This is a genomic window from Cryobacterium sp. BB736 (genome assembly GCF_014980265.1).
GTDB lineage: Bacteria > Actinomycetota > Actinomycetes > Actinomycetales > Microbacteriaceae > Terrimesophilobacter.
In genome coordinates, this window is record NZ_JABXWQ010000001.1 from 1 (window position 1) to 230,686 (window position 230,686).

Genomic DNA, 230,686 nt, shown 5'->3' on the forward strand with positions numbered 1-230,686 from the left:
ACGCCGCCGGGATCGTGGAGCGGGAGCGGCAGCGCCGTGCCTTGCGCTCCTTCCGCAGGTGGAAGCGGGACGACGGGATGACCCGGTACACCTGGGACCTCGACCCCGAGGGCGCCGCCCTGATCGATGACGTCTACGACAAGCTCACCTCACCACGCCGCGGCGGACCCCGCTTCACCACCGGTCCGGAGCAGGCCCGGGCGGAGCAGATTATGGCCGACACCCGCACCACCGAGCAGCTGGCCTCGGACGGCATGCTGGAGCTGATCCAACTGGCCCTCGACACCGACCCGCAATCCGTGGTCGGGGTGAACCGGCCCGCGGTGCGGGTGCTGGTGGCCGCGAAAGACTTGAGTGACCGGACCGGTCGGGGCTGGATCGAGGGGCAGGACTACCCGGTGTCGATCGCCACGGTGGAGCGCAACGCCTGCCTGAACGGCATCGAGCTGATCGTCTTCGACGACCGCCCCCTCCCCGTCAACCTCGGCCGCGAGCAGCGCTTCTTCAACCGGGCCCAACGACGGCTGCTGGCCGCCCGCGACGGCGGCTGCGCCTGGCCCGACTGCGACCGACCCCCCGAGTGGACCGAAGCTCACCACATCCGCTGGTGGGAACGCGACGGCGGAACAACCGACATCGACAACGGCATCCTCCTCTGCCGCCACCACCACCTGCTGCTGCACGACGAGGGCTGGGAAATCGAAACCCGCGACCACGACCCGCTAACCCGGCTCTGGCTCATCCCACCCCGCGACATCGACCCCACCCAGACACCCAGGCCGATGCCATCCAAATCACCGGCACTCAACGACGCCCTCCGAACCGCCGAGCGACATCGGGCCACCTGAGGCACCGCGGGGAGAACTCTGCCCAGCAACGGGGTCCTATGACGGAAAGTCGGAGGCAAACCCAAGGTGAGCGCCGCATGCTGACACGCATGACTGACGAGCTACTAGACGAGCGAACCACCACTGGAGCCTTCGGCAAGAGCAAGCGGAGCGCGGTACTGAATTCCGAGCTAGCGCGCTACTCCCGAGAGGGCTGGCGAGTCGAACACGTCGCGAACGGACAAGCCATCCTCTCCAAGAACAAGCGCATCGGCTGGTTCTGGAACATCGTCCTCACGATCATCACCTTCGGCCTCTGGCTCATCGTGGTCATCTACAAGGTGCTCAACCGCAAGAAGAGCACCATGGTGATCACCGTAGATTCCAACGGAGTCGTTCACCGCGAGTGAGCGGCGCGAACCGACTACTGCTGCGCACGCTCCAGAATCAGTTCGCGAACTCGAGCAGCATCCGCACTGCCCCGCATCGCCTTCATCACCGCGCCGATGACCGCACCGGCAGCTTGAACCTTGCCGTCGCGAATCTTCGCCAGCACATCCGGCTGAGCCGCTAGTGCCTCATCGATCGCCGCAATCAGCGCACCATCGTCGGACACCACAGCCAAGCCACGCGCCTCGACGATCTCGTCCGGCGAACCCTCACCGGCGATCACGCCCTCCAGCACCTGACGAGCCAGCCGGTCGGTGAGCGTGCCCGCATCAACCAGGGCAACCAACTCCGCAACCTGCTGCGGGGTCGCCAACGTCGACGCATCCACTCCACGCTCGTTGGCGGTACGGCTCAACTCACCCATCCACCACTTGCGTGCGGCCTGCGGAGCAGCCCCCGCCGCCACCGTCTCGCTGACCTCAACCAGCAGGCCGGCATTCACGATCGCCTGGAAGTCCACATCGCTGAAGCCCCAGTCCGTCTTGAGCCGGCGACGCATGAGCGCCGGCGACTCCGGCAGCGCAGCGCGCAGCTCCTCGATCAGGTCGAGGGACGGCTCCACAGGAAGCAGGTCCGGCTCCGGGAAGTAGCGGTAGTCATCCGCGTCACTCTTCGGCCGGCCCGGCGAGGTCCGGCCGGTGTCCTCGTGCCAGTGCCTCGTCTCCTGGATGATCGTCCCGCCCGCAGCCAGGATCGCCGCCTGCCGCTGGATCTCGTACCGCACCGCACGCTCGACGCTGCGAAGCGAGTTGACATTCTTGGTCTCGGTGCGAGTACCGAGCTTCTCCTGCCCCCGCGGCCGCAGGGACACGTTCGCATCGCACCGCAGGTTTCCGCGCTCCATCCGGGCATCCGAGATGCCCAGTGCGCGCACGATGTCCCGGATCGTTGAGACGTACGCCTTCGCGAGCTGCGGCGCATCCGCCTCGGCCCCGAAGATCGGCTTGGTCACGATCTCAACCAGCGGCACACCGGCACGGTTGTAGTCGACCAGCGAGTACTCAGCACCCTGGATGCGACCGGTCGCGCCGCCGACGTGCGTGAGCTTGCCGGCATCCTCCTCCATGTGCGCACGCTCGATCGGCACCTGCACCAGGCGACCATCCTCGAGCTCCACCTCGACCGAACCCTCGAACGCGATCGGCTCGTCGTACTGGCTGATCTGGTAGTTCTTCGCCAGGTCGGGGTAGAAGTAGTTCTTCCGCGCGAACCGACTCGACGGCGCAATCGAGCACCCGAGAGCCAGGCCGAGGCTGATCGAGTACCGGACCGCCTGCCCGTTCACGACCGGCAGTGATCCCGGCAAGCCGAGGTCCACCGGCGTGATGAGGGTGTTCGGCTCCGCACCGTGACCATCATCGTTCGCCGGGTTCGGCGCATCGGAGAACATCTTCGTCTTGGTCGACAGCTCCACGTGCACCTCGAAGCCGAGAACCGGCTCGAACAGCTCGATCGCCTTGTCGAAGTCCATAAGCTCTGGCTTGGCCATCAATTGTCTCCTCCGACGAGCGCGGGCACTTTGCTGAGGATGCTGTGTCCCCACGACTGCTCAAGCAACGCCTCGACCGTCGCACCCACCTCGTAGAGGCGGGCATCCGCACGCGCGGGCGCCATCAGCTGAAGGCCGGTCGGCAGGCCGTCCTCCGGGGCGAGCCCCATCGGGATGCTCATCCCGGGAACGCCGGCGAGGTTGGCGGGGATCGTCGTCACGTCGTTCAGGTACATCGCGAGCGGATCCTCGAGCTTCTCCCCCAGCTTGAACGCTGTCGTCGGCGCCGCGGGCGACACCAGCACGTCGGCCTGCTCGAACGCCGAGGCGAAGTCGCGCTGGATGAGCGTGCGCACCTTCTGCGCGCTGCCGTAGTAGGCGTCGTAGTATCCGGCGCTCAGCGCGTAGGTGCCAAGGATCACGCGGCGCTTGACCTCCGGGCCGAAGCCGAGTTCGCGGGTTGCTGCCATGACGTCCTCGACGGTGCCACCACCGGGCGGGGTGACCCGCATGCCGAACCGAACGCTGTCGAACTTCGCGAGGTTGCTCGATGCCTCCGCCGGCAGGATCAGGTAGTAGGCGGCGATCGCGTAGGTGAAGTGCGGGGCGGAGACCTCGACGATCTGCGCGCCGGCCTTCTCCATCACCTCGAGCGCCTGAGCGAACCGCTCACTGACGCCCTGCTGGAAGCCGTCGCCACCGAGTTCCTTCACGACACCGACACGAACACCGTCAAGCGAACCGGATGCCGCGCCGCGACGAGCTGCGTCGGCGAACGACGGCCAGGCATCCGGGATCGATGTCGAGTCGCGAGGATCGTGTCCGCCGATGACGTCGTGCAGCAGCGCGGCATCGAGCACCGTGCGCGTGACCGGGCCGACCTGGTCCAGCGACGAGGCAAGCGCGATCGCCCCGTAGCGCGATACACCGCCGTAGGTGGGCTTCATGCCGACCGTGCCGGTGACAGCACCGGGCTGACGGATGGAGCCACCGGTGTCGCTGCCGAGTGCGAGCGGCGCCTGGAAGGCTGCGATCGCCGCGGCCGAGCCACCGCCCGAACCACCGGGGATCCGGTCGAGATCCCACGGGTTGCGAGTCGGCCCGTAGGCCGAGTGCTCGGTGGAGGAGCCCATGGCGAACTCGTCCATGTTGGTCTTGCCGAGCGGCACCAGACGCGCCCGGCGGAGCCGTGCAACGACGGTTGCGTCGTACGGTGGCACCCAGCCCTCAAGGATGCGAGAGCCGGCGGTCGTCGGCATGTCCTGCGTGCACAGCACGTCCTTGATGGCGATCGGCACTCCCGCGAGCGGACCGAGCTTCTCGCCCGCGGCGCGGTCGCTGTCGACCTTCGCCGCGGTGTCGAGCGCGTCCTTGGAGATGTGCAGGTAGGAGTTCACGCGAGGCTCGACCGCCTCGATGCGGTCGAGGTACGCCTGGGTCGCCTCGACCGAGCTGAGTTCGCCCGCGGTCAGCTTCTCCGCCAGCTGGGCGGCGCTGAGCCGAATAACGTCGCCCGCGCTCACTGTTCCTCCCCCAGGATCGCCGAAACCCGGAACCGGCTGCCGTCGTGCTCCGGCGCGCCCGCGATCGCCTGCTCGGTGGTGAGCGTCGCGCCGACGACATCCTCCCGGAAGACATTCGACATCGGGATCGGATGCGACGTCGCCGGCACATCGGGCGTTGCCACCTCCGAAACGGTCGCGATCGAGTCGATGATGACGCCGAGTTCGCCTGTCAGCTTCTCGATCTCTTCAGTGGTGAGGGCGATCCGAGCCAGGTTCGCGAGGTGCGCCACCTGCTCGGTAGTGATTTCAGACACCACACGATTCTATTCGCGTGGCACACGACGCGAAGGACCGGGTCAGGTCAGCGGCTCGCGAGGAGCAGCTTGCCTGCCTTCTCCCCCGGATCGCCGCCGACCGAGACGAGGTCAGCACGATCGATGCCGATGAGCGCGAGATTGCGCACCGACTCACTGCCGGGCGTGAAGTACTCGTTGTGCCCGTGCGAGCCGGTCAGCATCGCCCGGGTGATGGCATCGACGCCCCCTGCGACGCTCATCGACTTGGCGCCGTAGCCCGGGGCGCCAGGGTCACTGCCATAGAACGCCGTGTTCACGACCGGGTCGCCGGATGCTTCACCGACGAAGATCTTGCCGCCGCGAACCGCGAGGTCGGCGGCGGACTGCGCGGCACTGCCGGGCGAACCGACCATGGCGAGCGCATCCACCTGGAAGCCGCTGTCCTGCAGCGCGATCATCGCCGCCGTGGAGCCATAGGAGTGCGCGAGCACCGCCACATGCGGTTGGTCGCCCTCGCGGATGCTCTGAAGCCCCTCGAGTGCGTTGGCGAGGAAGATCGCGCCCTCCTCGGCCAGGCTGAGGGAGCCGATGTTGAGCAGGTGCGGCGTTTGATAGCCGATCCACGCAACAGTCGCGACGGTGCTGCGGCCTTGGTCCGTCTTGCCCTCGAGCCGGTCCAGCCAGCGGTTCTGCTCCTCATAGACCACAGTCGCTGTGTCGGCCCAGTCGCCGACCTGCCCATCGATGGTGAAGAACATGCCGGGGATCAAAAAGCTCACGTAGTCGGCGGTCGTCACGTCCCCGACCGCGATGGCCGCGCGGCCTGGCCACTGGGTGTCCAGAGTCACGAGCGTGCGGGGCGGCTCGCCGGCATCCGTTCGCAGCGCCTTTGCGATCTCCTCCAGCATGTGCAGCGTGCCGTCCACCGCGACTGCGACGCCGCGGCCGACCCCGGAGTCGAGCTGCGCCTCGAGCGCGGCGATCTGCTGGCTGAGGAACCGGCGATTGGCCATATCGCGGACCGACAGGTCGATGCCGTCCAGATTGCCGACCAGCTGCGGTGCCGCCGCCATCAGGTCGAATCGCGCCGACGTGTCAAGGCCCGCCCACCAGGACGAGACGTCGCGTGCCGTGGGCGGACGCAGCAGCAGGTGGGCGACCAGTTGCGGATTCTGGGCGACGAAACTCTCCAGGCGTTCGCGCGGCAGGGCCGCCAGACGGCCGAGCATCGCGGTCGGCGCGGCGCCCGCGCTCTCGCGCGCACTATCAGCGAACGGAACCGGGATGAGCGGGGCGGGCGCGAAATCCACCTGACGAGCTCGCGTGTCCGGACCGCCAGCAACGGCATCCGCCGACACGACCACGCTGATTTGCGGCATGGCTGTTGACTCGCCCACTCCGCCAAGCGAAACGGTAGTGGCGAGCATTGCCAGCTCCCACAGCAAGTCGGGCCCCATCCAATCGTTCGCCTGAGCGAAACGCGTTTCGAGTGGCGGCAAGCGTCGAACCACTCGATAACCCCCATAGTAGGGGGAGAACTTGTGTAAAACTAACAAGTTTTGGTGAATGAATCGGGAACCGAGTTGTGGGAGCCGGTCGCCTCCCTAGGTCAGAGCGGCCAGTCGAGTCATTCCAGTGGCGGCGAATCAGTCGACTGACAATCGCAAAATGTGCCGGTCAGACGAGCCAAACGGTGGTGTCAGGCGGCAGCGTGCCGCCGTCGACACCGGCTGATTGCAGCACGATGCGTGTGCCCGGCCCGTCTCCCGCGGGAAGCTGTACCGATTCAGTTCCGGTGTTGGCGATCACCGTCACCCCCGAGTTCCGGAACGCGATCGTCTCGGAGCCGTAGCCCTGGAGCCACTCGAGCGCTCCGTTGCCGAGGTCGTGCTCTGCGCGCAGCGCAAGCGAGCGCTTGTACAGCTCGAGCGTCGAGTCGGGAACGCCGTCCTGGCTGTCCCGCGCGAACTGACTCCAGATCTCCGGCTGGGGCAGCCAGCTGAGCCCGGTGTCGTTGAAGCCGAACGCCGGGGCCTCGGCCTCCCAGGGGATCGGCACGCGGCATCCGTCGCGCCCGTACTTCTCACCGTCGGTGCGGAACCAGGTCGGATCTTGACGCGACTCGTCCGGCAAATGGATGGCCTCAGGGAGGCCGAGCTCCTCGCCCTGGTAGACGTACGCGCTTCCCGGCAACGCGAGCATCAGCGCACTTGCCGCGCGGGCCCGCCTAAGCCCGAGTTCGGGGTCCGGATGCTCCGGCGAGTTCGGGCCGATACCGGCGCCCTGCGGGTTGAGTTCGGGGTTCAGCACGAGGCGGGTGGCGTGGCGGATGACGTCGTGGTTCGACAACACCCAGGTGCTCGGCGCACCGACGCTTGAGAACGCGTCAAGCGACGCGTCGACCACGCGGCGGATGGCATCCGCGTTCCACGGCGTCTCGAGGTAGGCGAAGTTGAACGCCTGGTGCATCTCGTCGGGTCGCACCCACTGCGCGAGCTTGCGCGGCGGGTCGACCCACGCCTCGGCGACGAGCACTCGGTCGCCGTCGTACTCGTCGAGCACTTCGCGCCACTCGCGGTTGATCTCGTGCACACCGTCCTGCGCCCAGTACGGCGGGGTGGGAAGCTCCGGTCGGTCGGAGGCGGCCTCGTTCATGCCGGATGCGTCGAGCGCGCCGGATGCAAGCGCATCGTCCAGCCCGGCCGAGCCGCCCATGCTCCCGGCGTTGGCCGGTGGCATGTAGTCCGGCATTCCGGCTGCCTTCACCATGCCGTGCGCGACATCGACACGGAATCCGTCGACTCCGCGATCGAGCCAGAAACGCAGGATGTCCTTGAACTGCTCACGCACCCACGGGTTCTCCCAGTTGAGGTCGGGCTGGGACGAGTCGAACAGGTGGAGGTACCACTGGCCGGGCTTGCCGTTCTCATCGGTGATGCGCGACCAGGCCGGCCCGCCGAACACCGACTCCCAGTTATTGGGCGCCTCGTCGCCGCCCGGGCCCTTGCCGTCGCGGAAGATGTAGCGCGCGCGTTCCTCACTGCCCTCTGGCGCGCGAATCGCGGCCTGGAACCAGCGGTGCTGGTCTGAAGAATGGTTCGGCACCAGGTCGACAATGACCTTCAGTCCGAGCTCGTGCGCACGCGCCATGAGGGTGTCGAAATCGGCGAGCGTGCCGAACCTCGGGTCGACGTCGCAATAGTCGGCAACGTCATACCCGGCGTCGTTCTGCGGCGACGTGTAGAACGGCGAGAGCCAGACCGCATCCACGCCGAGAACGCTGAGCGCATCGAGCCTTCGGGTGATTCCGGCGAGGTCGCCCAGCCCGTCGCCGTCGGCATCCGCGAAGGAGCGGGGGTAGACCTGATAGATGACGGCGCTGCGCCACCATTCGGTTGTGAGCATGCCGATCACTGTAGTCAGTGATTTCTGAAAGCGCTTGCACGAGACGCCGGATAACGAATGCAGTTCAAATACGGGGTGCCTAGTTGTAAACCGTCCCGCGAAACGGTATATGTGGAACCGCTTGCAGGATATGCAGGCGCTTCTGCGGAGGATGGTCTCCAGTGCGAGCCGCTGGCTTCTTTCCCACTGCGGACTTCCCAAGCGCACTGAGAGAGGCGAAACACCATGAAGGTGAAATCACGAGGGATTCTTGCGGCTGCGGCGACAGCCTCGGCCGCAGCGCTCGTCCTGGCCGGCTGCTCCGGCAACCCCGGAACTGACGCGGAGGGGCCCGTCGGCACTTTGACCGTGTGGGTCGATGCAGACCGCGCCGGTGTCCTCAAGGACGTCGCCAAACAGTTCCAGGCGGACAAGAACATCGAGGTCAAGCTCGTCACCAAGGACTTCGGTGACGTCCGCGACGACTTCATCACCCAGGTGCCCACCGGCCGCGGACCCGACATCATCGTCGGCGCGCACGACTGGCTCGGCAAGCTCGTCCAGAACGGCGTCGTTGCTCCCCTCGAGCTCGGGGACACCGCAAGCGACTTCCAGGACGTCGCGATTCAAGCCATGAGCTACGAGGGCACGACCTACGGTCTCCCCTACTCGGTGGAGAACATTGCCCTGTTGCGCAACGTCGACCTTGCTCCCGATGCGCCCGCCACCTTCGATGAGGCGATCGCGACCGGCAACCAGCTCAAGGCGGATGGAAAGGCCGAGTACGCGTTCCTCGTCGGACTCGACCCGAACGCATCCGACCCGTACCACCTGTACCCGCTGCAGGCGTCGCTCGGCGCTCCGGTGTTCGGACTCGACGCCAATGGCACCTACGACGCCAGCAACCTCACGCTCGGTGGGGCGGGTGGCGAGGCATTCGCCACCAAGCTCGCTGAGTGGGGCGCTGCCGGCATTCTGAACACGAACATCAGCGGCGACATTGCCAAGGAAGAGTTCAACGCAGGAAAGTCGCCGTACTTCCTCACCGGACCGTGGAATGTCCCCGCTGCGGCCGACGCCGGCATCAACTACGCGATCGACCCGATCCCGACCACCGGTCCCAATGCGGCAACACCGTTCGTGGGCGTCCAGGGCTTCTTCGTCAGCGCGAAGAGCGAGAATGCGCTCGCAGCCAACGAGTTCCTCGTGAACTACATCGGCACCGAAGCGGTGCAGACCGCCCTCTACGAGGTAGGTGGTCGTGCTCCGGCGCTGACCTCTGCGTTTGAGGCCGCGAAGTCCAACCCGGATGTCGCCGCTTTCGGTGAGGTCGGCGCAGCTGGCGTCCCGATGCCGAACGTGCCTGCCATGGATGTTGTCTGGTCCGACTGGGGCAGCACTGAGGCCGCGATCATCAACGCCCAGGGCGACCCCGTCGCACTCTGGCAAGCGATGGTGCAAAGCATCCAGTCCAAGATCGACAAGGGCTAAAAATCGACTAGTGGCCGGGTCCGCGACGGGCCCGGCCACTCTTCGCCGTCAACCCCTTTCGATCGAACGCTCGGAGCGGCATGAGCACCATCAGCGAACAACGCAAGGCACGTCAGGGACTGCCCAGTCTTCGCGGCATCGTCACCAAGATCGTGTTGCTCAGCATCGTCGACGCGATTGCCGTCTTCGCACTCTTCACCCTGTTCGTGCAGGAATCGTGGGTGGTCTTCGGGATCGCCGCTGCCGTCACCCTCGCCATCAACTACATCTATCTGCGACCTGGGCTGCTCCCCGCGAAATATCTCTTGCCCGGTGTGCTCTTCTTGGCCGTCTTCCAGATCTTCGTCGTCATCTACAGCGGCTACATCGCATTCACGAACTACGGCGACGGCCACAACAGCACCAAAGAAGACGCGATCGAAGCGATCATCCTGACCTCCCAGCAACGCGTTCCGGATTCGGCAACCTACGGCATCGCCGTAGTCGAGCAGTTGGGTCAGTTGAGCTTCCTCGTCACCGACCCCGACGGCGACATCTGGCTCGGTGGTGATGGTGCTCCGCTCGAGCGAGTGACGAACGCCGAGACGGATTCAACTGGCAAGGCAACGTCCGTCCCTGGCTACAACACCCTGACGCTGCAGGACGTGCTCGGCAATCAGCGCGTGATCGCCGACCTCGCCGTTCCTCTCACGGACGACCCCAATGACGGCGCACTGCGCACGCCGGACGGCAGTCGCGCGTTCCTCTACCTGTCGTCGCTTGTCTACGACGAAGACGCCGACACATTCACAAACACGGCGAACGGCACGGTCTACACCGACCGCGGCAACGGCGCGTTCCAAGCGGACAATGGGGCGTCACTCACCCCTGGCTGGAAGATCGACGTCGGGTTCGAGAACTTCGCCCGGGCGTTCGGAGAGGAGGACATCCGGGGCCCGTTGCTGAACGTGCTGCTGTGGACCTTCGCCTTCGCGTTCATCTCGGTCGCGTCGACGTTCGTGCTCGGACTGCTGCTGGCAATGGTCATGAACGACTGGCGGATGAAGGGACGCCGCTTCTACCGGGTCCTCATCATCCTCCCGTACGCCTTCCCAGGCTTCCTCAGCGCGCTCGTGTGGCTTGGCCTGTTCAACCAGGACTTCGGATTCATCAACGAAGTGCTGTTCGGTGGCGCTTCGATCCCATGGCTCACCCAGGAGTGGCTAGCGAAGTTCAGCATCCTGTTCGTCAACCTATGGCTCGGCTACCCCTACATGTTCCTCATCTGCACCGGTGCGCTGCAGTCCATCCCCGACGACATCATGGAGGCCGCGGCAATCGACGGCGCCAAGCCGTGGGCGGCATTCCGGCTCATCAAGTTCCCCCTCCTGCTCGTCTCGGTTGCCCCGCTGCTCATCTCGTCGTTCGCGTTCAACTTCAACAACTTCAACCTGATCTACATGCTCACCGCCGGCGGTCCGCGCGACCCGTCGGCCGGCGTTGATGCCGGGGCCACAGACATCCTGATCACGCTCGTCTACAAGGTGGCGTTCGGAAGTGGAACCGGACGTGACTACGGACTGGCAAGCGCGTTCGCGATCCTGATCTTCATCGTCGTCGGCGCGATCGCGGCGTACGGCTTCAAACGCACGAAGGTGCTCGAGGAGTTGAACTGATGACGACACTCACCAAACCGGCACCCCCCGCAGCGGATGCTGCCCGAAATCGCCCCACGCCGATCCCCCAGCGGCGGAAACCCCTGGCGCGCAGATTCGCCGAGACAGGTTGGCGACACATCATCGGCGTGGTTGCAGTCATTTTCGCCGTCTTCCCGCTGGTGTACGTGCTTTCGGCGTCGCTCAACCCGAACGGGACCCTCGTCGGATCGAACGCCCTCTTCCGCACGGTCGACCTCGGCAACTACTTCCGACTGTTCGACAGTCCCCAGCAGCCGTACGGGGCCTGGTTCATGAACACGCTGCTGGTCGCGTCCATCACGGCCGTGAGCACGGTGTTCCTCGGTGCACTGGCGGCGTACGCATTCTCACGCATGCGTTTCATCGGTCGGCGATTCGGGCTGCTGAGCCTGCTGCTCGTGCAGATGTTCCCCCAGCTGCTCGGTGTCGTTGCCATCTTCCTGCTGGTATCCGCCATCGGCGACATCTTCCCCGCGGTCGGGCTCGGCACGCACGCCGGCTTGATCCTCGTCTACCTCGGCGGGGCGCTGGGCGTGAACACCTACCTCCTCTACGGGTTCTTCAATACGATCCCGATCTCTATCGATGAGGCGGCACGCATCGACGGTGCCAGCCACGCGCAGATCTTCTTCACGATCATCCTCCCGCTGGTGACGCCCATGCTCGCGGTTGTCGGACTCCTCTCCTTCATTGGCACGACGAGCGAGTTCGTGATCGCGAGCGTTGTACTCACGGAGCCATCGACGCAAACGCTCGCCGTTGGCCTGTACCAGTTCGTCACTCAGGAGACCTCCAAGAACTGGACCCTGTTCTCCGCGGGAGCGGTCCTGGCCGCAATCCCGGTGACACTGCTGTTCCTCTTCCTCCAGAAGTACATCGTCGGTGGTCTCACCGCGGGATCGGTGAAGTAATAAATGCCTCTGCTGCCTCATCACGATGGGTCCGCCCTCTATGTGTCCAACGACTCCCCCGAGCTCGATGAGCTGATCCGGGTGCGGGTGCGCATCCCTGTGGGATTCGGCCCGGTGACCCGAGTGCACGCACGCTCCAACCCCAATCACGAACCGCGCTTCAACGAGGCTGAGCGCATTGCGCGGGTCGACGGTTGGGAGTGGTGGGAGGCCGAGGTTCTGGTCGAGAACCCGGAACACGGCTACCGGTTCATGATCACGACGGATCAGGGCATCCGCTGGCTCAACGCGACTGGACTGCACACGGCTGAGCCGCTGGATGCCGAGGACTTCCTCGTCGTCACCCACGCCCCTGCACCGAGCTGGGCACCGTCTCAGGTGATGTACGAGATCTTTCCCGACCGGTTCGCTCGTTCGGCGGCTGCCGACGACCACCCCACCCCAAAGTGGGCAGTTCCCGCCGCCTGGACCGATCCGGTGGTTGACCGCGGCCCGCACACGCCGCTCCAGTTCTACGGCGGAGATCTCGATGGCATAGTCGAACGGCTGGACCACCTCGAGCGGCTCGGCATCACCCTCCTGTACCTCACGCCGTTCTTCCCTGGCGCTTCGAACCATCGCTACAACGCCACTTCCTTCTGGGAGGTGGATCCGCTGCTGGGTGGTGACGATGCACTCATCAGGCTGGTCGAGGCTGCCCACGCCAGGGGAATCCGGGTGATCGGCGACCTTACATCGAACCATTCCGGCAGCGAGCACGAGTGGTTCCAAACCGCGCTGTCGGACGAGAACTCGGTCGAGCGGGACTTCTACTACTGGCTTGGCGAGGATGACGAGGGCGATCCGGACTACGTCGCCTGGCTCGGCGAAAAGAGCCTGCCCAAGTTCAACTGGAACTCGACAGAACTGAGGCGCCGCTTCATCCAGGGTCCCGACTCGGTGGTCGCCAAGTGGCTCTTGCCGCCGTTCAACCTGGATGGCTGGCGCATCGATGTTGCGAACATGACCGGCAGGTATCTCGAACAGGACCTGAACGCTGTTGTGCGGCGGACGATCCGACAGACGATGATCGAGGTCAACCCGGACACCATCCTGATTGCGGAGTCGACGAACGACGCCTCAGGCGACTTCCGCGGTGACGCCTGGCACGGGGCAATGACCTATGCCAGTTTCACGCGCCCTGTCTGGGGCTGGCTGTCGCAACCTGTCGCTACGCCCTGGTACTTCGGGCTCCCGACCGAAACCATGCCGACGTACTCCGGTGTCGAGGTGCACGACGCCTACGTGCGTTTCACCGCGGGAATGCCCTGGCGAGTGCGAGCGGCCACGATGAACGCTCTCGACACCCACGACACCGCGCGATTCGCGACGCTCGCTCGCGAGGGTGCCGTTCCGGTAGCGGCCGGCTTGTCCATGACCCTTCCCGGCATCCCGGTGGTGTTCGCCGGCGACGAGTTGGGCCTCACGGGCATGGACGGCGAGGACTCGCGCACACCCATGCCGTGGGCGACCATCGACGAGCATGACGAGACCATGACGCTGTACCGCGAGCTCATCGCGTTGCGGAACGCCCATCCGGCGCTGAGCTCGGGTGGCCTCCGTTGGCTTGTCATCGACGACGAGGCTCTGGTGTTCATTCGCGAGGCAGCCGGGGAGTCGGTCCTCGTGGTGGCAACACGCTCAAGCCTGCAGATGGAGCTGGAGCCCAACGCCGTCGCCGGTATCGGTTCAGCCAAGCGGTTGTTCGGCGACACGGTGATTGAGCCGAGCGGGAAGATCCAGGCGACCGGACCGTCGTTCAGCGCCTACCTTCTGCCCGGCGTGCGGATCGCAGCCTGACGCGAGTTTCGAGCGCCTCCGACCGGGCCTCTCAGCTTGCGGCGAGCAGCACCGTCTGGAACTGCGACACGTACCGCTGTTCCTCCGCCGACTGCAGGTAGCGGAACGTCTTCGCATCCTCCAGCGTGATCGGTGTCGGGAACACCATCCGGTTCTGCGCCACCGCAGGGTCGAGGGCAGACGACTCGAGTTCCCGGATGTCGACGGGCGATACGTAATTGGTGCCCGCGGCGACCTGGACGGCGACCGACGGGTCGAAGTAGAAGTTCACGAAGTTCTCGACGTGCGTCTTGCGCTGCGACCCGATCGGGATGACCAGGTCCTGCGTCCACAGCACGCCACCCGGGGTCGGCAGAGCGAAGCCCCATTGATCGCCAGCTTCCTGGTTAAGTCGCAGGATGTCAGCCGAGCGCGCGAAGGTGGCGAGGGTCTTGCCCGACTTGAGGTCGTCCGTGTAGTTCGCGCCCTGCACCGCGCCGACCTGGCCGCTGGCGACGTGACCGCGAAGCACCTCAACGGCGGCGGCGAATTCGGTGTCGCCCCAGCCGCCCGAGATGTCGACCCCGCCGTCGAGCATGATGAGGCCCATGGTCTCGCTCATGCTCGAGAGGACACCCACCTTGCCCTTGAGCGACGGGTCCCACAGCTGGGAGACGGCGGTCAGGCCGTCGCCGAGCTCTGCCTTGTTCCAGGCGATGCCGGTGAAGCCGTTGCGCCACGGCATCGACTTCGTGCGTTGCGGGTCGTAGGCGGCCTGGCTGAAGCGCGGGCGGATGTGCGCGGTGTTCGGCATGCGCTCGAGACCGAACTCCTGCACGTAGCCGAGACGGATCCAGCGCGCAGCCATCCACTGGTTCAGCACGACCGCATCGGAGCCGATGTCCTGACCCTTGCTGAGCTGCTCCTTGACCTTGTTGTAGTAGAGGTTGTCGTCCTTGACCGCACTCGAGTACGTGACGTCGACGCCGAACGTGCCCGCGAACTGCGCCAGCACTGGGAAGTCTTCACCGACGGTGTTGCGGTACGTTTCCCAGCTGTCAACACGCAGCGATCTCTGCTGGTCGGAGAGGTCCGCCGCGGGCGACGGCCTGGCTGGCTCGTTGCTCGAGCACGCTGCGACGGTGAGGGCGGCGGCGCCGACCCCGGCGCCCTGCAGGATGTTGCGACGGGTCAGACTGAGCGGGCGTGCTGAAGTCATGGCGAGCGGTTCCTATCGAATCGGGCAAACCACGATGGTCCCCCGCTCGATAGTGGCAGAAGCGGTCCTCACAATATGAGCACCAAAACTGGGGGTACTCCCGCGCAACCCCGCGTTAGCGTTTTGTTCGCTTGTCTGGCGGCATCCGGCGTCGCTAGGCTACGAACTCGCCGCCAGCAGCACCGACTGGTATTGCGCGACGTAACGCTGCTCCTCCGCTGCGGCGAGGTGCCGGAACGTCTTCGTGCCCTGCAGGGAGACGGGTGTGGGGAATACCAGCCGATTGGCGGCCACAGCCGGGTCGAGAGCCGACGCTTCCTGGTCGCGGATGTCGACCGGCGACACGTAGTTGGTGGCCGCAGCGACCTGCACCGCAACCGTCGGCTCGTAATAGTGGTTGACGAAGGCCTCGACGTTGCCCTTGCGCGCCGATCCGATCGGGACGACCAGGTCCTGCGTCCAGAGCACGCCACCGGCGGCCGGGATGGCGAAGCCCCACGGCTCGTCGAACGCTTCGCCCGACCCCGCCCGGGCCGCAGCGGCCTGGTTCAGTCGCAGGATGTCCGCCGACCGCGCGAAGCCCGCGACGATGTCGCCCGACGTCAGCGCATCCAGGTACTTCGAGTCCTGGATCGCCGCGACCTGGCCGCTCACGACGTGCTGGCGGAGCGTGTCGGTCGCCGCCGTGAACTCGGCATCTCCCCAGGCGCCCGAGATGTCGACACCGGCGTCGAGCATGATCAGGCCGATGGTCTCCTGCATGCTCGACAGCACGCCAACCCGGCCCTTCAGCGCCGGATCCCACAACTGCGAGACGCTCCTGATGCCGTCCGGGAACTCCGCCCGGTTCCAGGCGATGCCGGTGATAGCGCTCCGCCAGGGCATCGAGTGCATCCGCTTCGGGTCGAACGCCGCTTCCCGGAACCGAGGCCGAACGTTCACCGTGTTCGGCATGGCGTCAAGCGCGAACTGCTGCGTGTAACCGAGCCGGATCCAGCGTGCGACCATCCATTCGCTCAGCACGACGGCATCCGCGCCGATGTCACTGCCGGACGCGAGGCGGGTCTTGACGTCGTTGTAGTACAGGTTGTCGTCGGTGACGGCCTTCCAGTAGGAGACATCGACGTCGTACTGTTTGGCGAACTCCTCGATGCCCGGAAAGTCCTCGCCGAGCGTGTTGCCGTAGGTTTCCCAGCTGTCGATGCGCAGCGTGCGCCACTCGTCGGAGCGGTCGGCCGCGGGCGAGGGCTTCGGAGGCTGGTTGCTCGAGCACGCGGCGAGACCGATCACCGCACCGCCGATACCGGCTGCGGCGAGAAGGTTGCGGCGGGAAGGAAGCGGGCTCGAGCGGTGTGCGGGCAGCATGGGCGGGACTTTCGTGCTCTGGCGGGTTCTTAGGAAGCCTCGGATGCTTCCGGTGCGAGCGTGGCGCATCCGACCTAACGCTGAACGACGCTCAGGTGAACAGCGGGTGAACCGACCCGTTACAGAGCGGCGAGCCTCTTCCGCCTGGCCGCCGACGAGACCTGCACGACGATCACGATGACGATCGCCGCAATGAACACTGCGCTGGCGACGACATTGGCCTCAGGCGGGATTCCGCGCGCAGCAGCCGTGTAGATGTACCTCGGCAGCGTGACGGCGGGACCGGCGTTGAAGTTGGTGATGATGAAGTCGTCGAAGCTCAGCGCAAAGGACAGCAGCGCTGCGGCCATGATCCCGGGTATCAGCAGCGGGAAGGTGATATGCCAGAACACCTGTGCGGGCGAACCGTACAGGTCGCGGCCGGCCTCCTCGAGCGCCGGATCGAGTGACTCGATGCGGGCGCGCACCGTCACCACCACGAAACTGATGCAGAACATGGTGTGGGCCAGGATGATCGTGCCGACGCCCTTCTGGACACCGGCGGTGAGGAACTCGGCGGCCAGTCCGGCACCGAGGACGACCTCGGGGGTTGCCATCGGCAGGAAAAGCAGCAGCGTCGTCGCCTTGCGGAACCGGAACCGGTAACGGACCAGTGCGATGGCGATCATCGTCCCGAGTACGGTAGCGAGGACTGTCGCGACGACACCGACCAGGATGCTGGTGCCGAACGCCTCGCACACGCCCTGCGACTGGCACACGTTGAGCCAGTTGTCGAGCGTGAATCCACGCCAGATGATGTTGGTGCGCCGGGCGTCGTTGAACGAGAACACGATCGTGTAGACGATCGGGATGAGGATGAAAGTGAACGCGATGACGCTGTACACGATGAGCGCGTAGCGACCGAACCCTCGAGTCATACCAGGTCCTCCGTTCCGCTGCGCCTCACGTAGAAGCTGATCAGGACCAGGATGACGCTCATCAGGATGAACGACAGTGCGGCCGCGGCCGGGTAGTTCTGCAGCACCAGGAAGTTCGCCTCGATGACGTTTCCGATCATCGCCGTGTCGGTGGAGCCGAGGAAGTCGCGGCTGGCGTTGATGTAGTCGCCAGCGGCGGGGATGAACGTGAGCAGCACGCCGGAGATGATGCCCGGCGCCGACAGCGGAAGCGTCACCTTGCGGAAGGTTGTCGCCGGTGACGCGTAGAGGTCGGCTCCCGCCTCCACGTAGCGCAGGTCCAGGCGCTCGAGCGAGGTGTAGATGGGCAGCACCATGAACGGGATGAAGTTGTAGGTGAGGCCGAAGATCACCGAGAACGCGGTGCCGGTGATCTGGGCATCCGCGGGCATTAGTTGGAGCGCCTGCAGGAACGAGACGACCGGTCCCTCGTCGGCGAGGATCTGCTTCCAGGCCAGCGTCCGCAGCAGGAAGCTGATGAAGAACGGCGCGATCACGAGGACGAGGGCGAGGCCCTGCAGCAGCCGGTAGGGCCGCAGGGTCACGCCGATGAAATACGCGAGCGGGTAGCTGAACAGCAACGCAAACACCGTGGCCGTGACGGCGTAGCCGAACGAGCGCAGGATGTGCGGCCCGTACCGTTCGATCACGACCACGTAGTTCTGCCAGTTGAACGCGTAATCGTAGCTTCCGATATCCCCGGTCAGGCTCGGCTGCTGCAGGCTCGTGAGCGCGAGCGACACCAGCGGGACGGCGAAGAACAGCAGCAGGTACAGGATGCCGGGCAACAGCAGGAAGAGGACGACCCTGCTCTTCCGCCGGGGCGCCTGCTCGACAGCCGGCGCCTCGGTCGAGGCGAATGCACCGAAGGCCATTTCAGCCCGCCTCGAGCTCCGACTCGAGCCGCTTCCTGCGTTGCACCGCGAGGGTCTGGGTGTCGGTGTCCGACGCGAACTTGGACTCCTCGCCCGGCTCGTCCAGCAGGCCGAAGCCGTGCTCGATGTGCCAGGTCAGCCAGACCTCTGCCCCCTCTGCGGCGACTGGACCGAACGTCGAGTTCTGGGCGAACACGACGATCGAGCCGACGCCGGGTATGTCCACCAGGTACTGGGTGCTCACGCCCGAGAACGAGACGTCCGCGATGCGGCCGGGGCCGAGCAGGTTGTCCTCCGGAACCGGCGTCGGCGCTTCGGTGTGCAGGCGCAGCTTCTCCGGCCGGATGCCCACGGTGACCTCGCCCGTGTGCCGCTTGGCGCGCGACTTGGGCACGACGATCTTGTGACCCGCGAGTTCGACCGAGATCGAGTCGGCTGTCGTGCCCGCTACCGGGCCGGTGAACAGGTTCGACTGGCCGAGGAAGTTCGCCACGAACGCGGTGTGCGGCAACTCGTACAACTCCTCGGGCGCGCCGAGCTGCTCGATCCTGCCCTTGTTCATCACCGCGACGGTGTCGGCCATTGTCATGGCCTCCTCCTGGTCGTGGGTCACGTGCAGGAAGGTGAGCCCGACCTCACCCTGGATCGATTTCAACTCGAGCTGCATCTGGCGCCGCAGCTTGAGGTCGAGCGCACCGAGCGGCTCGTCCAGGAGCAGCAGCGCCGGTCGGTTCACGATCGCGCGCGCGAGCGCGACACGCTGCTGCTGCCCACCGGAGAGCTGCTGCGGCTTGCGCCCGGCGAGGTGGTCGAGCTCGACCAGGCGCAGCGCTTCGTGTGCCTTCTGCCCCGCGTCGGAGATTCCTCGTCGCTTCAGGCCGAACTCCACGTTCTCCAGCACGGTCATGTGCGGGAACAGCGCGTAGCTCTGGAACACGGTGTTGACTGGCCGCTGGTGCGGCTTGGTCGAGGTCACGTCCTTTCCGCCGATCAGGATGCGCCCTTCTGTTGCGTCCTCGAGTCCGGCGACGAGGCGCAGGGTCGTGGTCTTGCCGCATCCGGATGGCCCCAGCAGCGCGAAGAACGAGCCTGCGGGGATGGTGAGTGTCAGGTCGTCAACCGCCGTGAACCCCGGGAATCTCTTTGTCACTCCCTGGAGTTCAAGGTCGGCTCCGGCCTCGTCGAATTGCCCTCTTGCCATTGTCAGCCCAGCAGCACGCTCTGGAACTCGCTGCCGTATTGCTGCTCCTCCGCGTTGGAGAGCTTGCGGAATACGTGAACCTGGGAGAGCGTGTCGTCGTCGGGGAAGATCAACTGGTTTTCGGCGAGCTCGGGATCGATGGCGATTGCGGCCTCCTTCGCCCCCACGACCGGTGTCACGTAGTTCACCCACGCGGCGACCTCTGCTGCCACCTCTGGCTCGTAGTAGTAGTTGATGAGCGCCTCGGCGTTCTTCTTGTGCGGCGACCCCATCGGCACGACGAAGTTGTCGTTCCACAGCGTGCCGCCTGCTTCCGGAATCGCGAACTTCCACTTCTCTTCGCCTGCTTCGGCGTTGATCAGCGTGATGTCACCCGACCAGCAGATGGCCGCGAGGGTGTCACCGTTGACGAGGTCCTCCAAGTAGGAGTTACCGCGGACGGCGCCGATCTGACCGGATTCCACCTGCTCGCGGAAGACATCCATCGCTTTCGCCCACTCGTCGTCACCCCAGTCTCCCGAGATGTCGACGCCCTCGTCTTGCAGGATCACGCCCATCGTGTCGCGCATCTCGGACAGCACGCCGACGCGGCCCTTGAGGGACGGGTCCCACAGGTCGCTCACGGACTTGAGGCCGTTCGGGACTTTCTCGATGTTCCAGCAGATCCCGGCGAAACCACCCTGCCACGGGATGCTCTTCTGACGGCCAGGGTCGAAGTCGGTGTCAGCGAACTCCGGCGTCAGGTTGGAGATGTTCGGGATGTTTGCGTGGTCGAGATCCTGGACGAAGCCGAGGTTGATCCAGCGGGTGATCATCCAGTCGGTGAGGCAGACCGTGTCCGCCCCGATGTCCTGACCGAGCGCCAGCTGGTCGCGCACCTTCGCGTAGTAGGTGTTGTTGTCGTCGACGTCGATCAGGTACTCGACGCTGATCCCGGTCTTCTCCTGGAAGCCTTCGATCGTCGGGTAGTTTCCGTCGTCATCCTCGTCGATGTAGGCGGGCCAGTTCGCCCAGCGCACTGTCTTATCGGTGTCGGAGACGTCCTCGGCGGGCGTGAGCACGGTGCGTCCTGATGGGGTGCAGGCGGCGAGTCCCAGCGCGACCGCGCCTGCACCCGTGCCAGCCAACATGGTGCGACGGGACAGCTGGTGCGCTCGAGCCTGCTGGACAAGACGGCGGATGATCGGGTCTTCGGGCAGTTGGCGGTTCATTAGCTTTGCCTCTTCTCTCAAGCAACGCTGCAAGGGGTCGGAGTCACGCATCACACGTGCCGTGGAAAGATACTTGCACACTCCCGCGCAATATCGCACCACTCACGGCTGTTTACGGCAGGTTCTTTTCACGATTGTGACGAAATCAGCACAAATGTGCGGGGGTTACGTTCGGAATCCATCGTGGCATCCGAGCTATGGTTGTAGCTGAGCGGTGATCCAATGACGGGCCCGCGTTTCGTCATGTCTACGGCAGGAGAGCAATGAAGGTCGGCATCCCCAAGGAGATCAAGAACAACGAGTTCAGGGTCGCGATCACGCCGGCGGGGGTTCATGACCTCGTCTCCAACGGCCACGACGTCATTGTCGAGACCGGCGCTGGGCTGGGGTCATCGATTACCGACAGCGAGTACGCGGCCGCGGGGGCGACTATCGCGCCGGATGCAGCGAGCACCTGGGGCGAAGCCGACCTGTTGCTGAAGGTCAAGGAGCCGGTGCCCAGCGAGTACGGGTTCTTCCGTGAGGACCTCACTCTCTTCGCCTACCTGCACCTTGCCGCCGAGCCCGAGCTGACCAGGGCCCTTGTTCAGAGCCGTATGACGGCGATCGCCTACGAGACGGTGCAGCTGCCGTCGCGGGCCCTGCCGCTGCTCGCCCCGATGAGCGAGGTCGCCGGACGACTCGCCCCCATCGTCGGCGCCTACTCGATGCTGAAGCCTGCCGGCGGCCCCGGTCTCCTTGTCCCCGGCGTACCCGGCACCGCTCCCGCCAAGGTGGTCGTGCTCGGTGGTGGCGTCGCTGGCACGAACGCGATCTCGGTCGCGGTCGGCCTTGGCGCCGAGGTCACCGTGCTCGACACCAACCTGCAGCGGCTGAAGGAACTCGACGCGCTCTACAGCGGGCGCATCCGCACCATCGCGTCCAACGCGTTCGAGATCGAGCGTGCTGTCCTGCCTGCCGACCTTGTCATCGGGTCCGTGCTGATCCCGGGTGCCAAGGCGCCGAAGCTGGTCAGCAATGACCTGGTGTCCCGGATGCGTCCGGGCAGCGTGCTCGTCGACATCGCCGTCGACCAGGGCGGTTGTTTCGAGGACTCCCGCCCGACCACGCACTCGGACCCGACCTTCAGGGTGCACAATTCGCTGTTCTACTGTGTCGCCAACATGCCCGGAGCGGTTCCGAACACGTCGACGTATGCGCTGACCAACGCCACCATGCCGTACGTGCGCGCGATCGCGAACAACGGCTGGCAAGTCGCGCTGCAGGCTGACCCGAGTCTCGCGCTCGGCCTGAACACGCACGGCGGTCGGGTTGTCAACCGGCCGGTCGCCGAGGCGCTCGGCTACGACCACGTGCAGCTGGAAGAGGCGATCGCCTAACGCCGCCGGCGGGCCGTGGCGGGTCGGCCGCCTGCTATGCAGGAGCTTCCTCGTTCTGCAGGACATGTGGCCCGGTTGCCATGGATTGTCGGGGATCCGGGCGCGTTTGACGGCGGATGTCCTGCACAACAGGGGTCCCGGCGATCAATCGACTGCGCAACTGAGCGCGCGCACGGTGATAGCGGCTGCGAATCGTGCCCTCCTTGATGCGAAGGATGCGACTCACCTCGACAAGCGAGAACCCGTCCCAGTGAACGAGGCCGATGATGTCGCGATCGACTGGGTCGAGCTCTCGAAGCATCGCGTGCAATTCGGCGTACTCGGACGAGTCAACGAATCCTGAGTCGTGGTTCGTCAGGAGTTCGCTCCTGAGCCGGTCAGCAACTGCACGGCGGCGATACCCGCTGCGTCGATGGTGCAGGAGAACGTTCCGGGCGATTCCGAACATCCATGGCCGGACTTCGTCATTCGATCGGGGCAGCGATGCCGCACGCTTCCAAAGGATCATGAAGGTCTCCGCGAGTAGGTCCGCCGCGTCGTGCGACGGCTCCACACGTCGGGACAAGTACGCGAGCAAAGCCGGAGAATGGTCCGCTACCGCTCGCTCGATGCGTGCACGACGCGACTCCGAGTGTTCTCTCACAGGTCTGCCGGGACGCAGGTCATCCCGTGGGCATCCACCCCGACCGTGTCGCCTGGCTCGCTGAACCAGAGCACTCCAGGTACGACCTCGCGGGCGAACTTCTGGAGAAACGGCGAAAGTTGATCGGCTACGCGCCGTTCGCCATCGGGATCGAACGGCTCCGGCTTCCCGGCGTCATAGAGGTGCTGCCCGAAGCCCGCCCAATCACGAGCTTCGATCGCTTCGTCCAGCGCTGCGCGATCTCCCGGACCCGGGTTGCGCAATTCGATCCAAGCGCGACAGGTCTCGGAATGCCCATCGTCGGTGGTCCAGTTCACCGGGATTGGAGTCGTGTTTCTTGCGTTCTCCAGTGGCATGCTCACGCCCGCCCAGTGTGACATCTCCACCACAGCGACACCCGCACCCGCCGTGAGAGCCAATGAGCCGCCAACGAGCATGGGCACGAACCATCGTGACCTCACCGGACGACCTTCCCGAAGCTGTGCAGGCATCGATGCGTCAACCAGCATCGCGGTCTCGCGCAACGCGGCCGGCGTCATCGGCTTGATGGCGGCTGAGAGCAGCTCGTCGAGTCGGTCGTCGTTCACGGATCCTCCAGTGGTGTTTGCCTCTTCATTCCCGGATCGCTGCACATCGTTGCACATCGACGAACTTGACAGGTTTTAGCCCTGTTTAGGCATCGGCAGGGCGACCCGCTCCACCGGCCCGTCGCCGGGCACGAGCCACGCCGTCTGGCGCGGGTTCTCCAGCGGCGGCGGCAGTTCAGCGAGTCTCGTCACTGCACGGAACTCGGAAGTGGAGCAGCCGTGCACGAGGACAGGAAGCCTTGACCGCAAGCGTGGCAGCAAACCCCAGCGCGCCTGCCACACATCCGGATCACCGATGATGACCGTGCGGCGTCCACCACTTGCCGTTTCCAGGCCATCCGCTGCCGAATCCAGTTCGACGACCTTGAGGTCCGACCCCAGCGTGCGCAGAAGGTCGCCGAGCTGGCCAGGTGCCGCAGCGACAACAGCAAACGATCCGTCCAGCCGCTCCGCGACGGGTGGTGTCACCGGCCGGGGCGCGGGAGACAGCGGATCGGCGAGCACGAACTGGATGCGCTTCGCTTGCCACTGGCCGCCGCCGGGCGGCAGCGTCGGATCGTGCAGCCCCGGCTCACCACCCGCCAGCAGGTAGTCCGCTCGATCGGGAATCCGCAGGAGGATCCGGCTGTCGCACAACGCCGAAATCGCGTTCCATCCGAGCCGTCGAGCCGCCGCGACGACACGCACGCCGGCCGATGGCCCCTCCTGCAGCACCGCGGCCAGCAACTCCACGAAAGCCTGCTGGTAGTCGATGGTGAACCTCGAGCACAGGGTGTCCAGGTCGTCGACCAGCAGCAGCGGAACCGTTCGCTGTCCGGCCCTCACCGCGGCGAGCGTGCCGAACACGACATCCCACGCTCCCTCGATGTCGGCCGGGATGAGCTGCGCGTTGCCTGCTGAGCCGATGGCGGCCAGCGCCCCGCTCTTGCCTGAACCCGCCCCGCCGAGCACAAGCAGGTTCCCGTGCTGACGCGGACGGTAGACCGCGACCGGCTGCTCTTGCCGCTCGGGCAGGTCGAACAGGCCAATCGGCACGGCGATCTCGTCTGCGTCGGCGTCCCCTCCGAGCAGCGCAGGCAAGGCCGAGAACGGGAGTCTCGGCGGCAGCGGGTCCAGCCACGGGCGGTGCAGCTCCCATTCGCGGTCCCGCCAAACCGCGGCGACCTCCCGGGCGTCCGCGGGTCCGGCCAGAGCTAGTTGCACGATAGTCGGTCGCTCCCCCGCGACCGCCGCGAGCGCCCGACCGGGCGTACGCGGCAGTCGCGACGCATCCGGCACGCCCACCACCGCCGCGCTGTCAGCTGGATTGTTCACCCGCAGGCAGATGCGCAGGGAGCAGTTCGCCAGTACGGCATCCCGGATGACGCCGGATGGCCGCTGCGTGCACAGCACCAGGTGGAGGCCGAGCGACCGGCCGCGCGCGGCGATATCGGCGAACAGCTCATGCAGGCCGGGGAGCTCGCTGACCATGGCAGCGAACTCGTCGACCACGATCACCAGTCTCGGCAAGACCCCAGGCGCGAGCTCCGCCACGTCCTTCACCGCGGCGCGCGCGAGCGCCGCCTCACGCCTTCTCAGCTCCGCGCGCAGGCTCTCCAGTGCGCGGCCGGCCTCCCGCTCGTCCAGATCGGTCACGACACCCGCGCAGTGCGGCAATACCGCCAGCGGGGCGAACGCCGAACCGCCCTTGAAGTCAACCAACAGGAAGTTCACCTCCAGCGGAGAGCGTGTCGAAGCCAGTGCGAGCGCCAGCGTGACGAGCAGTTCGCTCTTGCCGCTTCCGGTCGTGCCTCCGACGAGCAGATGGGGGCCGTCCCGCACGAGGTCAAGGATGACCGGTCCAGCCGCACCGACCCCGATCGCGCAGCCGAACACGCCACCGCCGACGCGGCCGATCGATGAGAACGTGACGGACTCCGGGAGGCCCGCGGATGCGCCCAGGCCATCCTGCTCCGCCGCCAGCGCCAGTCGCCGGCTGAACGCGACGGCCTGTTCCAGCGACGCGAACTCGGGAACGAGGTCGCGAACGTCGGGCGCTTCCGGATGGCTGAGGATCCCAGCGGGAGCAGTCAGCGAAACGACTACTCGGCACGAGCTGGGAAGCGTGTCGGCGGTCGCGGCCACCGCGACGACGATCGTGTCGTCGCCCGAGACGAACTCGACGCCAGGCACCTCCGACGACAGCTCGACCCGGTGCGGTAGGTCACGCAGCCAGAGCCAGTCGGTTGCCGCCCGGATGGTGACGTCACCCGGCCCAAGCGCGAAGGCGAGCCTCAACGTCACGGCTCGCGCGGCGGCGTGAGCGAGAAGGAGCGGCCCGCAGAAGCCGATGCCGAGCCGAGCATCGACGCTCACCGGGGCGTCCGGAAGGCGGGTGGCGTGCTCCAGCAACTCGAGCAGCGACGGATCGTCGGACAGCGTCGGCGCGAGGTCGAGTCCGCTGACCAGCGTGCCGCTGCCGACGCGCACCGGCAGCGCATCGCCGCCTCGCGCTCGCCACCGCTCCGGATCCCGGTGACCGTTTCCGAGGAGCCTCGAAAACGACGGCGCCGCGGATTCGGCCGCGTCCCGCTCGCGGTCGTGCTCGGTGTCGATGCTCTCCCGCGTGCGACGCACAGTTGCCTCGAATGCGGCATGCGCCTCACGGGAGCGACGGGTATTGCCGCGCCTCGAGTCGACCAGGCTCGCGATCGCCACCAGCGGTCCTAGCAGCGCGAACAGCAGCGTGAACGGCGATGAGGTCAGCAGGAACAGCGCGAGGGACACCACCACGGGCGCGATCGTCGCGATCAGCGGGAATGGTGCGCGTGCCGGCGCCTGCGGTGGGGTCGGCAACGCGATCGATGGCACTGGACAACCCCACCAGACGCCCGCGCTCCTCGGATGCCCGCGCCTCGGCATCCGGGGACATCGCCGGCTCGATCCTGTGCCGCGCGGAGCGGACCTCGGGCGCCGCTCTATCAGCTGACGATGAAGAACTGCTCGCCGATGTCGATGCGGGAGCCGCGGATCACGCGGTAGCGTCGATCGGCTTGCAATCGGCGTGGCAGGGCCTCGGGCTCCCTCAGCACCGTCCCGTTGCCGGAGAACCGGTCACGAACCCAGAACACGCCGGACTCCTGCCCGTACTCGAGGTGCGTCTTGGACACCGAGCGCGTCGGGTCGACCACCGCGAGCAGCTGGTCGAAGTACTCGCCGGGCTCTGGGCGCGGATTCCGGCCGACCAGACCGGAGCCGAAGACCGTGTAGCTCTCGCCCGTGCTGAACTGGAGCACGAACCGCTCGCCGGTGACTCCCGGGGCAACGATGCGGGTCGCCTCGACGTCCTCGAAGGCCGTGGACGGTTCGACGGGCGCTGGGACCGGCTCGTGCTCGAGCACTGGCTCGGGTTCGGGAGCCGGCTCCGGTTCCAGTTCGAGCTCGGGTTCTGCTTCCGCGTCCGGTTCCGGCTCCAGCTCCGGCTCCAGTTCCGGCTCTGGCTCCCACTCCGGCTCCAGTTCCGGCATCTCTTCGACTTCCGTGACGGTGGGCACGCCCACCGGGATGGGCGTCACGACCGCGGTGTCGCGCGGATCGCCACCCGACGCGAATGCCTTGCTCACCGCCTGCGACACGAAGCCGCACTCGGGGCAGAAGATGTCCTCGCGAAGCATGGCCGAGCCACACTGGTCGCACCGGGTCTCGTCGACCGCAGCCCCCAGCGACGGCGGCGGTGCGGGTGTCGTCAGAGGACGAGCGACGATCGGGCGTGGGGGTGGCGCGACGGTGGTCTTCACCGCCCTGCCGCATTCGCCGCAGAACAGTGCCCCGGTCGGCAGCTCGGTGGAGCAGTAGCTGCACTTCATTGCGGCTTCCCCTCCCGCCGGAACAGCTTGCTGACACTATATCCACCGAGCGATCGCAGTGAGACGAGGGCCTTCAGCCGCTCCCATCGGGTGAGCCCGGCACCGAGCGCGTAGCGCAGCTCCTCAACCGCGCTCCACACCTGGTCCGCATCCTCGTCGCTCGGATTGCCGGGGGCGAAGACCGCACGGTCGGCCACCGACGCGAGAACCAGGGGCTGCGTGCCGCCCACCGCCTGCGCCACCTCGAGCCGGGTCGGGGCGGCGCCAGGGCTGACGCCATGATCGATTGCCGTGTCCTCGAACTCCCGCCATCCGCCGGCGATGCGCAGTGCGGCTGTCGGCGCCTTCCGCCTGAGCCGGCGTCTGCGCCACTTCGCCGCGACGATCGTGATGAACGGAGACAGGACGATCGCGGCGACGACCAGTGAGAGCCCGAGCACGGCGAGCACACGGAGGACGATGCCGACGATCACGTTCTCCTCCGGCGGCTGCTCCTGGGTGCTCTCCGGCGGAAGCTGGGTGTCCGGCTGCTCGGGCTCGAGCACCGGCGGCTGGACCGGCGACTGCGGGCGCGCGACGACGGCAGGGTCCTCGGGGACCTCGGCGGGGATGGGTCGCTCCGGCGGCGTCGGGTCGATCGCGACCCAGCCGTAGCGGGCGGTGTTCACCTCGATCCACGCAGTGATGTCATTCCCCCGGATGATGGTGCTGCCGCCCGCGGTCGGATCGGTGGAGAAACCGACGACGACGCGCGCCGGGAACCCGAGTTCTCGCGCCATCAGCGCTGCGGTGACCGCGTACTGTTCCTGGTCGCCGATCATCCGCTGCGAGCCGAGAAGCTCGGTGATGCGGTCGGCGCCGTGCCCCGATCGGCTCACCGGCTCATCCGGATCGATGCCGTGGCTGACGAATCCCTCGGCGCGCAGTCCGTTCAGCATCGCTGCGAGACGCTCCCCCGGACCGTTCGCGTTTCGCACCCACCTGTCCAGTGTTGCCGCGAGCTCGTCGGGGACGACCTGCACAGGCGGCTGCGGAAGCGGGTTCGGTTCCAGGCTGGTGAGCTGCTCGTCGGTCGGCTGGGTGGGGATCACCGCGGTGACCGTGTAGCTATCGCCGCCGTCCAGCGAACCGAGCACCGCCGCCGAGCCCGTGCTGTCGTTGTAGTAGAAGCTGTCGCGAAGCTGCCGTCCCCGGTCGCCCGCGAAGTCGATGCTCACGAGCTTGCCGACCGTGGGCACCCAGACATCCGAGTAGCCCTGGATCGTGAACACCGCGGTCACCTCGTCGCCGTCAACCGACGACTGGTCGACACGGAACGGCAGGCGTGTGAACGAACCGGATGCGCTCTCGACGTCCGGGGTCCCAACCGAGTACACGATGCCGTCGTAGGTGTCGAGTGTCGCGACCCGGATGAAGGTACCTGGGGGCAAGCCGTCGACGGTGAACAGTGTGCGAGTCGCCTCCGGCTGAGTGAGCATCGCCCGGAAGCCGACGAGCGGACTCGCATAGTCACGCGGGTCGAACGGCTGCTCGATGCTCGAGCGGAGCACGATCCGCTCATGACCGGGAGGCAGCAGCGTCGCCGCCCCCACCCCGGTGCTGGCGGCGATGGCGAAGATCGCGCCCGCGCTGAGCAGGGTGCGCACGCCGACGAACGGGCCGTCTGGTCGCGTCTCGAGCGGCCCGGCTGGGTCGGTCGCCTGACGTGCGAGCAACCGCACCGCCTCCCGCCTGCGGTACCAGCGCCGCCAGATGAGCCACAGCAGCACGCTCGCGACCAGCCCGAGGGTGAGCTGGAGTGGCCATTGCGCCTCGATCGGGCCGAAGAGGCCGGCGACGAGGTAGACGGCCAGTGGCCCGATGGCGGCCAGTTCGCCGTAACGCGCGCGCAGCGCCACCGACAGGGTGATCACGACGGTGACGAGGATCAGGGCGAACGCGGGGACGAGCAGGGCCTGGAAGCTGCCAACAGGGAGGCTGATGGTGAGCAGCTGCTTCCAGCCGAGCGCCACGCCAGCGATCAGGTCGATAAGACCGTCGACGGAGGGCAGCAGGCCGGCGATCGCCTTGCCCGGCACTGCCAGCGGGACGCCGAGCAGCAGGAACGCGCCCGCTGTGGCCAGCAGCAGCACCAGGCTTGACGCGCGCACGCGGGCCCCGATGATCGCGATCGCGGATCCGGCGAGGACCGTGACGACGGCCATGATCACGAACGGTGGGCTCCCGTAGGTCGCCCAGAAGGCGGTGATCGCCAGCGCCATGGTGAGCCACACCATCGCGGTGCTGACGATGATGAAGCCGACCCCGGGTTGCTGGTTCATGCCGCCGCCGATCGGGCGAGGGCTCGAGCGAAGTCGTTCAGCGACCCGATCGTGAGCACGCTCAGGCCGGGCACGCGACGCAGGCCGGGGATCGTCTCCGGGTCGCAGACCACCGCGACGACCTCGACGTCGACCGGGAAGCTCGCGGATGCCGCCCGCAGCGTGCCCGGTGTCGGCAGCGAGCCGCAGATCAGGAAGGCGACGGAGACGCCCGCGATGCCGTCGGCGACCACGCGCGCCACGTCCCGCACCTGCAGGGCGGTGGGAGCGAGCTCGACCGTCGCGAGATCGTCCAGCAGGCGGGGCCGTGTCAGCGTGTCCAGCTTGGCGACCGAGAACAGCTTGCGCTTGGCGAACTCTGGGGTGCGCTCTCCCACCACCACCGAGACCTGGCGCGCGTCCCGGATGGCTCGCACGCCGAGCGATCCGGTGACGCTGACCGCGAGCTCGAATTCCTCGGCGTTGGCGTAGTCCGCCTCGGCGAGGCTCAGAGCGACCACGAGGTGGCTGCGCCGTGTCTCCTCGAACTGGCGCACCATGTAGGTCCCGGTCTTCGCCGTGCTCTTCCAGTGGATGTAGCGTCGTTCGTCACCGGTGGTGTACTCGCGCAGGGCGTGGAAGGCGACATCGCTGTTGGAGAGCTGCCGGGTCGGATTCCCCTCGAGGTCGCGGATGAATCCGGTGGTCGTGCTCGGGATTCCGATTGTGCGCGGGTGCACGAACAGCTGGCTCTGCTCTGTCCACAGCAGTTCGCGCCGCACCAGGCCGATCGGATCGGCGCGGACCGTGCGCACAGGGCCGATGGAGAGCACACCGCGCTTGGCGGTGGGGATGACGAAGTCGTGCTCGAAAGTGGTCCCGCGGCTCAGTCCAGGCATGGCGAACTCTGCGAGTCCCCGCCCGACCGGAACCTCCACCGTTGTCCCGAGCAGACGCCGGCGGGTGGGGTTGCGGGCGACCACGGTCCCGACGGCCTCTTCTCCGACCACGACTCGCGGATGCTCAAGGGTTAGGTCGAACTGGAATGGGCTGCGGCCGACGAGGTAGAGCACCGCGAACAGCAGCAGGATCACGCAGAGGTAGCCGACGACGAGCAGTTCGCTCCAGCCGAATCGGTAGCCGGCGATGAGGCTCAGCGGCAGGACCGCGAGCAGGGTCCAGCCGAGCGGTGTGATGACCCCCGCGATCCTGCTCAGCGATTCGCGCAGCAGCGCGCCGACCGACTTGCTGAAGCGCACGATCGCGACGATGGTGTCGGCGAGCACGCCGGTGCGGTCGCCGACGATCCGGGCGCGGGTGTTGTGCAGGTCGAGCGTTGAAGCCGTGTCGAAGCGGCCGGAGACGCCTCGCGGCGACTGAGTGCGGACGATGCCGTTCTTCACACGGCTTGCCTCTCGGACGGTGGTGGCGTCTCGAGCAGGAGCTGGGCGACGATGCTGGAGGTCGTGACACCGTCGAACTCCGCCTCCGGATCGAGCACCAGCCGGTGCGCGAGCACCGGCTCCGCCAGCACCTTGACGTCATCCGGGATGACGTAGTGTCGACCGCTCGCGGCTGCGAGCGTCTTCGCCGTCCGCACGAGCGCGAGAGCGGCGCGCACGCTGGCACCCAGCCGCACCTCGTCCGAGTTGCGGCTCGCGTCGACGAGCCGGGAGACGTAGTCGTTGATCGACGGGTCGACATGAACCGTGCGGGCCCGAGCGGCCAGCTCGATGATCTGGGCCGCGGTGACCACGGCCGGGATCGTCGAATCGTGGGCCCGCGTCCCCGCCCCCTGGAGGATGCGCAGCGTGGACGCGTGGTCCGGATAGCCGATCGAGGCCTTCATGATGAAGCGGTCGAGTTGCGCCTCCGGCAGTCGGTACGTGCCAGCCTGCTCGATCGGGTTCTGCGTTGCGATGACCATGAACGGCATGCCGACATGGTGGGTGACGCCGTCGACGGTGACGTGGTCCTCTTCCATCACCTCGAGCAGGGCAGCCTGCGTCTTCGGGCTCGCACGGTTGATCTCGTCGGCGAGGACGATGTTGGCGAACACCGGGCCGCGGTGGAACTCGAACTCGCCGGAGCGCTGGTCGTACACGCTCACCCCGGTGATGTCCCCCGGGAGCAGGTCGGGTGTGAACTGGATCCGGTTGGTCGAGCCGTCGATGCTCTGCGCCATCGCGCGAGCGAGGCTGGTCTTCCCTGTGCCCGGGTAGTCCTCGAGCAGCAGGTGGCCTTCGCTGAGCATCGCGGTGAACGCGAGCTTGACGATGAACGTCTTTCCGAGCAGCACCTGGTCGACGCCGGCGACGAGCCGGTTGAAGACGTCGGCGAACTGCGTGGCCTGCTCTGGGGTCATCGTCATGCTGGTGCCTCTTCCGCGGTGCGTGTCGGTGTCGTGGTCGTGCGGGTCATTGCGAAGTCAATCATGGCGAGCACACCGCCTCGGCGAAGCCCGGGTCGGTGTACTGCGTGCCCGTTCCGAAGTCGACGACGGCCTTGACCCGCACCAAGACCTGGCTGCCGAGCAGTCCGGGCGATGGCACCGTCGGATCGTCTGAGAAGGCAGTCCACCCCCCGAGCACTGCGCCGTCGTTGAACGACCACAGGTAGCTGACGGTGGGAGTGCCGGCGTTGATGGGCGGGTTCGCCGACGCGAGCTCGCCGACGACACAACTGAGCACGCTCGCCCGCGCGTTCACCGGGGTGACGGTCTGCGGGTCGGATGCCGGTCCGCAGAAGCTGTCGGAGAGGTCACGGCAGCCGCGGAAGCTGACCGTGAGCGGATGCCCGTAGACGCTGGAATCTGCGGTCGAGGTGAGCCAGCGGTCGGCCGGAACGTCGCGCCACGCGCCGCCGTTCACCTGGTACTGGAACTTCTCGGCAGACAGGCTCGCGACCGCCAGGTCGGCGCCCGCGCGCGCGTCGTACTGGCCGCCATGGGGTTCAAGCACCAGGCTCCCGCTCGCCTGGCCGGGAGGCCTCAGGCTCAGCACAGAACCGGAGGCGGTCGGGGTGCAGTAGTAGCCGTTGTCCGCGTAGACGACGTAGCGGTAGGTGCCGCCGTCGTCGGTCGAGGTGTCGACCCAGCCGCTGGCCACCGGACCACCGGATCCGGGGTTCGGTGCGCGACACACCGTCGGCATCGCGTCGCTCGCATTGAACCGTCCGACCGAGTAGCTCACCGACGGCGCTCCGTTTGCGGCGCTCGGTCCCCAGGTGACCCGGATGTGACCTTGCGCGTTGACGACCGCCGCGGCGACGCCGCCGGCGGTCTGGCTCGGCGGCCCGACCGTCGTCACCGCCACAGGGGCGTTGCGCTGCCAGGCGGCGCTGCTCAGCACTTGCGCGCTGTTGCGCGCGTACACGCTGATCGAATACTGGGTGGCCGGCGCGAGCTCCCCGCCGCTGTTGCTGAACGCGAACGTCGTCGTGCCCGGTCCGACCGTCGGCGACAGATCGACGCCGGGGCCGATGATGCGGATGGTGTAGCCGACGAGCGCCGACCCCGGCGACGGGTCCGGCACCGGGTTCCAGGAGACCGAGATGGACCCGCCGGCCGGTGCGGTGTTCGTCGGGACCGCGGAGATTCCGCTTGGCGCGGCCGGCAGCACGTCCGACCAGGCGCTGCTCGGCGCGGTCGCCGGAGTCGAGCGGCCGATCGAGTTGATCGCGACCACGGAGACGGTCAACGCGTTCTCGGGTCCGTTGCCTGGCGTCGGGATGTCGCAGCCGCTCGTGATGGCGCACGCGGTCGTGCTGACCACGTCACCGGCGCGAGTGGCGATGACCTCGTAGCCGGTGATCGGCGAGTTGTTCGCTGCCCCTGGGGTCCAGGCGACGGTGAGTCGCCGGTCACCGAACGAGGTGACGGTGACGCCGGTGACCGGGTCGGGGACATCCTGAATCTGGACGCGCACGCTGCCCCACACCGCGCGGTCAATGTCCCGAGTCGCATCGAGCACCCGGTACTGGATGTTGATGTCCTGCGGAGCCGCGTCCTCAGTGACCGTCACGGACAGCCGGCGGCTGTCCGGGCTCGGCACGACCTGCACGCCGGCTGGCAGCGCGGAACCGTCGATGCCGCGCACCTCGATCACCGACATCGGGCTGCCGGGGAACGGGTTGCCCGGTTCGTCGTTGGCGAGCACGTCGACGACGGTCGTCTGCCCGCGCGCGGCGATGGCGATGTCATCCGCCGGTCGCGCGAGAGGTCTGCTGGACGCCACTACCGAGAGCTGGATGCTGCCTGCCTTGCCGACGGTCAGCTCGTCCCTGACACCGAGCACGAGGGCGGTGGATGATCCCTTGACCGCGTTCTCCGCGGCGCGGATCACCAGCTCCTGCCCGGTGAGTGAGTAGCTGAACCCGACCGGCAACGGCGCGAGCGCCGTGTAGGTGAGCTCGTCCAAATCATCCGGATACGGGTAGGTGGTGAGCTCGAGCAGGTCGAGCACCTTCTCCTCGGCCGGTTCGAACTCGATGACGCCGCCATTGAACACGGGCGGCTGGTTCTCGCGCGGGGTGACGTTGATCGGCAGCACGAGGGTGGCGCGGCGACCGTTCGGGTCGTTCGCGCTCGCCCCGTCGGTGACCTCGAACGAGATCGACGCCGGCCCGAAGTACTTGTCCGCGGAGGTGAACACGAGCGTGTGGTCGTCGATGACAAGTGAATCGCCGTTGGCGTGAGTCGCCTGCACGGTCGTGCGGTCCGCGAGCCGCACCGTGCCGCCGCCGATCGCTACGACGTATTCTGCCAGGGGGATGCGCAGCGTCGACTCGCTGGGAATGGTGAGCGGCCGAGCCCGCCGGTTCACCTGCGGGAGGGCGTCGTCATAGCCGGGCACCCAGATGAAGGCGTACGACACGATCGTGGGATCGCCGGGGTGCGCAACCCCGAACGGGATGATCTGGCTCTTGTCGTGCACGCGCACCCGGATGCGCTGCCCGTCGGTCAAGTCCGCCGCACTGTCGAACCCGGGCAGCAGGGAGACCCGCAGCGACGACACCGGCCCGTCGGCGAAGAAGACGCCAGCGAGCACGTTCACGTCGACCTCGTCCCGGTCGAGGACATCCGTCAGGGTGAGCACGGTGTCGGTAGCGACCGGGTAGGAGAGCGGCGCCTCCGGGTCGACGGTCACGGTCAGGAACGCCGAACTGGTGCCGCCCAGCTCATTCTGTATCCGGTAGATGATGCCGTAGGAGCCCGGCGCTGCCGGAGCGGTGACGGTGACGACCTCACCGTTGGTCTCGGCGACGATATCCGGCGTATTCGGCTCCACCTCGACCACCCTCAGCGGGCTTCCATCGGGATCGGAGTCGTTGCCGAGCACTTGCACCGTCACCGTGCTGCCGGGTCTGGTGAGCACTTCGTCGGCGGTAGCCACCGGGTTGCGCGGCCCGTCGAGCCGGGCGGTGATGCCGACGCGGACGGTGCCGGTTGCCCGTGCGCCCAGCGCGTCGACGACCGTGTAGGTGAAGGTGTCCGTGCCAGCCGAGTAGGTGCCGGCCTCATAGGTGAGCGTGTCGGAGGTGACACCGACCACCGCGCCCTTCTGCGGATTGGTCGCCTGCCCCAGCAGCTGCACGGTGTCCCCGTCGGGGTCGATCCCGGACAGCGGGATGCTGATGGTCACCGACTCGCCCGCGAGCACGCGTGCGATGACGGGCTGCGGCGCCGGCGGCTGGTTGGTCTCCGGCACGGCCTCCCGCACCGCGATCTGCACCTGCGCTTGTGCCGCCTGACCGTCAGGGCCGGTCACCTCATAGGTCGCGGTGAAGTTGCCCGGCTCCTGGGGTGCGAGATAGCGGAGCATGGTGCCCGCCGCGAACAGCAGACCGGCACCGTCCCCGAGGGTCGTCGCCAGTTTCGGGCTGAGGGTGAGTTCTTCGCCATCCGGATGCGAGTCGTTCGCGAGCACCGGAATGTCGATCGCCGCACCGACCCGCACCGCGGTCGCATCGGAGACGGCGACCGGCGGCTGCAGCAGCGTCGGCCTGGGGATCTCGACGACCGTGACGACGCCCTCGGCCTCGGCGAGGCCGTTGCTGACCCGGTAGTTGAAGGTGACCGGGCCGGAGTCGAATGGCGCGGTCAGCGTCACGCGCACGGCACGCTGCTCGAGGACCTCGGCCTGGATGCCCGAGCCGGACGGGATGTTGTACACCCCGGTGAGCAGCAGTACGCCACCGGCAGGGTCGATGTCGGTGCCGGCGATGTCGACCGTCTCGGTGCCGAGCGTCTGCACGAACACGGTCTTCGGCACGGTGATGGGCTTGGTGTTGGCATCCGGCGGCGCGGCGACGTCGATGCGCACGATCCCGGTCGCGGACTGTGTCCCGTCGTTGACCACGTACTCGAGGTTGAAGGTGCGGGGTTGTTCGCTCAGGAAGCGGAAGGTGCCCCGCTCGAGGTTGGTCGTGATGGTCGCTCCCGCGACGGAGGGGACGCTGCCGAGACGCACCTCGCCGGTGCCGCCGCGCACGTGCTCGAGCGGCGACACTCGGATCTCCTGCCCGGCGTAGGCGAGCACCACGAAAGGTTCGGCGATGATCGGCACCTCGCCGGCCGGCGAGACCTCGACCGTCAGCGTGCCGAAGCCTTCGGCCGAGCCGTCGGTGACGCCGAGGGTGACGGTGCGGCTGGGGCCGCTGCCGCCGCCCTCCGTGAACACGACGACCCCCTCCGGCTTGTAGCTGACCTGGTCGGGACCGGCGACCGCGGCAGAGGACAGGTAGATGGAGTCACCGTCGGGGTCGACCCAGTCGCCGAGCACGGGGGTGCTGACCCGGCCGCCTTCGGCGACGAGCGTGGAGGAGTTGCGCACCTGCTGCGGCGGCGAGTTCTCCCCCGAGGAACGGACCGTGACGGTGACCCTGGCTGTCGCCTCGCCGCCGCGGCCGTCGCTGATGGTGTAGTCGAAGGTGAGGACTCCGGATGCCGCCGGCGTCAGGCTCAGCTGCAGTTGCTGCCGATTGTTGATGAGGTCGATCCGGCCGATCGCCTCGTCCAGCGGGGTGACCAGCGAGATGACCAGCACGTCGCCGTTCGGGTCGTAGTCGTTGAGCAGCACCGGCAGCACCGAGCTGCGGCCCGGCCGCGCACCGAACTCGTCCGGCACCGCCACCGGCGGCTGCTGGACCTTCTCGAACTCGGTCTCGGCATCCGGATCGTCGACGACGATCTCGTCGTCGTCCTGGGCGACGGTGATCAACTGGTCCCAGTTGTCGATCAGCTCACCCGAGCGCTGCACCGCCCAGGTGGCGCCGCTCGCCGGATCGTTCAGCACGACGCGGGCGTCGTTGACGTTGAAGGTCAGCTGCGCGGCGCCGGCCGGCATGGCGTCGAGCGTGAGCAGTTCGCCGTCGCCATCGCCGCACTTTCGCCAGGCACCGCCGTCCGACCAGGCCGCGTAGGAGCAGCCGTCGACCTCGACCGGCGCGGCGGCGAACCCGCCGCGACCGTCGACCAGCGTGCGAGGTTCGCCGGAGGCCAGTGGCACCGACAGCAACCCTCCGCTGAAGGCGATGAGAGCTGCCGACCCAGACGCGGTCGACGACTGCAGCCTCGGCCGGTCCGCGGCGCTGAACGCGTCGGACAGGTCGAGCTCGCGGCCGTCGACGACCAGCTGGCGTGAGATCGCGTCGAACAGCAGCCAGCTGTCGCCGATCCTGGCGACCGACAGTTGGGCGTTGACCTCATCGAACGCCTGCGGGACGGTTTGCACTGTCGACATCGAGCCGGCTGCGTCGACCAGGTAGAACTGTGCTGCTGCCTGCGAGTACGCGGCGAGCAGCCCTTGCTCATCGACGCTGTAGACGGCGCCGCCGCCCAGGTTCAGTGTGGGCTCCGATTCGAGGTCGAAGGTGCCGAGGTCCGCGACCGGCATGATCCACACGCGCCCGTCCCCGTCGGTCAGCACCGCGTTCTCTCCAGCGAGGAAGACCCTCGGCGCGAGCGTCGGCGTCGGCACGCCGTCGATCACCGTCGAAGTCGCGGGGTCGATGATGTCGATCCGCGCGTTGCCGCGGTCGAGCATGAGCACGTCCGCGCCGTGCTGCACCACCTCGAGCTCCGCGCCATCCGCCTCGACGATCGAGTTGAATTCGAGCACCTGGGTGTTGGCTCGCCCGATGACCTGACGCTCACCGTTGGCGACCCACACCGAAGCGTCGTTGAGGTTCACCTTCTGCGCCTCGTACCCGCCGGAGACCACGGCGACCGTCGCGACCAGGGCCGCGATGACGCCGCAGCTGGTCACCGTCGCGGCGAGCGATCGGTGGTCCTTCAGCCAGCGCTTCAGCATCGGTGGTCCGTCACTGGCCTATCTGCACGCATTTCTCGCCGCTGGCCGGCCCGGTGCGGCCTTCGCGGTTGACGGTGACTGTGATGCAGACACGGTCTCCGCGCTCGGCTGCGACCGAGAACGACTCGGACTGCTGGATGCTTGTGGAGCGTCCGCCGTCCGTCGAGATCTGATAGCTGTCGCCGCCAACCAGGCCGGGGTCGGACCAGCTGAAGGTCACGGCATCCGTGTGCAGCTGGGCCTCGATGTCGGTGACCTGCGGAATGTCCGCCAGGGTGCTTCTGAGCAGCACGATCGCGGCAACGGTGCCGAGAGTGATCACAAGCAGGGCGCTGATCACGGTGATCCACGCGAACGCCGCGATCGGTCGTCCGCCCGGTTCACGGCTGTTGGTCGACCGCGCCGTGCCCAGCTCCTGCGACTGCATGCCCCCGGCGGTCTGCGCCGTCCGCAGCCGTTTGCGCCGCCGCGGTGGGACCGCGGTCAGCTGCCCGTCCGCGACACGGATGCGCGTCCTTTCCCCGAGATCGCCGACGCTCCTGGCGGCCCAGTCGTCCACCGCGACCTCGACCGGCGTCTGGCGCACACCCAGCTGGGATTCGATGGATTGGAACTCCCGCACCAGCTCGAGGGCGCTCGCGGGCCGGTCCTCGGGTTTCCTGGACATCGCGCGCAGCAAAGCCTCCTCGAGAGCGGCCGGGACATCCGACCTGCCGAGGGGCAGCGGTTTCCCGCGGGTGATGCGGGCCATCAGGTCGGCCGGCTCGTTCGCCCCGCCGGGGATCTCGAACGGAGAACGCCCGGCCAGCAGCGAGTACACCGTCGCGGCGAGCGAGAACACCTCGCTGGCCACCGTCCCTGCCGTCTGGTCCAGCAGCACCTCTGGTGCCGACCAGGGGATCGACATGCCGACAGCCTCGAACTGGTCGGATTCGCTCAGCGTCGAGGCGATCCCGAAGTCGGAGAGCACCGGATGCCCGTACGCGGTCAGCAGGATGTTGGACGGCTTGATGTCGCGATGCAGCACCCCCTCGCGGTGTGCGGATTCGATTCCGCTGCCGACCTTGATGGCGATCGACAGCACCTCGACGACCGGGATCCGCTCGCGCCGGTAGCGCTCGCTCAGAGACGGCGAGCACAGCTCCATGACGAGGTAGGGCCGGCCGTCGGCTGACACGCCCGCCTGGTACACCGTGAGGATCGATGGGTGCGTGCTCAGCTGCGCCATGAGGTTGGCTTCGGCCTGGAACATCTGCCGCACGTGGTCGTTGACCATCTCGCTCAGCATGACCTTGACGGCCACTTGCCTGCGCGGCATGTTCTGCTCGTACAGGAAGACGTCGGCGAAACCGCCGGAGCCGAGCACGTGCACGTGGGAGAACCCGGGCAGCACCGGAGGCTGTGAAGGCAGACGCCGCGCCATGGTGCCCCCTCACTTCTGCCGTGTCCCCTTGGCGCCTCGGGCGGGCGCCACATCGGTTCCTACATTGTAGGCAAAGGGAGGGCGAACACTACTCGCCGCGGCGGCACCGGATCCGGTGGCCCGTCACCCCACTCCGAGGGGGCTGTCCGCGGCCGCTCAGCCGTCGACGCTGACGACGTCGACAACCAGGGCGGTGATGTTGTCGCGACCGCCCGCTGCGAGCGCGGCGTCGACGAGGGCCTTCGCGGTCTCCTCGGCCTCCATTCCCGCGGCCAGGTGCAGCCGCAGGCGCTCGTGGTCGACCTCGCGCGACAACCCGTCGGAGCAGATCAGAAAGCGCATTGACCGCTTCACCGGCAGGAGCCAGACATCAAGCATCGGTTCGGCGTTGAAGCCGACCGCGCGCGTGATGACGTTGCTCTCGGGGTGCTGTTCCGCATCCGCCGGATCGAGCAGTCCGGCGCTCACCAGTTCCTGCACGACCGAGTGGTCGACGGTGACCTGGGTGAGCAGATTGCCTTCGAGCAGGTAGACGCGCGAGTCGCCGATATTGAATACCGCCCACTGCGGCTGCTCCTCGGAGCGGGTGAGGACGGCCCCGGTGACGGTTGTTCCCACTCCGACGCCCTCGACATCCGTCGCCGACACCAGATCGACGGTCGCCTGCCGGAGCGCCTGGATGACCGCTTCCGGTGTTGTGAAGTCGTCACCGGCGAGTTCCGCGAGCCGTTTGACCACTGCGTCGCTTGCGACATCGCCGGCCGCGTGTCCGCCCATGCCGTCGGCGACCGCGAACACCGGCGGCAAGGCGACCAGGCTGTCCTCGTTGTGGGTGCGCTTGCGGCCGATGTCGGTCGCTGCGCCCCAGGCCAACTCGATCGCGCCGCCGTCCGGAATTCGGATGACCTGCTCTCCGGTGTTGGAACCGAGTTCCGTCATGTCCGCTCCCCCTGCTCGATCTCGATCCGGATGCCGTCGCCGATGTCGACGATGCTGCCGGAGAAGGCGACCATCGACTCCCCGCGTCTCAGCGTGAGTGGTTCCGCCCCTGGCAGCAGCACCGTGGTGCCGTTGGTCGGGCTGAGGCTCGTGACGACGACGGTGCGGCCCTCCTGTCGCACCGAGACGTGGGTGCCGGAGATCTCGCGCCGTCGGGACGGCACACGCACCAGCCGGAACGGCTTGCCGCCGGTGATGCGCGGCGTGCTCGGCGCACGGCCGATGAACGCTGGCACCTCGAGGCTGAATTCGTGGCTGCCGATCCGGATGCGGCTGCTGACAGGCGGTGTCGGCTGCGGTTCGTCGGCGACCGGCTCTGCCAGGCCGGCCGGCGACAGCTGCGCGGCCGGGGTCGGCACCGGACGGGTGGCCGGATGGCCGGCATCCGGCAGCAGGATGATCGTGTCGTCGTCGGCGACGTCGGCATCGTCGGCCGGTGCGTGCTGGATCGGCCCGATGATGACGGTGTCGTCGACGTCTGAGCGCACGGGACGATACTTCCACATCCACCCCACGAACAGGTGGGGAAGCGCTACTTCCCGATGTAGGACATCACGTGCTTGATACGCGTGTAGTCCTCGAATCCGTAGCTCGAGAGGTCCTTGCCGTAGCCGGAGTGCTTGAACCCGCCGTGCGGCATCTCGGCGACGATCGGGATGTGCGTGTTGATCCAGACGCATCCGAAATCGAGGTGCTTGGCGAAGCGCATCGCCCGGCCGTGATCCCTGGTCCACACCGATGAAGCGAGGCCGTACTGCACGCCGTTCGCCCACTCGAGGGCCTGCTCTTCGCCGGTGAACGACTGCACGGTGATGACAGGACCGAAGATCTCGTTCTGGATGGCGTCGTCGCTCTGCCTGAGGCCACTGACGATGGTGGGCTCATAGAAGTAGCCGGACTCCCCCTGCCTGCGCCCGCCGACTTCGACGTTGGCGTTCGACGGGAGCGACTCGATGACGCCCTTGACGCGCTCGAACTGGTGCAGGTTGTTGAGCGGACCGAACAGCACGTCCTCGGTCGGGGCGCCGGTGCGCACGTTCGCGCGCACGTACTGGACGGCGGCCGCGACGAATTCGTCGTGAATCGACTCGTGAACGAGGACGCGTGTGGCCGCGGTGCAGTCCTGGCCGGCGTTGAAGTAGCCGGCGGTGGCGATGCCCTCCACCGCCTTGTCGATGTCGGCGTCGTCGAAGACGATGACCGGCGCCTTGCCACCGAGCTCGAGGTGGACGCGCTTGAGGTCGCTCGCGGCCTCGCGCGCCACCTCCATACCGGCACGGACCGAACCGGTGATCGAGACCATCTGCGGGATCCGGTGCCTGATCATGGCTGCGCCGGTGGTGCGGTCTCCGGTGATGACGTTGAGCACGCCGGGCGGCAGGAACTCGGCGGCCACCTCGGCAAGCAGCAGCGTCGAAGTGGGCGTGGTGTCGCTGGGCTTCAGCACTGTCGTGTTGCCCGCGGCGAGCGCCGGTGCGAACTTCCACACCGCCATGTTGAGCGGGTAGTTCCACGGGGTGACCTGGCCGATGACGCCGATCGGCTCGCGACGGATGCTCGAGGTGTGGTCGGGCATGTACTCGGCGGTCGCCATGCCCGAGAGGTGGCGGGCTTCGCCCGCGAAGAAGCGGATCTGGTCGACGGAGAGCAGGATCTCGTCCTCGACGAGGGTCCCGAGCGGCTTGCCGGTGTCCTTCGACTCTGCCGCGGCGAACTCGTCGGCCCGTGCTTCCATCGCGTCGGCGATGCGGAACAGCGCGAGCTGCCGCTCGGCGGGAGTTGTCTCTCCCCAGGTCTCGAATGCCTTGGCGGCGGCGGCGAAAGCCGCGTCGACATCGGCGTCGCTCGACACCGGCGAGGTCGCGTAGGTCTCCTCGGTCACCGGATCGACGACGGCGAAGGATGAGTCGGCGTTCGCCTGCGTGAAGTCACCGTCAATGAAGTTGCGCAGTTCTGTGGTCATGTCTCCCAACCTAGCCACTGGTTCAGGGAAACTCCATGCCTCAAGGCAACCGATTTCGTCGTGAGAGTGGCGCGAATGTACTGATTCGCTTGTACAAGTGTCAGTTCACTGACAGAATCGCTATATGTCAACGCACGGGAAGAACGGCGGCCTCGATGACGTCTCCAAGGCGATCATCGAACAGTTGCAGAGCGACGGTCGCCGCTCGTACGCCGAGATCGGCAAGGCTGTCGGGCTCAGCGAGGCCGCTGTGCGGCAGCGCGTGCAGAAGCTGACCGACTCGGGCGTGATGCAGATCGTGGCCGTGACCGACCCGATGCAGCTGGGGTTCTACCGGCAGGCGATGATCGGGGTTCGCGTCGAGGGCGATTCGACAATCGTCGCCGATCGGCTGGCCGCCATCCGCGAAGTCGACTATGTCGTGCTGACGGCGGGCAGTTTCGACCTCCTGGCAGAGGTCGTCTGCGAGAGCGACGACGACCTGATCGCATTGCTCAACAAGGAGATCAGGAACATTCCGGGCGTGCAGTCCACGGAAACCTTCGTGTACCTGCGACTGAAGAAGCAGTTCTACAACTGGGGAACGAGATAGGGAAATGACAACGACAACCTCCGCTGGGATCAACCTCACTGAGGCCGACCTGCAGCAAAAGGCCAAAGACCACCTCTGGATGCACTTCGCGCGCCAGTCGACGATGGAGACCGACGGCGTGCCCATCATCGTGCGCGGCGATGGACACCACATCTGGGACAGCCGCGGAAAGCGCTACTTCGACGCGCTCAGCGGGCTGTTCGTCGTCAACGCGGGGCACGGGCGCAAGCGCCTCGCCGAGGCAGCGGCGCGGCAGGCCGAGACGCTCGCCTTCTTCCCGATCTGGTCCTACGCGCATCCGGCGGCCATCGAACTGGCCGACCGGCTCGCCGACTACGCTCCCGGCGACCTGAACCACGTGTTCTTCTCGACCGGCGGTGGCGAGGCGGTCGAGACGGCGTTCAAGCTCGCGAAGGCGTACTGGAAGCTGCAGGGCCGACCGACCAAGCACAAGGTCATCTCACGCTACGTCGCCTACCACGGCACGCCGCAGGGCGCGCTCGCCATCACAGGCATCCCGGCGATGAAGGAGATGTTCGAACCGGTCACCCCCGGCGGGTTCCGGGTGCCGAACACCAACTTCTACCGCGCCAAGGAGATGGGTTATGAGGGCGAGACCATCGAGGGCTTCGGTCAGTGGGCAGCGAACCGCATCGAGGAGATGATCCTTATGGAGGGGCCGGAGACCGTCGCGGCCGTCTTCCTCGAGCCGGTGCAGAACTCGGGCGGATGCTTCCCGCCGCCTCCCGGGTACTTCCAGCGCGTTCGCGAGATCTGCGACAAGTACGACGTGCTCATGGTCGCGGACGAGGTCATTACCGGGTTTGGCCGCATCGGCAACTGGTTCGCCTCGACCACCTACGGCTTCGTACCGGACATGATCACCTGCGCCAAGGGCCTCACCAGCGGCTACTCCCCCGCCGGCGCCACCATCGTGAGCGACCGCATCTACGAGCCGTTCCGCACCGGGGAGACAGCGTTCTACCACGGCTACACCTTCGGCGGGCACCCGGTATCGGCAGCTGTCGCACTGGAGAACCTCAACATCTTCGAGGAGGAGAAGCTCAACGAGAACGTTCGGGAGAACTCGCCGATCTTCCGGGCGACGCTGGAGAAGCTGCTCGACCTGCCGATCGTCGGCGATGTGCGCGGCGACGGCTACTTCTTCGGAATCGAGCTGGTCAAGGACAAGGACACGCGCGAGACCTTCAACGACGAGGAGTCGGAGCGCTTGCTGCGCGGCTTCCTGTCGAAGGCGCTGTTCGACGCCGGCCTGTACTGCCGCGCGGACGACCGGGGAGACCCGGTGGTGCAGCTCGCGCCGCCGCTGACCATCGGTCCGGCCGAGTTCGACGAGATCGAAAGCATCCTGCGCTCCGTGCTGAGCGAGGCGTGGACCCGACTCTGACCGACAACGCGTCGCACCCGAGCCTCTGGATGGACACGCTCGGGCGCGACGCGGTCGGACTGCGCGAGCCGCTGGCCGGCGACACCGAGGCGGACGTCGCCATCATCGGCGGCGGACTCACCGGCCTGTGGAGCGCCTACTACCTGCTGCAGCACCGGCCCGACCTGCGCGTCGTGGTGCTGGAGAAGCGGTTCGCCGGGTTCGGCGCCTCCGGACGCAACGGCGGCTGGTGCTCTGCGCTCTTTCCCAAGTCGGCGAGCGCGCTGGAGCGCCGTCACGGTTTCGCCGCCGCGGTCGCGATGCGGCGTGCGATGGTGGACACGGTAGACGAAGTCGGCCGGGTCGTCACGGCCGAGGGCATCGACTGCGACTTCCTGAAGGGCGGCACGCTGCTCTTCGCACGCACGCCCGCCCAGCTTTCAAGCGCGCGCGCCGACGTGGTGGAGTCGACCAGGTTCGGTGTCGACGAGTTGCGGATGCTCGCGGACCCCGACCGCGTGCTGGATCCGTCGTGCGCACGCGTGCATCCGGCGAAGCTCGTACGCGGCGTCGCCGAAGTGGTGGAGCGCCTCGGCGCGGTGATCCACGAGGCCACCACGGTCACGTCCTGGCAGCCCGGAGTCGTCACCACCGACCGCGGCGCGGTGCGGGCTGGCTCGATCATCGTCGCGACGGAGGGCTACGGCGCTGCCATCGCGCAGACCCACCGCTCGGTGCTTCCGCTGTACTCGCTCATGATCGCCACCGAACCGCTCCCGGATGCGCTCTGGGAGGAACTGGGGATCGAACACGGGCAGACCTTCTCCGACTACCGGCACCTACTGATCTACGGGCAGCGCACGGCCGACAACCGGATCGCGTTCGGTGGACGCGGCGCCAGATATCACTGGGGCAGCAGCATCCGGTCCGATTACGACCGCAGCACGCGCGTGTTCCACCATCTGCGCGAGGCGCTCGTCGACCTGTTCCCGCAGCTGGCGGACGTCGCCGTCACGCACAGCTGGGGCGGGCCGCTCGGTGTGCCGCGCGACTGGCACGCCGCCGTGCGGTACGACGAGCACACCGGCATCGGCTGGGCGGGCGGCTACGTCGGCGACGGGCTGTCGACCACGAACTTGGCCGGGCGCACGCTCGCGGAGTTGATCACCGGCGAACGCACCGAACTGAGCGAGCTGCCGTGGGTAGGGCATCGCTCCCGTGACTGGGAGAGGGAACCGCTGCGGTTCCTCGGTGCGAACGCCGGCCTGCTCGCGATGTCGGCCGCGGACATCGAGGAGCGCGTCACGAAGCGCCCCTCCCTCGTGGCGCGTGCGATGGGCCCGCTCGTCGGGCAGTGACCGGCCGCCGAGGCTGCCGATCGTCATTGAGTCGGGAGGAATGGCCCCTATCCGCTAGCTCATAACGGCCAAACCTCCCGACTCAACTGCACAACAAACTCGTTACGAAGCCGAAACGCGCGGTTCCGCGATTCGCCCGCTGGTAGCCTAGACGGGCCAGTTCACCCGAAGGAACCGATGATCGACGACCCCGAACTACCCCTCAGGCGGATTCGGCGTCGTCGGCGGCGCTGGCCTGCGATCGTCGGCGGGGTGGTCGTGGCGATTCTCGTCGCCGGAGCGGGCGGCGCCGGAATCTGGGCCGCGAACAACCCGCAGCACGTCCTGGACCGCGTCACGGTCTGGCAGTTCGAACCCACCGGGGACGTCGCCGGTCATGTCGAGCGCCTGAAGCTCACCGAGCACGGCGAATACCTGTACTACGCGAGCCAGCCGGAAGTGAACTCCGGAGAGGCGTTCGAGGCGAGTTGCCCGAGCCGCGATGAGGACTTCGGCATCCTCGGCTGTTACCGGCCCGCCGAAAAGCTCATCTTCATCTTCGACATCACCGACGAACGCCTCGACGGCGCCGAGGAGGTCACCGCCGCGCACGAGCTGCTGCATGCGGCGTGGGACCGGATGGACACCGACGAGCGCGATCGCCTTGCGGTGTTGCTCGAGGCCGCGTTCGACGCCCTCGCCGACGACGAGCGCTTCCAGGCGCGCATGGAGTTCTACGCCAAGACCGAGCCAGGGCAGCACGCCAATGAACTGCACTCGATCATCGGCACCGAGGTGCGCGAGCTGGCACCCGAGCTCGAGGAGTACTACGAGCGCTACTTCACCGACCGCAGCATCGTCGTCGGCCTGCACGAGCGCTCCAATACCGTCCTCACCCAACTGCGCGCCGAGGCCAGTGCGCTGGTGGAGCAGCTGGACGCCTTGGCTCTGGAGATCGAGGCCGACTACGAGGCGTACACGGCCGGCTACGAGCGGCTGAACGTCGACGTGGATGTGTTCAACGCTCGCGCCGACCGCGGCGACTTCGACAGCTCGTTCGCCTTCAACCGGGAACGGGATGCGCTGCTCTCCCGCCAGAAGGCGCTCGACGCCTTGTTCACCTCCATCCAGGACCGCAAGGGCCAGTACGACGAGATGGTGATCCAGCTCGGCGAGGTCGACGCGACCCTCGGCGAGCTGCAGCGGGGCCTCAACATCGGCTCCCAGGAAGCCGCCGACCTGTAGCCGACTACACCTCGTCAGAGACGGGGGCGGCGAACTGCGCGTCGTAGAGTCGGCGGTACGCCCCGTCCGCATCCAGCAGTTCCGCGTGGGTGCCCTGCTCGACGATGCGTCCCTTCTCCATCACCAGGATCAGGTCCGCGTCGCGGATGGTGGAGAGCCGGTGCGCGATCACGAAACTGGTCCGGTCGCTGCGCAGCGCGGCCATCGCATGCTGCACGAGCACCTCGGTGCGAGTGTCGACTGAACTGGTTGCCTCATCCAGGATGAGCACGCTCGGCTTGGCCAGGAACGCGCGCGCGATGGTGAGCAGCTGCTTCTCCCCCGCACTGACGTTGGACGCCTCGTCGTCGAGGACCGTGTCGTAGCCGTCGGGCAGGGTGCGCACGAACCGGTCCACGTAGCTGGCCTCGGCTGCCGCCTCGATCTCGGCCTCTGTGGCATCCGGGCGGCCGTAGGCGATGTTGTCGCGGATGGTGCCGCCGAACAGCCAGGTGTCCTGCAGAACCATTCCGGTGCGGGAGCGGAGGTCGTCGCGGGTCATGTCCCGGATGTCGACGCCGTCCAGTGTGATGCGCCCGGCGTCCAGCTCGTAGAACCGCATGATGAGGTTCACGAGCGTGGTCTTGCCCGCGCCGGTGGGCCCGACGATCGCGATCGTGCTGCCGGGTTCCGCGACGAGGTTGATGTTCTCCAGCAGCGGCCGGTCCGGTGAATAGGAGAATGACACATCCTGGAACTCAAGGCGCCCGCTGCGAGCGCCGGGGGTTGCCGGATGCTCAGGGTCGGGGGTCTGCTCGCGCGCGTCCAGCAGCTGGAAGACCCGCTCGGCGGAGGCGACGCCGGACTGGATCAGGTTCGCCATGCTGCCCAGCTGCGCGACCGGCTGGGTGAATTGGCGCGAGTACTGGATGAAGGCCTGCACGTCACCGAGCCGCATCGAGCCGCCGGCGACCTGCAGCCCACCGACCACGGCAATGGCCACGTAGAGCAGGTTTCCGACGAACATCATCGACGGCATGATGATGCCGGACACGAACTGGGCGCCGAAGCTGGCCTCGAACAACTCCTGGTTCTTCTCCTCGAAACGCTTGCCCACCTCACGTTGCCGGCCGAAGACCTTGACCAGCGAGTGGCCGGTGATGGCCTCCTCGACCTGCGCGTTCAGCTCACCGGTGTTCTTCCACTGCGCCACGAACATCGGCTGCGACCGGCGCGCGATCAGCGCGGTGATCACTACCGAGAGCGGGATGGTGACCAGCGCGATGAGGGTCAGCAGCGGCGAGGTGATGAACATCATGATCGCGATGCCGATGACCGTCAGGAGCGAGGTCAAGATCTGGCTCAGTGTCTGCTGGATGCTCTGCGACACGTTGTCGATGTCGTTGGTGACCCGGCTCAGCAGCTCGCCGCGGGGCATCCGGTCGAAGTAGCCGAGCGGGAGACGGTTGATCTTGTCCTCGACGTCCGCGCGCAGCGTGTAGATGGTGCGCTGCACGACGGCGTTGAGCACCAGACCCTGCAGCCAGCCGAACACCGACGCGAGCACGTAGAGCGTGAGCACCCACAGCAGCACCGTGCTGAGCGCAGCGAAGTCGATGCCGGCACCGGGGACCAGGTGCATGCCGCTCAGCAGGTCAGCCTGCTGGGTCTCGCCGGCCGCACGCAACTGGGCGATCACCTGGTCCTGGGTGACCCCGGCCGGCAGCTGCTTCGAGATCGCACCCTCGAAGATGAGGTTGGTGCCCTCGCCGAGAAGCTTCGGCCCGAGGACCGAAAAGACGACGCTGATGATCGCAAGCACTGTGACGGCGATAAGGCTCAGCCATTCCCCACTGAGCAGCCCGGCGAGCCGCCGCAGCGACCGGGCGAAGTTCAGCGGCTTCTCGACCGGCGCACCCATGTTCCAGCCGCCGCGCTCGCCCTTCGGCAGTCGCTCGGGCGAACGCTCCTCCTCGGGCTCGACCGCACCCGCCGAGTCGCCGGATGCGCGTTCCGCCTCGTCCCTGAAGCTCACGCCGCCTCCTCCGGGGTCAATTGCGACGAGACGATCTCTCGGTAGGTCTCGTTCGAGAAAAGCAGCTCATCGTGCGTGCCACGCCCGACGATCTCGCCCTTCTCCAGCACCAGGATCTGGTCGGCGTCGATGATGGTCGAAACGCGCTGCGCGACGATCAGCTGGGTCGCGCCGTGCACGTTGCTGCTGAGCGCCGCGCGGAGTCGCGCATCCGTTCCCGTGTCGAGCGCGGAGAACGAGTCGTCGAACACATAGAACTCCGGCTTCTTCACCAGCGCGCGGGCGATGGCGAGCCGTTGCCGCTGCCCGCCGGACACGTTCGTGCCGCCCTGCGCGATCGTCGCCTCGAGCTGGCCGTCGAGCTCCTCGACGAAGTCCCGGCCCTGCGCGATCTCCAGTGCAGCCCACAGCTCGTCGTCGGTCGCATCCGGCTTGCCGAACCGCAGGTTGGAGGCGACGGTGCCCGAGAACAGGTACGGCTTCTGCGGCACGAGCCCGATGAGACTCCAGAGCAGGTCGGGGTCGAGGTCGCGAACGTCGACACCATCGACCAGCACCGCGCCGGCGGTGGCGTCGACCAGCCGCGGGATCAGGCTCACCAGAGTGGTCTTGCCCGCGCCCGTGCTGCCGATGATGGCCGTGCGCGTGCCGGGCTGAATGGTGAAGCTCAGCGACCGGAGAACCGGCAGTTCCGCGCCGGGGTAGGAGAAGGTCACATCGCGGAACTCGAGCGAGCCGGGAACGCCAAGTTCGGTCACCGGCGATACGGGGGGCGTCACCGAGGTCTCGGTCTTCAGCACCTCCCCGATGCGGTCGGCGCTGACCGCGGCGCGCGGCAGCAAGACGCCAAGGAAGGTGGCCATCATGACGCCCATCAGAATCTGCACCAGGTACTGCAGGAAGGCCACGAGCGTGCCGACCTCGATCTCGCCGGCGTCGACCCGGAGCCCACCGAACCAGATGACCGCGACGCTTGAGACGTTCATCACGAGCAGCACGGTCGGGAACATGAGCGCGAACAGCCGGCCGGCGCGCAGCGCGGTGTCGGTCAGGTCCCGGTTGGCGGTCGCGAATCGCTCCCGCTCTGCCTTCTCGCGCACGAACGCGCGGATGACCCGGATGCCGGTGAGCTGCTCACGCAGCACCTGGTTCACCCGGTCGATGCGCTTCTGCATGAGCCGGAACAGCGGCACCATCCGCACGATGATCGCCCCGAGCGCGATCAGCAGCACCGGGATGCTCACCGCCATCAGCCAGGACAGCCCGACATCCTGCTGCAGCGCAAGGATCACGCCGCCGATGGCGAGGATCGGCGCGGAGATGAACAGCGTGCAGGTCATCAGCACGACCATCTGCACCTGCTGCACGTCATTCGTGGCGCGAGTTATGAGCGATGGTGCGCCGAAGGAGGCGACCTCACGCTCGGAGAATTCGCTCACCCGGTGGAAGATGCCGTCGCGCAGGTCGCGCCCGAGCAGCATCGCCGTCTTGGCGCCGAAGTAGACCGCGGCGATGGCCGCCGTGATCTGCACGAGGGTGACCCCGAGCATCACGCTGCCCACCATCAGGATGTACCCGATGTCGCCCGTGGCGATTCCGTCATCGATGATGTCGGCGTTGAGGGTCGGGAGGTACAGCGACGCGATCGACTGGGCAAGCTGGAAGGCTGCGACCGCGACAAGGAGGGGCCAGTGGGGCTTCAGGAAGCGCCCCAGCAGAGGAAGAAGCATAGGGAAGAGAGTGTACTCCGGCGGTGGGATCGCGGCTTCTACACTTGGGAAAAGTCAAGGAGGTCGGCGTGCGCGCGGTCAGCTATTCGGAGTACGGGGGTCCCGAGGTGTTGCAGGTGGTCGACCTGCCGGATCCGGAGGTCGGCGATGGCACGGTGCGCGTGCGGGTGCGCGCGGCCGGTCTGAACCCGTTCGACTTCAAGGTTCGTCGCGGCGGCTACCTGCCGTCGCATACCCTGCCGAGCCTGCAGGGTGCCGAGTTCGCCGGTGTCGTCGACGCGGTCGGTGATGGTGTCACCGGATGGGCTGCAGGCGACGAGGTGCTCGGCTGGGTCGGCCGCGGCGCGCAGGCCGAGTTGGTCGTTGTCCCCGCGAAGAACCTCGCGCGCAAGCCGGCTTCGCTGGACTGGGCGGCGGCCGCCGGGATCGGACTCGTCGGCAACACCGCGAAGCGGTCGACCCAATCGCTTGGCCTGGGCGACGCCGACACGGTGTTTGTGAGCGGCGCATCCGGAAGCGTCGGCCTGCTGAGCGCCCAGTTCGCGCTGCGCACCGGGGCGAAGGTCGTCGGCACCGCCGGCCCGGCGCACCACGACTTCCTGTCTGGCCTCGGCATCGTCCCGGTCGCCTACGGTGATGGCATGCTCGACCGGTTGCGCGAAGCCGCGCCACAGGGGTTCACGGCGATGCTGGACACGATCGGGGGCGAGTCGATCGAAGCCGGGCTCGCGCTCGGCATCCCGCCGGAACGCATCAACACCATCGCGGACAGCGCCTCGGCGCAGACGTATGGGCTGAACACGGTCGGCGGCGGCGGCAAGACCGCAGCGGAGCTCGAGGAGCTCGCGGCAGACCTCGCCGATGGACGCCTGGTGCTGCCGGTGCGCGCTGCCTTCCCTCTCGACCAGGTCGCTGACGCGTTCCGGGAGCTGGAATCACGCCACGGCTCGGGCAAGGTCGTGCTGCTCCTCTGACCAGCCCACCCGACGACGTTTGCATCCGAGGCCTAACGTTCGGCGCCGGGTGGCACAAAGGTCGTCGGAAGCTAGGCGAAGATCGCCGTAATCTGGGCGACCTCGTCGGCGGTGGGCTTCCACAGCGTGCCCAGACCGGCGTTCTGTTCGATCTGCTCAACGCTCGTGGCGCCAGCGATGACACTCGTGACGTTCGGCTGGGCGAGCAGCCAGGCGAAGGTCGCCGCGATCATGCTCACGCCGCGCTCGTCGCAGAACGCGCGGTAGCGCTCGACGGCGTCCCAGTTCACAGTCGCCATCAGCTCGGGCTTGATGACGGTGATGCGCGCGCCCTTCGGGCCGCCGTCCTTCGAGTACTTGCCGGTGAGGATGCCGTTGTACAGCGGGAAGAACGGCAGGAACCCCAGCCCATACTGGCGCACGGCCGGCAGCACCTCCTCCTCGACAGCGCGGGAGAGCAGGCTGTACTCGTTCTGCGCCGAGATGAAGCGCTGGTGCCCGTTCAGGCGCGCCGTGAACTCAGCCTCGGCGATCTGCCAGCCGGTCAGGTTCGAGTGGCCGAAGTAGCGGATCTTGCCCTCGTCGACGAGTTCATCGAGCGCCGCGATGGTCTCCTCGATCGGGGTGTGCGCATCCGGGGCGTGCAGTTGGTACAGGTCGATCCAGTCGGTCTGCAGGCGGCGAAGCGACGCCTCGATCGCGAGACGGATGTACCGGCGCGAGCCGCGGGCGCCCCAGTCGGGACCGTTAGCGCCGACCATGTCCATGCCGAACTTGCTCGCGAGCACGATCTGATCGCGGCGCCCCTTGAGCGCGTTGCCCATGAGCGTCTCGCTGAGCCCCCGCTCGTGGCCGTAGATGTCTGCGGTGTCGAAGAGTGTGATGCCGGCATCGATCGCTGCGCCGATGACCCGGTCGGTGCCCTCCTGTGTCTCCGTTGCCGTGTGGGCGCGGCCGAAGTTGTTGCACCCGAGGCCGACGGTGGAGACACGGAGCCCGGATGGGCCGAGATTGCGGTAGTCGATCGTTGCCATTCCCCTACGCTATCCGCTCCTCACCACGGCTCTTGACCGCCGCGGAGTGCGCCGATCACCGGCCGTTCGTGCCGGACGCGACAACGCCCGAGTACCGTCGCCGCATGACCGCATCAGCCCCGTCCCCGTCCTTTCTCGTCCGCACCGACAGCCCGATCGGGCGGCTCGAACTCTCCAGCGACGGGGCGAATGTCACGCGTCTGGTAATCGCGTCGAACGGCACCCTGCCGCGGGACGGTGAACCGGAGCGGGGCAATCGTGTGCTCGAACGTGCTGTTCAGCAGCTCGAGCAGTACTTCTCGGGTCGTCGTCGGAAGTTTCGCCTGCCGCTGCAGCTGACCGGCACGGCGTTTCAGCAGGCGATCTGGAATCGATTGCTCGAGCTCGAGCATGGTGAGGTCATCAGTTACGGGACTCTCGGCGCGGCGGCCGGTCGAGCCGGGTCCGGACGGGCGGTGGGCACGGCCGTGCGCAGCAATCCGGTGCAGATCATCGTGCCGTGCCACCGGGTGCTGTCCACCGCCGGCACCGTGATCGGGTACTCGGGCGGACAAGGCATCCCGACCAAGCTGTGGCTCCTCGCCCACGAAGGGGTGCTGCTCCCCCAGCCAGCCTGACGGGTCTCAGGCGACAAGCAGCTCCAGCTCGCCGACGTCGGCGACAGTCAGGTCGAATCCGGCGCCAGCCGCCCAGGCGGTGAGGGACGCGGCATCCGAATGCTCGATGCCGGCTTCGAGCAGAGCCCGGGTGAAGAGGCCCTTCGACTTCTTGTTGAAGTGGTTCAGCGCACGCCGTCGGCCGTCGCCGTCGGCGGACACCACACGCACGTAGGCTGCCTGCGACGGCGCAGGGCCCAGGTCGACGTAGGACTCGGAGCGAAGATCCAGCACGAACGTCTCCCGGGCCAGTTCGGCCGCGATGGCATCCCGCCAGGTGCGCTGCAGCGACACGCCCGGCAGGCGCGAGTCGTGCGACAGCCGATACGCCGGAATCGGGTCCAGCGCCCCGACGAGTCCGAACAGCGCCGAATGGACGACCAGGTGGCGACCGGCGAACTCCCGCGCACCGACCGACAGGCTCTGCGCGTCGAGCGCGTCGAACAGCACTCCCGTGTAACGGTCCATGGCGGGCAGCTGGGGCGACCGGTTGATCGCGCGGTTGCGTTCCAATTCGTGCGACTGGGTGGGGCCGAGCTTCAACGCCCGCGCGGCGACCTGGGGATCCTCGTCGAGCAAGCCCAGCGCATCGAGGACCGCCGTGCGTGGTTCGGTCAGCGCCGGGAAGCGCAGCGCCGCGAGGTCCAGCGCCGTGTCCGGCGCGCCACCGTCGCGTTTGGTCTCGGACGGCGGGAGGAGGATCAGCATCGTGGCGGCTCGCAGGTAGACGGCGAATGGGCAGGTGGTGAGACACGAAATCGGCGGGAGCCCCAGGGTTCCCGCCGATTTCGAAGAGTGCGCGCCTCTAGGAGATCAGTTCGGCGTTGCGCGCCACGATCGTCACCGTGTCGTGCTCGACCGAGAGGAAACCGTCCTCGGCGTTTGCCCTGACGGTGGCGCCGTCCTCGGTCGTGACGCGAACCTCGCCGACGCCGAGGATCGCGAGCATAGGCTCGTGACCGGGCAGGATGCCGATCTCTCCCTCGACCGTGCGGGCGACGATCTGCTTCGCACGACCCGACCACACCTCCTGGGCGGCCGAGACGACGCTCACGTTGAGGTCGGCCATATCAGCCGTTCTCCTTCTGGATCTGGGCCCAGCGCTCTTCGACGTCCGAGATCGAACCGACGTTGAAGAACGCCTGCTCTGCGACGTGATCGAAGTCGCCGCGAGCGATCGCGTCGAAGCTCTCGATGGTGTCCTTCAGCGGAACGGTCGAGCCCTCGACACCGGTGAACTTCTTCGCCATGTAGGTGTTCTGCGAGAGGAACTGCTGGATGCGGCGCGCACGCGACACCGTGATCTTGTCCTCTTCGGACAGTTCGTCCACACCGAGGATCGCGATGATCTCCTGCAGTTCCTTGTTCTTCTGCAGGATCTGCTTCACGGTCGTCGCGACGCGGTAGTGGTCCTCGCCCAGGTAGCGCGGGTCCATGATGCGGCTCGTCGAGGTGAGCGGGTCGACCGCGGGGTACAGACCGCGAGATGCGATCTCACGGCTGAGCTCGGTCGTCGCGTCAAGGTGCGCGAAGGTCGTCGCCGGGGCCGGGTCGGTGTAGTCGTCCGCGGGAACGTAGATCGCCTGCAACGACGTGATCGAGTGACCACGCGTCGAGGTGATGCGCTCCTGCAAGATGCCCATCTCGTCGGCAAGGTTCGGCTGGTAGCCCACCGCGGACGGCATGCGGCCCAGCAGCGTCGATACCTCGGAGCCGGCCTGGGTGAAGCGGAAGATGTTGTCGATGAACAGCAGCACGTCCTGCTTCTGCACGTCGCGGAAGTACTCGGCCATGGTCAGGGCCGACAGCGCGACACGCAGACGCGTGCCGGGCGGCTCGTCCATCTGGCCGAACACGAGCGCGGTCTTGTCGAAGACTCCCGCCTCTTCCATCTCGTGGATGAGGTCGTTGCCCTCACGCGTGCGCTCACCGACACCGGCGAACACGGACACACCACCGTGGTCCTGCGCGACGCGCTGGATCATCTCCTGGATGAGGACGGTCTTGCCGACGCCCGCACCACCGAACAGGCCGATCTTTCCACCGAGCACGTACGGCGTGAGCAGGTCGATGACCTTGATGCCGGTCTCGAACAGCTGGGTCTTCGACTCGAGCTGGTCGAACGCCGGGGGCCGGCGGTGGATGGGCCAGCGTTCGGTGATCTCGATGGTCTCGCCTGGCTCGGCATTCAGCACATCGCCGATGACGTTGAAGACGCGACCCTTGGTGACATCACCGACGGGAACCGAGATCGGGGCGCCGGTGTCACGCACTTCCTGGCCGCGGACCAGGCCGTCGGTCGGGTTCAGAGCGATGGCGCGTACAACGTCGTCGCCGAGGTGCTGCGCGACCTCGAGGGTGATCTCGTGCGCGTCGTCGCCGATGGTGACGGTGGTCTTCAGCGCCTGGTAGATGTCGGGGATCGCATCGTGCGGGAACTCGATGTCGACGACCGGGCCGGTGACGCGCGAGACGCGGCCAATGCCGGAATTGTCGAGCGGCAGCTGGTCGGCCTTCTTCGCCCGGGATGCCGCGGGCTTGCGCGCCGCGGGCTTCTTGTTCTCAGCGGGGGCTGTCGTTGTCATGGCTTCCCTATTCTCCTAAAGAAAGTTACTTGGCCGAGGCGAGGGCGTCTGCGCCGCCGACGATCTCGGAAATCTGCTGGGTGATCTCGGACTGGCGCGCGTTGTTGGCTAGGCGCGTGTAGTCCCGGATGAGCTTGTCTGCGTTGTCGCTCGCCGACTTCATCGCCTTCTGCGTCGCCGCCTGCTTGCTCGCATCCGACTGCAGGAGCGCATTGAAGATGCGGCTCTCGATGTAGACCGGCAGCAGCGCGTCCAACACTGCGTCGACCTCGGGCTCGAACTCGTAGAGCGGAAGGATCTCGCGCTCCCCGGGCTCCTCGACACCCTCGACGACCTCCAGCGGCAGCAGACGAACGACCTCGGGGGTCTGCGTCAGCATGCTCACGAAGCGGTTGTAGACGATGTGGATCTCATCCACTCCGCCTTCGCTCGTCGGTTGGATGAACCGCGACACCAGGGCATCGCCGATCTCGCGAGCGAGCTCCACCTTGGGGGTGTCGGTGCCGCCGATCCAGGCTTCCTCGGTGGCACGCTTGCGGAACGCGAAGTACCCGACAGCCTTGCGGCCGATGAGGTAGTAGACGACGTCCTTGCCCTGGCTCTTCAGCAGGCTCGCGAGTTCCTCAGCCTCGCGGAGCACGTTCGCGTTGAACGCGCCCGCGAGACCGCGGTCCGAGGAGAAGATGACGATCGCAGCGCGCTCGACCTTCTCCGGCTCGGTGGTGAGGATGTGGTCGACGTTGGAGTACGTCGCGACGGCCGACACCGCACGCGTGACCGCACGCGAGTACGGTCCTGAGGCCGCGACCCGCTGTTGCGCCTTCTGGATGCGCGAAGCGGCGATCAGCTCCATGGCCCGAGTGATCTTCTTGGTCGTCTGGGCAGAACGAATTTTCTGCCGGTAGACCCGAAGTTGCGCTCCCATGTCCCTACTCTTCTCGTGTTACTCGTGCGGTCTCAGGTGGCCGGTTCAGCGGCGTGCCTTGACGATTTGCTCCTGGTTGACGTCTTCCTCGTCGAGTTCTTCGAACTCTTCGTGGCCCGCCTGGATGAGCGACTTGCCCTCGCTGGTCTGGAACTCCAGCTTGAACTTGTCGACCTCCTTGTCCAGGGTCGCGATGGTGTCGTCGTCCAGCTTGCTGGTCTCGCGCAGCGTGTCGAGCACCTTGGTGTTGCGTGCGAGGTGGTCGAGCAGTTCGCGCTCGAAGCGCAGGATGTCCTCGACCGGGACCTCGTCAAGCTTCCCGTTGGTGCCGGCCCAGATCGAGACGACCTGGTCCTCCACCGGGTACGGCGAGTACTGCGGCTGCTTGAGCAGCTCGGTGAGGCGGGCGCCTCGCGCGAGCTGGCGGCGGCTGGCGGCGTCGAGGTCGGATGCGAACATCGCGAACGCCTCGAGCGCGCGGTACTGGGCGAGCTCGATCTTGAGAGTGCCGGAGACCGACTTGATCGACTTGAGCTGCGCGTCACCGCCGACTCGCGAGACGGAGATTCCGACGTCGACGGCCGGGCGCTGGTTCGAGTTGAACAGGTCGGACTGCAGGAAGATCTGGCCGTCGGTGATCGAGATCACGTTGGTCGGGATGTACGCCGAGACGTCGTTCGCCTTGGTCTCGATGATCGGCAGGCCGGTCATCGATCCGGCGCCGAGCTCGTCCGACAGCTTCGCGCAACGCTCGAGCAGGCGCGAGTGCAGGTAGAACACGTCACCGGGGTATGCCTCACGGCCCGGCGGGCGGCGCAGCAGCAGCGACACGGCGCGGTAGGCCTCAGCCTGCTTCGACAGGTCATCGAAGATGATCAGGACGTGCTTGCCCTGGTACATCCAGTGCTGGCCGATCGCGCTGCCGGTGTACGGCGCAAGGTACTTGAAGCCCGCAGCGTCGGATGCCGGGGCGGCGACGATGGTGGTGTACTCCATCGCGCCGGCGTCCTCGAGCGCGCCCTTGACGGATGCGATGGTCGAGCCCTTCTGGCCGATCGCGACGTAGATGCAGCGGACCTGCTTGTCGGTGTCGCCCGACTCCCAGTTCGCCTTCTGGTTGATGATCGTGTCGATCGCAAGAGCGGTCTTGCCGGTCTGGCGGTCACCGATGATCAGCTGGCGCTGGCCGCGGCCGATCGGGATCATCGCGTCGATCGCCTTGATGCCGGTCTGCAGCGGCTCGTGCACGCTCTTGCGCTGCATGACGCCGGGCGCCTGCAGTTCGAGCGCGCGGCGACCATCCGTTGCGACCTCGCCGAGACCGTCGATCGGGTTGCCGAGCGGGTCGACCACGCGGCCGAGGTAGCCGTCGCCGACGGGGACCGAGAGAACCTCGCCCGTGCGGGTGACCTCCATGCCCTCTTCGATGCCGGTGAACTCACCGAGCACGACGACGCCGATCTCGTCCTCGTCGAGGTTGAGCGCGAGGCCCAGCGTGCCGTCGGCGAACCGCAGAAGCTCGTTCGCCATGGCGCCCGGGAGCCCCTCGACGTGAGCGATGCCGTCCGCGGCGTCGATGACCGTGCCGACCTCGGCCGTTGCGGCCTTGTTCGGCTCGTAGGACTTCACGAAGTCCTGCAGCGCGCCGCGGATCTCCTCCGGGCTGATCGTCAGTTCTGCCATTGTCGTACCCTTTCGTGCGGGGCTAGGCCCCTGAAGTGTCGACTCGCTAGCCAGCGAGTTGAAGTCTGAGTTCCCCGAGCTTGGACGCGACCGTGTCGTCGATCACGTCGTTGCCGACCTGCACGCGCAGGCCGCCGATGATCGTCGGGTCGACCACCAGGTTGATGGTGAGCTGCCCGTAGCGTGCCGCGAGACCGGCACGCAGCCGCTGGAGCTGTTCGGATGCGAGCGGCTGAGCTGCGGTGACGGTGGCGATGCGGCTGCCGGCCTCGCTCGCGACAATCTCGGCCGCGTCGCGAAGCAGCGCGCCGATGCGGCGGCCGCGAGGCTGCTGCACCAGGTGGCGGACGATGACGAGCGTCTGCTCGGAGGCCTTGCCCGCCAGCAGAGCGTCGACGAGCGCGAGCTTCGCGTCCGCATCCCCGAGTTTGCTGACGACTGCCAGCTCCAGCTCGGCGTCGGACGTGACCGCTGCACCGAACGCGAACAGCTCACCGACGATGTCGGTTCCCGCGTCGGCCGACCGGGCGACAGCGCGGATGCCGATCTCCTCGATGCCGGCCAGAAGGTCGACCCCGCTTGACCAGCGGTTGGCCACCAGCACGTCGAGCAGACCGCGCGGCTGCTCCTCGAGCGCGCCGAAGATGCGGTCAGCGAGGACGCGCTTCTGCTCGGCCGAGGCGGACGGGTCGGCAATGGCCGACGCGAGCTGCTTCGACCCTCCGATGAGCCGACCTGCCGACAGCAGTTCTGCACCGGTCGACATCGGCACCGGACCCTGAGCTGCTGACAGCGCTGAACGCGCCGCCTCGAGCGCCTGAGTGGTGGCTGAACCCATTTACTTTCTCGCCTTCGCCCTGCCGGAGGTCGCTCCGGCGGTGGCGGTCGTCTGCTTCTCGCCGGCTTCGAGGTCAGCGAGGAAGCGGTCGACGAGCGCCGCTGATTTCCTGTCGTCGCTGAGGCTCTCGCCGATCACACCGGATGCCAGGTCGATCGCAAGCGACCCGACCTCGGCACGCAGCGAGACGAGCGCCGCCTGACGCTCCGCCTCGATGGTCGCCTGGGCGTTCGCGGTGATGCGGGCGGCCTCTGCGGCAGCCTGCTCCTTGAGCTCGCTCAGGATCTTCGTGCCGTCGATGCGTGCCTGCTCGCGGATCTTCGCGGCTTCGCCACGCGCGTCAGCGAGCTGCTTGCGGTACTCCTCGAGTGCGGCATCCGCTTCGGCCTTGGCCTCATTCGCCTTCTCGATGTTGCCCTCGATGGCGGCGGAGCGCTCGTCGAGCATCGCCTGCAGCTTCGGGAGCGCGTACTTCCAGAAGAAGAAGATGATGATGACGAAGATGACCAACGACCAGATGATGTCGTAGTCCGCCGGCAGCAGCGGGTTCACAGTCGTCTCGCCCTCAGCCGCGGCGAGGAATGCGCTGCTCTTTCCAGCAAGCATCCTTGCCTCCTTACTTGCTTACGTGGCTTACGGGAACGGGATGAACGCGACGGCGATGCCGATGAAGGCGAGCGCCTCGGTGAACGCGATGCCGAGGAACATGAGGCCGGTGAGGCGACCCTGAAGCTCTGGCTGGCGAGCAACGGCCTCGACGGTCTTGCCGACGACGAGACCAACGCCGATCGCGGGGCCGATGGTTGCGATGCCGAAGGCGACCGGGGCGATGTGGCCGGTGAGCTCAGCGAGGTCCATAGTGATTCCTTCCGTTGGGTGAATCGGGCGGTTGCCAGATCCGTCTCTAGTGCTCTTCAACCAGCGCGAGCTGGATGTAGATCGTTGTGAGTAGTGCGAAAACGTAGGCCTGCAGCGCGGCCACCATGATCTCGAACAGGGTGAACGCGAAGCCGAAGGCGAAGGTGCCGATGCTGAACAGTCCGAACCATCCACCGGCGGAGAACAGGAAGAAGTGGGTGGCCGAGAAGCACAGCACGAGGAGCATGTGCCCGCCGACCATGTTCATCAGAAGACGAAGGGCCAGTGTGACCGGGCGGACCAGGAAGGTCGAGATGAACTCCATCGGCGTGACCACGAGCAGCACCGGCCACGGGACACCAGAGGGCACCAGCGAGTTGCGCACGAACCCTGCCGGGCTCTTCTTGATGCCTGCGTACACGAACGCGATGTACGCGACCACCGCGAGCACCAGCGGGAACCCGATCACCGACGAGCCGGCGATGTTCAGGAACGGGATGATGCCGGTGATGTTCAGCGCGATGATCGAGAAGAAGATCGTCACGATCAGCGGCAGGAAGCGCTTGCCGTCCTTCTCGCCGAGGTTGTTGTAGACGATGCTGTCGCGGACGAAACCGATGGACAGTTCGACGAGGTTCTGGCCGCGGCCCGGGACGAGTCGCATCCGCCGGGTGCCGAGCCAGAACAGCAGCAGCAGCGCGGCGACAGCGAGAAAACGCACCAGCATGAGCCGGTTGATCTCGAACGGCGTGCCCTCGAAAAGGATGGCCGGCGGGAAGAAGTCGTCGAACGAGGGACCGTGGAATTCCCCTTCACCGGCAGCGGCCAGGACAACCGTGTTGAGAGCGTTAACTAGCAGCGCTGTCTCCAAGATTTAGGCGTGCGGACACGCGGCGGAAAGAGGGGGAGGTACCTGCGAAAGCTTAGCAATACCTCACACAGGGAACTAATCGCTGGATTCGTCAGCTTTCACCGGACGACTTCGGCGGTGTCGAATCCCCGGTTTCATGCGGGAGTTTGACGTCCGAGACATAGCCCATGCGGCTGGTCATGAAGGCGTAGACGTCGATCGCGAGGCTGCCGACGACGGATGCGACGACGGTGAAGAACAGCACGAGCGGGTCGATCGCGGGGCTCCTGCCGAACACGATCGCGACCACCAGGAAGATGGCCAGCTTCACCATCCAGCCGCCGAGGACGATCCCGAAGAACAGGGGGCTGAGCAGGTCGCCCTTGGTGGTCCGGGCAGCGAGGATGACGGTCAAGGCGGTCAGTCCCATGAAGACGAAGGTCAGCGCGGCCCCGATCACGGCGCCGAGGACCCCGGGGGTCCCCGCAACCCACAACCCGATCCCGCCGCCGACCACGGCGATTGCGACCGCGAGAAGGGCGTCGAGCACCAGGGTGCGCTTGAGCATCGGCACTACGGTCATGGAATTTCCTCTACTTGGTCGGGATGGGCTCCGCGGGCGCGTGCCGCAAACGACTTGCGCCACAGCGGCGTGATGGTGAAGAACGCGCACACGGCGAAGCCGATGCCGAGGAACGCGAGCACCCAGGCGATGGGAACGAACAGGAACAGCAGGCATCCGACTGCGATGACGGCGCTCCACGCGTAGAAGATCAGCACCGCCTGCAGGTGGGTGTGACCCATGTCGAGCAGCCGGTGGTGCAGGTGCTTGCGGTCAGCCGAGAACGGCGACTTGCCCGCGCGCAAGCGCCGCAGGACGGCCAGCGAGAAGTCGAGCAACGGGACGATGAGCACGGCGATCGGCAGCAACAGCGGGATGAATGCCGGTGCGAGGATGCGGCCGGAGTCGAGCGAGTTCGGGTCCACCTGCCCGGTCACCGAAATAGCCGAGGTGGCCATCAGGAGGCCGACGAGCATCGACCCGGCATCGCCCATGAACAGCTTCGCCGGATGCCAGTTGAGCGGCAGGAACCCGACACACGCGCCGACCAGCACCGCGGAGAGCAGCGAGGCGAGGTTGAAGTACTCGGCTTCACCGACCACCCGGGCGAGGATGTAGCTGTAGAGGAAGAAGACGCCGTTGGCGATGATCGCAACGCCTGCGACGAGGCCGTCCAGGCCGTCGATGAAGTTGACCGCGTTCATCACCGCGACCACCGCGATGACGGTGAGCACGAGACCGAGAATCGGCGGGACGACCGTGACGCCACCCACCGGCAGGGTCACCAGCTGCACGCCCTGCCACACCAGCAGGCCGGCGGCGATCATCTGGCCGGCGAGCTTGGTGAGCCAGTCGAGGTCCCAGATGTCGTCGGCGACGCCGATCACGACGATGATGAATGCCGCGCTGAGGATGGCGGTGATCTGGCCGGGGTCGGCGAAGACGAGGTGGAACCAGCTGACCTGCGACGCGACCGCCATCGCGACCAGGATGCCGAGGAACATGGCAATCCCGCCCAGCCGAGGCGTCGGGGTGGTGTGCACGTCACGCTCGCGGATCTTCGGGTAGAGCCGGAACCGCGAGCTGAGCTTCCAGATGACGAAGGACAGTGCGAACGTGACCACCGCGGCGATGAGCCCCGCGAGGACGTAGAAGATCACGTCACGGCCTCCCAGATGGCGTCGTCCGGGATCACCCCGTGGCGCACGATCTTCAGTTCGCCGCCGATGAGCAGGCCGGTGACATCGACGATGGTGGAGCCGTTGCTCCGGCCGTCTTCGACCGCGCTCTCACCGACCGTGCCGCCGTCGAGGTACACGCTGACGCTGTCGCCGAGCGCGTCGACCGCCTCCTGGGCGGTGGTCGCGGCCGGCTCCCCGGTCTTGTTCGCCGAGGTCACCGCGAGCGGGCCGGTCTCCGACAGCAACTCGAGCGCGACCTTGTTGGCTGGCATCCGCAGCGCAACGGTGCCGTGGGTCTCCCCCAGGTCCCACTGCAGCGACTCGCGTGCCGGCAGGATCAAGGTGAGTGCGCCGGGCCAGAACGCCTTGACCAGCTTGCGCGCAGCATCCGGGACGTCCTCGGCGAGCGCGTCGAGCGTCGGGATGCCCGGCAGGAGCACGGGCGGCGGTGCGTTGCGGCCGCGGCCCTTGGCGTCGAGGAGGCGCTGGACGGCGTCCGGGTTGAAGGCGTCGCAGCCGACCCCGTAGACCGTGTCGGTAGGGATGACGATGAGCTCGCCCCGGCCGATCGCGCCTCGCGCGAGGCGCATTCCGGTGAGGAGCTCCGAGCTGTCGGAGCAGTCGTAGATGGTCGCCATGTCGGCACAATCCTACTTGGCGACCATCTGACGACTGTTGTCACTCAGCGGCGCCCGGCCTTGCGCTGGAACATGACAGCTCCGAACACGATCGACACGGCAAGGATGGCGACGCACCAGCCCAGCGCCCAGAGCGGCTCATTGCCCAGCTCAGTACCCATCAGCAGTCCGCGGATGGTCTCGATGATGGGGGTCAGCGGCTGGTTCGATGCGATCCAGTGCATCCAGTCGGGCATCGTCTGGATCGGCACGAACGCGCTGGAGACGTACGGGAGGAACAGCAGGATGAACCCGTAGCTGGCCGCCGCCTCCGCACTGCCCGCGGCGAGGCCGATCGCCGCGAACAGGTAGGTGATCGCGAGGATGTAGAGCGCGACGAGCGCCAGCGCACCCAGCCAGCCGAGCAGCGAGCCCTGCGGCCGGAATCCGACCGCGATGCCGACACCGATCACCAGCGCCGTGGCGAGCAGGTTGCGCACGAGGCTCGCGACGACGTGCCCAGTCAGCACCGCCGATGCCCGGATCGGCATGGTGCGGAAGCGGTCGACGATGCCGTTCTGCATGTCCTGCGCGACCGAGACGGCCGTCGAGGACGCCCCGAAGCCCGCGCAGAGCAGGACGATACCGGGTACGACGTAGTTCACGTAGTCGCCGGAGGAATCGATCGCGCCTCCGAACACGAACGTGAACATCAGCATGGTGATCACCGGCAGCATGATGGCCATCACCATGGATTCTCCGTCGCGCAGCGAGTGCAGCAAGCTGCGCCGGATGAAGGTCGCCTCCTCTGCGCCGAAGGGCAGCGGCTGGGTGGTCAGGGTGGTCATCGTGCGGTCCTTCCAATCAGTTCTGGCGCTGCGTGTCCCGCGCCTGCGTCGGTGAGGGCCAGGAAGACGTCGTCGAGACTGGGTTCGCGCACCGTGACGTCCCCATCCACTCCGGATGCGTCGACCTCGGCGATCGCGGCGCGAAGACCGTGGATGCTTCCGTCGGTCGGCAGTTGCAGCAGCAGGTTCCGGGCGCGGTCCCGCACCTCCACGACATCGCCGCCCACTGTCGCCTTGAGCGCAGCGGGCGTTCCCGATGCAACGACGTGCCCTTCGTTCAGCACAGCTACGGTGTCCGCGAGCTGGTCGGCTTCCTCGAGGTACTGGGTGGTGAGGAACACCGTGCGGCCGTCCTCCTTCAGTGACCGGATGACGTTCCACAGCTCCTGCCTGCTGCGCGGGTCGAGACCCGTGGTCGGCTCATCGAGGAACAACACGGAAGGGGCGACGATCAGGCTGATCGCGAGGTCCAGCCTGCGGCGCATCCCGCCCGAGTAGGTCTTCGCGCGCTTGCGTGCGGCCTGGACGAGGTCGAACCGCTCGAGCAGCTCGTCGGCGCGAGCGGCGCTCGCTGACCGGCTGAGGCCGAACAGGCGTCCCATCATCCGGAGGTTCTCACTGCCGGTGAGCACCTCGTCGACGGCTGCCGACTGTCCGGTGAGACCGATGCTGCGACGAACGGCCAGCGGATCGCGCCCAACGTCGAATCCGTTCACCGTCGCGGTGCCGGCATCCGGAGCGACCAGCGTGGAGAGGATGTTGATGAGCGTGGTCTTGCCTGCGCCGTTCGGTCCGAGCAGGGCGAAGATCTCGCCTGGCGCGACCTCGAAGGTCACGTCGTTCAGCACCGGGTGGGTGCCGAACGTCTTGCGCAGTCCGGAGACCGCGATTGCCGGGGTTTGCATAGCCGACTAGCCTTTCTGTTTACGAGGCATAGCCTGTTTATGAGCTACGCAGTTTATGATGTACACAGTGTGTATGACGCACACAGTGCTGTCAAGCTGAGCGCGTCCCACCGTGAAAGGCCACCCGATGACAGAGCCAGTCGAGCCGAAACTCCCCCACGCCATCGCCCTCGCCTGGGGTCTCGCCGAGCCGCCGCAACGCGGCCCCAAGCGCGAGCTGAGCCTCGACGCGATCATCGATGCGGCGATCGCGATCGCCGACGCTGAGGGAATCGGTGCGCTGTCGATGAGCCGGGTCGCATCGTCGCTCGGCTTCACGACGATGTCGCTGTACCGCTACGTGACTAGCAAGGACGACCTGCTGCAGCTCATGCAGAACTCCGCAGCCAGGGTCGTCGTGCCGCCCCTCGACGAGACCCAGGGTTGGCGAGAGGCCCTCCGCGAGTGGTTTGACGCGCTCGTCGGCGCCTACCGGAAGCACCCGTGGACCCTCGACATCCCGGTGAGCGGTGTGCCGATGATGCCCACCGCCCTCGTCATCGTCGATTGGGCCATGCGCGCCATGCGCGACCTGCCACTCGATCCCGGCGAGAAGATCGAAGTGCTCCTGCTGCTGACCAGCTACGCGCGCGCCACCGCACAACTCGAGCGCGACCTCACTCGCGCAGGGGAGAACGCGACAATGGGAGCAGAGAGCACCGCGGCCCTGACCGAGGTGGTGAGCGAAGAAGCGTTCCCCTACCTGTTCCCGCTCATCCGGGACGGCGTCTACGCCGGCGGTGACCCGGCAGACTTCGAGTACGAGACCGACATGCTCTTCGGCCTCGAACGCATCCTCGACGGCATCGAGAGCTACACCAGCCGGTAGCCGGTCAGCGGATCGCGGTCGTCATCCGGTCGCGCCCGAGGAGATCCGGATGCGTGGCTGCCGCCTGCCAGCCGTCACCGGTCAACAGCGCTCGGATAGCAGCGCCCTGCAGCTCGCCGTGCTCGATCACGAGCGTGCCACCCGGGTGCAGCAGCCGCAGCGCGGCCGCCGACAGGTCGCGGATGACATCCAGGCCGTCCGATCCGCCGTATAGCGCGAGCTCCGGATCATGCAGCCGCACCTCGGGGTCGCGCGGCACGGCATCCGTCGGCACATAGGGCGGATTGGAGGCGACGACGGACACTGTGCCGTCCAGCTCACCGAGCGCGCTCGCCAGGTCAGCCAGCACGAGGGTCACCGCCGCACCCGTGTGCTCGATGTTCCTTCTCGCCCAGGCGTGAGCATCCGGGGATAACTCGACCGCATACACGCGCGCGTGCGGCACCTCAGTCGCCATGGCGATCGCGATGGCACCGCTGCCCGTGCCGAGATCGACGGCGACCGGTTCGGCCGCTGCGACCGCACGCAACGCGTCGACGGCCACGCCCGCGACGAGCTCGGTCTCCGGTCGGGGCACGAACACGCCCGGTCCGACGAGCAGCTCAACATTGCGGAACGGCGCGCGCCCGGTGATGTGCTGCAGCGGCTCGCGCGCGGCGCGGCGGGCGACCAGGCCGTGCAGGGCGGTGACATCGTCCTCGCTCAGCGCGGCATCCAGCGCCACCTTTGCCTGCACCTCGCCGCGCCCCACGCCGAGCACGTGCCCGATCAGCAGCTCCGCGTCGACCTCAGGGTCAGGCACGCCGGCAGCGGCAAGCTCGCGGGCCGCCTCGGAGCGCAGGTGTCGTACACCGGACGTCATAGTTCCTCTTCCGTTCGACCGCCACGTCTATTCTGTCGTGGTCGGGAATACCAGCGCGCAGCCGGTGTTATCCCGCACGAGCCCTCGCGCGTGGGCGCCCGCCCGTCGCGCCAGTCACGAAAGCGAGAGAAATGACTCAGATCTACTCCGACATCACCCAGGCAGTGGGACGCACACCGCTCGTGAGGCTCAACCGGGTGACGGATGGTTCGCAGGCGACGGTGCTCGCGAAGCTCGAGTTCTACAACCCGGCGTCGAGCGTCAAGGACCGCATCGGCGTCGCGATCGTCGACGCGGCCGAGGCCTCGGGTGAGTTGAAGCCCGGTGGCACCATCATCGAGGCGACCAGCGGCAACACCGGCATCGCGCTCGCGTTCGTGGGTGCCGCCCGCGGCTACAAGGTCATCCTCACCATGCCGGAGACCATGAGCAAGGAGCGCCGCAAGATGCTGCGCGCGTACGGGGCCGAGATCGTGCTGACCGCCGGTGCCGACGGCATGCGCGGCGCCGTGCAGAAGGCCGAGGAGCTCGCGGCGAACACCCCGGGCGCGATCTTGGCCAAGCAATTCGACAACGACGCCAACCCGCGCATCCACCGTGAGACGACCGGTGAGGAGATCTGGGCGGACACCGACGGCGCCGTCGACATCCTGGTCTCTGGCATCGGAACCGGTGGCACCATCACCGGCGCTGGCGGCCTGCTCAAGGAGCGCAAGCCCGAGGTGAAGGTCGTCGCGGTGGAGCCGAAGGATTCCCCGCTGCTGAGCGAGGGCACGGCAGGGCCGCACAAGATCCAGGGCCTCGGCGCCAACTTCGTGCCGAGCGTGCTCAACCGTGACGTCTACGACGAGGTGTTCGACGTCGAGCTGCCGGATGCCATCCGCACCGCCCGCCGCCTCGGCACCGAGGAGGGCGTCCTCGCGGGCATCTCCGGTGGAGCAGCCGTCTACGCCGCGACCGAGGTCGCCAAGCGTCCGGAGAACGCGGGCAAGACGATCGTCGTGGTGGTGCCGGACTTCGGCGAGCGCTACTTCTCGACTGTCCTCTTCGAGGATCTGGAGGACTGAGCCGACGTGCCCTTCAGACGCGCGCGTGAGGACATCCGCAATGCCCTCATGCGGGACCCAGCTGCCCGCAGCCGGCTTGAGGTGTTCCTCAGCTACTCCGGGCTGCACGCGGTATGGAACCACCGGTTCAACAACTGGCTGTGGCGCCACAACCTGAAGACCCTCGCGCGCGTGCTGTCGCAGCTCAGCCGCTTCTTCACCGGCATCGAGATCCACCCGGGCGCCACCATTGGCCGGCGGCTGTTCATCGATCACGGCATGGGCGTCGTGATCGGCGAGACGGCGGAGATCGGCGACGACGTGACCCTGTATCACGGCGTCACGCTCGGCGGTAAGCACCTCGGCAAGGTCAAGCGCCACCCGACGCTGGAAGACGGCGTTGTGGTGGGCGCGGGCGCCCAGGTGCTGGGCGCAGTGACGGTGGGCGCGGGCAGTGTCGTGGGCGCGAACGCCGTGGTCGTGCACGACGTGCCGCCCGGCTCGCTTGCGGTGGGGGTTCCGGCCGTGATCAAGCCGCGCACGAAACGCGATCAGCCTGAGCAGTGGATCGACCCGGCGATGTACATCTGACTAGTCCGGCTGGTCGGGTGTGGGAGGGATATCTGCTCCTCGCTCAAACATTGAAGGGTTCGGGAGGCCCTGGCGGGCCGCCCGAACCCTTCAAAACTCGCAACCCCGCAGACATCCCTCCCACACCTCAACCTCCTGAGGACCTAGGTAGTCGTTGTCGGGGTTCGGTCCGTCGCCAGTGACGGCGGGCTCGTCAGCTGGCGCATCACCCACTCGAGCGGGCCGGGACCCACGAAGCGGCGCCAGAGGAGCGCGAACAGCGCTGAGCCGATGATGAGCCAGACGACGAGCGCCCAGCTGTCGTAGACGACGAACGGGCGGCCGGCTGCGATGAAGAACGACGCGATCACCAGGATCTGCCCGGTGTAGATGGTCAGGGGCATCGAGCCCATCGCCGCGACCGGGGCGAGAGCGAATCGGAGGCCGCCGCCTACTGCGCCCAGTGCGGGGCCGGTGAGCAACAGGAGGGCGCCGATCACGGTGAACGCGAAGCCTCCTGATCCGAGGATTTCCGCGTGCGTGGCCGAGTGCGCAGAGGCGTCAACGCCAGGGACCACCGCTGCGGCGCCGTAGCCGACGAGCATGCCGCCGATGCCGCCCAGCAGCACGAGCAGCTGGGTTCCGACGCGGCGCAGGTCGCTCCGCGCGGCGATCAGGCCGAGGATGAGCACGGGTAGCCAGACCAGGGCCGGGTAATAGCCGGTGAGCAGCCACTCGACCGGCACGACGACCAGGGCCGGTGTCGTGGCACCGTCCACGATCGGCTGCGCGGCATCCGCCAGCAGCGGCGCGATCACGAACAGCGTGACGGCGACGATCGCGAGCACGCGGCGCGGCAGGAACAGCAGCGGAACGAGCAGCAGGAACATCACGCCGTAGTAGTCGAGGATGATCGCAATGTCGGTCGGCACGATCCACAGCACCAGCCCGAGCAGGATGAGAAGCAGCGCACGCAGCACCACGGTCTGCCGCATACGGCCACGTTCCGCTGTCGGCTCCGCTGAACCGCTCATCAAGCCGAGCGACACCCCCGCGAGGGTGGCGAACAGCAGCGACGAGCGACCGTCGACGATCCATTCGGCATCCGGATCCGGGTAAGGCGCCGCATGCGCGATGAACATCCCGATCAGCGCAAGGCCACGGGCGATGTCGATGCCAGCCAGCCGGGGTGGTGTCACCCCATCATTGTCGGCTACTTGTCGCCGATATCGGCGAGTCTCGCTTCCTCGTCCGCCTGGATGCACGATTCGATGACCGCGTCGAGCGCGCCGTTCATGACCGCGTCCAGGTTGTACGCCTTGTACCCGGTGCGGTGGTCGGCGATGCGGTTCTCCGGGAAGTTGTAGGTTCGGATGCGTTCCGAGCGGTCCATGGTGCGAATCTGGCTCTTGCGGACATCGGACGCCGCGGCCGCAAGCTCCTCCTGCTGCCGCGCGAGCAGGCGAGCGCGGAGCACGCGCATGCCCGCCTCGCGGTTCTGCAGCTGGCTCTTCTCGTTCTGCATCGACACGACGATGCCGGTCGGCACGTGGGTGATGCGCACCGCAGAGTCGGTCGTGTTGACCGACTGGCCACCGGGACCGCTCGAGCGGTAGACGTCGATCTTGAGGTCGTTCTGGTTGATCTCGACCTCTTCCGGCTCGTCCACCTCCGGGAAGACCAGCACACCGGTCGTCGAGGTGTGGATGCGCCCCTGTGACTCTGTCACCGGGACGCGCTGCACGCGGTGCACGCCGCCCTCGTACTTGAGGTGCGCCCAGGCGCCCTGCGAGGGGTCGCTCGCGTTGGACTTGATCGCGAGCTGTACGTCCTTGTAGCCGCCGAGGTCGCTTTCGTTGCGATCGAGCAGCTCGGTCTTCCAGCCCTTGGACTCTGCGTAGTGCAGGTACATGCGCAGCAGGTCGGCCGCGAACAGCGCGCTCTCGGCACCGCCCTCGCCGCCCTTGATCTCCATGATCACGTCACGGCCGTCATCCGGGTCCCTGGGGATCAGCAATCGGCGCAGCTTCTCCTGCGCGACCCGCTGGGCCTCCTCGAGGGATGGGACCTCTTCAGCGAACGCTGCGTCCTCTTTGGCGAGTTCGCGCGCCGCGGCGAGGTCCTCCCCCGCCTGAATCCAGTGCTCGTGGGCAGCCTTGATCTGGCTGAGCTCGGCGTAGCGCCGGTTGATCTTTTTCGCCCTGGCCGCATCCGCGTGAACGGCGGGATCCGAGAGTTGCCTCTGCAGGTCCTCATGCTCGGCCAGCAGCGATGCCACTGACTCGAACATGCCGGTTAGTCGTCCTTCGATCCGGGTGACGGCATCGACTTCTGCACCTGCATCAGGAACTCGACGTTGCTCGAGGTGTCCTTCAACCGGCCGAGCACGAGCTCGAGCGCGGCCTGGGTGTCGAGTCCGGCGAGGGCGCGGCGCAGCTTCCAGACGATCTTGGTCTCGTCAACACCCATGAGCATTTCCTCACGACGGGTGCCGGATGCGTTGACGTCGACCGCGGGGAAGATGCGCTTGTCGGCGAGCTGACGCGAGAGGCGCAGCTCCATGTTGCCGGTGCCCTTGAACTCCTCGAAGATGACCTCGTCCATTTTGGAGCCGGTCTCCACAAGCGCCGTCGCGAGGATTGTCAGCGAGCCGCCGTCCTCGATGTTGCGCGCGGCGCCGAAGAAGCGCTTCGGCGGGTACAGCGCCGACGAGTCCACTCCACCGGAGAGGATGCGTCCGGATGCCGGTGCTGCCAGGTTGTAGGCGCGGCCGAGACGAGTGATCGAGTCGAGCAGCACGACGACGTCGTGGCCGAGCTCGACCAGGCGCTTGGCACGCTCGATGGCGAGCTCCGCGACGGTCGTGTGGTCCTCAGCGGGGCGGTCGAAGGTGGAGGCGATGACCTCACCCTTGACGGTGCGCTGCATGTCGGTGACCTCTTCCGGTCGCTCGTCGACGAGCACGACCATGAGGTGCACCTCTGGGTTGTTCTTGGTGATCGCGTTGGCGATCGCCTGCAGCACGAGGGTCTTGCCTGCCTTCGGCGGCGAGACGATCAGTCCGCGCTGGCCCTTGCCGATCGGGGAGACCAGGTCGATGATGCGCGTCGTGAGCTTGTTCGGCTCCGTCTCGAGGCGCAGGCGCTCGGCCGGGTACAGCGGGGTGAGCTTGCCGAATTCGACGCGCTCCGCGAGCGAGTCGAGCGGCATGCCGTTGACCGAGTCGATCTTGACGATCGCATTGTACTTCTGGCGGCTGGTGTTCTCGCCCTCACGCGGCTGGCGGATGGCGCCGACCACAGCGTCACCCTTGCGCAGGTTGTACTTCTTGACCTGGCCGAGCGAGACGTACACGTCGTTGTTGCCGGGCAGGTAGCCGCTGGTGCGCACGAATGCGTAGTTGTCGAGCACGTCGAGGATGCCCGCGACGGGGATGAGGACGTCGTCCTCGCTCAGCTCCGGTTCGAGGTCGTCGCCGCCACCCTGGCCGCGACGCTTGCGGTCGCGGTAACGGCTGCGGCCGCTGCGCTCGGTCTCACCGTCGCCGTGGCCACGGTCCTGACGCTCGCCCTGCTGCTGACGGTCGGTCTGCTGCTGCTGCTGCTGGCGATCCTGGCGGTCGCCCTGCTGGCGCTCACCCTGCTGGCGCTCGCCCTGCTGGCGCTCACCCTGCTGGCGATCGCCGCCGCCGCGGCGGTTGCGGTTGCGGCCGCGGCGCGGCTGCTCCTCGCCACCCTCGCCGGCCTCGGCACCCTCGGCTTCGCCATCGGTCGGGATGCTGACGCCGGTCTCGCCGTGATTGACGTGGTCTGCGGCCGACTTGCGTCCGCGCTGCTGGGCCGGCTCGGCCGCAGCGGTGTCGGCGGCCTCTGCCTGCTCGGCGACGACGGTGTCGGTGCCGGCCGCTTCTGCTGGAGCGGGCGGCGTGGTCTGCTCTGCGGCGGGCGCCTCGGTCGTCGTGATGACTCCCGCAGCTGCCGTGGCGCGACGCGGGGCACGCTTGCGCGGCGCTGCAGCCGGGGCCTCCTCGGCAGTGGGCTGCTCGGCAACGGGCTGCTCGGCCGACGGCTCTGCGGCGGGCGCAGGCTCGGTCACGGGCTCGCTCACGGCGGGCTCAGTCGCGGTGGCGACGGCGCCGCCTGCGGACGATTCGGATTCGGGCGCTGAAGCACCGTCCTGGGCCTCGGAGATTTTCTCCACGAGTTCTCCTTTACGAAGTTTGGAGGCACCACTGATGCCGAGCTCGGCCGCGAGAGCCTGAAGCTCGGGCAGGCGCAGTGCTGAAAGCGTGGTGGTACCTGAGTTCGGCGCTGCGGCTCGAACGTTGGATTCGGTCACTGAGAGGATTCCTTCCCCTGCGGACGGCACCTGAAAGTGCTTACGCGCCACGCAGCGGAGCTTGTCGCCTGCCACCACTTACCGGGTACTGTGCGGGATGCTCAGCGGGTGAGGCGGGAGCGAAGCGAATGCGGGGTGATTACGCGATCCGGGAGTTTCCGAACTGGTCGTTAGGCTCTACCGGACGCGTACTCACTGTAGCACCTTTGAAGTCCACGGCCAGCATGAGGGTCTGCCACAGCGATCCGCGCCGCGCTGCGATGAGCTCGGCGGCCTCGAGACGCTGCGCCGGGTCGCTTGAGAGCACCAGGATCGACGGCCCGGATCCGGAGACCACCGCGGCGTGACCTGCCGCGCGCAGTTCGGCCAGCAGCGCCTCGGTGTCAGGCATCGCCGCCGCCCGGTAGCTCTGGTGCAATCGGTCCTCGGTCGCAGCGAACAGCAGTTCAGGACTCTGGACGAGCGCGGCCACCAACAGTGCCGAGCGCGACACGTTGAAGATCGCGTCCTCGTGGGGCACGGATGCCGGACGCAGGCCGCGCGCGACCTCGGTCGACATCGTGTGCTCTGGCACGGCGATGAGCGGCGAGACGCCACGGTGCACGATGAGCTTCTTGTACGCCGGCCCGTCCTCTGTGGTCCATGCGATGGTCAGCCCGCCGAACAGTGCGGGGGCGACGTTGTCCGGATGCCCCTCCAGTTCGGTCGCGATCTTCAGCAGCGTCTGCGGGTCGAACTCGACGTCACCCTCGAGCAGTCCCTTGGCGGCCATGATCCCGGCCACGATCGCCGCACCAGACGAGCCAAGGCCGCGCCCGTGCGGGATCGCATTCTTGGCGACCAGGTGCAGTCCCGGCATCGGGCGGGACACCCGCTCGAAGATCCCTGCGATCGTCCGCACGACAAGGTTCGTCTCGTCGGTGGGCACCTCGCCCTCGCCGACACCATGCACCTCGACGGATGCGCCGGGCGCCTCGCGGGTGGTCACGGTGAGTTCGTCGTACAGCGACAGCGCAAGACCGAGCGTGTCGAATCCCGGCCCCAGGTTCGCAGTGGTCGCGGGAACCTTGACGGTGAGGCTCGTCGGTTGGGGGCCCATCAGGCCTTCTGCAACTCGAGGACCTGCGCCACGGCATCCGTGTCGACCGGCACGACCGTGGGCGTCGCCTCGGTGCCGTCAGCGCCCCGCACTGCCCACTGCGGGTCCTTCAGCCCGTGCCCGGTGACCGTCAGCACTACGGTGGCGCCCGGCGTGATCATCCCGGCCTCCGCGCGTTCGAGCAGGCCCGCGACGCTGATCGCGGAGGCGGGCTCCACGAAGATGCCGACCTCAGCGGAGAGGATGCGGTGCGCCTCGAGGATCTTCTCGTCGGTGATCGCACCGAAGTAGCCGTCGGTGGCTTCGCGCGCCGCGGTCGCGAACTCCCACGATGCGGGGTTGCCGATGCGGATGGCGCTCGCGATGGTGTCCGGGTCCTTGACGACCCGGCCGAGCACGATGGGTGCGCTGCCCGCGGCCTGGAAGCCGAGCATCCGGGGCAGCTTCGTGGTGACGCCGCGCTCCAGTTCCTCGCTGTAGCCGCGGAAGTAGGCGGTGTAGTTGCCCGCGTTGCCGACCGGGACGATGTGGAAGTCCGGGGCGTCGCCGAGCACGTCGACGACCTCGAACGCCGCGGTCTTCTGCCCCTCGATGCGGTCGGGGTTCACCGAGTTCACGAGGTGCACCGGGTAGTTCGCGGACAGGTCACGGGCGATGTCGAGGCAGTCGTCGAAGTTGCCCTGCACCTGGATCAGTTGGGCGTTGTGCGCGATGGCCTGGCTCAGCTTGCCGAGGGCGATCTTGCCCTCCGGCACCAGGACGGCCGCGGTGATGCCCGCGTGAGTCGCGTAGGCGGCGGCGGATGCCGAGGTGTTGCCTGTTGAGGCGCAGATGACCGCCTTGGCGCCGTGCTCGACGGCCTTGGAGATGGCCATCGTCATGCCGCGGTCCTTGAACGACCCGGTCGGGTTCATTCCCTCGAACTTCACCCACACCTTCGCGCCGGTGCGCCGGGAGAGCGCGTCGGCTGGGATGAGCGGGGTGCCTCCCTCACCCAGTGTGACGATGGGTGTTTCGGCGGTGATGTTCAGCCGGTCCGCGTACTCGCGCAGGACGCCGCGCCACTGGTGTGCCACTTCAGGAACCTTCCACTCTCAGAACTGATGTCACGGACCGCACGACGTCGCTGTCAGCCAACGCCGAGACGGTCGCCGCCAGGGCGGCTTCTGTGGCGCGGTGGGTGCCGATCACCAGCGTAGCCGTGGCGGCATCCGTCTCCTCGACCGCCTGCTCGACGGTCTCGAGCGACACGCCGTGTTCGCTGAAGATCGTCGCGACCGCGGCGAGCACGCCCGGCTTGTCGAGCACGTCCAGCCGCACGTTGTACCGCGTGATGATGTCGTCGATCGGAAGGATGGTGAGGTCGGCGCTGTGCGACTCCCCCACGCCGGGACCGCCGATGACATGCCTGCGCGCGGCCGACACCAGGTCGCCGAGCACCGCCGATGCCGTCTCGGTGCCACCGGCGCCAGCGCCGTAGAACATCAGGTCACCGGCGGCCTCGGCCTCGATGAACACGGCGTTCTTTCCACCGTGCACCGCGGCAAGCGGATGCGTGGACGGGATGAGTGCCGGGTACACGCGCGCGGAGACCCCATCGGGCGCGCCGTCTGCGGAGATGCGCTCGCAGATCGCCAGCAGCTTGACGGCGAAGCCCGCCCGGCGGGCCGCCTCCACCTGCTCGAGGGTCACCCCGGTGATGCCCTCGCGGTAGACGCTCTCGATCGGGACGATGGTGTGGAACGCGAGGCCGGCCAGGATCGAGGCCTTCTGCGCCGCATCGTAGCCCTCAATATCAGCGGTGGGGTCGGCTTCGGCATAGCCCAGGTCGGTGGCGACCGCGAGTGCCTGCTCCTGCGACTCGCCGAGGGTCGTCATCCGGTCCAGGATGAAGTTGGTCGTGCCGTTCACGATGCCCATGACGCGGTTGATGTTGTCGCCCGCGAGGCTCTCCCGCAGCGGCCGGATGATCGGGATCGCGCCGGCGACCGCGGCTTCGTAATAGAGCTGCGCGCCCACCTGCTCAGCGGCCTCGAACAGCTCGGCCCCGTGGGTGGCCAGCAGCGCCTTGTTGCCGGTGATGACGTCAGCGCCCGAGTTCAGCGCCTCCAGGATGAGCGTGCGCGCCGGCTCGAGCCCACCGATCAGCTCGATGACGATGTCGGCGCCGACGACCAGCGACTGCGCATCCGTCGTGAACAGTTCTCGGGGCAGGTCGACCGCGCGCTCGGCATCCGGGTTCCGCACCGCGATGCCGACGAGTTCGAGGCCCGCGCCGGCGCGGTCCGCGAGCTCGCGTCCGTTCTCGAGCAGCAGGCGCGCCACCTGAGATCCGACGTTGCCAGCTCCAAGCAGGGCGATGCGCAGGTTGCGGTACTCGATCATTGGGTTCCTTTTCCTTGGTTTCTTTGCGCCGCGCGCGGGTCAGATGCCGGCATCGCGGGCGAGCAGGTCGGCCTCGGTCTCCCCGCGCACGATCACTCGCGCCTCGCCGTCACGCACCGCGACGACCGGTGGCCGTCCGACGTAGTTGTAGTTGCTCGCGAGGGACCAGCAGTACGCCCCGGTGGCGGGCACGGCGAGCAGGTCGCCCGGCGAGACATCCCCGGGGAGGTAGTCCGCGTGCACAACGATATCGCCACTCTCGCAGTGCTTTCCGGCGACACGGACGAGGGCGGCATCGGCATACGAGACCCGACCGGCGATTCGCACCGTGTAGTCAGCGCCGTACAGCGACGACCGCACGTTGTCGCTCATGCCGCCGTCGACGCTCACGTACTTGCGAATGGCGGTGCCGCCGCCCTGCGCGACCTCGACGTCCTTGATGGTGCCGACCTCGTACAGGGTCACCCCGGACGGTCCGATGATGGCGCGGCCAGGTTCGACCGCGATCGCCGGGAGCGGGATGCCCAGGCGCTCGCACTCGTCGGCGACGATGTCGGCGAGGCTGGCTGCGATGTCGCTGAGCGGCACCGGCGCATCGACGCTCGTGTAGGCGATGCCAAAGCCGCCGCCGAGGTTCAGTTCGGGCACCGGGCCGTCGGCCAGGAGTTCGCGGTGCACCTCGAGCAGCCTGCGCGCGGCCTCGGCGAACCCGTCGGTCTCGAAGATCTGCGACCCGATGTGGGAGTGCAGCCCGAGGAAGTCCAGTGCGCTGTGCGCGCGGATGCTCGCAACGACCCCCGGGACATCGGCGAGCGGGATCCCGAACTTCTGGTCCTCGCGCGCGGTCGCCAGGTAGTCGTGTGTCTGAGCGTGCACGCCGCTGTTGACCCGCAGCCTGACACGCTGGGTGCGGCCGTGCCGAAACGCTGCCTCGGCGACCCGTTCGATCTCCTGCACGCTGTCGATGACGATGACCCCGAGCCCCACCGACACTGCGCGGTCGATCTCGGCGAGCGACTTGTTGTTGCCGTGGAAGCCCAGGCGGGAGGGCGAGATCCCCGCGGCGAGCGCGACCGCGAGCTCTCCCCCGGTGCACACGTCGAGGTGCAGGCCCGCCGCATCCACCCAGCGGGCGATCTCCGCGGACAGGAACGCCTTGCCCGCGTAGTACACGGTCGCGCTGCCGCCGCGCCGCTCGAACTCGCGCGTGAAGGCGTCGCGCGCCTCCTGTGCGCGGGCACGGGCATCCGCCTCGTCGACCACGTAGAGAGGGGTGCCGAAGCGGGCCGCCAGTTCGTGTGCGCGGACGCCCGCGAGCTCCAGTTCGCCGTCGGTGGTGCGCGCGGCGCCGCGTGGCCAGACCGCTTCGGCGAGGGCGTTGGCGTCGGCGGGCACATCGAGCCAGCTCGGGGCAAGCGGGTTGACGGTCACGTGCACCTTTCGGCGGGGAGGGTGGGCTGCTGTCAGGCGACGGGTGCCGGCACGGCTGAGACGGTGCGGTCGATGGTGCACTGGCCGAGCACGCGGGTGCCGATGTACACGACCGCGGTCTGGCCTGGCGCGACACCGCCGAGCGGCTCCCGCGGGGTGATGACCAGTTCGCCGTCGCGCAGCTGCGCGGTCGCGGGGACCGGGTCGGCGTGGGCACGGATCTGCACGTCGCAGTCGAACGGTTCCTCGGCGCCGAGGGGACCAAGGCCGGCCCAGCTGTACTTGCTGCCAGCCAGCTCGGAGACGTCGAGCGCTTCCTTCGGTCCGACGACGACCTCGTTGGTCTTGGGCCGCACCTCGACCACGAAGCGGGGCTTGCCGTCGTCGGCCGGGTAGCCGATGTTGAGACCCTTCCGCTGGCCAACGGTGAACGCGTGGGCACCCGGATGCGTGCCGAGCTTATTGCCGCTGCGGTCCAGGATGTCCCCCTCGGCGGCGCCCACCTTGTCGGCGAGCCAGCCGCGAGTGTCGCCATCCGGGATGAAGCAGATGTCGTGGCTGTCGGGCTTGTTCGCCACCGCCAGCCCGCGCCGCGTGGCCTCCGCGCGCACGTCGGCCTTGCTCGGGGTGTCGCCGAGCGGGAACATCGCGTGCTCGAGCTGCTCGGCCGTCAGCACGCCGAGCACGTAGGACTGGTCCTTGGCCCAGGCGGCCGCGCGGTGCAGTTCGCGGTTGCCGTCGGCATCGGTCAGGATGCTCGCGTAGTGGCCGGTGCACACCGCGTCGAAGCCGAGGCTCAGCGCCTTCTCGAGCAGGGCGGCGAACTTGATGCGCTCGTTGCAGCGCATGCATGGGTTGGGCGTGCGGCCCGCGCTGTACTCGGCGATGAAGTCGTCGACGACATCCAGCTTGAAGCGTTCGGAGAAGTCCCACACGTAGTACGGGATGCCGATGATGTTGGCGGCGCGCTGGGCATCCATCGAGTCCTCGATGGTGCAGCAGCCGCGGCTTCCCGTGCGCAGCGTCCCTGGCATCCGGGACAGCGCCAGGTGCACGCCGACAACCTCGTGGCCCGCTTCGACGGCGCGCGCAGCAGCCACCGCGGAGTCGACGCCGCCGCTCATCGCTGCGAGAACCTTCATGCCTTCAAGTGTAGGCGGGTGCTCCTGAGGCGTCTCACGGGATATCGGTGAGGGTCTTCTCCACCGAGCCGAGGCGCGCGTCGATCGCGTCGAGCCGTTCGGCCAGGCGCTCGTTGGCCCGCGTGTTCTCTTCGAGCGCTTGAGTCGCGCGACTCCTGCCGCGCGCCAACTCGCTCGTGATCGTGATGACGCCGCCGACGATGATCGCGACGATGATGATCCAGGCGAACCAGGGGATGTATTCCATCAGGTGCTGTCCTTCTGTTGTGTGGTTGATTTCGCGCCCGTTCCGGACATTGGCGCCCGTTGCGCGGGGCGCGGATGTCCGGAAGGGGTGCGGTCGGGGTGGTCGACGGCCGCGACTATCGCGTCAGCGTCGAGGGTCACGGAGAACGGGACGACCTCGAAGAACTTGAGCGCCTTGCCGTCGGCCCCCAACTCCAGTTCTCCGCTGACGAATCCGGCCTCCTCGAGCTTGCTCAGGTGCATGTAGAGGAGCGCGCGCGACATCTCGACGCGACGCGCGAGTTCGCTCACGTGGAGGCGCTGCCCCGCGAGGGTCGCGATGATGCGCATGCGCTGCGGGCTCGCGATGGCCGCAAGTCGCGTGCTGAGCGTTTCCGCGTCCATGATCCCCTTACACCTGTCAGTAAGAACTTACAGGTGAGGCGACCTGCGATCCAAATCCACCCGCCGAAGACTGCGTCTTCCGGTCGCACCGCATCCCCCGCCTCGCGCGGTGTCTCTTTCGTGCGCTGGTGTTGCAACACCCGCGCGTGGATGGAACACCCGCGCGACCGGTCGGGGCGAGCGGGTGCGGCCGCCTCAGCCTCAGCCGAGCGCGGAGACGATCGCGTCTCCGAGTTCCTTCGGCTTGGTGAACTGCGGCCAGTGGCCGGTCGGGAGGTCGATGTAGCTCACGTCACGGATTTTCGACAGCTCTCGCGTGTACGGGTGGTCCTTGGTGATGAGGTCCTTCAGCATCGCGCTGGGGAACTCGCATGCAATGACCGTGACCGGCACGTCGTAACGGCGCTCGTCGGTCAGGCGCTGCTGATCGCTCGCGACCCGCGCGGGCGATGGGATCGACCGCTCGCGGAACATCGCCCGGAGCTCGTCGTTCAGGTCGACCAGGTCTTCGTCGTCGAAGACCTCCCAGGCCGGCAGCGGCAGGTCCACTCCCTCTGTTGGCAGCTCGTCGTTGATCACTCCGCCGTCACCGAGCGGTCCAGCGTCCACATAGACGACCCGCTCGATCCGGTCCGGGCGAGCGTCGGCCACCGCGTGCGCGATCGCCCCGCCGCCGGAGTGACCGACCAGCACAACCTTGCCCTCGGACGCATCGAGAGAGTCGACGAATCGCACAACCGCGTCGACGTGGTCGCGCAGGCCGATGCCGGAGCGGTCGGCATCCTTCGATTCCATCCCGGGCAGCGTGAGCGGGTAGGTGCGATGTCCGGCGGCCTGCAGTGCTGGAAGGACCTCGTCCCACGTCGACGCGTCAAGCCAGAGACCGGGGATCAGAATGAGGTTCATGTGCCGAACCTAGACCTTGCCACCGACAGCGGAAAGGGGCGGATTCTCAGCCGCCGAGCGACGGTGTCCGCGCGGCGAGGCCGGCGCGGGAGGCTCGGGAATGGGCATCCGGGAGCGCATTCAGGAGCGCGTCGACATCGGCCGCGGTCGAGGAGTGGCCAAGCGTGAACCGCAGCGCGCCGCGCGCGTCGTCTTCGGCGAGCCCCATGCCGAGCAGCACGTGCGAGGCCTCTGGGATGCCGGCCTGGCATGCCGAGCCCGTGCTCACCGCAACGCCGGCGGCGTCCAGCAGGAACAGCAGCGAGTCGCCCTCGCAGCCCGGGAAGGTGAAGTGCGCGTTGTTGTCCAGCCGGTTCACCGGATCGCCGCGCAGCTCCGCGGACGGCACTGCCGCGCGCACGCCGTCGATGAGTCGGTCCCGCAACGGTGACAGCTCGGCCACCGGATGCCGGGCGGCGACTCCAAACGCGACAGCCGCTGGCGCATCCTGCGTGCCGCTGCGCACGTGCCGCTGCTGCCCGCCGCCGTGGATGAGCGCCTCGATGCTGGCGGTGCGGGACAGCACGAGGGCGCCGATGCCCATCGGGCCGCCGATCTTGTGCGCGGATACCGACAGTGCCGCCAGGCCGCTGGATGCGAAGTCAATCGTCAGGTGCCGGTAGGCGGCGACCGCGTCGGCATGCACAGGGACACCGCGCCCTTCGGCGAGCGCGGTCGCTTCGGCGATCGGCTGGATGGTGCCGACCTCGTTGTTCGCCCAGAGCAGGGTGAGCAGGGCGATGTCGTCGTGGCGCTCGAGAGCTTCCGCGAGGGCGGTCAGCTCGAGCCGACCGTGACCGTCGATCGGGAGCCATTCGATGATCGCCCGGTCGTGCTTCGCAAGCCATTCGACGGTGTCCACGGTCGCGTGGTGCTCTCCGCGCGGGACCAGGATGCGCGGGCGTGTCCCGTCCGCGTTGCGTGCCCAGTACAGGCCTTTGATGGCGAGGTTCACCGATTCGGTGCCGCCCGAGGTGAACACCACTTCGATGGGCGTCGCCCCGAGCGATGCCGCGACCGCCTCGCGCCCGTCCTCCAGCATCCGTTTCGCGTTCTGCCCCGCGCTGTGGATCGACGACGGGTTGCCGACCACCGCGAGCGCGTCGGTGTAGGCCGCGATCGCCTCCGGCAGCAGCGGGGTCGTCGCGGCGTGGTCGAGATAGACCACCATCGCGCACCTCCTCACCGCGGGCTCCGAGCGGATTCGCCCAAGATTCGACTCATTTACTCTAGAACGATGCCCCTCACCGAAAGCCTCGAATCCGACACTCTGCGAGACCTCGGGGTGCGGGTGGATGCCGACGGCGGTGAGGTGCGGGTCTTCTCGGCCAACGCGGACGCGATCGAGTTGTGCCTGTTCGACGAGAAGGACCCGACCTGGGTCGCCGAGCGCGTCCCGCTTGTCAGGGGCGAGGACGCGGTGTGGTCGGCCCGGTCACCGCTGCTGACCGCGGGCAGGCGCTACTCGCTGCGGGCAAACGGCCCGGAGTCCCCGGGCAACCGCTTCGACCCAGAGCTCCACCTCATCGACCCGTACGCGCGCGGGCTCACCCGCACGGGCTCCGGCGACTGGCGCGCCACCGTGGTCGATGACCACTTCGACTGGGGCGGCATCCAGAAGCCGGAAACACCGCTGGATAAGACCGTCATCTATGAGACCCACGCGAGAGGTCTGACCAAGCTCAACCCGGCGGTGCCGCAGGAACTGCGCGGCACCTACGCGGGGCTCGCACACGAGAGCACCATCGCATACTTGAAGGATCTCGGTGTCACGGCCCTCGAACTGCTCCCCGTGCACCAGTTCGTGACCGAGCAGCGCCTGGTGAAGCTCGGGCTCAGCAACTACTGGGGCTACAACACACTGAACTTCTTCACCCCGCACGCGGCGTGGGCGTCCGCACGCGCGCAGGCGGAGGGTCCGGCCGCGGTGCTGCGCGAGTTCAAGGGGATGGTGCGGATTTTGCACGAGGCGGGGCTCGAAGTGATCCTCGACGTCGTCTACAACCACACCGCAGAGGAGGGCATCGGCGGCCCGACCACGAGCCTGCGCGGCCTCGATAACGCCACCTATTACCGGCAGAACGCCGACGGCGAGTACGTCGACTACACCGGATGCGGGAACACCCTGAACACGTCGACCACGGCCGCTCAGCGACTCGTGCTGGATTCGCTGCGCTACTGGGCGAACGAGGTGCAGGTCGATGGCTTCCGCTTCGACCTCGCCGTGGCTCTCGCGCGCAACGCCCACGGCGAATTCGACCCCGCGCACCCGCTGCTGACCGCCATCCGGGACGACCCGGCGCTGGCCGGTGTCAAGCTGATCGCGGAGCCGTGGGATGTCGGCCATGACGGCTGGAAGACGGGCGGCTTCCCGGATGGCTGGCTCGAGTGGAACGACAGGTTCCGGGACCAGTCGCGGGACTTCTGGCTCGGCGACATCGCTCACGCGCGAGCTCACGGCGAGGCGCCGCTCGGCATCGGTCGCGCGACGACGCGGTTCAGCGGCTCCGATGACATGTTCGCGACCAAGCGCGGGCCGCTCGCATCCGTCAACTTCATCACCGCGCACGACGGCTTCACGCTCTTCGACCTGACCGCCTACAACGAGAAGCACAACCAGGGCAACGGCGAGGACAACCGGGACGGCACCGACAACAACCGCTCGTTCAATCACGGAGTGGAAGGGCCCACCGATGACCCGGATGTGACGACGGCGCGGCGCAAGGCGGTGCGGAACCTGCTGGCGACGCTGCTGCTGGCAGCGGGAACGCCCATGCTGACGGCGGGCGACGAGCTGGGTCGGACGCAGCGCGGCAACAACAACGCGTACTGCCACGACGATGAGCTCAGCTGGCTGCCGTGGAACCTTCAGGACTGGCAGCGGGACCTGCAGGCGATCACCCGGTCGCTGCTGCGCCTGCGCAGTGAGAACCCGGCGCTGCGCCCGGTGCGGTTCGGCAGCTGGGGAGAAACCGTGCCAAATGCCACCCAGATGGACTGGTACAACGCGAGCGGTGAGGCGATGACGATCGAGGACTGGGACTCCCCCGCGCAGCGCACCCTGCAGTACCTTGCCGCGTCGACATCCGAGGTCGAGGAGTTCAACCGGGTGCTCGTCGTGGTCCAAGGGCTCGAGCGCGAGCAGGAGGTCAGGCTTCCAGCGCACGAGGGTGTCGAGAGCTACACGCTGCTGTTCGACAGTGCTCTGGACATCATCGAGACCGCGACCTACGCACCGGGTGACACCGCGACGATCGCGCCGACGTCGCTGCAGCTGTTCCGCGCCGGCTGATCACCCTCGACCACCGACGGGGCTAGCGCAACGACTTCTGCAGGAAGAGTGTGCCCATCCAACGTTCGAACTTGAAGCCGACCCGGGTCAGGTGACCGTTCCGGACGAAGCCGAAGGACTCGTGCAGCTTCAGCGACCCATCCGCCCCGTGGTCGGCGATCACCGCGATCAGCTCGCGCAAGCCGACCGCCTCGGCCTGCCGGATCAGCTCGGCCAGCAGTACGCGCCCGAGCCCTCTGCCGGTTGCGTCGGGCCGCAGGTAGATGGTGCTCTCCGCGGTGAACCGGTACGCGGCTCGGTCGCGCCACGGGTAGACATACGCGAAACCCAGGATCTCATCATCCGGGCCCTGCGCGACGAGGTAGGGGAAGCCGAGCGCGCCGATCCGCGCGAACTTGTCACGCAGTGTATCCAGCGTCATCGGCTCTTCGTCGAACGTGACGGTCGAGTGTGCGACGTAATGGTTGTAGATGGCGAGCACCTGCGGCAGGTCCTCGTCGCGCGCGTCCCGAAGCCGGTGCTGGAACGGATGCTCCGGCACCGGCTTCTGGTCCGCTTGACGCGGGTCTTCCTCGTGGGGCACGAAATCAGGTTACGTCGCGCCGCCAGGTCGTGAAGTACCCGACCACGGTTGTCAGCAGTGCGATGCCGAGCAGCACCAGCCCGCCTTGCCACCATTCGAGGGGTGTCGCCGTGCCCATGCCGATCGCGCCGTAGAAGCTGGCGCCGACGAGGGCGTCGCTCGCCGCACCCGGCAGGAACCGGCCGACCTCGCCCGCCCACTCCCAGACGCTCGCTGCCGTGCGCAGGATCGGCTCGACGAACTGGGTGAAGGCGACGACGACCACGATCGCTGCGACCTGGCTGGGAATCAACGCGCCGAGACCCACGCCGATGATTGCCCACAGCGCCATCGCGATGACGGCTCGTCCGGCGAGCGCCCAGTTGTCGCTGTCCGCAAGCCCGAGGTCGAAGCCCCCGATGGCGAGCATCGCCGCGCCGAGGCCGATCGAGGCAATGAGCGCGATGACGCCGAAGAGGGCGCCGAATCCGCCGAGCGCGACGATCTTGCCTGCGAGCACGGCGCCGCGCTTCGGCGTGGCGAGGAACGTCGGAGTCAGCGTCTGGTGGCGGACTTCGGATGTCGTGGCGAGCGCTCCAAGGATCACCGGGAACACGTAGCCGATCGAGGTCGCGATGCTGTACACGATCGGCGGCAGCATCTCGTCGGGGATCGCGGGGGTCTGGCCGGTCTCGCCGAGCGCCTCGCCGAGGCCGCCGAAGAGCAGCCCGATGAGTCCCGAGGTGAATCCGACGTAGATGAACATGACCAGCGCCAGGACCCACCACAGGCGGGTGCTCGTCAGCTTGAGCGCTTCAGCGCCGATTGCCCTCAGGGTGTTCATGCGCGCTCCGCCTCTCCGCCAAGCCCTGTGTCGCCGACGATCTCAAGGAACGCCGCCTCGAGCCGGTTGTTCTCCGCTGCCAGTTGGCTGAGCGGCACGTCGGCGCGGTGTGCGATCGCGCCGACTTCTGCCGAGCTGAGCCCGGCGACGGTGAGGGCACCGCCGGCGACGTGCACATCGGCGCCCGCCTGCACGAGCGCCGCCTCGAGGGCGTCACGGTCGGGGGCGTCGACGACGACCCGCGAACCGGTGTCGAGACCGGCGAGGGTGCCTTCGTACATGAGCCGCCCGCGCGAGATGATCACCAGGCGGTCGACGCTCTGCTGCACCTCGCTCAGCAGGTGCGACGAGACGAGGACGGTGCGTCCCTGGCTCGCCATCTCTCGCATGAAGGTGCGGATCCAGCGGATGCCCTCGGGGTCGAGACCGTTGACGGGCTCGTCGAGCACAAGCACGCGGGGGTCACCGAGCAGCGCGAACGCGAGGCCGAGCCGCTGGCGCATGCCGAGTGAGTAACCGCCGACGCGCCGGTCGGCGAAGGTCTCCAGCCCAACCAGGCGAAGTGCTTCGTCGATGCGGGACTTCCGGATGCCCGCTGCCGCGGCGTAGACGGCCAAATGGCCGCGCGCGCTGCGCCCGGGGTGGAAACTCGACGCCTCCAGAGCGGTGCCGACGGTTTCGAACGGGGAGGCGAGGTCGCGATAGGCGACGCCGCCGAAGGTTGCAGTTCCTGAGGTTGGTCGCACGAGCCCGAGCAGCATCCGGAGTGTCGTCGTCTTCCCAGCGCCGTTCGGCCCCAGGAAACCGGTCACTTGACCGGGCTCGACGGTGAAACTGAGGTCACTCACGGCGTGCACCGACCCGAAGCTCTTGGTGAGCCCCCGGAATTCGATAGTTGTGCTAGTTGCCATAGAACAAGTATGTCGGATTATCGAGCAATGCGCCAATCGACGGGGCTGGCTCCCTGAGCGAGCAACAACTCATTGGCGCGACTGAACGGACGCGACCCGAAGAAGCCGCCACTCGCCGACAACGGGCTGGGGTGCACCGATTCGATGAGCGGCGTCGTTCCGAGTAACGGTGCGAGCATACGGGCATCCCGGCCCCACAGGATGGCGACGAGCGCAGTGTTTCTCGCGACTAGTGCACGAATCGCGAGCGCGGTGACCTCCTCCCAGCCCTGACCCCGGTGGGCTCCCGAAATTCCGGGCCGGACGGTGAGTACCCGGTTGAGCAGCATGACCCCGTTCTCCGCCCAAGCGCTGAGGTCGCCGTGCTCGGGCGTTTCGATTCCGAGGTCGTCCCGCAGTTCCCGATAGATGTTCTGCAGGCTGCGCGGCAGCGGCCGCACTTCGCGATCGACCGCGAAGGCGAGACCGATCGGATGCCCGGGCGTCGGGTAGGGGTCCTGGCCGACGATGAGCACCCGGACGTTCGCGAGCGGATAGCTGAATGCGCGGAGCACGTTCTCTTCCGCGGGCAGGTAATCCCGACCGGCCGCGACTTCAGCGCGCAGGAACTCCCGCAGGTCCCGGATGCGATCGGCTGCCGGTTCCAGGGCGGCAGCCCAGCCGGGGTCAACGAGCTCGTGCAGCGGTACCCGCGATCCCATGCTCGAAAGCCTATTAGCCGCGCCGAAACCGCCCACGGCACTAGCATCCGTACATGACGAGTGCACTCCGCGGCAGCGCTGCCGCCGTCACCGCTGGCCTCATCGGCTTCCTGTTCCTGGTCGAGTTCGTCAGCGGCATCCTGCAGGGCTTCTATGTGCCCCTCATCCCCGACCTGGTGCGCTACCTCGACATCACCGATGCAGACTTCAACATCTTCGAGGGCGCACAGCTGCTGCTGTCCGCGCTCGTCGTCCCGGTGCTCGCCAAGCTCGGCGACATGTACGGGCACAAGCGCATCCTGCTGGTCTCCACCGCCCTGACCGCGGGCGCGACCTGGTGGCTCGCGTTCGCCGGCGACTTCACGAGCTTCCTCATCGCGTTCACCCTGCAGGGTTTCTACGTCGTCTGGCTGCCGCTCGAGATCGCGCTCATCTTCGACAAGGGCCGCCGCTCGGGGCACGCCGCGTCCGCGACGCGCAAGGCGGCGGCGCTGCTGATCGTCGGCCTCGAGGCCGGGGCGATCGCCGGCGCGCTCGGCGGTGCGGCGGTGTTCGACGCGTTCGGCGGCGCTGAACTGCTCGCGCAGGCGATGGTGCCGACGCTCACCGTGCCGGCCGTCGCGGTGACCATCGCGTTCTTCGTCATCCTGTTCGGGGTTCCGGAATCGGAGCCGCTGCCGGGCCGCACCCTCGACTGGGTCGGCTTCTCGATGCTCTCGATCGGCCTGCTGCTCATCACCTCCGGCCTCACGTTCCTGAAGTTCAACGGCCCCGAGGCGCTCTGGGCGTGGGGCATCATTCTGCTCGGGCTCCTCAGCTTCATCCCGTTCGTGCGCTTCGAGCTGCGACAGTCCGACCCGGCCATCGACATCCGGGTGCTCAGGCAGCCGAACATGTGGCCGGTGCAGCTCACCGCGTTCCTCATCGGCATCAGCCTGCTCGGCGCGCAAGCGCCACTGTCGACGTTCGCCGGCACCGATCCGGAGGTCCACGGTTACGGGCTGGGGCTTGCGGCGGGCTCGATCTCGATTCTGATCGGCGTCTATCTCATCTCGATGATCATCGGTGCGCTGGCGTTCCCCATCGTGTCCCGGATGCTGTCCCCTCGCACCGCGCTCATCATCGCCGCCTTCCTGGTCGGGACCGGCTACCTGCTCTTCATCCCGTTCCACGATGAGACCTGGCAGGTGTTCATGAACATGTTCGTCGCGGGAATCGGCTCCGGCGTGCTGATGGGCGCGATGCCGGCCGCCGCCGCTGCGGCTGCACCGCGCGGACAGACCGGCATCGCCTCCGCCCTCACCAATACGACCAAGACCATCGGCGGCTCGTTCGCGTCCAGCGTCTTCGCGATCGTGCTGGCGATCGGCGCGGTGCAGGTCGCCGGGCACACCGCCGGCAGCCTGTTCGGCTACCACCTGGTGTGGATCATCTGCGGTGCGGGCGCGGTCCTCGCGGCGATCCTCCTCTTCGTGGTGCCGCGGCAGGCATTCGCCGACACGGCGGACGACGACGCCCAGGCCGCGATCGAACCGGCAACGGAAGGCGCATGAGCATGCAGTATCGAGAGTTGGCGACCGAGGCCGCAGGCTACCTGCCGGAGCTGCAGTCGGTGCGCCGTGACATCCACCGCCGGCCCGAGCTCGGGCTGCAGACACCCCAGACCCTCGAGCGCGTGTTCGCGTCGATCGAGGGACTGCCCATCGAGATCACGCGATCGACGACGATGTCTGCGGCGGTGGTCCGCATCCGTGGAGCTCACCCCGGACCCACGGTGGTGCTGCGCGCCGACCTCGACGCGCTGCCGCTGACCGAGAACACCGGTCTCGACTACGCATCCGAGATCCCCGGCCTGATGCACGCGTGCGGCCACGACCTGCACGCCGCGATCGCGGTCGGTGCGATCCACCTTCTCACCACCCACCGGGACCAGCTCGCCGGCGAAGTGCTGTTCCTGCTGCAGCCGGGCGAGGAGGGCTATCGCGGCGCGAACCGGATGCTCGATGAAGGCGCGCTCGAGCTGGCGAGCGGTGACCTGGTCGGCGCGTATGCCCTGCACGTCACCACCGCGTACCCGCTCGGATGCTTCACCACTCGCCCCGGAACCGGGATGGCTGGCGCGGCAACCCTGAAGGTCACGGTGCACGGACGCGGCGGCCACGGTTCTGCACCGCACCGGGCGCTCGACCCCAACCAGGTGGTCGCCGAGATCGTCGTCGGCCTGCAAACCCTGGTCACCCGCCGCTTCGACATCTTCGACCCGGTGGTGGTCACCGTCGGCTGGCTGTCCGGCGGCGAGCCGGGCGCATCCAACGTGATCCCAGAGTCGGCGGAGTTCGGCGCGACCGTGCGCACCTTCTCGGCCGAGACGGCCGGTGTCATCGAGCAGCGCTTGACGGAGCTCGTCACCGGCATCGCGGCCGCGCACGGTCTGGTGGCCGACGTCGAGTTCGCGAGCGTGACCGACCCGCTGATCAACAGCGAACAGCACACCGACCTTGCCGCGCGGGTCGCGCAGGAGATGTTCGCCGAGAACCGCTTCGTGACGATGCCGACACCGATCGCCGGCGCGGAGGACTTCGCCGCGGTCCTGCAGGCCGTCCCCGGGGCGTTCGTGTTCGTCGGCGCCTGCCCGCCGGAACTCGACCCGGCGACTGCGCCCTACAACCACTCCGATCTTGCGCTCTTCGACGACACCGTGCTGCCGGATGCGTCGGCCTATCTCGCCGCGCTTGCTTTCGCCCGGCTCGACGAGGTCGCGTCCGGCACCGTCGTCAGATCATCGGATTAGGCGACCCTGCCCCGGCTCGCGACTTCGCCTCGGCGCGTTCCTTGATGCCCAGCAGCAGCTTGCGCTCCATCAGGTACTGGCCCGGTTCGACGAACCCGCGGACTGCGGCGCCGATCATCGGCGAGGAGTACGCGACGCGCGTGCGGGTGATCAGCCGGGTGGAGGTCTCCCCGACCGGCTTCAGCACGAACGTCCACGACACGTCGACAGGGTCTTCCGGCCGCGCGGCGGTCGCCCCGACGAACTTGCCAGTGGACGCGTCCATGGTGCCGCCGAGGGACAACACGGAGCCCGCTTCGAGCATCCGCACCGGAATTCCCTCGTTCTTCTCGCCCCACGGGATCACGTCACCGACGCTCAACTGCTGGAACTCCGGCAGGATCCGGCGTGACCGCTCCGGGTCGGCGTCATGGGCGGCCTTCTCGCTCTGATCGAACGAGTAGAACCCGGCCCTGCCGTATCCCATCTGCACGAGCCAGGGCCACACCTCATCCGGTGTCGCATGGATCGTGACCGCGCGGGTCGAGTGCATCTTCGGATGCTGGACGAAATCGTCCCCGGGAAGGTCAGCGAACACCTCCGAGTCGTCACTGCCCCAGCGCAACTGCTTTGGGCGGAAGAATCGCGCGTACCATGCCGCTGCGATGACGGGGACGGCTACGACTGCGATCGCCTTCGCGACCGTCGACGAACCACTCATGAGAAACCTCATTTCGCCGTTAGGCGCACCACCATACGCTCCGCCCCTGCGGTGCGACTAGCGATCGTCAGATTTTGGGGCTGAGCGGACGGCGGGTCACGTTATGCGCGGCGGCCTGCGCAACCGGCCGCACCATGATCAGGTCGAGGTTCACATGGCCGGGCAGCTCGAGCGCGTGCACGATCAGCTCGGCAATATCCTCGGCGACGAGCGGGTTCTCGACCCCCGCGTAGACGGCATCCGCTTTCGCCTGGTCTCCCCCGACGCGCTTGAGCGTGAACTCGTCGGTCTTGACCATGCCCGGCGCGATCTCGATCACGCGGATCGGCTCCCCAGCCAGCTCCAGACGCAGCACAGCGGACAGCGCGTGCTCCGCGTGCTTCGCGCCGTTGTACCCGCCGCCGCCCGGGTAAGGTTCGTGGCCGGCAACCGAGGTCACCGTCAGGATGTCCGCGTGGCCGTATTCGGCCGCTGCGCTTCGGAGCAGCGGGAGCAGCGCGCTCACCACGCGTTGCACCGCGATCACGTTGACATCGAACATCCGGGCCCAGTCGCCCGGATCTGCACTCTCGATCGCATCGACGCCGAATGCGCCGCCCGCGTTGTTGACAAGCGAGTGCACTGGGCCGCTGGAGGCCAGATAGTCGCGCAGTGCCTCGACCTGCGACTGGTCGGTGAGGTCGGCGACGAAGGTGTCTGCACCGGTCTGGGCGGCGAGCGCCTCAAGCCGATCCGCGCGTCGAGCAACGCCGACGACATCCCAGCCGCGGGACCGGAACAGCTTGACCGTGGCGGCGCCGATGCCAGAACTCGCTCCCGTGACAACCACTCGCCGTGCCATCCTGCCGCCCTTCGAAGCACTGATGTGGGGCACCAGTCTGCCAGTTATCGCGAAACCAGGCGTGTTAGGCATAGGGGTGTGACCGACACTGGGACAGCGCCTGTCCGCAAGCGCCGCGTGCCGTTCTGGGACAACGCCCGCTTCATCTGTGTGACGCTCGTCGTGATAGGCCACGCCATCCAGCGCCTGACGGCCGATTCGGATCCGGCGCACGTCGCCTACCTGTTCATCTACTCGTTCCACATGCCCGCGTTCGCGATCATCAGCGGGTACTTCTCCAAGGCGGACCCGCCCAACAAGCGCGCGATGCTGCGCATCATCACCGACATCCTGATCCCGTACCTGATCATGGAGTCGGTCTGGTCGCTCGTGCAGTTCCTGGTCGAGGGCAGGAGCGACTTCAACCCGTCGACGCCGTCCTGGACGCTGTGGTTCCTGCTCGCGCTCGGCATCTTCCGCGTGATCCTGCCCTACCTTGCGCTGCTGCGCTGGCCGCTCATCATCTCGGTCATCGCATCCGTCGGCGTCGGCTACTTCGCCAATGTCGACAGCACGTTCTCGCTGTCCCGCGCGATCGGCATCCTGCCATTCTTCGTGCTCGGCTGGCGGGCGCGCGAGTGGGGAATCGCCGACCGCTGGCTGCGGCTGGAGCGGATGCTCTGGATGCGAGTCGTCGCGGTCGCGGTGCTCGCTGCCTGGGTGACGGTGCTCACGGTCTACATCGACGTGTGGCGGCAGTTCGAACTCCGCTTCTGGTTCTTCTTCAACGACGGGTACCAGGAGCTGGGCGAGGAAGAGTGGTGGGCCGGACTCATCCGGCTCGCGGTCATCCTGCTCGCCGTGGTGCTGTGCGCCGCCTTCCTCACCCTGATCCCCCGACGAGCCAGTTGGCTGACCCCGCTCGGTCAGGGCACCATGTACGTCTACCTGCTGCACAGCTTCCTGCTCTACCCGTTGCGCGAATCCGGGCTGCTGACCATCGGCTACCCCTCGGGCAGCCTGCTGGTGCTCATGGTGCTTGCCGGCATCGCGATCTCCATCGTGCTCGCGAGCCCGCCGGTGCGAAGGCTGTTCCGTCCGGTCATCGAGCCCAAGCCGAAGTGGCTCTTCAGGGCCTTCGACGATGCGCCGACCGGGCATTCGCGAATCGACCCGACCGGGTCACGACGAGATCGGCCCGCACCGCGCCGCTGACTCGTACGGCGCCGCCAATAGTTACGGCATGTTGCGGGTTCCCTTGTCGGCTTCAGGTGTGGTTCTTAGGCTCAACCAACCGCACGAATCGCCCCCCGTAAACCACCAAGGAGTTCCCTCATGACTGACACCGCGAACTGGAAGTTCGAGACCAAGCAGATCCACTCCGGCGCCGCACCGGACCCGGTCACCAACGCGCGGGCGACCCCGATCTACCAGACGACCGCGTACGTCTTCAACAGCTCCGAGCACGCGCAGAACCTGTTCGCGCTTGCCGAGTTCGGCAACATCTACACGCGGATCCAGAACCCGACCCAGGATGTCGCCGAGCAGCGCCTCGCGGCCCTCGAGGGCGGCACCGCTGCGCTGCTGTTGTCGTCAGGCCAGTCCGCGACGACCTACGCCATTCTGAACATCGCCCAGGCGGGCGACCACATCGTCTCGTCGTCGACGATCTATGGCGGCACCTACAACCTGTTCAAGTACACGCTCGCGAAGCTGGGAATCGAGACGACCTTCGTCGAGGACCAGGATGACCCGGAGCAGTGGCGCCGCGCCATCCGTCCGAACACCAAGCTGCTCTTCGGCGAGACGATCGGCAACCCGAAGATCAACGTGCTCGACATCTCCGCGGTGGCCGGAATCGCGCACGAGGCCGGCGTCCCGCTGATCGTCGACAACACGATCGCGACGCCGTTCCTCATCCGCCCGTTCGAGCACGGCGCCGACATCGTCGTGCACTCGGCCACCAAGTTCCTCGGCGGCCACGGCACCGTCATCGCCGGCGCGATAGTCGACGGCGGCACGTTCGAGTGGTCGAAGCACGTCGACAAGTTCCCCGGCCTCACCGAGCCGGACGAGTCGTACCACGGTGTCAGCTACACCGGCGTGCTGGGCGATGCGATCGCCTACATCATCAAGGCCCGCGTGCAGTTGCTGCGCGACCTCGGATCGGCCATCTCGCCGCAGAGCGCCTGGCAGCTCATCCAGGGCATCGAGACGCTGAGCCTGAGGGTCGAGCGGCACGTCGCCAACGCGCAGAAGGTGGCCGAGTGGCTCGACGCGCGCGACGACGTCGACATCGTCTACTACGCCGGACTGCCGTCTAGCCCCTGGTACGAGGCGGGACGCAAGTACGCGCCGAATGGAAGCGGCGCGGTGCTGTCGTTCGAGCTCAAGGGTGGCGTCGACGCCGGCCGCACGTTCGTCGACAACCTCGACCTGTTCAGCCACGTCGCGAACATCGGTGACGTGCGCAGCCTCGTCATCCACCCCGCATCGACGACCCACTCGCAGCTCACCCCCGAGCAGCAGTTGAGCGCCGGCGTCACGCCGGGCCTGGTGCGGCTCTCGGTGGGCCTCGAGAACATCGACGACATCCTCGCCGACCTCGACAAGGGTCTGGCCGCGGCTCGCGGCACGGCGGTGAGCGCCGCCTGACCCGCACGGGCCGTGCCGTAAGCAAGGGAACTCTCGCTCGCTTACGGCACAGCCCTGCGTGGCCGGGCGCGTAACACTCGCGTTGCGTTCAGTCGTTCGGGGGCAGAATGGCTTCACATGGACTGGCAGACGGCAGAGGATTCGGCACCTTCGGCGTTCATCACCGAAGCCAACCTTCGCTCTGTGCTGGGCAAGCCGCCCGCGACCGGCGCGTGGCGGGAGGGCGACCCCGTCGGTGACCGGCGCTTCGTCTCGCTCGGTGCGCTGCCGCTGGAGTTCGGCGGGTCGCTTCCGACCGTGCGCATCGCCTACGAGACGTGGGGCACGCTGAACGACGACCGCAGCAATGCGGTGCTCGTCCTGCACGCACTCACCGGCGACAGCCACGTCCTCGGGGAAGCCGGGCCCGGGCATCCGACCGACGGGTGGTGGAGCGGCATCGTCGGTCCCGGCGGCTACATCGACACCGACCGCTGGTTCGTCGTCGCACCCAACATGCTGGGTGGCTGCCAAGGTTCGACCGGCCCGGCGTCGACCGCACCGGATGGCGCCGAGTGGGGCGCGAGATTCCCCTACCTGAGCATCCGCGACCAGGTCGCGGCGCAAGCGGTCTTCTCGGATCGGCTCGGCATCGGACGCTGGGCAGCGGTGGTCGGCGGGTCGATGGGCGGAATGCACGCCCTCGAGTGGGCAGTCAGCCACCCCGACCGGCTCGACTCGGTCGCAGTGCTCGCCGCCCCCGCGACCAGCACGGCCGACCAGATCGCGCTGAACTCGGTGCAGCTGGAGGCGATTCGGATCGACCCCGGCTGGGCGGACGGCGACTACTACGACGCCAACGACGGCGAGGGCCCACACCGCGGACTCGCCCTCGCCAGGCGGATGGCGCTCCTCAACTACCGCTCCCCCGACGAGCTCAACGACCGGTTCCGCCGCAGCTGGCAGAGCGGCATCAGCCCGATGGGGTCAACCGGTCGCTTCGCGGTCGAGAGCTACCTCGACTTCCACGGCAACAAGTTCTCCCGCCGCTTCGACGCCAACAGCTACATCACCCTGGTCACCGCGATGAGCTCGCACGACGTGGGACGCGACCGCGGCGGGGCCGAGCTTGCGCTCTCCCGCTCCACCGCGCGCAGCCTGGTCCTCGGCATCGACAGCGATCGCCTGTTCCCGCTCGAGGAGCAGCAGTTCCTCGCACGACACCTGCCGAACGGGGTCACCGCCCGCGAGCCGATCGTCATCAGCTCTGAGTATGGTCACGACGCATTCCTGATCGAGAACGAACTTGTCGGCGCCGCACTGGAGCGGCTGCTGAGCGACGTGCGAGTGGGCGGCAGTTGACTATGCTGTTCAGTTAAGCCCGGGGAAAGAGTCCCGATCCGACCGACGGGCTTGTGGGGGCAGAATTGGCAGGCACGCCGCAACGAAGCGCTCGGCCCGAAGTTCGAGTTGCGATCGTGGACGACTTCCGGATGGTCGTCGACGGCCTCGTCGCGAATCTCCGCGACCGCAGACTGCGGCTCCGCGTGGTCCTCCAGGTGACAACCTGGGCGGACCTGCTCGCCCACCCCGAGTACCCGGCCGACGTGACGGTACTCGACCTGAACCTCGGCGACGGCATTCGGATCGACACCAAGGTGCACGCACTGCTGGCCGCAGGCAGCCAGGTCGTGCTGATCAGCCGGCATGCGGACTCGACGTCGATCGCGCGCGCGCTGCATGCGGGAGCGCTGAGCTTCGTGCCGAAGTCCGCGCCGGCTTCCGAGCTGGCGAAGGCGGTGCGCGCCGCGGCGAACGGCGAGCGCTACCTGCCGGAGGAGTTCGCGCCGACGACGCTGGAGGCCCTTCAGCATCCGAAACTCGGACCGCGCGAATTCCGGGCGCTCGAGCTGTACGCGTCGGGGCACTCGATCCGCGAAGTGGCCGAGGACATGGGATCGACGGTCGAGACGGTGAAGTCGTACATCAAGCGCGCTCGGGCGAAGTACCGCGCTGCGGGGGTCGAGCTTGGCTCCAAGCTGCTGCTGCGGCAGCACGCGCTGCGTGAGGGCTGGCTCGACCGCGAATAGCGCCCTCTTGCCTGAGCGCCGTGATTAGCATGACTGCATGCGACCCGCCGCCGTCAGTTGCGCGATTGTCGCGATCGGCCTGCTGGGCGCGTGCTCGCCGATCGCGCACACGGCGCTGCCCGACGGTGTGAGCGTCGACGTCTACCAGACCCGGATGGACTACGGCGCCCGTGAGCTCGAGGTATCCGTCACCAACGAAACCGACGCGGAGCTCGAGGTCCTCGAGCTCGTCTTCGACTCACCCGCATTCGTCTCCGAGACCGCGTACCAACGTGCCCCGTCGACGATCGGCCCCGGGCGGACGACGGACTTCCGGGTGAGCCTGCCAGCGGCCGACTGCTCCGCCACCGACCCGAAGCCGGTCGTGCGAATCGAGTTCGAGCATGACGGGATGCCGGGCAGCGCATCCGTGGAACCGGTCGACCGTCTGGGCCAATTGCCAGGCATCACCGCGGAAGACTGCCTGGCTGAGGCACTGGCCGAGCACGTCACGGTGGAATGGTCGGATGAGCTTCGTGTCGTCGACCGCGGCGGACGGAGGGTCGCGCTGCTCGACCTGGTGCTCGAGCCGACCGGCGCGCCGGGCGAGGTCACCCTCGAGACGCTCCACGGCACACCGCTCTTCCTGCTGACCGACGAGAACGGTGCGGCGACCGACGAATTGGCGCTCGCCACGCCCGTACAGGCACAGAGCGAACGATCGACCGTCACCGTCGGCGTCGTCCCGACCCGATGCGACCTGCACGCCCTGGCCGACGACAAACGCGGCACCTGGTTCCCGCTGCGCGTCAGCACCGATCGGCTGGAGGGCACGGTCTACGTGCCGACGAGCGAGCGGATGCGCACCGAACTGTTCGCCTACATCGGAGCATCCTGCGGCACCTGATCCGGGTGGGCTGAGCAGACGATGCGGTTAACGGCCAAGCGGGCCGCTTTTTACGCGACCCGCTTGCACTCCCCAATGAAGCCGGTGTGCTTTCCGGCAAGTGTTCCGGATCTCCGCTAGGACGGGTTTCCGGGGCGAGCGTGTGGCTTGGTGCCCCTCTGTGCTCGCTATCGAGCTTAATGTGCCGATGTGGGGAGTAGAACGGTGTCGTACCCCCATTTGAGGTCACAGACGTGCCACGATTGCCGGTGTGGAACCCATCGCTAAAGAGCGCGACCGTCTCCTGTACCGGACGACGCGCGCGCTGGGTATGGCGACGGCCACCACGAGCCTGATCGCCCTCAGCGTTCCCGGCATGATGCCGACGAATGCGTGGCTCGCGATGCTCGGGCCGTTTGTTGTCTTGTTCCTCAGCCTGTATGCCCTCGGGCGCGATCCCCGGTTGCCATGGGCCGTTCTGGGCATATTCGCAGGAATCGTGATCCTGGTCATCGCCAACCTGCCGTTCGCCGCGGACCACGCCGCGAGCCTGCCTTTTGCGCTCGCGCCGCTCGCAGGCGGAACGCTGGCCTCCTTCTCGTTGGTGCTCACCACGAGCGTCCCGCGCCTGGTCATCCTCGGCCTGTCGTTCGGCACCGCGACCGTGCTCACCGAGCTCGTCAGCCCGAGCAGCGGCATCCTGTCGGAGAAGACCATCATCGTCATCGTCGGCTGGCTGCTCATCATCCTGCTCGGCTTCTGGCTCAGCTCGAGCGTTCCCCGAACCGCCCGGCGGATCTACAGCATCGGCCGAGCGCACCGCGCCGAGCGTCAGGCGAGCGAGATCGAGGCACAGCGACGCCAATCGGCTCGGCTGCTGCACGACACGGTGCTTGCGACGCTGACGCTGTTCGCCCACTCGGGCGTCGGGGTGTCACCGGATGCCTTGAAACAGCAGGCTCGGGAGGACGCGCAGCTGCTGCGTCAGCTGCGCCTCGGCGCGACTCCGGTCCCCGGAGCACACCAGGCCACGGAGACCTCGCCCGTCGCCGTGGTCGAGATCGACCCGTCCGCGGGCACAACTCTGGAGTCGGTGAAGAGCAGGTTCCACCGCATCGGCCTGGAGGTCAGCTGGCACGGAACGAGCCAGGTGCTGCTTCCGCATCACGTGCTCGACGCGTTCCTGCTCGCGCTCGCGGAGTGCCTCGAGAACGTGCGCAGGCACGCCGGCGTCAAGGTCGCCCACGTCACAATCACCGACGATGAGACGACAGTGCGTGCAATGGTGACCGACTCGGGCGTAGGGTTCGATGTCAAGGACATCGACTCGGCGAGGATGGGACTCAAAGAATCCGTGGTCGGCAGGTTGGGGGAAGTGGGCGGCAACGCCCGCCTGTTCTCCGCGCCCGGAGCCGGGACGACGGTCGTGCTGGAGGTCCCTAAGTGAGCCACCCCGTCGAGGTCAACACCCTCGGAACGGTCGTCGGCAAACGCGGCCGGCCGCGCAACATATCGAACTCCCCGGCCGCCCGGGCGCTGCGCAAGGCGGCGACCGGCGGCGCAAGTCTCGGCACGGGGTACCTGGGCATCGGCGCCGGCATCATCGCCGGACTTCAGGCGGTCTTCGCGTTGGGCTTCTTCCTGACACGCATCGACACCTACCCGAACCTCATTCCCATCTCGCTCGCCTGGGTGCTGTTCTTCGTCACCACGATCGCGGTCGGCATGGTCATTGCGCTGGCGGGCGAGCGGATGCCGGGTTGGCTGTTCGCGGTGCTGCTGGCCGCGATGGGCGGCGTGATCGTCCTCGATTTCGCCGCCATTGGGCCGTTGCTGAACATCGGAGCGACAGCCACAGCATCCGTCTCCGCGAGTTTCGGGCTGCTGCTGGCCGTCACACTGCGCCCCGCGTTGGAGCTGGTTCTTGCCGGCAGCGCGATCGCGGTCGCTTTCGTCGTGGCGATCCTGTCAACCACTCAGCTCACCGTCGAGACCATCCCCGCGCAACTCGGTGTGCTGCTCCTCGTGCTGCTGCCGCCGTTCTTCGGCAGCTGGCTGGTCGCGCAGTTCCGCCGGATGGTTCAGATCGAACTCGACCGCGTGCTCGTGCAGTCGACGGTGTCGGCACCACGGCTGGCGGTGGGCATGCTCGCCTCGGAGGAGCTGGCCCGGCTGGACCTCGCCGCGGAGGAGCTCTTCGACTCGGTGGCAAGCGGCCGCACCAAGCTGCCCCTCGACCCGGCGACCGCGTCACGCGCGGCATCCCTCGCCACCGAGTTGCGTCTGCACCTCATCGAGGGGCGCCGTGAGACCTGGCTGTACCACGCGATCACCGAGTCGGAGCAGCTCGGCCGTTCGGTGACGCTGACCGACCCCAACAGCCTCGCCGGGCTCCTCGACGCGGGCGAGCGCGACGGGCTGCTCGCGGCTGTGTGGCTGCTCGTCTCCGACAAGGGCAAGAAGAAGCCCACCGTGCACCTGCAGTTGGGTCCGCTGGCCGCGCCGGATCCGGATGCCCAGACCCGCACCATCACGATTCCGATAGTCATCTCGACCACCGGCGTTTCGCGCAACCGGGTCGAGCCCGCGACGTGGAGCGCGATCGAACGCGTCGGACGTTTCACCACCACCATCGAGAACTCGAGCCTGCGGGTCGAGATCAATTGCTCGGTGGTTGCCCCTTCAGACCAATACCATGCTGAACAAGCAGTCCAGAGATAAGGAACCACCGTGGCAACAGCAGAAGCACCCATTCGACTCGCCCTTGTCGACGACCACCGGATGCTGCTCTCGGCGCTCACCGAGTGGATTCGCAACGCTGCGGATGACATCTCGATGGTCGCGGCAGTGACGACCTGGCCCGAATTGCTCACGCATCCGCAGTTCCCCGTCGATGTCGTCCTACTCGACCTCGACCTGAAGGACGACCTGCCGGTGTCCCTCAAGATCTCCACCCTGAAGACCACTGGTGTGAAGACCGTGCTCATGAGCACCTACTCCGAACCCAACGTGGTGCGCGAGGCGCTGGGTGCCGGTGCGCTCGGCTACCTGGTGAAGAGCGAGGACGCGTCGATGATCGTCGAGGCGATCCGCGCGGCGCACGCCGGAGAGTCGTACATCTCGGCGGAACTCGATCTCGCTCTCAACGCCAACGATGTCGGTGGGGCGCCGAAGCTGAGCGCGCAGGAGCGTCGGGTGATGGCCCTGTACGGCGGCGGCGAGCCGGTCAAGGCTGTGGCGTTCCAGCTGGGCATCTCGGAGGAGACCGCGAAGTCGTACCTCAAGCGCATTCGCGAGAAGTACCGCGTCGCGGGCATCGACGTGGGCACCAAGGTGGCGCTGCGGAAGCGCGCCATCCAGGACGGCATCCTGCTGCAGACTCCGGAGCCGACCGGCGGGTTCTAGCCCCGGGTCGCGTCGAGGCTTCCGCGCTCGCTGCGGTCATCCGCTGCAGTTGCACCGGGCGCGGATGACCGGAACGGGCGCGGCGGACCGGCCGCGAGCCGCACGAGCACCGCGACCGACCAGCCGAGCAGCACGATCAGCATCGCGTTGCGCACGGTGATGGCGGCAAGCATCGCTGGGTCCAGTGCGAGCAACCAACCGTACAGGTACGGGTAGATCACCTGGGTCAGCGCCGCGATCGCCAGGCTCAGGATCGCGGGGATGCCGAACGAGCGGCCAGCACCGCGCGCACCCAGCGCCAGACCGAGGATCACGGGCGGCGCGAGCCAGCTCATGATCTGCGGCGAGCCCACCTTGTTGAACACGATGAGCGCGGTCACGAGAGCGAGCGACAGAGGCGCGATCAGGTCGGTCGGCTGCGCACCGCGGCTGACCGCGAGCACGGCGGTGAGAGTGAGGGCGAGCACCGCGAGTACTAGCAGCGGCGTCATGAGCGCGCTCAGCACCTCGACCCCGGCGCCGCTCACCTGGTAGGTCAGGATGTCGTGGCTGTAGTAGACCTCGGTGTCCGGTTGGCCCGCGAACGCCTGCCACAGCCAGGGTGTGGTGACGACCGCTTCGACCTGCAGTCCTCGGCCGGTGTGCTGCCAGAGGAAGCTGAGCACGTTCGCGCCGCTGCCGTAGAGGAGCGCGACTCCGATGATGGCCGCGCTGATTCCGATGGCGGTGCCGAGGATGCGCCAGCGGTCCCTGAGGGTCACGACGAGCGCGCAGACGAGTGCCGCTGGCCAGACTTTCATCCACGCGCCGACGGTGAAGAGCAGGGTCGCGGCCAACGGATGCTTCACTGCGATCAGCACGCCGATGATCGCGAGCGGGATCGTGATGGCGTCGATGCGCCCCATCGCAATGGGTCCGAGCAGCACCAGGAATCCCAGCCACCACCAGGCGGCGAGCGGCCTGCGCGCCGGGGCACGCCATCCGATGATCGCGGCGAAGGCTGCGGCGTTCAAGGTCAGGACGAGCGTCAGCCATGCGCCCTCGTTGTTCTCGGGCCCGAAGATCGTGACCGCCAGCATCGGGAAGATCGCGAGGATCGGGTATACCCATTCGGCGTCGATGCCCACCCAGAAGTCGGCGGCACGGACCTGGTCGGTCCAGTACCGGTAGACGAGCGTGACGTCGCCGAGCGGCATTCCGTCGGCGGTGAGGTTCAAAACGCCGAGCCAGAGGTGCACGAGGATGAACGCCACCCACAGCACGATCGGGCTGCGAGCGCGGTGCGCGATGCCGCTGGTGAATTTCATCGGCTCAAGCGTAGCCGTGGGGCATCCTCGCACTCGAAAGACGCGAAAGACCGCCGCCGGAGCGAACCTCCGGCGGCGGTCGTGATACCGCGCATCAGCGAACGGGCATGGTGAGCCGCAGCATCCGTTCCGAATCGCGCTCGCGCTCGAGGTGAGCGAGGCGCAGTTCGACCCGGTTGGCGCGGCGCTCGCGCGACTCCTGGTGGAGTGTGCGGCGACCGTACGTGATGAGAGCGAGACCGACGTGCAGGGCAAGTCGGTCGAGGGTGCTCACCCGGCGAACCGGGCGAAGGTCGTGCACCCGCGCCTGTTCGGGCGGGTTTTCATGGCGAGACCGGATGGTCGTCATGGTCGAGTTCATTTGTTTAGCCTCACTGGTTGCGGACCGCGGGCGCGCTTGTGGGCGCGCGGGAGCTGTCCGACGATGCCGCTCGTGGCGGCGAAATGGGAGCGACGACATCCGACAAGACGCGTCGTGGAGAGGGGTGCTCAGCCGAGCAAGAGGCTGCCCGGCCGACTGGGCTTCGAGAGCGTCACCACCGTCTGAGCCGGCAGCGGAATCTGTCAGCCGTTATGCGGTGAGGACGCCGACGAAGCCGGCGGCAGCTGTACGGGGCATTCCCGTTGTGTTTGTAATCACGCTCGGCTCCTTTCTTGTAATTGGCGCGGGGAACACCGTATCGGGGAACGGTAGCTGAGGGCAACCCTTATTTCACGCGTGTCACGAAATCTTTCTGCTCGCGCGGGTGCACCTTCCACGCGCGGGTCGAATTCGTGGGGCGGGTGGAAGTTCGACCCGCGTTCGGCGGTCGAGCTAGGCGATCAGCTCGGCGATGACGTCGGCCACCGCCCGATTCAGGTCCAGCACCGTGAACGGCCCAGCGAAGCGCTCGGCCGCCATGGAGTGCACCACGGCGGCAGTGGCCCCCAATCGCGCGAGGGCCGACGGGTTCGAGGCCACCTCGTCGGCGTGCGTGGCGACAAGCGCCCCGACGATGCCTGCGAGCGCATCCCCGGTCCCCGCGGTCGCGAGCCAGGTCGAGCCCGACTTCACCGCGAGATGAACGCCATTCGGGGCGGCGACGTGGGTGGTGTTGCCTTTCAACAGCACAGTAACTCCGAAGCGGCGGGAGGCGACGGATGCGGCACGCGCGCCATCCCCCTCGACCACAGCCCGCTCGGCGCCGAGCTGACGCGCAAGCTCCCCCGCGTGCGGGGTGATGATCGCGGGCGACGACACCCTCCGCACCAGGTCAATGGCGCCGGCGTCGATCACAAGCGGCACGCCGGACTCGAGTGCGTCGACCAGGTCCTCACTCGCGGTCTCGACGGCCTCCGCGTCCATCCCGGAGCCGATCAGCCACGCCTGAACCCGGCCCTCGGTGATTACCACCTCTGGCCGCCGCGCGAGCACCAGGTCCGTGGCGCGCTCCCGCCCCAGATAGCGGACCATGCCGACGCCCGTGTGCAGCGCGGCATCCACCCCGATGACCGCTGCCCCGGGAAAGCGATGCGACCCGGTGAGCACGCCGAGCACGCCACGCGAATACTTGTCGTCACGCGGCAACGGCACGGCGACCCAGTCGCGGGCCTCAGCGGCGCTCCACCCGGCGAACTCGGTCATGGACTCACGATAGTTTGGAACAAAGAAAGGTGACCAGAAATTGTCAGGAACCGAAGCGACGGATACCGCACCATCGAACGTGGAGATAGCCGACGGCGGTGACCCCACATCCGCCGGGCGGGCGCTCTTCAGCACCTACACAATCCGGGACGTCACCTTCCGCAACCGCATCTGGGTCTCCCCGATGTGCCAGTACTCAACCCCGGACGGTGTGCCCGGCCAGTGGCACCTTGTGCACCTCGGCTCGCTCGCTGTCGGCGGTTCCGGGCTCGTCATGACCGAGGCCACGGCCGTCACCGCAGACGGACGCATCTCCCCTCACGACACGGGCATCTGGACCGACGAGCAAGCGGATGCCTGGGCACCGATTGCCGCGTTCGCCAAGGCTCAGGGCGCTGTCGTCGGCCTCCAACTCGCCCATGCCGGGCGGAAGGCCTCCACCTACCGGCCGTGGGAAACCGAGCACGGTACGGTGCCCGCAGGGGACGGCGGCTGGCAGACCGTCGCACCGTCAGCCATCGCCTTCGACGGGTACACGACCCCGACCGAACTCGACCGCGACGGAATCCGGAACATCGTGGCCGCGTTCCGGGCGGGCGCCCGTCGGGCAATGCGTGCGGGCTTCGACCTTGTCGAGGTGCACGCCGCCCACGGCTACCTGCTGCACCAGTTCTTGTCCCCGCTCTCGAACCAGCGCACCGACGAGTACGGCGGCACTCTCGAGAACCGGGCGCGCCTGCTGCTCGAGATCACGCGTGCCGTGCGCGACGAGATCGGCGACGCACCCCTGTTCGTGCGCTTCTCGGCGAGCGACTGGGTCCCGGGCGGCTGGGATGCCGAGCAGACGGCGACCGTCGCCAGGTGGGCGGCCGACGCCGGTGCCGACTTCTTCGACATCTCCAGCGGCGGCCTGCACCCCGATCAGCAGATCACGGTCGGTCCCGGCTATCAGGTGCCGTTCGCGGCCTCGGTTCGCGAGACCGCCGGCGTGCCGGTCAGTGCCGTCGGGATCATCACCGAGCCCGCACAGGCGGCCGAGATCGTCGCATCCGGACAGGCCGATGCCGTGATGCTGGCGCGCGAGCTGCTGCGCGACCCGCATTTCCCGCTCCGCGCCGCGCACGAGCTCGGTGTCGAGATCGACTACTGGCCGAACCAGTACCTGCGAGCGAAGTGGCGCGCCTGACTCACTGGAAGGTGACGGGTGTATCGGGCGTGTCAATCGCCGTGACGCCGTGAGGACTGGTCCATTCCAGCACGCCGGGGCTTATCTGGTTCACGCTCCAGCCGGGTAGGTGCTTGATGGTGTGGTGGTTCGGGCACAGGTCGGCCAGGTTGCCGGCCTCCGTCTTGCCGCCGTGTTGCCAGGCGGTGGTGTGGTCGAGGTCGCAGTCGCCGGGCGGCCGTGCGCAGGACGGACATCGACATCGTCCGTCGCGGCGGTGCAGGTAGCGGCGCAGCTTCTTGGACGGCCGGTAGCTGTCCACCGCCAGCACCTGCTGGCTGACCGGATGGGTGAGCACCCGGATCAGGCTGGGCGCGTTCCCGGCCAGCCGGGTGGCATCGTCCAGCCCGATCGGACCGCGTCCGGCAATGCTCGCCGGCTCGTCGCTTTCGCCGAGCAGGGTGAGGACCGGAATGAGGATCGACACCTCCGGGCGGATGCCGATCCCGGCGGCGTGTGGGGCATCCGGGTCGCCCGAGGGCTGCCCGGTGAGCACCAGCTCGCAGGCCAGGTCGGCACGCACCTGATCCAGAGTGCGGGCGTCTGCCGGGTTGGCGGCCTTGACCGCCTTGGCCTGCGCGGTGAGCCGGTCGAACATCGCCACCGCGAACACGGTCGGCACGGTGTGCACCAGCTCCGACATCCCGTCGACGCCCTCGAACATGCGCACCGAGCGGCCCTCCCGAGCCTTCCGGTGCCGCTCCTCGAAGGTCACCGCGGCCAGCTTCTCGGCCGCCTGCCGCGCCAGCCGCCGTAACCGGCCGGGGGTGATGTTCACCGCCCGCTCGACGACGGCAACTTCGTACTGGCTGCGAAGTTCCGGATCGTTGATCGCATCACCACACTCGACGATCACCCGGGCGTGGCCGATGCCGATGCTCCCGGTCTCCAACGCCTGCAGCGTTGCCGGGTACTCGTCGACCAGCTCCTCGGCGCGCAGGATCCGCGACTCCATGGTGCGATCGGACACCCGGCAGGCCAGCGCCAGCTCGGCCGCGAGCGACCGGTAAACCAGGTCTATCCGCGCGCCCGGGCCCTCTTCAGCCACGTATAGGCGAGCCAGCGCCGCCAGCTCCCGGGCCTCCTCGGCCTCCAACTGCGCCTTCCTCGCCTGCAGCAAGGCCACCCGCTGGATGCCGGCGTCGATCGGATGCTCCTCCACCAGCCCGGCTACGAGAGCCCGGAATCTCGTCTCGACCTCCTCGGCCGGCAACGTGTTCCACCCCAGCTCGGCCAGCGAGCGGCGCCGAATCGAGGCCTCGACCTCGTCGCTGCTGCCGGTGAAGTTCTCCATGTATTCAGTGGACACCCGGCCACCGACATTCCGACTGCGGAGGTCGGAAGTTATCCACAAGAAGCCGTCAGGCGAGCTTCCGCCTGGTCGCGTCCTGCACCTCGCCGACGAGTTCCTCGATGATGTCCTCGAGGAACAGCACCCCGTGCGTCATGCCCTGCTCGTCGAAGACGCGCGAGATGTGCACGCCGGAGCGTCGCATCGCGGCAAGCGCGTTCTCCAGGTCGGCATCCTGGAACACCGAGATCAGGCGACGGATGCGCTTGGCTGGCACCGGTTCGTCGATCTCGTCGTCGTCCTCGAGGTCGATGACGTCCTTGAGGTGCAGGTAACCGGTCGGCTCGCCCTCACCATCGACGAGCACGTACCGCGAGAAGCCGTGCTGGGTGACGGCACGCTCGACCTCGCTCGGCGTCGCAGCCTCGGGGAGCGTCACCAGCTGCTCCATGCCGATGGCGATGTCGCGCGCCTTCTTCTCAGTGAACTCGAACGCGGCATTCAACGCGCCCGAGTCGTCCTTGAGCACGCCCTCGCGAGTCGACTGCGCGACGATGTTCGCCACCTCGTCGATCGTGAACGAGCTCGTCGCCTCGCTCTTCGGGGTCACCCCGAAAAGCCTGAGCACACCGTTCGCGGTCGCGTTCAGCGCGACGATCACGGGCGCGAAGATCTTCGAAACGACGACCAGCGGCGGCGCGAGCACGAGCGCCATCCGGTCGGGCATGGAGAACGACAGGTTCTTCGGCACCATCTCGCCGAGTACGACGTGGAGGTACGACACGACGAGGAGGGCGATGACGAACGCGATCGTGCCGATCACCTCCTCCGGCCAGCCGGTGAGCTGGAGCGGGATCTCGAGGAGGTGGTGGATGGCCGGCTCGGACACGTTCAGGATGAGCAGCGAACACACCGTGATGCCCAGTTGGCTGGTCGCCAGCATGAGGGTCGCGTGCTCCATCGCGAACAGTGTCGTCTTGGCCGCGCGGTTGCCTGCCTCCGCCCTGGGCTCGATCTGGGAGCGCCGCGCGGAGATGACCGCGAACTCGGCGCCGACGAAGAACGCGTTTATCAGCAACAGGATGCCCAGCCAGGCGATTCCCCACCAGTCGGTCATTCTTCTTCACCGCCTTCGGGCGGGTTCGGTGTGAAGCGCAGTCGATCGATGCGGCGTCCGTCCATCCGCTCGACCCGGAACTCGCCCGCGTCGGTCGCAACGGTGTCGCCAACCAGGGCCAGCCGGCCGAGTTCGCTCATCACGAAGCCCGCGACGGTCTCGTACGGTCCGTCATCCGGAACTCGCACGCCGGCGCGCTCCAGCAGCTCGTCCGGTCGCAGGATGCCGGGGAAGGTCACCCCGTCGCGTGAGCGCACAACGCCCGCGTGGGTGCGGTCGTGCTCGTCGGCGACCTCGCCCACCAGCTCCTCGACGAGGTCCTCGAGGGTGACGACGCCGGCGGTGCCGCCGTACTCGTCGACGACGACCGCCATCTGGTAGCCGCGACCGCGCAGCTCACCGAGCAGCGTGTCGAGCTTCATGGTTTCCGGCACGCGAAGCGCGTCCGATTTGAGGGCGGATGCCGGCACATCCGGTCTCCGCTCGCGCGGCACCGCGACCGCCTGCTTGACGTGCACCAGACCGACGACGTCGTCGACGCTGTCGTCGATCACCGGAAAGCGCGAGAGCCCGGTCTTGCGGGCGAGCTCGATGACGCTGTCGGCGGAGTCGGAGCGGTCGACGCTCGAGACCCGCGGCCTCGGGGTCATGACGTCGCCGGCGTTGCGGCGACTGAAGACCAGAGTGCGCGAGAGCAGCGTCGCGGTGTCGGCGTCGAGGCTGCCCTGGGTCGCGCTTCGCCGCACGAGTGACCGCAGTTCTTCCGCGGTGCGCGCCGAGGACAGCTCCTCCTTCGGCTCGATGCCGAAGGCCCGCAGGATGACGTTCGCAGTGTTGTTGAGCAGCACCACCGCCGGCCGGAACAGCCAGGTGAAACCGGCCTGGAACGGCATGACGAGTTTCGCCGTGCGCAGGGGCAGCGCGAGCGCGAAGTTCTTCGGCACCAGCTCGCCGACGATCATCGACAGGAGTGTTGCGATCAGAACGGCGATGACGCTGCCGACAGCGCGGACGGCTCCCTCGCTCAGCCCGAGCGATTCCAGCGGCCCGCTGAGGAGCGAGCTGATCGCCGGCTCCATGGTGTAGCCGGTAAGCAGCGTGGTCAGCGTGATGCCGAGTTGTGCGCTGGAAAGGTGCGTCGAGGTGATCTTGAGCGCACCGATGGTGATGTTCAGGCCCTTTTCACCCCGAGCGGCGCGAGCTTCAAGCTCGGAGCGGTCGAGGTTGACGAGGGAGAACTCGGAGGCGACGAAGAATCCGGTACCGATGGTCAGCAGGAGCCCGATCCCAAGCATGATCAGCTCATACATGGGTGCCACCGGCCCGGCAACTATAAGGGGGGTCGTCCATTATTCGATCGAGTATAGCTAGGGACTTACTACCACCCGACCGGCAGGGCCTTCCCCTCCTCGTAGCCCGCGGCGGACTGCAGGCCCACAACCGCGCGGTCGCGGAACTGCGGGATGCTGCGCGCGCCCGCGTAGCTCATCGATGAGCGCACGCCGGATGTGATCATGTCGATCAGGTCCTCGACGGAGGGGCGCTGCGGATCCAGGTAGATGCGGGAAGACGAGATGCCCTCGGCGAAGAGCGTCTTCCGCGCGAGTTCGTAGGCGTCGAGCCGGTCGAACCGCTCGTGCACAGCCTTGGTCGAGGCCATGCCCCAGCTCTCCTTGTACAGCTTGCCGTCGTCGTCGCGCTGCAGGACGCCCGGCGCCTCGATGGTGCCGGCGAACCAGGAGCCGATCATGACGGATGCCGCCCCTGCGGCGAGAGCGAGCGCTACGTCGCGGGGGTAGCGCACTCCCCCGTCCGCCCACACCGAGGCACCGACCTCTCGCGCGGCGGCCGCGGTCTCCAGCACGGCAGAGAACTGCGGACGGCCGACGGCCGTCATCATGCGGGTCGTGCACATGGCGCCGGGTCCGACGCCGACCTTGATGATGGTCGCACCGGCGTCGGCGAGGTCCCGCACCGCATCCGGGGTGACCACGTTGCCTGCCACGATCGGCACACCGAGACCAAGCGCCGTCACGGTCTGGACTGCCTTGACCATGCCGTCTTGAGCCCCGTGCGCGGTGTCGATAACCAGCACGTCGACACCGGCGCCGGCGAGCGCACGCGCCTTGGCCGCGACATCGCCGTTCATGCCGAGCGCTGCGGCAACCTTGAGCTTGCCGTCGGCGTCGACGTTCGGCTGGTACAGCGTCGAACGCAGGGCGCTCGTGCGGCTCAGTGTGCCCACGACCGCGCCGTGCCGCATGACCGGGGCGAACGCGAGGTCCGCCGCGATCATCAGGTCGAATGCCTCGCGCGGGTCCCCGACGTCTTCGACGTCGATCGCCGGAAGGTTGTCTCGCACGAGGTCGCCGAGCCGCGCATCCGGCATCGCCTTCAACAATTCGGATGCGTCGATGCAGCCCGCGTACTTGCCACCACCGTCGAGGAGCACGATGCCGTGTCCTGCTGCGGCAGGCACGAGCCCCAGCGCCTTCGCCACGGTGTCACCCGTGTGCAGTTCGATCGGGGTGTCGTAGGCGACCGGCTGGTCCTTGACCCACCGGATCGCGGTGTCCAGTTCCTGCAGGTGCATGTCCTGCGGAAGCACGCCCAGACCACCACGGCGGGCGAGCGTCGCTGCGAGCCGAGCACCGGTGACCGAGTTCATGTTCGCCGAGACGAGGGGGATGGTCGCACCCGTGCCGTCATCGGTCGCGAGGGAGACATCGAGGCGGCTGGTCACGTCCGACCGGCTCGGCACGAGAAACACGTCCGAGTAGGTCAGATCGTGGGTCGGAGCCGCTTCGTAAAACCTCATGTTCTTAAGGCTAGCCTCTCGCCCTGCCCGTCGGCAGAGAGCAGTCAAACCGATTACGCTTGACCACTATGTGGCCGCTCGGAGGCCACGCGCGAGAGCACTCAGCAGTGACAATGAAAGTGGGCGGTCGGCTGTGTCAAGCCAGGAAACAGGGTTGGCCCCGGAGGATGCATCCTCGGGCGAGTTCGGAGCCAATGAGTGGCTCGTCGACGAGATGTACGAACGGTACCTCGCGGACAAGAACTCGGTCGACCGGTCGTGGTGGCCCATCCTCGAGAACTACAAGCCGGTCGACCAGCAGGACGCTGGGCAGACGGCAGCCTCCCCGCAGGATGCCGCACCGGTGACCTCGGCGTCGAGCACCGCCGCACCGGCTCCCGCCACGCAGGAAGCGCCCGCACCGGCCCCTGCGCCGGAGCAGGCCACCGAGCCCGGGCATCCGGAGCAGCAGGTGACCGGCGAGCCCGCGATCCCCGAAGCGGTCATGGAGGCCGCACCGGCTGACGTCCAGGCGGCCGTTGCGCCGGCCCCGGCCGGCAGCCAGCCCATCGCGAGGACCACCTCGATTGAGCCGAAGCCCCAGCCGATTCCGGCCGAGGTGCCGCCCACAGGGCCGATCGACAAGACCCCTGAGGAGCCCGCAGAAGAGCCCCAGGACAAGGTCAGCCCGCTGCGTGGCATGGCCAAGTCGCTCGCGACCAACATGGATCAGAGCCTCACGGTGCCGACCGCAACCAGCGTGCGCACGGTCCCGGCGAAGCTGATGATCGACAACCGCATCGTCATCAACAACCACTTGAAGCGCGCCCGCGGCGGCAAGGTGTCGTTCACCCACCTCATCGGGTGGGCGATCGTGCAGGCCGCAAAGGAGTTCCCGAGCCAGAACGTCTACTACGAGGAGGTCGACGGCAAGCCGTCACTCGTGCAGGCGGCTCATGTGAACCTGGGCCTCGCGATCGACATCCCGAAGCCCGACGGCAGCCGCGCGCTGCTCGTCCCGAACATCAAGCGTGCGGACACCATGGGCTTCGGCGAATTCCTCGCCGAGTATGAGGCGCTGGTCGGCAAGGCTCGCGCCAACAAGCTCACCGCCGACGACTTCGCCGGAACGACGATCTCGCTCACAAACCCAGGCGGCATCGGCACCGAACACTCGGTCCCCCGCCTGATGCGCGGTCAGGGCAGCATCATCGGCGCCGGTGCCCTCGACTACCCGGCCGAGTTCCAGGGCATGTCGCCGACCACGCTCGCCGATCTGGCGATCGGCAAGACCGTGACGCTGACCTCGACCTACGACCACCGCGTCATCCAGGGCGCCGGCTCCGGCGAGTTCCTCAAGAAGGTGCACGAGCTGCTCACCGGCGAGCGCGGCTTCTACCAGGGCATCTTCTCCGCGTTGCGGATCCCGTACGACCCGATCCACTGGGCGCCGGACATCCACATCGACCCGGCCAACATGGTCGACAAGACCGCGCGTGTGCAGGAGCTCATCAACTCGTTCCGCGTGCGCGGCCACCTGATGGCCGACGTCGACCCGCTCGAGTACCGTCAGCGCACGCATCCGGATCTCGACATCGCGAGCCACGGACTGTCGTTCTGGGATCTCGACCGCGAGTTCGTGGTCGGCGGCTTCGGCGGCAAGCGCGCTGCCCTGCTGCGCGATGTGCTCGGGATGCTTCGTGACGCGTACTGCCGCACGGTCGGCATCGAGTACATGCACATCCAGGACCCGACCGAGCGCAAGTGGATCCAGGATCACGTCGAGACGCCGTACAAGAAGCCCAACCACGACGAGCAGATGCGCATCCTCGCGAAGCTCAACGAGGCGGAGGCGTTCGAGACGTTCCTGCAGACCAAGTACGTCGGGCAGAAGCGGTTCAGCCTCGAGGGAGCGGAGTCGCTCATCGCGCTCCTCGACTCGACGCTGCACGAGGCAGCCAAGGCGAACCTCGAGGAGGTCGCCATCGGCATGGCCCACCGCGGCCGCCTCAACGTGCTCACCAACATCGCAGGCAAGACCTACGGTCAGATCTTCCGCGAGTTCGAGGGCACCCAGGACCCGCGCACGGTTCAGGGCTCCGGCGACGTGAAGTACCACCTCGGCACCGAGGGCACCTTCACCTCAGGGACCGGCGAGAAGATCCCGGTCTACCTCGCGGCCAACCCGTCGCACCTCGAGGCGGTGGACCCCGTCGTATCCGGCATCGTCCGGGCGAAGCAGGACCGCAAGCCGATCGGCAGCTTCCGCGTGCTCCCGCTCGTCATCCACGGCGACGCGGCGATGGCCGGCCAGGGAATCGTGGTCGAACTGCTGCAGATGTCGCAGCTGCGCGGCTACCGCGTCGGTGGCACCGTGCACATCGTCGTCAACAACCAGGTCGGCTTCACCACGCCTCCGAACGAGGGACGCACCTCGGTGTACTCGACGGATGTCGCCAAGACCGTCCAGGCACCGATCTTCCACGTGAACGGGGACGACCCGGAGGCGGTCGTGCGTGTCGCGCAGTTGGCGTTCGCGTTCCGCCAGGAGTTCCACAAGGACGTCGTCATCGACCTTGTCTGCTACCGCCGCCGCGGCCACAACGAGGGCGACGACCCGTCGATGACCCAGCCGCTGATGTACAACCTGATCGAGGCCAAGCGCTCCGTGCGTACCCTGTACGCCGAGGCCCTGGTCGGTCGTGGTGACATCACCCAGGAGGAGTACGAGGCGGCGCAGGCCGACTTCCAGGACCGCCTCGAGCGCGCGTTCGCCGAGACGCACGCGGCGCAGACCGGCTCCATCCCGGTCATCTCGCAGGACGAGAACGCCATATCCGACCTGGAGCGTCCGGACTCGCAGCAGGACGACGCCGCCGGGGAACCGGAGACCACCGGTGTCGACCCGAGCGTGATCACGACGATCGGCGACGCACACGCCAACCCGCCTGCCGGGTTCACCGTGCATCCGAAGATCCAGAACCTGCTCACCAAGCGAGTCGAGATGAGCCGCAACGGCGGCATCGACTGGGCGTTCGGCGAGCTCCTCGCGCTCGGATCGCTGGTCGTCGAGGGCACCCCGGTGCGCTTCGCCGGTCAGGACTCGCGTCGCGGTACCTTCGTGCAGCGTCACGCGGTCATCCACGACCGTCAGAACGGCCAGGAGTGGCTGCCGCTCGCGAACCTCAGCGAGAACCAGGCGCGCTTCTGGATCTACGACTCGCTGCTCAGCGAGTACGCGGCGATGGGCTACGAGTACGGCTACTCGGTCGAGCGTGCCGACGCGCTCGTGCTCTGGGAGGCACAGTTCGGCGACTTCGCCAACGGTGCGCAGATCATTGTGGACGAGTTCATCTCGAGTGCGGAGCAGAAGTGGGGCCAGCGCTCAAGCGTTGTGCTGCTTCTCCCCCACGGCTACGAGGGCCAGGGTCCTGACCACTCGTCCGCACGCATCGAGCGCTACCTGCAGCTGTGCGCCGAGAACAACATGACCGTTGCACGCCCGTCGACGCCTGCCTCGTACTTCCACCTGCTGCGCAGGCAGGCGTACGCGCGTCCCCGTCGCCCGCTGGTCGTGTTCACGCCGAAGTCGATGCTCCGCCTGCGCGGCGCCACGAGCGAGGTCGCGGACTTCACTTCGGGTCGCTTCGAGCCGGTGATCGACGACCAGACGATCGCCGACAAGGCGGCAGTCAAGAAGGTGCTGCTGCACTCGGGCAAGGTGCACTACGACCTGCTCGCGGAGCGCGAGAAGCGCGGCGTGCAGAACGACATCGCGCTTGTCCGCGTTGAGCAGTACTACCCGCTGCCGCTGCGCGAACTGGTCTCGGTGCTCGGCCAGTACCCGAATGCTGAGCTGGTCTGGGTTCAGGAAGAGCCGGAGAACCAGGGCGCCTGGCCGTTCATCTGCATCGAGTTGCTGCGCGTCGGCAAGCGCGACCTGAGCGTCGTCTGCCGTCCGGCATCGGCGTCACCCGCAACCGGCTCGTCGAAGCGGAGTGCGCAGGAGCAGACGGACATCCTGGACCGCGCGCTCGCCCTGTAGCTAGTCGGTGAGGGGCCGGAGAGCCTTCTCCGGTTCCTCGTCGGGCGCAACGCCGGCGAGGATCGCAGCGGAGAGCTCGTAGAGCTGCTCCACCTGCGCGTCGGTGAGTCGATCGAAGACGTGGTCGACGACGGTGGTGACGTGGCCGGGAGCCGCATCGACCAGCACGCGCATTCCCTCGTCGGTGAGGCACGCGTAAGTGACGCGCTTGTCCGCGGGGTCGGCGTCCTTGCGGATCCAGCCCAGTTCCTCGAGCTTGCGGACGGCGTGCGAAAGCCTGCTGACGGATGACCGAAGGACGTCGGCAAGGTCACTGATGGTCAGAGCGCGATCCGGCGCCTCGGAGAGCATCGCGAGGATCATGTAGTAGGCATGCGGCATGCCGGATTTGCGCTGCAGGTCTCGATCGAGCAGCTGCTGCAACTGGCCGGACGCCACCAGGTACGCACGCCACGCGCGCTGCTCGCGGTCGTTCAGCCAGCGGAAGGGCTTCTGCTCGTCGGTCACGTATCCATTCTAGCTTTTTACTTGAATGTTCAAACAAACGGGTGACGGTCGGGTATCTCGGCGACGGTCGATCAACGAAGTGGGAGCATCGCATGACCACGATCAGCATCGTCGGAGCGGGTAACGTCGCCCGCGGTATCGCCACTCGTGCCGTCGCCGCCGGTGACGACGTCCAACTCCTTGTGCGCAATCAGGAACAGGGCAACGCGCTGGCTGGAGAGCTCGGCGGCAATGTCACCACCGCGATGATCGGCGGACCGGTGCACGGTGAACTGGTGTTCCTCGCGGTCCCATTCTCCGCCGCGCCCGAGCTGGTCAGGGCCTTCGATGGCTTCACCGGCAAGGTGGTCGTCGATTCGTCGAACCCGATCAATGATGACTTCACGGGCCTTGCTACTGCGCCGGGAACATCCGGTGCCGAAGAGATTCAGAAGCTCGCCCCAAACGCGAGGGTCGTGAAGGCGTTCAATACGGTCTTCGCTCCGAATGTGATCGCGGGCACCAAAAACGGTCACCAGCTTGACCTGTTCATCGCAGCCGATGATGCCGATGCCAAGGCTGAGGTCGCTGAATTCGGCGACAAGACCGGGTTCCGGGTGATCGACATCGGTGCGCTTGCTCAGGCCTCGGTCATGGAAGCAATCGCCTGGCTGCACATGCAGCTGCAGTTCACGCGTGGCACCAACTTCCAGTCGGCGATCGTCATCCTTGACTGATCGGTCCCGCTGCGGGCGAACGCGCCCGCTCCGGACATCCGCGCCCGGCGCACCTGCCGCGACCGTCCGGAACGGGCGCGTCGCTCAGTGGGAGGACTGAACCTCTCGGATGCGCTCCAGCACGTGCGAGCGCAGATCCGCGGGTGCCTTCTCCTGGCAGGCGCGCTGGATCGCCTGCATGAGCACGCGACCCACTTCCGCCTCTGCGGAGCAGTCATCGCATGACTTCATGTGCTCGGTGATGTCGGCGACATCCTCACGGCACAGTTCGTTGTGAAGGTATTCCTCGAGTTCGGCTTTGGCCTTCTCGCATCCGCAGTCGGTCATTTCTTCTCTCCCGAAACCTGTGCAGCGGTCGCGAGCCCACGACCCCGCGCGTAGCCGGCAAGCAGCTCGCGAAGCATCCGCCTGCCACGATGCAGGCGACTCATCACGGTGCCAACCGGAGTCTTCATGATGTCGGCGATCTCCTGGTAGGAGAAGCCCTCAACGTCGGCCAAATAGACCGCGAGCCGGAAGTCCTCGGAGATGGACTGCAGCGCTTCCTTCACGGCCGAGTCCGGCATGCGGTCGATCGCTTCGGCCTCCGCCGAGCGTGACGACATCGAGGTGGCGGACTCCGCCCCGCCCAGCTGCCAGTCCTCAAGCTCGTCAATGGTGCCCTGGTACGGGTTGCGCTGGTTCTTGCGGTAGCTGTTGATGTACGTGTTGGTGAGGATGCGGTACAGCCAGGCCTTCAGGTTCGTGCCCTGCTTGAACTGGCGGAAGGCGGCGAACGCCTTCACGAACGTCTCTTGCACCAGGTCGGCCGCGTCGGCCGGGTTGCGCGTCATGCGCATGGCGGCGCCGTACAGCTGATCCATGAACGGGATTGCCTGCTCCTCGAAGAGCGCCCGCAGGCGGTTATCGTCGACGGGGGTGGGCTCCGCGTTATCCGTGCTTGTCATCGCCGCCAAGCTTAGTTCCAGAGCATGAACATCCACCGTGGATGGTGGCGCATCGGGTGCGAGGATCGCGGTCACACTGGGCCTTTCTTAGCGGCGGGATACTACCCTGATAACCGATGCTGACTTCTAGATATTCCAAGCCTGAGTTCAATCCGTACGGAAACGACGACCCAGACGACGCGACCGAGAACGGACCGTGGCATGCGCCGCGTTCCGCCGGGCCGCTGAGCGCGCACGTCTCGCTCCCCGGCTCGAAGTCGCTCACCAACCGTGAGCTCGTGCTCTCTGCGGTCGCATCCGGGCCGTCGCGGCTCCGCGCCCCGCTCCACTCCCGCGACACCGCGCTCATGGTGCAAGCGCTCAAGGCCCTCGGCGTCGGCATCGAAGAGACACCGGGCACCGGCGAGTACGGGCCCGATCTCGTGATCACCCCCGGCGAGCTCAGCGGCGGCGCATCCATCGACTGCGGTCTCGCGGGCACGGTGATGCGGTTCGTCCCGCCGTTGGCGGCGCTCGCTCTCGGGCCGGTGGCGTTCGACGGCGACCCGCACGCACGCAAGCGGCCGATGCGCACGACCATCGATTCGCTGCGCCGCCTCGGCGTCTCGGTCTCGGATGACGGTCGCGGCACCCTCCCATTCAGCCTGTACGGCACCGGACGCGTCGCCGGCGGCACCATCGAGGTCGACGCGTCGGCATCCAGCCAGTTCGTCTCCGCGCTGCTGCTCGTCGGCGCCCGGTTCGACAACGGACTGGAGCTGCGTCACACGGGCGACAAGCTGCCCAGCCTGCCGCACATCGACATGACGATCGCAACCCTCGCCGGTCGCGGCGTCAGGGTCGAGAACCCGAGCCCCGGCGTGTGGATCGTGCCGCCCAGCCCGGTCGCCGGTCTCGGCGTGACCCTCGAACCGGACCTCTCCAACGCGGCACCATTCCTGGCGGCCGCGCTGGTCGCGAGCGGTTCCGTCACTGTTCAGAACTGGCCGGATGGGACGAGCCAGGTCGGCGCGGAACTGGAGCGGCTGCTGCCGCTCTTCGGTGGCGTCGTCACGCGATCCGACGGCAACCTCACCGTCGAGGGTTCCGGAACCATCCACGGTGTCGAGCTGGACTTGAGCTTCGGCGGCGAACTGGTGCCCGCCCTGGTCGCGCTCGCGGCACTCGCCGACGGCCCGAGCCGGTTCACCGGCATCGGCCACCTCCGCGGCCACGAGACCGACCGCCTCGACGCGCTCGCGACCGAGGTCAACGCGCTCGGCGGCAAGGTCACCGTGCTTGAGGACGGACTCGCAATCGACCCGCAGCCGCTGCACGGCGGCCTCTGGCGCAGCTACGAGGATCACCGGATGGCGACAACCGGCGCGATCATCGGGCTCGCGGTCGACGGAGTCGCGATCGACGACATCGGCACCACCGCGAAGACCCTCCCGGAGTTCCCGGAACTGTGGCAGCAGATGATCCGTCCGAGCGCGAAGCCGGTCGACCCGCTGAACCTGGGGCTGATGTGAGCCGCCGATGAGTTGGCTGACCGACGTCGACGACGATGACGACGACAAGTACGCCGACTACGAGGCTCGGGTGCGCCCGAATCCGAAGGGAAGCAGGGCTCGCACCAAGATCCGGCCCGAGCACAGCGATGCGCTGACCGCGCGCGTGCTCGCGGTCGACCGCGGACGCTACCGGGTGCTCATCGCGGAGGGCACCGACGACGAACGCGACCTCACCGCCACTCGCGCGCGCGAGCTGCGCAAGGAGGCGATCGTCACCGGTGACCGCGTCGATGTTGTCGGCGACACCACCGGCGACGAGGGCACCCTCGGCCGCATCGTGCGCATCCAGCCCCGAGACACCGTGCTGCGCAGAAGCGCCGACGACACCGACGAGGTGGAGCGGGTGATAGTCGCCAACGCCGACCTGATGCTCATCGTCGTCGCGGCGGCGGATCCGGAACCGCGCCCCCGGCTGGTCGACCGCTACCTCGTGGCGGCCTTCGACGCCGGCATCCGGCCGATCCTCATCATCACCAAGACCGACATCGCCGACCCGGAGCCGTTCCTCGCGAACTTCGCCGGCCTCGACTTGACGGTGGTCAAAAGCTCCCAGGACGCCTTCCCGCTGGCCGAACTCCGCTCCCTGCTCTCCGGGAACACCGCGGTCGCTGTCGGCCATTCCGGAGTCGGCAAGTCGACACTCGTGAACGCCCTGGTGCCGGATGCGAACCGCGCCACCGGTGACGTCAACGCCGTGACCGGACGCGGCCGCCACACTTCGTCGTCGAGCGTCTCGTACCGGGTCGGCACCGGCTGGATCATCGATACCCCCGGCATCCGCTCCTTCGGCCTCGGTCACGTCGACCCCGACAACATCCTGAAGTCGTTCACCGACCTGGCGGAGGTCGCCGAGGAGTGCCCGCGCGGCTGCACCCACCTTCCGGATGCGCCGGACTGCGCGATCATCGAGCGGGTGGAGGAGGGTCGGCTCGGTGAATTCGGGGCGAAACGACTCGACTCCCTGCAGCGGTTGCTCGCGACGCTAACCTGAGAGTCGTGAACGGTCATTCCGAAGACGATCTAGAACTGGCCCTCCGGCTCGCGGACCTCGCCGACACGATCTCGCTCGTGCGGTTCCGCGCCACTGATCTCCGCATCGACACGAAGCCGGACCGCACCCCGGTGACGGATGCGGACCAGGCTGTCGAAGAGGCCATCCGCCACGAGCTCGCCCAGGCTCGGCCGGAGGACTCGATCCTCGGGGAGGAGTACGGCACCGTCGGCGAGGCGCGCAGGCAGTGGATTATCGACCCGATCGATGGCACCGCCAACTACCTGCGCGGCGTCCCGGTGTGGTCGACGCTCATCGCGCTCGCGGTGGACGGCTATCCGGTGGTCGGCGTCGTCAGCATGCCCGCGTTCGGACGGCGCTGGTGGGCAGCAATCGGCCACGGCGCCTACACGACCGACCGCGACGGTGCGCAGCGCGGCCTCCGGGTCTCCGCCGTGCCGGAGCTGGCAGATGCTTCACTGGCGATGAGCGGGATCGACCGGTTCGAGCAGGCCGGTCGGCTCGAGAATTACCTCGGGCTGACGCGTCGCGTGTGGCGCACGCGCGACTACGGCGACGCCTGGCCGTACATGATGGTCGCGGAGGGTCTGGTCGACATCGCCGGCGAGTTCGGTTTGCAGCCGTACGACATGGCGGCGCTGTTCCCGATCATCCACGAGGCGGGCGGAACGATGACTTCGATCGACGGTGAGGAGGGACCGTGGGGCGGCTCGGCGCTTGCGACGAACGGTAGACTCCACGAGGCGGTTCTCGCCACATTCACAGTCGATTAGGAGCCTTTTTTCATGGTTAGCCCCAGCCGTCGTGTCCTCGGAATCGCCGCTGTTCTGGCAGCATCCGTCACTCTGAGCGGCTGCAGCGTGATCGGCGGGCTCCTCGGCGGTGGCAACAATGTTTTCACCCTCAAGGTCGGCGACTGCTTCAACGAGGGCACGCTTGTGAACGACGAGGTCGCGGATGTTCCCATCGTCGAATGCAGCGAACCGCACCTCTACGAGGTGACCAAGAGCGTGATCCTGGAAGACGGCGACTACCCCGGTGAGGATGAGGTCGTCGGGCAGGCGGAGGACGAGTGCTTCGTCGCGTTCGAGGACTACATCGGTGCTTCCTGGGAGCAGAGCGGCAGCCTCGACTACAGCTACTTCGTGCCCACGACTGAGACCTGGAACGACGCCGACGACCGCGAGATCCTGTGCCTCGTGGTCGACCTCGAGGGCGAGCGCAAGGGCAGCGTGAAGAACGCCGGACCGCAGTCCTAGCCCCTTCGGCAGAGGTTTGTGCCATAGGCAAGCGATTGTTCCCTTGCTATTGGCACAAACCTATGCGCAGGTAAGGCTGCCGCAAGGTTGCAGGTGATGCAAGATTGCACTCTGTGCAATAATTCATGGAGTGACGACGAACGAGGGGCTCCGGCAGCGCAAGCTGCGTGAGACCCGCGAGGCGATCCACCGGGCTGCTCTGCGGCAAGCCGCGGAGCTCGGCCCGGATGCGGCGACTGTCGCGGCGATCAGCGCCGAGGCCGGAGTCTCGGCGCGCACCTTCTTCAATTACTTCGCGACCAAGGACGACGCGATCCTCGGCTTCCACGAGGAACAGCCGACGGATGAGCAGCTGGCGGCCTTCGTAGCTGGAACCGGCGAACTGCTGGCCGACCTCGTCGAATTGGCGCGCCACGTGCTCGTCTCGTCCGACAACGAGGTGTTGCAACAACGTCGGAGGCTGCTCTTTGAGCATCCGGAGCTGTTCCGAGACCGGTTCGCGAGGATGTTGGCGATCGAGCTGCGCATCGCGTCGGCCGTCGCAAAGCGGATGCGCGCGTCAGGAGAATACTCTGACGCGTCCGATCCGGGCGACGCGGCAGCCGTGCTCGTGATGATCGCCAGTGGCGTCGTTCGACTCGCGGTGCGCAAGCTCCTGGCGGACCCATCCGCCGCCCCTGATACCGACTCGGCAATCGCCGACATGCTCAACACACTTCGAGAGGTAACCCGCTCACTCCAATGACCACAGGCACCACCACGCGCAAGCAGTCGAGCGACTCCCGGCGCGGCATCATCCTCCTGTTCATCGGCCTCATGCTGTCGATGCTGCTCGCCTCCCTCAGCCAGACCGTGCTCAGCTCGGCGATGCCGACCATCGTCGGCGAGCTGAACGGCGTCGAGCACATGCTGTGGGTGATGACGGCGTACATTCTGGCGTCGACCATAGTGATGCCGATCTACGGCAAGCTCGGCGACCTGATCGGGCGCAAGTCACTGCTCATCGCGGCGATCTCGCTGTTCATGGCCGGCTCGGTAATCGGCGCTCTCGCAGGCGACATGAACTGGCTAATCGCGGCTCGCGTTGTGCAGGGGCTCGGTGGCGGCGGGCTGATGATCCTGTCCCAGGCGATCATCGCGGACGTTGTCCCCGCACGCGAGCGCGGCAAGTACATGGGCGCGATGGGAGCGGTGTTCGCGGTGTCATCGGTGGCCGGCCCGCTGCTGGGCGGTTGGATCACCGAGGGTCCAGGATGGCGCTGGGCGTTCTGGATCAACCTTCCGCTCGGGGTGCTGGCGCTCGCGGCGGCGGTGTTCCTGCTGCATCTGCACCGGCCGCGGACAGGTCGTCCGAAGATCGACGGATGGGGCATGGCGCTGCTCGCGGCCTCCACCACGTCGCTGGTGCTCGTCGCATCCTGGGGCGGTAAGGACTTCGCGTGGGACTCCCCCGTGATCATCGGGCTGATCATCGCGACCGTGGTCACCGCGATCGCGTTCGTGCTCGTCGAGCGCCGCACCGCGGAGCCGATCATCCCGATGTCGCTGTTCCGTGACCGCAACTTCAACCTGACCACGATCGCGGGTCTGCTGACCAGCGTGGCGATGTTCGGCGCGATCGGGTACCTGCCCACCTACCTGCAGATGACGGTCGGTGCGGATGCGACCGAAGCCGGACTGCTCATGATCCCGATGATGGGGGCGCTGCTCATCGCATCCGTCGGCTCCGGCGTGCTGGTGAGCAAGTACGGGCGGTACAAGTGGATGCCGATCGTCGGCACCGTGCTCGTCGCGGTCGCCCTCGCGCTGCTCAGCACCCTGACGCCGCAGACTTCGGTGTGGCTGTTCTGCGCCTACATTGCGGTGTTCGGCATCGGCCTCGGGCTGGGCATGCAGATCCTGGTGCTGATCGTGCAAAACTCGTTCCCGAACTCGCAGGTCGGGACCGCGACTGCTGCGAACAACTTCTTCCGGCAAATCGGTGCGACGCTCGGAAGCGCGGTGGTCGGCAGCGTGTTCACGTCGCGGCTGGTCGCCCTGCTGGGCGAGCGCCTGCCGGATGCGGAAGCGGCGACAGGCGGCGTCAACTCGCTCACGCCGGATTCGCTGGCCGCGCTGCCTGCTCCGATCTATGACGTCGTTGTGCTGAGCTTCAACGACGCGCTCATGCCGTTGTACCTGTTCATGGTGCCGCTCGCGGTGGTCGCTGTCATCTTGCTGTTCTTTGTGAAGGAAGTCCCGCTGGCTACGACGATTGAGCGTGACATCATGCCCGAGGCCGTGGCTGAGGGCAATCTGCAGATCACGTCGCGCGACGACTGACCCTCAGCGCCCTCGCTACTGTGGGGGAAGAAATCGGGGGTGCGAATGCGCGCGGTGCTGTTCAGTGAGTTCGGTCAGTTACCTGCGGTGACGGATGTGCCGGCGCCGGTGTGCGCGCCGACCGGTGCGGTGATCCGGGTCGAGGCGACCGGGCTGTGCCGCAGCGACTGGCACGGCTGGATGGGACACGACCCCGACATCCGGCTCCCCCACGTTCCCGGCCACGAGCTCGCCGGCGTCGTGGATGAGGTCGGCGCCGAGGTCACTCGGTGGAAGGCCGGCGACCGCGTGACCGTGCCGTTCATCTGCGCGTGCGGGCGGTGCGAGCAGTGCCTGGCCGGCAACCAGCAGGTGTGCGACAACCAGGAGCAGCCAGGGTTCACGCACTGGGGCTCGTTCGCCGACCTCGTGGCGATCGCCGAGGCAGACACCAACCTGATCGCGTTGCCAGATGGGCAGGACTTCGTGTCCGCGGCGGCGCTCGGGTGCCGGTTCGCGACCGCGTATCGCGCGGTCATGACTCAGGGTCGCGTGCAGGCCGGCGAGTGGGTGGCGGTGCACGGCTGCGGCGGTGTCGGGCTGTCGGCGATCATGATCGCGGTCGCGGCGGGGGCGCGGGTGGTTGCGGTGGATGTGTCGGCGGATGCGCTGGCGCTCGCCGAAGGTCTGGGCGCTGTCGCGGTACGCGGAGACGGTGACGTCGCATCCACGGTGCGAGAGGCGACGGATGGCGGCGCGCACCTGTCGCTGGATGCCTACGGGAGCAGCGCGACGAGCCTCAACTCGGTGCGCAGCCTGCGTAAGCGCGGGCGGCATGTGCAGGTCGGGCTGATGCTCGCGGAGCACTCGCTTGCGCCGATGCCGATGGATCTGGTGATCGCGAACGAACTGGAGCTGCTCGGCAGCCACGGGATGGCGGCGCACGAGTACCCGGCGATGCTGGAGGCGATTCGCTCGGGTCGCATCGACCCGACAGTGCTGGTCGGACGCACGATCACGCTGGAGGAGGCCCCAGATGCGCTCGCAACGATGGACGCCGGCGGGCATCCCGGGATGACCGTGATCGTGCCATGAGGTCAGCGGCGCCCAGAGGCTGACCTCGCCTGCCTCAGCTACTGTGTCTGCCGTTGACACGTACGGTCTAGGTCATCCAGCGCAGAGGGGTAGCCAAATGAGCACAACTGAAGGCGGTTCTCCGGGTTTGTCAGCGGCAGAGTTCCATCGCCAAGCCGGTGTGACGGAATGGCGCGTGACTGCCTGGGGACCGCAGGCGGTGTTCGTGTCAGAATCACTCGCTCATGCCTCGCGTCTTGTGCCTGCGATCGTGGCGGAGTCCGATCGGCTCTCGATCGAGCCGGATGTCGATCTGCGGCCGGAGGCGATTGTCGTCCGTGTCCCGTACCGAGGCGCCGACAGCATCACAGCGCGTGCGGCCGAGTTCGCGGCGGCGGTGTCTGTTGCCGCCAAGGAGTTGTCGTTGCGCGCCGATCTAACGCTCATCCAATGCGTCGACATCGCTGTCGCCCAGCACTCGGACGTCGACACCCGGCCGTTCTGGACGGCAGCACTGGGATACGAGATCTCGGGCGAGTACGACTCGATCGATCCGCTGCGCCGTGGTCCACAGTTGTCGTTCCAGCCGAACAAGCGGGATGCGCGCGCTCGCGGCCGGACTCACATCGACGTTTCCGTTCCGGCCGATCGGGCGCAGGACCGGGTCGCCGCCGCACTTGCCGCCGGCGGCCGCCTCGCCGATGACTCCCGTGCTCCGATGTGGTGGACGCTCGCTTCACCCGACAACCACGGAGTCGACATCGCGGCGTGGACAGACACCTATGAGTGAATGATTCCGCCCGTCAGCGCGACAGACTGTTCAGACCTCGTAGCCGATGAGCCACGGCACACCGAAGCCGTCCACAACCTGGCCGTCGTGCCCGCCCCACGGTCGCTCCTGCAGCGGGTCCTTCACTTCGCCGCCTTCGGCCAGGGCAGCGAACCAGGATTCGAGGGTCGCCGGGTCGGCGGTGCCCAGCAGCGAGAACATGACTCCCTGCACCTTCAGGGGTACATCGTCCTTGCCTGCATCAGCGCCGAACAATTGAACGCTGCCGCTCAGCTCGCCGTGTGCGATGGCATCCCTAGGGCCGTCGGTGCGGCCGAAGTCAGCGAACGTGTGCAGTTCAAGCTCGCCGCCGAAGATGTCGCGGTAGAAGGTAAGCGCCTCACGGGCGGTTCCATCGAAGTGAAGGTACGGAGTTAGACCGGTCATCCCCCGACCTTATTTCACGGCTCGGTCCCACGGAACGGAACCCACAGTCATGCAACCTCGAAAAACCGTCAAACCGGCGGTTGGCACCCCTCCACGCCTACCTGCTAAGGCGGGGCGTAAATTGGGGCGCGTTCTGACGCGTTCCGCCGCGGGACACTTAAGGGAGAACGATGCCAATAGACCACGTTGGTTTGGGCGTCCCTGACATGGAGATCGCGAAGGCGTACTACGACGAGCTGATGCCGATGGTTGGCTTCCAGCCCTGCTTCGGTAACGGTTACTGCCCTAACGACTGGAACGGCGCCCAGCTCTTCCTTTACGAATCGACCGAGGACGGAGCCTACTCACGACACCACAGCGGGCTGCAGCACCTCGCGTTCCTAGTCGCTACGCGGGAGGAAGTGGATACGGTGCACGCGTGGGTCCGCGATCGGGGCGACGAAGTTCTGCACGCGCCGAGACCGTTCCCGCAGTTCGGCGAGCACTGTTACGCCACCTATTTCCTGGACCCGCACGGCTTTAAACTTGAAGTCGTGTGCCAGAGCCCGGCAGCCGACTAGGCGGCTGACGCCGAGGCGCCACGATGGCAACAGCGCGCGATAGCGACCTAAATGGTGGAGATGGGGGGAATTGAACCCCCGTCCACTGCTGTGGTCGTACGTCTTCTACGGGCGTATCCAGTGAAGCGTTCTACTCGGCCCCGGAATTTGCCACTGGCAGCTAAACCGACGAGCCCAGCCCAAGTGCAAGTCCCTCCGCGCCCTTAGGCGCAACGCGGAAGCAATCCCTCTAGATGACGCCAGCATCCAGGTAGAGGGCATCCCCGGGCTGACGGACTTTTAGTTCCCTTGCTTAGGCAGCGAGGGTGAAGTCAGTGCGTGATTTATTGGCACTTGTTTTTTGCAGAGATCGTTAACGAGATAACCCTGCATCCTCGACCCGCTTCTCGTACTCGCTCAGGCAATGTCGAAACCGATCATCCCCATGCTCGAGCTCATTAGAGCCAAGTCACTATCGCGCGCTGTTGAGTTGCCAAACCTGCATGCCTATTTGATGCAGCCTTGAATTCTACAACGGATGCCGCTGGTTGGCTATTCCCTCTCGCATGTCAAGATAAGGCATCCGCGGAAGGGGCTCCGATGACCGACACCATCATCACCGTGCAGGGGTCGTACTCGACCTACTACCCCGCCGAGCGGGCCACAGTGACGCTGAGCGTGCACTTCGAATCGGATTCCCGCGACGGGGCTTTCAACTCGGCAACCTCCTCGGCCGTCACCGTGCGCGAGTCGATCGTCGACATGTATGACTCTCAGGCCGGGCCGATCACCTGGTGGGCCAGCGACATGGTTCAGGTGTGGAGCGAGAAGCCGTGGAGCAACACCGGCGAGCAGTTGCCCCTCGTCTACCATGCACGCATCAACTTCTCGGCGAAGTTCAGCGACTTCGAGGCGCTCGCCCGCTGGGTCGAGGAGACCGCAGCCATCGACGGTGTCACCATCAGCCACATCGCGTGGGACCTCACCGAGTCGCGCAAGACCGCCCTCACCGCGGAGGTGCGCTCCCGCGCGGTGAAGGATGCCGTCGCCAAGGCCAGCGTCTACGCGCAGAGCATCGGGCTCGGGCAGGTGAAGGCGATCGCCCTCGCGGATCCGGGGATGCTCGGCAGCGAAGCATCCGGTGCCAGCGAACTGGCGCGTGCCCGGATGTCGAAAGCCGCGCTGATGGCGGACGGAGCGGGTGTCAGCGAACTGTCGCTCAAACCCGAGGAGATCGAGGTCGCATCCGTAGTCGACGCGAGGTTCGTGGCGAGCTGACCATCGAGTTGCCCACTTCCGCCCCCGAATCACCCGAAAACCAGGGCCGAAGTGGGCAACTCGGCGTGCGGGAGTGTTGAGCGCCTACTCGCCGAGGCGACTCTTCGAGGCGATCGCGCGACGCGCCTCCATGTTGTCCTGACGCTCACGCAGCGTCTGCCGCTTGTCGTACTCGCGCTTGCCCTTGGCCAGCGCCAGCTCGACCTTCGCGCGCCCATCGCTGAAGTACAGCGACAGCGGGATGAGCGTGTAGCCGCCCTCCTTGACCTTGCTGTGCAGCTTCAGGATCTGCGCCTTGTGCAGCAGCAACTTGCGCTTGCGGCGCGGCGGATGATTGGTCCAGGTGCCCTGGTTGTACTCGGGGATGTGCACGGCATCCAGCCACGCCTCTCCCCCGTCGATGAACGCGTAGCCGTCGACAAGGGATGCACGACCGGCCCGCAGCGACTTCACCTCGGTCCCGGTCAGGACCAGTCCGGCCTCGACGGTGTCTTCGATGGTGTAGTCGTGGCGGGCTTTACGATTGGTGGCCACCACGTTCTGGCCACGTTCCCTGGGCACGGCTCACTCCAATGGTTCTTGTTTGACAAAGCCCACCAGTGTATCCGGAATGGCCAGTGCGCGGCTACACGCGCAGGTAGCGCCGGATGGCGATGGCCGCCGACATGGCCGCCAACCCGACGCCGACCACCAACAGGATGGGCACCACGATGAGTGCATCTGTCAGCCCGACGTACGGTGTCGTGCCCGGGACCGCGTTCAGGTAGCCCTGCACGAAGAAGTGCACCAGCGACACGATCGCCGCTCCGGCCAGGATCGACCCGATCAACGAGGCGACAACCCCCTCAAGCACGAACGGCGTCTGGATGAACCGGTTCGAGGCGCCCACCAGGCGCATGATTCCGAGCTCGCGACGCCGGCTGAACGCGCTCAACCGGATGGTGGTCGCGATGAGCAGCACCGCCGCGATGAGCATGAGGACGGCCACACCGATCGCCGTGTAGCTCGCGACGTTCAGCGCGTCGAAGATGGGCTGCAGGTACTCCCGCTGGTCGAGGACCTCCTCAACCCCCGGCAGTCCGGACAACCGCTCGACGAGCGCATCCGACTGCTCCGGGTTGTTCAGGTTCACCCAGAATGTCTCGGGCAGGAAGTCCGCGGTCACGAAGCTCGACTCACCGGTCTCGCCGAACTGCTCCAGGTACTTCTCGTACGCCTGCTCGTGATCCTCGAACGCGTACTTGCTGATCAGGGATGCTAGCGGCTCCGTCTTGAGCTGCTGCTCGACGAACGCCTTCTGCTCCGCGGTCGCCTCGGTCTGCCCGCAGTTCGCCGAATCGACGTACTCGGTGCACAGGTAGACGGCGACCTGCGCGCGGTCGTACCAGTACCCCTTCATCTGCCCGATCTGCATCTGCAGCAGGATGGCGGCGCCCACGAAGCTCAGCGAGATGAAGGTCACCAGAACGACCGCGATCACCATCGACAGGTTGCGACGGATGCCTTGCCCCACCTCGGAGAGGATCAACCCGAGCCTCACCGCTTGACCTCCGCCTCGATGTCGGTTCCCGCGTCGTACAGGTCGCTTTCGCGCTGCACCGGCACGGCCTGGGTGAGGTAGCCGCCCTGACGTTCGTCACGCACGACCTGGCCGCTGATCAGTTCGATCACGCGGCGCTTCATCTGGTCGACGATGCCCGCGTCGTGGGTCGCCATGATCACGGTGGTGCCGCCGGCGCTGATGCGCTCCAGCAGGGTCATGATGCCGGCGCTGGTCGAGGGGTCGAGGTTTCCGGTCGGCTCGTCGGCGAGCAGGATCGACGGCTTGTTCACAATCGCGCGCGCGATTGCCACGCGCTGCTGCTCGCCACCGGAAAGTTCGTGCGGCAACCTGCTCGCCTTGCCGGCCAAGCCCACCATCTTGAGCACATCCGGGACCGCCTCCTGGATGAATCCCTTGCTCTTGCCGATCACCTGCAGCGAGAACGCGACGTTGTCGAACACGGTCTTCTGTGGCAGCAGGCGGAAGTCCTGGAACACCACCCCGAGGTTGCGCCGGAAGTACGGCACCTTGCGGCTCGACAGCTTGCCGAGGTGCTGCCCGAGCACGTGGATCTGTCCGCGAGTCGGGTGCTCTTCCCGCAGCACGAGGCGGAGGAAGCTGGACTTGCCGCTCCCGGACGCGCCGACGAGGAACACGAACTCACCGGGCAGGATCTCGAGCGACACCGAATTGAGGGCTGGCCGCGTGTTGCCGGGGTACAGCTTGGTGACCTGGTCGAAGCGAATCATTTGCCTTCGAGCCTACGGACGGGCATTCCGGATGCGCGTAGCGACTCACCCCACCGGCGGCGCCGCCCGACCCTTACTCTTCGATGTCGCGCTTGCGCCAGCGGATGCCGGCGCTGATGAACCCGTCCAGGTCACCGTCGAAGACGGCGGACGGGTTGTTAACCTCGAACTCGGTGCGCAGGTCCTTGACCATCTGGTACGGCGCGAGCACGTAGCTGCGCATCTGGTCACCCCAGCTCGCGGTGATCACCCCGGCGAGTTCCTTCTTCTGCGCCGCGTCTTGCTCGTGCTTGAGCAGCAGCAGCCTCGACTGCAGCACGCGCATTCCAGCAGCGCGGTTCTGAATCTGGCTCTTCTCGTTCTGCATCGACACGACGATCCCGGTCGGCACGTGAGTGATGCGCACGGCGGAGTCGGTCGTGTTGACCGACTGCCCGCCGGGTCCGGATGACCGGAAAACGTCGATTCGGATGTCGGACTCCGGCACGTCGATGTGGTCGGTCTCCTCCATCAGCGGGATGACCTCGACGGCCGCGAAGCTCGTCTGTCGCTTGCCCGCAGAGTTGAACGGGCTCATCCGCACCAGCCGGTGCGTTCCGGCCTCCACGCTCAGCTTGCCGAATGCGTACGCGGCGTCGAACTCGATCGTGGTCGACTTGATGCCCGCCTCTTCGGCGTAGCTGGTGTCCAGCACGCGGGCGGGCATGTCGTGCTGCTCCGCCCAGCGCAAGTACATGCGCTGCAGCATCTCGGCGAAGTCGGCCGCGTCGACGCCGCCCGCGCCCGCGCGGATGGTCATGACGGCGGGACGTTCGTCCCATTCACCGTTCAGCAGGGTCTGCACCTCGAGGTCGCCGAGCACCTGCTCGATGGACTCCAGTTCGGTGCGCACCTCGATGGCGACGCTCTCATCGGATTCCTCGTTCGCCAGCTCGGCCATGACCTCGAGGTCGTCGATGCGACGCTCGAGCTCGATCACGCGCGCGAGCTCCGACTGACGGTGGCTGAGTGCGCTCGTAACCTTCTGCGCGGCATCCGGGTCATCCCAGAGATCCGGAGCACCCGCCTGCTCGCTCAGCTCGGCGACCTGCTGCTGCAGGCGCTCGACGCCCACAACGGATCGGATGTCCGCAAAGGTCTTGCGCAGTTCGGCGAGCTCCTGCGAGATGTCCAGATCAATCATGTCGCGCAAAAGCCTACCGTCGCGGGCCTCAATAGAGTTGTGCGAGTGAGTTCAGAACAGCCCTTCCGCTTCGGCTCGCTTGCCGTGCCTGTGCTGCTGCCGACCCTGGCATTCGCGATCGGTGAGGGCGCGATCATCCCGATCATCCCGATCGTGGCGAGCAACGCCGGTGCGGACCTGGCTGTTGCCGGTCTGATTGCGGGACTGTTCGTCATCGGCGGGCTGATCGGAAACATCCCGAGCGGCTGGATCGTCGCGCGACTCGGTGAACGTCCCTCGATGATCGGCGCAGCACTGCTCTCCCTCGTCGGGGTCGGTGTCGCGCTGCTGGCGCAGGGCATCGCGATGCTCGCGGTCGGCGTGTTCCTGATCGGGCTCTCGACCGCCGCGTTCGCACTGGCACGGCACGCGTTCATGACCAGCTTCGTGCCGCTCGCCTACCGCGCGCGGGCGCTGTCGACCCTCGGCGGCACCCTGCGGCTCGGGATGTTCATCGGCCCGTTCGTTGCCGCGGCGGTGATCGGGTTGACCGGCTCGGCCCAGGCCGTGTTCTGGGTGCACGCGGTCGCCTGCCTGCTGGCGGCGGTGACTCTCCTGGTGATGCCGGATCCGACCGCGTTGTTCGCCGCCCGGGCTACGGCATCCGGTCTCCATGAGGGCGAGGAGTTCGTCGCCCGGGAGTCGGCCGGGCTGTTCCGCACCATCCGGGACCGGCGCGCCACGCTGCTCACCATCGGCGTCGGCGGCGCCTTGTTCGCCGCGATCCGGACCAGTCGTCAGGTGATCCTGCCGCTGTGGGCGGTGAGCATCGGGCTGACGGATGCGAATGCGGCGCTCATCATCGGCCTCGGCGGCGCGCTGGACTTTGCGCTGTTCTACGCGAGCGGGCAGATCATGGACCGCTGGGGCCGGCTGTGGAGCGTTCTGCCGTCGATGGCCGGACTCGGTGTCGGCCACCTGGTGCTCTCGGTCACGCACGACCTGCCCGGAAACGTGACCTGGTTCATCGCCGTCACCATGGTGCTCGGTGTCGCGAACGGACTCGGCAGCGGCATCATGATGACGCTCGGCGCAGACCTCGCGGACAAACGCGACCCGGCCCCGTTCCTGGGCGCGTGGCGGTTCACCACCCAATCCGGGGCGGCCGCAGCGCCGCTCGTCGTCGCGGGCGTCACCGCGGTGGCATCGGTGTCGGTCGCCGCCGCGCTGATGGGGGTGCTCGGGCTGGCCGGGGCGGGCATCATGGCGCGGTTCGTGCCGAACCGGCCGCAGCACTAACTGGGGCGCGCGACGTCGATGCTGAAGATGGTGTAGCCGGCCTTCACGTCGACGAAGAAGCTCGCCGAGACCGCCAACCCGCTGTCGGTCACGACCGGCAGCTGCGCCGTGATCTGCCCGGTTTCGGATGCGCGGGCGTCATCGGCGAGTTGTGACTGCAAGCGGAGGATGTCGGACTCGGTCCAGCCGACGCTCGGTGCGAGCCCGCGGACCAACGCGATCGCATCCGGATACCGGTTCGTGCCAGACGGGTACAACGAGACCGAGGTGACGGTGTCGTTCTCCGTCGTGATGGTGAGCCGGTCGATGAGGTCGACCACCACGACGTCGTCCTCGCCGAGCAGCCGCACCTGCACCGGACGCAGCAGCTCGACTTCCTTGGCCCCGTCGGCCTCGAGACCGAGTTCGGACGCCGGAAGCGCGTTCTCACGCAGCTTGATCTTCGCGTAGCCCTGCACGGTCAGGAAGTCGAGGCCCGGCTGGGTGAAGGTCGACATGCCGTCGGAAGCCTGCTGGTCGGCGGATGCGACGGGCCGGTCGGCGGTCCACCACGAGTTCTCGAAGGCGAAGACCGCGAAGACGATGCCGCCGATGATCAGCACCAGGATCGCTGCCGGCAGCCAGCTCAAGGCGCGCTTGAACCCGGATTCGCGGCGCACGGGGATGCCGCGCTCGTCGAGGGTTGTGCGATTCACCCAACCAGCCTAGGCGGGTGCGCTTCGCTCGGTGGTCGAGACCCCGCTCAGACCGAAGTGGCCGGCTGCTGCTGCGTGATGCAGTGGATGCCGCCGCCGCGAGCGAGAATCGACCGCGCGTCGACGGTCACGACCCGCCGCCCCGGGTAGGCGGCTTCCAGGATTTCGCGCGACCGCGCATCCGCTCGCTCCTCACCGTAGCCGCACGCGATGACGCCGTCGTTGACGACGAGGTGGTTGACGTAACTCCAGTCCACGAAACCCTTGTCGTCGCACAGGGTGTCGGGGGCGGGCATGTCGATGATGGTCCACTCGCGTCCGGCGGCGTCGCGCGTGCCCTGCAGGAACTCGCGCAGGTCGCGGCACACCTTGAAGTCCGGATGCTCCTGGTTGGTCTGCTGGTGCAGCAGGATCGTGCCCGGCGACGGGATCGCGGCGACCATGTCGACGTGGCCGCGAGTGCCGAGCTCCTCGTAGTCGCGGGTGAGTCCGCGCGGCAGCCAGATGACGTGGGTGGCGCCGAGCGTGCGGGCGAGTTCCGCCTCGACCCGCGCCTTGTCCGCGTACGGATTGCGGCCGGGGTCGAGTTGCACGGTCTCGGTGACGAGCACGGTGCCCTCGCCGTCGACGTGGATGGCACCGCCCTCGTTCACGAGCAGGGACGGGATGACCTCGGCGCCCACCGCCCTGGCGACGAACCCGGCGATGTGCTGGTCGGCGGTGCCGGCCGACCAGTCGGTCGCGCCCCAGCCGTTGAAGGTCCAGTCGACGGCGCCGAGGCGGCCGTCCTCAGCGAGGACGAAGGTCGGGCCGGTGTCGCGCATCCAGAACTCTTCGAGCGGCGTCTCGATGACCTCGATGTCGCTGGACAGGTGCCGTGCGGCGTGGTCGCGCGCGCTTGGATCGACCAACATGGTGACCGGCTCGAACTCGGCGGCGCCGTGGGCGACAGCCGACCAGGTGCGACGGGCCTCTTCGGCTGACTCGGCGTTAGTGCCGAGGGTGTAGCCGTCGCGCGGAAACTCCATCCAGATCCGCTCCTGACGCGCGGTCTCGGCCGGCATTCTCCACTGCACACTGCCTCCCGGGCTCAGGGTGATCGGTGAGCACCATGATGCCGCACCTTCGGGTTAGCGGCCGAACACGCTGCGGGCGTTCGCGGTCACCTCGAGCGGGAAGCCCTCCGGCACCAGCAGCGACACGATCGGGGGACGCCAGAACGCGGAGAGGGTGACGGTGGCGCTGCGGCCGTCGACCGACTCGGCGCGCTCGACCGCGAGTTGCTCGAAGTCGGCGGCATCCGGAGCGCTGGCGAGGTAGTGGGACACGGCCGCGGCGACATCCGGCGAGCGCAGTTCGACCCGAGGAATGTCGGCGGTGACGACCACGTCGTCCAGCTCGAACGCCTCCGCTCCGACCAGAGCGGCACCGTCGGCGAGGGTGAACAGGCGCTTGCGTTCGAGATAGAGCGAGGTCGCCGCGACGACAAGCAGGATCAGCACGAGCGCGAGCACTCCGTAGAAGATCGTCAAGAGCAGGGTCGTGCCGTCCTCGTCGCGAAGCAGGCGGCGGTTCATTCGGCGCCCCAGAAGCGTGAGACCTGCTGGGTCGCGGAGGCTTCGAGCGGCACTGCGAGCGGCGAATCGAAGTCGAGCACGGCGGGCACGAGCGGAAGCGGCACCCGGATACTGACGGTCACCGTCACGACGCCCCGCCGGGTGAGGCAGTCGGCTGGGTCGGGTGAGCAGGCGATCGAGATGGCGGCTCGCGGGTCGGCGATGTCGGCGTCGGCGAGCGCGAAGGCGACGGCGCGTTCGGCTCTCGCGCTTGCCTCTGCCGGTGTCTCCGCCTGCACGTACACCCGCGCAGCCTGCCGTGCGGCGCCCTCGACGGCGAGCGCACCGCCCTGGATCGCGGCCACCGCGAGGGCCAGGTAGACGAGCGGGATCAGCAGGATCATGCCGACCGTGATGAACTCGAGCGACGCGGTGCCGCCCTGCTGCGAGGCGAGTGGGGCCAGGCGGTCAGTCCAGCGTTTCCACCGCGGCATGGCCGTCCACCTCCAGCCCTCCCTCGATGCCGACGAGCCCGATGAGCGGAAGCGGCGCCCGCACGGTCACGACCGTGGACGGATGCCCGAGGTACGTCCCGTACGCGGCACTTACGTCACCGGCGTAGGTCGGCCCGAGCGCTGACTCAAGCAGAGAGGTCGTGCGAGCGACACCGTCGGCGAGTGTGTTGTCGGCGAGCGCGGCGAAACGGGCACCCTCGGCGGCCGCGTCGTGCACCGTGTTTCGGATGAGCAGCGCGAGCCCCAGTTGCAGAACTGCGAGAGTCAGCATGGTCAGCAGGGCGCCGACCAGCACGAACTCGACCACCGCGGACCCGGACTCGTCGCGCTCGAGGCGGGCGAGCATCCGGGACCGCATCGGTCAGAACCCGGTGACGCGGCTGATCGCCTGCTGGAACACGTCGCTGAGCGCCGGTCCGGCGAGCGCCCAGATCAGGATCACGAGCCCGGCGGTCATTAGTGTGATCAGCACCCAGCCGGGCACGTCGCCGCGCTCATCTCGCATCCGTCGTAGCAATTGCATGCTTGCTCCTCTCACAGTCCCAGTTGCAGCACGAAGACGCCGGGGAAGATGGCGAACGCGACGGTGATCGGCATGATGAGGAACACCAGCGGCACCATCATCGCGATTTCCTTCTTGCCCGCGACCTCGATGAGCTCGCGCTTGGCCTGCTCGCGCGCGTCCTGCGCCTGCGCCCGCAGGACGTCGGCGAGCGGGCTGCCGCGCTCGAGCGCGCCGACCAGCTGATCGACGGCGCGGCTCAGCGCGGGCAGCCGGATGCCTAAGACCAGCCTGTTGAGCGCGACCGACAGCGCCATGCCGCTGTTGACCTCCGACACCACCCGCCCGAGTTCGGAGGACAGGTCGCCGCTGCCGGCCCGCGCCACTCGGCGCAGCGAGTCGAGGATGCCCTCGCCCGCCGCGAGACTCAGCGTGAGGAACTCCAGCACCGTCGGCAGCTCGCTCGCGATCCGCGACATCCGGCGTTTGGCGGCGCGCTGCAGCAACCAGTCGCGCAGGAGGTAACCCGCAACCGTGGACAGCACCGCGATGACGATGCTCACGACGACAGGGGCAGTCTGCGTCCGGGACATCGCGGCGGCGATCACCACCCCTACGCCAGCACCGCCGACCGCCCACGCGAGCTTCCTTGCCCGGAACGACTCGACACTCAGGTCGGAGCCGGCCTGCCGGAGCCGAAGCTGCGTCGTTGCCGCTCCGGCCTCGGAACGGATGCGCGCGCTCAGCGGTTCGAGCAAGGCGCCGAACACAGGCAACGGGTTGGCCGGACGGCGCGCGACCAGCTCGCGCGCGCCGTCCGACACGTCTATGAGGTACGGCGCGACCCGGTGAATGAGCCGCGGCCGTCCGATGCGCGGCACCAGGCTGACCAACGACCACAGGCCGAGACCGAGTGCGATGCCGCACAACACCGCCCATCCGGCCAGCCCGCTCATGCGAACCACCGGCGCTCTTCGGGCAGCCGGGCGAGAGCGACCATGAGCCGGTAGGCGATGACCGTCACAAGCAACCCGCCGACGATGAGCGCCATGCCGCTCGGAGAGTTGTACGCTGCGGCGGCTTCCGGGCGAGTCGCGAGCAGGACAAGCACCACCCACGGAGCGGCAGCGCCCAGCTTCGCGGCGTTCATCACCCACGACTGGCGTGCTTCGACCTCGCCCCGGATCGCGGACTCCTGCCGCAGATAGGCGGCAAGCGAGCGCAGCACCGCGGGCAGTTCACTGCCGCCTACTTCGCGCGCCATCCGGAGCGTCTCCAGCAGCCGGTCGGCGGTCGGGTCGGCCAGCCTGGCCTTCAGTCGATCCAGGCACAGTTGGAAGTTGCCAGTGGCCGCATAATCCTGCTCGAAACTAGCGAACTCTGCACGTGTTGTGGCGGGGCCGGTGGCCGCGAGGGACGACACACTGTCGGGCAGCGACAGCCCGGAACGCACGCCCGACACCAGGTGGTCGACGACATCCGGCCACAGCATCCGGCTCAGCTTGCGTCGCTTGCGAGCGCGTGAGTTCACCAGCAGTGCCGGGAGCGCGGTCGCCGCCACGGCAGCGGCAACTGCAAGGGCGATCACCGGAACGAAGGCGAAAACCACCGCCCCGATCGCCAGCCCGACGACCACAGAGACGACCCCGAACAGCGGCAGGCTGACCGAGCCGAGGCCCGCCTGCGCGAGCCGGTCGCGGAACACGCCGAGCCGTGACGGTGTACTCCGGATGCTGTCCCGCGCCGGCCAGAGGAACGGCGACGCCGCGAGCAGCAGCCCGAGCCCGAGCGTGAGGCCGAGGATCAGGATCATGCCGCACCGCGCAGCAGGATCGCCGGGTCGAATCCGGCGTCGAGGAACTTCTCTGAGCGCGCCGGCAGGGCCCCGGTCGGCGCGAGCGCACCGTCGCGCCAGGAGAACACGGTGTCGACCTCGATGCCCCCGTCGCTGAGTTGGCCGGTGGGCGTCGCGATGTGGGCGATCCGGCGCCGCCCGCTGCGCTCCAGCGCGCAGTGCACCACCACGTCGATGCTGCTGGCGACGGTCGGCACCACGAACGCCGCGTCGATGTTCCGCCCGGCGAGCAGCGGCAACGTGGACAGCTTGCGCAGCGCATCCCGTGCGCTGTTCGCGTGAATGGAGCACATCCCGGGCAGGCCGCTGTTCAGCGCGATCAGCAGGTCGAGCGATTCGGCCTCGCGCACTTCCCCGACCACCAGCCGATCGGGGCGCATCCGCAGTGCCTCCTTGATGAGGCGCCGCAGCGAGATTTCGCCGGTGCCCTCCAGGCTGGGCTGCCTGCACTGCATCGCCACAGCGTCGCGCGCGCTGACGCTCAACTCGAACGTCTCCTCGACCGTCACGATGCGCTCGCCAGGCCGAGACAGCGACAGCAGCGCGCCGAGCAGGGTGGTCTTGCCGCTCTGTGTCGCGCCTGAGACGAGGATGTTCTGGCCGGACAGCACGCACATCCACAGGAACTCGGCCGCGCGCTGGCTGAGTGAGCCGAGTTCAACGAGCTGCTGCAGATTCCGGATGCGGTGGGTGAACTTGCGGATGTTGACCGCCCAGTGCCGGTGGGTGACATCCGGGATCACGACGTGGAGCCGGGACCCGTCCGGCAGCGAGGCGTCCACGAATGGGCTGGACAGGTCGACTCGGCGGCCGGTGGACTGCAGCATCCGTTCCACCAAGTCGCGCACTTGCGAGTCGGTCAGCTCAACGCCAGACGGTTCGGCGATGCCGTTGCGGGCGATGAAGATCTCGGACGGCGAATTGATCCAGATCTCCTCAACAGTGTCGTCGTCGAAGAACCTTTGCAGGGGGCCGTAGCCGATGATGGTCGCCATGACCTCGCGGGCGACCTGCGCCTCGTCGGCGAGCAGCGGCTGGGAGCCGCCAAGGGCCCGCTCGCTGTAGCGCTGAACCTCATCGCGAACGAGCCCGTCGGCGAGCATCGGGTTGCCACCCAAGTCGACGCCGTCGCGACGCACACGCTCCCTGACCCGCTCGGCGATGATCTGGGCGGCTTTGCTCACCTGAGCATGATGCGTGATTCCGGATGCGCCTGGCTGCGGTTATCCACAGGCCGGAGCCCGCCGCGGTCGCCAGTACACTGGATTCGCCTCGCGGAAGTGGTGAAATTGGCAGACACGCAGGATTTAGGTTCCTGTGCTTTCGAGCGTGCGGGTTCAAGTCCCGCCTTCCGCACTTTCTAAAACTGAACTGGACAGTGTTGACGGGGTTGTGTTGTCGCTCGACCAGGTGGCTGAGTCGTTCCTCGCTTCCCGGGAGCGGGCCGGAGCCGAAGACACTGAGCGAATACGCCTCGATGTATGCGCGGCTAATCGCGCCGCCCACACTCGGGCATCTCCCGGCAAACCAGATCGACAGCACCGATGTCGCACGAGACCCTGGCGCGGGCGCCGTGCTTCGGATGGATCCGGTGGCGCAGCGGACCTGGCCCAACAGTTAAACGTCGCTCGCAGAAACGTATTCGGATTTGTTCGCGTCAAGCGGATGGCAGGCGGAAGAGTTCAGGCGACGGCTCTGGGAGAAGTACTTCTCCGTGGCGGACTGGGATCAGGAGGCAGCCGTCGACCGAATCTGCTGAGCGACCTCTTCTGCCGTCTTCCCGTCCGTCGGGATTACCTGACATTCCGCAGGCCGGAATGCCAGGTCTTGTGACTCTGCGGTGGATGCCTTCAGCACCTCTTGCACCTGCGCTTCGTCGAGGCCAAGACGATGGTCTCCCGCGAGCGGGGGACCGCCGCCGGCAGCGCGGGAATGCAATCGTGACTCGAGTGTCGCGGCTGAGGCGTCCAACCAGATCACCATTGGGTCATCGAGCTGGGTCATGAGCTCCCGGGCGGTGGGCGGATCAGCGGTCACCAGGACACTTGGGATGCCGTGCGCTGCCATTATCTGGACCAGCGCCGCGGTGTTCGCGGCTCGCAGCGCCGCCAGCTCGATTGATCGCGGCGCAGCGCCGAGGAACCCAACCTGGTGGCTGTCGATGTAGCCACCACGCTCGCCCGCCCAGACGCTGTGAAGGAACGCGAGGAAGCCGGCGGTCGATAGCCCCACTCCCCCAGGCCCCGTTACGATGGTCACACCCGAGGTGGCAGTCCTTTTACGCGCATGCGCCACAGGACTCGGGGGTACGGCACGGAGATGATGCTCGACCGGCTCGACGAGGGCTTCAACCAGCTGTCCAACCGTCCGCTTTGTGGTGTCGAGCGAAATGTCCGCCCACCCGCCGTCGAACCGGGCGGCGTACGCGACGGAGTCTGGAGCGAGATGGACGTTCCAGTTGCGCCGTTGGACGCGCTCGGTGATGGCGTCGCCCGAGGCGTGCAGGTGCACCACGAGGGTGCGCGCCCGCGCACCATCAGGCAGCAGTCGCTCGAGTTGGGTCTCATTGTCCACAATTCCCGAAACGATAATCACTGTGGCGCCTGCATCACGGAAGGCGGGTGCGACAGCTCCCAACCCAGCGGCGATGAGCTCGTCTTCTGAAACGTCCGCGCCCACCGCATTGCGGAGTTGATCGGCATCGACGAACGCCGCAGAGATGCCACGTCGTGACAGATGCTGCTGCAGCGCCCAGCCGGTCACCGTCTTCCCCACGCCTGACGCGCCAACGAGCCACACCAGAGCGATCACCTGGGCAAGAGTATCAGCGACGCCACGTCTCGCCTCCGTTCGCGGACGGAGGCGACACTCAACGCACTTTCCCTAGAATGGTCCCGTGCGGCCGGGCGCGCCGAGAACAGGTTCACTGGGCACACGGTGGGCAGCAACACACGCTACGACGAGCGCGACGTACGCACGGATCAGCGCGTGGCCAAGGCTGTTGCTCGTGACGGCAGCCGTCCTCAGGGGCTCAAGACGATCGAGCTCGAGGATGTCCGCGCTCTTCTCAACGTCGAGGCGAACAAGCGCCGACTCCGGCCAGAGAAGGCACACGCCTTGGAAGCCATGAGCAGCAGCCATGACAAGCCGATTCGGCGCGAGTCAATCCCACAGGCCGCTGGTGCGCTTGCGGTGCGGAGCGTCAGCCGCCCCGCACCGCGACCAAGCGTCAGCCGTTCTCTGGGTAGACCGCCACCAGGCGGCCCAGAACGTCACCGCGGGCCACGCGCTCCATGCCGTCACCGATGTCGTCGAAGCCGATCTCGGTCGTCACCGGCGTGATCGCACCGCTTGCGATGAAGTCGAGCGTGTCGATCAGGTGCTCCCTCGTGGAGCTCGCGTCCGACTTCAGAGTGAGACCGCGCAACGCGAAGTCTGCCGTGTTGATCGTGGACTCGTTCCGGCTCAGCCCGACGAGGACGACCGTGCCTCCCGGCCTGACCGACTCGAGCGCGCCGCTCGTAGTGGTCCCGAATCCGGCGAAGTCGACGATCACATCCAACTCATACTCGGCGAGCTCCGCGGCATCCGTCACGCACGCCTTCGCGCCAAGGCCGAGCGCCTTTTCGCGCGCGTCCTCCTTGGGCTCCGCTGCGTACACCTCCGCACCCAGTGCGATGCCCACCTGCAAACCGATGAGACCAAGCCCACCAAGACCGACGATGCCGAGCTTCGTGCCCTTGGTGACACCAGCGACGTTCTTGACGTTGTGCACGGCGGTGCGCCCCGCATCCGTCGCCGCGGCTGCTGCGGCAGCGCTCACGCCCTCGGGAACCTTGACCGCCTGCTCTGCCGGGTACACGCCCTTGGGTGCGTAGCCTCCGTCTCGCGCGACGCCCGGGCCGTCGAAGTTCATGACGAGAGCGACCAGGTCACCTACGGCAAGGCCCTCGACTCCATCACCGACCTCGGTGATGCGGCCGGCGACCTCGTGGCCGAGTGTGCGCGGCAGCTCTCCCAGGTACATCGACGGGATGGAGCCCTCGAGGTAGCCAACGTCGGAGTGGCAAAGGCCAGCCGCGAGCACGTCGATCGCGATCTCTCCCGGTCCCGCCTTCGGCTCCGGAACCTCGTTCAGCGTCAATGGCTGCCCGTCTCCTACAAACTGCCAAGCCTTCACGGCGTACCTCCTCGATTCCCGCCGGCCGTTGCGTGACCAGGCGAACTATGAAATATTCGGTCACACCAATCTATCAAACTGAAGTTCGATAGAGCCTGACTGCGACCTTGCGCCGAGGGCACCGGCGATTCGATGCCAAGGTGGAATCATGACGACTCAGCGTGATCTGGCCGCTTCAGCGAGGTCGTTCAACCAGAACGACCCTCGTGCGCAGCGCAGTCGGGACGTGATCATGCGCGTGGCTCGGGAGCTTTCCGGCGGTCCCGTCGGAGAGCTCACCGTGGCACACGTCGTCAGCAAGGCGGGCATCAGCAAAAGCACGTTTTACCAGCACTTCACCGGCCTTGACGACGTGCTTCTCCTGCTCCTCGAAGACGCACTGGGGTCGATCAACTATGACGACCTGGTTGCCCGACACGGCGAAGGCAACCGCCTTGCCATTACGGTTCTCGGCCATCGACGTGTCATCGCCCAGTTCGAGGAGCACGCCACTCTGTTCACTCACGTGCTCACATCCGAAGAGCTCTCGCGAGCTCGCGACGGTATCGTCCAACTCATCACGGACCTCCTCGACCGCACGATGCGCGCGATTCCTCATCCGCCGGACGTCGACATCCCCGTCGCCGCCCGCTTCGTTGCGAGCGGCTTCGTCGGAGTCATCATCGACTGGTTTCAGCACGGGCGCGCGCGTGACCCCGACGAGCTGGCCGCCTCGCTCGCCCAACTGACCCCGGACTGGTTCCGCTCGTAGCCTTCCGGATGCCGTCAGACGAGTCGCTGCGCTGCGTCCCCGTGCGGCATGGTCCCGTCCCACCAGTCGAGGGCACGGATGCCGTAGAACGTGAGCCACTTGGACGGCTCGCCGGGCGGGACATCCACCTCGAACCACGCGTCGCCCGGATGCCGGCGCTCCTGCAGCCAGGTGCCGTCGGGTTCGCGTGCGGCGCGGATCACCTCGATCGCCTCGGCGAGCCGCGGGTCGGGCTCGGTGCCGTCGTGCAGCGCGGCGGCCCGGAAGTAGTCGACCGCATTCAGCACGCTGTAGAACCAGCGGAACGGGTAAGCGAACCGGGCCACCCAGGGCGCGACGAGCTCTCCGGTGGACAGCCGGTACAGCAGCCGACGCTGCAGCAGGTACTCCTCGCCCGCCCTTCGTGCCTCCCGCAACTCATCACTGGCCCCGACCGCGGCCTCGTAGTACAGCAGACCCTTCAGCGAGTTGAGCGTCGAATGGAACGAGGACCGAGTGGAGCCTTCGATCCAATCGCAGTTCCAGCCGCCATCCGCCATCCGGTGATCGGGGAACCACTGGGCGAGGCCGGTGACGTCCATGCCCAGCCAGACGCCGTTGGCGAGCGTGTAGGCATTGATGCAGCAGTCGACTTCGCCGCCCCAGTACGGAAGATCGTTGTACTCCCAGCGACTGTTCGCCGCGAGCTGTTCGGCTGTGCTAGTCAGCACGGCCGCATCAACGCCCCACTCGCGCAGCGAGTTCAGGCTCCAGGTCGTCGCTGTCCACGGCTGCCCCTCTCCGGAACCGTCGTAGACCTTCGGGAAGTACGCACCTCCGGCCCACTGCCCGTCCGGATCCTGCAGCGCGAGCAGCCGCGCGCCGAACCCTTCGGTCGCCACGCGGGCACGGGTGGCGGTCCAGACCGCGTCCGGCGCGCCGACCAGGTCGCGCTCCACCTGCCAGCGCAACGCCGGATCCGAGTCGAGCAGCCAGTCCGCCAGCGCCGGTTCGATGGGCATGTTCGGCAGGGTAGCTGATCCGGGTCGAGGGTCGTCGCACGCGCGCATCCGAAAGCCACACGCAGTACGCTAACCGAGAGCCTTTCACGGCTTCCGTCGCCGATCGTCTGGAGCACTCCCCTGGTCCCCTCAGCACTAATCCCGTGGCTCGACCCTGAGACCCTCATCAACGGTTTCGGGGCGTTCGCGCTCATCGGCGTGTGCGCGATCGTGTTCGCCGAGACCGGCCTTCTCGTCGGTTTCCTGTTGCCCGGCGACACGCTGCTGGTCATCACCGGCCTGCTCACCTTCGCCGGTGTCATCGAGATCGACATCTGGTGGGTGTGCCTTGCGATCGGCGCCGCGGCCTTCCTCGGCGGCGAGGTCGGCTACCTGATAGGTCACAAGTTCGGGCCGAGGGTGTTCGAACGCAAGGAGAGCGGCCTATTCAGCCGCAAGAACGTTGAACGCACCAACGCGTTCTTCGAGCGCTTCGGCGGCCTGTCCGTGATCCTGGCCCGGTTCATCCCGATCCTGCGCACCTTCGTGCCGGTTGCCGCGGGCGTCGGGCACATGAACTATAAGAAGTACTCGCTGTACAACTTCATCGGCGCGATGATCTGGGGTGCTGGTCTCACCTACTTCGGGTTCCTGCTCGGCTACATCCCGCCGGTCGCGGACTTCGTACGCTCCTACATCGACGTGATCCTGCTCGGCGCGGTGCTGCTCACCCTCATCCCGACGGCGCTCCACTACTGGCAGTCGAGCCGCAAGGCAAAAAAGGCCCGGCTCGAGGGCGTCCAGCCGCTCACCGCCGAGGAGGCCGTGCTGGACCCCAGCCTCTTCGACCAGGACCCCACGAACAACCCCAAGCACTGAGGTCGCGGGCTACGCAGCGAGCCAGATGGCGGCGGCAGCGTCCGAGCCGAGGTCGAGCGGATGCCCGTCCACCAGCACCGCGAGCGCACCACCGAACGGGCGGCGTTCTATGACCTCGATCGGCGCATCCAGCCGGACCGCGTGCTCGTCCAACCAGCGCAGCAGTTCGGGGTTGCGGTCGCTGATGCGCACGACAGCGCCGCGGTGCCCATCGGATGCCTGAGACAGCAGCACCGCGTCCGGCAGCCGAACCGTGCCGTCTGCGGCCGGGATCGGGTCGCCGTGCGGGTCGCGCGTGGGTTGCCCGAGCTGCCGACTGATCGCGTCCAGCATCCGGTCGCTCAGGGCGTGCTCGAGCACCTCCGCCTCGTCGTGCACCTCGTCCCAGCCGTAGCCGAACGACTCCACCAGCCAGGTCTCGATCAGCCGGTGCCTGCGCACCATCCGCAGCGCGAGCGCCCGCCCCTGGTCGGTGAGCGTGATCGCCCCATACGGCACATGCGTCACCAGCCCGGACGCTGCCAGCTTCTTCACCATCTCGGTGACGGATGACGCCGCGAGCCCCATCCGCGCGGCCAGCACTGACGGGGTGATCGACTCCGGCTGCCACTCGGTGTGCCCGTAGATCGTCTTGACGTAGTCCTCGACCGTCGTCGACCCGTTCACGCAACCACCACCCTCCGCGAGCGCACCCAGTTCACGACCACTCCGCCGCGTGGCCCGAACAGGTAGGCGAGCACGAACGCAACCGATTGGGCGAGCACGACGCAGCCGCCGGTGGACGCGTCGAAGTAGTAGCTCGCGTACAGTCCGGCGAGCGCGGCGATCACCGTGATGAGCACCGCAAGCCACAGCATCCGGTCGAACCGCTTGGTCAGCAGGTACGCGGTCACCCCCGGCGTGATCAGCATCGCGACCACCAGGATGATGCCTACCGCCTGCAGCGCGACCACCACGGTCAGGGCGAGCAGCCCGAGCAGCAGCACGCTCAGCCAGCGCGTGTTGATGCCGATCGCGTCGGCGTGGCCGCGGTCGAACGCGTACAGGGTCAGGTCGCGGCGCTTGAACAGCAGCACCGCGGTTGCGAGCACACCGCTGATCACCACCTGCCAGATGTCGGCGTCACTCACCCCCAGCACGTTGCCGAACAGGATGTGCCCCAGGTCGGTCTGGCTGGGCGTCTTCGAGATGATGACTAGACCGAGCGCGAACAGTCCGGTGAACACGACGCCGATCGCGGCATCCGACTTGATCTTCGTCGTCGCGCGCACGCCGCCGATCAGCGCCACCGCGCCCGCGCCGAAGATGAACGCGCCGACCGCGAACGGCCAGCCGAGGATGTAGCTGATCGCCACCCCTGGCAGCACCGCGTGCGACACCGCGTCGCCCATCAGCGACCAGCCGATCTGCACCAGCCAGCAGCTCAGGATGGCGCAGGTGACCGCCGCGATCAGCGTTACGAGCGCCGCGCGGGTCATGAACGCGAACTGCAGCGGCTCGAGGATCCAGTCGATCACGCCGCCTCCAACCCGAAGACGCGCGCCAGATTCTCCGGGCTGAGCGCGACATCCGGATGCCCGTGGAACAGCACCCGGTTCTTCAGCAGGATCACTTCATCACACAGCTCCGGCACACCGGCGAGGTCGTGGGTGGAGATCAGGATGCCGCAGCCGGTGTCGCGCAGTTCGCGCAGCAGGGTGATGATGCGGCGCTCGGAGGCCTTGTCCACCCCGGCGAACGGCTCGTCCAGGAGCAGCAGCCGCGCCTCCTGCGCGATCGCCCGCGCGACGAAGACGCGCTTGCGCTGGCCGCCGCTTAGTTCGCCGATCTGGCGTCCGGCCAGCTCGGTCAGACCAACCCGGGCGAGGGCATCCGTGACCGCCGCCTTGTCGATTGCGCGCGGCCGGCGGGACGGGCCGAGCTTGCCGTAGCGGCCGGTCATGACCACCTCGTGCACCGAGAGCGGGAAGTCCCAGTCGATAGATTCCGATTGCGGCATGTAAGCGACGAGTCCCTTGCCGCGCGCCGCAGCCGGCGTGCCGCCGAACAGCGTGACGCTGCCCGCCGCGGGTCGGACGGTGCCCATGATCGCCTTGTAGAGGGTGCTCTTGCCGGAGCCGTTCATGCCAAGCAGCCCGGTGATGCGCCCTGGCTCGAGCACGACATCAACCTCGTCCAGTGCCTGCACCTGGCCGTAGCGAACCGACAGGTCGCGTACCTCGATGACCGGATCGCTCATTGCATCAGCCCGTCAGCGATGAGGTTGACGTCGTAGCGGAGCAGGTCGAGGTAGGTCGGTACGGGTCCATCCGGCTCGCTCAGCGAGTCGACGAACAGCTTGCCTGCGAATTCCGCCCCGGATTCGCTCGCCACCTGCTGCTGCGAGGCGGAGTTGACCGTGGTCTCGCAGAACACGGCGGGCACGTTGCGGTCCTGGATGAGTTCGATGACCTTGCGGATCTGCTGCGGGGTGCCCTGCGTGTCGCTGTTCACCGGCCACAGGTACGCCTCGTCGAGGCCGAGGTCGCGAGCCAGGTAGCTAAAAGCACCCTCGCAGGTGACCAGCAGCCGGTGGTCGGGGTCGAGGGCCGCGAGGAACACGGTCAACTGCTCGGCGACGCCCTGCAGCTCATTGCGGTAGGCGGCTCCGCGCTCCTCGAACCGCGCCGCGGCATCCGGGACCAGCTCACTCAGCCCCGCGACGATGTTGTCGACGTAGGTCTGACCGGCGATCGGCGACATCCAGGCGTGCGGGTTCGGGAGGCCTTGGTAGTCGCCGGTGGAGATGGCGATCGGCTCGATCCCCTCGGTGAGGACGACGTGGGGCACGTCGAGTGTCGCCACGAAGTCCTCGAACCAGCGCTCGAGGCCGAACCCGTTGTCGAAGATGAGATCGGCGGATGCCGCGTTCCGCAGGTCCGATGGCGTCGGCTCGTAGCCGTGGATCTCCGCGCCGACCTTGGTGATGGACTCCACCCGGACGTCGTCGCCGCCGACGGCGCGCACCATGTCGGCGATGACGGTGAAGGTGGTGAGCACCAGCGGGGTGCCGTCGTCCGCACGGTCCCCGGGGGCACTGTTGGCTGTGCTGCAGCCGGCGACCACGGCGACGGCCGCCACGCTCGCCAGAATTCGGCCCATTCGCGTCCCAAATTTCGGCATGCCGAAATAATACGCTCCTTCCCCGGCCGACCTCCATCGAGTCGGGATGTTTGCACGTCATGACGCGCGGAAAACGCGCAAACCTCCCGACTCGATGGGTGCGGGGACGGTTTGGACGGCGAACGGGGTCAGGGGTGGAAGTGCTCCTCGTGCCCGGCGTGCTCGGCCGGCTCCAGCTGGAACGTCGAGTGCGCCACATCGAAGTGGTCGGCGAGGCATGCCGAGAGGCTGTCGAGCATCCGCCCCGCCCCCTGCTCGGCGAACACCGCGGGCTCGACCACGACGTGCGCCGAGAACACCGGCTGGCCGGACGTGATCGCCCAGACATGGACGTCGTGCACGTCCACGACGCCTTCGGTCTCGAGCAGGTGCTCGCGGATCTCGGCCACACTCGTGTCAACCGGCACCGACTCGCTCAGCACACGCACCGCATCCCGCAGCAGCAGCAGAGCGCGCGGCGCGATCATCAGCGCGATGGCGATGGAGGCGATCGCATCCGCCTGCACGAACCCGGTGGTGAGCAGCACGACCGCCGCGATGATCGCCGCGAGCGAGCCGAGCATGTCGCCCAGCACTTCGAGGTAGGCGCCGCGCATGTTGATGGAGGTGGATGCCTGGGGCCGGAGCACGAGCGCGGATGCGATGTTCGCCGCCAGGCCGATGCTCGCGACGATCAGCATGGGCAAGCCGAGGACGTCCGCCGGCTCGGGATCCACCAGCCTCTCCACCGCTTGCACACACACGACGACCGCGATCACGATGAGCACGATGGCGTTGATGAGCGCGCCGAAGACCTCGGCGCGTTGGAACCCGAATGTGGCCCGGTCGGTCGCCGGGCGCGCCGCGATGACGTTGGCGGTCAGCGCGACGATCAGCGCGATCGAGTCGGAAACCATGTGCCCGGCGTCAGCCAGCAGCGCCAGCGACCCGGTGAGCAGCGCGCCGATGAACTCGGCGACCATCACGATCGCGGTGATGCCGAGCGCGATCGCCAGTCGAGTCCGGTTGGTGCTCGAGTGATCGTGCGTGTGGCTCACGGTACCAGCGTAGGCACCGGCGCCGGATACGGGTGGCTAGCCGGTGGTGCGCCGGAGTGCGATTCCCCTCCCAACGCCATCGGAGACTAGAGTCCCAGCCGCTCCCGCACGACCGGTATGAGCGCGGCGAAGGCACGCGACCGATGGCTGATCGCATTCTTCTCGTCCGCGGTGAGCTCGGCAGATGCGACCTTGTAGCCCTCGGGACGGAACACCGGGTCGTAGCCGAAGCCATTGGTGCCGCTCGCTTCCTCGAGCACGGTGCCCGGCCACACCCCCAGTTCGACGTGCTCAGTGTCGCCGTTCACGAACGCTGCGGCGCACATGAAGTTGGCCGCGCGATCACTCACACCGCGCATCCGCTCGAGGAGCAGCTCGTAGTTGTCGCGGTCGTTCCTGGTGCCGGCGTAGCGGGCCGAATGGATGCCCGGCTCGCCGCCCAGCGCCGGAATGCTGATCCCGGAGTCATCGGCGATGGCCGGCAGCCCGGTGTGCAGGTTCGCGGCGCGCGCCTTGATGAGCGCGTTCTCCTGGAAGGTCTCTCCGTCTTCGACCGGCTCGGGGCCGTCGTAGCCGACGAGGTCGATGCCCTCCAGCTGGCGGGCAAGGATGCGCCGCAGTTCCTCGACCTTGTGGGCGTTGTGGGTGGCGAGAACAAGCTTCACACCAGCCAGCCTAGGGCGCGTGTCCCGGCAAAGTCGCTGTCGTCGAACTCACACTAGGATGACGGCCATGTCGACCCGTATATCGCCTCCAGCCACGCTGCGCGACCGCTTTCGATACTGGTTCGACAACGTCATGGCGCGAGGCACGATTGCCGTCATGGGGCTGCTCGGAGTCGCAACCCTCGTGTTCATCGCCTTCGTGGCGCTCGTGGTCGTGGTCTTCGAATTCTTCCCGCCAAAGACCGATGCCTATGATGAGCCGAACTTCTTCGAGGTCCTGTGGGGCAACCTCATGCGCACCCTCGACCCTGGAACGATGGGCGCCGACCAGGGCTGGGGGTTCCGCGTCGCGATGCTCGTCGTCACGATCGGCGGGCTCATCATGGTGGCGAGCCTCATCGGCATCATCTCGGGGGCTTTCGACCGCAAGGTCGAGGATCTGCGCAAGGGCCGCTCGCGCGTGCTCGAATCCGACCACACGCTCATCCTGGGCTGGAGCCAGAAAGTCCTGCCGATCGTGGCCCAACTGTGCATTGCCAACGAGTCTCGCAAGCGGCCAGCCATCGTGGTCCTCGCTGACCGCGACAAGGTGGAGCTCGAGGACGAACTCAGGGCCGTTGTACCGCGCGGAAACTCCACCCGTATCATCGTCCGCAGCGGGGATCCGATGGACCTGAAGGACCTCGAACTGGGCAATCCGCACTCGGCGCGCAGCATCATCCTCATCGCGCCGGAGGGGAGCACTGACCCCGACTCGGTCGTCATCAAGATGGCGCTCGCCCTCACCAACAACCCGCGCCGCGGGACCGAGCGGCTCAACATCGTGGGCGAACTCCAGGACGCCCACAACCTCGAGGCGGCGGAACTCGTCGGTCGTGACGAGGTGCGCTGGGTACTCGTGCGCGACCTCATCGGCCGGATCACGGTACAAACCTGCCGCCAGAGTGGACTGAGCGAGGTGTACACAGAGCTTCTCGACTTCGGCGGCCATGAGATCTACTTCACCACCCAGCCCGGCCTCGCCGGCCAAACGTACTTCGACGCGCAACTAGCCTTTCCCTCGTCGAGCGTATTCGGCATCGCTCGTGGCGACGAGGTCATGCTCAATCCGGAAGCCGACCTGGTTCTGGAACCGGACGACCGGCTCATCGTCATCTCCGCAGATGACAGCACGGTGCGACTCGGCGCGCCGGGAACGATCGACAGCGCGGTCATCCTCGCGACGGCCGACGGCGATCGACAGCCAGAGCGAACGCTCGTGCTCGGATACAACTCCAAACTCAGTGCGATTCTGCAGGGGCTCGATGAGTATGTGACTCACGGCTCGGAGGTGACCATCGTCGCGGCAGAGGAACCACCGACACTGCCGGAGCTGGACAGCCTGACGGTTGAGTATCTCAACGGGGATACAACGAACAGGGCGATGCTCGAAAGCCTCGACGTGCCGTCGTTCGACCACATCATCGTGCTCGCGTACCAGGAGACGGTCGACACCCAGCAGGCCGACGCAAGGACGCTCGTCACCCTCCTGCACCTCCGCGAGATCGGCGATCGCGCGGGGGCTCCGCTCAATATCGTCAGCGAAATGCTCGACGACCGAAACCGGGAGATCGCCGAAGTCACGAAGGCCGACGATTTCATCGTGAGCGACAAGCTCATCAGCCTCACGCTGTCGCAACTGTCGGAGAACCGCCTTCTCGCGAAGGTATTCGACGCTCTCTTCTCAAGCGTCGGGTCGGAGGTATACCTCAAACCGGCCGATCGCTATGTGCAACTCGGTGTGCCCGTCACCTTCTATGCAGTGCTCGAGGCTGCACGGCGACGCGGCGAGACGGCGATCGGCTATCGAACGGTCGCGCACGCCCATGATGCTTCCGAGAGCTACGGAGTGAAGCTGAACCCGGATAAGTCCGACCTCATCGAATTCGCGCCGGGCGACCGGATCGTGGTCGTTTCCGAGGACCAATGGCGAAGCCCGGTCTCGGGGGATCGCAGGCAGGAACTCGTTGCCCCACCGCCCAGTAAAAAATCGGTCTCGTCGAGGTGACTTTCGCGGCACAACCCGAGCCGAGTCCGAGGTCCGGGTCGGCGTGAAGCTGGCTGTGGAGAATCCGGCGCAGCTCTTCGACTTTGTGGGCATTGTGGGTGGCGAGAACAAGCTTCACGCCGCTCAGCCTAGGGCGCGCCGCCGAATGATTGACAAGCGCTCGCGGCCCGATCTACGATCGCTGACACATGAACCGGTTGTCAGGTTTATGTCTTAACCCTCCAACGCTGTAGGGAAGGCAATATACCGTGCTCACGGAAGTCCACAGTTCTACCCCGTCTGTGAACCCCATCTCGGGGGTAACGCGGTGACCGACCACCTTCTGACCGCATCCGGGCTTACCAAGGACTTCCGAGGCTTCACCGCCGTCAAGCAGGTCGACCTGAGTGTCGAGCGCGGCACGGTGCACGCCCTCGTAGGACCGAACGGCGCAGGTAAGACCACCCTCTTCAACCTGCTCACCGGATTCCTGACGCCGACCTCGGGCACGATCACGTTCGACGGCAAGGACATCACCGGCCTGCAGCCCGAGAACATCGCGCACCTCGGCATTGCGCGCTCGTTTCAAATCACCAGCTTGTTCGACAACATGACCGCGCTCGAGCATCTCGAACTGGCGCTCGCGAGCCCGACCGGTCTCGGCCTGAAGTTCTGGCGCAGCGAGCGAAGCCTTGAGCAGTTCCATGGCCGCGCGCTCGAACTGCTCGATCAGGTAGGGATGGCCGACCATGCCACGCGCGAGGTCGGCCAGTTCGCGTACGGACAGAAGCGAGCGGTCGAGCTCGCACTCGCTCTCGCCCTCGACCCGCAATTGCTGCTGCTCGACGAGCCCACGGCGGGCATGGGCATCGACGACGTCGACCGCACGATCGAACTCATCATCCGGATCGCCGCCGGTCGCACCATCGTCTTCGTCGACCACAACATGCACGTCGTCGGCAGCCTCGCGAACCGGGTCACCGTGCTGCAGCAGGGCCAGATCCTGGTCGAGGGCAGCTACGAGGAGGTCCGGCAGGACGAAAAGGTCATCACCGCTTACCTGGGGCAGGCACATGCTTGACATCACGAATCTCTCCGCGTCCTACGGCGAGGCCCGCGTCCTGACCGACGTTTCGGTCACCGTCAATCCGGGCGAGGTCGTCACCCTCGTCGGTCGCAACGGCGCAGGCAAGACAACGCTGCTCAAGTGCGTCATGGGGCTGCACCGCGACTACGAGGGCGGCATCAGCCTTGCGGGCGCACCCGTAGACAAGCGCTCCCCCGACCAGCGGGCCAAGGCGGGCATCGGCTGGGTTCCGGATGACCGCGGCATGTACGCGTCACTGACCGTCGCCGAGAACCTCACCCTGCCGCCGGTCGTGCACTCCTCTGGCTGGTCGCTGGACAAGGTGTACGACGCCTTCCCGGTGCTGCGCGAGCGCCGCAACTCGATGGGCACGCAGCTCTCCGGCGGCGAGCAGCAGATGCTCGCGATCGCGCGCGTGCTCCGGATGGGGTCCCGCCTACTCCTGCTCGACGAACCGAGCGAGGGGTTGGCCCCCGTCATCGTGCAGCGCATCGGCGAGATCATCCGCGAGATCAAGAAGGAGGGCGTGTCAGTGCTGCTCGTTGAGCAGAACGTGAAGTTTGCCTCCACCGTCGCCGACCGTCACTATCTGCTCGCCCAAGGACGTGTTGTCGAACAGCTCGACAACGCCGATTTCCAGGCCCGCGAGAGCGAACTTCTCGTGCACTTGGGGATCTGACCACCACAACACCAAGCACCTATCAAGGGAGATACGTAATGGGGATCACCAAGAGGACGGGCACCGCATTTGCAACGCTCGTCGCCGGCGGCGTGCTGCTGGCCGGCTGTGCGGGCGGCGGCGGGCCGTCGACCGGCGCCACCAGCGAGCTGACCAACGACAAGGTTGTCATCGGTGTGCTCAACGACCAGTCCGGCGTCTACAAGGACCTGTCCGGTCCCAACAGCGTTGAGGCGGTCCGGATGGCCATCGCGGACTACCAGGAGAAGTACGGCGACGACGCCGTCGCATCCGAGATCGAGGTGGTCACCGCTGACCACCAGAACAAGCCGGATGTCGCCAACACCCAGGCCCAGGCGATGTACGACCGCCAGAACGCCGACATCATCCTCGACGTGCCGGCCTCGTCGGCGGCGCTCGCGGTGTCCACCGTTGCCGCCGAGAAGCAGAAGCTGTACATCAACATCGGTGCCGCGACGATGGAGCTGACTGGCGCATCCTGCAACAAGTACACCTTCCACTGGGCTTACAACACCCAGATGCTCGCGAAGGGCGCAACCGGTCTGGTGGAGGACGGCGGCGAGACCTGGTCGATCGTCTACCCCGACTACGCGTTCGGCCAGGACATGCTGAAGTCGTTCTCGGAGGCGGTCGAGGGTGCGGGCGGCACGGTCAACGAGTCGATCGCGACCCCGTTCCCTAACGACAACTTCGCGACCTTCATCACCAAGGCGCAGTCGACCAACCCGGATGTCATCGGCACCATGCAGGCCGGTGGTGACCTGATCAACTTCGTCAAGCAGTTCAACCAGTCGGGCGCCCGCGACACCACGACGCTCGCGGTCGGGCTCATGTTCATCACCGACATCCACTCACTGGGTGTCGAAGAGTTCGCCGGCACCACCTTCACCGACGCGTGGTATTGGAACTACGACGACCAGAACCGCGAGTGGGCTGACCGCTTCATGGAGATCACGGACACGCGCCCGTCGTTCGCGCACGCGGCGAACTACTCCGCGGCGTTCCAGTACCTCGAAGCGATCCAGCGGGCGGGTACGGATGACGCGGATGCGGTCGTCGCCGAACTGGAGGGCCAGAAGATCGACGACGTGTTCCTGCGCAACGGCGAGATCCGCGCCGACCACAGCGTCGCGCACGACACCTACCTCGCGAAGGTGAAGAGCCCGGGCGACGTCAAGGAGGAGTGGGACTACGAGGAGATCATCACGACCCTCCCCGCGGCGCAGGCGTACGCGCCGGTGCAGGAGTCCTGCTCGCTCTGAGCTAGTTGACCAACCGGGGGTGGGCGGCGCATCCGTCCACCCCCTCGAGACCCAAGAAACTTCGGACATGGAAGATTTCATCCAGTACACCGTCCAGGGCCTGTCGGCCGGAGGGTTCTACGCCCTCGCCGCGCTGGGCCTTGCGGTGATCTTCGGCGCCCTCGGCGTGGTGAACTTCGCCCACGGCGCCTGCTACATGCTCGGCGCCGTCGGCGCGGCGGTGCTGCTCGGCACCTTCAACATCAACTTCTGGGCGGCGCTCGTCATCATCCCGCTGCTGATGTTCGGGTTCGGTGTGTTGATCGAGCGGCTGCTGATCCAATGGCTGCTGCGGCTCGACATCCTGTACAACTTCCTGCTCACGTTCGGCCTCGCGCTGCTGCTGGTCGACCTCGTCAAGCGCGAGTACGGCGTCTCCGGCCTCCCTTACGAGGTGCCACCAGGCCTCGAGGGGCTGGTCACGATCGGGTCGGTGTCGATTCAGAAATACCAGCTGTTCGTGTTCGCGTTCTCAGTCGTCATCTGCCTTGCGGTGTGGCTGCTCCTCACCAGGACGCGGGTCGGCATGATCGTGCGTGCCGCAACTGAGGCGCCAGAGCGCACACGCGCGCTGGGCATCAACGTCGGCCGCTGGGTGACCCCGATCTTCGGCTTCGGCATCGCGCTCGCGGGCATCGCCGGCGTGCTGGCCGCGCCGTTCCGGGCGATCACCGCGAGCATGGGCAGCAACTTCATCATCGTCCTGTTCGCGATCGTCGTGATCGGCGGGCTCGGCTCGATCCTCGGCGCGGTGGTTGCCGGCTTTTTGGTCGGCCTCGTCGAGGCCTACGGACAGGCGTATGCGCCCAGCTTCTCGCAACTGGTGATCTTCATCCTCATGGCAATCGTCATCCTGGTGCGACCCGCCGGGCTTTTCGGAAGGCGGCAGGAAGCAGTATGAGCGAGACCGTTCTCGAAACACCCCAGGAGACCCGCTACCTCCTGGATCCCGCCGCGCGACGCTCCCGGATGATCCGGCGCACCGTGCTGCTCGCCATCGGCTTGATTGCGACATTCCTTCTGCCCTGGATGATCTACCCGCCGGTGGCCATGGACATTGCCGCCTGGGCGCTGTTCGCCATCTCTGTCGACCTGCTGCTCGGCTACACCGGTCTGCTGTCGTTCGGGCATGCGGCGTTCTGGGGCAGCTCGGCGTACGTCACCGGGCTCATCGCGATCAAGTCCGGGTTGCCGTTCCCGGTGGCGATCCTCGGCGGCATGCTCGCGGCCATGATCATCGCGGTGCCGATCGGCTGGCTGTCGGTGCGTCGCGCTGGCATCTACTTCGCGATGGTGACGCTCGCGTTCGCGCAGATGATCTACTTCGTCGCGAACCAATGGAAGGACGTGACCGGCGGCGAGAACGGCCTGCAGGGTGTGCCGAGCAACTTCTTCGGCATCAAACTGGTCGAGTCGGACTCGTTCTACTTCTATTACGTTGCGGTGCTGCTGATCATCCTCGGCGCGTGGGCAGCGTGGCGGATCGTGCATTCGCCATTCGGTCGGGTGCTGCAGTCGATCCGCGACAACCCGGCACGCGCCAGAGCCCTCGGCTACGACGTCGAGAAGTACAAGCTCGCCGCGTTCGTGCTGTCGGCTGGTCTCGCCGGGCTGGCCGGCGGCGTGTTCGCCATCAGCCACGGTTTCGTCTCGCTGCAGGAGCTGGACTGGACCACCTCCGGCAAGGTCGTGCTGATGACCGTCATCGGCGGGATGGGCACGCTGTGGGGCGGACCGGTGGGAGCGGCTCTGATCGTGCTCCTCGAAGACGCGCTCGCGACATCCGGATTCGACGGCATCGGCATCATCACCGGCAGCATCTTCATCGTCGTCGTGCTGCTGTTCCGCCGTGGGATCTGGGGAACCGCCACGCTGCTGATCGAGAAGGCGCGAAAGGCGATCGTCTCGCGGAAGCGCAGCTAGCCGGCGAGTGCCGCCGACTGGAGCGCCGTGAGCTCGGCTCCCCCGGCGACCGCGAGGTCGAGTAGGGAGTCGAGCTCACTGCGATCGAACGGTGCGCCCTCGGCGGTGCCCTGCACCTCCACGAACAGCCCACGCCCGGTGACCACGACGTTCATGTCGGTCTCCGCGCGGACGTCCTCGACGTAGGCCAGGTCCAGCATCGGCGTGCCGTCGACGATGCCGACGCTGACCGCGGCGACGCTGTCGTGCAGCGGCCGCGAGTTCTTGCCGATGAAGCCCTGCGAGCGGCCCCATTCGAGCGCATCCGCGAGCGCGACGTAGGCGCCGGTGATCGCCGCGGTGCGCGTGCCGCCGTCGGCCTGCAGCACGTCGCAGTCGATCACGATGGTGTTCTCGCCGAGCGCCTTCGTATCGACCACCGCGCGCAGGCTGCGCCCGATGAGCCGGGAGATCTCGTGGGTGCGACCGCCGATGCGACCCTTTACCGACTCTCGGTCCATGCGCTCGTTGGTGGAGCGCGGCAGCATCGAGTACTCGGCGGTGACCCAGCCGCGACCCTTGCCGGTCATCCAGCGCGGAACCCCGTTGGTGAAGGACGCGGTGCACAGCACCTTCGTCTTGCCGAAGGAGATGAGCGCCGACCCTTCGGCCTGCTCGCTCCATCCGCGCTCGATGGTGATGTGGCGCAGCTCATCGGCTGCTCGGCCGTCGTGGCGCTGGGTCATTCGTTTAGTCCTTCGTGTTGGCTGATGGTTCCAGTCTCGACCAGTTCGACCTCGGAGACCTCGGGGCCGAGGAATCGCCGCGCGAGGCGCATGAACTCGGTCGTGCTGCTGCCGGTCGCCTCGAAATGGTAGGTGGGCTTCTCGGATGCCTGGCGCAGCAGGTCGTGCTTGACGAGCGTGCGGAACACGTCGTACGCGGTCTCGTCGTCACTGGACACCAGACGCACATCGCGGCCCATGACGAACTGGATGGGGGCGCGCAGCAGCGGGTAGTGGGTGCAGCCGAGCACCAGGGTGTCGACCCCCGCTTCCTTGAGCGGCGACAGGTAGTGGTCGGCGACGCGGAACAGCTCAGGGCCGGACGTGACACCGGCCTCGACGAACTCGACGAAGCGGGGGCAGGCTTGAGTGATTAGTTCGATGTCGGATGCCGCGGCGAAGGCATCCTCATACGCCTTCGACTTGATGGTGCCGACCGTTCCGATCACGCCGACTCGTTTGTTCGCTGTCTGCCGAACGGCGGCGCGGACCGCCGGTTGGATGACCTCGACGACGGGGATGCCCATGCCCTCGGTGTAGCGCTCACGCGCGTCGCGGAGCATCGCGGCGGAGGCAGTGTTGCAGGCGATCACCAGCAGCTTCACGCCCTTCGCGACCAGGTCGTCGGTCACCGCGAGCGCGTACTCGCGCACCTCGGCGATCGGCTTGGGCCCGTACGGGGAGTGTGCGGTGTCGCCGACGTAGACGATCGATTCGTGCGGCAGCTGGTCGATGATCGACCGCGCCACGGTGAGCCCGCCGACGCCAGAGTCGAAGATCCCTATGGGTGCGTCGGTCACGATAGACGATTCTAGCGGCGACCATCTGAGTGCTGATCTAGGCTCGGGGGTGTGACGTCGACCGCACTGCACACCGATCGCTACGAACTCACCATGGTGGAGGCGGCCCTCCGCTCCGGAACCGGTTCCCGCCGGTGCATCTTCGAGGTGTACGGACGCCGGCTGCCCGGCGCCCGCCGGTACGGCATCGTCGCAGGCACTGGACGGCTGCTCGAGCTGGTCTCCCGGTTCCGCTTCACCGAGCCGGAGCTCGACTGGCTGCGCGAGAACGACGTAGTCGACGCGCCCACCCTCGACTGGCTGGCCGACTACCGCTTCCGCGGCGACATCTGGGGCTATCGCGAGGGCGAAGCGTACTTCCCCAGCTCGCCGGTGCTTGTCATCGAGGGCACCTTCGCCGAGGCGGTGCTGCTCGAAACCCTCGCTCTGAGCGTGCTCAACTACGACAGCGCTGTCGCCAGCGCCGCATCCCGGATGGTCACCGCGGCATCCGGTCGTCCGCTCGCCGAGATGGGGTCGCGCCGCACCGGCGAGCACTCGGCGGTTGCCGCGGCCCGCGCCGCCTACATCGCCGGTTTCACCTCGACCAGCAACCTTGAGGCTGGGCGCACCTGGGGCATCCCGACGATGGGCACCGCTGCCCACTCCTTCACGCTGCTGCACGACACGGAGGAGGACGCGTTCCGCGCCCAGGTCGCAGCGATGGGCCCTGACACCACCCTGCTCATTGACACCTACGACATCGCGGCGGCGGTGGAGCGTGCCGTCGCCATCGCCGGCCCTGAGCTCGGTGCCGTCCGCATCGACAGCGGCGACCTGCCGTCGCTGGTCACCGACGTGCGCCGGCAGCTTGACGAGCTGGGCGCGCACAACACCAAGATCACCGTTACCAATGACCTCGACGAACATGCGATCGCCGCGCTTGCCGCTGCGCCGGTGGATGCCTACGGGGTGGGCACGTCGGTCGTGACCGGGTCGGGCTCCCCCGCCGCCGGGATGGTCTACAAGCTCGTGGCGCACGAGGATGGCGACGGCGGCTGGGTGCCTGTCGCCAAGAAGTCGACCGGAAAGGTCTCCATCGCCGGTCGCAAGTGGGCGACGCGAACCTACGGTCGGGACAACAAGGCGACGCAGGAACTCCTGCAGGTGAGCGTTGACCCGCCGGCCGAGGATGTCGGCCGCGAACTACTCGTGCCGCTCATGACGGACGGCGAGGCCGACCCCCAGTACCTAGGCGCTGCGGGGACCAGGCTCGCGCGCGAGCACCGGGAGCTGGTGCTCCACGAGCTGCCGGCCGATGCGTTCCGCCTCACGCGCGGAGAGCCGGCCATCCCGACGGTGTACGAGTAGCCCACTCCCCGCGAACGCCGCCCAATAGTGCGAGCGCACGGGAGATTGCGCGCTCGCTCGCACAATTCACGCGCATTCGCGTGGGACGGAGACAGAGTGACTGCGGGCAGGAGAGGGAAGTTGGTGAAGCCCTACGGCTTCATCTTCTCGTAGATCTCTTTGCAGGTTGGGCAGACCGGGAACTTCTCCGGGTCGCGACCGGGCGTCCACAGCTTCCCGCACAACGCACGGACGGGCTTGCCGGTGAGAGCCGACTCGAGCACTTTGTTCTTCGGCACGTAGTGGGAGAAGCGCTCGTGGTCGCCCTCCTCGATCTGCTCCTGATTCAGCAGCTCCTCAAGTTCGCGGTCCAGCGTGTCGACGCCGCCGCCCGTCTTGTCCGGTTCGATGCTGCTCATGGCTCCAGCTTAATCGACTAGAAGCGCATGGTGTATGCGAGCAGCTCGGGTGCCCGCCGCTTGAATATCGCACCACCGACCAGGACGCCCGCCGTCAGCACGGCCAGCCCGCTGCCGAAGCCGAGCAGCACCACCAGGAACTGCCCATCCCCGCCGTTGCTGAGGGACTGCACCGCAAGATACACCGTCGGCGCCGCGAGCACGGCGATGGCCAGGATTGACATGACCTGCACCGTCGACGCCCGGCTTCCACCGGATTGCGGCTGCGCGAAGGCGCTGTCCCCCGGGTGCGGTGCCGGGTACGGCGTCCACGCCGAGACCACGCTCGAGACGCCCAAGGCGACGAGCAGGGTGCACGCGGCGACCGCGGCAATCGTCCACAAGGCATCCGGGGCGCCGAAGAGCCACGCGGTGAGCGGCGAGCCGAACCCGATGACCAGCGCCCCGAGCGCGAGCGCAGGGACCGTCCGGCCGAAGCGGTCGGCGGTGCCCGAGACGTTGGCCGAGACATGCAGCCACAGTGCCGAATTGTCGTAGGCGACATCGTTGTGCACGGTGGCCCAACCCAGGAAGAAGCACAGGATCGTGACCGGCAGCAGCACGAGGTCCGACAGCGGCACCCCGGCGATCGCGAGAACGCCGATCAGCACGACCGGCACGAACGGGAGGATGAAGAACGAGGCCCTGTAGCGGACGTCGCGGCCCCAGTAGCTCAGGCTGCGCGCCGCAATGACCCCGGATGCGGTGCCCGGCAGGGCGCGGAACCAGCCCATCCCGAGGTACGGCCGCACCCGCTGCCGTCTCACTGGCGAGTTCAGCATCCGCTCCACGAGCAAACGCCAGATCAGCCACAGGCCGGCCAGGAACGCCACCGCGATCAGCAGCTTGCCGACGGCGGCGCCGCCGTTGCCGACCGCGGCATCGCCGGGCGCGGCCCAGGCGGCCCCGAGTGGCGTCCAGGCGGTGACATCCGCGACCTTCCCGAGTGCGGCGACCGCCGACGGCCGCCATTGCGCGGAGAGCATCACCACCGCGATCGGCGAGGCGACCACGAAGGCGAGCAGCACGATCAGTCCGCTGGTCTCGCGCTCCCGTCGGGTGGCGAGGAACAGGGATGCGAGGGACGCGGTGATGCGGGCACACAACACGCACGTGGCGACAATCAGCGGCACGCACAGCATGGCGACGGCGGATGCGCCCGGATGTGCGCTCCACGCGACGACCTGCGCCAGTCCGACCACCGTCATCACGAACGCGGGGATGCCGACAAGTGACGCGACCCCCAAGCCGACCGCGAGCTGGCCGGGCTTCAGTCCGAATACCGAGAACTGGCGCGGGTCCAGCGGGTCATCGACGCCGAAGACCAGCGGCACGAGGATGAACAGCGCGAGGATGGCCGTGCCGGCCGCGACGGTCACGTCACCGGTGAAGACCGGGTCGGCATCCTTCAGCCGCGCCAGGCCGACGGTGACGAACCAGGCAGCGCCGAGCCCGTAGATCAGCATGAGCAGAACGCCGATCAGGTGGCGGGGTTCGCGGCGGGCGGCGTTGCGGAGAAGGTCGAACTTCAGTCGGACAAAGTGTGCAACCACTCCAGTCCTTCCGCCGCATCCGCACCGATCGCGAGTTCGACGAAGCGCTCCTCAAGCGTGACCGAGCCCCTTACCTCCTCGATCGAGCCGGACTCGATGACCTTGCCCTCGACGATGACCGCAACGGAGTCGCACAGGTTCTCGATCAGCTCCATGCTGTGGCTGGAGAGAATGACGGTTCCACCAGAGGAAACGAACCGGCGCAGCACGTGGCTGATGCGCTCCGCCGAAACCGGGTCAACTGCTTCGAACGGTTCGTCGAGCACCAGCAGCTTCGGAGAGTGGATCATCGCCGCTGCGAGTGCGACCTTCTTGGCCATCCCCGCCGAGTAGTCGGCGACCAGGCGGGTGAGCGCCTCCTCGATGCCGAACGCGGCCGCCAGGTCTGCGGTGCGCTGGCGGACGACGGATGGCTGCAGCCCGCGAAGAACGCCGGAGTAGTGCAGCAGTTGGCGTCCGGTGAGGCGGTCGAACACGCGCATCCGGTCGGGGAGGATGCCCATTTGCTGCTTCGCGATGGCGGTGTCCTTCCAGACGTCCGCCTCGGCAATCGTGATGTGGCCCGCGCTCGGGCGCAGCATGCCGCTGATCATGCCAAGCGTCGTGGTCTTGCCTGCGCCGTTGGGTCCGACGATGCCGAAGATCGAGCCCGCCGGCACATCCAGGTCGATGTTGTCGACGGCCACAGAGCCGCCGAAGTCCTTGCTCAGGCCCTGCAAGCTCACGAGCGTCTTGCCGGTGGGACGCGGGCGCGGTGCTCGCTTGGGCGTTGTCGCCGGCGGAGCTGGCGGTGGCTCCGACTTGACCCGTGGTGAGCGGGCAGGAGCGGGACGAACCGCAGACTGCGTCTTGGAACGAGCTGGCGTCTTCGGCTTCGCCGGCGCACGAGTCTCGGCGGCGGCCGGAATCGCGCGAACCGGCTTGGAAACAGCATCCGGGACGGATCGCTTGGGTTTCTCCACGACGACGAGCTCGTCTGCACGGACCACTGGCGCGACGATGTCCACGCTCGGATGCGACTCGACGGCGGCCGCGGACGCCTCAGATTCGGCCTTCAGCCGTTCGATGAGCGCATCAAAGCGGTCGAGGAAGCGGTCGACTGACAGAGGACTCTCAGGCGATTGGATGGGTGCCTCAATGTTGCGGCCGGAATCCGACTCGACATGGGAGACTTCACGCGAGTCGATTGACTCTCGTACGTCAGCGATCGTCGACTCCGGCTCCACAGACCCCACCGTACAAGGCAATCACAACTCTCACGGCCAAAACTCGGCGTTCTATCACGAAATGACTACGTTGCACCAAGCTCACAGGCTCGGACGTAGACCCACCGGTAAACTCTAGCGAGCACAACGGGGTGTCCGAACGAAAACCGCAACATGAATTCCACATGAATTCGCGGCAAGAGAAGACACCAAAGGAGAGTTCAATGACCACCCAGATCGTCATCCTGGCAGCCGGGATGGGCAGCAGGCTCGGTCGGTCCCTCCCGAAGCCGCTGACCGAACTGAACGACGGCCGCACGATCATGCAGCAGCAGTTCGACAACATCCGTCACGCCTTCGGAAACGAGGCGCAGGTCACGATCGTGGTCGGCTACAAGCTCGAGCACATCATTGAGGCCTTCCCGGAGTCGAACTTCGTCTACAACGAGCAGTACGACCAGACCAACACCTCGAAGAGCTTGCTTCGTGCGCTGCGCGCTTCCGCGCCGGGTGGCGTGTTGTGGATGAACGGCGATGTGGTCTTCGACCCTGAGGCGCTTGAGCGTGCGGCGAAGCTTGTCGCGCGCGACCAGTCCTTCGTCACGGTCAACACCTCCAAGGTCTCCGACGAGGAGGTCAAGTACACGACTGACGCGAACGGCTACATCCGCGAGCTCTCGAAGACAGTCAAGGGCGGCCTCGGCGAGGCTGTCGGCATCAACTACATCTCGCGTGACGCGAAGGCGGCCCTGGTTCGCCACCTAAACCGCGTGGACGACCAGGACTACTTCGAGCGGGGCCTCGAGCTCGCGGTCGAGCAGGACGGTCTGCGTCTCGAGCCGCTCGACATCTCGGACCTGTACGCGGTCGAGATCGACTTCGCCGAAGACCTGGAGCGCGCGAACCTCTTCGTGTAGCTCCGGCGCTCTGCCAAGGCTGGTTTCGAGACGATCGCTGGCGCGATCACTCAACCAGCGGACACCGATCACTACGATAAGAGTCGTGTCAGCCACCGTATCGTCGCGTCCGCAGCCGTCTGCGAGCCGACGCTACCGACAGTCGCTGTGGCTGCTGACAAAGCGCGACCTGCGGGTGCGGTACTCGACATCCGTCCTCGGCTACGTCTGGTCGATTCTCGACCCCCTGCTGATGGCGGGGATCTACTGGTTCGTCTTCACCCAGGTGTTCAACCGCACGGTGGGCGAAGAGCCGTACATCATCTTCCTGCTCACGGCGCTGCTGCCGTGGATGTGGTTCAACGGCACCGTGAGCGACAGCACGCGTGCGTTCATCCGCGATGCCAAGCTCATCCGGTCAACCCGGATGCCCCGCACCATCTGGGTGAACCGGATCGTGCTGTCGAAGGGCATCGAGTTCCTGCTGAGCATGCCAGTGCTCGCGCTGTTCGCGGTGTTCACACCCGGTACCCAGCTGCACTGGCAGGTGGTCTTCTTCCCGCTGGCCGTCCTGCTGCAGGCCGTGCTTCTCGTCGGCCTCGGCCTGATCGTCGCCCCGCTCGTGGTCTTCTTCCGGGACTTCGAGCGGGCGGTGAAGCTCGTCCTGCGATTCCTGTTCTATGCCTCGCCGGTCATCTATGGTCTGTCCAACCTGCCGCCGGAGCTGCAGCCGTGGGCCGCATTCAACCCGCTCGCCGGCATCTTCTCGCTCTACCGCTCCGCCTTCTTCCCGGGCCAGCTCGACTGGTTCGCGGTGGGTGCAGGCGCACTGGTGAGCGTCGTCATCCTGGTTGTCGGTCTGCTGGTGTTCTCCCGCACCCAACGCTCGGTGCTGAAGGAGATCTGATGGTCGAGGTCATTCCCGCCGAGCTGAAGGGCACGCCGGTCATCGAGGTGTCGGATGTCGGCATCCGGTTCCGGCGCAACCGTCGGTCCCGGCGCAACTTCAAGGATCTGTTCGCGGGCAAGAACCGGCGGGCGCGTCCGAGCGAATTCTGGGCGCTACGCAACGTGTCATTCACGGTGAAGCAAGGTGAGGCGATCGGCGTCGTTGGGCGAAACGGGCAGGGAAAGTCCACGTTGCTGAAGCTCGTGACCGGTGTGCTGCTTCCGGATGAGGGCAACGTCGAGGTGCACGCCGGGGTGGCCCCGTTGATCGAGATCACCGGCGGCTTCGTCGAGGACCTGACCGTGCGCGACAACGTCTACCTGACCGCGGGTCTGCACGGCATGTCGAAGCGCGAGATCGACGAGCGCTACGACGAGATCATCGGGTTCGCCGAGATCGAGGACTTCCAGGAGACCCCGTACAAGCACCTGTCCAGCGGCATGAAGGTGCGGCTCGCGTTCTCGGTCATCTCGCGCCTCGAGGAGCCGATTCTGCTCGTCGACGAAGTGCTCGCGGTGGGCGACAAGGCGTTCCGCGAGAAGTGCTACCGGCGCATCGAGGAGATGCTCGAGGGCGGGCGGACGCTGTTCTTCGTCTCGCACAACGAGCGAGACCTGAAGCGCTTCTGCCGTCGCGGCCTGTACCTCGACAAGGGTGAGCTCGTGCTCGATTCGAGCATCGAAGACGTGCTCGACCGCTACAACTTCGACTACGGGCTCGTCACGCACTGACTCCCAGACTCGGTCACCTATCATCGGAATCCCGAACGGGAGGATGACCGTGAGCTACAGCGAGAAGATGGCTGCCGGCTTGATGCCGGTACAAGGGTTTGACCGGCTGCTTACCGCACAGCGCCCCGCTGTGCTCGCGCACATCCGGAATATCCGTCGTCGGCATCCGGATGCGACACCCGGCGAGGTCATCCGCATTCTGGAGCAGCATTTCCACGCCACTGTCACCGCGGGCGGCGCCACCGCCGGTGCTGCGGCGATCGTTCCGGGGGTGGGGACCACCATCAGCCTCGCCATCACGGGCGTCGAGACGGCCATCTTCCTCGAGTCCTGCGCACTGTTGGCGCAGGCAGTCAGCGAGGTACACGGAATCGCCGTCACCGACCCGGACCGCGCCCGCACCATCGTCATGGCGATGGTGCTCGGCAAGTCGGGTGGCGATCTGGTCCGCAATCTTGCGGCACAGGCATCCGGAACGGGCGTCTCCCGCAACGCCTTCTGGGGGGACCTGGTCGGCCGCAACCTGCCTCAGGCCGTTGTCGGCCCGATCGCCACCAAGGTGCGGCGGTCGTTCATGAGGCGGTTCACGCGCAACACGGCGACCAGCGCCATTGGGCGCATCATCCCGTTCGGGATCGGTGCGGTCGTCGGCGGCGTGGGCAGCAACGTGCTCGGGCGAAAGATCATCCAGAGCTCTCGCATCGCGTTCGGCCCGCCTCCGGCCGAGTTCCCGCCGAACCTGGATCCGCGACCGCGCAAGCAGCGCGCCATCCGGCTGAAGGTGGTTTCGGGCGGGAAGTCCCGACTGGGACCCACCATGCTCCCCGAGGAGCCCGCCGAAGCACCCGAGGCTGGCGGGCAGGCTCCCGGGTCGACGTCAACCGGCTGACCGGCTCAGTCCCCGGCTGAGGCGCCGTCGTCCTCGTCGTCATCGTCATCGCTGGCGAAGACCCTCGGGTCGGCTTCGTGCAGGGCCGCGTGCTTGTGCCACTCCTCGATGAGCTGCTCGACCGCGCCGCGGAAGCGTGCCGTCGCCGCGCCGGGTGAGGTGTCACCGAAGTGTCGGGTGACCCAATAGTTGAGGCGCTGGCGGGCGTCCTCATCGTGCTGAACGCGATCGACAGCCTCAACGACGTTCTGGGCGTCCGAGGCGTCGAGCCATTCTGCCGCCCCGAGGTAGCCGGATGTGTCGATCTCAGCATCCGGCGACACCGGGCGGGTGATCATCAGCGGTTTGCCGGTGGCCAGCCTGTCGTAGACCATCGCCGATACGTCGGAGATCGCCACATCAGCCGCCTGCAGCTGCCAGCCCACGTCTCCCCCGGTGTCGACGATGTGGTTGGCGCTCGGATCAAGCGAGTTCGCGCGACGCAACGCCTCCTTGATCCTGGTGTTGGCGGCGCCGTACTCCGAGTCCTGAATCCCGCTTCGAGGATGCGGGCGGTAGATGACTCGGAAGCGGGCATCCGAGATCAGGGAGGCCACCAACGCCTCTCCGTGCGAGCGGATCGATCCGTACCGCATCGACTCGCGGTCACCCTCCCACGTCGGCGAGTACAGCACCACGGTGCGGTCGTCTGGCGTGTACGGCAGCTCACCCTCGAAGTGATCGGCCTGGGGGCGACCGATCACCAGCGCCCGCTTGTCGACGTCATAGTTCCAGAGCGCCGCCCGCAGTCGGTCGAGTGCAGCGTCACCGGCGACCATCACGTAGTCGTAGGCCTTGTGCTGACTGCTCGACATGTACGACTTGTCGCTCTCACCGTGGTTGATGAAGACGTGCCACAGGCGACCGAACCGGAGCATGGGGAAGTTCCGCATGTTCTGATTCACATAGAACATCAGCTTGAGTTCCTGGGAGGCGAGGAAACTCTCGACCTCACGGATCTCGCGCAGGTGCACGACCGGCAGCGGGCACTCTTCGAGAAGAGCAAGGGTCGCACTCGGCGAGCGGGCGATGATGACGACCGGATGCGTCTTCGCGAGCTCAAGCAGCGGCCCGTACCACTGGCGCAACTGGTACAGGTTGACCCGCCCGTCGGCGAAGTGCACACCGACGACAGCGTTCTCCGGCGGCGCTGGCAACTCGATCGACGCGAGCTGGTTGCGGCTCATTCGCGTCCGGAAGAGATTCCGGACGATGCGACGCGCGGTCTTGAGGTCGTTGACTAACGGCATCCATCGATTAAACCAGTGGTATCGGGCACGCCTCGCCATGGCCCGGCGGCGGCCGACGCTACGCTGAACTCACTGTGGAACGCGAGACTCGAGCCGGTGCATCCGCACGCTTCACCTTCGCGAGGGGGAACGCGGCGAAGCTTCTCTCGGCGCCGCTGTACGCGCTCGGCGGGCTCGCGAGTCTCGTCGTGCCACGCCGCGGCGACCAGTGGGTGTTCGGCAGCGGCTCGGGACTGGGCGAGGGTGCTCTCCCGTTGGCGCTGCACGTGCGCGCCACCGACCCCGCCGCGCGCGTGCTGTGGCTGGCCGCAGACGAGCGGGAGCGTCAGGCGGCGCTGGCTCTCGGGCTGCCGAGCGCACTGCGTTCAACCTGGCGCGGGTTCCGGGCAACGCTGCGCGCCAGCGTCATCGTGATCACTCACGGCTTCGGCGACGTGAACCGATTCGGCACGCGCGGTGCTTTCGTGGTGCAGCTGTGGCACGGGATCCCGCTCAAGAAGATCCAGCTCGACTCCCCCGTCACCTTCACCAGTTCGCTGGCGCCGGCCGGATTGCTGCGCGCGTTGTACCGGCGCAGCGCAGCGGCAATCGACCTGCTGCCTGCGGCATCCGAGACCTCCGCGGCGCGGCTGCGGACCGCGTTCGGGCTGCCCGCGGGCACGGTGGTGGTGACCGGCGACCCGCGCGACGACGCCGTGCTGCGACCCGATGGCGCTCGGGACCTGCTCGAGAGCGCGCTCGGCCCGCTCGCGGACAGCCGGGTGCTGCTGTACGCGCCGACCTGGCGGGACGGCGCATCCGACCCCGGCGTGCCCACCGAATCCGACTGGGCGGCGATCGCCGACTACCTGGAGCGCTCGAACAGCCTGCTGGCGCTGCGCCCGCACCCGCACGGCGTCGGCGACTACGAGCGCGGCACGATGGTGAGCCCGCGCATCCGGATGCTGCCATCAACGGTGATCGGGGACCTTAACCGGGTGCTGCCCGGGGTCGATGTCGTCATCACCGACTACTCCTCCGTTGCCTACGATTTCGCGCTCACCGCGCGCCCGATCGTGTTCTTCGCGCCCGACGTCGCCGAGTACGCCGCGACACGCGGACTGTACGAGCCGTACGAGCAGTTCAGCGGCGGGCACACTGTCAGCAACTGGGGCGGCGTCACCCGACAACTCGACGACCCGGCGGCGCTCGGCGCCCTCCGGGAGCACAGCAGTAGGCTCGCACAGCGGCACCATGCCTACCGCGACGGCCGCAACACCGAGAGGGTGTACACCGAGATCGCCGCCCGGCTGAAAGGGCAGGAATGACCGCAACGCAGCATGTCACCGCTTCGACGATCGACCTGGTCGCCGGTGAACCACCGCAGCTCGTCGTGAGCGGCGAGGGCACCGCGCCCGTCGAGCTGGAGCTGGTTGGCTCGCGGCTGCGGTTGCCTGCGCTGATCGCGGTCGACGGTGAGCGGTGGACCGCGACGATCCCGCTGCTCAGTTCGCGTTGGGGCGGTCCCGCACTGCCGCCGCCGAGCGGGAGGTACCGGATAGGCGTCGCCGCGCGCGGGATCGTCCTGCCGGAAGCGGCGTTTCTGCGCGGACTGTTTCGCGTCGCCTTCGAAGCCGACGACAGCGGAGTGGTCGCGGAGTTCTCTGCGCCGCTCGCCGACGATGAGGTGGGGCCGGAGAATCAGGCCAGACTCGAACGCGAGTACCACGCAGCCAACCCGGAGCCCCAGAACGCGGTGTTCTTCGAGAGCTTCTACGGACAGAACGCATCCTGCAACCCGCTCGCCATTGCACGTGCTCTGGCGGAAACCCGGCCGGACATCGCCCGCTACTGGGGCGTCGCCGACGCATCCGTCGACGTGCCTCTGGGCGGGATCGCCGTCATCGAGGGCAGCCGTGAGTGGTGGCGCATCCGGGCGGCAGCGAGGCTCATTGTGATCAACGACTGGCTGCGCGGGCGCTACCGCAAACGCTCCCATCAAAAGGTGCTGCAGACCTGGCACGGCACCATGCTCAAGCGGCTCGCGCTCAGCCGGCGCCGGCTAGGACTCCGTCCCGCCCTTGCGACACTCAAGGAGCGCGCTCGGTGGAGCATCCTGCTCGCGCAGAACTCGTACGCTGCCAATATCTTCCGCCGTTCATATGCCTGGCTGGGTCCGGTGTGGGAGGAGGGTTACCCGCGCGACGACATCCTCGTCACCGGTGATGCCGCGGCGGTGCGCGCCAAGCTCGGGATTGCGGATGACGTGCGGGTGCTGCTGTACGCGCCGACCTGGCGGGACGACCGGCCGGACCACGTCGACCACTTGGACGTCGCCAGCTTCGCCGAGCAGCTCGGCGACGGGTATGTGACGCTGATCCGGGGGCACTCGCGCACCCTCCGCCCGGGCGAAGATGTGCGCGGCGGCGGCGTCGTCGACGTCACAAGCTACCCGGACATCGCCGAGCTGTTCCTGGTCGCGGATGCGCTCATCACCGACTATTCGAGCGTCATGTTCGACTTCAGCGTGACCCGGAAGCCGATCTTCTTCTTCACGCCCGACCTCGACCGATACCGGGAGGTGCTGCGCGGGTTCTACTTCGACCTGCTGGCGGTCGCACCGGGTCCGGTCGTGCGGGATTCGGCCGAGCTGTTGGAGCTCGTGCGAAATCCGGATGCTGTCGCCGAGGAGTACCGGGAGCGCTACCAGGCGTGGCGCGAGCGGTTCAACCCGCGCGACGACGGCCAGGCCGCGCAGCGGGTGGTGGACCGGATCCTGCGGGACGGTCTGCTGGACTGAGCCCGGCCTTGGTCTCGACGAGCTCGAGCACCGCCGTGTTCGCCGCTCAAATCTCAGTGCGCGAGGTGTCGTTGATACCGCTTGCCCCCCGCAGCAGGCCGACGATGAAGCCGGCGCCCCAGGCGAGGTGCATGGTGGGCAGCACAATCAGGAACAGCAGCCGATGCCACCACGGCTCCACGGCATCCGTGAGCAGACTGACGGCGATGACCAGCAGCACGTACAGGATCGGACCTAGAAAGACGATGCTGGCGATGGCGCTCGGCCAGCCGGTGAGCACGCCGGTCAGCTGCAGGATCCCGACCAGGATGCTTGCGACCACCGACAGCACCAGCACAGGCGGTGCGAAGAATCGCCACGGGTTGCGCCCGCGGTACCGGCGCACCAGCTCGCCGCGCCAGACACCGGTGGCGAAGAACTGGCGCACCAGTTTCGGCCAGTTCTCCCGCGGCCAGTAGCTGACCTTGAGTGCCGGGTCGAACCAGACCAGTCCCCCGCCGGTGCGGATGCGCAGGTTGAGTTCCCAGTCCTCACCGCGGCGGATCGTCTCGTCGAAGTACCCGGCCTTCTCGACAGCTTCGCGACGGAACACGCCCAGGTACGCCGACTCCGACTCCCCCTCCTCGGCGCCGCCGTGGTAGCTCGCGCCACCGAGCCCGAACCGGCTGTTGTAGGCGCGCGCGACGGCCGATTGAAACGCGTTCTTGCCCTTGGCGAGCATGACCCCGCCGACGTTCGCCGCGCCGGTGCGCTGCAGCGTCGCGATGGCCGTGCTGGCGTAATCGGTGGGCAGCGCCGAGTGCGCGTCGACGCGAACGATGATCGGCATCGTGCTCGCCTTGATGGCGAGGTTCAGGCCGATCGGGATGTCGGCATCCGGATTCTCCACGATCCGGATGCGCGGCTCGTCTCGCGCGAGCCGTTCGACCAGTTCGGTGGTGCCGTCGGTCGAGGGTCCGAGGGCGAGGATGAGCTCGAGCGGCCCTGGGTAGTCCTGGTGCAGCACCGACCCGATTGCCGCTTCGATGTACCCGACCTCGTTGAGAACGGGGATCACATAGGAGATTCCCGGTGTCGGGGCGTCGGCCATTTGGTCCACTCGGTCGGTGTTTCTAAGGTCGCCCCAGCCTATCGGAGCGACCCCTGCCGACCGGTCTTACTCGAGCGAGCCGACGGTGATGTCGACCTTCTGAACTTCGCCGTCACGCACGAACGTCATCGGCACGGTCGTGCCGGGAGCGAGAGCGCGCACCTGCGCGGTCAGGTCGATGCTGCCCGTGATCGGCACGTCGTTGAAACTCGTGACGATGTCGCCCTCGCGCAGGCCGGCCGCCTCCGCCGCCCCGCCGCCGGAGATCTCCTTGACGCTCGCACCGACGATGCTCTTTTCGCTGATGTCCTGGTCGAGTGTGACGTTGATGACGGATGCGCCGATCAGGCCGTGGGTTGCCTCACCGTTCTTGATGATCTCATCCGCGATTCGCTTGACGACGTTCGCAGGGACAGCGAAGCCGACCCCGATGTTCCCGGCTGCGGCGCCACCGGTGCTGGCGATCGCCACATTGACGCCGATGAGGTCACCCTTCGCGTCGAGCAGCGCGCCGCCTGAGTTACCGGGGTTGATCGCGGCATCCGTCTGGATGACGGGCAGGTAGATCTGCGAAGACTGCTGAGACTGCTGGGGCTGGTCCTGTCCGAACTCCCAGAAGTCGAACGGGCTCTGGGGACTCTCCGGCGTGTCGCCCTCGGGCGGGGCCGAGGACGCGACGGTGATGCTGCGGTTGAGCGCGCTCACAATGCCGTTCGTGACGGTGTTGGACAGTCCGAGCGGCGCGCCGATGGCGACCGTGGTGTCGCCGACGTTGAGGTTGCTTGAGTCGCCGAACTTGATCGGCTGAAGGTCGGTCTGGGCGTCGATCTTGATCACTGCGAGGTCGGTGAGCGGATCGGTGCCAACGAGCGTTCCGGGGTAGAGATGACCGTCGTAGGTCTGCACCTGGATCTGGGAGTCGGCCGATTCACCGTCGAGCGTGACGACGTGCGTGTTGGTGACGATGTGTCCATCGTTGTCGAGGATCACGCCGGATCCGGTACCGGAAGCGGATCCCCCAGCGACCGAGATCGTGACCACCGACGGCCCTGCTTCCGCGGCAATCGCGGTGATGAGTGTCGCATCCGCCCCATCGTTGACCGTGATGGTGGCCGGTGAAGCTCCCGGCCCGCCAGCCTGGCCGTCATTGCCGGATGTGATCGCCCACGTCGCGACGCCGGCACCGGATACGCCTCCGACGAGCGCGCCGATCACGAGGGCCGCGACCGTGCCGATGTTGCTGCGCTTCTTCTCGGGCGCAGTGGTCGCCCCAACCGGCGGGTTCAGCCCGTCAGCGCCGTACGGCAGTCCCGGGGGGATCGGCTCGGTGCGCTGCCGTTCCGTAGGCTGCGGCTGGGCGGCGCTGGGCTGAGCGGTCGGGTCGTACTGAGCGGTCGGCTCGGGCTGAGCGATTGGCTCGGGCCCCGACCCTGGGTCGTGCTGCGGTGTACGCGCGTTCTCGATTGGTTCGTGGGGACCTTGGGGAGCCCTGTTCTCCGGCGTAGCGTCGGATGGCTGCCGCGGCTCATCGGGCGTGCCGGGCACAGGGGTGTCGGTCATGAGGAGGCTCCTTCAGCGGACGTGGTGTCCGCAACGAGTCTCAATTTTATTGGGAGGACTCTGTGAGCGCGCCTTTGCTGGCTTGAGGGTCTGCTGAGCGCTGTCTCAACAGCCCGGTCCGGAGGGGTTGGCCGCGCAGTGATGCTCGACCAGCACCGTCTTCGCGTGGCCCGCGACAGCGACAAGCCGGTTCGCCGGCACAGGGAGAACACCAGCGATGGGGACCCACTGGGTACTCGCTCCGTAGTGGTACTCGGCCGCGAAGTCGATAGTGAGATCGATGACGTAAGTTCCGGGCGACCGGTAGCTGTGGCTGGTTGCGGTCGCCTCGAACTCGCCCAGACCTTGCGCCTGCCAGGTCGCCCCGGGCGTCGCTGTCGACCTGGCGCTGCCATCGCCGTAGGTCCAGTGGTAGCGCACCGGTGTGAAGCGCACGGTGGCTGCTTGGCCGAGAAGTTGACCGGATTGCACCTGGATGGATGCTTGCGCGTAGAAGTTCGTGTGGAGCCCGACGACCATCCAGCCGTTCGGCTGCATGCTGTCGGTCCCAGGCGACGGGCGGAAGTTCACCAGGTCCGCGAGCGTGACAGGCGCAGTCGCGGTGTAGTTGTCCCGGCAGACGGCGAAGCCGCAGCTCGTTGTGCCCGTGCCGGAGCCCGTGCCCACGCCGTTTCCGGAATTCGTGCCGGGTGTGCCGGTTCCGGGACCGCCGTTCGAGTTGCCCGGAATGTTCTGCTCACCCCGGACTACCACCCCGTCACCCTCGATGCCGGCGGAGATGTCTGGCGGGCACTGTCCAAGGATCCAATCAACCTCGCTGCACGAATTGCTTGTTGGCACCGCCATCATGAGCGGTAGCAAGATGACGCTCAGCAGACCGTGGAATTTGGCCATAGCTCACTCCGTTCGAGCAGCAGGATCGAACTGTCGCTTTCGCTCGAGGCAAGCGTTACTTCGAAGGTTCGTCGTTCGGACTGATTCGCCGCCCCGGATGGCAGAACCCGTATGTCAGAACGATCCACGCAGACGTAGATCACGACAACGGCTGTCCCCGGTGGCTCTTCGAAGTAACTTTGCAATTCGGGGCTGTCAAAGCGAGTCGCTCCTTCAGTGCGCTTCGAGGCATCCCGCATCTCTGCAAAGGTCTGCAACATTCCGGGTAGCCCGGCCTCGGTGACAGTGCTCGCTATGCGTTCGGGGTCATGTCCGCCTTCACTTGCGATGAGGTCAAAGGCTGAAAGGTACCGCTCGTACGCCTCGACCGCTGCGGCGAGCGCCTCTTCGTCCGAGGCGAAGACCGGGTCCACCGCCGGCGGCCGGGCGGTGACCGTCGGTTCATTCGGCACGCAGCCCGCCAGGAGCAACGCCACAGCGGTGAGCGCGACGGCACGCATCCGAAACCCCATGGAGTCACGGTAAATGACACGTCGTCGCGGGCGCGCGAATTCTCCACAGCCGCGATGAACTAGCGAGGGGCCAGAAAAAGGCCCTCCCGGCTCCGGGAAGGGCAGTTTGCGACCCCGAGGGCAGCTCTGGGGCTAGTTTGGTCAGCATGACGGTGCACGGCGCGTGGGAGCGCACTGCCAGAGGAGCAATGCTCCTCGGGGCGGATGGGGAATTGCGTCCGACGATCTTTGCCGAGATGTCCGCCTTGGCCGCCTCGACGGGCGCGATCAACCTCGGTCAGGGTTTCCCGGATGAGGACGGCCCGCCCGAGGTGCTCGAAGCGGCCCGACAGGCGATCAGCGACGGGATCAACCAGTACCCGCCAGGAATCGGCCTGCCCGTACTCCGCAACGCGATAGCCGCCCACCAGAAGCGCTTCTACGGCCTGCCCGTAGACGCGGACCACGAGGTGCTGGTCACCGCCGGCGCAACCGAGGCGCTCACCGCGACCATCCTCGCGCTCACCGACGACGGCGACGAACTCGTCACCCTCGAGCCCTTCTACGACTCATACGCCGCGATCGCGGGCCTCAACCGCCTCAAACACGTCACGGTGCCGCTGCGCGGCGAACACTTCCAGCCGGACCACGACGAACTCCGCGCTGCCGTCACCGACCGCACCCGCATCATCCTGATCAACGACCCACACAACCCGACCGGCAGCATCCTGAAGCGCGAGACCCTCGAACTGATTGTCGAACTCGCGCACCAGCACGACGCCATCATCGTCACCGACGAGGTCTACGAGCACCTGACCTTCGACGAGCCCCATGTGCCGATCACGACGCTGCCCGCCGCGTGGGAGCGGACCGTGACGATCTCGTCCGGCGGGAAGACCTTCAACACGACCGGCTGGAAGATCGGCTGGGTCACCGGCCCGCGCGACTACGTCGAGGCGATTCTCGCGGTGAAGCAGTACCTGACCTTCGTCAATGGGGCACCGTTCCAGCCTGCGATCGCGGTCGGGCTCGGGCTGCCGGACTCCTATTTCGCGGGTGCCGCAGCGGCGCTCAAGGCGAAAAGCGAGCTGCTGTCCGCCGGCCTCGAGAAGGCCGGGTTCACGGTAAGCAGACCGCAGGGCGGGTACTTCGTCATCGCTGACGCCGCTCCACTCGGGTTCACGGATGCCGAGGCCGCTGCCCGAGAGTTGCCGCACCTCGCCGGCGTGGTCGCGATCCCGCTCACCGCATTCGTGCGTCCAGAGAACCGGGGGCCGTACGCATCCAAACTCCGCTTCGCGTTCTGCAAGCGCGCTGACGTGCTCGAACGCGCCGCCGCGCAACTCGCCGAGCTGCGGCGCTGACCTAGGCTCAGCCCATGGACCACCTCCAGCAGTTGCGCGTCGTGACCGCAGCGTTCGAGGCGGATGCCCGCGCCCTCGATCTCAGCCACCCCACCGCCGCGTTGCGCTGGACCGGACACGATCTGGTGGCGCATCTCGGGGAGATCCACCGCTGGGCGGCCGCGATCGTAGCAACCGGCAAGCGCCAGACGCGAACGAACGTGCCCGAACTCACCGAGCCGGCCGCCGACTGGTACGCCGGTGGTCGCCGGATGCTGTTGAACTCACTCGAGTCCCGCCCAGCCAGCGACGCGGTGTGGACACTCAAGCGCTCCGACCGCACAGCCGGCTTCTGGCATCGACGCCAACTGCACGAGACGATCGTGCACCTCTGGGACCTGCGCAGCACCGCAGATCCGGATGCGGCCCCTCCGCCTGAGGTCGACGCCGAAACGCATGCCGAGGGCATCGACGAGCTGTTCGATGTGTTCGTGCCGAAAGCAGCAGAACAGAACCAGGCGTCGCTGCCTGCACCGTTGACGTTGCGCGCGACCGACACCGACCGATTCTGGACCGTGCACCGCGACCTCAGTTGCGACTTCGAGACCTTGTCCCGCTCGACGGTGGTGTCCGGGCCGGCTGGAGCCCTGCTGCTGTTCGCGTGGAACCGCTACACGCCCGCTTCTTCTGCGCTCACGATCACCGGCAACGCCAAAGTGGTCGAGGAGTTCAGGCGCGCGCGCATCCGTCCCTGATCGCGGCTACCAGCGCTCGCTCACCGCATACCGGCGCACCGCGAGCGCGGGGTTGATGCGCCGCACCTCGCCGATGCGCTCCTTAGAGACCCACGCGAGCGCGACATCCGTCGTCTCACCGATCGTAGCCAGCTCGACCCCCATCGGATCGATGATCATGCTGTTGCCCGCCGCGATCGGCGGCGCCTGGTCGGCGGCAGCGACATAAACCGTGTTCTCCAGCGCGCGAGCGGTCACGAGGGTGCGCCAGTGGTGCTCCTTGAGCGGCCCGCGCACCCACTCTGCGGGCACCGCGAGCAGGTCGGCACCGGCGTCAACCAGCCGGCGCGACACTTCGGGAAACCGGATGTCGTAGCAGGTCTGCAAACCGACCGTCAGGTCGTCGACGGCGAACGTCTGGGGCTCCCCCAACTCTCCCGGCGCGATCCAGTCACTCTCCTTCTGCCCGAACGCGTCGTACAGGTGCTGCTTCCGGTAGGTCGCCACCAGCGCTCCAGCCGGATCGACCGCGACGACCATGTTGTGGGCGCGGCCGCCGCCGGCCTCCTCGACCATGCCGGCCACCAGGTGAACGTCGAGCGAATCGGCGAGCTCCGAGAGCGCGGTGACGAAGGCTCCACCCTCGACCGGCTCTGCGGCAGCGACCAGCTCGGGGCCGAGCTCCGGCAGGAAGAACGACGAGTACTCCGGGAAAACGACCAGCCGCGCGCCGCGATCGACAGCGAGTGAGGCCATCCGGCTCACCTGAGCCAGGTTTGCGTCACGATCATTGGTTGGGGCGAACTGGGCGACCGCGACCGCGGTGCCGGGAACATCCGTCATGCAGGCCAGCCTACGAGCAGAAGCCGACATAAGAAAAAGGCCCGGAACCTTGCGATTCCGGGCCTTCGTGGTTGCGGGGAGAGGATTTGAACCTCTGACCTCCGGGTTATGAGCCCGGCGAGCTACCGAACTGCTCCACCCCGCGGCACAAGAGTCAACCCTAGCACACTCGTGGAGACCGCTGATCGGATCGACCACGCGAGCGAGCGCCGCCGAAGTGTGCGAGCGCACGGGATCTAGCCCGCGCGCTCGCACAAATGCGCGGCGGTCGCTGCTTACTGGGCGCCGGCGTCCGATGCCGCGATCGCCCGTCCGAGAGCATCCTGCAGGCGCTGGTCGGCCTGCGCTGCCGCTACCAGGTCGTTGGCGGCGTAGGCGGCTTCGCGGTCACGGAGCGCCTGCACGGCGTCCTGAAGCGCCTGCTGCAGCTCGGGGTTGTCAGCGGTCGGCGGCTGAGGCGTCGGCTGCTCCGGCGCATTCGGATCCGTCGGCGGAGCCTCGTTCTCGTCGACATTCTCGTCACCGGCCGGCGCACCCGAGTCGCCGCCGAACAGCGCGTCGAGGGCCTGGTCGAGGGTGTCCTCGAACGCGATCTCCGAACCGAAGGCAACGAGGATCTTCCGCAGCAGCGGGTAGCTGGTGTCACCGGTCGACTCGACGTACACCGGCTGCACGTACAGCAGGCCGCCACCGACTGGCAGCGTCAGCAGGTTTCCGCTGATGACGTCGGTCTGGCCCTGTCGCAGCAGGTTCAGCTGCTGGCCGACCACGTCGTCAGAGTCGAACTGGGCCTGCACCTGACCCGGTCCAGGCACGGTGTCCTGGCTCGGCAGCGTGAGCAGAGTGAGCTTGCCGTAGTCCGGTCCCGGATCCGCGTTCGCGGTCAGATAGCCGGTGAGCACGTTCCTGGCCTGCTCCCCCGCATCCGGGATGTAGGTGGAGTAGATCGTGAACGCCGGAGCATCGCTGCCTGGCACCTGCATGGTGAGGTAGTACGGCGGCTGCAGGGTCGGCGCCTGCGGGTCCGAGATCGGGTCGTTCGGCGTGATCCACGCGTCGTCACCCGAGTAGAAGGTGTCGCTGTTGGTGACGTGGTAGGTGCCGAGCACGGCGCGCTGCATCTTGAAGAGGTCCGCCGGGTAGCGCACGTGCGACAGAAGTTCGTCGCTCATGTTCTCCATCGGCTCGAGCGTGTTCGGGAAGATCTTCTGCCAGGTCTGCAGGATCGGGTCCTCGGTGTCCCACGCGTAGAGCGTCACCGAACCGTCGTAGGCGTCGACCGTGGCCTTCACCGAGTTCCGGATGTAGTTCACGTCATCGATCGGGAAAACCGGCTGCGGCGTGTAAGTGTCCGCGATCGACTCGCTGAGCGACCGGATGTCCGAGTACGGGTACTGGTCGCTGGTCGTGTAGCCGTCGACGATCCAGACGATCCTGCCGTCGACGATCGCCGGGTACGGGTCGTTGTCGAGGTCCAGATATGGGGCGACCTTCTGCACGCGCGTCTTGGGGTCGCGGTCATAGAGGATCTGCGATTCGTCGTTCACCGCGGAGGACAGGAACACCTGCTCCGACTGGAACTTGATGGCGTATACCAGCTTGTTCAGGATGCCGCCGAGCTGCGGACCGCCGTCACCCTCGAACGTGTTGGTGGCGTTCTGGGTGCCGTTCTCGCCGCCCGACGGGAAGTCAAGCTCGAGCGGTGTCGCGCCATCCGGCGCCCCCACGATCGAGTAGGTAGGCGAGTGCTCGCCGAAGTAGATGCGCTCTTCGAAGTCGCCCAGCTCACCGACACTCGGGATGCCCGACTCGAGGAACACCGGCAGGCCGTTGCCCGCGCGTTGGTTGCCGTAGGCCGCGACGACTCCGAAGCCGTGGGTGTAGACGATCGTGTCGTTGTACCAGCCGCGCGAGCTCTGGCCGCTCTGGTCGAGCTCGCGGAGGGCGATCACGGTGTCCTGGGTCTGCCCGTCGATCGTGTAGCGGTCGACGTCGAGGTGCTCGGAGAACTGGTAGAACTGCCGCACCTGCTCGAACTGGCGGAACGTGTCGGAGATCAGCGCGGGGTCGATGATGCGAATGTTGGCGGTCGTCGCCGCATCCTCGCGCAGGGCGCCCGGCGTGGCATCCGTCTCGGCTGGATAGTGGATCTCTTCGACGTTGTCGACACCGTACGCGGCGCGGGTCGCTTCGATGTTGCGCTGCAGGTACTCGGCCTCGAGGGAACGCGCGCTCGGCTCGACCTGGAAGCGCTGGATGATCGTCGGGTAGGCGGTGCCGATCAGGATGCCGCTGACGATCAGCAGTGCAGTGCCGACGATCGGCAGGCGCCAGCGTCCGATGACCGCGGTGACGATGAAGAGCACGGCTACCAGGGCGGCGATGCCGGCGAGGATCGCCCGGCCGGGAATGACAGCGTTGACGTCAGCGTAGGACGCACCGGTCATCAGGTCGGTGGAGGTGCTGGTGACAAGAGTCTGGTACTGGTCAAGCCAGATGCTGAGCGCCTGCAGCGCGAGGTAGATCGCGCCCAGGACGGCGAGCTGGATGCGCGCGGTGCGGGAAATGCGCACCTCGCGGCCGTTGAAGCTGATCGCCCCGTAGAGGTAGCTGGTGGCCAGCGCCGCGATGACGCTGATCAGCACCACTGCGGAGGCGAACGCGAGCACCGCGCTGTAGAACGGCAGCTCGAACAGGTAGAAGGAGACGTCGAGGCCGAACTGCGGATCGGTCGTCCCGGTGGGCGTGCGGTTGAGCCACAGCAGCGCCAGTTCCCAGCGCGACGAGGTGGAGACGCCGGCGAAGATGCCGAGCACGATCGGGATGCCGTACATCGCAAGCCGGCGCAGCGGCTCGATCACCTGCTGGTAGCGGTCGAGCTGGGAGTTCAGCTTCGCGTAGATGGGCCGCCAGCGGTAGGCGATCTCGATGCTCGCCCAGACCGGCACGGCCATGGCGAGGAACCCGATGACGAACATGACACCGGCTGCGATCCACTGGGTGGTCAGCACGTTGAGGAAGCCCAGCTGCTGGAACCACAGCCAGTCGGCGTAGATGCCCGCGAAGATGAAGAACGCGATCACCAGCGCTGCGATGATGACGATGGACACCACCAGGGGTGTTCTCGACCGGCGGGCAGACGGGCGCCTGGCTTGCGTTGCTGTCAATGCATCTCCTGGGTGAAGGGGGTACAGCTATCGTACCCGCCGGGAGCGAGCGCGATTCAGCCTCTGGGCTACGAACAGCTGGGAAGTGCGGCGGTGTCTCCGGATGCGATTGCCTCCAGGGCGGCGACGGAATCCTTGAGCGTGTCCACCGCGACGACGGTCAGCCCGTCCGGAATGTTCCCTACGACCTCGTCGCAGTTCTCCACCGGTGCCAGGAACCAGTTCGCCCCGGCCTGCTGGGCGCCGTGCATCTTCTGACGAATGCCGCCGATCTGCCCGACGTCACCATCCGCATCGATCGTTCCTGTGCCGGCGATCTCCTCGCCGCCGGTCAGCTCGCCAGGGGTGAGCTTGTCGATGATCCCCAGGGCGAACATCTGTCCGCCGCTCGGACCGCCGACGTTCTCGAGCTGGATGTCGACATCGAACGGGAAGTCGTACTCGATGGAGAGGAAGACCCCGATGACCGGTGTCTTCTCGTCATCCGGGCTCGCCTCGGGAGTGACGGTGACCTCTTTGGTCTCCACGTCGCGCACGATGGTCAGCTCCAGCGGGTTGCCGCTGCCGACGTCGGCGATGACCTCGCGCAGCGCATCGACATCGCGCACCGGTTCACCGTCGACCAGGATGATCTGGTCGCCGTTCTCGAGGATGCCCTCGGATGGCGAGTCGTCAGAGAAGCCGGCCACGACAATGCGGGACGGCAATTCGTGGCCCAGGTAGGTGAGCGCTGCGGCGACGGCGTTCTTCTGCGAGTTCTCCATCTGGATGCGGCCGCTCTCGTTGGAATCCTCGACCGAGAATCCGGGCGGATAGACCTCATTGACCGGCTTCACTGCGCGACTGGGGTCGAACCAGGAGGTGACCACCTCGAACCAGTTGGGCAGCGCATCCGGGCTCCCATGCGTGCGCACCGTCAACAGGCTGAGCGAACCGTCGGTCGGGTAGGTCTGCTGTTCCGGGATCTCGATCATCGACGTCTCTTCGCCGCCGATGCTGACGTCGCCGAGCGTGTCGTAGACCGGCCCCGGCTGCTCGATCACGTACGGGGCGGGAACCAGGCCGAGCAGGAAGGTGCCGAACACTGCGGCTCCGATCAGCCACGAGCCGATCCGACCGCTTCGTCGGCTGCGCCCGGGGACGTAACCGTCGTCGGCGAAGAGGGCCACAGGTTTCCTTTCACGCGGATGTTCGCCACGGGCGCACAACTGGACGTCAAGCCTAGGTCAAATCTCAGACGCGTCCGCGGACCGGGGACTAGCGTAGTTTTCATGCCTGAGATACCGGATCAGAATCCGGAAGACGAGTTCCGTGACCTCCTCCGCCAGTTCTTGAGCGGCGGTTCGGAGATCGACCCGCGCGAGCTGGCGCGCGCCGCCGGATTGGGCGACGACCCTGCGGTGGTGCAGCAGCTGCTGAGCCAGTTCCAGAGCGCACTCGACTTGAGCGGCGACGGCATCAACTGGTCGCTCTCGCTAGAGCAGGGCAAGGCCGTCGCCGAACGCGGCCGCCAGCCGTCGCTGCCGGATGAGCGGGACCGCCTGCTGCAGGCCTTCCACATCGCCGCGCTATGGCTCGACGAAGCGACCTCGATCTCCGAGCTCTCCGTCACCCCGAAGCTGCTGAGCCGCACCGAATGGGTCGTGGCGACCATGCCGGTCTGGACCCAGCTCGCCGAACCGGTCGCGAACAGCATCGCGGATGCGCTCACCGAGGTGCTGCAGGAGCAGGCGCCAGAGGACATGGGCGAGATGATCGCCGGGGCGAGCAAGATGTTCCGCAGCGTCGGCGGCACCCTGTTCGCGATGCAGCTCGGCCAGGTCGTCGGGCAGCTCTCGACCGAGGCCGTGTCCGGAGGCGACATCGGCATCCCGCTGCTCGGCGGAACCGACACGTCGGAGCAGGCGGCGATCCTCCCGCAGAACGCGAAGGCGTTCGGGGAAGGGCTCGATGTCGAGCCCGAGGAGGTTTCCATCTACCTCGCGGTGCGCGAACTCGCCCACGCGCGGCTGTTCCGGCACGCGCGCTGGCTGCGGCTTCAGGTGCTGACGTCGATCACCGAGATCGTCCGCGGCAACCGGATCAACCAGGACATGATGGAGCGCATCGCCGAGAACTTCGACCCGACCAGCCCGGAAGCGCTTCAGGACGCGGTGCGCAGCGGCGAACTGCTGGAGCCGCGCAGCGAGTCGCAGCTGGCCGCGGCGGCACGGCTGGAGACCACGCTCGCCCTCGTCGAGGGCTGGGTCGACGTCGTCACTGCAACCGCGACCAGCCGCCTGCCGAAGTCCGGCGCGATCGCGGAGATGGTGCGCCGGCGGCGCGCATCCGGTGGCCCCGCCGAGTCAGCGTTCTCGACCCTCATCGGGCTGGAACTGCGGCCGCGGCGGCTGCGGGAGGCGGCCGCGATGTGGCAGCAGCTCACCGACGCGGTCGGCGAGGAGAAGCGTGACGAATTGTGGTCGCACCCTGACCTGATTCCCACCGCGGAAGACATCGACGACCCCGCCGCACTGATCGCGCGCATCACGGGCCCCGCCCCAGAGCCCGACGATGTCGATCAGGCGATCGCCGACCTGCTCGGCGACGACAACCCGGACCGTCCGAAGGAGTAGCCCTCATCGAGTCGGGACGTATGCCCGCTAACTAGCGCGCAAAGCGGGCGAAACTCCCGACCCGAAGAGCACGCCGGAGCATCCGGATGCGCGGAGCATCGAGTCGGGAGTAGATGCCCAAATATGGTCACCCATAAGGGCAACTATTCCCGACCCGACGAGTGTGTGGATGGATTCGGATGGGCGACGCGGCGCGCGGGGATCATGGCCGCATGACATTACGACTGGATCCCCGCTTCCCCCTCGTCTGGCGCAGCCCCGACAGCGCCCAGCTCGGCATCGACCGGCCGGTGGTCACGTTCGAGCATGTGCCGCTCGCCGAGGAGCGCATGCTCTACTCGCTCACGCTCGGCGCCACCCGCGGTGGCATCAGCGTCGTCGCCGCTGAAGCCGGGTACACCGAACTGCGAATTGAGCGGTTCCTCAGCGCCGTCCAACCGGCGCTGCTGCCCAAGCCACAACCGTCCGTCACGCGGTCGATCACCGTGCTCGGAACCGGCCCGACCGCCAATGCCATCGCTACGCTGATCGCCGAGTCCGGGCATCGCCCCCGAGTGGCCGGCAGCGATGTCGGCCTCGCCGCGCGCAAGGCCGACGCCGCCATCGCGCTCGCTCACTTCGTGCTCGAGCCGGAGCTCCACGGGCTGTGGCTCCGGCGCGATATCCCGCACCTGCCGGTCGTCTTCGGCGACACCAGCGTGCGCGTCGGCCCGCTGATCGAACCCGGCTTAGGTCCGTGCCTGCACTGCCTCGAGCGTCACCGCGCTGATGCCGATCCCGCCTGGCCTGCGATCGCCTCCCAGCTGCTCGGCCAACGCGGCCTCGCCGAAACGGCGATGCTGGCGGCCGAAGCCGCGAGCACCGCGGCCCGGCTGGTGCTGAACCGCTTCGCCGCGGGCCGACCCGGCACCGCCACCTCGGTGACCATCGACGCCGCCACCGGCGAGCGTCACTATCAGGCCTGGTCCAGGCATCCGGACTGCGGATGCGCCGGTGTGGACGCGATCAGCGCAACTCGGCGAGGAACCGGGACGGCTGCCGCTCGCGGCGCCGTTCCCCGCGCGCCCAGGAGAGGTGCAGCCGCCTCCGTGCCCGCGTGATGCCGACGTAGAGCAGCCGGCGCTCCTCGTCGATCGCATCCTCGGTGGACGCATAGCTGATCGGCACGAGCCCCTCGGTGAGCCCGGCAATGTAGACCGTGTCCCACTCGAGGCCCTTGGCCGAGTGCAGTGTCGCGAGGGTCACCGCCTCCCGGGTCGGCTCGTGCTGCCCGGCCGCCCGCTCGAACAGCTCGTCCGCGAACGCGCGCAGGCTGGTGCCCTTCGGCTTGCCATCGGCGAGGGTCATGAGCGCGTTCAGCGCCTCCCAGCGGTCGCGCACGGCTCGCGCCTCGGGCGGCACCTGCGTCCAGCCGAGCGAGCGCAGCACATCGCTGACCGTCTTGAACAGCGGCTCAGGGCTGCCCGCCACGGCCGAGGCGCGCAGCATCATGAGCGCCTGCTTGATCTCCGGCAGGTCGAAGAATCGCGCGCCACCGCGCAAGTGGTAGCTGATGCCGGCGTCGTCGAGCGCCGTTCCGATCATGGAGGCCTGCACGTTGATGCGGTACAGCACCGCGATGTCCTGCGCCCGCTCGCCCGCATCCAACTGCTGCCGGATGCTCGCGGCGATCGCCCGCGCTTCCGCGGCATCCGACTGGAACGACTCGACAGTCGGCTCCACCGCGCCGGCCGGGTCGGCGACGCTGTGCAGCTCGAGCGAACCGGGACGGCCGTGCATCAGCCGGTTGGCGGTGGCGACGATCGCGGTGCTCGACCGGTAGTTGCGCTCGAGACGCACCACGGTGGCATCCGGATGCTTGCGCTGGAAGCCGAGCAAGAACGACGGGCTTGCGCCCGCGAACGAGTAGATCGTCTGGCTGGCGTCGCCGACCACGCACAGGTCGCGGCGGTCACCGAGCCAGAGGTCAAGCAGCTTCTGCTGCAGCGGCGAGACGTCCTGGTACTCGTCGACGACGAAGAACCGGTACTGCTCGCGCACCTGCTGCGCCACGCGCGGCTCCGAGTCGATCATCCCGGCACAGGCCAGCAGCACGTCTTCGAAATCGAGCTGACGGCGGTCGTCCTTGATGCGCTCGTAGGTGCGCTGCAGCTCGACCGCGCCGTCCGGGCCGACGGATGGCGGCAGCGCCCTGCCGCGCGCGGCCTCCGCGTACTGGTCGAGGGTCAGACCGCTGACCTTGCGCCACTCGATCTCCGCGGCGAGGTCGCGCAGCGCCGCGGTGTCGACCTTCAGCTTCAGCGTCTCCGCCGCCTGACCGAGCAGGCGAGCCTTGCCCTCCAGGATGCGCGGCATGGTGCCGCCCACGACATCCGGCCAGAAGAAGTTGAGCTGGGCAAGCGCCGCCGAGTGGAACGTGCGTGTCGACACTTCGCCCGCGCCCAGGTGCCGGAGCCTGCCGCGCAACTCGGCTGCGGCGCGGTTGGTGAAGGTCAGCGCCATCACCCGCTTGGGCGAGTACACGCCGGTCGAAACTCCGTGCGCGATGCGGTGGGTGATCGCGCGGGTCTTGCCGGTGCCCGCTCCGGCCAGCAGCACGACCGGCCCGAGCAGGGCCTCGGCCGCGGCCCGCTGATCGTCGTCGAGACCGGTGAGCGCGGCGCTCACCGGTCGTCCCCGAGCGGCTCGCCGAGCCAGTGCTCGATGATCGAGCGGGCGATCGAGGTGCGGCCGGGCAGGATGATGTCGCGCGCGTCCCGCAGCTGGTCCCGCGTGAACCAGCGCAGGTCGAGGATTTCGATGCCGTCCGCCGTTGTCTCCCAGTCCTGGTTCGGGTCGGCGAGTGCCTGGAAGCCGATCATCAGCGACTGCGGAAACGGCCACGGCTGCGATCCCAAGTAGACAGGATCGATGACGCGCACGCCAGACTCCTCGAACACCTCGCGGGCGACCGCTGCCTCAAGCGACTCGCCCGGTTCGACGTAGCCCGCGAGCAGGGAGTACCGGTTCACCTCCCAGAGCGCGTTCGAGCCGAGCAGCAGGCGGTTGTCGGCATCCGTCACCGCAACGATCACCGCCGGATCGGTGCGCGGGAAGATTTCGATCGTGTCGTCTGCGCTGCGCAGCACCCAGCCCGCCTGCTCGGGCGTGAGCGGCTGTCCGGTCAGCGGCGAAAAGCGGTGGCTGCTGTGCCAGTGCGCCATGGCGACGGCCTCGACCAGCAGCCCGGCGTCGCGATGGTCGAGCTCCGCGCCGACCGCGCGCAAGCTGCCCCAGCGCTCGTCCGGGGCGAAGTCGGCGGCGATCTCGTCGGCGAGGACTGCCGCCACGAGCGGTGTGCCGGATGGGTCGCCATCCCTCTCGGCGATCGAGCGGCCCAGGTAGACCAGCACCGCGGCATCCGGGATCTCGGCGGGAGGCAAGAGCTGCAGCCTCGGCCCATCCTTGGCGATCAGACCGCGTGCGCGCGAGATGGCGAGAACCCTGGTGCGCTCATCCGCCATGAGCTGGCCGAGCAGCTCCGGGTTGCTCCGAGACGGGTTGTCACGATCGATGTCGCCGCGCGCGAGCGGGAGGTTCGTCAGACGCGGCGTCGGTGGGAGCAATTCGGTGTGACCCATCGTGTGAAAGCTGGTAACTGCGTGGCGTTGGGCCGCGGCCAGCGGGCTACGACCTACCCTGAAGTGACTATGGCCAGATCACATCTCACTCTAGCCGCGCTCGCGACGGCGGCGGTGCCCGGCCTTGAGGTCTCTGGTGCCCGCGCGGTCGGTTCTGGAGTGCACGGTGACTACGAGTCGGCGCTCATCTCGGGTGCCGACGGCCGGTACTGGATGATCCGGTTGCCCACGTCGGAACGGGCCGAAGCGGAGCAATCCGCCGACCTCGTGGCGTTGCGTGCGCTGAGCGCCGGGGTTCGCGGGCGGCTGCCTTTCGATGTGACGACCTACGCCGGCCAGACGCCGATCAGCGGCACCCGGGCCGTGGTCTACGAGTTCGTGCGGGGCCGCAAGATCGGGCTCGGCGACATTCCGGCCGGTGAGGGCCTCGCCGAATCGATCGGACGCGCGATCGCAGCCATCCATGCGCTCCCCACAAGCTTTGTGGCGGATGCCGGACTTCCCGTGCTGACCCCGGCCGACGCGCTGCGCACCGTGACGACGATCATGGACCGCGCCTCGGCAACCGGGCTGGTGCCGGCGGCGCTCCTCTCCCGCTGGGAGACCGCAACGGAGGACAGCGCGCTCTGGCAGTACGCCCCGGCGGTGGTCAACGGCGCGCTCACCGCCGATTCCTTCTTGGTTGAGGGGTCGACGGTCACGGGGCTCCTCGGCTGGCAGGCGCTCAGCGTCGGCGATCCGGCCCGCGACCTGTTCTGGCTGCTCGGCTCACCGCATCCGGGAGTCGCCGACAGCGCGATCGACGCCTACCAGCTGGCGCGCGGCACTCGCGACCGCCAACTCGGGATGCGCGCGATGCTCTACGCCGAGCTCGAGCTCGCGAAGTGGCTGTTGCACGGCACCCAGGTGCGCAGCACCGAGATCGTCGACGACGCCGTCGGGATGCTGCACAACCTCCTCGACCGGGTGCAGGGCGACATGAGCCAGAAACTCACGCACGAGACCATGCCGGTGCTGGCGGTCGACGAGGTGGAGCGGCTGCTGGACAGCCGGCAGGCGTAGCGCCCGCCAATCAGCGGGGCTGAATTGTCAGCGACCCGGCGCTGAAGCGCAGCGCCAGACGACCCGACCTGGCCAGCACCGCGGCGATGACGATCGCGGCGATGGTGGGGACGAGTCCGCCCACGAGCGTGGCCGCGCGCACACCCCACTCGCTCGCGATCCACCCCGTGACAGGACCGCCTATGGCCTGCCCACCGAGAAGCACCATCGCGTAGAGAGACGTGACACGGCCGCGGATGGCGCGGTTCGACGACAACTGGACCACCGACTCCGCGGTGGTGGCGAACAAGAGCCTGCAGACGCCGATGCCGACCAGGAAGAACACGAAGAAGAGCTGCGTCGGTGAGATCGCCGCACCGACGAGCATGATGCCGAACACGCCCGCGGCGAGCATGATCATCCGGAGCCGGTAGCCGGTGCGCCGGGTGGAGAGCAGCGCCCCGACGAATGCGCCGAGGGCCGCGGCCGAGCTGAACAGCCCGTACCCGGGCGCGCCGGAATCGAACACGTCGTCCGCGAACGCGACGAGAAGCACTGGGAGGTTCATGCCGAACGTCGCCACGAACGCGAGCATCAGAATCGGCCAGATGATGGTCGGCTTGCGCTTCGCGTAGCGAATCGCTTCACGGATCTGACCCTTTGCCCTCTTCGCAACCACGGTCGGCAGCAGTTCAGAGCCGCGCATGCTCAGCAGGGTGATCACGACCACCGCCGCGGCAAGCACGTTGACGCCGATCGACCAGCCGGCGCCGACCAGGGCAATCAGCACACCGCTGATCGCCGGGCCGAGCATCCCGCCGAGGTGGAAGATCGACGCGTTGACGCTGATCGCGTTGCCGAGCCGCTGGTTGCCGACCATCTCGGTGACGAACACGGCCCTGGCCGGCCCTTCAACCACCGCGAGCAGGCCGAGCACGAGCGTGATCGCAAACACGTGCACGACCGTGACGACCTCGAGGAGCGTCAGCGCCGCGAGGACGCCGCTCGCGACAGCCGTGCTGGACTGGGTGATCACGAGCAGCCGCCGCTTCGGAAAGCGGTCGGCGATGAGCCCGCCCAGCGGGCCGAAGAGCAGGGTCGGTCCGAACTGCAGGGCGACGACGAGACCGACGAGCAGCACGCTGCCGGTGAGTTCGAAGACGAGCCAGTCGATGGCGATTCGCATCGCCCAGCCGGATGTCGTCGAGATGGCGTGGGCCGTCACGTAGAGCCGGTAGTTGTGGATGCGCAGCGAACTGAACGTGTCCCGCCATTGCGGGCGCTGGGTCAGCACAGGGATCGGCGCGGTCGCGGCCTCGTCGAGGTCGTGATCCGGTGCCATCACCCCACCGTATGCTGGCCGCGATCATTGATCATCGTTATCGTGGTTATAAGTCGCATTGTGTTTCGTAATGAGGGGGGATGCGCGTGTTCGATCCCGTGCTGCTTAAGACGTTCATCTCCGTTGCGGAGACCCTCAGCTTCACCAACGCCGGCGCCCTGCTCGGCCTGAGTCAGCCCACGGTGAGCCAGCACATCCGGAAGCTGGAGAAGGCCGCAGGCCGGCACCTGATCACGCGGGACACCCGCGACGTCCGGCTCACCGATAACGGCGACGCGCTGCTCGGGTTCGCGCGCACCATCCTCGCCGCGCACGACGATGCCGCGAGTTACTTCACCGGCTCGGCGATGCGCGGGCGGCTCCGGTTCGGCTCGGCCGACGACCTCGCGCTCACCCAACTCCCCCAGGTGCTGCGCGAGTTCCGGCAGCTCTACCCGCACATCAACCTGGAGCTCACGGTGAGCCAGAGCTCAGCACTCATGCGCCGGCTGCAGGCCGGCCAGCTGGACCTGGTCTTCGTCAAGCAGGAACCGGGCAGCCCGGTCGGCCGGCTGGTGAGGCGAGACCGGATGGTGTGGGTCATGCATCCGAGCGTGACAATCGACCCGGATGCGCCGCTGCCGCTCATCGTGTACCAGTCGCCCAGTCTCAGCAGGCAGCTGTCCATTCAGGCGCTCGAGGACAACGGCCGCACCTGGCACATCACCTGCAACGTCAAGGAAGTCAACGGCGCGCTCGCTGCCACCAGGGCCGGCATCGGCATCGCGGTGTTTCCGCAGTCGCTCATCCCGTCGGACCTGGTCCAGGTGCCGAGCGGCGCGGACCTGCCGCAGCTGGGTGATATCGACTTCGCGCTGGTGGCGGGCCCGAAGGCGGCCACCGACGCGGTGGAGGCGCTGACCGCGGCGATCATGCGCGCTGGCGCCTAGGGGACGCCCTGTTGTGCAGGACATTCCTCGTTGTGCGAGACATCCGGCCATGTCGCAGGGCGTTTGTTGGGGCCTGGGCTCAGATTGGGTAGAAAGTCCTGCATAACGAGGGAGGATCTCGACAGGCTCGATCACCGGGTCAGCGAGGCGGCTGGGTGGTGCGCCGCCAGAGGGCGCGCAGCTCTTCCTCGTCGAAAAGGCGGTCCGGTTCGAGGATCAGGTCATCGGCCACGTAGTAGAACACCGCATCCACCAGCGACGGGTCGATGCCCTTCCAGCGGGCGAACGCCAGCCGGTACAGGGCGAGCTGCAGTTGCCGCAGCTCCAACTCCTCGGCCGACTTCGGAGCCTTCCCGGTCTTCCAGTCGACAACCCGGAACCGCCCGTCCTGCTCATAGACCGCGTCGATCTTGCAGATGACGATCCGGTCCTCGAACGGAAGGTGCAGCTCGCGCTCGACCTCCACCGGCTTCAGGCTCGCAAAGGGCGACCGCTCGAAAATCTCCTGCAGGCGCGCCAGCTGCTCCTGCTCGACGCCGACGTCATCCGGGTCCAGTCCGAAGTCGAGCGAGTCGATGAGTTCGCTGGCCGCCCCCAGGCCGGAGCGCTCCTCCACCCACGAGTGGAAAAGGGTTCCCAGCCTGGTCGCGCGGTACGGCCGGGCGGGCATCGGTCGGCGAAGTTCCTCGGCGACGGATGCCGGGTCCGTCACGTAGTCCTTGAACCGCGACGCGGAGATGCGGACCGGCAGCTCGGTGAGCCCACCCGTCTGCTCCAGCCGGCGTCGCTCCTCGAGCAGCAGGTCCAGGTACGACTCCCACTGGCCGGCGGCGCCCGGCCGTGCCGCGCGCACCAGGTCGGCGGCACGCTCGATCGTCGGTCGCCGGCCGCCGAGCGGGTCCAGCGGCCACACCATCAGGTTGATTTCGTCGCCGAGCGGGTTCTCGTCGTTCTCCGGCGCGTCGGGCAACTGCCCGATTGTCCCGCGCTCGGCGAGTTCGCACAGGAACCGGCTCGGCTCGCACTTCTTCGAGCCGGTCGACCAGAACGAACCGGTCAGCAGCAACGTGTGCCGCGCGCGGGTGACAGCAACGTACGCGAGCCGGCGCTCCTCGAGGCCGCTGTGCTCCCGAACATCGGCGTTGAACGCCTTGCACGCGTCGCTGATCTCCTTGCGGGTCGTCGCGGTGCGCCAGTCGAGGATCGGCAGCTCCGCCGCGTCACCCCGGAACTCATACGGAAGGTTTCCGAACGCGAGCCAGCCGTTGTAGCCATCCTTGGACCGGGAGGGAAGGTCGCCCTCGACCAGTCGCGGCACGACCACGTGGTCCCACTCGAGTCCCTTCGCACCGTGGATGGTGAGCAGCTGCACCGTTCCCGGCTCGGGCTCCTCTGGCCGAGGCGACAGGCCGTCACGCCACTCCGCCTCGCGAAGCCAGGCCAGGAAACCGGTGAGCCCGGCCACCTCGCTCACCGAAAGGTAGTCGTGCAGCGCGCCCAGGAACGCTTCCATGTTGGCGTTACCGAGCGGGCGGGTCTCGTTGGCGGTCGTCTCGATGTCGAGCATGAGTTCCTGCTCGACGAGCGTGACGAAGTCGACCAGGTCGAGGGTCGACCGCGAGCGCAACGCGGCCAGCGTTCGGCCGGCGTCGCGCAGCCGCTCCAACCCGGCCGCACTGAAGGCGGCGAGCTGGCTGTGCCCCTCAGTTGCGGTCGCGACGAAGTCGAGCGCGTCGACGATGGACCCGCCCTCCCCCTCGGCGACGGATGCGCGCAGCTTCTGGTTGGTCTCGTCGTCGTACGGCTGCTGCGCGAGGTCACGCGCGCGCAACCAGGACGCCACCCGACTGAGCGTGTGCAGGTCCTTCACCCCGATGCGCCAGCGCGGGCCGGCCAGCAGGCGGACCAGCTCGGATCCCGCGCTGGGGTCGCTGATGACCGTCAGTGCGCTCACCAGGTCGGCGATCTCCGGCTCGGCCACCAGTCCCCCGATGCCCAGCACGTGGAACGGGACACCGCGTCTGCGCAGCGCCTCGATGAAGAACCGCTGGGTCGCGCGCGCCCGGAACAGCATCGCCGCCGTGGGTGGCTTCGCGCCGTCCGACGTCGCGAGTTGGTCCTTCAACCACAGGGCCGCCGCGTCGGCTTCCTGCCTGACGTCCTCGACGAACAGCGACTCGATCGGAAAGTCCGTTGCCACCGGGCTCGGCGTCAGAGGCTCGACCCGCACCCGGGTGGCCGCCACGAGCGATTCGACCAGCGTGTTCGCCGCGGAGAGGATGCGGTGCCCGTTGCGCCAGCTCGTGCTGAGCGCGAACTGGCCGAAACTATCGCCGGTGAACTGCTCACCGAACGACTCGAGGTTCGCGGCGCTGGCACCGCGCCATCCGTAGATCGACTGGTTGGGGTCGCCGACCGCCATCACGGCGTGCCCGGCGAACAGTTCGGACAGCAGCCAGGTCTGCACCGTGCTCGTGTCCTGGTACTCGTCGAGCAGCACGACCTTGAAGCGCCCGCGCAGTTCGTCGCGCACCTTCGGCACCCGGCGGACGATCTCCAGCGCGAGCGCCACCTGGTCGGAGTACTGCACGAAGCCGCGCTCGAGCTTCACCTCTGCGAACCGCTTCGCCAGGTCGAGTAGGACGGGCAGCGCGCCGACATTGCGGATGAACTTCACCGCATCCTTGTAGTCGAAGCGTGTCCCGTTGGGCAGTTCCTCGAGGGCGGCGAACCGCTCGGCGAACGCGCGAACCTCGTCGGGGTCGGCGATGTTCTCGCTCAGCGCGCTGCTGAGGGCGAGCACCGCCTTGGTCACAGGGTCGACGTTGCGCTCGAGATCAGGCAGGCGCTCGTCGTCACTGCCCAGCACCACCGACCGGGCGAGCTGCCACGCCGACGCCTCACCGAGCACCGCGCTGTCCGCTTCCCGGCCGATCAGCACCGCGTGGTCGCTGTAGATCGAGTTCGCGAATGCGTTGTAGGTGGCGACCACCGGCGGGTCGAGCGGGTCGAAGCTGTGCGGGACGAGACCCTTGTCGGCGAGTTGCCCGATGCGGGTGCGGATGCGCGCGGCCAGTTCCCCCGCTGCCTTGCGCGTGAAGGTGAGGCCGAGCACCTCCCCCGCCTGCACCTTGCCGTTTGCCAGCAGCCAGAGCACACGATTGGACATCGTCTCGGTCTTGCCGCTGCCTGCCCCCGCGATCACCAGCGCAGGCTCGAGCGGTGACTCGATGATGGCGCGCTGCTGGGCGGTCGGGCGCGGCTGGCCGAGCGCGTCGGCGATCTGGTCGGCGGAGAGCGCCACCGGATGCTGGCCGTCGGCCACGATGGTCACGTCAATATCAGTCACTGGTCACCGCCCTGACCCGGTGCAGCCGCTGGGCCGGCGAGCTTCGGTACTCGTCGAGCTCCACCAGACCCTCGAACTCGGCTGCCGTCATGCCTATCGCGGCCAGCCGGATCCGCTCCCGGAAGCCCTCCAGCTGCTCCTCGGTGAGCGGCGCCTGAATGCCCTCCCGATACGACTTGCCGCCCTTGCCGTCCTTCACGTACAGCAGCTTCGCGCCGCCGCTGGTGTGCGCACCGAACCCGGCCAGCGCGTCGTCCAATTGCCCGGACAGGTAGGCCAGCTGGTATGCGCCGAGCTGCGGATGCGCGTCGATCTTGGTCTGGGACGTCTCCGGGCTGCCGGTCTTGAGGTCGACGATCACGACACTCCCATCCGACGCCCGCTCGACCCGGTCGATGGTCCCGCTGACCAGCGCCCGGTCGATGTGCAGGGTGAAGCTCTTTTCGGCACCGACGAGCTGCTTGCCGTCGCGGTCGAAGTCGCCGAGGTATTCGGCGACGGCAGCGGCGAGCTCGCGCGCCAGGCGCTTCTGCCGCTGGGCGAGCCACGGCGCCTCGAATAGCAGCTCGTTCCAGCGACTCTCGATCGCCGACCACACCGATTCAGTGGTCGAGTCGGCGGTGGTCTCCATCGCCCAGTGCACGATCGTTCCCATCGCCATCGCGGTGCTCGGCTCCGAGCCGGAGATGGAGTCGATGAACCAGTCCAGCGGAGACTGCTCAAACGCCTCCAAGCGGGACGGCGACACTCGGACGTATTCGTCGTCGGCGAACAGCGCTTCGGTCGTGGACGGCTCGAGCAGGCCCTGCCACTGATCCGGATGCGCGCCGGGCACACCCTCTGCCGCGAGTCGCGCGAGCGCGGATGCTGCCTCGGCCTGTCCCCGCGGGTCGAGCCTCGAGGTGAGCTCGCGGCGAAGCCTGCCGGTCATGCCACGCAGCGTGAGCGGCGGCATAGCCCGGATGTCCGCGAGCGCCGCGTCGCTGGGCGCGAGGGAGAGGAACACGCTCGCCGACTCGTCCTCGTTCGCCACGGCCGAGAGCACGACCCTGTTGCGGGCGCGGGAGACGGCGAGCGCAAACATCCGCAACTCGTCATCGAGCACGGCCCGACGCTCGTCGATGGTCACGCCGTCGAGCCCGGTGAGCGCGCGAAGGAATTCCTGTTGGTGCAGCAGCGAGCCTCGGATGCGCAGGTTCGGCCATCCGCCATCCTGCAGCTCGGTGACCACGACGATGTCGAATTCGAGGCCGACAGCGCCCGAGGGGGTCGTGACCAGCACCGAATCGGCGGCCGCCTGCGGGGACAGGGTGTCTTCTGGCACCTCGGCGTCGAGCACACCGTCGAGGAAGGTGGACGGGCCGAGCTCCGGATGCCGCTCGACAAACCGGCGCGCGGCGGTGAACAAGGCGAGAAGCCCGTCGAGGTTCCGGTTCGCCTCGGCTGCGATGACCCCGGCCCCGAGCGCCTGGGCACGCCAGCCGTCGGCGAGGCCGCTGCGTTCCCAGACATGCCAGAGCAGCTCTTCGATCGACGCGCCCTCCGCGGCCTGAGTGCGAACGTCGTCGAGGGTTTTCGCCATCCGCTCCGCCCGGCGCGCGATGCGGTGGTCGATGGTCGCGAATCGTCCGGGTGCCGACAGCGCCTCGATGAGCAGTTCGTCGCTCGAGCGGCGACCGTCACCGGCGAGTTCCTCCGCCCGCAGCGCCAAGCGAAGCCGGCGGAGCGTGATCCGATCCAGGCCGCCGAACGGGCCGAGCAGCAGGTCGGATGCCGCCTGGGCGTCGAGCGGCGACCTGCCGATGCCGATGTCGACGACCGTGATCAGGCTGCGAGCGGTCGGGTCGTCGCGCAGCGGGGTGCCGCCGACCGCGGTGCGGGTGGGCACGCTCGCGAGCGCGAGAGCCCGCGCCAGGCCGGGGACGGCGGCTCCGGATCGGGTGATGACGGCCATGCCGCTCCACGGCGTGCCGTGCAGGAGGTGCTGCTCCCGGAGGATGCGGGCGATGGTCGCCTGTTCCCGCCCGGAGGTCGGCGCCTCGAGTTTCACGACCGGTTCGGGCGAGTCCGCCCCGGCCGCCTGGGCCTTGCGCTGCGCGAAGCTGCCTGCACTGCCGATGCGCTCGGTGATGGCGCTCGTGAAGGATCGGAGGGCACCACCCTGGCGATGCACCATGGACAGAGTGAGCGTGCTGAACTCGTCCACAGCGAGCAGCGGCTGCAGTCGGGCGAGAACGGTCGGGTCGCTGCCGCGGAACGCGCTGGTCGCGACATCCGGGTCTCCGAACGCGATGATGGCGATGTTGCGCGCGGCGAGCGCGGCCAGCAGGTTGATCGTCGAGCGGGTCGCCTCCTGCAGGTCGTCGACCAGCACCAGCCGCAGCCCGGATGCGAGCTCCCCCGGGTCGTCTGCCGCGAGGATCGCGCTCGCGGCGCTCGCGAGTTCGGCCGAGTCGAGCTGGTCTGGGCGCGCGCCGCCCATCACCTGGGCGTACTCGTGCATGAACTCGGCGACCGCAGCCCACTCCGGCCGCTCGAGCGCCGCCGCCATCGCGCGCAGTCGGCTCGGCGGCACGCCGTACTCGGTCGCGCGCATCATGAACTCGCGCAGCTCGGTGCGGAAGGCCCTCAGACGCCGCACCGGCGGGCCGAGGAGCTCGGGCCAATCGGGGCCGGTGCCGTCTTCCAGGTGGCCGTCGAGCAGAGTGGCGATGTCGCTGTCCTGGTCGCCACCGGTCAGCAGCCGGGGCGGCTCGAGCCCGGCCGCGCGGCGAGAGCTCGCTACGATGTCGTACGCCAGCGAGTTGACGGTGCGTGCGAGCGGACCGCGGGTCGGCACAGCGAGTCGTACTCCGAGGCGGTCGCGCAGGGCGGTCGCGGCCGTGCGGTTCGAGGCGAGCGCGAGCACCTGCGACGGGTCCCAGCCGCGGTTCAGCACGCGGTCGGCCACCACTTCGACGAGCGTCGTGGTCTTGCCGCTGCCCGGCGCCCCGAGGATCGCGGCGGATGCGGCATCCGGCAGCCCGACCACGGCCCGTTGGCTGTCATCCAACTCCGGCACGACGGGTCGGGAAACCGAGCGCACGAAGCCAGTGACCGTCATGCAGGCAACGGTAACGGACACCGGCGACACGACCGGTTCAGCCGACAACGAACGGCGAGCCGGGCGGATGCGAATCTGTCGTACTCTGGGCGAGTGGAGATTCGCATTGGCATCATCAACAGCGCCCGAGAGTTGAACTTCGAGTCGAACCAGCCCGCGGCCGAGATCGAATCGATCGTGCGGACCGCGCTCGACACCGACGCCAAGTACTTCAAGCTGGCCGATGACAGGGGGCGCGAGTTCCTGATCCCGGTGGCCGGACTGGCCTACGTCGAGGTCGGTTCCGAGGCGTCACGTCGCGTCGGATTCGTCGCCTGACATGGAACTCCTGTTCGTCATGGTGATCGGGGCGTCGATCGGCGGCATCCTGCGTTACCTGCTGCCCGGACGTGACACGTACGGCATCCTGCTGCTCCCGGCGATCGGCTCGGCCGTCTCCGGCGCGGTCTGGGCGGCGCTCACCTGGGTCGGGCTGACCTTCGACGGCGGCTGGATCTGGGTGGCGAGCCTCGCGGCCGGCACCATCGCCTCTGTGCTCGTCGCGCTCTGGCTTCCGAAGGCGCGCGAGCGGGGCGACGCTGCCCTCTACGAGCGCCTCAGCCGCCCGTAACGCTTCCCCCGCCGCGTGGGCTCGCGCGGGTGCACCTTCCACGCGCGCGTCAAATTCGACCAGCGCGTGGGTGGTCGACCCGCGCGTGGATTTCCGGATGCACCGGACGAACCCGCGCGAGGCGCTCAGGCCGTGAGGCCGAGGTCATCCATCCGGCGAGTGTGATCGGCGATGAGTTCGGTGAACACCGGCTCGAGGCGCTCGTCGGTCGCCGGGGTGTTCTCCGGCAGAGCGAGGGCGGAGCGCGCGATGAGCAGCGTGTCACCCACGAGCCTGCGGCCCCACAGCGCCAGCCGCGACGCGAGCTTCGGATCGGTGTCGATGGCGGCCGACAGTTCGGTGGCGAGCAGCTCCTGGTCCTCCTGCCCGCCAAGGATGGTGCGCATCCGCTGCGGGTAGTCGCCGTGCAGTCCCTCGGCGAGCCGCACGAAGCAGTCGTCGAGTATGCCCGCCGAGACATATGCGGTCATGAGCATCTCGTACCAGTCGCTGCCCAGGGTGCGGTTGTGGAAGTGGTCGACGGATGTGGCGTACGGCTCCATCGCTTCGCCCGCATCGACGCCGAGTCGCTCCAGTTCGACGACGATCGCCTGCTGACGCTGCAGGATCAGCGATGTCGCCCGGCTCACCGCCTCTTTGGCCTTGGTCGTCGGCGCTGAAGCGACCGCCTTGCCGAGGGTTTGGAATACCGAGAGCTGGATATATGCCGCGTGAGCGAGGTAGCGCTCGAGCGGTGGCGTCAGTTCGCTGATGTCAACCCGGTTGACCGGAAGATCGCTGTGGCGACGGGGCCGAAGTCGCGACGTCGGTTTGCGCCTGCCAAGCCACGGGAATCGTTTCGCCACTCGCCACAGCCTACCGGCAGTGTGCAGAGTAGACTGTCCTCCGGCCCCAATTAGGACGGGGCCATTGTGCCCCACGAGAAAACGGGCGCAACTTTCGACCCAGACGGGGCATATAACTTGACATTCTCAGCACTCGGCGTTGACCAGGACATGGTTGACGCCCTTGCCGCACGCGGCATCACCGAACCCTTCCCCATCCAGACGCAGACCATTCCCATGGGTCTCGGCGGTCAGGACATCATCGGGCAGGCCAAGACCGGCACCGGCAAGACCCTCGGGTTCGGCCTGCCGCTCCTGCAGGAGCTCGGCCCCGACCCGGAGCCCGGCGTGCAGGCGCTCGTCGTGGTCCCGACGCGCGAACTGTGCGTACAGGTCGCCGAAGACCTGGTCACCGCCGCATCGAATCGGCCCACCAAGGTCGTCGCGATCTACGGCGGCAAGGCCTACGAGGGCCAGATCGAGCAGCTCAAGGACGGCGCACAGGTCGTCGTCGGCACGCCGGGTCGCCTGCTCGACCTCGCCAGCCAGCGCATGCTGAGCCTGAAGAACGTCAAGGTGATGGTGCTCGACGAGGCCGACAAGATGCTCGACCTTGGCTTCCTCGGCGACATCGAGAAGCTGTTCGCGCAGACCGACCCGACCCGCCACACCATGCTGTTCTCGGCAACCATGCCCGGCCCGATCGTCGCGCTCGCGCGTCGTTTCATGAACCGGCCCATTCACATCCGTCACACCGATCCGGATGAGGGACTCACACAGGCGAACATCCGCCACATCGTCTACCGCGCGCACTCGCTGGACAAGGACGAGGTGATCGGCCGCATTCTGCAGGCCGAGGGACGCGGCAAGACCGTCGTCTTCACGCGCACCAAGCGCGCCGCCGCGAAGCTGGTCGAGGAACTCAACGACCGCGGCTTCAACGCTGCGGCGGTGCACGGCGACCTCAACCAGGAGCAGCGCGAACGGGCGATGGCCGCCTTCAAGGCCGGCAAGAAGGACATCCTGATCGCAACGGATGTCGCGGCGCGCGGCATCGACGTCGACGACGTCACGCACGTGATCAACCACACGGTTCCGGATGACCCGGACACCTACCTGCACCGTGCCGGCCGCACTGGACGCGCGGGCAAGACCGGCATCGCCGTCACCTTCGTCGACTGGGACGACCTGCACAAGTGGTCGCTCATCAACCGCGGCCTGGACATGGGCATGCCGGAGCCGGTGGAGACCTATTCGTCGTCTCCGCACCTGTTCGAGGACCTGAACATCCCTGCCGGCTCGAAGGGCCGCCTCAAGCACACGCCGCCGGCGCGGCGCGAGGAGGGTGAGCGCCAGCCTCGCGAGCACGCGGAGGGCGGCGAGCGCCCGGCACGGTCGCGTCAGCGCAACCGCACCCGCGGCGGACGCCCGGCCGAGCAGCAGCCCGCCGCCAAGGAGCCGGGTGCCGGCACGCATGACGGCACGACGCCAGCGCGTCGCCGTCAGCGCCGCCGCCGCCCGTCCGGCGACAAGTCCACTCCGCCGGCCGCGTAGGCGGCCGCGTCAACCGCGCCAGTTCCGGACGGGCGCGCGGTTCCGGACAGACGCGCGTGTTCCGCGCCAGCGCTGCACCTCCGGACGTACGCACCCGGTGCGCCGGGCGCGGATGTCCGGTACAGGCGCGGATTGCCGGTCAGGCGAACGGGGCCGACCCGGTGCCCTCGGCGATGATCCGCTCCAGCACCTCCGGCTCTGTGGTGTTCTCCGCGAGCCGGTTCGGCTTGCCGTCGCCGTGGTAGTCGCTTGACCCGGTCACCGCGAGCCCGAACTTCTCGGCGAACCGCGCGAGCTTCCGCTTGCCGGAATCGGTGTTCTCCCGGTGGTGCAGCTCGAGCCCGAACAGTCCCGCGTCGACCAGCTCAGCGAGGCTGCGTTCGTCAAGGACCGACAGCGCGCCCCGCGTCCCCGGATGCGCGAGCACCGGCACCCCGCCTGCCGCGCGCACCATCCGCACCGCCTCGAGCGGGTCCGGCGCGTAGTGCGGCACCGAGTAGCCATGCCGGGGGTGCAGGATGCCCTCGAACGCGGCACTGCGATCCAGCGCGTGCCCGCGCGCGACCAGCGCGTCGGCGATGTGCGGGCGTCCCACCGTCGCCCCGTCCGTGGTCTGGGCGACGACATCTGCCCACTCGATCGCGAAGTCGGCGGCCAGCCGGGAGACGATCGTTTCGGCGCGCTTCAGCCGCGACTCCCGGATGCGCAGCGTCTCCTCCCGCAGGTCGACGTCCTCCGGATCGATGAGGTAGCCGAGCAGGTGAATGCTCATCCACTCACGCCGGGTGCTGAACTCCATCCCGGGGATCACGGTCAGCCCGGTGCCGGATGCCGCAGCGGCCGCTTCCTCCCACCCGGCGGTCGAATCGTGGTCGGTGATGGCGACCACGCCCAGCCCGGCGTCGATCGCGGCTCGCACCAACTCGGCAGGCGTCTCAGTGCCGTCTGAGACGTTGCTGTGAGTATGCAGATCGATCGGTTGCCGCATTCAGCAACTCTACGTCGCCGTACCGGTACTCTCATGAGGCCATGATTCGCCGTGTTCTCGCCGCCGTTGTGCTCGCAGTGGTCGGCCTGGTGCTGCTCGGTTTCGCGTGGCCACAGCTGTTCGGCCTGCAGGATGCGCCGTTCTTCGCCCAGGTCGTCTCGCTGCGCGCGCTGGCTGGGCTGTGCGCTGTTCTCGGTCTGGCGGTGCTGCTGCTGGTCGCGCTCCTCGTGCCCGCCGCCCGCCGGTTCTGCATGGCCTTGTCGGCGCTGCTCGCCCTCTTCATCGGCATCTCGGCGGCGGTGCTCGGCACCCGCGGCTTCGGCGACACCGCCTTCGAGGAGAAGCAGCCCGGCGACGTCACCGTGCTCGCCTGGAACACCCTCGGCGACGCCCCCGGCGCCGAGGAGATCGCACGAGTCGCGCTGGAAACCGGCGCCGACATCGTCTCACTGCCGGAAACCACCGCGCAGACCGCGGTCGCGGTCGCCGAACTCATGCGCGACAGCGGCAGGCCGATGTGGGTGCACTCGCTCGCCTACGACCTCATCTCGAAGGCCCGGTCGACGTCGCTGTTGACCAGCGTGGAGCTGGGCCAGTACACGTCCGATCCGCATGCGCGCACGACGAGCGTGCTGCCGACCCTGGTTGCAACCCCGCTGAACGGCGACGGCCCGACGATCGTCGCGGTGCACGCCGTGTCCCCCACCACCATCCAGTTGCAGAACTGGCGCGAAGACCTGCAGTTGATCGCCGACCTCTGCAACGGCAGCAACGTCATCATGGCGGGCGACTTCAACGCGACCCTGGACCACTTCAGCAACTATGGGCATCCGGATGGCGGCGACCTCGGCGCGTGCTACAACGGCGCCGACGCCACCGGCAACGCCGCCGTCGGAACCTGGCCGACCACGCTTCCCGCGCTGGTCGGCGCGCCCATCGACCACGTGATGGCCACCGACAATTGGCGGGCGACCGGCGGTGCCGTGATCCAAACGGTCGACAATGCCGGCAGCGACCACCGCCCCATCGTGGTGCAGCTCAGTCGCACTGAGGGAGAATAGAGCATGGCCGAATCCAAGAACCCCGCTCCCCGCGCGACCAGCAACCGCTCCACGACGCCCGGCAGCGACGTCTTCAAGAGCTACATCTCGCAGCACTGGGCCGACCGGGAGGACAGCGTTCCGTCACCGCGCGAGCACGCGCTGTTCGCGGCGAAGCGGCGCGCCCGGATTTCCGAGTTGTACCCGGGCAAGCGGCTGATCATCCCGGCCGGGGCCGCGAAGGTGCGGTCCAACGACACCGACTACGCCTACCGCGCGCACTCCGCGTTCGCCCACCTGACCGGCTGGGGCTCCGATTCCGAGCCGGGCTCTGTGCTCGTGCTCGAGCCGACCGGCTACGGCCACGAGGCGACCCTCTACTTCCGGGAGCGGGCCGGCCGCGACTCCGACGAGTTCTACGCCAATCCGGACATCGGCGAGTTCTGGATCGGCGCGCGCCCGTCGCTCGCGCAGGTCGCCGGTGACCTCGGCATCGAGTCACGCGGCATCGCCGACTTGGAGAGCGTGATCGACAGCGTCGACGCGGACACGCTCATCGTGCGTGAGGCCGATCGTGACCTCACCGACCAGATCGACGGGCGTCGGCTGTTGGCGGCGGATGCCGAGTCGGTCGACAACGATGGGGATGCGCAGCTCGCACGTGACCTCTCCGAGTTGCGTCTGGTCAAGGACGAGTTCGAGGTCGAGCAGATGCGCCTCGCCGTCGCCGCGACGAAGAAGGGCTTCGACGATGTCATCGCCGACGGTCCGGAGATCATCGCGCACCCCCGCGGTGAGCGGCTGGTCGAGGGAACCTTCAACCGGCGCGCACGCGCGGAGGGCAACACGGTCGGCTACGACACGATTGCGGCATCCGGCGCGCACGCGTGCATCCTGCACTGGACCCGCAACGACGGCCCGGTGCGTGAGGGCGACCTGATCCTGCTGGACGCGGGCATCGAATTGGACAGCTACTACACCGCCGACATCACCCGCACCCTGCCGATCAACGGCACCTTCACCGACGTGCAGCGCACGGTGTACGAGGCCGTGCTGGAGGCGGCGGATGCCGCGTTCGCGATCGTGCGTCCCGGCATCCGGTTCCGGGAGATCCACCAGACGGCGATGGCGGTCATCGCGCGCAAGACGGCCGAGTGGGGGCTGCTGCCGGTGTCGGCCGAGGAGTCGATCGAGCCGGATGCGCAGTACCACCGCCGGTACATGGTGCACGGCACCAGCCACCACCTGGGGATGGACGTGCACGACTGCGCGCAGGCGCGACGCGACATGTACCTGGACGGCGTGCTCGAGCCGGGCATGGTGTTCACCATCGAGCCCGGCCTGTACTTCCAGCCGGATGACCTGACGGTGCCAGAGGAGTTCCGCGGCATCGGGGTGCGGATCGAGGACAACATCCTGGTGACCGCCGACGGCGCCGAGAACCTGTCCATCGGGATCCCGCGCACCGTCGACGACGTCGAAGCCTGGCTGCGCTGAGACCCCGCCAGTTCATCGAGTCGGGAGTTGTGGCCCTTATCCGCGCGTCAAAACGGCAACAACTCCCGACTCAATGACGGGCCCACTCAAATGACGCGGCACTACGGCGCGGCGCGGGTCAGGAGTTCCTGAGCCCGGATGGTGAACGCCGGGTCCACGATGACCTCATAGCGGCTGGCGACCACCTGGTTGGTGGAGGTGAAGTCGCGCCGACGGCGGTTCAGCGAGTAGCTGACGAGGCCGAACATCATCCCGAAGCCCGCTCCGATGAGCACCGCCGCACCGATGTAGAGCACCGCGTTCGGGGTCGGCGTGAAGATGAACAGCAGCAAACCGAAGAACAGCCCGAGCCACGCGCCGCTCGCGGCGCCGGCCAGCGCCGCCCTGCCGTACGACATCGAACCGGTCACCCGCTCCACCGACCTCAGGTCGCTGCCGACGATGGAAATGTGCTTCACCGGGAATTCGGCCTTCACCAGACGATCGACGACCGCCTGGGCCTCCTCATAGCTGTCGAAACCGCCGAGCACGTCCCCTTTGGGAACCGTGGGCAAAAGCCGCCCACGACGCGGCACACCACTCTGACTCGTCACCTCAGTCATTCTTCCATGCGGCGGGTACGGTTATAGCGTGAACGCCACCAGAGTCTTCGTCGCCAGGCTCGCCGGCAGCGCGGTCTTCGACCCGGCCGGCGACAAGGTCGGGCGCGTGCTCGACGTGCTCGTCGTGTACCGCCGAAAGCTGGCTCCGCGCGTGGTCGGTTTCGTCGTTGAAGTCCCCGGACGTCGTCGCATCTTCCTCTCCATCGGCCGGGTGACGAGCATCGGCAGCGGGCAGGTCATCACCACTGGGCTGATCAACCTGCGCCGCTTCGAGCAGCGCGGCGGCGAGGTGCGTGTGATCGCGGAGATGCTCGGCCGCAATGTGACCCTCGCCGATGGGTCGGGCACCGCGACCATCGAGGACATCGCGATCGAAGAGGCGGCGCCCGGCGAATGGGCGATCGGCGAGCTGTTCCTGCGCCGGCCGAAGACCAGCCCATCGCCGTTCGCCAAGGGCTCGACCGTGTTCGCCCGCTGGGAGGAGGTCCGCGAACGCACTCACCCAGGCGAGGCCCAGTCGTCCAGCCAGCTGCTGGCCACCTACGAAGACCTGCTGCCGGCCGACCTCGCCAATGCGCTCCTCGACCTGCCAGAACAGCGGATGCTCGAGATTGCCGAGGAACTCAGCGACGACCGACTGGCCGACGTGCTCGAGGAGATGCCGGAGACAGAGCAGGTCGAGATCCTGAACAACCTTCCGGATGCCCGTGCAGCGGACGTCCTCGACCAGATGCAGCCGGATGACGCCGCCGACCTGATCGCGCAGCTGAGCGAGGAACGCGGCGAGACCCTCCTCGAGCTCATGGAGCCGGAGGAGGCGGAGGACGTCCGGATGCTCCTCGCCTACGCCCCGGACACCGCCGGCGGTCTGATGACGACCGAGCCGGTGATCGTCTCGGCCGACACGACCGTTGCGGAGGGCCTCGCCCTCATCCGGCGCGCCGACCTGGCCCCCACTCTCGGTGCCGCCATCTGCGTGACCCTGCCGCCGTACGAACCGCCGACCGGGCGCTTCCTCGGTGTCGTCCACTTCCAGCGGATGCTGCGCTACCCGCCCATGGAACGGCTGGGCACCATCCTGGACCAGAAGCTCGACCCCGTGCGCGCCGATACGTCGGCGGCGGAGGTCAGCCGCATCCTCGCCAGCTACGACCTGGTCTCCGTGCCGGTCGTCGATGATCAGCACCACCTCGTGGGCGTCGTCACCATCGACGACGTGCTCGACTACCTGCTGCCTGAGGACTGGCGAAGTCACGACGAGGATGAGCCCGCGAAGCTCATCCGCGCGGATACCAGCCCGATCAGTGTGGTGAACAGGCCGAAGAGGAGGACGACCGATGGCACGTGACAACCGTGACGACCTCTCCTCGCCGAAGGGTCTGCGCGGTCCCTTCGTGCACCGGCTCGGCCAGCCCAGCGATCGGTTCGGCCGGTTCACCGAGTCCGTCGCGCGCGCAATGGGCACCCCCTGGTTCCTGCTCGCGCTCACCCTGTTCTGCGGCGCGTGGCTCCTCTACAACGTGATCGCCCCGGTGCAGTGGCGCTTCGACTCCGCCGCGCTCGGGTTCACCGCGCTCACCCTGATCCTGTCGCTGCAGGCGTCCTACGCTGCACCGCTCATCCTGCTCGCGCAGAACCGGCAGGACGACCGCGACCGAGTGCAGATCGAACAGGACCGGCAGCGCGCAGAGCGCAACCTTGCCGACACCGAGTACCTGGCGCGTGAGGTCGTCGCCCTCCGGCTCATGGTGCGCGACCTGGCGAGCAAGGACTTCATCCGCGCCGAGCTGCGTGCCCTGCTCGAGGAGTTGGAGCGCGACAAAGACACCGAGAAGGCGGAGACCGACGGTTGACTGACCTGGTCGCATCCGTCCGCTCCGCCCTCACCCGGGTCATCGATCCCGAGATTCGCAAGCCGATTGCCGAGCTCGGGATGATCGGTGGCGTCGCGGTCAGCGATTCGCATGCGACGGTCGACATCAAGCTGACGATCGTCGGATGCCCGGCAGCCGACACGATCGAACGCGATGTGCGTGAGGCGGCGGGCTCGGTCGCGGGGATCACGGCTGTCACGGTGAACGTGTCCGTCATGTCCCCGGAGGAGCGCACCGCGCTCACCGAGCGGCTGCACGGCGCACGCCGCGGCAGTCAGTTCCCGCCCGACTCGCTGACCCGCATCTACGCGATCACGAGCGGCAAGGGCGGTGTCGGCAAGTCGACACTCACCGCGAACCTCGGCGTCGCGCTCGCGGCCCGCGGGCTGCGCGTCGGCATCGTCGACGCCGACGTGTTCGGCTTCTCGATCCCCGGCATCCTGGGCCTCGCCGACGCCAAGCCGACCAAGGTCGGCGACATGATCCTGCCGCCGATCGCGCACGACGTGAAGGTCATCTCGATCGGGATGTTCGTCGATGGCTCCGGCACCGCCGTCGCCTGGCGCGGGCCGATGCTGCACCGCACGATCAACCAGTTCCTCACCGACGTGTACTTCGGCGACCTGGACGTGCTGCTGCTCGACCTGCCGCCGGGCACCGGCGACGTGGCCATCTCGATCGGGCAGCTGCTGCCGCAGGCCGAGGTGGTGGTGGTGACCACACCGCAGGCAGCCGCAGCTGACGTTGCCGAGCGCAGCGGCGTCGTCGCCCGCAAGACAGGGCAGCAGGTGATCGGCGTTGTGGAGAACATGGCCGGGCTGGTGCAACCGGATGGCACGGTGCTCGACCTGTTCGGAACCGGCGGCGGTGCGGCGACAGCAGAGCGCCTCGGGGTGGCGCTGCTCACGTCGGTGCCGCTCAGCGTGCCGCTGCGCGAGGGAGGCGACACGGGCGCTCCCGTGGTGCTGACGCATCCGGATGACCCGGCCGCCCGAGCGATCAACGACCTGGCCGCAACGCTCGCGGTGCGCCCGCGCGGCCTCGCCGGCCGGAAACTCGGCCTGCGCGTCACCTGACCGCGGCTGCCCCCGCCGGACTCCGTCAGGCGTTGGCCGCCTCGGAGGGCAACGCGTCGGGTGCCGGCACCTGCGGCATCGCCAGCAGCCGGAGCGCGATCCCGCCGAAGCCGACCGTGAGGAGCGCGTACAGCGCGATGCCATCGAACGGCGTTGGTGCGACGAACTCGGAAACCAGTCCGAGGATCACCACGATGCTCGCCCACAGCGGCGCCAAGCCGGCGCGCCAGAGCGCGATGACCAGCAGAATCGTGCCGATCTCGGTGAGCACCAGCATCGGCAGCAGGACCGCCGTGAACCCAACGCCCTCGAACAGCGCCTCGGAGAGCGCCCCCGCGCCGGCACGATCCTCGGCCCGCGCCATCGGAAGCTGCGACATCACCATGCCGACGATGGCATTGTGCATGACCCAGCCGACGGCTGCCGCGAGTGCCGCCGCGGCGCCCCACCGGGATCGGCGCTCGGCGAGCCGCCCTCGCAACGCGAGCACTGCAAGCACGAACAACGTGAACGACACCAGCAGCAGCAGGTTGGCGACAAGGAACCTGGTCGACTCAGCCTCGATCACCCCCAGTCGCGCAGCGCCGTCAGCCGGCAGCTCCGGAAGCGTCAGGGTGGCGGCGAGGCCGAATATCGGTGCAGCGATGAGGGCGATGGCGCCCGCGCGGTGCGACATGGAAGCTCCTTGGTCGAGGTGAATCGGAACACCCCACGGTACGGACGGCCCGGAATGCTGTCGTCGGCTGACGCGGCGAACCCGGTACGACCCTGGTCGTACACGCTCTAGCCCCACGGTCGATGGCCCGGTGGCGCATCCGTTGGTACGGTGATCGAATGTCGCAGCCGGGTCGAGGATTCAGCCGGCTTCCGCGTGGGCGTTCGATGCCCAGCGTCCGTCCGTGGATTGTCGATCTCGTGCTGGCCGGCCTGCTTGTGGCGGCCGGATTCGTCCAACTAGCCAGCGACGGCTCTCTGACTGAATTCGGCGTGCTCGGAATGCTGGGAATGACACTTCCGGTGGCCTGGCGGCACACCGCCCCGTTCACCGCCGTCACGGTCGGCTGGGGCGTCCTCCTCCTGGAGGAGGGCTTCGGCGGGGACATCACCAGTCAGGGCTACGGCGCGGTGATCGCGCTCATCCTGACGCTCTACACAGCCGCGGCGCACACCGAACGACGGCGCGCCCTCGCCGCCCTCGCTGTCGCACTGCTCTGCGACTGGCTCGCCGTCGCACTCGCCGACGAACCGTCCGTCGCCAGCTTCGCATTCACCACCCTCATCGTGATCGCTCCCTGGGGCGCAGGCCGCATCATCCGGGATCGCCAGCAGCACATCGAGGAATTGCGCTCGCTGTCCGCCGCAATCGAGCGAGAGCGCGAGGAACGCGTGCGCGAGGCGACGATCGCCGAGCGCGAGCGGATGGGGCGGGAGATGCACGACGTGCTCACGCACACGCTGAGCGTGATGGTCGTGCAACTGGGTGCCGTCACCCGGATCCTGGAACGCGACCCGATCGCGGCTCGGTCGACCATCGAGTCGGTGCGTTCTACCGGCAAGGATGCGCTGGCCGAGCTGCGCTTCCTGCTCGGTCTGAAGTCCACCGGGTCGGGGCCGGGGAGCGCGCCGAATCCGGGCCTGGCGCGGATCGAAGAACTTGCAGAGGCGATGCGCCGCTCCGGTCTTCCCACCGACATTTGCCTCGACATTCGAGACGGTGGTGTCGAGCGGCTGCCCCAGCCGATCGACCTCGCGGCGTACCGGATCGTGCAAGAGGCGCTCACCAACACGCTCCGTCATGCCCCTGGCGCCAGCGCAACCGTGACGATCGGCATCACCGGCGATCGCCTCGACGTGCTGGTCTCCGACACCGGCGGGCAACCGCGCCAGCCGTCGGCAACCGGGGGCGGTCACGGCATCGACGGCATGCGAGCACGAGCGCGACTCTGCGGCGGCGAGCTGACGGCAGCGCCGGATCCGACCGGCGGGTTCACGGTGCGCGCACTGCTGCCGACCGGAGCGACGGCGTGATCCGCGTCCTCGTGGCCGACGACCACCCGCTCGTCCGCAGCGGATTCCGCATGATCCTCGAATCGGAGCCCGACCTCGAGGTCGTCGGCGAGGCTGCGCACGGCGGCGAGGTGATCGATTATCTGCGCAGCCACAGCGTCGACGTCGTGCTCATGGACATCCGGATGCCGCAGGTCGACGGTCTGGAGGCGATCCGCACCCTCGCGGCGCAGGGCATTGCGGCCAAGGTGCTGGTGCTGACGACCTTCGACGCCGACGAGTACGTGCACGAGGCACTGCGCGCCGGAGCGAGCGGATTCCTGCTGAAGGATGTCGATCCGGTCGACCTGGTGCACGCCGTACGCACTGTTGCCCGGGGAGGTGCGCTCCTGGCGCCCGGGGTGACGCGCAGGCTTGTTGAGCGGTTCACCCGCGGCCCGGCGCCCGGCGCACTGGACCCCTCGCTGCGCGGGCTGACCGAGCGGGAGCTTGAGGTCTTCACCCTGGTGGCGCGCGGGCTCTCGAACGCCCAGTGCGCCGCGCGCCTCTCGATCAGCGCCGCCACCGTGAAGACCCATGTGACGCGCATCTTCGCGAAGCTGAATCTGCGCGACCGGGCACAGGCGGTGGTGCTCGGCTACGAGTCCGGGCTGGTTCGGCCCGGCGACCCGGTGTGACCCGGCTCAGGCAGCGGGTTCGACCAGCCGCGCGAGCAGTTCGGTCAACAGCCGCTCGGTGAGGGCCGCGGGCAACGCCTCGATGAGCGCCATGAACGGCGCCATCCGGTCGGGCAGCGTCCCACCGTCCGCGCCGAGGCCGATCGCCTGGAGGATCGCGCCGGCGGCATCCGAACCCAGCGGCAGCGGGTCGGCGGCACCGAGACCGGCGACCCCGACCAGCCCGGCCGGCAGCGACGCCAGCACCTGCTCCGCTGACACCGGCGGCACACCCCGCACCTCAGCCGCGGCCGCGATCAGGGCGGCACTCAACTCAGGCAGCACTTCGGCGGTCACCGGGGTGATGGTCAGGTGGGTGGTGCGCGGCAGCCTGCTGCCATCCGGCTGCTGGAATCCCGGCTGCAGCTGCAGCAGAAACCCGTGCTGGCGCACCCGGTCGGCCCAGTGGTGCGGGTCGACCCGCCGGTCGGCATCCACCGACTCGTCGGTCGCGACGGCGAACAGCGGCCCGACCGGATCGCCGACCACCCGCAACCCCTCGGTGCCCTCAACCACCGCGACCAGCGCGGCGGTCGACGCCGCCGTCGACGCGGCCAGCTCGGCGAAGCCCGACCGTCCGAGCGCGCCGATGATCGCCCACGCCGCGGCGAGCGCGCCGGCCGACTTCGACCCGAGCATCGTCGGGTTGACGACCGGATATCCCGGCCAGAGCGTGGTCGCGAAGTACTGGGCCCGATGCCGGTCGCGTCCGCGATGCAGCAGCACGGATGCACCCTTCGGTGCGTAACCGTACTTGTGCAGGTCGGCGCTGATGCTCGTGACACCGGGCACCAGGAAGTCCCACGGCTCGGGCGTGTCCAGCCAGGGCAGCACCCACCCGCCGATGCAGGCGTCGACGTGGCAGGAGATGCCGCGCTCGGCAGCGGCGGCCGCCACCCGCCCGACCGGGTCAAGCCCGGCGAACGGATAATTCGGCGCCGACACCACCACAAGCGCGACATCCGGGCCGAGCCGATCGATCAGGTCGTCGGCGGACACCACCCCGTCGGCGTCGACCGGAACCAGGTCCAGCTTGAGCCCGAAGTAGTGCGCCGCCTTCTGGAATGCCGCGTGGGCGGTCACCGGCGCAACCAGGCGACCCCGGGCATCCGGATGCTCCCGCTGCCACAAGTCGCGCGCGGTCTTCACCGCGAGCAGGCAGCTCTCGGTGCCGCCGCTCGTAACGTTGCCGACGACGTCGTCGTCACCGTGCAGCATGGTGCGCGCGAAGGCGATGACCTCGCGCTCCATCGTCGCGACCGAGGTGAAGGTGGTCGGGTCGAGCCCATTGACCGGCTGGACCAGGCGCATCGCGTCGGCCGCGAGCTCGTCCAGCTCGGCCAGCCCGGAGTCGTAGACGTAGGACAGCACGCGCCCGCCGTGCGTCGGCGCGTCAAGAGCGCGCAGCTCGCCGAGCCGGGCCAGCAGGTCGGATGGCCGCCGTTCAAGCATCCTGCGTCTCCTCCGCCGCCGGCTGCTCGATGAACGCGCGGCGCAGCCCATACCGGGACAGCGACACCAGGCTGACGGCGATGATCGCCGCGGGCACGACGCTGAAGCTCAGCACGATACCGGCGACCGCGCGCGGCGTCTGTTCGATGTCGACACCGGCGACCGACTCGGCGTACCCGGTGAGGGCGAGCACGATGGTCAGCACGGTCGCGCCGAGCGCCATGCCCGCGGTCTCCCCGGCGGTCCACACGCCGCTGAAGGCGCCGGCCTTGCCCTCGCCGGCGCTGCGGGCGTCGTGCGAGATGACATCCGGCAGCATCGCCATCGGCAGCGACTGCATGCCCGCGTAAGCGGCACCGGCGACCGCGACCGGCACGTACACCCAGGCGCCGGGCTCCCACAACATCCCGGTGAGGCTGAGCGCGGCCAGCCCGAACAGGATGCTCGCGAACATGAACGCGCGCTCCTTGCCGATGCCGCGCGCGATGAGACCCCACACCGGGGCGGCGAGCAGCGCCGGGGCGATCAGCGCCACGAACAGCAGCGTCACCGCCCGCTCACTGTCGAGCACCCAGGTCGCGACGTACTGCGCGCCGGCGAGCATGAGCCCGGTTGCCAGGCCCTGCAGCACGAAGGTGAGCAGCAGCGCCCGGAACGGCTGACTGCGCTGCAGCGCCCGGATGCCGCTGCGATAGTTCTCGGCGATCGACACCTTCGGCGCCGGGCCGGCCAGGTCGACGCCGCGCGGCGCGACGGAGCTGGACACGTACATGCCGGCACCGATTACCAGACCGGCCACGACCGCCATCAGCAGGTAGCCGAGGTGCTCGCCACCGCCGAGCGCGCGCAGTTCTGGGCCACCAGCGCCGAACAGCAGGATCGCGAATGTGAGCACAACAACCCGCCAGGTCAGTAGGCGTGTCCGGTCGTCGTAGCTGCTGGTCAACTCGGCGGGAAGGGCGATGTAGGGCACCTGGAACAGGCTGAACGAGGTGGCAGTCAGTATGAAAGCCAGCAGCACCCACACGCCGGAGACCACCGGGTCCAGCCCGGCCGGCACCGCGAAGGTGAGCGCGAAGAACACCGGGAGCGTGACCGCGCCGATCACCATGAAGCGGCGCCTGGACCCGGTGTGTGCGAGGCTGCGGTCGCTTTGCGCGCCGAGGATCGGGTCGATGATGACGTCCCAGATCTTCGCGGCGGTCACCAGCACGCCGGCGAGCAGCGCCGCGACCCCGAGGGTGTCGGTCAGGTAGTAGACAAGCACCAGCCCTGGCAGGGTGCCGAAGCCGCCGGTGCCGATCGACCCGATCGCATACCTCGCGATGGTCTTCTTCGGCAGCGTCGATTGGGCGGAGCGCGACGGTGCGGTCATGCGAAGAAAGTGTAGCGTTACCCTCATGTCGGCCTTGCCCGTTACCCGCGCCGCGACCGAGGGTCACCGCGGCCTCACCGCAACCAGCGGCGAAACCGCCGCGGTCAACCAGCCGTTCACCGGCGAGCTGCTGCACGAGCTTCCCCTCAGTTCCCTCGACGACGTCGCGGATGCCGCGGCGCGGGCCCGCCTCGCCCAGTTGTCCTGGAGCCACGCCGGCTTCGAGCACCGCCGTAAGGTTCTGCTGCGGGCCCACGACCTGCTGCTCGAGCGTCGCGAGGAGCTGCTCGACATCCTGCAGGCGGAGACCGGCAAGGCCCGCCTGCACGCCTTCGAGGATCTCGGCATGGGCGTCACCGCGACGCGCTATTACGCCATCATCGCGCGCGACACCCTCCGCACCCGCGCCCGCCGCGGTCTCGTCCCGCTCGCCTACCGGACCAGGGTCGGCTACCGCGCCAAGGGCCTGATCGGCGTGATCACGCCCTGGAACTACCCCATCGCACTGGCGCTGATGGATGTCGTGCCCGCACTCGCATCCGGCAACGGCGTGCTGCAGAAGGCGGACAACCAGGGTGCTCTCACGACTCTGGCGGTGCGGCAGGCGTTCATCGACGCCGGGCTCCCGTCGGACTTGTGGGGTGTTGTCGCCGGGCCGGGAACTGAGATCGGCGGTGCGGTGATCGACGCCGCCGACTACGTCGCCTTCACAGGGTCCACCGCCACCGGCATTCGGGTCGGCACCCACGCGGCAGCGGCGCTCAAGGGCGCGTCGCTCGAGCTGGGCGGGAAGAACCCGATGATCGTGCTCGACGACGTCAACGTGACTTCGGCGGCGAAGGATGCGGTGAACGCGTGCTTCTCGTCGATGGGCCAGTTGTGCGTGTCGATCGAGCGCATCTACGTGCAGCGGCCGATAGCTGCGGAGTTCATCGCCGAGTTCGTTGCGCGCACCGAGAGCCTCACGCTGGGAGCGGCGTATGACAACTCGGTGGATCTCGGCTCCCTGACGCTGCCGAGCCAGCTCGAACACGTTGAGGCGCACGTTCAGGATGCGGTCGCGAAGGGAGCGACCGTGCTCACCGGTGGCAAGCGTCGGCCGGAGCTCGGCCCGCTGTTCTACGAGCCGACGGTGCTGACCGGCGTCACCGAGCAGATGGAGTGCTTCGCCGCCGAGACCTTCGGGCCGGTTGTCGCGATCAGCGTCGTCGACTCCGAGGAGGAAGCGATTGTCGCGGCCAACGACTCGGAGTTCGGGCTGAACGCGTCGATCTTCAGCGGGTCGCGGGCGCGCGCCCGCCGCCTGGCCGATGGGCTGCAGGCGGGGACGATCAACATCAACGAGGGCTTCCGGGCGACCTTCTCCTCTGTGGACGCGCCGATGGGTGGAGTGAAGCGCTCCGGACTGGGCCGCCGCAACGGTCCGGAGGGGCTGCTGCGCTACGTGGATGCGCGCACCGTGTCCGAGGCGACCGGGCTGTTCACCCTGCCCCGGACGGGCGCCGAAGCTGCGCGCCTGGGCGGGCTGACGCTCGCGGCGCTCAAGGCGCTGAAGTTCCTGCGCGCCCGCTGACCGCCCGTTCCCGCTCGCGCGGGTGCATCTTCCACGCGCGCGTCCAGTTTGACCCGCGCGGGGGTGTTCGACCCGCGCGCCGCTTCGGGCTAGGTGGCCTCCATGTCGAACGGAGCCTGCTTGCCCTGCTCCTCGAGGCGACGCTTGCGCTTCGCGTAAGCCGATTCCATCCGGGGCATGGCCGGGGCGGGCTCCGGTTCCTCGATGAGGGCTTCCCGGATGATGCGGCGCGGGTCGTACTGGCGCGGATCCAGTTTCTTCCAGTCGACGTCGTCGAAGTCGGGGCCGAGCTCGTCTCGCATCCGGTCCTTGGCGCCATCGGCCATTCGCTTGAGCGATTTCACCAGCCGGGCGAGCTGCGACGCGTAGTGCGGGAGGCGGTCCGGACCGAGCAGGAAGACCGCAAGCACGCCGATGAGCAGCAGCTTCTCGAAGGTCAACCCGAACACTCCACCAGACTAACCGTTGCGGGCCTCCGGCGGCCGTAGAGTGGTGGGCGACAAGGAGCGCATGTGACCGACAAAGTGTCCGATTGGAAGTTCGCCGAGGATCTCGTGCTTGAGCACGAGGACATCATGCAGGCGCGCGCGCAGTCGATCGAGCTCGGCGTCGAAGCTGTCTCCCCTGCCACCGGTGCGCAGCTGGCGGTGATCGCCGCGGCCACGAACGCCGAGAACATCATCGAGATCGGCACCGGTGTCGGCGTAAGCGGACTGTGGCTGCTGACCGGCGCCCCGAACGCGGTCCTGACCTCCATCGACATCGAAGCCGAGCACCAGCAGACGGCGCGCAAGAACTTTCTCGACGCGGGCATCCCGGCGAATCGGCTGAGGCTCATCACCGGTCGCGCGCGCGAGGTGCTGCCGCGCATGAATGAGCAGGCCTACGACATCGTCCTGGTGGACGCCGACCCCGCCTCGGTCATCGAGTACGTCGAGCACGGTCTCCGCCTGGTGCGGATGGGCGGCACGGTGCTGGTCGCACACGCGCTCTGGCGCGGGCACGTCGCGGACCCGGTGCGGCGCGACGACACGGTCGCGGCGTTCCGCACGCTGCTGCGCGAGACATCCGCGTCGGATGCCGTGATCAGCGCGCTCACGCCGGTCGGCGACGGGCTGCTCCAACTCGTGCGGGTCGAATAGCACCGCCGGCCAGCGCCCGGAATGGACTAGCCGCCCGGAATGACTGCGGCGCGCCAGTCCCATGGACCGGCGCGCCGAAGAGGTATCGACTTGTCGAGGTCAGCTTGCGGTGACAACGCCCGCGAGCGCGTCGTGAAGCTCCTTGGCCTCTGCGTCGTTGACTGAAACCACCAAGCGGCCACCGCCCTCGAGCGGCACTCGGACGATGATGAGCCGACCCTCGCGAACAGCCTCCATCGGTCCGTCACCGGTCCTCGGCTTCATGGCTGCCATGAATGGTCCCCTTTCGTGGATTTGTAGTCTCCATTATCTCGCATTCTGGGCGGGTCATGAAACGGACCCTCAAAAACGGCCGATCACGGTGGTGTCCAGTCGCGTCCGTCGATCCACCAGCAGTAGTACAACCACACCCACTGGCCGATGATGAAGACGATCAGGATGGCGACCCGGTAGACGCGCGAGCGCGGCTGGGCGAGCGCCCCGACAAGCGGGAACATCGGCATCAGCAGGCGGAACGTGCTCGACTGCGGGAAGAACACCGCGAGCAGGTAGATGCCGTAGCTGGCTACCCACAACCGCAGGTCGACGCCGATGCGCTTCGCCCACGGCGTGAACAGGAAGGCGAAGAACGCCACGACAACCAGTCCGAGAACGATGAACCCCATCGGTCCGGTCATCCACCATCCGGCGCTCTGGATCCACGGGGTGAACGGCACCAGCTCGCTGTAGCCGATGTACGGCGCGCGCCACGCCAGTTCGGTGTCGGTGTACGCGGTGAACGAGCCGGTGACCGACCAGGCGATGATCAGCCACATGAACCCCATCACCGCGCTGAACGCCGTTGCGACGACGGATGCGATTCGCTCGTGTGCCGGGAACGGGTCGCGGTACCGGATCCACCAGCGGTGCATCACGTGCAGCCCCAGGAACAGCGCGAACGCCAGCCCACTCGGCCGGGTGAGCGCCATCACGGCAATGATCGGCAGCAGCGCGAGGTAGCGCCGCTGCACCAGGAGGGTCAGGGCGACGATGAGCAGGAAGAGGTGCATCGCCTCGGCGTAGCCGACCTGCAGCAGCGGCGACAGCGGCGCGAAGCAGAACAGCGCAACCGAGAACAGCGCGGTGCCGACCGGCAGGCCGACGATTCGCATGAGCCGATGGAAGGCGAGGGCGGCCGCGAGCGAGAATGCCACCGACACCACAACCGACCAGAACGACCACGGCAGCCCGGTGAGCAGCATGAGCGCGCGCACCAGGAACGGGTAGACCGGCATGAACGCCCACGAGTTCTCGCGGACCTGCCCGTCGTCGGTGAGCGGCAACTCGGTCGGGTAGCCCGCGACGGCGACGTAGTGGTACCAGGTGGCGTCCCACAGCTGGGCGAAGGAGAAGTAGTCCGGATGCGCATCCGTCCACGCGTTCGCCGGCTGCCTGGCGGCGAACCAGAGCAGCAGGCTCGTGCTGACGACCCGCGACAGCGCCCAGATCACGACCACCTTGACCCATGCCGGGGTCAGTCGGTAGCGGACCCTGACGGCGGTCGTCAGGCGCCGGTCAGCCACGCTCGCAGTCCCCGCTCGACCTCCGTCACCTGCGCGAGTTCGACCCGCTCATCGTCGGTATGGGCGAGGAGCGGGTCGCCTGGACCGTAATTCACGGCCGGGATGCCGAGCGCGGCGAATCGTGCGACGTCGGTCCAGCCGTACTTCGGTTTCGGTTCTCCACCGACCGCGGCGAGGAATTCCTGCGCGAGCGCGTCGGTGAGCCCGGGGCGTGCACCGTCGGCCGCGTCCACCAGGGTCAGCTCGAACCCGGCGAACACCCCGCGCACATGCGCGAACGCGTCATCGATGCTGCGGCTCGGCGCGAAGCGGTAGTTGACCGACACGACGCACTCGTCCGGGATGACGTTGCCCGCGACACCGCCGCTGATGCCGACGGCGTTGAGACCCTCCCGGTAGACGAGCCCGTCGACCTCAATCTCCTGCGGCTCGTACGCCGCGAGCGCCGCCAGGATGGGCGCGGCAGCGTGGATCGCGTTCCGCCCCACCCACGCGCGCGCCGAGTGGGCACGCACCCCGGTGGTGCGGATGTCGACCCGCATGGTTCCGTTGCAGCCGCCCTCGATGAGCCCGCTGGTGGGTTCACCGAGGATGGCGAAGTCGCCAGCGAGCAGGTCCGGCCGGTTGGCCGCCAGACGCCCGAGCCCGTTGAGGTCGGCGGCAACCTCCTCGTTGTCGTACCAGATCCAGGTCACGTCGACGCTGGGGTCGGTGAGCTCGGCGGCGAGCTTCAACTGCACCGCGACCCCTCCCTTCATGTCGACGGTGCCCCTGCCCCAGAGCACGTCGCCCTCCAGCCGGGTCGGCAGGTTGTCGTTCACCGGCACAGTGTCCATGTGGCCGGCAATGACGACACGGCGCTCACGACCCAGCCGCGTGCGGGCGACCACCGCGTCGCCGTCCCGGATGACCTCGAGATGGGCGAGTGGCCCGAGTGCCTGCTCGATCGCATCCGCCAGCGCTCGCTCGTTGCCGGACACCGACTCGATGTCGCACACCGCCCTGATGATCTCGGTGGAGGCTGCGGACAGGTCAAGGCGGGTCATCCGGCCAGTTTATTGGTCGCTAGCCTTGAGGTATGGCCGAACGAAATGCGTGGGGATACGGGATTGCGACAATCGCTGGCGACGGGACGGTGCTCGACACCTGGTTTCCCGAGCCTGCGCTCGGCACGTTTCCGGCCGACCGCGACCCGCATTTCGCGCCAGCCGAGCTGGAGGCGCTGACCGGCCCGGACGAGCGCCGCGACGTGCGGCTCGAGTTCATGACCGTGCGGATCGAGCTGGACGCGCCGGCCTCGTCGACCCCAGACGCCTACCTCCGCCTGCACCTGCTCAGCCACCTGCTGGTCAGGCCGAACAGCATCAACCTCGACGGCATCTTCGGCCAGCTGCCGAGCGTCGTCTGGACGAACGCCGGCCCGGTGCATCCGGATGCCTACTCCCGGCTGCGTCCGGTGCTCTCACGCGCGGGCATCACCGCGACGAGCCTGGACAAGTTTCCGCGCCTGATCGACTACGTCGTGCCTGCGGGAGTGAGGATCGCCGACGCCAACCGCGTGCGCCTGGGCGCACACCTCTCCCCCGGGACGACCGTCATGCACGAGGGTTTCGTGAACTTCAACGCCGGGACGCTAGGCGCTTCCATGGTCGAGGGCCGGATTTCGCAGGGCGTCGTGGTCGGTGACGGCTCGGACATCGGCGGCGGGGCCTCGATCATGGGCACGCTCAGCGGCGGAGGCACCGAGCGCATCAGCATCGGCGAGCGCGCACTGCTGGGCGCGAACTCCGGGATCGGAATTTCGCTGGGCGATGATTGCGTCGTCGAGGCGGGCCTGTATGTCACCGCGGGCACCAAGGTGCAGCTGGTGGGTGCCGCCCCGCGTCCGGATGGCACGCCGGCCTCGGTCAAGGCAAAGGAGCTGTCCGGTAGGCCCGGTCTGCTGTTCCGCCGCAACTCGCTCACCGGAGCGGTCGAGGTGCTGGAGCGTTCAGGCGCTGGCGTGCAGCTGAATGAGGCCCTGCACGCCTAGCCCCGCCGCAAGTCACCGAGTTGCCCACTTCCGCCCCAAATCGGCCCGAAATAGGGGCCGAAGCGGGCAACTCGCGATGACGCGATGCACGGCCACGGGTGCCTAGCGCGAGCGCCGCCGAAATACTCGAGTGCGCGGGGAATTGCGTGCGCGTTCGCACATTCGGTCAGCGTTCGCTCGGGAACGCCCGGGCTAGTTCGAGCGCGGGAACGGGCGCGAGCCCTTGCCCGTGTACAGCTGCTGCGGCCGACCGATGCGCGTGGTGGGGTCGTCATTCATCTCGCGCCACTGGGCGATCCAGCCGGGCAGGCGCCCGATCGCGAACAGCACCGTGAACATGCGGGCAGGGAAGCCCATCGCCTTGTAGATGACCCCGGTGTAGAAGTCGACATTCGGGTACAGCTTGCGCTCGATGAAGTAGTCATCGGCGAGCGCGACCTCTTCGAGCTGCTTGGCGATGTCGAGCAGGTCGTCCTTCACGCCGAGCGACGCGAGCACCTCGTCGGCGCTCTCCTTCACGAGCTTCGCGCGCGGGTCGAAGTTCTTGTACACCCGGTGGCCGAAGCCCATGAGCCGGATGCCCTCTTCCTTGTTCTTGACCCGCTCGACGAAGCGCTCGACGCTCTCGCCGGACTCCTTGATCTCGCGCAGCATCTTCAGCACCGCCTCGTTGGCCCCGCCGTGCAGCGGGCCGTAGAGCGCGTTGATGCCGGCGGAGACGGATGCGAATATGTTCGCCTCGGTCGAGCCGACCAGCCGCACGGTCGAGGTGGAGGCGTTCTGTTCGTGGTCCTCGTGCAGGATCAGCAAGCGGTCGAGTGCCTTGGACAGCACCGGATTCACCTCGTACGGCTCGGCCATGTTGCCGAAGTTCAGCTTGAGGAAGTTGTCGACGAAGTTGAGGCTGTTGTCCGGATAGAGGAACGCTTGGCCGAGGCTCTTCTTGTGCGCGTACGCGGCGATAACCGGGAGCTTCGCGAGCAGCCGGATGGTGGAGATCTCCACCTGCTCCGGGTCGTGCACGTCGAGTGAGTCCTCGTAGTAGGTCGACAGCGCGCCTACAGCGCTGGAGAGCACCGACATCGGGTGTGCGTTGTGCGGAAGGGCGTCGAAGAACCGACGCAGGTCCTCGTGCAGCAGCGTGTGACGGCGGATGCGGTCCTCGAAGCGGTCCAATTCCACCGCGGTAGGCAATTCGCCGTAGATGAGCAGCCAGGCCACCTCGAGATAGGTGGAGTGCTTCGCGAGGTCGGCGATGTCGTAGCCGCGGTAGCGCAGGATGCCCTGATCGCCGTCGATGTAGGTGATGCCGCTCTTGGTCGACGCCGTGTTCACAAAACCGGGATCGAATGCGGTGTAGCCGGTCTGCTTCGTGAAGGTCGAGATGTCAATCGATCCCTTGCCGTCATTGGCAGCGAGGATCGGGAACTCTGCGGATCCTCCGGGGAAGTGGAGGGTCGCTGTGGCGTCGTTGGCTTCTGTCACGCGTACAGCCTAATTGGACGAACAGGCCATCATGGACTCCACCAATAGTTCACCCTTTTGGTTGGCGGTTGTCACCAAACGGCTCAGCGAACGGATGCCGCCAACCGCCGCACTGCATCCGCGACCGCGTCATCGGTGGCCGTTACCGCGATGCGGACGTGCCGGTCGTCGCCGTAGAAGGTCCCCGGCGTGACCAGGATGCCGAGGTCAGCGAACCGCTGGACCAGCCGCCACGCGTCGGAGCCGTCGCCGGCCCACAGGTACAGGCCGGCGTCGCTGTGGTCGATGCGCAGCCCGGCACCAGTCAATGCGCCGATGAGCACCTCGCGACGCTTCCGGTAACGCTCGCGCTGCTCGGCGACGTGGGCGTCGTCGCCCAGCACCGCCGCCATCGCGGCCTGGATCGGGGCGGGCGGGTTGAGCCCCAGGTGTTTGCGGACGGTCAGCACCCGCTCGAGCACATCGCCGCATCCGGCAGCGAACGCTGCACGATACCCGGCGAGGTTCGACTGCTTGCTGAGTGAGTACACCGCGAGGATGTTGGTCCGGCTGCCATCGATGACCCGGTCGTCGAGGATGCACGGTGTCGACGGCTCGGAACCCCAGCCGAGTTCCGCGTAGCACTCGTCGTTCACGATGACCGCACCCAGTTCGCGCGCGCGCCGCACGGCCGCGCGCAGCTCGTCGATGCCGAGCACCCGGCCGTCCGGGTTCCCGGGGCTGTTCAGCCAGATCAGCTTGGTGTCGTCGGGCCAGCTACTCGGGTCGTCGCCCGTGAACAGCTTCGCGCCGGCCAGGCGCGCTCCGACCGCGTAGGTCGGATAGGCGACGGATGGCTGCACCACGGTGTCGTCTGGCCCGAGTCCGAGCCACAGCGCCAAGCCCGCGATGAACTCCTTGGAGCCGACGAGGGGCAGCACGTGCCGGTCCTGCAGCTCGAAGACGTTGCGGCGGCGGGCGTGCCAGTCGATGATGGCGCGCCGCAGCTCGGCGGTTCCGGCCGTCGACGGGTAGCCGGGGGCGTCCGCCGCGGCGGCGAGGGCTGCACGCGCGATCTCGGGGGTCGGGTCCACCGGGGAGCCGACCGACAGGTCGACGATGCCGGACGGATGCGATCGGGCCTTCTCAGCGAACGGCGCGAGCGCATCCCACGGGAAGTCGGGTAGGTCGAGCGTCACCGTGCTACGCGCCGACGCCCTGCGGCGGAAGCGCGGCGACGACCGCGTGATCCTTGTGGATGACCCCCACCTTGGCGGCCCCACCCGGTGACCCGACGTCGTCGAAGAACTCCACGTTCACGCGGTAGTAGTCGGCCCACTCGCTGGGCACGTCGTCTTCGTAGTAGATCGCCTCGACCGGGCAGACGGGCTCGCACGCACCGCAGTCGACGCATTCGTCGGGGTGGATGTAAAGCATCCGGTCGCCCTCGTAGATGCAGTCGACCGGGCACTCGTCGACGCACGCGCGATCCTTCACATCGACGCAGGGCAACGCGATCACGTACGTCACTGTGGGTCGCTCTCCTTCGACTTGGGGCTGCCACCCATGCTACCCCTCGCCGGAAACGACAATCGGGGCCAGCCGATCACGAGCGCGACGATCACGATCGGCCCGTATGCCCACAACCAGCCGGCGAAGTTCGCGGGAATCAGCACCGACCCGCCCGGCCCGACCATCGCGAACAGCCCGATGGTCAGCAGCATGGCGGCCGCGCTGATGGCGACCGGGATGCGGCTGCCGAAGTACAGGCGCATCCCGACCAGCAGCGCGCTGATCACCAGCAGCGATGCGGCGACGCCGACCCAGAGCGGTCCGCTCGGCAGTGTGAGCGCGAGCTGGTGGTTCACGGTCGCGATCGCGCCGATCGCGGCGCCGAGCACGGCGGCGATGACCCCGGTTGTCACCTTTCCGCTGCGGGTGAGACCGGCCCAGCCCGGTGTGGGCGGCACGTGCCTTCCCCGGCGTTCGAACGACTCGAGGGTCGTGACGACCTCGGTCTGCCCGCCGGGATGCGTGATGGTGTCGCCGTCCAGGCGCAGTTGCGACCGGTAGGCGCGAAGGGCGGCCCTCTTGGTGTCGACCACCGGCCGCACATCGACGCGGCGGGCGGTGTTGGATGCGCCGGCATCCGGCACGATCACCCAGAACGGCACGCCGAGGACCGCGGTGGCCTGCGCGGTCGCCTCGTGCACGCGGACGTGGTCCGGATGCCCATATCCGCCGTCCGCGTCGTAACTGACGACCGCGGTGGGCTGAACCGTTGCGATCGCGGTCGCGATGTCGGCGACCACATCACCGAACTCTGCCGCGCACAGGCTGTCATCGGCGACATCCGGAAGGGGAAGCGGCCGGCCGTCGTCGCCCCAGACCATGCCGGAGTCGGTGTACCGACGCGGGGCGCGACCGGCCAGCCTGGCGCCCGCATCCCCGAGAAACCAGTGGTCGCCGACGCCGAGGGTCGTGAGCGCTGCCCGCAGTTCGGATTCGCGCTGCCGGGTGAGTGCATCCGCGCTCAGACCCGCGAGCTCCGGATCGATGATCTCGCCGAGCTCGCCGCGCGTGCAGGTGAGAACGGCGACGGCGGCACCATTGGCGACGAGTGTCGCGATAGTGCCGCCGGTCGTGATCGATTCGTCATCCGGATGCGCGTGCACGAAAAGAACACGCTCGCCCGGCTGCCTATCGACTGGATTCACAGTGCTCAGGATAGGCGAGTGGGGAGCCTCACTCCGTCTTGCCACCCTCGGTGACCAGGTAGGAGACCTGCCAGCCGCCGTCAGCGTTCTCGACGGTGAACATCACACCGTAGTCGTCGTTGCCGAAGACGCCTGACGCAGCCTTGTCGTCCTGGATCAGCATGCCGTCGATCCCGGCTGCCTTCAGGTCAGCCTCGATCTTCGCGCCGGCCTCAAGGCCGCTCACTCCGATGACGACCGTCCACGTCTTCACATCGCCCATCTTCAGCGACGAGCCCTCTTTCACCGGCCCGTCATACAGCGGCACAGCCTTCGGGAAGTCGCCCGGGATGGACGAACCGCTGTCCTCGACGTTGACGCCGAGGCCGTCCTCTACGAGGTTCTCGAGCGGGTTGCTGAAGCAGCCGCTGAGGCTGAAGACCATGCCGCCGCTCAGGAGGATCGCGGCGGTGACGGTGGTGAGCTTGCGGGCAGGCTTGAACATGACTTCCTTAGGTGGGCTGGGCCGAACGGAGCAATGATTCCAGAACTCGGGCGATCGCACCTACCTGAGGACACCCCAGAACTCGAAAGTCTCGGGTGACCCCGCCCACGTCAGGCGTTGTTTGCTCGCTTGACCGCCGCCGCGGAACGCGCACGCGCGTTGGAATCCAGCTCAACCTTGCGGATGCGCACGAAATCGGGCGTGACCTCGACGCACTCGTCCTCGCGCGCGAACTCGAGGCTCTCCTCGAGGCTCAGCTGGCGCGATGGAGTCATCGACTCGAATGACTCTGCGGTCGACGAGCGGATGTTGTTGAGCTTCTTCTCCTTGGTGATGTTCACGTCCATGTCGTCGGCGCGCGAGTTCTCGCCGATGACCATGCCCTCGTAGACCTCCTCGCCGGGGTTGACGAAGAACGACATCCGCTCTTGCAACGCGATGATCGCGAACGGCGTCACGACGCCGGTCCGGTCGGCCACAATGGAGCCGGTGTTGCGCGTGACGATCGAGCCGGCCCACTCGCCGTAGCCGTGGGAGATTGCGTTGGCGATCCCGGTTCCGCGAGTGAGCGTCATGAACTCGGTGCGGAAGCCGATGAGTCCGCGCGAAGGCACGATGAAGTCCATCCGGACCCAGCCTGTGCCGTGGTTCGCCATGTTCTCCATGCGTCCCTTGCGTGCGGCAAGGAGTTGCGTGATCGCGCCGAGGTACTCCTCGGGCACGTCGATGGTGAGCTCTTCGAACGGCTCGTGCACCTTGCCGTCGACCATTCTGGTGACGACCTGGGGCTTGCCCACGGTGAGCTCGAAGCCTTCGCGGCGCATCTGCTCGACCAGAATGGCCAGAGCCAGTTCCCCGCGGCCCTGCACCTCCCAAGCATCCGGGCGCCCGATATCGAGCACGCGGAGCGAGACGTTGCCGACCAGTTCGCGGTCGAGTCGGTCCTTGACCATGCGCGCGGTGAGCTTGTGCCCCTTGACCTTGCCGACGAGCGGGCTGGTGTTGGTGCCGATGGTCATCGAGATGGCGGGGTCGTCGATGTGGATCGCCGGCAGCGCCCGGACGTCCTCAGGGTCGGTGAGGGTGTCGCCGATCGTGATGTCGGCGAAGCCGGCGACGGCGACGATGTCGCCAGGGCCGGCGCTCTCGGCCGGGTAGCGGTCGAGAGCCTTGGTCATCATCAGTTCGGTGACCCGCACGTTGTGGATCTCACCGTCCTGGCGGACCCAAGCGACCGTCTGCCCCTTCTTCAGCGTGCCGTTGAAGATGCGCAGCAGGGCGAGGCGGCCGAGGAAGGGGCTCGCGTCGAGGTTGGTGACGTGGGCCTGCAGCGGGTGTGCGTCGTCGTAGGTCGGTGCTGGGATGTGCTTCAGGATCGCCTCGAACAGCGGCTCCAGGTCGGGGCTGTCCGGCAGGCTGCCGTTGGCCGGCTTGTTGACGCTGGCCATGCCGTTGCGACCGGATGCGTAGACGACGGGGACGTCGAGCACCGAGTCGAGGTCGAGGTCGGGCACGTCCTCGGCCAGGTCGCTTGCGAGGCCGAGCAGCAGGTCGCTGGCTTCGCTCACCACCTCGTCGATGCGCGCATCCGGTCGGTCCGTCTTGTTGACCAGGAGGATCACCGGCAGCTTCGCCTCGAGCGCCTTGCGCAGCACGAAGCGGGTCTGCGGAAGCGGGCCCTCGCTCGCGTCGACCAGCAGCACGACGCCGTCGACCATGCTGAGGCCGCGTTCGACCTCGCCGCCGAAGTCAGCGTGGCCGGGGGTGTCGATCACGTTGATGGTGATCGGGCTGGTGGCGTGGGCGCCGCTGTACGAGATGGCCGTGTTCTTGGCCAGGATCGTGATGCCCTTCTCCCGCTCCAGGTCGCCGGAGTCCATGGCCCGCTCCTCGACGTGCGCGTGCGAGTCGAAGGAGTTCGTCTGGCGCAGCATGGCGTCGACGAGTGTCGTCTTGCCGTGGTCGACGTGGGCGACGATCGCTACGTTTCTCACGTCGTTACGAGTGGCAATGGCCATGGGGGTGCGTCCTAAGGTTTTTTTGGGGGGCAGTCAATACTACTTGGAACCCGCTGGGCGCTCTGCGGGGTCAGTCGGCGGCGTCGGCCGGTGCCCAGTCCCACACGTTCCAGAGCACGCCGGCCGCCAGCGGCGCCGGGGCAATACCGGTCACCGAGTCGTCGAACGCCACGGTCGCGGGGTACTGGTAGAGCGGCACCCCGTACGCGTCGGCGAACAGGGCCTCGTCCAATCGGATGCGCAACTCGAGTTGCTCGTCATCCTCGGGCGTCACCGAGAGCTGCAGGATGAGCTCGTCCACCGTCTCGTTCGAGTAGCCGTTCAGGTTGCCCTTCTCGCCGGTACCGAAGATCGACCGCACCGCCGTCACCGACAGGTTCGAGTAGTCCCACGCGAAGAGTGCCGCGTCGTAACTGGCGGTGCCCAACAGGCCAAGCCAGTCCGGGCTCGAGCAATCGGTGACCCGGAACCCAGCCTCAGCCGCGCTGTCCCGGATCAGCTGGAACTCGAGCAGGCGGCGCGGATTGCTCGGGTCGTAGAGCAGGCACACCGTCGGAGCCGACACCCCGGCCTCGGCCAGCAGCTCCCGCGCACCTTCGATGTCGGGCCGGGCATATTCCTCGGACCCGTTCTGCTCGACCGCACCCGAGTAGCCGGGCGCACCGGGCAGGAACAGCTGGGAGTCGCGCCGCACCGGCTCCGACGTCAGGTCGCCGATCGTCTGCTCCACCAGTTCGTCCCTGGGCACGGTCATCAGGAAGGCCGATCGGATGCGCGGGTCGGTGAAGACGCCGTTGGGGCTCGCGCCGAACGTGAGGTCGAGGTGCTCGTAACTGCCGTTGACCGTGTTCGCGATGGTTATGCCGTCGAGCCGGTCCAGCGTCGCCGCGACATCGGCGCTCAGTTGCGGGCTGATCACGTCGACGTCGCCCTCCTCCAGCGCCTGCACCTGCGCGAGCGGGTCGGCGATGGTGCGCACCACGACCGTCTCGTAGGTGGGCTGCTTCTCGCCGCGGTAGCGCGGGTTGGCGGTGAGGGTCACCTCGTCCCCGGGCACCAGGTTGCTGATGACGTACGGCCCGTTCGAGACCAGCAGGTCGGAGTCCTGGGCCGGGGCCTCCGCGAAGTTGTAGGCGCTGTTCCACACCCCGGCGATCGCGGCCAGGTCCTCCTCGTCGGCTGACTCAACCGCGTCGACGAGAGCCTGCTTCGCCGCATCCGGCTCGTCAATGCTCAACGCCCGCCCCGCGACGACGTGAGCGGGCACGCCGACGTCGAGCACGAGCTGCCAGTCGATGAAGTAGTGGTCGTAAGTCAGGGTCAGCGAGCGCCCGTCATCCCCGAGCTCCGGGATCTCGTTCGCGTACTGCAGCCCGGAGGTGATCGCGCCGTCGAAGTGCACCACGCCGTCCGGGAACTCCTTCGTGTACTCCCCCGTCGCCGGATCGACGTACGCGTCGTCATCGAAGTCCGGAGTGTTGAGCGCGCCAGAGTTCGCGACCCAGGCCAGCAACAGGTCGGATGCGTCCACCGCCACGCCATCGGACCAGACCGCGTCTTGCGCCAGCTCGTAATGCACCCTGAACGGGTCGTTGGAGATGACCTCCATGCGGCCGAAGGACTCATCAAGCACGAGCTCGGACTCATCGTTGTAGTAGGCGAAGGACGAGTTGACGGTCTGTGCGATGGCGCGGTTCGCGGGCGTGTTGCCGTAGCCGGAGTGGTCGTTGAGGGAGAAGAACGAGCCGCTCGTGGCGACGGTGACGCGACTGTCCTCGAGAACACTCTGACCGGTGCATCCGGAAAGCAGCACGAGGACACTGGCGACGACGAGCGCCGTACTGACCCTGTTGATGCTGTGACTCCCCTCACTCGGCGGGGTTCAAATTACCCCACTTCGCCGAGTGCCTCTAACGCTGCGACGCGCGGTACTCGCGCCGCTCACGCTGCACGACCGGGTCGGGCACAGGGACGGCCGCGATCAGTCGCTGAGTGTACGGGTCCTGCGGGTTGCGCAGGATGTCATCGCGAGAGCCCTGCTCGACGAGCTTGCCGTTGTGCATCACCGTGATGCGGTGGGCGAGCACGTCGACGACCGCGAGGTCGTGGCTGATGAACAGGCACGCGAACTGCAACCGGCCCTGCAGTTCCTGCAGCAGGTCGAGGAAGCGCGCCTGAACCGACACGTCGAGGGCCGACGTCGGCTCGTCGGCGACGAGCAGCTCCGGGGCGAGCGCGAGCGCGCGTGCGATACCGACGCGCTGACGCTGACCACCGGACAGCTCGTGCGGGAACCGGTTCCGGTAGCTCGTGGGCAGCTCGACCTGGTCCAGCAGCGTCTCGACGCGCTTGTCGAGCTCTGCGCCCTTCGCCTCGCCGGCGAGGAAGATCGGCTCACCGATTGACTGGCCGATCGGCAGACGAGGGTTGAGCGACGATGCCGGGTCCTGGAACACGATGCCCGTGCGCCGCCGGATGGGGCGCAGGTCCTTCGGCTTGGCGCGGGAGATGTCGGTGCCGACAACGGTGAGGGTGCCCTCGGCGATCGGCAGCAGCCCGACCGCAGCGCGACCCAGCGTGGTCTTGCCGGAGCCGGACTCACCGACGAGACCCATGATCTCGCCGGGGAAGATCTGCAGGTTGATGTCGTCCGCTGCGCGGAACGCGGGAATTCGTCCGCGCTTCGGGTATTCGATCGCCACGTGTTCGAAGCTGAGGATCGGCGTTCCGGTCGGTGTTGCCTGGTGCGGCTCCCGCGGCTTGACGACGAGGTCGACCGGGGACCCGATCGCCTCGTGATGCTCGGCCGCGATCGGGTCGACGATGGGCGCGTTCTCGATGCCGACGCCGAGGTGGGGCACGGATGCGAGCAGCTGCTGCGTGTATGGGTGCTGCGGGCGGTGGAACACGTCGAGCACGGTGCCGGTCTCAACGACGACACCGTTCTTCATGACCATGATCCGGTCGGCGAGGTCGGCGACGACACCCATGTCGTGGGTGATCAGCACGATCGCGCTGTCGAGGCGCTTGTGCAGGTTGCGCAACAGGTCCAGGATCTCGGCCTGCACAGTGACGTCCAGCGCTGTCGTCGGCTCGTCGGCGAGGAGCAGCACGGGGTCACAGGAGATCGACTGGGCGATCATCGCGCGCTGGCGCTGGCCGCCGGAGAGTTGGTGCGGGTACTTGTGGAACGACTGCTCCGGGTTCGGCATCTCGACCATGGCGAGAAGTTCGACGGCACGCTTCCTTGCCTCCTGCGGGCCGAGCAGCGGGTCGTGCGAGCGCAACGCCTCGACAATCTGGAAGCCGACGGTGTAGACAGGGTTGAGAGCCGTCATCGGCTCCTGGAAGATCACTGCGATGTCGTTCCCGCGGATGCGCCTGGCGGTCGCCGGGTCGACACCCCGCAACTGCTTGCCGAGCAGCTTGATCGAGCCACCCACCTTGGCGTTGTCGGGCAGGAGACCGAGCAGCGACATTGCGCTCGTGCTCTTGCCGGAGCCGGACTCGCCCACGATGGCGAGAACCTCACCGCGACGGACCTCGAAGTCCATCCCGATGACCGCGGGGTAGAACTCCCCGTCGACCCAGAAGTCGACATCCAGATCCTTCACCTCGAGGATCGTCTCTGGCAGCCCGCTGGCCGCTTCGCCCTCGTGGGGCTGGAGTGTGGCCTGATCAGTCATGGGTTTCGTTCCTATCTGCAAAGCTTGAGTCATGGAGACCGTGCGATTCCGCCCACTGTTCGGACGCGTGCTCGCGGTGATCGTCTGTGTGATTGCGGTGCTCGGCGTTGCCGGGTTCTTCATCGCCGGAGACCTGGCTGGCGCCGCCCGCTACGCGTGGCCCGTGCTGCTGGTCGGCGTGTTGGCCTGGGCGCTGTACTTGCGACCCGAGCTCATCATCGAAGAGCACGGCATCACTGTTGTGAACGTCTTCCGCACTTACTTCGTGCCGTGGCCGGCCATCCAGCACATCGAGACGCGCTTCGCCGTGACACTGCACACGTCCGACGGCAAGGTGAGCGTGTGGGCGTCGCCCGCTCCCGGTCGCCACGGCGCCACCAGGGTGACGCGAAGCGACTTCACGGGCATCAGCGGCTCCGCCTACGGAAAGGCCGGCAGCCTGCGCCCGGGCGATGCGCTGACCACCGAATCGGGCGCGGCCGCCCACATCCTTCGCCTGCACTGGGAGAAGCTGCGCGACGCCGGCATGTTCGAGCACGGCGTGGAGCCCGGCAGCGTGCGCGTGACGTGGCACAGCGCGACGATCGCTGCGATGATCGCGTTGCTCGTCGCATCGCTCGTCGGCCTGCTGCTGTAGCACCATTCCGGTCAGCCCTTCGGATCGCGCGGCTTGTCCGCGTGGTATCCGCGTGCGGTGCTGCCGCCGTCCTGCATGTGCTGGCCTCGCGTTGTGACCATCGCGGCAGCGCCGTCGAGGTCACCGGCAGCGGCCAGACTGCCCGGCTTCGGGCCATTGGTGCGCTGAGCACGGCGCATCGCGCGGTCGCTCGGCATCTTCTTCTGGCGCGGGTCGAACGCGTCACGCAGACCATCGCCGATGAAGTTGACGCACAGCGCGATCGCGATGATGAAGATACCGGGCCACCAGAACAGCCATGGACGCGTCGCGAAGGCGGCCTGGTTGTCGGACACGATCTTGCCGAGCGACGTGTCGGGTGATTGCACACCGAAGCCGAGGAAGCTCAGGGAGGTCTCGAGCAGGATCGCACCAGCCATCAGCAGTGTCGCGTTGACGATGATGACTCCCACCGCGTTCGGGAGGATGTGGCGGAAGATGATCCGGCTGTCCTTCGCCCCCGATACGCGAGCTGCGTCGACGAACTCCCGCTCACGCAGTGTGAGGAACTCACCGCGAACGAGCCGCGCGAGACCGGTCCACGCGAAGGCACCGATAACGACACCGAGAACACCCACGCCGAGGCTGCCGTAGGTACGACCGAGCACGGCGCCGATGACGATCAGCGGGATCGTGATGATGACATCCGTGAAGCGCATGAGCACCGAGTCGACCCACTTGCGGTAGTACCCGGAGACCGCACCGACGACGACACCGATGATGGTGGCGACGAGTCCGGCGATCACCATGATGGTCAGCGACTGCTGCGCACCGCGCATGACGACCGCGAAGATGTCGCGGCCGACCTCATCCTGGCCGAACGGGTGATTGCCGAGCTGGAAGCCGTTTCCGCCGAGGAACTCCGGCAGGATGCTCAGCGTCGGCACTCCGCGGTTCTCCATGTCGGGCAGCTGGGTCCAGCTGTACGGCCACCATCCGGGGATTCGGATGCCGAACAGGCTGATGCCGACCGAGGTAAAGGACAGCAGCACGATGAACGCGAGCACGATAATGGCGACCATCGCAGCCCGGTGACGGAAGAACCGCCTGCGAACGATCTGCCCCTGGCTGAGACCCTCGGTCTCCTTCTGCTCGATCGAGGCTTCGCTCTGGACGACACCCGGGTCGTGCTGACCCGGCTCTTGCATTGTGATGTTGCTCATTAGGAAACCTTGATCCTCGGGTCGAGGGCAGCGTAGAGGAGGTCGGCGATCAGGTTGAAGACCACCGCGAACGTTCCGGTGACAAGGAAGAACGCCATGACCGGGTTCGGGTCGACTCTGTTGAGCCCCTCCACGAACAATCGGCCCATCCCGGTCCAGCCGAACACTGTCTCGGTGATGACGGCTCCACCGACGATCGCGCCGACATCGAATGCGATGATCGTCGTGATCGGGATGAGCGCGTTACGGAAGGCATGCCGCACGATGACGGTGCGCTCGGTGAGGCCCTTGGCGCGAGCCGTGCGGATGTAGTCCTGGTTCATGACCTCGAGCAGGCTCGCACGCGAGTACCTCGTGTAGCCGGCGAAGGAGATCAGCACGATCGCGATCGTCGGCAGCAGCAGGTGCGTGAACGTGTCGATGCCCTGGATCCAGAAGTTGCCGCCCAGGTTCGGTGTCGCGGCGCCCACTGTTGCGATCGGTCGCCCGTTGATGCGCGACGAGTTCGAGTACGCCGCCCAGTACGACATGTACTTGTCGAGCGCCACGACGCTGGCGACCATGAAGCCCACGATGGCCGCCGTGCGCACCGACTGCCAACGGTCCGGTCCACCCATGAGCCAGCCGACCGCGCCACTCAGGAAGATCGTGGCGACGATCAGCGTGAGGAAGAGCGGCATGGTCATGAAATTGAAGACGCCGTTCATCATCGGGAAGTACAGCGCGACGCCGATGCCCACCACGATGAGCGACGAGTACAGGGCCTTCTTGTTCCTGAGCCCGGTCGAGATGGCGGTGACGCCGAACGCGACCGCGACCCCAGTGATGGCAACACCGACGATGCCGATGCTCGGGGTGTTGAACCAGCCGGTGAGGCTGAAGTAGAGCAGCAGCCCGGCTGTCGCCAGAGCGGACACACCGAAGGTGATGAGCTTCTTGAGCGCTCTGCCCCCGACTATGGACATCCAGAGCAAACCTGCGATGAGGGCGACGATGATGATCGTCGCTGTCGCGATCACCGGATCACGTAGCCAGTTGTTGATCTGGATTGCCATGTACTGCTTGAGCAGCACCGCGACCCAGAAGATCGGCAGCGAGAAGAAGAGGAACGAGATGAACGTCACGCTGTAGTCGAATCCGCTGTACTGACGGAGGGCGGATGCGATGCCGACGATGATGCCCAGGACGATTGCGACAACCGTCGCGATGGTGACCAGCTGCAGGGTTGCGCCGATCGCGTTGCCGAGCATTACGTTCACGGACTGGTTCTGCACGCTGATGCCGAAGTCGCCCCGGAAGATACCGCCAAGCCAGAGGAAGTAGCGGAAGAACGGCGGAACGTCGAGGTTCAGAAGCTTGGTGCGAGCTTCCATGAGCTCGGCCTTGTTGGGTGCATTGCTTTCGCGCAGTTCCTGTAGTGGGTCGCCCGACAGCGCTGTCAGGAGGTACATGAGGAACGTGGCGGCGAAGAGCACGAAGATCGATGCGATCAATCGCCTGATGATGAATGAAGCCATTGTGCGGCTGCCTACCTGTTCAATCCAGCCGCCTAACGATAGACGCGTGCGCTGAGAACGCACACAGTTCACACGGCAGACGGCGAGTTTTAGGCGGGGCACAGGCTATGTGGCCTGTGCCCCGCCTCCGTGTCAGATGCCCCTATTGGGGCGCTCCGACTCGATTGTTACTCGGAGACCTTCCAGTCCCACACGTTCCAGAAGATGGTCGGTGCGAGGATCGAGGCGTCAACGCCCTCGATGCGGTCACTGTAGGCCGTGACCTCAGGGAACTGGAAGACGGTGACTCCGTAGCCGTCCTCCCAGAGGAGCTTGTCGATCTCCTGCTGGATCTCGATCTGGCGGTCGGCGTCGAACTCGGTGTTGAGCTCCACGATCAGCTTGTCAACCTCAGGGTTGCTGTAGAAGTTGAGGTTGTTGATGCCACCGGTCTGGAAGGTCGGGCCGGAGCTCGTGACACCGAGGCTCGTCGACTGCCATCCGAAGAGGGATGCGTCGTACGCGCCCGGCGTACCGAGGAGGCCACCCCACTGCTCGCTACCACAGTCGGTCACATTGAAGCCGGCCTCGGCCGCGGAGGCCTGGATCAGCTGGAACTCGTTGACACGACGGGGGTTGTTCGATGCGTAGAGGATGCAGACCTCGGGGTTGGTGACGCCAGCCTCGGCGAGCAGCGCCTTCGCGCCCTCGATGTCGGTCTCTTCGTAAGCGGCCGAACCGTTGTTCGCGATCGAGTCATCGTAGCCAGCTGCGCCAGGCACAAAGAGCTGCGAGTTACGCACGAGCGCGTCGTCACCGATGATCGGCTTGATCAGCTTGTCGACGATCTCCGCACGCGGGATCACCTTCATGAAGGCCTCACGAACCAGCGGGTTCTCGAACGTGCCGCTCTTCGAGTTGGTGAACTGAAGGTCGACGTGCTCGTAGGTGCCACCGAGGCCGGTCGAGACCGTGATGCCGTCGATCGCGTCGAGCGCGGTCTTGATGTCAGCGGTTGCCTGCGGCTGGATCACGTCGACCTC

208 protein-coding genes, 2 tRNA genes, 1 other RNA gene and 1 pseudogene (1 of these 212 cut by a window edge) are annotated in these 230,686 nt (G+C 67.4%); 77 read left to right on the forward strand and 135 right to left on the reverse strand.

The window, feature by feature from the left end:
* The coding region (locus IRG63_RS00005; protein WP_193508809.1) for an HNH endonuclease signature motif containing protein at positions 1-848 on the forward strand (848 nt) is incomplete at its 5' end.
* Positions 849-937: 89 nt separating this feature from the next.
* A complete protein-coding gene (locus IRG63_RS00010; protein WP_168627817.1) occupies positions 938-1,237 on the forward strand; it encodes a hypothetical protein in 300 nt (99 codons plus the stop codon).
* Between the two features lie 14 nt (positions 1,238-1,251).
* Here the strand turns inward: IRG63_RS00010 and gatB are convergent, their stop codons facing one another.
* The 5 genes from gatB to IRG63_RS00035 form a co-directional block, all read right to left on the reverse strand.
* Positions 1,252-2,766 (reverse strand): Asp-tRNA(Asn)/Glu-tRNA(Gln) amidotransferase subunit GatB, encoded by a 1,515-nt coding sequence (gene gatB / locus IRG63_RS00015; RefSeq protein WP_193508810.1) that lies wholly within the window; start codon positions 2,764-2,766, stop codon positions 1,252-1,254.
* On the reverse strand, positions 2,766-4,289 hold the full coding sequence (gene gatA / locus IRG63_RS00020; RefSeq protein WP_168627819.1) for an Asp-tRNA(Asn)/Glu-tRNA(Gln) amidotransferase subunit GatA: 1,524 nt from the start codon (positions 4,287-4,289) through the stop codon (positions 2,766-2,768). Before gatA ends, gatB begins: the two co-directional genes overlap by 1 nt.
* On the reverse strand, positions 4,286-4,585 hold the full coding sequence (gene gatC, locus IRG63_RS00025; protein WP_168627820.1) for an Asp-tRNA(Asn)/Glu-tRNA(Gln) amidotransferase subunit GatC: 300 nt from the start codon (positions 4,583-4,585) through the stop codon (positions 4,286-4,288). The genes gatA and gatC overlap by 4 nt, the downstream gene beginning before the upstream one ends.
* Before the next feature lie 47 nt (positions 4,586-4,632).
* Entirely contained in the window at positions 4,633-5,946 is a 1,314-nt protein-coding gene (locus IRG63_RS00030) for an alpha/beta hydrolase (protein ID WP_193508811.1), read from the reverse strand.
* 298 nt (positions 5,947-6,244) lie between these two features.
* On the reverse strand, positions 6,245-7,972 hold the full coding sequence (locus IRG63_RS00035; RefSeq protein WP_193508812.1) for a glycoside hydrolase family 13 protein: 1,728 nt from the start codon (positions 7,970-7,972) through the stop codon (positions 6,245-6,247).
* 225 nt (positions 7,973-8,197) lie between these two features.
* On the opposite strand from IRG63_RS00035, the gene IRG63_RS00040 reads away from it, so the two are divergent.
* The 4 genes from IRG63_RS00040 (at position 8,198) to IRG63_RS00055 (ending at position 13,868) form a co-directional block, all read left to right on the forward strand.
* A complete protein-coding gene (locus IRG63_RS00040; protein ID WP_193508813.1) occupies positions 8,198-9,442 on the forward strand; it encodes a maltose ABC transporter substrate-binding protein in 1,245 nt (414 codons plus the stop codon).
* A gap of 80 nt (positions 9,443-9,522) precedes the next feature.
* Complete coding sequence (locus tag IRG63_RS00045; RefSeq protein WP_193508814.1) at positions 9,523-11,097, forward strand: ABC transporter permease subunit; 1,575 nt, start codon at positions 9,523-9,525, stop codon at positions 11,095-11,097.
* The gene (locus IRG63_RS00050) at positions 11,097-12,029 is read left to right on the forward strand and encodes a sugar ABC transporter permease (protein WP_193508815.1); all 933 of its coding nucleotides are present in this window, start codon (positions 11,097-11,099) and stop codon (positions 12,027-12,029) included. The genes IRG63_RS00045 and IRG63_RS00050 overlap by 1 nt, the downstream gene beginning before the upstream one ends.
* A gap of 3 nt (positions 12,030-12,032) precedes the next feature.
* Entirely contained in the window at positions 12,033-13,868 is a 1,836-nt protein-coding gene (locus tag IRG63_RS00055) for a glycoside hydrolase family 13 protein (RefSeq protein ID WP_193508816.1), read from the forward strand.
* Positions 13,869-13,899: 31 nt separating this feature from the next.
* On the opposite strand, the gene IRG63_RS00060 is transcribed toward IRG63_RS00055, so the two are convergent.
* The 6 genes from IRG63_RS00060 to IRG63_RS00085 all read right to left on the reverse strand — a co-directional run bounded on the left by IRG63_RS00060 (position 13,900) and on the right by IRG63_RS00085 (position 20,674).
* Positions 13,900-15,066, reverse strand: a complete 1,167-nt coding sequence (locus IRG63_RS00060) for a PotD/PotF family extracellular solute-binding protein (RefSeq protein WP_168627827.1) — start codon at positions 15,064-15,066, stop codon at positions 13,900-13,902.
* 159 nt (positions 15,067-15,225) lie between these two features.
* Positions 15,226-16,431, reverse strand: a complete 1,206-nt coding sequence (locus tag IRG63_RS00065; protein WP_193508817.1) for a PotD/PotF family extracellular solute-binding protein — start codon at positions 16,429-16,431, stop codon at positions 15,226-15,228.
* Positions 16,432-16,550: 119 nt separating this feature from the next.
* The gene (locus tag IRG63_RS00070; protein WP_168627829.1) at positions 16,551-17,348 is read right to left on the reverse strand and encodes an ABC transporter permease; all 798 of its coding nucleotides are present in this window, start codon (positions 17,346-17,348) and stop codon (positions 16,551-16,553) included.
* Positions 17,345-18,262: an ABC transporter permease gene (locus IRG63_RS00075; protein ID WP_168627830.1), complete on the reverse strand. Its 918-nt coding sequence runs from the start codon at positions 18,260-18,262 to the stop codon at positions 17,345-17,347. The genes IRG63_RS00070 and IRG63_RS00075 overlap by 4 nt, the downstream gene beginning before the upstream one ends.
* A gap of 1 nt (position 18,263) precedes the next feature.
* Positions 18,264-19,463 (reverse strand): ABC transporter ATP-binding protein, encoded by a 1,200-nt coding sequence (locus IRG63_RS00080; protein WP_168627831.1) that lies wholly within the window; start codon positions 19,461-19,463, stop codon positions 18,264-18,266.
* Between the two features lie 2 nt (positions 19,464-19,465).
* Positions 19,466-20,674 carry a PotD/PotF family extracellular solute-binding protein gene (locus tag IRG63_RS00085; protein WP_168627832.1) on the reverse strand — a complete coding sequence of 403 codons (1,209 nt, stop codon included), beginning with the start codon at positions 20,672-20,674 and terminating at the stop codon, positions 19,466-19,468.
* Positions 20,675-20,937: 263 nt separating this feature from the next.
* On the opposite strand from IRG63_RS00085, the gene ald reads away from it, so the two are divergent.
* On the forward strand, positions 20,938-22,053 hold the full coding sequence (gene ald, locus IRG63_RS00090; protein ID WP_193508818.1) for an alanine dehydrogenase: 1,116 nt from the start codon (positions 20,938-20,940) through the stop codon (positions 22,051-22,053).
* Positions 22,054-22,087: 34 nt separating this feature from the next.
* On the opposite strand, the gene IRG63_RS13980 is transcribed toward ald, so the two are convergent.
* From IRG63_RS13980 to IRG63_RS00150, 13 genes and pseudogenes are all read right to left on the reverse strand, one after another.
* A complete protein-coding gene (locus tag IRG63_RS13980) occupies positions 22,088-22,696 on the reverse strand; it encodes an RNA polymerase sigma factor (protein ID WP_370566136.1) in 609 nt (202 codons plus the stop codon).
* Positions 22,693-23,283, reverse strand: a complete 591-nt coding sequence (locus IRG63_RS00100; protein ID WP_168627835.1) for a hypothetical protein — start codon at positions 23,281-23,283, stop codon at positions 22,693-22,695. Before IRG63_RS00100 ends, IRG63_RS13980 begins: the two co-directional genes overlap by 4 nt.
* 75 nt (positions 23,284-23,358) lie before the next feature.
* Positions 23,359-26,133 carry an FtsK/SpoIIIE domain-containing protein gene (locus IRG63_RS00105; RefSeq protein WP_193508819.1) on the reverse strand — a complete coding sequence of 925 codons (2,775 nt, stop codon included), beginning with the start codon at positions 26,131-26,133 and terminating at the stop codon, positions 23,359-23,361.
* A 110-nt stretch (positions 26,134-26,243) separates the two neighbouring features.
* Positions 26,244-26,936, reverse strand: a complete 693-nt coding sequence (locus IRG63_RS00110) for a hypothetical protein (protein ID WP_255506232.1) — start codon at positions 26,934-26,936, stop codon at positions 26,244-26,246.
* Positions 26,937-26,960: 24 nt separating this feature from the next.
* A pseudogene (locus IRG63_RS13985) lies at positions 26,961-27,128 on the reverse strand (zinc-ribbon domain-containing protein); the annotation flags it as partial.
* Positions 27,125-29,449, reverse strand: a complete 2,325-nt coding sequence (locus tag IRG63_RS00115) for a transglutaminaseTgpA domain-containing protein (protein WP_193508821.1) — start codon at positions 29,447-29,449, stop codon at positions 27,125-27,127. The pseudogene IRG63_RS13985 and the gene IRG63_RS00115, both read right to left, overlap by 4 nt.
* Entirely contained in the window at positions 29,446-30,831 is a 1,386-nt protein-coding gene (locus IRG63_RS00120) for a DUF58 domain-containing protein (protein ID WP_349236214.1), read from the reverse strand. Before IRG63_RS00120 ends, IRG63_RS00115 begins: the two co-directional genes overlap by 4 nt.
* Complete coding sequence (locus tag IRG63_RS00125) at positions 30,828-31,799, reverse strand: MoxR family ATPase (protein ID WP_168627839.1); 972 nt, start codon at positions 31,797-31,799, stop codon at positions 30,828-30,830. The genes IRG63_RS00120 and IRG63_RS00125 overlap by 4 nt, the downstream gene beginning before the upstream one ends.
* Positions 31,800-31,860: 61 nt before the next feature.
* Positions 31,861-37,740, reverse strand: a complete 5,880-nt coding sequence (locus tag IRG63_RS00130) for an Ig-like domain-containing protein (RefSeq protein ID WP_193508822.1) — start codon at positions 37,738-37,740, stop codon at positions 31,861-31,863.
* Between the two features lie 10 nt (positions 37,741-37,750).
* Entirely contained in the window at positions 37,751-39,163 is a 1,413-nt protein-coding gene (locus IRG63_RS00135) for a serine/threonine-protein kinase (protein WP_193508823.1), read from the reverse strand.
* Between the two features lie 156 nt (positions 39,164-39,319).
* On the reverse strand, positions 39,320-40,102 hold the full coding sequence (locus IRG63_RS00140; RefSeq protein ID WP_168627842.1) for a PP2C family serine/threonine-protein phosphatase: 783 nt from the start codon (positions 40,100-40,102) through the stop codon (positions 39,320-39,322).
* Positions 40,099-40,650, reverse strand: a complete 552-nt coding sequence (locus IRG63_RS00145) for a hypothetical protein (protein ID WP_193508825.1) — start codon at positions 40,648-40,650, stop codon at positions 40,099-40,101. The genes IRG63_RS00140 and IRG63_RS00145 overlap by 4 nt, the downstream gene beginning before the upstream one ends.
* A 44-nt stretch (positions 40,651-40,694) precedes the next feature.
* On the reverse strand, positions 40,695-42,125 hold the full coding sequence (locus tag IRG63_RS00150) for a gamma-aminobutyraldehyde dehydrogenase (RefSeq protein ID WP_193508826.1): 1,431 nt from the start codon (positions 42,123-42,125) through the stop codon (positions 40,695-40,697).
* 124 nt (positions 42,126-42,249) lie between these two features.
* Between IRG63_RS00150 and IRG63_RS00155 the strand changes: the two genes are divergently transcribed.
* From IRG63_RS00155 to IRG63_RS00170, 4 genes are all read left to right on the forward strand, one after another.
* Positions 42,250-42,717 (forward strand): Lrp/AsnC family transcriptional regulator, encoded by a 468-nt coding sequence (locus IRG63_RS00155; protein ID WP_168627845.1) that lies wholly within the window; start codon positions 42,250-42,252, stop codon positions 42,715-42,717.
* Between the two features lie 4 nt (positions 42,718-42,721).
* Positions 42,722-44,125 carry an aspartate aminotransferase family protein gene (locus IRG63_RS00160; RefSeq protein ID WP_168627846.1) on the forward strand — a complete coding sequence of 468 codons (1,404 nt, stop codon included), beginning with the start codon at positions 42,722-42,724 and terminating at the stop codon, positions 44,123-44,125.
* Positions 44,110-45,462 (forward strand): NAD(P)/FAD-dependent oxidoreductase, encoded by a 1,353-nt coding sequence (locus tag IRG63_RS00165; protein ID WP_370566137.1) that lies wholly within the window; start codon positions 44,110-44,112, stop codon positions 45,460-45,462. The genes IRG63_RS00160 and IRG63_RS00165 overlap by 16 nt, the downstream gene beginning before the upstream one ends.
* 177 nt (positions 45,463-45,639) lie before the next feature.
* Positions 45,640-46,686, forward strand: coding sequence for a hypothetical protein (locus IRG63_RS00170; RefSeq protein ID WP_193508827.1), 1,047 nt, complete (start codon positions 45,640-45,642; stop codon positions 46,684-46,686).
* Between the two features lie 4 nt (positions 46,687-46,690).
* Here IRG63_RS00170 and IRG63_RS00175 read toward each other — a convergent pair whose 3' ends face one another.
* Together IRG63_RS00175 and IRG63_RS00180 are read right to left on the reverse strand one after the other, a co-directional pair.
* Positions 46,691-48,700: an ABC transporter ATP-binding protein gene (locus IRG63_RS00175; protein ID WP_370566138.1), complete on the reverse strand. Its 2,010-nt coding sequence runs from the start codon at positions 48,698-48,700 to the stop codon at positions 46,691-46,693.
* Complete coding sequence (locus tag IRG63_RS00180) at positions 48,697-50,430, reverse strand: ABC transporter ATP-binding protein (RefSeq protein ID WP_168627848.1); 1,734 nt, start codon at positions 50,428-50,430, stop codon at positions 48,697-48,699. The genes IRG63_RS00175 and IRG63_RS00180 overlap by 4 nt, the downstream gene beginning before the upstream one ends.
* A 68-nt stretch (positions 50,431-50,498) precedes the next feature.
* Between IRG63_RS00180 and IRG63_RS00185 the strand changes: the two genes are divergently transcribed.
* Complete coding sequence (locus tag IRG63_RS00185; protein WP_168627849.1) at positions 50,499-51,404, forward strand: NADP-dependent oxidoreductase; 906 nt, start codon at positions 50,499-50,501, stop codon at positions 51,402-51,404.
* 71 nt (positions 51,405-51,475) lie between these two features.
* Here the strand turns inward: IRG63_RS00185 and IRG63_RS00190 are convergent, their stop codons facing one another.
* On the reverse strand, positions 51,476-52,438 hold the full coding sequence (locus IRG63_RS00190; protein ID WP_193508828.1) for an aldo/keto reductase: 963 nt from the start codon (positions 52,436-52,438) through the stop codon (positions 51,476-51,478).
* Between the two features lie 104 nt (positions 52,439-52,542).
* Between IRG63_RS00190 and IRG63_RS00195 the strand changes: the two genes are divergently transcribed.
* Positions 52,543-53,055: a methylated-DNA--[protein]-cysteine S-methyltransferase gene (locus IRG63_RS00195; protein WP_193508829.1), complete on the forward strand. Its 513-nt coding sequence runs from the start codon at positions 52,543-52,545 to the stop codon at positions 53,053-53,055.
* A gap of 6 nt (positions 53,056-53,061) precedes the next feature.
* On the opposite strand, the gene IRG63_RS00200 is transcribed toward IRG63_RS00195, so the two are convergent.
* The 14 genes from IRG63_RS00200 to IRG63_RS00265 form a co-directional block, all read right to left on the reverse strand.
* A complete protein-coding gene (locus tag IRG63_RS00200; RefSeq protein ID WP_193508831.1) occupies positions 53,062-53,802 on the reverse strand; it encodes a YaaA family protein in 741 nt (246 codons plus the stop codon).
* 97 nt (positions 53,803-53,899) lie between these two features.
* Positions 53,900-54,163 (reverse strand): F0F1 ATP synthase subunit epsilon, encoded by a 264-nt coding sequence (locus IRG63_RS00205; RefSeq protein WP_168627853.1) that lies wholly within the window; start codon positions 54,161-54,163, stop codon positions 53,900-53,902.
* 1 nt (position 54,164) lies between these two features.
* Positions 54,165-55,679, reverse strand: coding sequence for a F0F1 ATP synthase subunit beta (gene atpD / locus IRG63_RS00210; RefSeq protein ID WP_227411675.1), 1,515 nt, complete (start codon positions 55,677-55,679; stop codon positions 54,165-54,167).
* A gap of 25 nt (positions 55,680-55,704) precedes the next feature.
* Positions 55,705-56,604 (reverse strand): F0F1 ATP synthase subunit gamma, encoded by a 900-nt coding sequence (locus tag IRG63_RS00215; protein WP_168627854.1) that lies wholly within the window; start codon positions 56,602-56,604, stop codon positions 55,705-55,707.
* Between the two features lie 45 nt (positions 56,605-56,649).
* The gene (atpA, locus tag IRG63_RS00220; RefSeq protein WP_168627855.1) at positions 56,650-58,287 is read right to left on the reverse strand and encodes a F0F1 ATP synthase subunit alpha; all 1,638 of its coding nucleotides are present in this window, start codon (positions 58,285-58,287) and stop codon (positions 56,650-56,652) included.
* A 46-nt stretch (positions 58,288-58,333) separates the two neighbouring features.
* Positions 58,334-59,125: a F0F1 ATP synthase subunit delta gene (locus tag IRG63_RS00225; RefSeq protein WP_193508832.1), complete on the reverse strand. Its 792-nt coding sequence runs from the start codon at positions 59,123-59,125 to the stop codon at positions 58,334-58,336.
* Entirely contained in the window at positions 59,126-59,731 is a 606-nt protein-coding gene (locus tag IRG63_RS00230; protein ID WP_168627857.1) for a F0F1 ATP synthase subunit B, read from the reverse strand.
* 27 nt (positions 59,732-59,758) lie between these two features.
* Entirely contained in the window at positions 59,759-59,983 is a 225-nt protein-coding gene (gene atpE, locus IRG63_RS00235) for an ATP synthase F0 subunit C (RefSeq protein WP_168627858.1), read from the reverse strand.
* A 46-nt stretch (positions 59,984-60,029) separates the two neighbouring features.
* Positions 60,030-60,854 (reverse strand): F0F1 ATP synthase subunit A, encoded by an 825-nt coding sequence (gene atpB, locus IRG63_RS00240; RefSeq protein ID WP_210422931.1) that lies wholly within the window; start codon positions 60,852-60,854, stop codon positions 60,030-60,032.
* Between the two features lie 91 nt (positions 60,855-60,945).
* The gene (locus IRG63_RS00245) at positions 60,946-61,416 is read right to left on the reverse strand and encodes a hypothetical protein (RefSeq protein ID WP_193508833.1); all 471 of its coding nucleotides are present in this window, start codon (positions 61,414-61,416) and stop codon (positions 60,946-60,948) included.
* Positions 61,413-62,555, reverse strand: coding sequence for an MraY family glycosyltransferase (locus IRG63_RS00250; RefSeq protein ID WP_168627860.1), 1,143 nt, complete (start codon positions 62,553-62,555; stop codon positions 61,413-61,415). Before IRG63_RS00250 ends, IRG63_RS00245 begins: the two co-directional genes overlap by 4 nt.
* Entirely contained in the window at positions 62,552-63,214 is a 663-nt protein-coding gene (locus IRG63_RS00255; protein ID WP_168627861.1) for an L-threonylcarbamoyladenylate synthase, read from the reverse strand. The genes IRG63_RS00250 and IRG63_RS00255 overlap by 4 nt, the downstream gene beginning before the upstream one ends.
* Before the next feature lie 44 nt (positions 63,215-63,258).
* Entirely contained in the window at positions 63,259-64,041 is a 783-nt protein-coding gene (locus IRG63_RS00260) for an ABC transporter permease (RefSeq protein ID WP_168627862.1), read from the reverse strand.
* Positions 64,038-64,946 carry an ATP-binding cassette domain-containing protein gene (locus tag IRG63_RS00265; protein ID WP_193508834.1) on the reverse strand — a complete coding sequence of 303 codons (909 nt, stop codon included), beginning with the start codon at positions 64,944-64,946 and terminating at the stop codon, positions 64,038-64,040. Before IRG63_RS00265 ends, IRG63_RS00260 begins: the two co-directional genes overlap by 4 nt.
* 127 nt (positions 64,947-65,073) lie before the next feature.
* Between IRG63_RS00265 and IRG63_RS00270 the strand changes: the two genes are divergently transcribed.
* Positions 65,074-65,814 (forward strand): TetR/AcrR family transcriptional regulator, encoded by a 741-nt coding sequence (locus IRG63_RS00270; protein WP_193508835.1) that lies wholly within the window; start codon positions 65,074-65,076, stop codon positions 65,812-65,814.
* Positions 65,815-65,818: 4 nt separating this feature from the next.
* Here IRG63_RS00270 and prmC read toward each other — a convergent pair whose 3' ends face one another.
* Positions 65,819-66,676: a peptide chain release factor N(5)-glutamine methyltransferase gene (gene prmC, locus IRG63_RS00275; protein ID WP_193508836.1), complete on the reverse strand. Its 858-nt coding sequence runs from the start codon at positions 66,674-66,676 to the stop codon at positions 65,819-65,821.
* Positions 66,677-66,807: 131 nt separating this feature from the next.
* Between prmC and cysK the strand changes: the two genes are divergently transcribed.
* Together cysK and epsC are read left to right on the forward strand one after the other, a co-directional pair.
* Positions 66,808-67,743, forward strand: coding sequence for a cysteine synthase A (gene cysK / locus IRG63_RS00280; protein WP_168627866.1), 936 nt, complete (start codon positions 66,808-66,810; stop codon positions 67,741-67,743).
* A 6-nt stretch (positions 67,744-67,749) separates the two neighbouring features.
* Positions 67,750-68,313 carry a serine O-acetyltransferase EpsC gene (gene epsC / locus IRG63_RS00285; RefSeq protein WP_168627867.1) on the forward strand — a complete coding sequence of 188 codons (564 nt, stop codon included), beginning with the start codon at positions 67,750-67,752 and terminating at the stop codon, positions 68,311-68,313.
* 143 nt (positions 68,314-68,456) lie between these two features.
* Here the strand turns inward: epsC and IRG63_RS00290 are convergent, their stop codons facing one another.
* The 12 genes from IRG63_RS00290 to IRG63_RS00345 all read right to left on the reverse strand — a co-directional run bounded on the left by IRG63_RS00290 (position 68,457) and on the right by IRG63_RS00345 (position 81,433).
* Positions 68,457-69,491, reverse strand: coding sequence for a DUF418 domain-containing protein (locus IRG63_RS00290; RefSeq protein ID WP_193508837.1), 1,035 nt, complete (start codon positions 69,489-69,491; stop codon positions 68,457-68,459).
* 14 nt (positions 69,492-69,505) lie between these two features.
* Complete coding sequence (prfA, locus tag IRG63_RS00295) at positions 69,506-70,582, reverse strand: peptide chain release factor 1 (protein WP_193508838.1); 1,077 nt, start codon at positions 70,580-70,582, stop codon at positions 69,506-69,508.
* A 5-nt stretch (positions 70,583-70,587) separates the two neighbouring features.
* Entirely contained in the window at positions 70,588-72,630 is a 2,043-nt protein-coding gene (rho, locus tag IRG63_RS00300) for a transcription termination factor Rho (protein ID WP_193508839.1), read from the reverse strand.
* A 139-nt stretch (positions 72,631-72,769) separates the two neighbouring features.
* On the reverse strand, positions 72,770-73,729 hold the full coding sequence (thrB, locus tag IRG63_RS00305) for a homoserine kinase (RefSeq protein WP_168627871.1): 960 nt from the start codon (positions 73,727-73,729) through the stop codon (positions 72,770-72,772).
* A complete protein-coding gene (gene thrC / locus IRG63_RS00310; RefSeq protein ID WP_193508840.1) occupies positions 73,729-74,805 on the reverse strand; it encodes a threonine synthase in 1,077 nt (358 codons plus the stop codon). Before thrC ends, thrB begins: the two co-directional genes overlap by 1 nt.
* Position 74,806: 1 nt before the next feature.
* The gene (locus IRG63_RS00315) at positions 74,807-76,114 is read right to left on the reverse strand and encodes a homoserine dehydrogenase (protein WP_193508841.1); all 1,308 of its coding nucleotides are present in this window, start codon (positions 76,112-76,114) and stop codon (positions 74,807-74,809) included.
* A 39-nt stretch (positions 76,115-76,153) separates the two neighbouring features.
* Positions 76,154-77,545 carry a diaminopimelate decarboxylase gene (gene lysA, locus IRG63_RS00320; RefSeq protein ID WP_193508843.1) on the reverse strand — a complete coding sequence of 464 codons (1,392 nt, stop codon included), beginning with the start codon at positions 77,543-77,545 and terminating at the stop codon, positions 76,154-76,156.
* 32 nt (positions 77,546-77,577) lie between these two features.
* Positions 77,578-78,687: a tRNA 2-thiouridine(34) synthase MnmA gene (gene mnmA / locus IRG63_RS00325; protein WP_193508844.1), complete on the reverse strand. Its 1,110-nt coding sequence runs from the start codon at positions 78,685-78,687 to the stop codon at positions 77,578-77,580.
* Positions 78,688-78,721: 34 nt separating this feature from the next.
* Positions 78,722-78,934, reverse strand: a complete 213-nt coding sequence (locus tag IRG63_RS00330) for a hypothetical protein (RefSeq protein ID WP_168627876.1) — start codon at positions 78,932-78,934, stop codon at positions 78,722-78,724.
* Positions 78,934-79,317 (reverse strand): winged helix-turn-helix domain-containing protein, encoded by a 384-nt coding sequence (locus IRG63_RS00335; protein ID WP_168627877.1) that lies wholly within the window; start codon positions 79,315-79,317, stop codon positions 78,934-78,936. Before IRG63_RS00335 ends, IRG63_RS00330 begins: the two co-directional genes overlap by 1 nt.
* Before the next feature lie 201 nt (positions 79,318-79,518).
* Positions 79,519-80,223: an alpha/beta fold hydrolase gene (locus IRG63_RS00340; protein ID WP_193508845.1), complete on the reverse strand. Its 705-nt coding sequence runs from the start codon at positions 80,221-80,223 to the stop codon at positions 79,519-79,521.
* Positions 80,224-80,269: 46 nt separating this feature from the next.
* A complete protein-coding gene (locus IRG63_RS00345) occupies positions 80,270-81,433 on the reverse strand; it encodes a cysteine desulfurase family protein (protein ID WP_193508846.1) in 1,164 nt (387 codons plus the stop codon).
* A gap of 66 nt (positions 81,434-81,499) precedes the next feature.
* Here IRG63_RS00345 and glgX point away from each other — a divergent pair, with 66 nt between their 5' ends.
* On the forward strand, positions 81,500-83,554 hold the full coding sequence (glgX, locus tag IRG63_RS00350) for a glycogen debranching protein GlgX (RefSeq protein ID WP_193508848.1): 2,055 nt from the start codon (positions 81,500-81,502) through the stop codon (positions 83,552-83,554).
* A gap of 22 nt (positions 83,555-83,576) precedes the next feature.
* Here the strand turns inward: glgX and IRG63_RS00355 are convergent, their stop codons facing one another.
* Genes IRG63_RS00355 through IRG63_RS00370 form a run of 4 tightly spaced genes read right to left on the reverse strand, consistent with a single transcriptional unit; the run spans position 83,577 to position 86,572 of the window.
* Positions 83,577-84,137: a GNAT family N-acetyltransferase gene (locus IRG63_RS00355; RefSeq protein ID WP_168627881.1), complete on the reverse strand. Its 561-nt coding sequence runs from the start codon at positions 84,135-84,137 to the stop codon at positions 83,577-83,579.
* Positions 84,138-84,141: 4 nt separating this feature from the next.
* Positions 84,142-84,960 (reverse strand): ABC transporter permease, encoded by an 819-nt coding sequence (locus IRG63_RS00360; RefSeq protein ID WP_168627882.1) that lies wholly within the window; start codon positions 84,958-84,960, stop codon positions 84,142-84,144.
* Positions 84,957-85,871: an ABC transporter ATP-binding protein gene (locus IRG63_RS00365; RefSeq protein ID WP_168627883.1), complete on the reverse strand. Its 915-nt coding sequence runs from the start codon at positions 85,869-85,871 to the stop codon at positions 84,957-84,959. Before IRG63_RS00365 ends, IRG63_RS00360 begins: the two co-directional genes overlap by 4 nt.
* 17 nt (positions 85,872-85,888) lie before the next feature.
* Positions 85,889-86,572, reverse strand: a complete 684-nt coding sequence (locus IRG63_RS00370) for a uracil-DNA glycosylase (RefSeq protein ID WP_193508849.1) — start codon at positions 86,570-86,572, stop codon at positions 85,889-85,891.
* 53 nt (positions 86,573-86,625) lie between these two features.
* Between IRG63_RS00370 and IRG63_RS00375 the strand changes: the two genes are divergently transcribed.
* Positions 86,626-88,125, forward strand: a complete 1,500-nt coding sequence (locus IRG63_RS00375) for an MFS transporter (RefSeq protein ID WP_193508850.1) — start codon at positions 86,626-86,628, stop codon at positions 88,123-88,125.
* A gap of 2 nt (positions 88,126-88,127) precedes the next feature.
* Positions 88,128-89,363 carry a M20 family metallopeptidase gene (locus IRG63_RS00380; RefSeq protein WP_227411676.1) on the forward strand — a complete coding sequence of 412 codons (1,236 nt, stop codon included), beginning with the start codon at positions 88,128-88,130 and terminating at the stop codon, positions 89,361-89,363.
* On the opposite strand, the gene IRG63_RS00385 is transcribed toward IRG63_RS00380, so the two are convergent.
* Positions 89,347-90,063 carry an SRPBCC family protein gene (locus IRG63_RS00385; RefSeq protein WP_193508852.1) on the reverse strand — a complete coding sequence of 239 codons (717 nt, stop codon included), beginning with the start codon at positions 90,061-90,063 and terminating at the stop codon, positions 89,347-89,349. The genes IRG63_RS00380 and IRG63_RS00385 overlap by 17 nt on opposite strands.
* Positions 90,064-90,130: 67 nt before the next feature.
* Positions 90,131-90,904 carry an SDR family NAD(P)-dependent oxidoreductase gene (locus tag IRG63_RS00390; RefSeq protein ID WP_193508853.1) on the reverse strand — a complete coding sequence of 258 codons (774 nt, stop codon included), beginning with the start codon at positions 90,902-90,904 and terminating at the stop codon, positions 90,131-90,133.
* A 78-nt stretch (positions 90,905-90,982) separates the two neighbouring features.
* Between IRG63_RS00390 and IRG63_RS00395 the strand changes: the two genes are divergently transcribed.
* The 8 genes from IRG63_RS00395 (at position 90,983) to IRG63_RS00430 (ending at position 99,877) form a co-directional block, all read left to right on the forward strand.
* A complete protein-coding gene (locus IRG63_RS00395; protein WP_370566139.1) occupies positions 90,983-92,098 on the forward strand; it encodes an acyltransferase family protein in 1,116 nt (371 codons plus the stop codon).
* Between the two features lie 120 nt (positions 92,099-92,218).
* Complete coding sequence (locus IRG63_RS00400; protein ID WP_168627888.1) at positions 92,219-93,538, forward strand: bifunctional o-acetylhomoserine/o-acetylserine sulfhydrylase; 1,320 nt, start codon at positions 92,219-92,221, stop codon at positions 93,536-93,538.
* Positions 93,539-93,655: 117 nt separating this feature from the next.
* Positions 93,656-94,879, forward strand: coding sequence for a homoserine O-acetyltransferase (locus IRG63_RS00405; RefSeq protein ID WP_193508854.1), 1,224 nt, complete (start codon positions 93,656-93,658; stop codon positions 94,877-94,879).
* Between the two features lie 116 nt (positions 94,880-94,995).
* The gene (locus tag IRG63_RS00410) at positions 94,996-95,607 is read left to right on the forward strand and encodes a response regulator transcription factor (RefSeq protein WP_168627890.1); all 612 of its coding nucleotides are present in this window, start codon (positions 94,996-94,998) and stop codon (positions 95,605-95,607) included.
* Positions 95,608-95,644: 37 nt separating this feature from the next.
* Positions 95,645-96,493 (forward strand): hypothetical protein, encoded by an 849-nt coding sequence (locus IRG63_RS00415; RefSeq protein WP_193508855.1) that lies wholly within the window; start codon positions 95,645-95,647, stop codon positions 96,491-96,493.
* Between the two features lie 250 nt (positions 96,494-96,743).
* A complete protein-coding gene (locus IRG63_RS00420) occupies positions 96,744-97,919 on the forward strand; it encodes an ATP-binding protein (protein ID WP_168627892.1) in 1,176 nt (391 codons plus the stop codon).
* On the forward strand, positions 97,916-99,193 hold the full coding sequence (locus tag IRG63_RS00425; protein WP_168627893.1) for a hypothetical protein: 1,278 nt from the start codon (positions 97,916-97,918) through the stop codon (positions 99,191-99,193). The genes IRG63_RS00420 and IRG63_RS00425 overlap by 4 nt, the downstream gene beginning before the upstream one ends.
* Before the next feature lie 9 nt (positions 99,194-99,202).
* Positions 99,203-99,877, forward strand: coding sequence for a response regulator transcription factor (locus tag IRG63_RS00430; RefSeq protein WP_168627894.1), 675 nt, complete (start codon positions 99,203-99,205; stop codon positions 99,875-99,877).
* Here IRG63_RS00430 and IRG63_RS00435 read toward each other — a convergent pair.
* The 3 genes from IRG63_RS00435 to IRG63_RS00445 all read right to left on the reverse strand — a co-directional run bounded on the left by IRG63_RS00435 (position 99,874) and on the right by IRG63_RS00445 (position 102,808).
* Positions 99,874-101,184: a glycosyltransferase 87 family protein gene (locus IRG63_RS00435; RefSeq protein WP_193508857.1), complete on the reverse strand. Its 1,311-nt coding sequence runs from the start codon at positions 101,182-101,184 to the stop codon at positions 99,874-99,876. The genes IRG63_RS00430 and IRG63_RS00435 overlap by 4 nt on opposite strands.
* A gap of 94 nt (positions 101,185-101,278) precedes the next feature.
* Positions 101,279-101,545 (reverse strand): hypothetical protein, encoded by a 267-nt coding sequence (locus IRG63_RS00440; RefSeq protein ID WP_168627896.1) that lies wholly within the window; start codon positions 101,543-101,545, stop codon positions 101,279-101,281.
* A gap of 453 nt (positions 101,546-101,998) precedes the next feature.
* Positions 101,999-102,808 carry an ADP/ATP-dependent (S)-NAD(P)H-hydrate dehydratase gene (locus IRG63_RS00445; protein WP_193508859.1) on the reverse strand — a complete coding sequence of 270 codons (810 nt, stop codon included), beginning with the start codon at positions 102,806-102,808 and terminating at the stop codon, positions 101,999-102,001.
* Positions 102,809-102,887: 79 nt separating this feature from the next.
* Between IRG63_RS00445 and IRG63_RS00450 the strand changes: the two genes are divergently transcribed.
* Positions 102,888-103,994: an NADH:flavin oxidoreductase/NADH oxidase gene (locus IRG63_RS00450; RefSeq protein ID WP_370566140.1), complete on the forward strand. Its 1,107-nt coding sequence runs from the start codon at positions 102,888-102,890 to the stop codon at positions 103,992-103,994.
* 1 nt (position 103,995) lies between these two features.
* Here the strand turns inward: IRG63_RS00450 and IRG63_RS00455 are convergent, their stop codons facing one another.
* The 4 genes from IRG63_RS00455 to IRG63_RS00470 form a co-directional block, all read right to left on the reverse strand.
* Positions 103,996-105,327 (reverse strand): HNH endonuclease signature motif containing protein, encoded by a 1,332-nt coding sequence (locus IRG63_RS00455; protein WP_193508860.1) that lies wholly within the window; start codon positions 105,325-105,327, stop codon positions 103,996-103,998.
* 67 nt (positions 105,328-105,394) lie between these two features.
* Positions 105,395-106,441: a hemolysin family protein gene (locus tag IRG63_RS00460; protein WP_168627899.1), complete on the reverse strand. Its 1,047-nt coding sequence runs from the start codon at positions 106,439-106,441 to the stop codon at positions 105,395-105,397.
* The gene (locus tag IRG63_RS00465; RefSeq protein WP_193508861.1) at positions 106,438-107,751 is read right to left on the reverse strand and encodes a hemolysin family protein; all 1,314 of its coding nucleotides are present in this window, start codon (positions 107,749-107,751) and stop codon (positions 106,438-106,440) included. Before IRG63_RS00465 ends, IRG63_RS00460 begins: the two co-directional genes overlap by 4 nt.
* Before the next feature lie 68 nt (positions 107,752-107,819).
* Positions 107,820-109,259: a GuaB1 family IMP dehydrogenase-related protein gene (locus tag IRG63_RS00470; RefSeq protein ID WP_193508862.1), complete on the reverse strand. Its 1,440-nt coding sequence runs from the start codon at positions 109,257-109,259 to the stop codon at positions 107,820-107,822.
* Between the two features lie 133 nt (positions 109,260-109,392).
* Between IRG63_RS00470 and IRG63_RS00475 the strand changes: the two genes are divergently transcribed.
* On the forward strand, positions 109,393-113,283 hold the full coding sequence (locus tag IRG63_RS00475; RefSeq protein ID WP_193508863.1) for a multifunctional oxoglutarate decarboxylase/oxoglutarate dehydrogenase thiamine pyrophosphate-binding subunit/dihydrolipoyllysine-residue succinyltransferase subunit: 3,891 nt from the start codon (positions 109,393-109,395) through the stop codon (positions 113,281-113,283).
* Here IRG63_RS00475 and IRG63_RS00480 read toward each other — a convergent pair whose 3' ends face one another.
* Positions 113,284-113,790: a MarR family transcriptional regulator gene (locus tag IRG63_RS00480; RefSeq protein ID WP_193508864.1), complete on the reverse strand. Its 507-nt coding sequence runs from the start codon at positions 113,788-113,790 to the stop codon at positions 113,284-113,286.
* Between the two features lie 92 nt (positions 113,791-113,882).
* On the opposite strand from IRG63_RS00480, the gene IRG63_RS00485 reads away from it, so the two are divergent.
* Positions 113,883-114,506: an NADPH-dependent F420 reductase gene (locus IRG63_RS00485; protein ID WP_193508865.1), complete on the forward strand. Its 624-nt coding sequence runs from the start codon at positions 113,883-113,885 to the stop codon at positions 114,504-114,506.
* An 84-nt stretch (positions 114,507-114,590) separates the two neighbouring features.
* Here the strand turns inward: IRG63_RS00485 and IRG63_RS00490 are convergent, their stop codons facing one another.
* Together IRG63_RS00490 and IRG63_RS00495 are read right to left on the reverse strand one after the other, a co-directional pair.
* Complete coding sequence (locus IRG63_RS00490; RefSeq protein ID WP_168627905.1) at positions 114,591-114,833, reverse strand: anti-sigma factor; 243 nt, start codon at positions 114,831-114,833, stop codon at positions 114,591-114,593.
* Entirely contained in the window at positions 114,830-115,453 is a 624-nt protein-coding gene (locus IRG63_RS00495; protein WP_193508866.1) for a sigma-70 family RNA polymerase sigma factor, read from the reverse strand. Before IRG63_RS00495 ends, IRG63_RS00490 begins: the two co-directional genes overlap by 4 nt.
* A 116-nt stretch (positions 115,454-115,569) precedes the next feature.
* Here IRG63_RS00495 and aroA point away from each other — a divergent pair, with 116 nt between their 5' ends.
* The 8 genes from aroA (at position 115,570) to IRG63_RS00535 (ending at position 123,442) form a co-directional block, all read left to right on the forward strand.
* Entirely contained in the window at positions 115,570-116,964 is a 1,395-nt protein-coding gene (gene aroA, locus IRG63_RS00500; RefSeq protein ID WP_193508867.1) for a 3-phosphoshikimate 1-carboxyvinyltransferase, read from the forward strand.
* 7 nt (positions 116,965-116,971) lie between these two features.
* Positions 116,972-117,997: a ribosome small subunit-dependent GTPase A gene (gene rsgA, locus IRG63_RS00505; RefSeq protein ID WP_193508868.1), complete on the forward strand. Its 1,026-nt coding sequence runs from the start codon at positions 116,972-116,974 to the stop codon at positions 117,995-117,997.
* A 5-nt stretch (positions 117,998-118,002) separates the two neighbouring features.
* Positions 118,003-118,791 carry a histidinol-phosphatase gene (gene hisN, locus IRG63_RS00510; protein WP_193508869.1) on the forward strand — a complete coding sequence of 263 codons (789 nt, stop codon included), beginning with the start codon at positions 118,003-118,005 and terminating at the stop codon, positions 118,789-118,791.
* A 12-nt stretch (positions 118,792-118,803) separates the two neighbouring features.
* Positions 118,804-119,277: a septum formation family protein gene (locus IRG63_RS00515; protein WP_193508870.1), complete on the forward strand. Its 474-nt coding sequence runs from the start codon at positions 118,804-118,806 to the stop codon at positions 119,275-119,277.
* A 130-nt stretch (positions 119,278-119,407) separates the two neighbouring features.
* Positions 119,408-120,022, forward strand: a complete 615-nt coding sequence (locus tag IRG63_RS00520) for a TetR/AcrR family transcriptional regulator (protein ID WP_168627911.1) — start codon at positions 119,408-119,410, stop codon at positions 120,020-120,022.
* The gene (locus IRG63_RS00525; protein WP_168627912.1) at positions 120,019-121,599 is read left to right on the forward strand and encodes an MDR family MFS transporter; all 1,581 of its coding nucleotides are present in this window, start codon (positions 120,019-120,021) and stop codon (positions 121,597-121,599) included. The genes IRG63_RS00520 and IRG63_RS00525 overlap by 4 nt, the downstream gene beginning before the upstream one ends.
* A 45-nt stretch (positions 121,600-121,644) precedes the next feature.
* Complete coding sequence (locus tag IRG63_RS00530; protein ID WP_193509528.1) at positions 121,645-122,673, forward strand: zinc-dependent alcohol dehydrogenase family protein; 1,029 nt, start codon at positions 121,645-121,647, stop codon at positions 122,671-122,673.
* Between the two features lie 205 nt (positions 122,674-122,878).
* Positions 122,879-123,442 (forward strand): VOC family protein, encoded by a 564-nt coding sequence (locus IRG63_RS00535; RefSeq protein WP_370566141.1) that lies wholly within the window; start codon positions 122,879-122,881, stop codon positions 123,440-123,442.
* A gap of 30 nt (positions 123,443-123,472) precedes the next feature.
* Here IRG63_RS00535 and IRG63_RS00540 read toward each other — a convergent pair whose 3' ends face one another.
* Positions 123,473-123,868 carry a VOC family protein gene (locus IRG63_RS00540; protein WP_193508873.1) on the reverse strand — a complete coding sequence of 132 codons (396 nt, stop codon included), beginning with the start codon at positions 123,866-123,868 and terminating at the stop codon, positions 123,473-123,475.
* Between the two features lie 170 nt (positions 123,869-124,038).
* On the opposite strand from IRG63_RS00540, the gene IRG63_RS00545 reads away from it, so the two are divergent.
* A complete protein-coding gene (locus tag IRG63_RS00545) occupies positions 124,039-124,428 on the forward strand; it encodes a VOC family protein (RefSeq protein ID WP_193508874.1) in 390 nt (129 codons plus the stop codon).
* Between the two features lie 52 nt (positions 124,429-124,480).
* Here the strand turns inward: IRG63_RS00545 and ssrA are convergent.
* Positions 124,481-124,852, reverse strand: a transfer-messenger RNA (tmRNA) gene (gene ssrA, locus IRG63_RS00550).
* A gap of 155 nt (positions 124,853-125,007) precedes the next feature.
* On the opposite strand from ssrA, the gene IRG63_RS00555 reads away from it, so the two are divergent.
* The gene (locus IRG63_RS00555) at positions 125,008-125,685 is read left to right on the forward strand and encodes an SIMPL domain-containing protein (protein ID WP_193508875.1); all 678 of its coding nucleotides are present in this window, start codon (positions 125,008-125,010) and stop codon (positions 125,683-125,685) included.
* Between the two features lie 84 nt (positions 125,686-125,769).
* Here the strand turns inward: IRG63_RS00555 and smpB are convergent, their stop codons facing one another.
* From smpB to prfB, 4 genes are all read right to left on the reverse strand, one after another.
* Positions 125,770-126,246, reverse strand: coding sequence for an SsrA-binding protein SmpB (gene smpB, locus IRG63_RS00560; protein ID WP_168627918.1), 477 nt, complete (start codon positions 126,244-126,246; stop codon positions 125,770-125,772).
* Positions 126,247-126,310: 64 nt separating this feature from the next.
* Entirely contained in the window at positions 126,311-127,225 is a 915-nt protein-coding gene (gene ftsX / locus IRG63_RS00565) for a permease-like cell division protein FtsX (RefSeq protein ID WP_193508876.1), read from the reverse strand.
* Positions 127,222-127,977, reverse strand: a complete 756-nt coding sequence (gene ftsE, locus IRG63_RS00570) for a cell division ATP-binding protein FtsE (RefSeq protein ID WP_168627920.1) — start codon at positions 127,975-127,977, stop codon at positions 127,222-127,224. Before ftsE ends, ftsX begins: the two co-directional genes overlap by 4 nt.
* Positions 127,978-128,050: 73 nt before the next feature.
* A complete protein-coding gene (gene prfB / locus IRG63_RS00575) occupies positions 128,051-129,160 on the reverse strand; it encodes a peptide chain release factor 2 (RefSeq protein ID WP_193508877.1) in 1,110 nt (369 codons plus the stop codon).
* A gap of 45 nt (positions 129,161-129,205) precedes the next feature.
* On the opposite strand from prfB, the gene IRG63_RS00580 reads away from it, so the two are divergent.
* Positions 129,206-130,438, forward strand: a complete 1,233-nt coding sequence (locus IRG63_RS00580; protein ID WP_193508878.1) for an MFS transporter — start codon at positions 129,206-129,208, stop codon at positions 130,436-130,438.
* Here the strand turns inward: IRG63_RS00580 and IRG63_RS00585 are convergent.
* From IRG63_RS00585 to IRG63_RS00625, 9 genes are read right to left on the reverse strand one after another with little or no spacing between them, the layout of a single operon-like run.
* Positions 130,435-131,133 (reverse strand): hypothetical protein, encoded by a 699-nt coding sequence (locus IRG63_RS00585; RefSeq protein WP_193508880.1) that lies wholly within the window; start codon positions 131,131-131,133, stop codon positions 130,435-130,437. The two genes, IRG63_RS00580 and IRG63_RS00585, sit on opposite strands and share 4 nt — an antisense overlap.
* A 47-nt stretch (positions 131,134-131,180) precedes the next feature.
* Positions 131,181-132,209, reverse strand: coding sequence for an agmatine deiminase family protein (locus IRG63_RS00590; RefSeq protein ID WP_193508881.1), 1,029 nt, complete (start codon positions 132,207-132,209; stop codon positions 131,181-131,183).
* A 54-nt stretch (positions 132,210-132,263) separates the two neighbouring features.
* The gene (locus IRG63_RS00595) at positions 132,264-132,710 is read right to left on the reverse strand and encodes a pilus assembly protein TadG-related protein (RefSeq protein ID WP_193508882.1); all 447 of its coding nucleotides are present in this window, start codon (positions 132,708-132,710) and stop codon (positions 132,264-132,266) included.
* Positions 132,707-133,183: a hypothetical protein gene (locus IRG63_RS00600; RefSeq protein ID WP_193508883.1), complete on the reverse strand. Its 477-nt coding sequence runs from the start codon at positions 133,181-133,183 to the stop codon at positions 132,707-132,709. Before IRG63_RS00600 ends, IRG63_RS00595 begins: the two co-directional genes overlap by 4 nt.
* On the reverse strand, positions 133,158-133,550 hold the full coding sequence (locus IRG63_RS00605) for a TadE/TadG family type IV pilus assembly protein (RefSeq protein WP_227411680.1): 393 nt from the start codon (positions 133,548-133,550) through the stop codon (positions 133,158-133,160). Before IRG63_RS00605 ends, IRG63_RS00600 begins: the two co-directional genes overlap by 26 nt.
* Positions 133,551-133,565: 15 nt before the next feature.
* Positions 133,566-133,727: a hypothetical protein gene (locus IRG63_RS00610; protein ID WP_193508885.1), complete on the reverse strand. Its 162-nt coding sequence runs from the start codon at positions 133,725-133,727 to the stop codon at positions 133,566-133,568.
* An 11-nt stretch (positions 133,728-133,738) separates the two neighbouring features.
* Positions 133,739-134,662, reverse strand: a complete 924-nt coding sequence (locus IRG63_RS00615; protein WP_193509529.1) for a type II secretion system F family protein — start codon at positions 134,660-134,662, stop codon at positions 133,739-133,741.
* Positions 134,659-135,519 carry a type II secretion system F family protein gene (locus tag IRG63_RS00620; protein ID WP_193508886.1) on the reverse strand — a complete coding sequence of 287 codons (861 nt, stop codon included), beginning with the start codon at positions 135,517-135,519 and terminating at the stop codon, positions 134,659-134,661. The genes IRG63_RS00615 and IRG63_RS00620 overlap by 4 nt, the downstream gene beginning before the upstream one ends.
* On the reverse strand, positions 135,516-136,745 hold the full coding sequence (locus IRG63_RS00625) for a CpaF family protein (protein WP_370566142.1): 1,230 nt from the start codon (positions 136,743-136,745) through the stop codon (positions 135,516-135,518). Before IRG63_RS00625 ends, IRG63_RS00620 begins: the two co-directional genes overlap by 4 nt.
* Before the next feature lie 90 nt (positions 136,746-136,835).
* Between IRG63_RS00625 and IRG63_RS00630 the strand changes: the two genes are divergently transcribed.
* Positions 136,836-136,917, forward strand: a tRNA-Leu gene (locus IRG63_RS00630).
* Between the two features lie 372 nt (positions 136,918-137,289).
* Here IRG63_RS00630 and IRG63_RS00635 read toward each other — a convergent pair.
* From IRG63_RS00635 to IRG63_RS00645, 3 genes are all read right to left on the reverse strand, one after another.
* The gene (locus IRG63_RS00635; protein ID WP_193508887.1) at positions 137,290-138,372 is read right to left on the reverse strand and encodes an AAA family ATPase; all 1,083 of its coding nucleotides are present in this window, start codon (positions 138,370-138,372) and stop codon (positions 137,290-137,292) included.
* A gap of 72 nt (positions 138,373-138,444) precedes the next feature.
* The gene (locus tag IRG63_RS00640) at positions 138,445-138,702 is read right to left on the reverse strand and encodes a hypothetical protein (RefSeq protein ID WP_193508888.1); all 258 of its coding nucleotides are present in this window, start codon (positions 138,700-138,702) and stop codon (positions 138,445-138,447) included.
* Between the two features lie 88 nt (positions 138,703-138,790).
* Positions 138,791-139,705, reverse strand: a complete 915-nt coding sequence (locus tag IRG63_RS00645; RefSeq protein WP_193508889.1) for a zinc-binding dehydrogenase — start codon at positions 139,703-139,705, stop codon at positions 138,791-138,793.
* 184 nt (positions 139,706-139,889) lie between these two features.
* On the opposite strand from IRG63_RS00645, the gene IRG63_RS00650 reads away from it, so the two are divergent.
* A complete protein-coding gene (locus tag IRG63_RS00650; RefSeq protein ID WP_193508890.1) occupies positions 139,890-140,492 on the forward strand; it encodes a TetR/AcrR family transcriptional regulator in 603 nt (200 codons plus the stop codon).
* Positions 140,493-140,506: 14 nt separating this feature from the next.
* Here the strand turns inward: IRG63_RS00650 and IRG63_RS00655 are convergent, their stop codons facing one another.
* The gene (locus tag IRG63_RS00655; protein ID WP_193508891.1) at positions 140,507-141,493 is read right to left on the reverse strand and encodes a squalene cyclase; all 987 of its coding nucleotides are present in this window, start codon (positions 141,491-141,493) and stop codon (positions 140,507-140,509) included.
* A gap of 120 nt (positions 141,494-141,613) precedes the next feature.
* Here IRG63_RS00655 and IRG63_RS00660 point away from each other — a divergent pair, with 120 nt between their 5' ends.
* Positions 141,614-142,351: a DedA family protein gene (locus IRG63_RS00660; protein WP_193509531.1), complete on the forward strand. Its 738-nt coding sequence runs from the start codon at positions 141,614-141,616 to the stop codon at positions 142,349-142,351.
* Positions 142,352-142,360: 9 nt separating this feature from the next.
* Here IRG63_RS00660 and IRG63_RS00665 read toward each other — a convergent pair whose 3' ends face one another.
* The 6 genes from IRG63_RS00665 to rdgB form a co-directional block, all read right to left on the reverse strand.
* The gene (locus tag IRG63_RS00665; RefSeq protein WP_193508892.1) at positions 142,361-143,017 is read right to left on the reverse strand and encodes a metal-dependent transcriptional regulator; all 657 of its coding nucleotides are present in this window, start codon (positions 143,015-143,017) and stop codon (positions 142,361-142,363) included.
* Positions 143,014-143,865 (reverse strand): metal ABC transporter permease, encoded by an 852-nt coding sequence (locus IRG63_RS00670; RefSeq protein WP_349236233.1) that lies wholly within the window; start codon positions 143,863-143,865, stop codon positions 143,014-143,016. The genes IRG63_RS00665 and IRG63_RS00670 overlap by 4 nt, the downstream gene beginning before the upstream one ends.
* The gene (locus IRG63_RS00675; RefSeq protein ID WP_193508893.1) at positions 143,865-144,590 is read right to left on the reverse strand and encodes a metal ABC transporter ATP-binding protein; all 726 of its coding nucleotides are present in this window, start codon (positions 144,588-144,590) and stop codon (positions 143,865-143,867) included. The genes IRG63_RS00670 and IRG63_RS00675 overlap by 1 nt, the downstream gene beginning before the upstream one ends.
* The gene (locus tag IRG63_RS00680) at positions 144,587-145,513 is read right to left on the reverse strand and encodes a metal ABC transporter substrate-binding protein (RefSeq protein ID WP_227411681.1); all 927 of its coding nucleotides are present in this window, start codon (positions 145,511-145,513) and stop codon (positions 144,587-144,589) included. Before IRG63_RS00680 ends, IRG63_RS00675 begins: the two co-directional genes overlap by 4 nt.
* Positions 145,514-145,641: 128 nt before the next feature.
* Positions 145,642-146,550, reverse strand: a complete 909-nt coding sequence (locus tag IRG63_RS00685) for a cation diffusion facilitator family transporter (protein ID WP_168627951.1) — start codon at positions 146,548-146,550, stop codon at positions 145,642-145,644.
* 86 nt (positions 146,551-146,636) lie between these two features.
* A complete protein-coding gene (rdgB, locus tag IRG63_RS00690; RefSeq protein WP_193508894.1) occupies positions 146,637-147,215 on the reverse strand; it encodes an RdgB/HAM1 family non-canonical purine NTP pyrophosphatase in 579 nt (192 codons plus the stop codon).
* 67 nt (positions 147,216-147,282) lie between these two features.
* Between rdgB and IRG63_RS00695 the strand changes: the two genes are divergently transcribed.
* The 6 genes from IRG63_RS00695 to IRG63_RS00720 all read left to right on the forward strand — a co-directional run bounded on the left by IRG63_RS00695 (position 147,283) and on the right by IRG63_RS00720 (position 154,252).
* Positions 147,283-149,262, forward strand: a complete 1,980-nt coding sequence (locus IRG63_RS00695; RefSeq protein WP_193508895.1) for an NAD-binding protein — start codon at positions 147,283-147,285, stop codon at positions 149,260-149,262.
* Between the two features lie 307 nt (positions 149,263-149,569).
* On the forward strand, positions 149,570-150,322 hold the full coding sequence (locus tag IRG63_RS00700; RefSeq protein WP_168627952.1) for an ABC transporter ATP-binding protein: 753 nt from the start codon (positions 149,570-149,572) through the stop codon (positions 150,320-150,322).
* Positions 150,315-151,007 (forward strand): ABC transporter ATP-binding protein, encoded by a 693-nt coding sequence (locus IRG63_RS00705; protein ID WP_168627953.1) that lies wholly within the window; start codon positions 150,315-150,317, stop codon positions 151,005-151,007. Before IRG63_RS00700 ends, IRG63_RS00705 begins: the two co-directional genes overlap by 8 nt.
* Positions 151,008-151,045: 38 nt before the next feature.
* Positions 151,046-152,290: an ABC transporter substrate-binding protein gene (locus tag IRG63_RS00710; protein ID WP_168627954.1), complete on the forward strand. Its 1,245-nt coding sequence runs from the start codon at positions 151,046-151,048 to the stop codon at positions 152,288-152,290.
* Positions 152,291-152,357: 67 nt separating this feature from the next.
* Complete coding sequence (locus IRG63_RS00715) at positions 152,358-153,230, forward strand: branched-chain amino acid ABC transporter permease (RefSeq protein ID WP_193508896.1); 873 nt, start codon at positions 152,358-152,360, stop codon at positions 153,228-153,230.
* Positions 153,227-154,252: a branched-chain amino acid ABC transporter permease gene (locus IRG63_RS00720; RefSeq protein ID WP_193508897.1), complete on the forward strand. Its 1,026-nt coding sequence runs from the start codon at positions 153,227-153,229 to the stop codon at positions 154,250-154,252. The genes IRG63_RS00715 and IRG63_RS00720 overlap by 4 nt, the downstream gene beginning before the upstream one ends.
* Here the strand turns inward: IRG63_RS00720 and rph are convergent.
* Both rph and murI read right to left on the reverse strand, forming a co-directional pair.
* Complete coding sequence (gene rph, locus IRG63_RS00725) at positions 154,249-154,977, reverse strand: ribonuclease PH (protein ID WP_193508898.1); 729 nt, start codon at positions 154,975-154,977, stop codon at positions 154,249-154,251. The two genes, IRG63_RS00720 and rph, sit on opposite strands and share 4 nt — an antisense overlap.
* The gene (gene murI / locus IRG63_RS00730) at positions 154,974-155,816 is read right to left on the reverse strand and encodes a glutamate racemase (protein WP_193508899.1); all 843 of its coding nucleotides are present in this window, start codon (positions 155,814-155,816) and stop codon (positions 154,974-154,976) included. Before murI ends, rph begins: the two co-directional genes overlap by 4 nt.
* Positions 155,817-155,909: 93 nt before the next feature.
* On the opposite strand from murI, the gene IRG63_RS00735 reads away from it, so the two are divergent.
* Positions 155,910-157,166 (forward strand): nicotinate phosphoribosyltransferase, encoded by a 1,257-nt coding sequence (locus tag IRG63_RS00735; RefSeq protein WP_193509533.1) that lies wholly within the window; start codon positions 155,910-155,912, stop codon positions 157,164-157,166.
* Positions 157,167-157,297: 131 nt separating this feature from the next.
* On the opposite strand, the gene IRG63_RS00740 is transcribed toward IRG63_RS00735, so the two are convergent.
* Genes IRG63_RS00740 through IRG63_RS00750 form a run of 3 tightly spaced genes read right to left on the reverse strand, consistent with a single transcriptional unit; the run spans position 157,298 to position 160,391 of the window.
* Positions 157,298-157,564, reverse strand: coding sequence for a DUF3039 domain-containing protein (locus IRG63_RS00740; RefSeq protein ID WP_193508900.1), 267 nt, complete (start codon positions 157,562-157,564; stop codon positions 157,298-157,300).
* A 17-nt stretch (positions 157,565-157,581) separates the two neighbouring features.
* On the reverse strand, positions 157,582-159,156 hold the full coding sequence (locus tag IRG63_RS00745; RefSeq protein WP_193508901.1) for a hypothetical protein: 1,575 nt from the start codon (positions 159,154-159,156) through the stop codon (positions 157,582-157,584).
* Positions 159,132-160,391, reverse strand: coding sequence for an ABC transporter ATP-binding protein (locus IRG63_RS00750; protein ID WP_370566143.1), 1,260 nt, complete (start codon positions 160,389-160,391; stop codon positions 159,132-159,134). The genes IRG63_RS00745 and IRG63_RS00750 overlap by 25 nt, the downstream gene beginning before the upstream one ends.
* Positions 160,392-160,585: 194 nt before the next feature.
* Here IRG63_RS00750 and IRG63_RS00755 point away from each other — a divergent pair, with 194 nt between their 5' ends.
* The 4 genes from IRG63_RS00755 to IRG63_RS00770 all read left to right on the forward strand — a co-directional run bounded on the left by IRG63_RS00755 (position 160,586) and on the right by IRG63_RS00770 (position 163,826).
* Positions 160,586-161,278 carry an NTP transferase domain-containing protein gene (locus tag IRG63_RS00755; RefSeq protein WP_168627961.1) on the forward strand — a complete coding sequence of 231 codons (693 nt, stop codon included), beginning with the start codon at positions 160,586-160,588 and terminating at the stop codon, positions 161,276-161,278.
* A gap of 85 nt (positions 161,279-161,363) precedes the next feature.
* On the forward strand, positions 161,364-162,164 hold the full coding sequence (locus tag IRG63_RS00760; protein ID WP_168627962.1) for an ABC transporter permease: 801 nt from the start codon (positions 161,364-161,366) through the stop codon (positions 162,162-162,164).
* On the forward strand, positions 162,164-162,937 hold the full coding sequence (locus IRG63_RS00765) for an ABC transporter ATP-binding protein (RefSeq protein ID WP_193508902.1): 774 nt from the start codon (positions 162,164-162,166) through the stop codon (positions 162,935-162,937). Before IRG63_RS00760 ends, IRG63_RS00765 begins: the two co-directional genes overlap by 1 nt.
* A gap of 49 nt (positions 162,938-162,986) precedes the next feature.
* Complete coding sequence (locus IRG63_RS00770; protein WP_168627964.1) at positions 162,987-163,826, forward strand: hypothetical protein; 840 nt, start codon at positions 162,987-162,989, stop codon at positions 163,824-163,826.
* A gap of 5 nt (positions 163,827-163,831) precedes the next feature.
* Here IRG63_RS00770 and IRG63_RS00775 read toward each other — a convergent pair whose 3' ends face one another.
* Positions 163,832-165,115 carry a CDP-glycerol glycerophosphotransferase family protein gene (locus IRG63_RS00775; protein ID WP_193508903.1) on the reverse strand — a complete coding sequence of 428 codons (1,284 nt, stop codon included), beginning with the start codon at positions 165,113-165,115 and terminating at the stop codon, positions 163,832-163,834.
* A gap of 74 nt (positions 165,116-165,189) precedes the next feature.
* Between IRG63_RS00775 and IRG63_RS00780 the strand changes: the two genes are divergently transcribed.
* Positions 165,190-166,422: a CDP-glycerol glycerophosphotransferase family protein gene (locus tag IRG63_RS00780; RefSeq protein WP_193508904.1), complete on the forward strand. Its 1,233-nt coding sequence runs from the start codon at positions 165,190-165,192 to the stop codon at positions 166,420-166,422.
* Entirely contained in the window at positions 166,419-167,894 is a 1,476-nt protein-coding gene (locus tag IRG63_RS00785) for a CDP-glycerol glycerophosphotransferase family protein (protein WP_168627967.1), read from the forward strand. The genes IRG63_RS00780 and IRG63_RS00785 overlap by 4 nt, the downstream gene beginning before the upstream one ends.
* Positions 167,895-167,940: 46 nt before the next feature.
* Here the strand turns inward: IRG63_RS00785 and IRG63_RS00790 are convergent, their stop codons facing one another.
* The 4 genes from IRG63_RS00790 to IRG63_RS00805 form a co-directional block, all read right to left on the reverse strand.
* Positions 167,941-168,984 carry a glycosyltransferase family 2 protein gene (locus IRG63_RS00790; protein ID WP_168627968.1) on the reverse strand — a complete coding sequence of 348 codons (1,044 nt, stop codon included), beginning with the start codon at positions 168,982-168,984 and terminating at the stop codon, positions 167,941-167,943.
* Positions 168,985-169,050: 66 nt separating this feature from the next.
* Positions 169,051-170,544 (reverse strand): trypsin-like peptidase domain-containing protein, encoded by a 1,494-nt coding sequence (locus IRG63_RS00795; RefSeq protein WP_193508906.1) that lies wholly within the window; start codon positions 170,542-170,544, stop codon positions 169,051-169,053.
* Positions 170,545-170,649: 105 nt separating this feature from the next.
* Positions 170,650-171,438: a hypothetical protein gene (locus IRG63_RS00800; RefSeq protein WP_193508907.1), complete on the reverse strand. Its 789-nt coding sequence runs from the start codon at positions 171,436-171,438 to the stop codon at positions 170,650-170,652.
* Positions 171,414-171,950 (reverse strand): hypothetical protein, encoded by a 537-nt coding sequence (locus tag IRG63_RS00805; protein ID WP_193508908.1) that lies wholly within the window; start codon positions 171,948-171,950, stop codon positions 171,414-171,416. Before IRG63_RS00805 ends, IRG63_RS00800 begins: the two co-directional genes overlap by 25 nt.
* A 146-nt stretch (positions 171,951-172,096) precedes the next feature.
* Between IRG63_RS00805 and IRG63_RS00810 the strand changes: the two genes are divergently transcribed.
* The gene (locus IRG63_RS00810) at positions 172,097-173,293 is read left to right on the forward strand and encodes an aminotransferase class I/II-fold pyridoxal phosphate-dependent enzyme (RefSeq protein WP_193508909.1); all 1,197 of its coding nucleotides are present in this window, start codon (positions 172,097-172,099) and stop codon (positions 173,291-173,293) included.
* A gap of 14 nt (positions 173,294-173,307) precedes the next feature.
* The gene (locus IRG63_RS00815) at positions 173,308-174,027 is read left to right on the forward strand and encodes a maleylpyruvate isomerase family mycothiol-dependent enzyme (protein WP_168627973.1); all 720 of its coding nucleotides are present in this window, start codon (positions 173,308-173,310) and stop codon (positions 174,025-174,027) included.
* Between the two features lie 6 nt (positions 174,028-174,033).
* Here IRG63_RS00815 and IRG63_RS00820 read toward each other — a convergent pair whose 3' ends face one another.
* The 4 genes from IRG63_RS00820 to IRG63_RS00835 all read right to left on the reverse strand — a co-directional run bounded on the left by IRG63_RS00820 (position 174,034) and on the right by IRG63_RS00835 (position 179,185).
* Entirely contained in the window at positions 174,034-174,849 is an 816-nt protein-coding gene (locus IRG63_RS00820; RefSeq protein WP_168627974.1) for a carbon-nitrogen hydrolase family protein, read from the reverse strand.
* A 68-nt stretch (positions 174,850-174,917) separates the two neighbouring features.
* Positions 174,918-174,994 (reverse strand) — tRNA-Met (locus IRG63_RS00825).
* A 130-nt stretch (positions 174,995-175,124) separates the two neighbouring features.
* The gene (locus IRG63_RS00830; RefSeq protein WP_193508910.1) at positions 175,125-178,016 is read right to left on the reverse strand and encodes a UPF0182 family protein; all 2,892 of its coding nucleotides are present in this window, start codon (positions 178,014-178,016) and stop codon (positions 175,125-175,127) included.
* A gap of 68 nt (positions 178,017-178,084) precedes the next feature.
* Complete coding sequence (locus IRG63_RS00835; RefSeq protein ID WP_168627975.1) at positions 178,085-179,185, reverse strand: PDZ domain-containing protein; 1,101 nt, start codon at positions 179,183-179,185, stop codon at positions 178,085-178,087.
* A gap of 102 nt (positions 179,186-179,287) precedes the next feature.
* Here IRG63_RS00835 and IRG63_RS00840 point away from each other — a divergent pair, with 102 nt between their 5' ends.
* Both IRG63_RS00840 and IRG63_RS00845 read left to right on the forward strand, forming a co-directional pair.
* On the forward strand, positions 179,288-180,631 hold the full coding sequence (locus IRG63_RS00840) for a zinc-dependent metalloprotease (protein ID WP_168627976.1): 1,344 nt from the start codon (positions 179,288-179,290) through the stop codon (positions 180,629-180,631).
* 212 nt (positions 180,632-180,843) lie between these two features.
* Entirely contained in the window at positions 180,844-181,731 is an 888-nt protein-coding gene (locus IRG63_RS00845) for a TOMM precursor leader peptide-binding protein (RefSeq protein WP_168627977.1), read from the forward strand.
* Here IRG63_RS00845 and IRG63_RS00850 read toward each other — a convergent pair.
* Together IRG63_RS00850 and nudC are read right to left on the reverse strand one after the other, a co-directional pair.
* Complete coding sequence (locus tag IRG63_RS00850; protein WP_168627978.1) at positions 181,637-183,298, reverse strand: ATP-dependent helicase; 1,662 nt, start codon at positions 183,296-183,298, stop codon at positions 181,637-181,639. The genes IRG63_RS00845 and IRG63_RS00850 overlap by 95 nt on opposite strands.
* Complete coding sequence (nudC, locus tag IRG63_RS00855) at positions 183,295-184,251, reverse strand: NAD(+) diphosphatase (protein WP_193508912.1); 957 nt, start codon at positions 184,249-184,251, stop codon at positions 183,295-183,297. Before nudC ends, IRG63_RS00850 begins: the two co-directional genes overlap by 4 nt.
* Before the next feature lie 69 nt (positions 184,252-184,320).
* Here nudC and IRG63_RS00860 point away from each other — a divergent pair, with 69 nt between their 5' ends.
* Positions 184,321-185,313 (forward strand): phosphotransferase, encoded by a 993-nt coding sequence (locus IRG63_RS00860; protein ID WP_168627980.1) that lies wholly within the window; start codon positions 184,321-184,323, stop codon positions 185,311-185,313.
* A 10-nt stretch (positions 185,314-185,323) separates the two neighbouring features.
* Here the strand turns inward: IRG63_RS00860 and IRG63_RS00865 are convergent, their stop codons facing one another.
* Entirely contained in the window at positions 185,324-186,634 is a 1,311-nt protein-coding gene (locus IRG63_RS00865; protein WP_193508913.1) for an MFS transporter, read from the reverse strand.
* Positions 186,635-186,720: 86 nt separating this feature from the next.
* Between IRG63_RS00865 and IRG63_RS00870 the strand changes: the two genes are divergently transcribed.
* Positions 186,721-187,563, forward strand: a complete 843-nt coding sequence (locus IRG63_RS00870) for a LysR substrate-binding domain-containing protein (RefSeq protein ID WP_193509534.1) — start codon at positions 186,721-186,723, stop codon at positions 187,561-187,563.
* 139 nt (positions 187,564-187,702) lie between these two features.
* Here the strand turns inward: IRG63_RS00870 and IRG63_RS00875 are convergent, their stop codons facing one another.
* Together IRG63_RS00875 and IRG63_RS00880 are read right to left on the reverse strand one after the other, a co-directional pair.
* Complete coding sequence (locus IRG63_RS00875; protein ID WP_370566145.1) at positions 187,703-190,912, reverse strand: ATP-dependent helicase; 3,210 nt, start codon at positions 190,910-190,912, stop codon at positions 187,703-187,705.
* A complete protein-coding gene (locus tag IRG63_RS00880; RefSeq protein ID WP_193508914.1) occupies positions 190,905-194,015 on the reverse strand; it encodes an ATP-dependent DNA helicase in 3,111 nt (1,036 codons plus the stop codon). The genes IRG63_RS00875 and IRG63_RS00880 overlap by 8 nt, the downstream gene beginning before the upstream one ends.
* 93 nt (positions 194,016-194,108) lie before the next feature.
* Here IRG63_RS00880 and IRG63_RS00885 point away from each other — a divergent pair, with 93 nt between their 5' ends.
* Together IRG63_RS00885 and IRG63_RS00890 are read left to right on the forward strand one after the other, a co-directional pair.
* Entirely contained in the window at positions 194,109-194,333 is a 225-nt protein-coding gene (locus IRG63_RS00885) for a DUF3107 domain-containing protein (protein WP_168627984.1), read from the forward strand.
* Position 194,334: 1 nt separating this feature from the next.
* Positions 194,335-194,625, forward strand: a complete 291-nt coding sequence (locus IRG63_RS00890; RefSeq protein ID WP_168627985.1) for a hypothetical protein — start codon at positions 194,335-194,337, stop codon at positions 194,623-194,625.
* Positions 194,626-194,750: 125 nt separating this feature from the next.
* Here the strand turns inward: IRG63_RS00890 and IRG63_RS00895 are convergent, their stop codons facing one another.
* Entirely contained in the window at positions 194,751-195,470 is a 720-nt protein-coding gene (locus IRG63_RS00895) for a ferritin-like fold-containing protein (RefSeq protein ID WP_193508915.1), read from the reverse strand.
* A 117-nt stretch (positions 195,471-195,587) separates the two neighbouring features.
* Between IRG63_RS00895 and IRG63_RS00900 the strand changes: the two genes are divergently transcribed.
* Positions 195,588-197,003, forward strand: a complete 1,416-nt coding sequence (locus tag IRG63_RS00900; protein WP_168627987.1) for a DEAD/DEAH box helicase — start codon at positions 195,588-195,590, stop codon at positions 197,001-197,003.
* Between the two features lie 139 nt (positions 197,004-197,142).
* On the opposite strand, the gene IRG63_RS00905 is transcribed toward IRG63_RS00900, so the two are convergent.
* Positions 197,143-197,991 (reverse strand): PHP domain-containing protein, encoded by an 849-nt coding sequence (locus tag IRG63_RS00905; protein ID WP_193508916.1) that lies wholly within the window; start codon positions 197,989-197,991, stop codon positions 197,143-197,145.
* A gap of 41 nt (positions 197,992-198,032) precedes the next feature.
* Here IRG63_RS00905 and IRG63_RS00910 point away from each other — a divergent pair, with 41 nt between their 5' ends.
* Together IRG63_RS00910 and IRG63_RS00915 are read left to right on the forward strand one after the other, a co-directional pair.
* Positions 198,033-199,052, forward strand: coding sequence for an endonuclease/exonuclease/phosphatase family protein (locus IRG63_RS00910; RefSeq protein ID WP_168627989.1), 1,020 nt, complete (start codon positions 198,033-198,035; stop codon positions 199,050-199,052).
* 3 nt (positions 199,053-199,055) lie between these two features.
* The gene (locus tag IRG63_RS00915) at positions 199,056-200,528 is read left to right on the forward strand and encodes an aminopeptidase P family protein (protein ID WP_193508917.1); all 1,473 of its coding nucleotides are present in this window, start codon (positions 199,056-199,058) and stop codon (positions 200,526-200,528) included.
* A 101-nt stretch (positions 200,529-200,629) separates the two neighbouring features.
* Here the strand turns inward: IRG63_RS00915 and IRG63_RS00920 are convergent, their stop codons facing one another.
* On the reverse strand, positions 200,630-201,130 hold the full coding sequence (locus IRG63_RS00920; protein ID WP_227411683.1) for a general stress protein: 501 nt from the start codon (positions 201,128-201,130) through the stop codon (positions 200,630-200,632).
* A 28-nt stretch (positions 201,131-201,158) separates the two neighbouring features.
* Here IRG63_RS00920 and IRG63_RS00925 point away from each other — a divergent pair, with 28 nt between their 5' ends.
* From IRG63_RS00925 to IRG63_RS00935, 3 genes are read left to right on the forward strand one after another with little or no spacing between them, the layout of a single operon-like run.
* The gene (locus IRG63_RS00925) at positions 201,159-202,478 is read left to right on the forward strand and encodes a magnesium transporter MgtE N-terminal domain-containing protein (RefSeq protein WP_168627991.1); all 1,320 of its coding nucleotides are present in this window, start codon (positions 201,159-201,161) and stop codon (positions 202,476-202,478) included.
* Positions 202,468-202,983: a DUF1003 domain-containing protein gene (locus IRG63_RS00930; RefSeq protein ID WP_168627992.1), complete on the forward strand. Its 516-nt coding sequence runs from the start codon at positions 202,468-202,470 to the stop codon at positions 202,981-202,983. The genes IRG63_RS00925 and IRG63_RS00930 overlap by 11 nt, the downstream gene beginning before the upstream one ends.
* Positions 202,980-204,080 (forward strand): Mrp/NBP35 family ATP-binding protein, encoded by a 1,101-nt coding sequence (locus IRG63_RS00935; protein WP_193508918.1) that lies wholly within the window; start codon positions 202,980-202,982, stop codon positions 204,078-204,080. The genes IRG63_RS00930 and IRG63_RS00935 overlap by 4 nt, the downstream gene beginning before the upstream one ends.
* A gap of 25 nt (positions 204,081-204,105) precedes the next feature.
* Here IRG63_RS00935 and IRG63_RS00940 read toward each other — a convergent pair whose 3' ends face one another.
* On the reverse strand, positions 204,106-204,756 hold the full coding sequence (locus IRG63_RS00940; RefSeq protein WP_193508919.1) for a hypothetical protein: 651 nt from the start codon (positions 204,754-204,756) through the stop codon (positions 204,106-204,108).
* 206 nt (positions 204,757-204,962) lie between these two features.
* Here IRG63_RS00940 and IRG63_RS00945 point away from each other — a divergent pair, with 206 nt between their 5' ends.
* Together IRG63_RS00945 and IRG63_RS00950 are read left to right on the forward strand one after the other, a co-directional pair.
* Complete coding sequence (locus IRG63_RS00945; protein ID WP_193508920.1) at positions 204,963-206,108, forward strand: sensor histidine kinase; 1,146 nt, start codon at positions 204,963-204,965, stop codon at positions 206,106-206,108.
* Entirely contained in the window at positions 206,105-206,764 is a 660-nt protein-coding gene (locus IRG63_RS00950) for a response regulator transcription factor (protein ID WP_193508922.1), read from the forward strand. The genes IRG63_RS00945 and IRG63_RS00950 overlap by 4 nt, the downstream gene beginning before the upstream one ends.
* Positions 206,765-206,770: 6 nt before the next feature.
* Here the strand turns inward: IRG63_RS00950 and IRG63_RS00955 are convergent, their stop codons facing one another.
* Together IRG63_RS00955 and IRG63_RS00960 are read right to left on the reverse strand one after the other, a co-directional pair.
* Positions 206,771-208,255 carry an aminotransferase class V-fold PLP-dependent enzyme gene (locus IRG63_RS00955; protein WP_193508923.1) on the reverse strand — a complete coding sequence of 495 codons (1,485 nt, stop codon included), beginning with the start codon at positions 208,253-208,255 and terminating at the stop codon, positions 206,771-206,773.
* Positions 208,248-209,630, reverse strand: coding sequence for an MFS transporter (locus tag IRG63_RS00960; RefSeq protein ID WP_193508924.1), 1,383 nt, complete (start codon positions 209,628-209,630; stop codon positions 208,248-208,250). The genes IRG63_RS00955 and IRG63_RS00960 overlap by 8 nt, the downstream gene beginning before the upstream one ends.
* Before the next feature lie 25 nt (positions 209,631-209,655).
* On the opposite strand from IRG63_RS00960, the gene IRG63_RS00965 reads away from it, so the two are divergent.
* Positions 209,656-211,203, forward strand: coding sequence for a succinic semialdehyde dehydrogenase (locus IRG63_RS00965; RefSeq protein ID WP_193508925.1), 1,548 nt, complete (start codon positions 209,656-209,658; stop codon positions 211,201-211,203).
* Positions 211,204-211,292: 89 nt separating this feature from the next.
* Here the strand turns inward: IRG63_RS00965 and IRG63_RS00970 are convergent, their stop codons facing one another.
* Positions 211,293-211,652 (reverse strand): Sec-independent protein translocase TatB, encoded by a 360-nt coding sequence (locus tag IRG63_RS00970; RefSeq protein WP_168627999.1) that lies wholly within the window; start codon positions 211,650-211,652, stop codon positions 211,293-211,295.
* Between the two features lie 63 nt (positions 211,653-211,715).
* Here IRG63_RS00970 and IRG63_RS00975 point away from each other — a divergent pair, with 63 nt between their 5' ends.
* Positions 211,716-212,345, forward strand: a complete 630-nt coding sequence (locus IRG63_RS00975; RefSeq protein WP_193508926.1) for an O-methyltransferase — start codon at positions 211,716-211,718, stop codon at positions 212,343-212,345.
* A gap of 99 nt (positions 212,346-212,444) precedes the next feature.
* Here IRG63_RS00975 and IRG63_RS00980 read toward each other — a convergent pair whose 3' ends face one another.
* From IRG63_RS00980 to dapE, 3 genes are all read right to left on the reverse strand, one after another.
* Positions 212,445-212,618 carry a DUF3117 domain-containing protein gene (locus IRG63_RS00980; protein WP_168628001.1) on the reverse strand — a complete coding sequence of 58 codons (174 nt, stop codon included), beginning with the start codon at positions 212,616-212,618 and terminating at the stop codon, positions 212,445-212,447.
* Between the two features lie 83 nt (positions 212,619-212,701).
* Positions 212,702-213,907, reverse strand: coding sequence for a hypothetical protein (locus tag IRG63_RS00985; protein WP_370566146.1), 1,206 nt, complete (start codon positions 213,905-213,907; stop codon positions 212,702-212,704).
* Positions 213,889-214,953 (reverse strand): succinyl-diaminopimelate desuccinylase, encoded by a 1,065-nt coding sequence (gene dapE / locus IRG63_RS00990; protein WP_168628003.1) that lies wholly within the window; start codon positions 214,951-214,953, stop codon positions 213,889-213,891. Before dapE ends, IRG63_RS00985 begins: the two co-directional genes overlap by 19 nt.
* Positions 214,954-214,985: 32 nt before the next feature.
* On the opposite strand from dapE, the gene dapD reads away from it, so the two are divergent.
* Entirely contained in the window at positions 214,986-215,939 is a 954-nt protein-coding gene (dapD, locus tag IRG63_RS00995; RefSeq protein ID WP_193508927.1) for a 2,3,4,5-tetrahydropyridine-2,6-dicarboxylate N-succinyltransferase, read from the forward strand.
* 192 nt (positions 215,940-216,131) lie between these two features.
* Here the strand turns inward: dapD and IRG63_RS01000 are convergent, their stop codons facing one another.
* The 8 genes from IRG63_RS01000 to IRG63_RS01035 form a co-directional block, all read right to left on the reverse strand.
* Positions 216,132-217,424, reverse strand: a complete 1,293-nt coding sequence (locus IRG63_RS01000) for a citrate synthase (protein WP_168628005.1) — start codon at positions 217,422-217,424, stop codon at positions 216,132-216,134.
* A gap of 83 nt (positions 217,425-217,507) precedes the next feature.
* On the reverse strand, positions 217,508-218,602 hold the full coding sequence (gene dapC / locus IRG63_RS01005; RefSeq protein WP_168628006.1) for a succinyldiaminopimelate transaminase: 1,095 nt from the start codon (positions 218,600-218,602) through the stop codon (positions 217,508-217,510).
* A 4-nt stretch (positions 218,603-218,606) separates the two neighbouring features.
* A complete protein-coding gene (gene fdxA / locus IRG63_RS01010; protein WP_168628007.1) occupies positions 218,607-218,933 on the reverse strand; it encodes a ferredoxin in 327 nt (108 codons plus the stop codon).
* The gene (locus tag IRG63_RS01015) at positions 218,930-220,120 is read right to left on the reverse strand and encodes a PIG-L family deacetylase (protein WP_193508928.1); all 1,191 of its coding nucleotides are present in this window, start codon (positions 220,118-220,120) and stop codon (positions 218,930-218,932) included. Before IRG63_RS01015 ends, fdxA begins: the two co-directional genes overlap by 4 nt.
* Before the next feature lie 28 nt (positions 220,121-220,148).
* Positions 220,149-220,604: a hypothetical protein gene (locus tag IRG63_RS01020; protein ID WP_168628009.1), complete on the reverse strand. Its 456-nt coding sequence runs from the start codon at positions 220,602-220,604 to the stop codon at positions 220,149-220,151.
* Between the two features lie 110 nt (positions 220,605-220,714).
* Positions 220,715-222,622 carry a translational GTPase TypA gene (gene typA, locus IRG63_RS01025; protein WP_168628010.1) on the reverse strand — a complete coding sequence of 636 codons (1,908 nt, stop codon included), beginning with the start codon at positions 222,620-222,622 and terminating at the stop codon, positions 220,715-220,717.
* Positions 222,623-222,692: 70 nt separating this feature from the next.
* A complete protein-coding gene (locus IRG63_RS01030; protein WP_168628011.1) occupies positions 222,693-224,435 on the reverse strand; it encodes an ABC transporter family substrate-binding protein in 1,743 nt (580 codons plus the stop codon).
* Positions 224,436-224,532: 97 nt separating this feature from the next.
* Positions 224,533-226,308, reverse strand: coding sequence for an ABC transporter ATP-binding protein (locus tag IRG63_RS01035; RefSeq protein WP_168628012.1), 1,776 nt, complete (start codon positions 226,306-226,308; stop codon positions 224,533-224,535).
* Positions 226,309-226,339: 31 nt separating this feature from the next.
* Here IRG63_RS01035 and IRG63_RS01040 point away from each other — a divergent pair, with 31 nt between their 5' ends.
* Positions 226,340-226,945, forward strand: coding sequence for a PH domain-containing protein (locus IRG63_RS01040; protein ID WP_168628013.1), 606 nt, complete (start codon positions 226,340-226,342; stop codon positions 226,943-226,945).
* A gap of 11 nt (positions 226,946-226,956) precedes the next feature.
* On the opposite strand, the gene IRG63_RS01045 is transcribed toward IRG63_RS01040, so the two are convergent.
* From IRG63_RS01045 to IRG63_RS01055, 3 genes are all read right to left on the reverse strand, one after another.
* Positions 226,957-228,147 (reverse strand): ABC transporter permease, encoded by a 1,191-nt coding sequence (locus tag IRG63_RS01045; protein WP_227411684.1) that lies wholly within the window; start codon positions 228,145-228,147, stop codon positions 226,957-226,959.
* A complete protein-coding gene (locus tag IRG63_RS01050; protein WP_168628014.1) occupies positions 228,147-229,664 on the reverse strand; it encodes an ABC transporter permease in 1,518 nt (505 codons plus the stop codon). Before IRG63_RS01050 ends, IRG63_RS01045 begins: the two co-directional genes overlap by 1 nt.
* 167 nt (positions 229,665-229,831) lie before the next feature.
* On the reverse strand, positions 229,832-230,686 hold the final stretch of the coding sequence (locus IRG63_RS01055; protein ID WP_227411685.1) for an ABC transporter family substrate-binding protein. The gene runs 948 nt beyond the window's last position; only the last 855 of its 1,803 coding nucleotides appear in the window; its start codon lies beyond the right edge, outside the window; the stop codon is at positions 229,832-229,834.

Excerpts from the sequence above, each read along its gene's own strand:
- IRG63_RS00010 (WP_168627817.1), top strand. The coding sequence starts at position 938 with ATGACTGACGAGCTACTAGACGAGCGAACCACCACTGGAGCCTTCGGC.
- gatB (WP_193508810.1), bottom strand. The coding sequence starts at position 2,766 with ATGGCCAAGCCAGAGCTTATGGACTTCGACAAGGCGATCGAGCTGTTC.
- IRG63_RS00030 (WP_193508811.1), bottom strand. The coding sequence starts at position 5,946 with ATGCCGCAAATCAGCGTGGTCGTGTCGGCGGATGCCGTTGCTGGCGGT.
- IRG63_RS00035 (WP_193508812.1), bottom strand. The coding sequence starts at position 7,972 with ATGCTCACAACCGAATGGTGGCGCAGCGCCGTCATCTATCAGGTCTAC.
- IRG63_RS00040 (WP_193508813.1), top strand. The coding sequence starts at position 8,198 with ATGAAGGTGAAATCACGAGGGATTCTTGCGGCTGCGGCGACAGCCTCG.
- IRG63_RS00045 (WP_193508814.1), top strand. The coding sequence starts at position 9,523 with ATGAGCACCATCAGCGAACAACGCAAGGCACGTCAGGGACTGCCCAGT.
- IRG63_RS00050 (WP_193508815.1), top strand. The coding sequence starts at position 11,097 with ATGACGACACTCACCAAACCGGCACCCCCCGCAGCGGATGCTGCCCGA.
- IRG63_RS00055 (WP_193508816.1), top strand. The coding sequence starts at position 12,033 with ATGCCTCTGCTGCCTCATCACGATGGGTCCGCCCTCTATGTGTCCAAC.
- IRG63_RS00060 (WP_168627827.1), bottom strand. The coding sequence starts at position 15,066 with ATGACTTCAGCACGCCCGCTCAGTCTGACCCGTCGCAACATCCTGCAG.
- IRG63_RS00065 (WP_193508817.1), bottom strand. The coding sequence starts at position 16,431 with ATGCTGCCCGCACACCGCTCGAGCCCGCTTCCTTCCCGCCGCAACCTT.
- IRG63_RS00070 (WP_168627829.1), bottom strand. The coding sequence starts at position 17,348 with ATGACTCGAGGGTTCGGTCGCTACGCGCTCATCGTGTACAGCGTCATC.
- IRG63_RS00075 (WP_168627830.1), bottom strand. The coding sequence starts at position 18,262 with ATGGCCTTCGGTGCATTCGCCTCGACCGAGGCGCCGGCTGTCGAGCAG.
- IRG63_RS00080 (WP_168627831.1), bottom strand. The coding sequence starts at position 19,463 with ATGGCAAGAGGGCAATTCGACGAGGCCGGAGCCGACCTTGAACTCCAG.
- IRG63_RS00085 (WP_168627832.1), bottom strand. The coding sequence starts at position 20,674 with ATGAACCGCCAACTGCCCGAAGACCCGATCATCCGCCGTCTTGTCCAG.
- ald (WP_193508818.1), top strand. The coding sequence starts at position 20,938 with ATGAAGGTCGGCATCCCCAAGGAGATCAAGAACAACGAGTTCAGGGTC.
- IRG63_RS00110 (WP_255506232.1), bottom strand. The coding sequence starts at position 26,936 with ATGCTTCGCGAGGACATCTTCTGCCCCGAGTGCGGCTTCGTGTCGCAG.
- IRG63_RS00115 (WP_193508821.1), bottom strand. The coding sequence starts at position 29,449 with ATGAACCAGCAACCCGGGGTCGGCTTCATCATCGTCAGCACCGCGATG.
- IRG63_RS00125 (WP_168627839.1), bottom strand. The coding sequence starts at position 31,799 with ATGACGATGACCCCAGAGCAGGCCACGCAGTTCGCCGACGTCTTCAAC.
- IRG63_RS00130 (WP_193508822.1), bottom strand. The coding sequence starts at position 37,740 with ATGCTGAAGCGCTGGCTGAAGGACCACCGATCGCTCGCCGCGACGGTG.
- IRG63_RS00135 (WP_193508823.1), bottom strand. The coding sequence starts at position 39,163 with ATGGCGCGGCGTCTGCCTTCACAGCCTCCGGTGCTGCCCGGGTTCTCC.
- IRG63_RS00140 (WP_168627842.1), bottom strand. The coding sequence starts at position 40,102 with ATGACGGAACTCGGTTCCAACACCGGAGAGCAGGTCATCCGAATTCCG.
- IRG63_RS00150 (WP_193508826.1), bottom strand. The coding sequence starts at position 42,125 with ATGACCACAGAACTGCGCAACTTCATTGACGGTGACTTCACGCAGGCG.
- IRG63_RS00155 (WP_168627845.1), top strand. The coding sequence starts at position 42,250 with ATGTCAACGCACGGGAAGAACGGCGGCCTCGATGACGTCTCCAAGGCG.
- IRG63_RS00160 (WP_168627846.1), top strand. The coding sequence starts at position 42,722 with ATGACAACGACAACCTCCGCTGGGATCAACCTCACTGAGGCCGACCTG.
- IRG63_RS00170 (WP_193508827.1), top strand. The coding sequence starts at position 45,640 with ATGATCGACGACCCCGAACTACCCCTCAGGCGGATTCGGCGTCGTCGG.
- IRG63_RS00180 (WP_168627848.1), bottom strand. The coding sequence starts at position 50,430 with ATGCTTCTTCCTCTGCTGGGGCGCTTCCTGAAGCCCCACTGGCCCCTC.
- IRG63_RS00190 (WP_193508828.1), bottom strand. The coding sequence starts at position 52,438 with ATGGCAACGATCGACTACCGCAATCTCGGCCCATCCGGGCTCCGTGTC.
- IRG63_RS00195 (WP_193508829.1), top strand. The coding sequence starts at position 52,543 with ATGACCGCATCAGCCCCGTCCCCGTCCTTTCTCGTCCGCACCGACAGC.
- IRG63_RS00200 (WP_193508831.1), bottom strand. The coding sequence starts at position 53,802 with ATGCTGATCCTCCTCCCGCCGTCCGAGACCAAACGCGACGGTGGCGCG.
- IRG63_RS00205 (WP_168627853.1), bottom strand. The coding sequence starts at position 54,163 with ATGGCCGACCTCAACGTGAGCGTCGTCTCGGCCGCCCAGGAGGTGTGG.
- atpD (WP_227411675.1), bottom strand. The coding sequence starts at position 55,679 with ATGACAACGACAGCCCCCGCTGAGAACAAGAAGCCCGCGGCGCGCAAG.
- IRG63_RS00215 (WP_168627854.1), bottom strand. The coding sequence starts at position 56,604 with ATGGGAGCGCAACTTCGGGTCTACCGGCAGAAAATTCGTTCTGCCCAG.
- atpA (WP_168627855.1), bottom strand. The coding sequence starts at position 58,287 with ATGGCAGAACTGACGATCAGCCCGGAGGAGATCCGCGGCGCGCTGCAG.
- IRG63_RS00225 (WP_193508832.1), bottom strand. The coding sequence starts at position 59,125 with ATGGGTTCAGCCACCACTCAGGCGCTCGAGGCGGCGCGTTCAGCGCTG.
- IRG63_RS00230 (WP_168627857.1), bottom strand. The coding sequence starts at position 59,731 with ATGCTTGCTGGAAAGAGCAGCGCATTCCTCGCCGCGGCTGAGGGCGAG.
- atpE (WP_168627858.1), bottom strand. The coding sequence starts at position 59,983 with ATGGACCTCGCTGAGCTCACCGGCCACATCGCCCCGGTCGCCTTCGGC.
- IRG63_RS00245 (WP_193508833.1), bottom strand. The coding sequence starts at position 61,416 with ATGACCGTAGTGCCGATGCTCAAGCGCACCCTGGTGCTCGACGCCCTT.
- IRG63_RS00255 (WP_168627861.1), bottom strand. The coding sequence starts at position 63,214 with ATGGCGACCATCTACGACTGCTCCGACAGCTCGGAGCTCCTCACCGGA.
- IRG63_RS00260 (WP_168627862.1), bottom strand. The coding sequence starts at position 64,041 with ATGACCACCCTGACCACCCAGCCGCTGCCCTTCGGCGCAGAGGAGGCG.
- IRG63_RS00265 (WP_193508834.1), bottom strand. The coding sequence starts at position 64,946 with ATGCAAACCCCGGCAATCGCGGTCTCCGGACTGCGCAAGACGTTCGGC.
- IRG63_RS00270 (WP_193508835.1), top strand. The coding sequence starts at position 65,074 with ATGACAGAGCCAGTCGAGCCGAAACTCCCCCACGCCATCGCCCTCGCC.
- prmC (WP_193508836.1), bottom strand. The coding sequence starts at position 66,676 with ATGACGTCCGGTGTACGACACCTGCGCTCCGAGGCGGCCCGCGAGCTT.
- cysK (WP_168627866.1), top strand. The coding sequence starts at position 66,808 with ATGACTCAGATCTACTCCGACATCACCCAGGCAGTGGGACGCACACCG.
- prfA (WP_193508838.1), bottom strand. The coding sequence starts at position 70,582 with ATGTTCGAGTCAGTGGCATCGCTGCTGGCCGAGCATGAGGACCTGCAG.
- thrB (WP_168627871.1), bottom strand. The coding sequence starts at position 73,729 with ATGGGCCCCCAACCGACGAGCCTCACCGTCAAGGTTCCCGCGACCACT.
- IRG63_RS00315 (WP_193508841.1), bottom strand. The coding sequence starts at position 76,114 with ATGATCGAGTACCGCAACCTGCGCATCGCCCTGCTTGGAGCTGGCAAC.
- mnmA (WP_193508844.1), bottom strand. The coding sequence starts at position 78,687 with ATGAAGGTTCTCGCAGCGATGAGCGGCGGCGTCGACTCCGCGGTGGCT.
- IRG63_RS00330 (WP_168627876.1), bottom strand. The coding sequence starts at position 78,934 with ATGGAATACATCCCCTGGTTCGCCTGGATCATCATCGTCGCGATCATC.
- IRG63_RS00335 (WP_168627877.1), bottom strand. The coding sequence starts at position 79,317 with ATGGACGCGGAAACGCTCAGCACGCGACTTGCGGCCATCGCGAGCCCG.
- IRG63_RS00340 (WP_193508845.1), bottom strand. The coding sequence starts at position 80,223 with ATGAACCTCATTCTGATCCCCGGTCTCTGGCTTGACGCGTCGACGTGG.
- IRG63_RS00345 (WP_193508846.1), bottom strand. The coding sequence starts at position 81,433 with ATGGTGGTCTATCTCGACCACGCCGCGACGACCCCGCTGCTGCCGGAG.
- glgX (WP_193508848.1), top strand. The coding sequence starts at position 81,500 with ATGCCCCTCACCGAAAGCCTCGAATCCGACACTCTGCGAGACCTCGGG.
- IRG63_RS00360 (WP_168627882.1), bottom strand. The coding sequence starts at position 84,960 with ATGAACACCCTGAGGGCAATCGGCGCTGAAGCGCTCAAGCTGACGAGC.
- IRG63_RS00365 (WP_168627883.1), bottom strand. The coding sequence starts at position 85,871 with ATGGCAACTAGCACAACTATCGAATTCCGGGGGCTCACCAAGAGCTTC.
- IRG63_RS00370 (WP_193508849.1), bottom strand. The coding sequence starts at position 86,572 with ATGGGATCGCGGGTACCGCTGCACGAGCTCGTTGACCCCGGCTGGGCT.
- IRG63_RS00375 (WP_193508850.1), top strand. The coding sequence starts at position 86,626 with ATGACGAGTGCACTCCGCGGCAGCGCTGCCGCCGTCACCGCTGGCCTC.
- IRG63_RS00380 (WP_227411676.1), top strand. The coding sequence starts at position 88,128 with ATGCAGTATCGAGAGTTGGCGACCGAGGCCGCAGGCTACCTGCCGGAG.
- IRG63_RS00385 (WP_193508852.1), bottom strand. The coding sequence starts at position 90,063 with ATGAGTGGTTCGTCGACGGTCGCGAAGGCGATCGCAGTCGTAGCCGTC.
- IRG63_RS00390 (WP_193508853.1), bottom strand. The coding sequence starts at position 90,904 with ATGGCACGGCGAGTGGTTGTCACGGGAGCGAGTTCTGGCATCGGCGCC.
- IRG63_RS00400 (WP_168627888.1), top strand. The coding sequence starts at position 92,219 with ATGACTGACACCGCGAACTGGAAGTTCGAGACCAAGCAGATCCACTCC.
- IRG63_RS00405 (WP_193508854.1), top strand. The coding sequence starts at position 93,656 with ATGGACTGGCAGACGGCAGAGGATTCGGCACCTTCGGCGTTCATCACC.
- IRG63_RS00415 (WP_193508855.1), top strand. The coding sequence starts at position 95,645 with ATGCGACCCGCCGCCGTCAGTTGCGCGATTGTCGCGATCGGCCTGCTG.
- IRG63_RS00435 (WP_193508857.1), bottom strand. The coding sequence starts at position 101,184 with ATGAAATTCACCAGCGGCATCGCGCACCGCGCTCGCAGCCCGATCGTG.
- IRG63_RS00440 (WP_168627896.1), bottom strand. The coding sequence starts at position 101,545 with ATGAACTCGACCATGACGACCATCCGGTCTCGCCATGAAAACCCGCCC.
- IRG63_RS00445 (WP_193508859.1), bottom strand. The coding sequence starts at position 102,808 with ATGACCGAGTTCGCCGGGTGGAGCGCCGCTGAGGCCCGCGACTGGGTC.
- IRG63_RS00455 (WP_193508860.1), bottom strand. The coding sequence starts at position 105,327 with ATGGAGAACTTCACCGGCAGCAGCGACGAGGTCGAGGCCTCGATTCGG.
- IRG63_RS00460 (WP_168627899.1), bottom strand. The coding sequence starts at position 106,441 with ATGACCGACTGGTGGGGAATCGCCTGGCTGGGCATCCTGTTGCTGATA.
- IRG63_RS00465 (WP_193508861.1), bottom strand. The coding sequence starts at position 107,751 with ATGTATGAGCTGATCATGCTTGGGATCGGGCTCCTGCTGACCATCGGT.
- IRG63_RS00470 (WP_193508862.1), bottom strand. The coding sequence starts at position 109,259 with ATGAGGTTTTACGAAGCGGCTCCGACCCACGATCTGACCTACTCGGAC.
- IRG63_RS00485 (WP_193508865.1), top strand. The coding sequence starts at position 113,883 with ATGACCACGATCAGCATCGTCGGAGCGGGTAACGTCGCCCGCGGTATC.
- IRG63_RS00490 (WP_168627905.1), bottom strand. The coding sequence starts at position 114,833 with ATGACCGACTGCGGATGCGAGAAGGCCAAAGCCGAACTCGAGGAATAC.
- IRG63_RS00495 (WP_193508866.1), bottom strand. The coding sequence starts at position 115,453 with ATGACAAGCACGGATAACGCGGAGCCCACCCCCGTCGACGATAACCGC.
- aroA (WP_193508867.1), top strand. The coding sequence starts at position 115,570 with ATGCTGACTTCTAGATATTCCAAGCCTGAGTTCAATCCGTACGGAAAC.
- rsgA (WP_193508868.1), top strand. The coding sequence starts at position 116,972 with ATGAGTTGGCTGACCGACGTCGACGACGATGACGACGACAAGTACGCC.
- IRG63_RS00515 (WP_193508870.1), top strand. The coding sequence starts at position 118,804 with ATGGTTAGCCCCAGCCGTCGTGTCCTCGGAATCGCCGCTGTTCTGGCA.
- IRG63_RS00525 (WP_168627912.1), top strand. The coding sequence starts at position 120,019 with ATGACCACAGGCACCACCACGCGCAAGCAGTCGAGCGACTCCCGGCGC.
- IRG63_RS00530 (WP_193509528.1), top strand. The coding sequence starts at position 121,645 with ATGCGCGCGGTGCTGTTCAGTGAGTTCGGTCAGTTACCTGCGGTGACG.
- IRG63_RS00540 (WP_193508873.1), bottom strand. The coding sequence starts at position 123,868 with ATGACCGGTCTAACTCCGTACCTTCACTTCGATGGAACCGCCCGTGAG.
- IRG63_RS00545 (WP_193508874.1), top strand. The coding sequence starts at position 124,039 with ATGCCAATAGACCACGTTGGTTTGGGCGTCCCTGACATGGAGATCGCG.
- IRG63_RS00555 (WP_193508875.1), top strand. The coding sequence starts at position 125,008 with ATGACCGACACCATCATCACCGTGCAGGGGTCGTACTCGACCTACTAC.
- ftsE (WP_168627920.1), bottom strand. The coding sequence starts at position 127,977 with ATGATTCGCTTCGACCAGGTCACCAAGCTGTACCCCGGCAACACGCGG.
- prfB (WP_193508877.1), bottom strand. The coding sequence starts at position 129,160 with ATGATTGATCTGGACATCTCGCAGGAGCTCGCCGAACTGCGCAAGACC.
- IRG63_RS00595 (WP_193508882.1), bottom strand. The coding sequence starts at position 132,710 with ATGAACCGCCGCCTGCTTCGCGACGAGGACGGCACGACCCTGCTCTTG.
- IRG63_RS00600 (WP_193508883.1), bottom strand. The coding sequence starts at position 133,183 with ATGCCGCGGTGGAAACGCTGGACTGACCGCCTGGCCCCACTCGCCTCG.
- IRG63_RS00605 (WP_227411680.1), bottom strand. The coding sequence starts at position 133,550 with ATGCTCGCCCGCCTCGAGCGCGACGAGTCCGGGTCCGCGGTGGTCGAG.
- IRG63_RS00610 (WP_193508885.1), bottom strand. The coding sequence starts at position 133,727 with ATGCAATTGCTACGACGGATGCGAGATGAGCGCGGCGACGTGCCCGGC.
- IRG63_RS00615 (WP_193509529.1), bottom strand. The coding sequence starts at position 134,662 with ATGAGCGGGCTGGCCGGATGGGCGGTGTTGTGCGGCATCGCACTCGGT.
- IRG63_RS00620 (WP_193508886.1), bottom strand. The coding sequence starts at position 135,519 with ATGATCCTGATCCTCGGCCTCACGCTCGGGCTCGGGCTGCTGCTCGCG.
- IRG63_RS00640 (WP_193508888.1), bottom strand. The coding sequence starts at position 138,702 with ATGGCTGCTGCTCATGGCTTCCAAGGCGTGTGCCTTCTCTGGCCGGAG.
- IRG63_RS00650 (WP_193508890.1), top strand. The coding sequence starts at position 139,890 with ATGACGACTCAGCGTGATCTGGCCGCTTCAGCGAGGTCGTTCAACCAG.
- IRG63_RS00655 (WP_193508891.1), bottom strand. The coding sequence starts at position 141,493 with ATGCCCATCGAACCGGCGCTGGCGGACTGGCTGCTCGACTCGGATCCG.
- IRG63_RS00675 (WP_193508893.1), bottom strand. The coding sequence starts at position 144,590 with ATGAGCGATCCGGTCATCGAGGTACGCGACCTGTCGGTTCGCTACGGC.
- IRG63_RS00680 (WP_227411681.1), bottom strand. The coding sequence starts at position 145,513 with ATGCCGAAATTTGGGACGCGAATGGGCCGAATTCTGGCGAGCGTGGCG.
- IRG63_RS00695 (WP_193508895.1), top strand. The coding sequence starts at position 147,283 with ATGTCGACCCGTATATCGCCTCCAGCCACGCTGCGCGACCGCTTTCGA.
- IRG63_RS00705 (WP_168627953.1), top strand. The coding sequence starts at position 150,315 with ATGCTTGACATCACGAATCTCTCCGCGTCCTACGGCGAGGCCCGCGTC.
- IRG63_RS00710 (WP_168627954.1), top strand. The coding sequence starts at position 151,046 with ATGGGGATCACCAAGAGGACGGGCACCGCATTTGCAACGCTCGTCGCC.
- IRG63_RS00715 (WP_193508896.1), top strand. The coding sequence starts at position 152,358 with ATGGAAGATTTCATCCAGTACACCGTCCAGGGCCTGTCGGCCGGAGGG.
- IRG63_RS00720 (WP_193508897.1), top strand. The coding sequence starts at position 153,227 with ATGAGCGAGACCGTTCTCGAAACACCCCAGGAGACCCGCTACCTCCTG.
- rph (WP_193508898.1), bottom strand. The coding sequence starts at position 154,977 with ATGACCCAGCGCCACGACGGCCGAGCAGCCGATGAGCTGCGCCACATC.
- IRG63_RS00735 (WP_193509533.1), top strand. The coding sequence starts at position 155,910 with ATGGTGGAGGCGGCCCTCCGCTCCGGAACCGGTTCCCGCCGGTGCATC.
- IRG63_RS00740 (WP_193508900.1), bottom strand. The coding sequence starts at position 157,564 with ATGAGCAGCATCGAACCGGACAAGACGGGCGGCGGCGTCGACACGCTG.
- IRG63_RS00755 (WP_168627961.1), top strand. The coding sequence starts at position 160,586 with ATGACCACCCAGATCGTCATCCTGGCAGCCGGGATGGGCAGCAGGCTC.
- IRG63_RS00765 (WP_193508902.1), top strand. The coding sequence starts at position 162,164 with ATGGTCGAGGTCATTCCCGCCGAGCTGAAGGGCACGCCGGTCATCGAG.
- IRG63_RS00775 (WP_193508903.1), bottom strand. The coding sequence starts at position 165,115 with ATGCCGTTAGTCAACGACCTCAAGACCGCGCGTCGCATCGTCCGGAAT.
- IRG63_RS00785 (WP_168627967.1), top strand. The coding sequence starts at position 166,419 with ATGACCGCAACGCAGCATGTCACCGCTTCGACGATCGACCTGGTCGCC.
- IRG63_RS00790 (WP_168627968.1), bottom strand. The coding sequence starts at position 168,984 with ATGGCCGACGCCCCGACACCGGGAATCTCCTATGTGATCCCCGTTCTC.
- IRG63_RS00795 (WP_193508906.1), bottom strand. The coding sequence starts at position 170,544 with ATGACCGACACCCCTGTGCCCGGCACGCCCGATGAGCCGCGGCAGCCA.
- IRG63_RS00800 (WP_193508907.1), bottom strand. The coding sequence starts at position 171,438 with ATGGCCAAATTCCACGGTCTGCTGAGCGTCATCTTGCTACCGCTCATG.
- IRG63_RS00805 (WP_193508908.1), bottom strand. The coding sequence starts at position 171,950 with ATGGGGTTTCGGATGCGTGCCGTCGCGCTCACCGCTGTGGCGTTGCTC.
- IRG63_RS00810 (WP_193508909.1), top strand. The coding sequence starts at position 172,097 with ATGACGGTGCACGGCGCGTGGGAGCGCACTGCCAGAGGAGCAATGCTC.
- IRG63_RS00815 (WP_168627973.1), top strand. The coding sequence starts at position 173,308 with ATGGACCACCTCCAGCAGTTGCGCGTCGTGACCGCAGCGTTCGAGGCG.
- IRG63_RS00820 (WP_168627974.1), bottom strand. The coding sequence starts at position 174,849 with ATGACGGATGTTCCCGGCACCGCGGTCGCGGTCGCCCAGTTCGCCCCA.
- IRG63_RS00840 (WP_168627976.1), top strand. The coding sequence starts at position 179,288 with ATGCCTGAGATACCGGATCAGAATCCGGAAGACGAGTTCCGTGACCTC.
- IRG63_RS00845 (WP_168627977.1), top strand. The coding sequence starts at position 180,844 with ATGACATTACGACTGGATCCCCGCTTCCCCCTCGTCTGGCGCAGCCCC.
- nudC (WP_193508912.1), bottom strand. The coding sequence starts at position 184,251 with ATGGGTCACACCGAATTGCTCCCACCGACGCCGCGTCTGACGAACCTC.
- IRG63_RS00860 (WP_168627980.1), top strand. The coding sequence starts at position 184,321 with ATGGCCAGATCACATCTCACTCTAGCCGCGCTCGCGACGGCGGCGGTG.
- IRG63_RS00865 (WP_193508913.1), bottom strand. The coding sequence starts at position 186,634 with ATGGCACCGGATCACGACCTCGACGAGGCCGCGACCGCGCCGATCCCT.
- IRG63_RS00880 (WP_193508914.1), bottom strand. The coding sequence starts at position 194,015 with ATGACGGTCACTGGCTTCGTGCGCTCGGTTTCCCGACCCGTCGTGCCG.
- IRG63_RS00890 (WP_168627985.1), top strand. The coding sequence starts at position 194,335 with ATGGAACTCCTGTTCGTCATGGTGATCGGGGCGTCGATCGGCGGCATC.
- IRG63_RS00905 (WP_193508916.1), bottom strand. The coding sequence starts at position 197,991 with ATGCGGCAACCGATCGATCTGCATACTCACAGCAACGTCTCAGACGGC.
- IRG63_RS00910 (WP_168627989.1), top strand. The coding sequence starts at position 198,033 with ATGATTCGCCGTGTTCTCGCCGCCGTTGTGCTCGCAGTGGTCGGCCTG.
- IRG63_RS00915 (WP_193508917.1), top strand. The coding sequence starts at position 199,056 with ATGGCCGAATCCAAGAACCCCGCTCCCCGCGCGACCAGCAACCGCTCC.
- IRG63_RS00920 (WP_227411683.1), bottom strand. The coding sequence starts at position 201,130 with ATGACTGAGGTGACGAGTCAGAGTGGTGTGCCGCGTCGTGGGCGGCTT.
- IRG63_RS00930 (WP_168627992.1), top strand. The coding sequence starts at position 202,468 with ATGGCACGTGACAACCGTGACGACCTCTCCTCGCCGAAGGGTCTGCGC.
- IRG63_RS00940 (WP_193508919.1), bottom strand. The coding sequence starts at position 204,756 with ATGTCGCACCGCGCGGGCGCCATCGCCCTCATCGCTGCACCGATATTC.
- IRG63_RS00945 (WP_193508920.1), top strand. The coding sequence starts at position 204,963 with ATGCCCAGCGTCCGTCCGTGGATTGTCGATCTCGTGCTGGCCGGCCTG.
- IRG63_RS00955 (WP_193508923.1), bottom strand. The coding sequence starts at position 208,255 with ATGCTTGAACGGCGGCCATCCGACCTGCTGGCCCGGCTCGGCGAGCTG.
- IRG63_RS00960 (WP_193508924.1), bottom strand. The coding sequence starts at position 209,630 with ATGACCGCACCGTCGCGCTCCGCCCAATCGACGCTGCCGAAGAAGACC.
- IRG63_RS00965 (WP_193508925.1), top strand. The coding sequence starts at position 209,656 with ATGTCGGCCTTGCCCGTTACCCGCGCCGCGACCGAGGGTCACCGCGGC.
- IRG63_RS00980 (WP_168628001.1), bottom strand. The coding sequence starts at position 212,618 with ATGGCAGCCATGAAGCCGAGGACCGGTGACGGACCGATGGAGGCTGTT.
- dapE (WP_168628003.1), bottom strand. The coding sequence starts at position 214,953 with ATGACCCGCCTTGACCTGTCCGCAGCCTCCACCGAGATCATCAGGGCG.
- dapD (WP_193508927.1), top strand. The coding sequence starts at position 214,986 with ATGGCCGAACGAAATGCGTGGGGATACGGGATTGCGACAATCGCTGGC.
- IRG63_RS01020 (WP_168628009.1), bottom strand. The coding sequence starts at position 220,604 with ATGTTCAAGCCTGCCCGCAAGCTCACCACCGTCACCGCCGCGATCCTC.
- typA (WP_168628010.1), bottom strand. The coding sequence starts at position 222,622 with ATGGCCATTGCCACTCGTAACGACGTGAGAAACGTAGCGATCGTCGCC.
- IRG63_RS01035 (WP_168628012.1), bottom strand. The coding sequence starts at position 226,308 with ATGACTGATCAGGCCACACTCCAGCCCCACGAGGGCGAAGCGGCCAGC.
- IRG63_RS01040 (WP_168628013.1), top strand. The coding sequence starts at position 226,340 with ATGGAGACCGTGCGATTCCGCCCACTGTTCGGACGCGTGCTCGCGGTG.
- IRG63_RS01045 (WP_227411684.1), bottom strand. The coding sequence starts at position 228,147 with ATGAGCAACATCACAATGCAAGAGCCGGGTCAGCACGACCCGGGTGTC.
- IRG63_RS01050 (WP_168628014.1), bottom strand. The coding sequence starts at position 229,664 with ATGGCTTCATTCATCATCAGGCGATTGATCGCATCGATCTTCGTGCTC.